Source organism: Amycolatopsis sp. NPDC051758 (assembly GCF_044453095.1).
In the GTDB taxonomy this organism is placed as follows: Bacteria; Actinomycetota; Actinomycetes; order Mycobacteriales; family Pseudonocardiaceae; genus Amycolatopsis.
In genome coordinates this window covers 173,015-398,236 of the sequence record NZ_JBITCJ010000012.1, presented here as the reverse complement: position 1 = coordinate 398,236, position 225,222 = coordinate 173,015, and the positions used below count along the sequence as shown (strand labels likewise).

General features: G+C 71.1%; 205 protein-coding genes, 2 tRNA genes, 1 other RNA gene and 1 pseudogene (2 of these 209 only partly in view). 111 read left to right on the top strand and 98 right to left on the bottom strand.

Going from position 1 to position 225,222, the window contains the following annotated elements; genetic code table 11:
- Positions 1–185: the 3' portion of an acyl-CoA thioesterase gene (locus ACIA5G_RS43510; RefSeq protein WP_395934412.1), read on the top strand. 247 nt of this gene lie to the left of the window's left edge; the window shows 185 of its 432 coding nt (coding positions 248–432); its start codon lies off the left edge, out of view; the stop codon is at positions 183–185.
- A 78-nt stretch (positions 186–263) separates the two neighbouring features.
- On the opposite strand, the gene glnA is transcribed toward ACIA5G_RS43510, so the two are convergent.
- Positions 264–1,688, bottom strand: a complete 1,425-nt coding sequence (gene glnA, locus ACIA5G_RS43505) for a type I glutamate--ammonia ligase (RefSeq protein ID WP_395934410.1) — start codon at positions 1,686–1,688, stop codon at positions 264–266.
- 269 nt (positions 1,689–1,957) lie between these two features.
- On the opposite strand from glnA, the gene ACIA5G_RS43500 reads away from it, so the two are divergent.
- Entirely contained in the window at positions 1,958–2,347 is a 390-nt protein-coding gene (locus tag ACIA5G_RS43500) for an RDD family protein (RefSeq protein WP_395934446.1), read from the top strand.
- A gap of 49 nt (positions 2,348–2,396) precedes the next feature.
- Here ACIA5G_RS43500 and ACIA5G_RS43495 read toward each other — a convergent pair whose 3' ends face one another.
- Entirely contained in the window at positions 2,397–3,125 is a 729-nt protein-coding gene (locus ACIA5G_RS43495) for a DUF4191 domain-containing protein (RefSeq protein ID WP_395934408.1), read from the bottom strand.
- A gap of 65 nt (positions 3,126–3,190) precedes the next feature.
- Here ACIA5G_RS43495 and ACIA5G_RS43490 point away from each other — a divergent pair, with 65 nt between their 5' ends.
- The 6 genes from ACIA5G_RS43490 (at position 3,191) to ACIA5G_RS43465 (ending at position 7,812) form a co-directional block, all read left to right on the top strand.
- The gene (locus ACIA5G_RS43490) at positions 3,191–5,275 is read left to right on the top strand and encodes an ATP-dependent DNA helicase UvrD2 (RefSeq protein ID WP_395934406.1); all 2,085 of its coding nucleotides are present in this window, start codon (positions 3,191–3,193) and stop codon (positions 5,273–5,275) included.
- A gap of 237 nt (positions 5,276–5,512) precedes the next feature.
- Positions 5,513–5,767 (top strand): hypothetical protein, encoded by a 255-nt coding sequence (locus ACIA5G_RS43485; protein ID WP_395934404.1) that lies wholly within the window; start codon positions 5,513–5,515, stop codon positions 5,765–5,767.
- 150 nt (positions 5,768–5,917) lie between these two features.
- Positions 5,918–6,268, top strand: a complete 351-nt coding sequence (locus tag ACIA5G_RS43480) for a WhiB family transcriptional regulator (RefSeq protein ID WP_395934402.1) — start codon at positions 5,918–5,920, stop codon at positions 6,266–6,268.
- On the top strand, positions 6,265–6,519 hold the full coding sequence (locus ACIA5G_RS43475; RefSeq protein ID WP_395934400.1) for a hypothetical protein: 255 nt from the start codon (positions 6,265–6,267) through the stop codon (positions 6,517–6,519). The genes ACIA5G_RS43480 and ACIA5G_RS43475 overlap by 4 nt, the downstream gene beginning before the upstream one ends.
- A gap of 238 nt (positions 6,520–6,757) precedes the next feature.
- Positions 6,758–7,630, top strand: a complete 873-nt coding sequence (locus ACIA5G_RS43470) for a class I SAM-dependent methyltransferase (protein WP_395934398.1) — start codon at positions 6,758–6,760, stop codon at positions 7,628–7,630.
- Positions 7,627–7,812: a hypothetical protein gene (locus ACIA5G_RS43465; protein ID WP_395934396.1), complete on the top strand. Its 186-nt coding sequence runs from the start codon at positions 7,627–7,629 to the stop codon at positions 7,810–7,812. Before ACIA5G_RS43470 ends, ACIA5G_RS43465 begins: the two co-directional genes overlap by 4 nt.
- Before the next feature lie 6 nt (positions 7,813–7,818).
- Here the strand turns inward: ACIA5G_RS43465 and ACIA5G_RS43460 are convergent, their stop codons facing one another.
- From ACIA5G_RS43460 to ACIA5G_RS43450, 3 genes are all read right to left on the bottom strand, one after another.
- A complete protein-coding gene (locus tag ACIA5G_RS43460; RefSeq protein WP_395934444.1) occupies positions 7,819–8,706 on the bottom strand; it encodes a hypothetical protein in 888 nt (295 codons plus the stop codon).
- Between the two features lie 162 nt (positions 8,707–8,868).
- Positions 8,869–10,209, bottom strand: a complete 1,341-nt coding sequence (locus tag ACIA5G_RS43455) for an ABC1 kinase family protein (RefSeq protein WP_395934394.1) — start codon at positions 10,207–10,209, stop codon at positions 8,869–8,871.
- Between the two features lie 60 nt (positions 10,210–10,269).
- Positions 10,270–11,316 (bottom strand): ThiF family adenylyltransferase, encoded by a 1,047-nt coding sequence (locus tag ACIA5G_RS43450; RefSeq protein WP_395934392.1) that lies wholly within the window; start codon positions 11,314–11,316, stop codon positions 10,270–10,272.
- Between the two features lie 230 nt (positions 11,317–11,546).
- Between ACIA5G_RS43450 and ACIA5G_RS43445 the strand changes: the two genes are divergently transcribed.
- Positions 11,547–12,056: a M48 family metallopeptidase gene (locus tag ACIA5G_RS43445; RefSeq protein WP_395934390.1), complete on the top strand. Its 510-nt coding sequence runs from the start codon at positions 11,547–11,549 to the stop codon at positions 12,054–12,056.
- Positions 12,057–12,310: 254 nt separating this feature from the next.
- On the opposite strand, the gene ACIA5G_RS43440 is transcribed toward ACIA5G_RS43445, so the two are convergent.
- Complete coding sequence (locus ACIA5G_RS43440; protein ID WP_395934388.1) at positions 12,311–13,693, bottom strand: zinc-dependent metalloprotease; 1,383 nt, start codon at positions 13,691–13,693, stop codon at positions 12,311–12,313.
- Positions 13,694–13,784: 91 nt separating this feature from the next.
- Here ACIA5G_RS43440 and ACIA5G_RS43435 point away from each other — a divergent pair, with 91 nt between their 5' ends.
- Positions 13,785–14,891: a PDZ domain-containing protein gene (locus ACIA5G_RS43435; RefSeq protein ID WP_395934386.1), complete on the top strand. Its 1,107-nt coding sequence runs from the start codon at positions 13,785–13,787 to the stop codon at positions 14,889–14,891.
- On the opposite strand, the gene ACIA5G_RS43430 is transcribed toward ACIA5G_RS43435, so the two are convergent.
- Entirely contained in the window at positions 14,888–15,430 is a 543-nt protein-coding gene (locus ACIA5G_RS43430) for a PPA1309 family protein (protein ID WP_395934384.1), read from the bottom strand. The genes ACIA5G_RS43435 and ACIA5G_RS43430 overlap by 4 nt on opposite strands.
- Positions 15,431–15,676: 246 nt before the next feature.
- Between ACIA5G_RS43430 and ACIA5G_RS43425 the strand changes: the two genes are divergently transcribed.
- Positions 15,677–18,679, top strand: a complete 3,003-nt coding sequence (locus ACIA5G_RS43425) for a UPF0182 family protein (RefSeq protein WP_395934382.1) — start codon at positions 15,677–15,679, stop codon at positions 18,677–18,679.
- A gap of 67 nt (positions 18,680–18,746) precedes the next feature.
- Positions 18,747–18,820: transfer RNA gene (locus ACIA5G_RS43420), tRNA-Met, on the top strand.
- Positions 18,821–18,870: 50 nt separating this feature from the next.
- On the opposite strand, the gene ACIA5G_RS43415 is transcribed toward ACIA5G_RS43420, so the two are convergent.
- Entirely contained in the window at positions 18,871–20,289 is a 1,419-nt protein-coding gene (locus tag ACIA5G_RS43415) for an FAD-dependent monooxygenase (protein WP_395934380.1), read from the bottom strand.
- Between the two features lie 93 nt (positions 20,290–20,382).
- Between ACIA5G_RS43415 and ACIA5G_RS43410 the strand changes: the two genes are divergently transcribed.
- The 8 genes from ACIA5G_RS43410 to ACIA5G_RS43375 all read left to right on the top strand — a co-directional run bounded on the left by ACIA5G_RS43410 (position 20,383) and on the right by ACIA5G_RS43375 (position 26,334).
- The gene (locus tag ACIA5G_RS43410; protein WP_395934378.1) at positions 20,383–20,967 is read left to right on the top strand and encodes a TetR/AcrR family transcriptional regulator C-terminal domain-containing protein; all 585 of its coding nucleotides are present in this window, start codon (positions 20,383–20,385) and stop codon (positions 20,965–20,967) included.
- A 77-nt stretch (positions 20,968–21,044) separates the two neighbouring features.
- A tRNA-Met gene (locus ACIA5G_RS43405) sits at positions 21,045–21,121 on the top strand.
- Positions 21,122–21,500: 379 nt separating this feature from the next.
- Positions 21,501–22,001, top strand: a complete 501-nt coding sequence (locus ACIA5G_RS43400; protein ID WP_395934376.1) for a PadR family transcriptional regulator — start codon at positions 21,501–21,503, stop codon at positions 21,999–22,001.
- Between the two features lie 63 nt (positions 22,002–22,064).
- Entirely contained in the window at positions 22,065–23,168 is a 1,104-nt protein-coding gene (prfB, locus tag ACIA5G_RS43395; RefSeq protein WP_395934374.1) for a peptide chain release factor 2, read from the top strand.
- A 111-nt stretch (positions 23,169–23,279) separates the two neighbouring features.
- Positions 23,280–23,969 (top strand): cell division ATP-binding protein FtsE, encoded by a 690-nt coding sequence (gene ftsE / locus ACIA5G_RS43390; protein WP_395934372.1) that lies wholly within the window; start codon positions 23,280–23,282, stop codon positions 23,967–23,969.
- A gap of 46 nt (positions 23,970–24,015) precedes the next feature.
- Complete coding sequence (gene ftsX, locus ACIA5G_RS43385) at positions 24,016–24,909, top strand: permease-like cell division protein FtsX (protein WP_395934370.1); 894 nt, start codon at positions 24,016–24,018, stop codon at positions 24,907–24,909.
- Between the two features lie 46 nt (positions 24,910–24,955).
- Entirely contained in the window at positions 24,956–25,438 is a 483-nt protein-coding gene (gene smpB / locus ACIA5G_RS43380; RefSeq protein ID WP_043776590.1) for an SsrA-binding protein SmpB, read from the top strand.
- On the top strand, positions 25,435–26,334 hold the full coding sequence (locus ACIA5G_RS43375; RefSeq protein WP_395934368.1) for an amidohydrolase family protein: 900 nt from the start codon (positions 25,435–25,437) through the stop codon (positions 26,332–26,334). The genes smpB and ACIA5G_RS43375 overlap by 4 nt, the downstream gene beginning before the upstream one ends.
- On the opposite strand, the gene ACIA5G_RS43370 is transcribed toward ACIA5G_RS43375, so the two are convergent.
- From ACIA5G_RS43370 to ACIA5G_RS43350, 5 genes are all read right to left on the bottom strand, one after another.
- Entirely contained in the window at positions 26,324–27,646 is a 1,323-nt protein-coding gene (locus tag ACIA5G_RS43370) for an acyltransferase (RefSeq protein ID WP_395934366.1), read from the bottom strand. The genes ACIA5G_RS43375 and ACIA5G_RS43370 overlap by 11 nt on opposite strands.
- 94 nt (positions 27,647–27,740) lie before the next feature.
- On the bottom strand, positions 27,741–27,965 hold the full coding sequence (locus ACIA5G_RS43365; protein WP_395934364.1) for a hypothetical protein: 225 nt from the start codon (positions 27,963–27,965) through the stop codon (positions 27,741–27,743).
- A gap of 118 nt (positions 27,966–28,083) precedes the next feature.
- On the bottom strand, positions 28,084–28,725 hold the full coding sequence (locus ACIA5G_RS43360) for a response regulator (RefSeq protein ID WP_395934362.1): 642 nt from the start codon (positions 28,723–28,725) through the stop codon (positions 28,084–28,086).
- Positions 28,726–28,764: 39 nt separating this feature from the next.
- The gene (locus ACIA5G_RS43355; protein WP_395934360.1) at positions 28,765–29,895 is read right to left on the bottom strand and encodes a sensor histidine kinase; all 1,131 of its coding nucleotides are present in this window, start codon (positions 29,893–29,895) and stop codon (positions 28,765–28,767) included.
- Entirely contained in the window at positions 29,892–30,566 is a 675-nt protein-coding gene (locus ACIA5G_RS43350) for a sensor domain-containing protein (RefSeq protein ID WP_395934358.1), read from the bottom strand. Before ACIA5G_RS43350 ends, ACIA5G_RS43355 begins: the two co-directional genes overlap by 4 nt.
- A gap of 159 nt (positions 30,567–30,725) precedes the next feature.
- Here ACIA5G_RS43350 and ssrA point away from each other — a divergent pair.
- Positions 30,726–31,092, top strand: a transfer-messenger RNA (tmRNA) gene (ssrA, locus tag ACIA5G_RS43345).
- 336 nt (positions 31,093–31,428) lie between these two features.
- Positions 31,429–31,641: a hypothetical protein gene (locus tag ACIA5G_RS43340; RefSeq protein WP_395934356.1), complete on the top strand. Its 213-nt coding sequence runs from the start codon at positions 31,429–31,431 to the stop codon at positions 31,639–31,641.
- Between the two features lie 18 nt (positions 31,642–31,659).
- On the opposite strand, the gene ACIA5G_RS43335 is transcribed toward ACIA5G_RS43340, so the two are convergent.
- Together ACIA5G_RS43335 and ACIA5G_RS43330 are read right to left on the bottom strand one after the other, a co-directional pair.
- Complete coding sequence (locus ACIA5G_RS43335; protein WP_395934442.1) at positions 31,660–32,892, bottom strand: diguanylate cyclase; 1,233 nt, start codon at positions 32,890–32,892, stop codon at positions 31,660–31,662.
- Positions 32,893–32,979: 87 nt separating this feature from the next.
- Positions 32,980–33,762, bottom strand: a complete 783-nt coding sequence (locus ACIA5G_RS43330; RefSeq protein ID WP_395934354.1) for an IclR family transcriptional regulator — start codon at positions 33,760–33,762, stop codon at positions 32,980–32,982.
- A gap of 197 nt (positions 33,763–33,959) precedes the next feature.
- Between ACIA5G_RS43330 and hutH the strand changes: the two genes are divergently transcribed.
- From hutH to ACIA5G_RS43300, 6 genes are all read left to right on the top strand, one after another.
- On the top strand, positions 33,960–35,486 hold the full coding sequence (gene hutH, locus ACIA5G_RS43325; RefSeq protein WP_395934352.1) for a histidine ammonia-lyase: 1,527 nt from the start codon (positions 33,960–33,962) through the stop codon (positions 35,484–35,486).
- Positions 35,486–37,138, top strand: coding sequence for a urocanate hydratase (gene hutU / locus ACIA5G_RS43320; protein WP_395934350.1), 1,653 nt, complete (start codon positions 35,486–35,488; stop codon positions 37,136–37,138). The genes hutH and hutU overlap by 1 nt, the downstream gene beginning before the upstream one ends.
- Positions 37,135–38,331, top strand: coding sequence for an allantoate amidohydrolase (locus ACIA5G_RS43315; protein ID WP_395934348.1), 1,197 nt, complete (start codon positions 37,135–37,137; stop codon positions 38,329–38,331). The genes hutU and ACIA5G_RS43315 overlap by 4 nt, the downstream gene beginning before the upstream one ends.
- Entirely contained in the window at positions 38,328–39,617 is a 1,290-nt protein-coding gene (locus tag ACIA5G_RS43310; protein WP_395934346.1) for a formimidoylglutamate deiminase, read from the top strand. Before ACIA5G_RS43315 ends, ACIA5G_RS43310 begins: the two co-directional genes overlap by 4 nt.
- The gene (gene hutI, locus ACIA5G_RS43305) at positions 39,605–40,750 is read left to right on the top strand and encodes an imidazolonepropionase (RefSeq protein WP_395934344.1); all 1,146 of its coding nucleotides are present in this window, start codon (positions 39,605–39,607) and stop codon (positions 40,748–40,750) included. The genes ACIA5G_RS43310 and hutI overlap by 13 nt, the downstream gene beginning before the upstream one ends.
- A gap of 108 nt (positions 40,751–40,858) precedes the next feature.
- Entirely contained in the window at positions 40,859–42,016 is a 1,158-nt protein-coding gene (locus tag ACIA5G_RS43300; protein WP_395934342.1) for an FAD-dependent oxidoreductase, read from the top strand.
- Here ACIA5G_RS43300 and ACIA5G_RS43295 read toward each other — a convergent pair.
- A complete protein-coding gene (locus ACIA5G_RS43295) occupies positions 42,000–42,866 on the bottom strand; it encodes an esterase/lipase family protein (RefSeq protein WP_395934340.1) in 867 nt (288 codons plus the stop codon). The two genes, ACIA5G_RS43300 and ACIA5G_RS43295, sit on opposite strands and share 17 nt — an antisense overlap.
- A 237-nt stretch (positions 42,867–43,103) precedes the next feature.
- Between ACIA5G_RS43295 and ACIA5G_RS43290 the strand changes: the two genes are divergently transcribed.
- Complete coding sequence (locus ACIA5G_RS43290; protein ID WP_395934338.1) at positions 43,104–43,904, top strand: acetylxylan esterase; 801 nt, start codon at positions 43,104–43,106, stop codon at positions 43,902–43,904.
- Here the strand turns inward: ACIA5G_RS43290 and ACIA5G_RS43285 are convergent.
- Positions 43,875–45,284: an acyltransferase gene (locus ACIA5G_RS43285; RefSeq protein WP_395934336.1), complete on the bottom strand. Its 1,410-nt coding sequence runs from the start codon at positions 45,282–45,284 to the stop codon at positions 43,875–43,877. The genes ACIA5G_RS43290 and ACIA5G_RS43285 overlap by 30 nt on opposite strands.
- A 231-nt stretch (positions 45,285–45,515) precedes the next feature.
- On the opposite strand from ACIA5G_RS43285, the gene ACIA5G_RS43280 reads away from it, so the two are divergent.
- Both ACIA5G_RS43280 and ACIA5G_RS43275 read left to right on the top strand, forming a co-directional pair.
- On the top strand, positions 45,516–46,643 hold the full coding sequence (locus ACIA5G_RS43280) for an anion permease (RefSeq protein ID WP_395934334.1): 1,128 nt from the start codon (positions 45,516–45,518) through the stop codon (positions 46,641–46,643).
- Between the two features lie 8 nt (positions 46,644–46,651).
- Entirely contained in the window at positions 46,652–46,873 is a 222-nt protein-coding gene (locus ACIA5G_RS43275) for a hypothetical protein (protein ID WP_395934332.1), read from the top strand.
- On the opposite strand, the gene ACIA5G_RS43270 is transcribed toward ACIA5G_RS43275, so the two are convergent.
- Together ACIA5G_RS43270 and ACIA5G_RS43265 are read right to left on the bottom strand one after the other, a co-directional pair.
- Entirely contained in the window at positions 46,855–47,601 is a 747-nt protein-coding gene (locus tag ACIA5G_RS43270) for a hypothetical protein (RefSeq protein ID WP_395934330.1), read from the bottom strand. The two genes, ACIA5G_RS43275 and ACIA5G_RS43270, sit on opposite strands and share 19 nt — an antisense overlap.
- On the bottom strand, positions 47,598–47,807 hold the full coding sequence (locus ACIA5G_RS43265; RefSeq protein WP_086863938.1) for a hypothetical protein: 210 nt from the start codon (positions 47,805–47,807) through the stop codon (positions 47,598–47,600). Before ACIA5G_RS43265 ends, ACIA5G_RS43270 begins: the two co-directional genes overlap by 4 nt.
- A gap of 26 nt (positions 47,808–47,833) precedes the next feature.
- On the opposite strand from ACIA5G_RS43265, the gene ACIA5G_RS43260 reads away from it, so the two are divergent.
- Positions 47,834–48,541: a dienelactone hydrolase family protein gene (locus ACIA5G_RS43260; protein WP_395934328.1), complete on the top strand. Its 708-nt coding sequence runs from the start codon at positions 47,834–47,836 to the stop codon at positions 48,539–48,541.
- 163 nt (positions 48,542–48,704) lie between these two features.
- On the opposite strand, the gene ACIA5G_RS43255 is transcribed toward ACIA5G_RS43260, so the two are convergent.
- A complete protein-coding gene (locus tag ACIA5G_RS43255) occupies positions 48,705–49,937 on the bottom strand; it encodes a sigma-70 family RNA polymerase sigma factor (protein WP_395934326.1) in 1,233 nt (410 codons plus the stop codon).
- 128 nt (positions 49,938–50,065) lie between these two features.
- On the opposite strand from ACIA5G_RS43255, the gene ACIA5G_RS43250 reads away from it, so the two are divergent.
- Together ACIA5G_RS43250 and ACIA5G_RS43245 are read left to right on the top strand one after the other, a co-directional pair.
- Complete coding sequence (locus ACIA5G_RS43250) at positions 50,066–51,646, top strand: sensor histidine kinase (protein WP_395934324.1); 1,581 nt, start codon at positions 50,066–50,068, stop codon at positions 51,644–51,646.
- Positions 51,643–52,317, top strand: a complete 675-nt coding sequence (locus tag ACIA5G_RS43245) for a response regulator (RefSeq protein ID WP_395934322.1) — start codon at positions 51,643–51,645, stop codon at positions 52,315–52,317. Before ACIA5G_RS43250 ends, ACIA5G_RS43245 begins: the two co-directional genes overlap by 4 nt.
- On the opposite strand, the gene ACIA5G_RS43240 is transcribed toward ACIA5G_RS43245, so the two are convergent.
- Positions 52,262–53,413, bottom strand: coding sequence for an FAD-dependent monooxygenase (locus tag ACIA5G_RS43240; RefSeq protein WP_395934320.1), 1,152 nt, complete (start codon positions 53,411–53,413; stop codon positions 52,262–52,264). The genes ACIA5G_RS43245 and ACIA5G_RS43240 overlap by 56 nt on opposite strands.
- Positions 53,414–53,462: 49 nt before the next feature.
- Between ACIA5G_RS43240 and ACIA5G_RS43235 the strand changes: the two genes are divergently transcribed.
- Entirely contained in the window at positions 53,463–54,002 is a 540-nt protein-coding gene (locus ACIA5G_RS43235; RefSeq protein ID WP_395934318.1) for a TetR/AcrR family transcriptional regulator, read from the top strand.
- A gap of 493 nt (positions 54,003–54,495) precedes the next feature.
- Here the strand turns inward: ACIA5G_RS43235 and ACIA5G_RS43230 are convergent, their stop codons facing one another.
- The 4 genes from ACIA5G_RS43230 to ACIA5G_RS43215 form a co-directional block, all read right to left on the bottom strand.
- On the bottom strand, positions 54,496–55,287 hold the full coding sequence (locus ACIA5G_RS43230) for an ABC transporter permease (RefSeq protein WP_395934316.1): 792 nt from the start codon (positions 55,285–55,287) through the stop codon (positions 54,496–54,498).
- Positions 55,284–56,198 carry an ATP-binding cassette domain-containing protein gene (locus ACIA5G_RS43225; RefSeq protein ID WP_395934314.1) on the bottom strand — a complete coding sequence of 305 codons (915 nt, stop codon included), beginning with the start codon at positions 56,196–56,198 and terminating at the stop codon, positions 55,284–55,286. Before ACIA5G_RS43225 ends, ACIA5G_RS43230 begins: the two co-directional genes overlap by 4 nt.
- A 99-nt stretch (positions 56,199–56,297) precedes the next feature.
- Positions 56,298–58,691, bottom strand: coding sequence for an ATP-dependent helicase HrpB (gene hrpB / locus ACIA5G_RS43220; protein ID WP_395934312.1), 2,394 nt, complete (start codon positions 58,689–58,691; stop codon positions 56,298–56,300).
- Positions 58,688–59,518, bottom strand: coding sequence for a glutamate ABC transporter substrate-binding protein (locus ACIA5G_RS43215; RefSeq protein WP_395934310.1), 831 nt, complete (start codon positions 59,516–59,518; stop codon positions 58,688–58,690). The genes hrpB and ACIA5G_RS43215 overlap by 4 nt, the downstream gene beginning before the upstream one ends.
- Positions 59,519–59,606: 88 nt before the next feature.
- Between ACIA5G_RS43215 and ACIA5G_RS43210 the strand changes: the two genes are divergently transcribed.
- From ACIA5G_RS43210 to ACIA5G_RS43185, 6 genes are all read left to right on the top strand, one after another.
- Positions 59,607–60,113 (top strand): MauE/DoxX family redox-associated membrane protein, encoded by a 507-nt coding sequence (locus ACIA5G_RS43210; RefSeq protein WP_395934440.1) that lies wholly within the window; start codon positions 59,607–59,609, stop codon positions 60,111–60,113.
- A 72-nt stretch (positions 60,114–60,185) separates the two neighbouring features.
- Positions 60,186–60,929, top strand: coding sequence for a DsbA family protein (locus ACIA5G_RS43205; protein WP_395934308.1), 744 nt, complete (start codon positions 60,186–60,188; stop codon positions 60,927–60,929).
- A 110-nt stretch (positions 60,930–61,039) separates the two neighbouring features.
- On the top strand, positions 61,040–61,378 hold the full coding sequence (locus tag ACIA5G_RS43200) for a hypothetical protein (protein WP_395934306.1): 339 nt from the start codon (positions 61,040–61,042) through the stop codon (positions 61,376–61,378).
- Positions 61,375–62,502, top strand: coding sequence for an NlpC/P60 family protein (locus tag ACIA5G_RS43195; protein WP_395934304.1), 1,128 nt, complete (start codon positions 61,375–61,377; stop codon positions 62,500–62,502). The genes ACIA5G_RS43200 and ACIA5G_RS43195 overlap by 4 nt, the downstream gene beginning before the upstream one ends.
- 9 nt (positions 62,503–62,511) lie before the next feature.
- The gene (locus ACIA5G_RS43190; RefSeq protein WP_395934302.1) at positions 62,512–62,886 is read left to right on the top strand and encodes a YbaB/EbfC family DNA-binding protein; all 375 of its coding nucleotides are present in this window, start codon (positions 62,512–62,514) and stop codon (positions 62,884–62,886) included.
- Between the two features lie 5 nt (positions 62,887–62,891).
- Positions 62,892–63,413, top strand: coding sequence for a YbaB/EbfC family nucleoid-associated protein (locus ACIA5G_RS43185; protein WP_395934300.1), 522 nt, complete (start codon positions 62,892–62,894; stop codon positions 63,411–63,413).
- Here the strand turns inward: ACIA5G_RS43185 and ACIA5G_RS43180 are convergent.
- From ACIA5G_RS43180 to ACIA5G_RS43170, 3 genes are all read right to left on the bottom strand, one after another.
- Positions 63,410–64,561 carry a 4-hydroxybenzoate 3-monooxygenase gene (locus ACIA5G_RS43180; protein ID WP_395934298.1) on the bottom strand — a complete coding sequence of 384 codons (1,152 nt, stop codon included), beginning with the start codon at positions 64,559–64,561 and terminating at the stop codon, positions 63,410–63,412. The genes ACIA5G_RS43185 and ACIA5G_RS43180 overlap by 4 nt on opposite strands.
- 76 nt (positions 64,562–64,637) lie before the next feature.
- Positions 64,638–65,417, bottom strand: a complete 780-nt coding sequence (locus tag ACIA5G_RS43175) for a helix-turn-helix domain-containing protein (protein WP_395934296.1) — start codon at positions 65,415–65,417, stop codon at positions 64,638–64,640.
- Positions 65,418–65,457: 40 nt separating this feature from the next.
- Positions 65,458–65,949, bottom strand: coding sequence for a DUF664 domain-containing protein (locus ACIA5G_RS43170; protein WP_395934294.1), 492 nt, complete (start codon positions 65,947–65,949; stop codon positions 65,458–65,460).
- Positions 65,950–66,103: 154 nt separating this feature from the next.
- Here ACIA5G_RS43170 and ACIA5G_RS43165 point away from each other — a divergent pair, with 154 nt between their 5' ends.
- Both ACIA5G_RS43165 and ACIA5G_RS43160 read left to right on the top strand, forming a co-directional pair.
- Positions 66,104–67,930, top strand: coding sequence for a glycoside hydrolase family 3 protein (locus ACIA5G_RS43165; RefSeq protein ID WP_395934292.1), 1,827 nt, complete (start codon positions 66,104–66,106; stop codon positions 67,928–67,930).
- 34 nt (positions 67,931–67,964) lie between these two features.
- Positions 67,965–69,251 carry a ThuA domain-containing protein gene (locus ACIA5G_RS43160; protein ID WP_395934290.1) on the top strand — a complete coding sequence of 429 codons (1,287 nt, stop codon included), beginning with the start codon at positions 67,965–67,967 and terminating at the stop codon, positions 69,249–69,251.
- A 1-nt stretch (position 69,252) separates the two neighbouring features.
- Here ACIA5G_RS43160 and ACIA5G_RS43155 read toward each other — a convergent pair whose 3' ends face one another.
- Both ACIA5G_RS43155 and ACIA5G_RS43150 read right to left on the bottom strand, forming a co-directional pair.
- Positions 69,253–69,597 (bottom strand): hypothetical protein, encoded by a 345-nt coding sequence (locus ACIA5G_RS43155; protein WP_395934288.1) that lies wholly within the window; start codon positions 69,595–69,597, stop codon positions 69,253–69,255.
- Positions 69,594–70,859, bottom strand: coding sequence for a PepSY-associated TM helix domain-containing protein (locus tag ACIA5G_RS43150; RefSeq protein ID WP_395934286.1), 1,266 nt, complete (start codon positions 70,857–70,859; stop codon positions 69,594–69,596). Before ACIA5G_RS43150 ends, ACIA5G_RS43155 begins: the two co-directional genes overlap by 4 nt.
- Before the next feature lie 131 nt (positions 70,860–70,990).
- Here ACIA5G_RS43150 and ACIA5G_RS43145 point away from each other — a divergent pair, with 131 nt between their 5' ends.
- From ACIA5G_RS43145 to ACIA5G_RS43120, 6 genes are all read left to right on the top strand, one after another.
- Complete coding sequence (locus ACIA5G_RS43145; RefSeq protein WP_395934284.1) at positions 70,991–72,298, top strand: family 1 glycosylhydrolase; 1,308 nt, start codon at positions 70,991–70,993, stop codon at positions 72,296–72,298.
- A 70-nt stretch (positions 72,299–72,368) separates the two neighbouring features.
- Positions 72,369–73,553 carry a lipid-transfer protein gene (locus tag ACIA5G_RS43140; RefSeq protein WP_395934282.1) on the top strand — a complete coding sequence of 395 codons (1,185 nt, stop codon included), beginning with the start codon at positions 72,369–72,371 and terminating at the stop codon, positions 73,551–73,553.
- Between the two features lie 7 nt (positions 73,554–73,560).
- Positions 73,561–73,992 (top strand): SRPBCC family protein, encoded by a 432-nt coding sequence (locus ACIA5G_RS43135; RefSeq protein ID WP_395934280.1) that lies wholly within the window; start codon positions 73,561–73,563, stop codon positions 73,990–73,992.
- Positions 73,989–74,828, top strand: a complete 840-nt coding sequence (locus ACIA5G_RS43130) for a MaoC/PaaZ C-terminal domain-containing protein (protein ID WP_395934278.1) — start codon at positions 73,989–73,991, stop codon at positions 74,826–74,828. Before ACIA5G_RS43135 ends, ACIA5G_RS43130 begins: the two co-directional genes overlap by 4 nt.
- The gene (locus ACIA5G_RS43125; RefSeq protein WP_395934276.1) at positions 74,828–75,697 is read left to right on the top strand and encodes an SDR family oxidoreductase; all 870 of its coding nucleotides are present in this window, start codon (positions 74,828–74,830) and stop codon (positions 75,695–75,697) included. The genes ACIA5G_RS43130 and ACIA5G_RS43125 overlap by 1 nt, the downstream gene beginning before the upstream one ends.
- Positions 75,694–76,878: an acyl-CoA dehydrogenase family protein gene (locus ACIA5G_RS43120; RefSeq protein WP_395934274.1), complete on the top strand. Its 1,185-nt coding sequence runs from the start codon at positions 75,694–75,696 to the stop codon at positions 76,876–76,878. Before ACIA5G_RS43125 ends, ACIA5G_RS43120 begins: the two co-directional genes overlap by 4 nt.
- A 146-nt stretch (positions 76,879–77,024) precedes the next feature.
- Here the strand turns inward: ACIA5G_RS43120 and ACIA5G_RS43115 are convergent, their stop codons facing one another.
- The 3 genes from ACIA5G_RS43115 to ACIA5G_RS43105 form a co-directional block, all read right to left on the bottom strand.
- A complete protein-coding gene (locus tag ACIA5G_RS43115; RefSeq protein WP_395934272.1) occupies positions 77,025–80,726 on the bottom strand; it encodes a DNA topoisomerase (ATP-hydrolyzing) in 3,702 nt (1,233 codons plus the stop codon).
- Between the two features lie 29 nt (positions 80,727–80,755).
- Positions 80,756–82,807, bottom strand: coding sequence for a type IIA DNA topoisomerase subunit B (locus tag ACIA5G_RS43110; protein WP_395934270.1), 2,052 nt, complete (start codon positions 82,805–82,807; stop codon positions 80,756–80,758).
- Between the two features lie 133 nt (positions 82,808–82,940).
- Positions 82,941–84,290 (bottom strand): hypothetical protein, encoded by a 1,350-nt coding sequence (locus ACIA5G_RS43105; protein ID WP_395934268.1) that lies wholly within the window; start codon positions 84,288–84,290, stop codon positions 82,941–82,943.
- A gap of 107 nt (positions 84,291–84,397) precedes the next feature.
- On the opposite strand from ACIA5G_RS43105, the gene ACIA5G_RS43100 reads away from it, so the two are divergent.
- Both ACIA5G_RS43100 and ACIA5G_RS43095 read left to right on the top strand, forming a co-directional pair.
- The gene (locus tag ACIA5G_RS43100) at positions 84,398–85,486 is read left to right on the top strand and encodes an LLM class flavin-dependent oxidoreductase (protein ID WP_395934266.1); all 1,089 of its coding nucleotides are present in this window, start codon (positions 84,398–84,400) and stop codon (positions 85,484–85,486) included.
- Positions 85,483–86,079, top strand: a complete 597-nt coding sequence (locus ACIA5G_RS43095) for a CE1759 family FMN reductase (RefSeq protein WP_395934264.1) — start codon at positions 85,483–85,485, stop codon at positions 86,077–86,079. The genes ACIA5G_RS43100 and ACIA5G_RS43095 overlap by 4 nt, the downstream gene beginning before the upstream one ends.
- Here ACIA5G_RS43095 and ACIA5G_RS43090 read toward each other — a convergent pair.
- The 3 genes from ACIA5G_RS43090 to ACIA5G_RS43080 are packed head-to-tail and all read right to left on the bottom strand — an operon-like array spanning position 86,067 to position 87,467.
- Positions 86,067–86,666 carry a dihydrofolate reductase family protein gene (locus ACIA5G_RS43090; RefSeq protein ID WP_395934262.1) on the bottom strand — a complete coding sequence of 200 codons (600 nt, stop codon included), beginning with the start codon at positions 86,664–86,666 and terminating at the stop codon, positions 86,067–86,069. The genes ACIA5G_RS43095 and ACIA5G_RS43090 overlap by 13 nt on opposite strands.
- A gap of 1 nt (position 86,667) precedes the next feature.
- Entirely contained in the window at positions 86,668–87,141 is a 474-nt protein-coding gene (locus ACIA5G_RS43085; protein ID WP_395934260.1) for an SRPBCC family protein, read from the bottom strand.
- Positions 87,138–87,467, bottom strand: a complete 330-nt coding sequence (locus ACIA5G_RS43080) for an ArsR/SmtB family transcription factor (protein WP_395934258.1) — start codon at positions 87,465–87,467, stop codon at positions 87,138–87,140. The genes ACIA5G_RS43085 and ACIA5G_RS43080 overlap by 4 nt, the downstream gene beginning before the upstream one ends.
- Before the next feature lie 142 nt (positions 87,468–87,609).
- On the opposite strand from ACIA5G_RS43080, the gene ACIA5G_RS43075 reads away from it, so the two are divergent.
- The 3 genes from ACIA5G_RS43075 to ACIA5G_RS43065 are packed head-to-tail and all read left to right on the top strand — an operon-like array spanning position 87,610 to position 90,129.
- The gene (locus ACIA5G_RS43075) at positions 87,610–89,067 is read left to right on the top strand and encodes a serine hydrolase domain-containing protein (RefSeq protein ID WP_395934256.1); all 1,458 of its coding nucleotides are present in this window, start codon (positions 87,610–87,612) and stop codon (positions 89,065–89,067) included.
- Entirely contained in the window at positions 89,034–89,456 is a 423-nt protein-coding gene (locus ACIA5G_RS43070) for a PGPGW domain-containing protein (RefSeq protein WP_395934254.1), read from the top strand. Before ACIA5G_RS43075 ends, ACIA5G_RS43070 begins: the two co-directional genes overlap by 34 nt.
- Before the next feature lie 10 nt (positions 89,457–89,466).
- Complete coding sequence (locus ACIA5G_RS43065) at positions 89,467–90,129, top strand: TetR family transcriptional regulator (RefSeq protein ID WP_395934252.1); 663 nt, start codon at positions 89,467–89,469, stop codon at positions 90,127–90,129.
- On the opposite strand, the gene ACIA5G_RS43060 is transcribed toward ACIA5G_RS43065, so the two are convergent.
- From ACIA5G_RS43060 to ACIA5G_RS43025, 8 genes are all read right to left on the bottom strand, one after another.
- Positions 90,089–90,751 carry an epimerase gene (locus ACIA5G_RS43060; RefSeq protein WP_395934250.1) on the bottom strand — a complete coding sequence of 221 codons (663 nt, stop codon included), beginning with the start codon at positions 90,749–90,751 and terminating at the stop codon, positions 90,089–90,091. The genes ACIA5G_RS43065 and ACIA5G_RS43060 overlap by 41 nt on opposite strands.
- A 9-nt stretch (positions 90,752–90,760) precedes the next feature.
- Complete coding sequence (locus ACIA5G_RS43055; RefSeq protein WP_395934248.1) at positions 90,761–91,156, bottom strand: carboxymuconolactone decarboxylase family protein; 396 nt, start codon at positions 91,154–91,156, stop codon at positions 90,761–90,763.
- Between the two features lie 90 nt (positions 91,157–91,246).
- Positions 91,247–93,619, bottom strand: a complete 2,373-nt coding sequence (locus tag ACIA5G_RS43050) for a hypothetical protein (RefSeq protein ID WP_395934246.1) — start codon at positions 93,617–93,619, stop codon at positions 91,247–91,249.
- A gap of 136 nt (positions 93,620–93,755) precedes the next feature.
- Complete coding sequence (locus ACIA5G_RS43045; protein WP_395934244.1) at positions 93,756–96,269, bottom strand: LamG-like jellyroll fold domain-containing protein; 2,514 nt, start codon at positions 96,267–96,269, stop codon at positions 93,756–93,758.
- Positions 96,270–96,298: 29 nt separating this feature from the next.
- Complete coding sequence (locus ACIA5G_RS43040) at positions 96,299–97,279, bottom strand: ABC transporter permease (RefSeq protein WP_395934242.1); 981 nt, start codon at positions 97,277–97,279, stop codon at positions 96,299–96,301.
- Complete coding sequence (locus tag ACIA5G_RS43035; RefSeq protein ID WP_395934240.1) at positions 97,276–98,238, bottom strand: ABC transporter permease; 963 nt, start codon at positions 98,236–98,238, stop codon at positions 97,276–97,278. Before ACIA5G_RS43035 ends, ACIA5G_RS43040 begins: the two co-directional genes overlap by 4 nt.
- The gene (locus tag ACIA5G_RS43030; RefSeq protein WP_395934238.1) at positions 98,231–99,787 is read right to left on the bottom strand and encodes a sugar ABC transporter ATP-binding protein; all 1,557 of its coding nucleotides are present in this window, start codon (positions 99,785–99,787) and stop codon (positions 98,231–98,233) included. The genes ACIA5G_RS43035 and ACIA5G_RS43030 overlap by 8 nt, the downstream gene beginning before the upstream one ends.
- Positions 99,787–100,863 carry an ABC transporter substrate-binding protein gene (locus ACIA5G_RS43025; RefSeq protein WP_395934236.1) on the bottom strand — a complete coding sequence of 359 codons (1,077 nt, stop codon included), beginning with the start codon at positions 100,861–100,863 and terminating at the stop codon, positions 99,787–99,789. The genes ACIA5G_RS43030 and ACIA5G_RS43025 overlap by 1 nt, the downstream gene beginning before the upstream one ends.
- Positions 100,864–101,016: 153 nt before the next feature.
- On the opposite strand from ACIA5G_RS43025, the gene ACIA5G_RS43020 reads away from it, so the two are divergent.
- Entirely contained in the window at positions 101,017–102,021 is a 1,005-nt protein-coding gene (locus ACIA5G_RS43020; RefSeq protein WP_395934234.1) for a LacI family DNA-binding transcriptional regulator, read from the top strand.
- Between the two features lie 3 nt (positions 102,022–102,024).
- Here ACIA5G_RS43020 and ACIA5G_RS43015 read toward each other — a convergent pair whose 3' ends face one another.
- The gene (locus tag ACIA5G_RS43015) at positions 102,025–102,381 is read right to left on the bottom strand and encodes a hypothetical protein (RefSeq protein WP_395934232.1); all 357 of its coding nucleotides are present in this window, start codon (positions 102,379–102,381) and stop codon (positions 102,025–102,027) included.
- A 220-nt stretch (positions 102,382–102,601) separates the two neighbouring features.
- On the bottom strand, positions 102,602–103,765 hold the full coding sequence (locus ACIA5G_RS43010) for an AAA family ATPase (protein ID WP_395934230.1): 1,164 nt from the start codon (positions 103,763–103,765) through the stop codon (positions 102,602–102,604).
- Between the two features lie 191 nt (positions 103,766–103,956).
- Here ACIA5G_RS43010 and ACIA5G_RS43005 point away from each other — a divergent pair, with 191 nt between their 5' ends.
- Genes ACIA5G_RS43005 through ACIA5G_RS42975 form a run of 7 tightly spaced genes read left to right on the top strand, consistent with a single transcriptional unit; the run spans position 103,957 to position 113,019 of the window.
- Positions 103,957–105,963, top strand: coding sequence for a CBM35 domain-containing protein (locus ACIA5G_RS43005; protein WP_395934228.1), 2,007 nt, complete (start codon positions 103,957–103,959; stop codon positions 105,961–105,963).
- Entirely contained in the window at positions 105,938–106,828 is an 891-nt protein-coding gene (locus tag ACIA5G_RS43000; protein WP_395934226.1) for a carbohydrate ABC transporter permease, read from the top strand. Before ACIA5G_RS43005 ends, ACIA5G_RS43000 begins: the two co-directional genes overlap by 26 nt.
- 8 nt (positions 106,829–106,836) lie before the next feature.
- A complete protein-coding gene (locus ACIA5G_RS42995; protein WP_395934224.1) occupies positions 106,837–107,718 on the top strand; it encodes a carbohydrate ABC transporter permease in 882 nt (293 codons plus the stop codon).
- Positions 107,715–110,003 (top strand): glycosyl hydrolase family 95 catalytic domain-containing protein, encoded by a 2,289-nt coding sequence (locus ACIA5G_RS42990; protein ID WP_395934222.1) that lies wholly within the window; start codon positions 107,715–107,717, stop codon positions 110,001–110,003. The genes ACIA5G_RS42995 and ACIA5G_RS42990 overlap by 4 nt, the downstream gene beginning before the upstream one ends.
- Positions 110,003–110,962: an acetylxylan esterase gene (locus ACIA5G_RS42985; protein WP_395934220.1), complete on the top strand. Its 960-nt coding sequence runs from the start codon at positions 110,003–110,005 to the stop codon at positions 110,960–110,962. Before ACIA5G_RS42990 ends, ACIA5G_RS42985 begins: the two co-directional genes overlap by 1 nt.
- A 1-nt stretch (position 110,963) precedes the next feature.
- Complete coding sequence (locus tag ACIA5G_RS42980; protein ID WP_395934218.1) at positions 110,964–112,319, top strand: ABC transporter substrate-binding protein; 1,356 nt, start codon at positions 110,964–110,966, stop codon at positions 112,317–112,319.
- Between the two features lie 31 nt (positions 112,320–112,350).
- Positions 112,351–113,019 carry a GntR family transcriptional regulator gene (locus ACIA5G_RS42975; protein ID WP_395934216.1) on the top strand — a complete coding sequence of 223 codons (669 nt, stop codon included), beginning with the start codon at positions 112,351–112,353 and terminating at the stop codon, positions 113,017–113,019.
- 101 nt (positions 113,020–113,120) lie between these two features.
- Here the strand turns inward: ACIA5G_RS42975 and ACIA5G_RS42970 are convergent, their stop codons facing one another.
- Together ACIA5G_RS42970 and ACIA5G_RS42965 are read right to left on the bottom strand one after the other, a co-directional pair.
- Entirely contained in the window at positions 113,121–113,675 is a 555-nt protein-coding gene (locus ACIA5G_RS42970; protein WP_395934214.1) for a snapalysin family zinc-dependent metalloprotease, read from the bottom strand.
- Positions 113,676–113,850: 175 nt separating this feature from the next.
- The gene (locus ACIA5G_RS42965) at positions 113,851–114,342 is read right to left on the bottom strand and encodes a winged helix-turn-helix transcriptional regulator (RefSeq protein WP_395934212.1); all 492 of its coding nucleotides are present in this window, start codon (positions 114,340–114,342) and stop codon (positions 113,851–113,853) included.
- Positions 114,343–114,443: 101 nt separating this feature from the next.
- On the opposite strand from ACIA5G_RS42965, the gene ACIA5G_RS42960 reads away from it, so the two are divergent.
- The 3 genes and pseudogenes from ACIA5G_RS42960 (at position 114,444) to ACIA5G_RS42950 (ending at position 117,219) form a co-directional block, all read left to right on the top strand.
- Positions 114,444–115,148 (top strand): SDR family oxidoreductase, encoded by a 705-nt coding sequence (locus tag ACIA5G_RS42960; RefSeq protein ID WP_395934210.1) that lies wholly within the window; start codon positions 114,444–114,446, stop codon positions 115,146–115,148.
- Positions 115,149–115,275: 127 nt separating this feature from the next.
- Positions 115,276–115,839 carry a TetR/AcrR family transcriptional regulator gene (locus ACIA5G_RS42955; RefSeq protein ID WP_395934438.1) on the top strand — a complete coding sequence of 188 codons (564 nt, stop codon included), beginning with the start codon at positions 115,276–115,278 and terminating at the stop codon, positions 115,837–115,839.
- 215 nt (positions 115,840–116,054) lie between these two features.
- A pseudogene (locus ACIA5G_RS42950) lies at positions 116,055–117,219 on the top strand (cytochrome P450).
- Here ACIA5G_RS42950 and ACIA5G_RS42945 read toward each other — a convergent pair.
- The 6 genes from ACIA5G_RS42945 to ACIA5G_RS42920 all read right to left on the bottom strand — a co-directional run bounded on the left by ACIA5G_RS42945 (position 117,209) and on the right by ACIA5G_RS42920 (position 129,679).
- Entirely contained in the window at positions 117,209–118,093 is an 885-nt protein-coding gene (locus ACIA5G_RS42945; protein ID WP_395934208.1) for a phosphotransferase family protein, read from the bottom strand. The pseudogene ACIA5G_RS42950 and the gene ACIA5G_RS42945 sit on opposite strands and share 11 nt — an antisense overlap.
- 20 nt (positions 118,094–118,113) lie before the next feature.
- The gene (locus tag ACIA5G_RS42940; protein WP_395934206.1) at positions 118,114–119,361 is read right to left on the bottom strand and encodes a hypothetical protein; all 1,248 of its coding nucleotides are present in this window, start codon (positions 119,359–119,361) and stop codon (positions 118,114–118,116) included.
- A gap of 22 nt (positions 119,362–119,383) precedes the next feature.
- Positions 119,384–123,265 carry a hypothetical protein gene (locus tag ACIA5G_RS42935; protein ID WP_395934204.1) on the bottom strand — a complete coding sequence of 1,294 codons (3,882 nt, stop codon included), beginning with the start codon at positions 123,263–123,265 and terminating at the stop codon, positions 119,384–119,386.
- A gap of 11 nt (positions 123,266–123,276) precedes the next feature.
- Entirely contained in the window at positions 123,277–126,483 is a 3,207-nt protein-coding gene (locus tag ACIA5G_RS42930; RefSeq protein WP_395934202.1) for a hypothetical protein, read from the bottom strand.
- Positions 126,484–126,602: 119 nt separating this feature from the next.
- Positions 126,603–127,409 (bottom strand): siderophore-interacting protein, encoded by an 807-nt coding sequence (locus ACIA5G_RS42925; protein ID WP_395934200.1) that lies wholly within the window; start codon positions 127,407–127,409, stop codon positions 126,603–126,605.
- Entirely contained in the window at positions 127,406–129,679 is a 2,274-nt protein-coding gene (locus ACIA5G_RS42920; protein WP_395934198.1) for an ATP-binding cassette domain-containing protein, read from the bottom strand. Before ACIA5G_RS42920 ends, ACIA5G_RS42925 begins: the two co-directional genes overlap by 4 nt.
- A 77-nt stretch (positions 129,680–129,756) precedes the next feature.
- Between ACIA5G_RS42920 and ACIA5G_RS42915 the strand changes: the two genes are divergently transcribed.
- Positions 129,757–130,554 (top strand): TetR/AcrR family transcriptional regulator C-terminal domain-containing protein, encoded by a 798-nt coding sequence (locus tag ACIA5G_RS42915; protein WP_395934196.1) that lies wholly within the window; start codon positions 129,757–129,759, stop codon positions 130,552–130,554.
- Here the strand turns inward: ACIA5G_RS42915 and ACIA5G_RS42910 are convergent.
- The 7 genes from ACIA5G_RS42910 to ACIA5G_RS42880 form a co-directional block, all read right to left on the bottom strand.
- Positions 130,532–131,272 carry a methyltransferase domain-containing protein gene (locus ACIA5G_RS42910; protein ID WP_395934194.1) on the bottom strand — a complete coding sequence of 247 codons (741 nt, stop codon included), beginning with the start codon at positions 131,270–131,272 and terminating at the stop codon, positions 130,532–130,534. The genes ACIA5G_RS42915 and ACIA5G_RS42910 overlap by 23 nt on opposite strands.
- Positions 131,273–131,283: 11 nt before the next feature.
- The gene (locus tag ACIA5G_RS42905; RefSeq protein WP_395934192.1) at positions 131,284–131,514 is read right to left on the bottom strand and encodes a ferrous iron transport protein A; all 231 of its coding nucleotides are present in this window, start codon (positions 131,512–131,514) and stop codon (positions 131,284–131,286) included.
- Positions 131,511–131,741 carry a glutaredoxin domain-containing protein gene (locus tag ACIA5G_RS42900; protein ID WP_395934190.1) on the bottom strand — a complete coding sequence of 77 codons (231 nt, stop codon included), beginning with the start codon at positions 131,739–131,741 and terminating at the stop codon, positions 131,511–131,513. The genes ACIA5G_RS42905 and ACIA5G_RS42900 overlap by 4 nt, the downstream gene beginning before the upstream one ends.
- On the bottom strand, positions 131,738–133,855 hold the full coding sequence (locus ACIA5G_RS42895) for a phage holin family protein (protein ID WP_395934188.1): 2,118 nt from the start codon (positions 133,853–133,855) through the stop codon (positions 131,738–131,740). The genes ACIA5G_RS42900 and ACIA5G_RS42895 overlap by 4 nt, the downstream gene beginning before the upstream one ends.
- Positions 133,852–134,454, bottom strand: a complete 603-nt coding sequence (locus ACIA5G_RS42890) for a DedA family protein (RefSeq protein WP_395934186.1) — start codon at positions 134,452–134,454, stop codon at positions 133,852–133,854. The genes ACIA5G_RS42895 and ACIA5G_RS42890 overlap by 4 nt, the downstream gene beginning before the upstream one ends.
- Positions 134,451–135,242 (bottom strand): MBL fold metallo-hydrolase, encoded by a 792-nt coding sequence (locus ACIA5G_RS42885; protein ID WP_395934184.1) that lies wholly within the window; start codon positions 135,240–135,242, stop codon positions 134,451–134,453. Before ACIA5G_RS42885 ends, ACIA5G_RS42890 begins: the two co-directional genes overlap by 4 nt.
- 282 nt (positions 135,243–135,524) lie before the next feature.
- Positions 135,525–137,702, bottom strand: a complete 2,178-nt coding sequence (locus ACIA5G_RS42880; RefSeq protein WP_395934436.1) for a germacradienol/geosmin synthase — start codon at positions 137,700–137,702, stop codon at positions 135,525–135,527.
- Positions 137,703–137,962: 260 nt separating this feature from the next.
- Between ACIA5G_RS42880 and ACIA5G_RS42875 the strand changes: the two genes are divergently transcribed.
- Both ACIA5G_RS42875 and ACIA5G_RS42870 read left to right on the top strand, forming a co-directional pair.
- A complete protein-coding gene (locus tag ACIA5G_RS42875) occupies positions 137,963–138,259 on the top strand; it encodes a GNAT family N-acetyltransferase (RefSeq protein WP_395934182.1) in 297 nt (98 codons plus the stop codon).
- Positions 138,260–138,581: 322 nt separating this feature from the next.
- Entirely contained in the window at positions 138,582–139,598 is a 1,017-nt protein-coding gene (locus tag ACIA5G_RS42870; RefSeq protein WP_395934180.1) for a S1 family peptidase, read from the top strand.
- Between the two features lie 65 nt (positions 139,599–139,663).
- Here ACIA5G_RS42870 and ACIA5G_RS42865 read toward each other — a convergent pair whose 3' ends face one another.
- Positions 139,664–140,287 carry an SAM-dependent methyltransferase gene (locus tag ACIA5G_RS42865; protein WP_395934178.1) on the bottom strand — a complete coding sequence of 208 codons (624 nt, stop codon included), beginning with the start codon at positions 140,285–140,287 and terminating at the stop codon, positions 139,664–139,666.
- 75 nt (positions 140,288–140,362) lie between these two features.
- Complete coding sequence (locus ACIA5G_RS42860; RefSeq protein WP_395934176.1) at positions 140,363–141,940, bottom strand: discoidin domain-containing protein; 1,578 nt, start codon at positions 141,938–141,940, stop codon at positions 140,363–140,365.
- A gap of 169 nt (positions 141,941–142,109) precedes the next feature.
- Between ACIA5G_RS42860 and ACIA5G_RS42855 the strand changes: the two genes are divergently transcribed.
- From ACIA5G_RS42855 to ACIA5G_RS42840, 4 genes are all read left to right on the top strand, one after another.
- Positions 142,110–142,841, top strand: a complete 732-nt coding sequence (locus tag ACIA5G_RS42855; protein WP_395934174.1) for an SDR family oxidoreductase — start codon at positions 142,110–142,112, stop codon at positions 142,839–142,841.
- A 97-nt stretch (positions 142,842–142,938) separates the two neighbouring features.
- The gene (locus tag ACIA5G_RS42850) at positions 142,939–144,144 is read left to right on the top strand and encodes a cytochrome P450 (RefSeq protein ID WP_395934172.1); all 1,206 of its coding nucleotides are present in this window, start codon (positions 142,939–142,941) and stop codon (positions 144,142–144,144) included.
- A 298-nt stretch (positions 144,145–144,442) separates the two neighbouring features.
- Positions 144,443–145,681, top strand: coding sequence for an aspartate--tRNA(Asn) ligase (gene aspS, locus ACIA5G_RS42845; protein ID WP_395934170.1), 1,239 nt, complete (start codon positions 144,443–144,445; stop codon positions 145,679–145,681).
- Positions 145,682–145,713: 32 nt separating this feature from the next.
- A complete protein-coding gene (locus tag ACIA5G_RS42840; protein WP_395934168.1) occupies positions 145,714–146,550 on the top strand; it encodes a hypothetical protein in 837 nt (278 codons plus the stop codon).
- Between the two features lie 61 nt (positions 146,551–146,611).
- Here the strand turns inward: ACIA5G_RS42840 and ACIA5G_RS42835 are convergent, their stop codons facing one another.
- Together ACIA5G_RS42835 and ACIA5G_RS42830 are read right to left on the bottom strand one after the other, a co-directional pair.
- The gene (locus tag ACIA5G_RS42835; RefSeq protein WP_395934166.1) at positions 146,612–147,436 is read right to left on the bottom strand and encodes a hypothetical protein; all 825 of its coding nucleotides are present in this window, start codon (positions 147,434–147,436) and stop codon (positions 146,612–146,614) included.
- A gap of 19 nt (positions 147,437–147,455) precedes the next feature.
- Positions 147,456–148,616 (bottom strand): OmpA family protein, encoded by a 1,161-nt coding sequence (locus ACIA5G_RS42830; RefSeq protein ID WP_395934164.1) that lies wholly within the window; start codon positions 148,614–148,616, stop codon positions 147,456–147,458.
- Positions 148,617–148,972: 356 nt separating this feature from the next.
- Here ACIA5G_RS42830 and ACIA5G_RS42825 point away from each other — a divergent pair, with 356 nt between their 5' ends.
- The 3 genes from ACIA5G_RS42825 (at position 148,973) to ACIA5G_RS42815 (ending at position 151,848) form a co-directional block, all read left to right on the top strand.
- Complete coding sequence (locus ACIA5G_RS42825) at positions 148,973–150,439, top strand: PfkB family carbohydrate kinase (protein ID WP_395934162.1); 1,467 nt, start codon at positions 148,973–148,975, stop codon at positions 150,437–150,439.
- On the top strand, positions 150,436–151,029 hold the full coding sequence (locus tag ACIA5G_RS42820; RefSeq protein WP_395934160.1) for a GTP cyclohydrolase II: 594 nt from the start codon (positions 150,436–150,438) through the stop codon (positions 151,027–151,029). The genes ACIA5G_RS42825 and ACIA5G_RS42820 overlap by 4 nt, the downstream gene beginning before the upstream one ends.
- Positions 151,030–151,092: 63 nt before the next feature.
- Positions 151,093–151,848 carry an SDR family NAD(P)-dependent oxidoreductase gene (locus ACIA5G_RS42815; RefSeq protein ID WP_395934158.1) on the top strand — a complete coding sequence of 252 codons (756 nt, stop codon included), beginning with the start codon at positions 151,093–151,095 and terminating at the stop codon, positions 151,846–151,848.
- A gap of 39 nt (positions 151,849–151,887) precedes the next feature.
- Here the strand turns inward: ACIA5G_RS42815 and ACIA5G_RS42810 are convergent, their stop codons facing one another.
- Together ACIA5G_RS42810 and ACIA5G_RS42805 are read right to left on the bottom strand one after the other, a co-directional pair.
- A complete protein-coding gene (locus ACIA5G_RS42810; RefSeq protein WP_395934156.1) occupies positions 151,888–152,295 on the bottom strand; it encodes a VOC family protein in 408 nt (135 codons plus the stop codon).
- Between the two features lie 71 nt (positions 152,296–152,366).
- The gene (locus ACIA5G_RS42805; protein ID WP_395934154.1) at positions 152,367–152,927 is read right to left on the bottom strand and encodes a TetR/AcrR family transcriptional regulator; all 561 of its coding nucleotides are present in this window, start codon (positions 152,925–152,927) and stop codon (positions 152,367–152,369) included.
- Between the two features lie 109 nt (positions 152,928–153,036).
- Between ACIA5G_RS42805 and ACIA5G_RS42800 the strand changes: the two genes are divergently transcribed.
- A complete protein-coding gene (locus ACIA5G_RS42800) occupies positions 153,037–153,873 on the top strand; it encodes an oxidoreductase (protein WP_395934152.1) in 837 nt (278 codons plus the stop codon).
- Positions 153,874–154,512: 639 nt separating this feature from the next.
- Here ACIA5G_RS42800 and ACIA5G_RS42795 read toward each other — a convergent pair.
- The gene (locus ACIA5G_RS42795; protein ID WP_395934150.1) at positions 154,513–155,088 is read right to left on the bottom strand and encodes a CGNR zinc finger domain-containing protein; all 576 of its coding nucleotides are present in this window, start codon (positions 155,086–155,088) and stop codon (positions 154,513–154,515) included.
- Between the two features lie 103 nt (positions 155,089–155,191).
- On the opposite strand from ACIA5G_RS42795, the gene ACIA5G_RS42790 reads away from it, so the two are divergent.
- On the top strand, positions 155,192–156,046 hold the full coding sequence (locus ACIA5G_RS42790; protein ID WP_395934148.1) for an alpha/beta fold hydrolase: 855 nt from the start codon (positions 155,192–155,194) through the stop codon (positions 156,044–156,046).
- A gap of 302 nt (positions 156,047–156,348) precedes the next feature.
- Complete coding sequence (locus ACIA5G_RS42785) at positions 156,349–158,424, top strand: PQQ-dependent sugar dehydrogenase (RefSeq protein ID WP_395934146.1); 2,076 nt, start codon at positions 156,349–156,351, stop codon at positions 158,422–158,424.
- 21 nt (positions 158,425–158,445) lie between these two features.
- Here the strand turns inward: ACIA5G_RS42785 and ACIA5G_RS42780 are convergent, their stop codons facing one another.
- The 5 genes from ACIA5G_RS42780 to ACIA5G_RS42760 form a co-directional block, all read right to left on the bottom strand.
- Positions 158,446–158,847: a hypothetical protein gene (locus ACIA5G_RS42780; RefSeq protein ID WP_395934144.1), complete on the bottom strand. Its 402-nt coding sequence runs from the start codon at positions 158,845–158,847 to the stop codon at positions 158,446–158,448.
- On the bottom strand, positions 158,847–159,665 hold the full coding sequence (locus ACIA5G_RS42775; RefSeq protein WP_395934142.1) for a heavy metal-binding domain-containing protein: 819 nt from the start codon (positions 159,663–159,665) through the stop codon (positions 158,847–158,849). The genes ACIA5G_RS42780 and ACIA5G_RS42775 overlap by 1 nt, the downstream gene beginning before the upstream one ends.
- Before the next feature lie 9 nt (positions 159,666–159,674).
- Positions 159,675–160,472: a heavy metal-binding domain-containing protein gene (locus ACIA5G_RS42770; RefSeq protein ID WP_395934140.1), complete on the bottom strand. Its 798-nt coding sequence runs from the start codon at positions 160,470–160,472 to the stop codon at positions 159,675–159,677.
- 139 nt (positions 160,473–160,611) lie between these two features.
- Positions 160,612–161,331 (bottom strand): heavy metal-binding domain-containing protein, encoded by a 720-nt coding sequence (locus ACIA5G_RS42765; protein WP_395934138.1) that lies wholly within the window; start codon positions 161,329–161,331, stop codon positions 160,612–160,614.
- Positions 161,331–162,359, bottom strand: a complete 1,029-nt coding sequence (locus ACIA5G_RS42760) for a carbohydrate kinase family protein (RefSeq protein WP_395934136.1) — start codon at positions 162,357–162,359, stop codon at positions 161,331–161,333. The genes ACIA5G_RS42765 and ACIA5G_RS42760 overlap by 1 nt, the downstream gene beginning before the upstream one ends.
- Before the next feature lie 117 nt (positions 162,360–162,476).
- Between ACIA5G_RS42760 and ACIA5G_RS42755 the strand changes: the two genes are divergently transcribed.
- Both ACIA5G_RS42755 and ACIA5G_RS42750 read left to right on the top strand, forming a co-directional pair.
- Entirely contained in the window at positions 162,477–163,226 is a 750-nt protein-coding gene (locus ACIA5G_RS42755; RefSeq protein ID WP_395934134.1) for a DeoR/GlpR family DNA-binding transcription regulator, read from the top strand.
- Complete coding sequence (locus ACIA5G_RS42750) at positions 163,223–164,503, top strand: 6-phospho-beta-glucosidase (RefSeq protein WP_395934132.1); 1,281 nt, start codon at positions 163,223–163,225, stop codon at positions 164,501–164,503. The genes ACIA5G_RS42755 and ACIA5G_RS42750 overlap by 4 nt, the downstream gene beginning before the upstream one ends.
- Here ACIA5G_RS42750 and ACIA5G_RS42745 read toward each other — a convergent pair.
- Positions 164,500–165,228, bottom strand: a complete 729-nt coding sequence (locus tag ACIA5G_RS42745; protein ID WP_395934130.1) for a nucleotidyltransferase domain-containing protein — start codon at positions 165,226–165,228, stop codon at positions 164,500–164,502. The genes ACIA5G_RS42750 and ACIA5G_RS42745 overlap by 4 nt on opposite strands.
- Positions 165,229–165,331: 103 nt before the next feature.
- Positions 165,332–166,039, bottom strand: coding sequence for an SDR family NAD(P)-dependent oxidoreductase (locus ACIA5G_RS42740; RefSeq protein ID WP_395934434.1), 708 nt, complete (start codon positions 166,037–166,039; stop codon positions 165,332–165,334).
- A gap of 225 nt (positions 166,040–166,264) precedes the next feature.
- Between ACIA5G_RS42740 and kstD the strand changes: the two genes are divergently transcribed.
- Complete coding sequence (gene kstD, locus ACIA5G_RS42735; RefSeq protein WP_395934128.1) at positions 166,265–167,998, top strand: 3-oxosteroid 1-dehydrogenase; 1,734 nt, start codon at positions 166,265–166,267, stop codon at positions 167,996–167,998.
- On the opposite strand, the gene ACIA5G_RS42730 is transcribed toward kstD, so the two are convergent.
- From ACIA5G_RS42730 to ACIA5G_RS42710, 5 genes are all read right to left on the bottom strand, one after another.
- The gene (locus ACIA5G_RS42730) at positions 167,995–169,023 is read right to left on the bottom strand and encodes an LLM class flavin-dependent oxidoreductase (RefSeq protein ID WP_395934126.1); all 1,029 of its coding nucleotides are present in this window, start codon (positions 169,021–169,023) and stop codon (positions 167,995–167,997) included. The two genes, kstD and ACIA5G_RS42730, sit on opposite strands and share 4 nt — an antisense overlap.
- An 11-nt stretch (positions 169,024–169,034) precedes the next feature.
- A complete protein-coding gene (locus tag ACIA5G_RS42725) occupies positions 169,035–169,934 on the bottom strand; it encodes an alpha/beta fold hydrolase (protein ID WP_395934125.1) in 900 nt (299 codons plus the stop codon).
- Entirely contained in the window at positions 169,931–171,115 is a 1,185-nt protein-coding gene (locus ACIA5G_RS42720) for a Glu/Leu/Phe/Val dehydrogenase dimerization domain-containing protein (RefSeq protein WP_395934124.1), read from the bottom strand. Before ACIA5G_RS42720 ends, ACIA5G_RS42725 begins: the two co-directional genes overlap by 4 nt.
- On the bottom strand, positions 171,112–171,705 hold the full coding sequence (locus ACIA5G_RS42715) for a TetR/AcrR family transcriptional regulator (protein ID WP_395934123.1): 594 nt from the start codon (positions 171,703–171,705) through the stop codon (positions 171,112–171,114). The genes ACIA5G_RS42720 and ACIA5G_RS42715 overlap by 4 nt, the downstream gene beginning before the upstream one ends.
- A gap of 839 nt (positions 171,706–172,544) precedes the next feature.
- Complete coding sequence (locus tag ACIA5G_RS42710) at positions 172,545–174,242, bottom strand: TIGR03086 family metal-binding protein (protein WP_395934122.1); 1,698 nt, start codon at positions 174,240–174,242, stop codon at positions 172,545–172,547.
- 85 nt (positions 174,243–174,327) lie between these two features.
- Between ACIA5G_RS42710 and ACIA5G_RS42705 the strand changes: the two genes are divergently transcribed.
- Together ACIA5G_RS42705 and ACIA5G_RS42700 are read left to right on the top strand one after the other, a co-directional pair.
- A complete protein-coding gene (locus ACIA5G_RS42705) occupies positions 174,328–174,957 on the top strand; it encodes a TetR/AcrR family transcriptional regulator (RefSeq protein WP_395934121.1) in 630 nt (209 codons plus the stop codon).
- A gap of 176 nt (positions 174,958–175,133) precedes the next feature.
- Positions 175,134–175,958 carry a hypothetical protein gene (locus ACIA5G_RS42700; RefSeq protein WP_395934119.1) on the top strand — a complete coding sequence of 275 codons (825 nt, stop codon included), beginning with the start codon at positions 175,134–175,136 and terminating at the stop codon, positions 175,956–175,958.
- Between the two features lie 61 nt (positions 175,959–176,019).
- Here the strand turns inward: ACIA5G_RS42700 and ACIA5G_RS42695 are convergent, their stop codons facing one another.
- Entirely contained in the window at positions 176,020–176,778 is a 759-nt protein-coding gene (locus tag ACIA5G_RS42695; protein WP_395934117.1) for a trypsin-like serine peptidase, read from the bottom strand.
- Positions 176,779–176,971: 193 nt separating this feature from the next.
- On the opposite strand from ACIA5G_RS42695, the gene ACIA5G_RS42690 reads away from it, so the two are divergent.
- Positions 176,972–177,682, top strand: a complete 711-nt coding sequence (locus ACIA5G_RS42690; protein ID WP_395934115.1) for an alpha/beta fold hydrolase — start codon at positions 176,972–176,974, stop codon at positions 177,680–177,682.
- On the opposite strand, the gene ACIA5G_RS42685 is transcribed toward ACIA5G_RS42690, so the two are convergent.
- Positions 177,669–180,425, bottom strand: coding sequence for an ATP-binding protein (locus ACIA5G_RS42685; protein WP_395934113.1), 2,757 nt, complete (start codon positions 180,423–180,425; stop codon positions 177,669–177,671). The two genes, ACIA5G_RS42690 and ACIA5G_RS42685, sit on opposite strands and share 14 nt — an antisense overlap.
- A gap of 118 nt (positions 180,426–180,543) precedes the next feature.
- On the opposite strand from ACIA5G_RS42685, the gene ACIA5G_RS42680 reads away from it, so the two are divergent.
- The gene (locus ACIA5G_RS42680) at positions 180,544–181,119 is read left to right on the top strand and encodes a hypothetical protein (protein ID WP_395934111.1); all 576 of its coding nucleotides are present in this window, start codon (positions 180,544–180,546) and stop codon (positions 181,117–181,119) included.
- On the top strand, positions 181,116–181,616 hold the full coding sequence (locus tag ACIA5G_RS42675) for a YceI family protein (RefSeq protein WP_395934109.1): 501 nt from the start codon (positions 181,116–181,118) through the stop codon (positions 181,614–181,616). Before ACIA5G_RS42680 ends, ACIA5G_RS42675 begins: the two co-directional genes overlap by 4 nt.
- Here ACIA5G_RS42675 and ACIA5G_RS42670 read toward each other — a convergent pair.
- Positions 181,609–182,256, bottom strand: coding sequence for a rhomboid family intramembrane serine protease (locus tag ACIA5G_RS42670; RefSeq protein WP_395934432.1), 648 nt, complete (start codon positions 182,254–182,256; stop codon positions 181,609–181,611). The two genes, ACIA5G_RS42675 and ACIA5G_RS42670, sit on opposite strands and share 8 nt — an antisense overlap.
- A gap of 136 nt (positions 182,257–182,392) precedes the next feature.
- A complete protein-coding gene (locus ACIA5G_RS42665) occupies positions 182,393–183,454 on the bottom strand; it encodes a methyltransferase (protein WP_395934107.1) in 1,062 nt (353 codons plus the stop codon).
- Between the two features lie 178 nt (positions 183,455–183,632).
- Between ACIA5G_RS42665 and ACIA5G_RS42660 the strand changes: the two genes are divergently transcribed.
- The 3 genes from ACIA5G_RS42660 to ACIA5G_RS42650 are packed head-to-tail and all read left to right on the top strand — an operon-like array spanning position 183,633 to position 186,507.
- Positions 183,633–184,760: a hypothetical protein gene (locus ACIA5G_RS42660; RefSeq protein ID WP_395934105.1), complete on the top strand. Its 1,128-nt coding sequence runs from the start codon at positions 183,633–183,635 to the stop codon at positions 184,758–184,760.
- The gene (locus ACIA5G_RS42655) at positions 184,757–185,668 is read left to right on the top strand and encodes an ABC transporter ATP-binding protein (protein ID WP_395934103.1); all 912 of its coding nucleotides are present in this window, start codon (positions 184,757–184,759) and stop codon (positions 185,666–185,668) included. The genes ACIA5G_RS42660 and ACIA5G_RS42655 overlap by 4 nt, the downstream gene beginning before the upstream one ends.
- Entirely contained in the window at positions 185,665–186,507 is an 843-nt protein-coding gene (locus ACIA5G_RS42650; protein ID WP_395934101.1) for an ABC transporter permease, read from the top strand. Before ACIA5G_RS42655 ends, ACIA5G_RS42650 begins: the two co-directional genes overlap by 4 nt.
- On the opposite strand, the gene ACIA5G_RS42645 is transcribed toward ACIA5G_RS42650, so the two are convergent.
- Complete coding sequence (locus tag ACIA5G_RS42645) at positions 186,497–187,303, bottom strand: esterase/lipase family protein (protein WP_395934099.1); 807 nt, start codon at positions 187,301–187,303, stop codon at positions 186,497–186,499. The genes ACIA5G_RS42650 and ACIA5G_RS42645 overlap by 11 nt on opposite strands.
- 194 nt (positions 187,304–187,497) lie before the next feature.
- On the opposite strand from ACIA5G_RS42645, the gene ACIA5G_RS42640 reads away from it, so the two are divergent.
- Positions 187,498–189,249 (top strand): hypothetical protein, encoded by a 1,752-nt coding sequence (locus ACIA5G_RS42640; RefSeq protein WP_395934096.1) that lies wholly within the window; start codon positions 187,498–187,500, stop codon positions 189,247–189,249.
- A 174-nt stretch (positions 189,250–189,423) separates the two neighbouring features.
- On the opposite strand, the gene ACIA5G_RS42635 is transcribed toward ACIA5G_RS42640, so the two are convergent.
- The 3 genes from ACIA5G_RS42635 to ACIA5G_RS42625 form a co-directional block, all read right to left on the bottom strand.
- The gene (locus ACIA5G_RS42635) at positions 189,424–189,867 is read right to left on the bottom strand and encodes a hypothetical protein (protein WP_395934094.1); all 444 of its coding nucleotides are present in this window, start codon (positions 189,865–189,867) and stop codon (positions 189,424–189,426) included.
- A complete protein-coding gene (locus ACIA5G_RS42630; protein ID WP_395934092.1) occupies positions 189,864–190,424 on the bottom strand; it encodes an RNA polymerase sigma factor in 561 nt (186 codons plus the stop codon). The genes ACIA5G_RS42635 and ACIA5G_RS42630 overlap by 4 nt, the downstream gene beginning before the upstream one ends.
- 315 nt (positions 190,425–190,739) lie before the next feature.
- Positions 190,740–191,657, bottom strand: a complete 918-nt coding sequence (locus ACIA5G_RS42625; protein ID WP_395934430.1) for an EamA family transporter — start codon at positions 191,655–191,657, stop codon at positions 190,740–190,742.
- An 87-nt stretch (positions 191,658–191,744) separates the two neighbouring features.
- Between ACIA5G_RS42625 and ACIA5G_RS42620 the strand changes: the two genes are divergently transcribed.
- Complete coding sequence (locus tag ACIA5G_RS42620; RefSeq protein ID WP_395934090.1) at positions 191,745–192,242, top strand: MarR family winged helix-turn-helix transcriptional regulator; 498 nt, start codon at positions 191,745–191,747, stop codon at positions 192,240–192,242.
- Between the two features lie 14 nt (positions 192,243–192,256).
- Here ACIA5G_RS42620 and ACIA5G_RS42615 read toward each other — a convergent pair whose 3' ends face one another.
- On the bottom strand, positions 192,257–193,201 hold the full coding sequence (locus ACIA5G_RS42615) for an MBL fold metallo-hydrolase (protein ID WP_395934089.1): 945 nt from the start codon (positions 193,199–193,201) through the stop codon (positions 192,257–192,259).
- Positions 193,202–193,333: 132 nt separating this feature from the next.
- Positions 193,334–194,599, bottom strand: a complete 1,266-nt coding sequence (locus ACIA5G_RS42610; RefSeq protein WP_395934088.1) for an RICIN domain-containing protein — start codon at positions 194,597–194,599, stop codon at positions 193,334–193,336.
- Between the two features lie 412 nt (positions 194,600–195,011).
- Here ACIA5G_RS42610 and ACIA5G_RS42605 point away from each other — a divergent pair, with 412 nt between their 5' ends.
- From ACIA5G_RS42605 to ACIA5G_RS42590, 4 genes are read left to right on the top strand one after another with little or no spacing between them, the layout of a single operon-like run.
- The gene (locus ACIA5G_RS42605; protein ID WP_395934086.1) at positions 195,012–195,488 is read left to right on the top strand and encodes a PTS sugar transporter subunit IIB; all 477 of its coding nucleotides are present in this window, start codon (positions 195,012–195,014) and stop codon (positions 195,486–195,488) included.
- Positions 195,489–195,494: 6 nt separating this feature from the next.
- The gene (locus ACIA5G_RS42600) at positions 195,495–197,108 is read left to right on the top strand and encodes a PTS system mannose/fructose/sorbose family transporter subunit IID (protein ID WP_395934084.1); all 1,614 of its coding nucleotides are present in this window, start codon (positions 195,495–195,497) and stop codon (positions 197,106–197,108) included.
- An 11-nt stretch (positions 197,109–197,119) separates the two neighbouring features.
- Positions 197,120–197,509 carry a PTS sugar transporter subunit IIA gene (locus ACIA5G_RS42595; protein WP_395934082.1) on the top strand — a complete coding sequence of 130 codons (390 nt, stop codon included), beginning with the start codon at positions 197,120–197,122 and terminating at the stop codon, positions 197,507–197,509.
- Positions 197,506–198,828 (top strand): hypothetical protein, encoded by a 1,323-nt coding sequence (locus ACIA5G_RS42590; RefSeq protein WP_395934080.1) that lies wholly within the window; start codon positions 197,506–197,508, stop codon positions 198,826–198,828. Before ACIA5G_RS42595 ends, ACIA5G_RS42590 begins: the two co-directional genes overlap by 4 nt.
- Here ACIA5G_RS42590 and ACIA5G_RS42585 read toward each other — a convergent pair.
- The gene (locus tag ACIA5G_RS42585; protein WP_395934078.1) at positions 198,800–199,567 is read right to left on the bottom strand and encodes a GntR family transcriptional regulator; all 768 of its coding nucleotides are present in this window, start codon (positions 199,565–199,567) and stop codon (positions 198,800–198,802) included. The two genes, ACIA5G_RS42590 and ACIA5G_RS42585, sit on opposite strands and share 29 nt — an antisense overlap.
- A gap of 151 nt (positions 199,568–199,718) precedes the next feature.
- Entirely contained in the window at positions 199,719–202,799 is a 3,081-nt protein-coding gene (locus ACIA5G_RS42580) for a BTAD domain-containing putative transcriptional regulator (protein ID WP_395934076.1), read from the bottom strand.
- Between the two features lie 131 nt (positions 202,800–202,930).
- On the opposite strand from ACIA5G_RS42580, the gene ACIA5G_RS42575 reads away from it, so the two are divergent.
- The 5 genes from ACIA5G_RS42575 to ACIA5G_RS42555 all read left to right on the top strand — a co-directional run bounded on the left by ACIA5G_RS42575 (position 202,931) and on the right by ACIA5G_RS42555 (position 206,804).
- Positions 202,931–203,560 carry a thioesterase II family protein gene (locus tag ACIA5G_RS42575; protein WP_395934074.1) on the top strand — a complete coding sequence of 210 codons (630 nt, stop codon included), beginning with the start codon at positions 202,931–202,933 and terminating at the stop codon, positions 203,558–203,560.
- Positions 203,561–203,816: 256 nt separating this feature from the next.
- On the top strand, positions 203,817–204,797 hold the full coding sequence (locus ACIA5G_RS42570) for a methyltransferase (RefSeq protein WP_395934072.1): 981 nt from the start codon (positions 203,817–203,819) through the stop codon (positions 204,795–204,797).
- A gap of 19 nt (positions 204,798–204,816) precedes the next feature.
- The gene (locus tag ACIA5G_RS42565) at positions 204,817–206,061 is read left to right on the top strand and encodes an MFS transporter (protein WP_395934070.1); all 1,245 of its coding nucleotides are present in this window, start codon (positions 204,817–204,819) and stop codon (positions 206,059–206,061) included.
- Between the two features lie 116 nt (positions 206,062–206,177).
- Positions 206,178–206,519, top strand: coding sequence for a hypothetical protein (locus ACIA5G_RS42560; RefSeq protein WP_395934068.1), 342 nt, complete (start codon positions 206,178–206,180; stop codon positions 206,517–206,519).
- Between the two features lie 15 nt (positions 206,520–206,534).
- Positions 206,535–206,804, top strand: coding sequence for a hypothetical protein (locus ACIA5G_RS42555; protein WP_395934066.1), 270 nt, complete (start codon positions 206,535–206,537; stop codon positions 206,802–206,804).
- Between the two features lie 4 nt (positions 206,805–206,808).
- Here ACIA5G_RS42555 and ACIA5G_RS42550 read toward each other — a convergent pair whose 3' ends face one another.
- Positions 206,809–207,723, bottom strand: a complete 915-nt coding sequence (locus tag ACIA5G_RS42550) for a Kelch repeat-containing protein (protein ID WP_395934064.1) — start codon at positions 207,721–207,723, stop codon at positions 206,809–206,811.
- Positions 207,724–208,025: 302 nt separating this feature from the next.
- Here ACIA5G_RS42550 and ACIA5G_RS42545 point away from each other — a divergent pair, with 302 nt between their 5' ends.
- The 8 genes from ACIA5G_RS42545 (at position 208,026) to ACIA5G_RS42510 (ending at position 215,597) form a co-directional block, all read left to right on the top strand.
- Positions 208,026–209,003 (top strand): ABC transporter substrate-binding protein, encoded by a 978-nt coding sequence (locus ACIA5G_RS42545; RefSeq protein ID WP_395934062.1) that lies wholly within the window; start codon positions 208,026–208,028, stop codon positions 209,001–209,003.
- Positions 209,004–209,240: 237 nt separating this feature from the next.
- Entirely contained in the window at positions 209,241–210,047 is an 807-nt protein-coding gene (locus ACIA5G_RS42540) for an ABC transporter ATP-binding protein (protein WP_395934060.1), read from the top strand.
- Positions 210,040–210,747, top strand: a complete 708-nt coding sequence (locus tag ACIA5G_RS42535) for an ABC transporter ATP-binding protein (RefSeq protein WP_395934058.1) — start codon at positions 210,040–210,042, stop codon at positions 210,745–210,747. The genes ACIA5G_RS42540 and ACIA5G_RS42535 overlap by 8 nt, the downstream gene beginning before the upstream one ends.
- A gap of 35 nt (positions 210,748–210,782) precedes the next feature.
- On the top strand, positions 210,783–211,634 hold the full coding sequence (locus ACIA5G_RS42530) for a branched-chain amino acid ABC transporter permease (protein ID WP_395934056.1): 852 nt from the start codon (positions 210,783–210,785) through the stop codon (positions 211,632–211,634).
- The gene (locus ACIA5G_RS42525; protein ID WP_395934054.1) at positions 211,631–212,707 is read left to right on the top strand and encodes a branched-chain amino acid ABC transporter permease; all 1,077 of its coding nucleotides are present in this window, start codon (positions 211,631–211,633) and stop codon (positions 212,705–212,707) included. The genes ACIA5G_RS42530 and ACIA5G_RS42525 overlap by 4 nt, the downstream gene beginning before the upstream one ends.
- Positions 212,694–214,007 (top strand): ABC transporter substrate-binding protein, encoded by a 1,314-nt coding sequence (locus ACIA5G_RS42520; protein WP_395934052.1) that lies wholly within the window; start codon positions 212,694–212,696, stop codon positions 214,005–214,007. The genes ACIA5G_RS42525 and ACIA5G_RS42520 overlap by 14 nt, the downstream gene beginning before the upstream one ends.
- Before the next feature lie 60 nt (positions 214,008–214,067).
- Entirely contained in the window at positions 214,068–214,634 is a 567-nt protein-coding gene (locus tag ACIA5G_RS42515; RefSeq protein WP_395934050.1) for a TetR/AcrR family transcriptional regulator, read from the top strand.
- A 21-nt stretch (positions 214,635–214,655) separates the two neighbouring features.
- Positions 214,656–215,597 carry a GlxA family transcriptional regulator gene (locus ACIA5G_RS42510; protein ID WP_395934048.1) on the top strand — a complete coding sequence of 314 codons (942 nt, stop codon included), beginning with the start codon at positions 214,656–214,658 and terminating at the stop codon, positions 215,595–215,597.
- Position 215,598: 1 nt separating this feature from the next.
- Here ACIA5G_RS42510 and ACIA5G_RS42505 read toward each other — a convergent pair whose 3' ends face one another.
- Positions 215,599–216,081 (bottom strand): hypothetical protein, encoded by a 483-nt coding sequence (locus ACIA5G_RS42505; protein WP_395934046.1) that lies wholly within the window; start codon positions 216,079–216,081, stop codon positions 215,599–215,601.
- A 163-nt stretch (positions 216,082–216,244) separates the two neighbouring features.
- On the opposite strand from ACIA5G_RS42505, the gene ACIA5G_RS42500 reads away from it, so the two are divergent.
- Positions 216,245–217,339, top strand: coding sequence for a Cmx/CmrA family chloramphenicol efflux MFS transporter (locus ACIA5G_RS42500; protein ID WP_395934044.1), 1,095 nt, complete (start codon positions 216,245–216,247; stop codon positions 217,337–217,339).
- Here the strand turns inward: ACIA5G_RS42500 and ACIA5G_RS42495 are convergent.
- From ACIA5G_RS42495 to ACIA5G_RS42485, 3 genes are all read right to left on the bottom strand, one after another.
- Positions 217,315–217,509 carry a hypothetical protein gene (locus ACIA5G_RS42495; protein WP_395934042.1) on the bottom strand — a complete coding sequence of 65 codons (195 nt, stop codon included), beginning with the start codon at positions 217,507–217,509 and terminating at the stop codon, positions 217,315–217,317. The genes ACIA5G_RS42500 and ACIA5G_RS42495 overlap by 25 nt on opposite strands.
- 71 nt (positions 217,510–217,580) lie before the next feature.
- Positions 217,581–218,234, bottom strand: a complete 654-nt coding sequence (locus tag ACIA5G_RS42490) for a response regulator (protein WP_395934040.1) — start codon at positions 218,232–218,234, stop codon at positions 217,581–217,583.
- Positions 218,222–219,421 carry a sensor histidine kinase gene (locus ACIA5G_RS42485; RefSeq protein WP_395934038.1) on the bottom strand — a complete coding sequence of 400 codons (1,200 nt, stop codon included), beginning with the start codon at positions 219,419–219,421 and terminating at the stop codon, positions 218,222–218,224. Before ACIA5G_RS42485 ends, ACIA5G_RS42490 begins: the two co-directional genes overlap by 13 nt.
- Before the next feature lie 125 nt (positions 219,422–219,546).
- Here ACIA5G_RS42485 and ACIA5G_RS42480 point away from each other — a divergent pair, with 125 nt between their 5' ends.
- Together ACIA5G_RS42480 and ACIA5G_RS42475 are read left to right on the top strand one after the other, a co-directional pair.
- Positions 219,547–220,281, top strand: coding sequence for an ABC transporter ATP-binding protein (locus ACIA5G_RS42480; protein ID WP_395934036.1), 735 nt, complete (start codon positions 219,547–219,549; stop codon positions 220,279–220,281).
- 2 nt (positions 220,282–220,283) lie between these two features.
- The gene (locus ACIA5G_RS42475) at positions 220,284–222,815 is read left to right on the top strand and encodes an ABC transporter permease (RefSeq protein ID WP_395934034.1); all 2,532 of its coding nucleotides are present in this window, start codon (positions 220,284–220,286) and stop codon (positions 222,813–222,815) included.
- A 99-nt stretch (positions 222,816–222,914) separates the two neighbouring features.
- On the opposite strand, the gene ACIA5G_RS42470 is transcribed toward ACIA5G_RS42475, so the two are convergent.
- Positions 222,915–225,222: the 3' portion of a BTAD domain-containing putative transcriptional regulator gene (locus tag ACIA5G_RS42470; protein ID WP_395934032.1), read on the bottom strand. Its footprint extends 560 nt past the window's final position; only the last 2,308 of its 2,868 coding nucleotides appear in the window; its start codon lies off the right edge, out of view; its stop codon occupies positions 222,915–222,917.

Sequence of the window (225,222 nt, the reverse complement as noted above, 5' to 3'; positions counted from 1 at the left end):
GCAGCGGCAAGACGTTCTCGATGGACTCGAACATCTACAAGGAAGACGGCACCCTCGCCGCGGAGATCACCTGCACGCTGGGCCTGATGGACCTGGAACGCCGCAAGCTGACAGCGGACCCGCGAGGCCGCTTCGCCGAGGCGGGCGCGGACATGAAGCTCCTGTCGACGGCCGAAGGCGACTGACCAGCGCCAAAAGAAACGCCGGCGACGAGGGCGTTTCCGCTCCTCGCCGCCGGCGTGCCCAAGGGACGCGTCAGGGGATCACACGTCGTAGTACAGGGCGAACTCGTACGGGTGCGGGCGCAGCCGCAGCGGGTCGATCTCGTTTTCGCGCTTGTACGAGACCCAGGTCTCGATCACGTCCGGCGTGAACACGCCGCCCTCGAGCAGGTAGTCGTGGTCGGCTTCCAGCGTGTCGAGGACCGTGCCCAGGTCGCCCGGGACCAGCTTGACGTTCTTGGCCTCTTCCGGCGGGAGCTCGTAGAGGTCCTTGTCGATCGGGTCGGCCGGCTCGATCTTGTTCTTGATGCCGTCGAGCCCGGCCATCATCATCGCCGAGAACGCCAGGTACGGGTTGCCCGAGGAGTCGGGGCAGCGGAACTCGGCGCGCTTGGCCTTCGGGTTGTTGCCCGTGATCGGGATGCGGACGCAGGCCGAGCGGTTGCGCTGCGAGTAGACCAGCGAAACCGGGGCCTCGAAGCCCGGGACCAGGCGGTGGTAGGAGTTCACCGTCGGGTTCGTGAAGGCCAGCAGGCTCGGGGCGTGCTTGAGCAGGCCGCCGATGTAGTGGCGCGCCGTGTCGGACAGGCCCGCGTAGCCGGACTCGTCGTGGAACAGCGGCGTGCCGTCCTTCCACAGCGACTGGTGGCAGTGCATGCCCGAGCCGTTGTCGCCGGCGAGCGGCTTCGGCATGAACGTCGCGGTCTTGCCCGCGGCGAACACGGTGTTCTTCACGATGTACTTGAACAGCTGCAGGTCGTCCGCAGCGTGCAGCAGCGTGTTGAACTTGTAGTTGATCTCGGTCTGGCCGGCGGTGCCCACCTCGTGGTGCGCGCGCTCGATCTCGAAACCGGAGCCGGTCAGGTTGCGGACGATCTCGTCGCGCAGGTCGGCGAAGTGGTCGACCGGCGGGACGGGGAAGTAGCCGCCCTTGAACTTCGTCTTGTAACCCTGGTTGCCACCGACCTCGTCGGCGCCGGTGTTCCACCAGCCCTCGACGGAGTCGATCTCGTGGAACGAGGCGTGCTCGGCGGAGTCGAAGCGGACCGAGTCGAAGATGTAGAACTCGGCCTCGGGGCCGAAGTACACGTTGTCGGCGACGCCGTACTCCGCGATGTACTGCTCGGCCTTGCGCGCGATGTTGCGCGGGTCGCGGCTGTACGCCTCACGGGTGAAGGGGTCGTGCACGAAGAAGTTCAGCGAGAGCGTCTTCGCCTTGCGGAACGGGTCGATGCGCGCCGTCTCGGGGTCCGGCAGCAGCAGCATGTCCGATTCGTGGATCGACTGGAAGCCGCGCACCGAGGAGCCGTCGAACGCGAGTCCCTCTTCGTAAGCCTCTTCGGTGAAGGCCTTCGCGGGGACCGTGAAGTGCTGCATCACGCCGGGCAGGTCGCAGAACCTGACGTCGACGACCTCGACGTCTTCGTCCGTGATGAGGCGCTGGATGTCGTCTGGAGTAGTGGGCACCCTCGGTGACTCCTTCTCGTTCGAGCTCGTGCGGCAGTGCTCTCTTCGGCTCACGCTAAAAGCGCGGTGTTGCCCGACCGTCACCCGTATGTTTCGCCGGTGTTAACGGGTGGTCGATATCGGGTATCCGACCAGGTCGGATGTGCTCTGCGCCACCGGCATACCCTGGACGGGTGGCGAGATGGACAGGCGAATGGCTGCCCGGCACCGGCGACGGTGGTCAGAGTACTGACCAGCACGGCTCGCGCTGGCCGGGGGAGAAGTTCGGTTTGCCCGAATCCGGGGTCGGTTCGGCGGCGAGCGGCGGGGCCCGGTTGCTCGGGCTGCTCGTCGACCTCGTGATCGCGGCCCTGGTCACGGCCATCTTCTTGCACCCGAGCCTGCAGGACCCGGTCGCGATGCAGAACTTCAACCTGTGGTCCGGCGGCGTGTGGGCGGTCATCTCCGTCCTCTCGGCCGGCTTCTTCGGCTTCACCCCGGGCATGGGCGTCGTCGGCATCCGCGTCGCCCGGCTCGACGGCGCCGCGCTGGTCGGCCCGGTGCGGGCGCTGGCCCGGGCGGTGCTGACGTTCTTCATCATCCCGGCCGCGGTCCGCAACACCGACGGCCGCAGCTGGCTTGACCGGCTGACCGGCACCGTCGTCGTCCGGCTGCGCTGAAACGAGAAAGGCCCCGTCCACCGGACGGGGCCTTCGTCGTCTGCACGGGTCAGCGGCGGCGGATCGTGCGCTGGACGTTGCGCATCTTCGCGCCGGCGGGCATCGGGCCCTTCGGCATCGCGGCGCCGCGGTTGCCGAGCGCGGCCAGCTTCGCCTCGAGGGCGTCGACCTGGGCCGGCTTGAGGTTGCGCGGCAGCTTCATGAGGAAGCCCTGCAGCTTCTTCAGCGGGATCTGGCCCTCTTCGTGGCCGATCGTCACGTCGTAGATCGGGGTGTCGCCGATCAGCCGGGAGACGCGCTTCTTCTCCTGGGCGAGCAGCGTCTTCACGCGGTGCTGCGCGCCCTCGGCGACGAGCACCACACCCGGGCCGCCGAGCACGCGGTGCACGGCGTCGAGCTGGGTCGTCGCGGCGACGGTCGGCGTCACCTTCCACTTGCCGCGGAGGTTCTCCAGCGCCCACGCCGCCGCGCCGGGCTGGCCGTCGGCCTTCGAGTAGACCGTCTTCTGGACACGACGGCCGAAGATGATCATGGCGAGGAGCGCGCCGAGGACGATCCCCAGCGGGAGCAGCACCCACTGCGAGTCGAAGAAGAAGCCGATCCCGAAGGCCACACCCGCGACGACGACGATCGAGCCGACCATCCAGGGGATGAGCCAAGGGTCTTCCTTGCGCTGCATCTTGAAGGCCTCGAAGAGCTGGCCACGCCGGGCCTTGCTCGCCGCGCGCTTCTCCTTCTTGGCCTGCTTGGCCGCTTCCTTGTCCTGCTGTCCCGCCATATGACCAGGATACGGCCGCGTGCCCCTGCCCGGATTCCCCGTCCCCCTCTGCGAGGATGCGGGACGTGACTGGCGTACTTTCCCCGAAGAGCCGCACCCGTCTGCTCGATGGTCTCGACCCCGAGCAGCGCGCCGCCGCCAGTGCCCCCCGGGGGCCGGTCTGCGTGCTCGCCGGGGCCGGCACGGGCAAGACCCGCACGATCACCCACCGCATCGCCCACCTCGTTGGTTCCGGGCATGTTTCCGCTGGTCAGGTGCTCGCTGTCACGTTCACGACGCGGGCCGCGGGCGAGATGCGCACCCGGCTGCGGGGGCTCGGCGTCGAGGCCGCGCAGGCGCTGACGTTCCACGCCGCCGCCCGCCGTCAGCTGCGCTACTTCTGGCCGCGCGTGGTCGGCGACCGGCCGTGGGACCTGCTGGAGAACAAGCTGCGCTACGTCGGCCAGGCCGCGAACCGGGCCAAGCTCGGCACCGAGGTCGAGGTGCTGCGCGACCTGGCGAGCGAGATCGAGTGGGCGAAGGCATCACTGATCAGCCCGGACGACTACCCGGCCGTCACCGCGCGCGCCCAGCGGGACATCCCGGCGCCGGCCGCGCAGGTCGCCGAGGTCTACCGCACCTACGAAGAGCTGAAGAACGCCGCGCAGGTGCTCGACTTCGACGACCTCCTCCTGCACACGACCGCGGTGCTCGAGGAGCACGGTGTGGTCGCCGAGGAGTTCCGCGACCGCTACCGCTGCTTCGTCGTCGACGAGTACCAGGACGTCACGCCGCTGCAGCAGCGCCTGCTCGACGCGTGGCTCGGCGGCCGCGACGACCTGACCGTCGTCGGTGACGCCAACCAGACCATCTACTCCTTCGGCGGCGCGTCGCCGCGGTCGCTGCTGGAGTTCACCCGGCGGTTCCCGGAGGCGACGGTCGTCCGGCTCGAACGCGACTACCGGTCCACCCCCGAGGTCGTCTCGCTGGCGAACCAGGTGATCGGCGCCGCGCGCGGTCGTCCCGCGGGCTCGCGGCTGAAGCTGATCGGCCAGCGCCCGTCCGGCCCGGCGCCGCGCTTCGCCGAGTTCGACGACGAGTCGGTCGAGGCCGGCGCCGTCGCGCGGCGCGTGCGCGAGCTGCTCGACGGTGGCGTCGCGGCGAGCGAGATCGCCGTGCTCTACCGCGTGAACGCCCAGTCCGAGGCCTACGAGTCGGCGCTGGCCGAGGCCGGCATCCCGTACCTGGTCCGCGGCGGCGAGCGGTTCTTCAACCGGACCGAGGTCCGGCAGGCGATGTCGGCGCTGCGGGCCGCGAGCGGCGACGTCAGCTCCGACCTGGTCACGACGGTCCGGTCGGTGCTCGCCCGGGTCGGCCTGACCGAGTCGCCGCCCGCCGGTGGCGCGGCGAAGGAGCGGTGGGACGCGCTCCTGGCGATCGTCGAGCTGGCCGAGGAGCTCGCCTCGACGGTGGCCGACGCGGACCTGCCGCGCTTCAACATGGAGCTGGACCAGCGCGCGGCGGCGCAGCACCCGCCGACGGTCGAGGGCGTGACGCTCGCGTCGCTGCACGCGGCCAAGGGCCTGGAGTGGGACGCGGTGTTCCTCGTCGGCCTCGCCGAGGGGACGGTCCCGATCCTGCACGCCGACGGCGACGAAGCGGCGATCGAGGAGGAACGGCGGCTGTTCTACGTCGGCGTCACCCGGGCTCGCGAGCACCTGTGGCTTTCGTGGGCGCTGGCCCGCACGCCGGGCGCGCGGCGCAACCGGCGGCGCAGCCGGTTCCTGTACGGCCTGATCCCCGAGGACCACCCGGCCGCTCGGGTGGCGCGCTCCCAGCAGAAGCCGGCGACGCCGGTCAAGACGCGCTGCCGCGTCTGCGGCGGGCCGCTGCTCGAGACCATCGACGTCAAGCTGGGCCGGTGCGGGCGATGCCCGTCCACAGTGGATGAGGGCCTGCTGGAGCGGCTGAAGACGTGGCGCGGCGACCGGGCCCGGGAGCTGAAGGTGCCGCCGTTCGTCGTGTTCACCGACGCGACGCTGATGGCCATCGCCGAGCAGCGCCCGGTCGACGAGGCCGCGCTGGTGTCGATCTCCGGGATCGGCGCGACCAAGCTCGAACGCTTCGGCGCGGAGATCCTCGGCGTCGTCCGCGCGTCGGCGGCGTCCTGAGGTCCTGACGATCTTGATGTGGTCTTGACCGCGTCCGGACCATGATCCACGCGGCGAACCCGCTGCTCAGGGGCGATCTTCGTAACTTCGAGGATTTTCCCGTAATTAAGTTGCCCCGGTGTGGTGGGGGGCAATAACCTGCCAGTACCGAGCCGGAACGGCTCGGCTGGGGATCCACGAGATGTGCCGCGCAACGCGGCCACGTGTGCAGAGTACAGACGAGGAGGTGCCGGTGAAATGACCATCAACCTGACGCTCACGAATCCGGGCACCCGTCTGTCCTGCGCCGCGGAAGTTGCGGCTGCTCAGCGCCCGGGCACCACTGTGCCGGTGAGCGCGCACGGGATCCGTGGCATGCGGCGCGTCGAGCGTCGTGCCACTGGTGCTGTCGTCTTCGGGACCGAGGGTGTTCTCGCCACCGTCCCGCAGGCCGATCTGCCGACCATCAAGCAGTTCCGTGTTCCGTTGTCGATACGGGAGCGAAGTTCCTGACCTAGTCAGGACACGAGGCTCACGAAGGCCGCGGAACCGGATAACCCGGATCCGCGGCCTTCGTGTTTTTGGCTGCACAACCCAAGAGGAACAGCGTTGCCCAGCTCCATCTCCCAACCGAAAACCCGTACGACACAAGGAGGAACACCCATGTCTTCGGCCGTCGCCTACACCTCGGGTGAGGCAATATTCGCCGACCTGCTCGACCCGATCGCCGTGCCGGACGCGGCGCTGCCCTGCCGTTCGGGCGACGCGGACCTGTGGTTCGCGGAGTCCCCGGCCGAGCTCGAGCGCGCCAAGGCGCAGTGCGCCGACTGCCCGGTACGCGAGGCCTGCCTGGCCGGCGCCCTGGCCCGTCGCGAGCCCTGGGGCGTTTGGGGTGGCGAGATCTTCGAGCGCGGTGTGGTGATCGCGCGCAAGCGGCCCCGCGGCCGCCCGCGCAAGAACGCCGCTGTCGAGCCGGCCAAGGCCGCCGGCGATCACCGGAGCGCCGCCGCATGAGCGTCGAACCGGTCACCACGAAGGACTACGAAGCGCAGATGTGCAGCCCGGAGCTGCAGTTGACCAAGACCGAGATCGAGGAGATCAGCGAGATGTTGCTTTACGAAGAACTGTCCCGGGCCCGAATACGGGATCTGGAGGAAGGGGTCCGCGCCCAGCGGGCCCGAGGTAGCGCACGTGCCGTCCGCCGCTGGACGCGAGTAGCCCGCTGGGCGAACCGCCGGGTGGAGCGGCACCAGGACCAGAGCTGAGCGTGAGGCCCCTGCCGCCCGTTTCGGGTGGTGGGGGCCTTCGTGCTGGGCGGGGTCGTGGTCGGGCGGCGGGCTTGCTGGTGGGGCCCGGTGGTGCGGGCGCCGACGGGCTGACTTGGCTCATCCCCGCCCCGCCCCGCCCCGCCCCGCCCCGCTGTGAGTGTCGGTTCTTTGGCCTCCTTCGGGTGGTCGGTTTCGGTGGGGTCGCCCGTCGCCGTGGCTGGTGTTGAATGGGGTGATGGCCGGACACAGCCACGACGACATCGACTGGGCGGACCGCCTGGCTCAGCTCCGGATGGCCGACACCCTTGATGCCGGAGCGCTTGCGCCCGTTGCGAGGCGGCTTGTCGGCCGGTTGCCGGAGCGGCCCGTTGTGGTTGATGTCGGGTGTGGGGCCGGTGGGATGAGCGTGCTCTTCGCGCGTGAGCTTGCTCGTGGGGGCGGGGGCACCGTTGTGCTTGTCGACGCCACGCCTGAACTGCTCGCCGAGGCTCGGCGGGCTGTGTCCGGGGTTGCCGGCGAGACCGTTGAGGTTGTGGGTCTGACCGGGGACCTTGCCGATCCCGGGCTGGGCGGGCAGGTGCCTGCCGCTGACCTGGTGTGGGCGTCCGGTGTTGTCCACCACGTGGGTGATCAGCAGGCTGCCTTGCGCACGCTTGCCGGGCTGTTGCAGCCCGGTGGGGTGCTCGCCATCGGCGAGGGTGGGCTCGAGATGCGGTGCCTCCCTTGGGAGCTCGGTGTCGGCCGGCCCGGGCTGGAGCAACGGTTGCTTGCCGCGCGGGGTGCGTGGTTTGCCCGGATGCGTGCCGGGATTCGGGGCAGTGTTGCCATGCCCTACGGCTGGCCGCGCGCGCTTCGTGAGGCCGGGCTCGAGGACGTCGAGTCGTTCGGGGCGCTCATCGACCACCCGATGCCAGGCTCGGACCTGCTGCGTGAGTACGTGGTGCACCGCGTCGGCTGGCTTGCGGGGTCCGTCGGGGAGTGGCTCGACGACGATGACCGCGCTGCCATCGCCGCGCTCACCGATCCGGACGGTCCGGACTTCCTCGGCAAGCGGGACGACCTCTCCCTGTTCGGCGCCAAGGCGATCCACTGTGGACGGTTGCGGTGAGCGCGCCGGAGACCGTCGTCTGCACGCGCTGCGGTCGCACCCGCAGTGCTGACGACGACCCCGCTACGGCGCTCGCCTGGGTGTCCACCCGTGAGCGGGGTGCGCTGCGGTGGTTGTGCCCGGACTGCGCGCGGCAGCACGTGCGGGACATCGAGGGGAAACTGCCGGACGAGTACTGGTGAGGGTGCTCATGCCGCGTCTCCGATCGGGGTCATCGGGACCGCGCGGACCCGGGGACGGGGTGTGCGGGACGCGTCGCCGAACGCCCCGGCCAGTTCTCGGGCCACTTCGCCCGGGACCTGACGCAGCTGGCGGACGGTGCAGCGGACCAGGACGATGCCCGTCGCCGCCAGGGCGAGGTGGCTGAAGCCGCCGCTCGAGCCCGGGCCGCAGCGGTACTGCCAGGCCAGGCCGATCTCGTCCCACCACGCGTCGGCCTCGCCGATGCGACGGCCGCGGCGGTCGCAGATCGTCACGTCCCAGTTCGGCGGCGGGAGCCGCGCCACGTCGAGGATGCGGGTCGCCAGGCCGTGGGCCTGGATCGGGCCGTCGTCGAGTTCGCGGAGCACCTTCCGGACCGCCGCCGTGCCGCGCTGGGGCCCGGCGTCGAGCTCGGCCAGCAGCTCCTGCCGGTCGCACAGGCCCCAGTACAACGGCAGCGTCAGCAGGTGCCGGATCCGCGCCGGGTCGGGTTCGGTGCGCGCCAGGTCGAGCGTGGCGCGGGACGGCGGGGCGAACGGCAGGCCGTCGACCTCGACCGGCGCCGGCATCCGGGCCGTGCGCGCCGCGCTGACACCGTCGCAGGCCGCGACCCGGCAGTGCTCGGGCACCAGCACCTGGATTTCGCCCGCCGCCGGGCACTTCACGCCGTGGGCCTGCAGTGCGTCGGCGCCGGTGATCACCACCCGCGGCCCGTACCGCACCAGCGCGGCGTGCATCAGCTGGTGCCGCGTCGGGGCGGTGTTGCGCAGCAGGACGACCCCGGGGTGCAGGCGGCGCCACGGCCCGCCGGGGCCGCAGAGCCGCCGGGTTCTTCGGTCGGACACCCCCGCCCGGCGTAGCTGTTCGAGGTTCATCACCTCGCAGCTGCCGGGGTTACTGAGGGCCAGCGGATCGGTGCGTTGAGTAGCTGTCATGCACCGAGCATGGCTGCTCGGCCAACCGGGTGGAACCCCGTTCCCGGCGACTGTGGACAACTCGCCCGGATTCCGCCGTTCGCGGCCCGGCCTGTGGACAACTCAGGCGGCGAAACCGGGCTGCCAGCGCTCCACGATGCCGCGGGCCGGGATCTCCGCGTCGAGCTGGCAGAGGATGCCCGTCGACCCGGCGGTGACCCGGTGGATCATCAGGTACTCGGGCGGCAGGTTGAGCGAACGCCCGACGCGGAAGTCGTTGCCGCGGCTGTCGCCGACCCGCCACGCCTGCTTCTGCATCCACCGCCGCGTGAAGTGGAACGTCGGCTCGGCCAGCGGCTCGGTGAACGGCGCCAGGTACGCGAGGACCTCGTCCGCGGCCAGGTCGCTGTCCGGCCGGATGAACCGGTTCTCCCGCAGGAGGCGCATCAGGTCGGCGGATTCGCCGTCGAGCGCCAGCCGGGTCATCTCGCCCAGGTGGCGGGGGATGCCGTCGGGCAGCCGGGCGACACCGCCGAAGTCGATGACGCACAGCCTGTCGTCGGCGGTGATCATGAAGTTGCCCGGGTGCGGGTCCGAATGCAGCAGGTGGACACGCTCCGGCGAGGAGTAGTGGAACTCCGCCAGCAGCCGGCCGGCCAGGTTCCGGGTCTCGCGGTCGCCGTCCGCGATCACCTTCGACAACGGCGTGCCGCTCACCCACTCCGTCACGACGACCTTGGGCGCGCTAGCCACCACCCGCGGCACCAGGATGCCGGGATCACCATCGAACGCCTTCGCGAAAGCCCGCTGGTGCTGGGCCTCGGCCTGGTAGTCGAGCTCCTCGTTCATCCGGTCGGCGAGCTCGGCCAGCAGCGGCTTGACCTCGGTGCCGGGCACGAACGCCTGGAACAGCCGGCTGAACCGCTGCAGCTGCCGCAGGTCGCTGCGCAACGCCTCGTCGGCGCCCGGGTACTGCACCTTGACCGCGACTTCGCGGCCGTCGTGCCAGACCGCGCGGTGCACTTGCCCGATGCTCGCGGCCGCCGCCGGCTCGTCGTCGAACGAGGCGAACCGGCTGGTCCAGGTGCGGCCCAGCTGCTCGGCGAGCACCCGGTGGGTCTGCCGGACCGACATCGGCGGCGCGGCGGCCTGCAGCTTCGTCAACGCCTCCCGGTACGGCTTCGCCATGTCGTCCGGCACCGCCGCCTCGAACACGCTCAGCGCCTGGCCGAACTTCATCGCCCCGCCCTTGAGCGTGCCGAGCACCTCGAACAGCTGCTCGGCGGCCTTCGCCGAGAGTGTCGCGTTCACCTGCTCCGCGCTCTGGCCCGCCAGCCGCTTGCCCCACCCGCCGACCGCCCGCCCGGCGATCCCGAGCGGGAGACTGGCGAGCTTGGCGGTGCGGGCGGCACCCTTGCGCGGCATCGCGGTGTCACGATCGGCCGGGTCACGGAAGTCGGTCACACTGGCGATTCTGCCTTGCGCACGCGATGGCGCGCAGCCTGCTCGCGGCGTCTTAGTGGCCTACGTCTCTTGGGGTACGGCTCGCGGACCACAGCCGCACCTCGGGTGCGGCGGCCAGCCGCGGTGGCGGATGCGGCCGTCGAAGGCATCGATTTCGAGGGTCGTGTTCCACGCCGGCGGCGCCGGCGTGGCCGGGGAGAGCAGCCGCATGGCCTGGGCGACGGCCAGCGACGCGCAGGCGTGGACCGAGCCGAGGTCGGGGCGCTGGTGCCGGCCGGCGAGCTGGCCGGCGACGCGGGGCCAGCACGGGTCGAGGTCGGTCCGGTGCAGGTCGGCGCAGCGCAGGCACGAGCTGCGGCCCGGCACCACCAGCGGCCCGACGATGCCCGTGCCGTCGCGGACGCGTGCCGTCAGGTGCGGGACGCCGTCCTCCATCAGCTCGGTGACGACCTCCGGCGCCGGCACGACGGCGTCGGTGAGCAGCACCAGCTCCGGGTACCGGTCGTGCAGGCGGGTGACGCGGACCTCGGGATCGACGCGGCGCAGCAGGTCGGCCAGCGCCTGCCGGCGGGGCCGCCCCAGGTCCGCGTCCGTGAAGCCCGAGCCGAGGTCGTGCTCGGTCACCGTGCCGGGCAGCTGCAGCTCGACGTGCCCGATCCCGGCGTTGGCCAGCAGCACGGCGGCGGCGACCGCGATCCGGCCGTCGCCGTGCACCGTGACGGCCGCAGCGCGCCGCCGGTCCGCCATGGCCGGCTGGTGGTGGCGGGCCCGCAGCGACCAGAGGCCGGGTTCGCCGCGGAAACCCGGCCCGCCGGGCCGGCCGGCGTCGGTGACCAGGCCGAGCGCGGTCAGCTGCCGCAGCAGCGTGCGGAGCTGGTCGCGGTGTTCGCTCTCCGCGAGCAGGATCCGCTCGACGGGCCTGCTGCCGTCGAGCGCACGCAGCTGGGCGACGAGATCGGGTGGCAGGCCTTCGACAACGACGCCGTGGCGCGGGTCGAGCCCGATCTGGATCTCGCGCGAGCCGCGTTCCAGCACGGTGAGGCCCGGGAGCAGGGCGGGGTGGGCCGGCAGCAGCACCGGTGGCATGTCCGCGGTCGAGAGGAGCATGTCCGCAGGATGGCACCCGGCGGCGTCGGTCCGGCCCGGGAAGCCGCCGGAACGGCCGAGTTGTCCACAAGTGGAACCGGCTGTGGACAACTCGTGTCTGTGACCTCAACGGACTCGGAGTTGTCGGTGCCTGGCCTTACCGTTGTCGGGTGGTCGAAGCACGGACACCCTCACTGAGAGGGACGGGGGACACGAGCCCCCCGTCGGACACACCCGGACACAAGGTCGAAGTGCGGCGCAGCCAGCGCCGGCACCGGACGGTCACCGCGTATTGGAACGACGACACGCTCGTCGTGCTCATCCCGGCGCGGATGACCAGGGCGGAGGAAAAACACTGGGTAGCCGAGATGGAGCGCAAGCTGCAGCGCTCGGAACCACGTCGCCCGGCGTCCCCGAAGACGTCGGACGAAGCCCTGCTGGCGCGCTGCGCGCTGCTCTCGGGCAAGTACCTGGCCGGCACCGCGGTGCCGGCCAGCGTCCGCTGGGTGCCGCCGATGCGCACGCGGTGGGCGTCCTGCACGCCGGTCGACGCGACCATTCGCGTGAGCGACCGGCTGCGGAAGGTCCCGCCGTGGGTGCTGGACTACGTCCTGCTGCACGAGCTGGCGCACCTGCGCGAGCCCGGCCACGACGCGGCGTTCTGGGCACTGGTGCGGCGCTACCCGAAGACGGAACGGGCGATGGGATACCTCGAGGGGTTGTCCGCCGCCGCCGGGTGGGGGATCGACACCGAGGAATGAGCGGATGAGGTGACCGGGGTGATCCGCTGGTGCGGGTCACCCCGGTTGCGTCGGAGCCTGGTGACGGCCCCGAACGGCGAACTCGCGTGCCTGGAGGGTCGGTTCACGTACCGGAATGGTCGGTTCGCGTGCCTGGAGAGTCGGCTTGCGTGCCTGGAGGGTCGGCTCGTGTGTTTGGCGGGTCGACACGGCGGGTGGGCTGCATGCAGAACCGGGCGCCTCGCGGATCGCGAGACGCCCGGCCCGGGATGAACTCAGTTCTTGTTGTCGCCGTCTTCGGTGTCGTCCCCGGCGGAGTCCGAGGGCTTCGCCTTCTCGCGCTCTTCGCGCTCCGAACGCTCGGTGCGCTCCAGCTCGGCCATCGGGTCCAGGTCGTCGATCGAACCGCTCTCGCCGACGCGGTCCGCGAAGTCGATCGGCTCGTCGAGGTCCTCGGCCGTCGGCATCAGGTCCGGGTGGGACCACAGGCCGTCGCGCTTCTCGAGGCCGTGGCGGTCGCCCACCAGCTTCCACAGGTTCGACGCGTCCCGCATGCGGCGGGGCCGCAGCTCCAGGCCGACCAGCGTGGCGAACGTCTGCTCCGCCGGGCCGCCGGTCGCGCGGCGGCGGCGCAGGGTCTCGCGCAGCGCGTCCGCGCCGGGCAGCCGGTCGCCGACCGCTTCGGCCACCACCACGTCCACCCAGCCCTCCACCAGGGCGAGCAGCGTCTCGAGGCGCCGGAGCGCGGCCTTCTGGTCTTCCGTCGTCTGCGGCTCCAGCAGCCCGGACGACATCGCTTCTTCGATGCTCGCCGGGTTGGCCGGGTCGATGCGGCCGGCCAGCGACTCGAGCGCGGAAGTGTCTACCGAAATGCCGTGCGCGAACTCCTCGACCGTCGCCAGCAGCCGCTGCCGCAGCCACGGCACGTGCGTGAACAGGCGCTGGTGCGCGGCCTCGCGCGCGGCCAGGAAGACGAGGATCTCGCTGCTCGGCAGTTCCAGGCCCTCGGCGAACTTCTCGATGTTCGCCGGCAGCAGCGCGGCCGTCCCGGCGGGGGCGAGCGGCAGGCCGATCTCGGACGCGGTCAGCATCTCCGACGCCAGCTGGGCGAGCGCGTTGCCGAGCTGGGAGCCGAAGGCCATCCCGCCCATCTGCCCCATCATCTGGAGCAGCGGACCGGCGGCTTCCTTGGCCTCCGCGGGCAACGCTTCCATCCAGGCGCCCGAGATCTGCCGGGCGACCGGGTCGCACAGCCGCTGCCACGTCGGCAGCGTCTTCTCGACCCAGGTGCGCGGCGACCAGGCGACGGCCGACGTCGCACCGGCCGGGAACTGGGTGGCCGCGTCGAGCCACAGCTCGGCGAGGTGGGCGGCGTCGCGGACGGCGGCGTTCGAGTCGTCGCCGCCGGAGAAGCCGAGGCGGCTTTCACCGGTGTTGCCGGCGCTGCCCAGGGTCTGCAGGGCGATCTGCTTGGCGAGGTCGTAGTTCACCGGCCCGTCGGAGCTGCCGGCCTGGCTGAGCATCTGGCCCAGCTGGCTCAGCATCTGCCCGAGCTGGTTGAAGGCCTCGGCGCCGGACTGCTGCCCGCCCTCCGAGGGGTCGTTCTCACCTCGTTTGTCGGGATCGGAAGGTCCGAAGCCGAACGGGGGTTTGCTCATGGGTCCACCGTACGCGGGTCGGAAGGCCTCCAGCGCGTCATGTGCGTGGCCTTCACCGAGAAGCGAACACCGTCACCGTACGCTGTCGGTCGTGACCAAGTCCTCCGAGGAGACCGCCCCCGCGACGAGCGCCCCGGACCCGGCGGCGGAGCCGGCCGGCGAGGCCCGGCGGATGACCCGCCGCGGCTGGACGCTCGTGGTCAGCGGCTCGCTGTTCCTGATCTTCGTGGTGCTCGGCTCGGTCGTGCCGGTGCCGTTCGTGGCGATCAGCCCGGGCCCGACCTACGACACGCTGGGTCGCGACGCGGCGGGCAGCCCGGTCATCCAGGTCGCCGGGCACGAGACCCACGAGACCACCGGCGAGCTGCGGATGACGACGGTCTCGCTGCACGACGGCGTCACGCTCTTCCAGGGCCTCGGTTTCTGGGCCAGTGGCCGTTACGCGCTCGCGCCGCGCGAGGAGTACTTCAAGCCGGGCGAGACGAACGAGCAGGTCAAGCAGGAGAACATCCAGCAGCTGCAGGACTCGCAGACGAACGCGCAGGTCGCCGCCCTGCGCGAGCTGGGCTACCCGATCAAGGTGCTGGCGAAGCAGATCGTCTCGGGCAGCCCGGCCGACCACGTGCTCTCCCCGGGCGACCGGCTGATCACCGTGAACGGCAAGAAGATCGTCGAAGCCGCCGACGTGCGGGCCGCGCTGGCCGGCACCCTGCCCGGCCAGACCGTGCAGATCACCTTCCAGTCCGACGGCCAGCCCGAGCGGACCGTGCCGCTCACGCTCGCCTCGCGCCCGGACCGCAAGGAGGGCTTCATCGGCCTCACCGCGGCCGACCGCGCCGATGCGCCCTTCACCGTCAACATCTCGCTGCAGGACGTCGGCGGCCCGTCGGCCGGGCTGATGTTCACCCTCGCCATCATCGACCGGCTCAAGGGTGACGACATCGCCGGCGGCCGGCACATCGCCGGCACCGGCGAGATCACCGAGACCGGCGAGGTCGGCCCGATCGGCGGGATCTCGTTCAAGGTCGTCGGCGCGCGTGAGGCCGGCGCGACGGACTTCCTGGTGCCCGAGCACAACTGCGCCGAGGCCAAGACCACCGCGCCCGACGGGCTCAACCTGATCAAGGTGTCCACACTGGACGACGCGCTCGCCCAGCTGGGCAACCTGAAGGCGGGCCGCCCGACGGCGTCCTGCTAGGGCTGGAGCGTGGTCTTCAGCGCCTCGACCAGGTTCGGGGCCAGGTCGGGGCTTTCCACGATCTCGTCGACCGTTTCGTCGGTGCCCTCTTCGGTGCCGATGCCGCGCAGCCGCATCACGCACGCGCCCTCGCCGTCGCGCAGCACCGCGGCCACCAGCCGGGCTTCGGTCCGCCGCGGGTGGTCGGCGGCCGCGCGCCGCAGGCTGTCGGCGTCCGCCTCGGCGACGTCCGGCAGCTCGGACTCCGCCCCCGGCGGCAGCACGATGATCTCCTGGGCCAGCGCGCACCCGATGACGAGGTCCGGCCACGCGATCCGGGCCAGCGCCTCGGCGAGGTCGCCCTCGGGCAGCGCTTCCTGCGCCACCGGCGTCAGCGGGTTCGCCCGGTCCAGCTGGCCGGCCAGCTCCGGCTGCTCGTCCAGCAGCGCCGCCGTCGGCACCAGCGCGAACAGCTGCGGCGGCTGGTTCCAGCCACCCGCGGCCATGAACTCCTCGATCTCGCGGGCGAGAGCGGCCACTCCGGCCTGCTGCGATTCCATGCGCACATGGTTGCAGAGCCTTGTCCTGGTCAGCTCGCCACGCCCCGAACGCTGGCCGCGCGGGTCCGCGCCGGAGCCATGTGGCGGGCGACGGCTGGACAAGGCTCTGCAGGCCGGTCTGCGCGACCACGCCGCGAGTCCGGTTTGGGCGGGTCCCGGGAACTTCCCCGGGCATCCGTAGAGTTAGGGAATCAGGGGGCGCGTGCGCCCCTGCTCAAGTGCTGACGAATGACAGGAGCGTGCACCGTGGCGACTCGGCCCCCGGTGAGCCTGCCGAAGCTGTCCCGGCGGAGCCGGATCCTCCTCATCATCGCCGCGGTGATCGTGCTGGCGCTCCTGCTCGGGGCCCGCTTGCTCGACACGTACGTCGACTGGTTGTGGTTCGGAGAGGTCGGCGCGCGGTCGGTGTTCACGACGCAGGTGGTCACCCGCGTCATCCTGTTCTTCGCCGTCGGGTTGCTCGTCGGCGGCGCGCTCGCGATCAGCCTGATGATCGCCTACCGGAGCCGCCCGGTGTTCGTGCCGATCTCCGGCGCCGACGACCCGCTGGCCCGCTACCGGTCCGCGATCGTCGCCCGGATCCGCCTCTTCGGCATCGGCATCCCGGTGCTGACCGGCCTCATCGCCGGGCTGTCCGCCCAGGGCGACTGGCAGGTCGTGCAGCTGTTCCTCAACGGCACCTCGTTCGGCCAGACCGATCCCGAATTCGGCAACGACGTCGGCTTCTACGCCTTCGACCTGCCGTTCTACAACTGGCTGCTCGGCTGGCTGTTCATCACCGTCGTCATCTCCTTCTTCGGCGCGCTGATCTCCCACTACGTCTTCGGCGGCATCCGGCTGGCCGGCAAGGGCGGCCAGCTCGCCGGCCCGACCCGCGCGCAGCTCGCCATCACCGTCGGCCTCTTCGTGCTCCTGAAGGCCGCCGAGTACTTCTTCGACCGGTACAACCTGCTGCTGTCGGATCGCGGCGCGCCGCTGTTCATCGGCGCCACCTACACCGACCTGAACGCGGTCCTGCCCGCGAAGCTGATCCTGCTGTGCATCTCGGTGATCTGCGCGGTCGCGTTCTTCGCCGGCGCATTCCTGCGCAACCTGCAGCTGCCGGCGATCGCGCTCGTGCTGCTGATCCTGTCGAGCATCCTGGTCGGCGTCGCGTGGCCCGCCATCCTCGACCAGTTCTCGGTGAAGCCCAACGCGAACGAGAAGGAAGCGGCGTCCATCCAGCGCAACATGGACGCCACCCGCAAGGCGTTCGGCCTCACCAACGTCCAGTACCAGCCCTACACGGGCAAGACGGACGCGACGCCGGACCAGATCAAGACCGACACCGGGACGATGTCGAACATCCGGCTGCTCGACCCGAACATCCTTTCCGACACGTTCACCCAGCGCGTCGGCCGTGAGAACTTCTACGGCTTCCCGGCCAAGCTCGACATCGACCGGTACACGATCAACGGCGTGACGCAGGACTACATCGTCGCGGCCAAGGAGATCAAGACCGAGGGCCTGACCGGCAATCAGACCAGCTGGATCAACAAGCACCTCGTCTACACCCACGGCAACGGCTTCGTGGCCGCGCCCGCGAACACCATCGACCGCGCGGTCAAGGACGCCAACTCCGACGGCGGTTACCCGATCGCCACCACCAGCGACACCCAGAACCCCTCCGGCGCCGGTTCGCCCGCCGCCGGGGGACAGGGCATCGAGGTCAAGGAACCCCGCACCTACTACGGCGAGCTGTCCGCCGCGGACTCCGACTACGCCATCGTCGGCGGCACCTCCGGCAACGCGCCCGGCGAGTACGACACCGCGACCGACCGCTACACCTACAAGGGCACCGGCGGCGTCCCGATCGACAACTGGTTCAACCGCCTCGCCTTCGCCGCCGAATACGGCGAACGGAACATCCTGTTCTCCGACGCCATCGGCGACAACTCCAAGATCATGTACAACCGCGACCCGCGCGAGCGCGTCAGCAAGGTCGCGCCGTGGCTGACCCTCGACGGCGACCCGTACCCCGCGGTCGTCGACGGCAAGATCCAGTGGATCATCGACGGCTACACCACGATCAACAACTTCCCGTACTCGCAGCAGACCCAGCTCGGCGCGGCCACCAACGACTCGCTCAACGGCGTCGCCCGGCAGGCCAACAGCTCCATCAACTACATCCGGAACTCGGTCAAGGCCACGGTCGACGCCTTCAACGGCACCGTGAACCTGTATTCGATCGACGACAACGAACCGGTGCTCAACGCCTGGGAGAAGGTCTTCCCCGGGCTCGTGAAGCCCAGCTCCGAGATCTCGCCGGACCTGCGTGCGCACTTCCGCTACCCCGAGGACCTCTTCAAGATCCAGCGTGAGCTGCTCTCGCGGTACCACGTCAGCAATCCGCAGGAGTTCTACTCGCAGCAGGCGTTCTGGAGCGTCCCGCAGGACCCGACCGCCGAAGGTGGCTCGAACCCGGCCGCGGCGGGCGCCGCCAACCAGCCCGGTTATTACGTCCTCGCGGACACGCCGGGCCAGACCAAACCGACGTTCCAGCTGACGAGCTCCCTCACCGGTCTCCAACGGCAATACCTGGCGTCCTGGATGTCGGTGTCTTCCGATCCGGCGGACTACGGGAAGATCAGCGTCCTCCAGCTACCCAGCGCGGCGACCGGAGCAACTCAGGTCGACGGTCCGGTCCAGGTCCAGAACCGGTTCCAGAGTGACCCACGCGTGGCGCAGGACCGCACGCTCTTCAACAACCCCAACGTCATTCCCATCTACGGCAACCTGATCACGCTGCCGGTCGCGGAAGGGTTCCTCTACGTGGAACCCGTCTACATCCGGCAGCGCAACCAGAACAGCTATCCCCAGCTGGCCCGTGTCCTCGTTTCGTACGGGCCGAAGGTCGGTTACGGCGCGACGCTGCAGGAAGCCCTGGACCAGGTCTTCGGCGCCGGCATCGGTGAGGCGACCACAACGCCGCCGCAGGCCGGGCAGCCGACAACGACGCCGACCACCACGCCCACCACCACACCGACAACAACGCCACCCAACACCGGCGGCGGCAACGCGGCGCTGGACAAGGCGGTGACGGACCTCGACGCGGCCCTCGCCAAGCTGAAGTCCGCCAACCAGTCGGGCAACTTCACCGAACAGGGCGCGGCGTACACCGCGCTCGGCGCAGCCATCCAGGCATACGAAGCGGCCAAGAAAGCGGCCCCGACCAGCGCTCCGCCGTCGAGCACGCCGCCCGGAAGGTGACTTCGGTAACGCTGATGGCACCTGCTTTGCACCCCCGGGAAACGGGGGCGTAAGGTAGGTGTCACGACGCGGGGTGGAGCAGCTCGGTAGCTCGCTGGGCTCATAACCCAGAGGTCGCAGGTTCAAATCCTGTCCCCGCTACAGAGGAAAAGCGCGGTTGGCGAAATCTGCCAGCCGCGCTTTTTCGTTCGTCAGACGAGCCAACCGGCGACGGAACCTGTCGTCGAGGCCACGTAGCCGTCCGGGCGGACCAGCACCGTCGTCAGGTCGGGCCAAGGCAGTGCCGGCACCTCCACCACGATCACCTCCGGGTGTGGTGGTGCCGCCTGGGTCGTGGTCAGGAGGACGAACTTTCCACTGTGGAACAAGTCGCTCGCGAATCCGTTGCCCAGTGGGAAGTCGGGGAGGCGTGCACCTGCTGCTGCGTGGGCGTCTTCTTGTGCATAGCGGATGGCGAGGCCGGAGACCAAGCCCGACAGGTGGTGCTGGACCTCGGGGAGCGCCGTCAGGTCGCGGAACAGGGTGCGCAGGGCCAGCTGGTCCGGGGTCACCGGGATCAGCGCGTTCTGGGCCCCCACGTTCTGCAGGACGCCGGCCGCCACCGTGCGGCGTTCCGATTCGTAGGTGTCCAGGAGCCCGGACGGCGCTCGGCCGCGGAGTTCCGCCGCCAGCTTCCAGCCGAGGTTCATCGCGTCCTGGACACCCAGATTCAGGCCCTGGCCGCCGGCCGGGAAGTGGATGTGTGCCGCGTCGCCGGCCAGCAGCACCCGGCCCACCCGGTACTTCGCGGCCAGACGGCTGTCGTCCGAGAAGCGGGACGCCCAGCGGATCTCTTCGATCGCCACCTCGCCGCCGAAGCGTTCGTGGACCACCGCGCGGACTTCCTCGTCCGTCACCGTCGCGCGGAGGTCCGCCGGACGGCTCAGGCGGTCGCCGTAGCTCAGGCGGTACAGGTTCGGCTCGCCCAGCGGGATCAGGCCGACGAACGTGCCGGGCTTCAGTGAGGTCACCATGTTGCTCATCGAGCGCCACTCGGTCGGCGCTCCCGGCGGTGCCGTGCGGAACAGGACGTCGGCCGAGACGCCGTAACCGCGGCCCTCGGTTCCGTCGAACGCGAGGTTCAGGGCCTTGCGCACCGCGCTGCGGCCGCCGTCGCAGCCCACCAGGTAGGCCGCCCGGACCCGGAGGTCGCCCGCGGTGACCGTCACGCCGTCGGCGTCCTGCTCGAACCCGGTCAGCTCGTGGCCCCGCAGGACCTTCACCCCTTGTTCGGCCAGCCGTTCCTCCAGCGCCGCCTCGACCTGGGCCTGCGGGATGCCCAGCTGGTACGGGTGCCGCGTGTCCCAGCCGGTGTAGCTCACCGGGATCACGGCGAAGTGTCCGTCCGCGACGGTCGCGAACGAGCGCTGTTCCGCCCGGCCCAGGAGGCCGCGCAGGTCCAGCACCTCCGCCGTGCGCGGCTGCAGGTTCAGCGCCTTCGACAGGCCGGTCCGGACGGGCAGCCGCTCCAGGACCACGACGTCCACTCCGGCCAGTGCCAGTTCGTTCGCCAGCATCAGGCCGGTCGGGCCCGCTCCGGCGACGACCACCTCCGCGGTCAGGTTGTCCATCCCCAGCTCCTTAACAACGTTAAATTGACCTGTTCCGAGGATGCCCTTAACATCGTTAAATTGTCAACCCGGGATCAGGAGGAGACCTCGAAGATGGCTCTGAACAGGCAGGACATCGCGCGTGCCGGCCTGAAGCTGCTGAACGACGTCGGGCTCAACGGGCTGACCCTTCGGCTGATCGCCGCCGACCTCGGCGTCAAGGCGCCGGCGCTCTACTGGCACCTGAAGAACAAGCAGGAGCTGCTCGACGAGATGGCGACGCAGATGTACGCCGATTCCGCGGCGGACCGGCAGCCGCCGGCGTCGCTGGGGGAGTGGGAAGCGGTCGCGCACAGCGCCCGCGCGCTGCGCAAGATGATGCTGGCCCACCGCGACGGCGGGAAGGTCTTCGCCGGCACCTACCTCGGCGACACGAGCCTGGTCGGCGAGCACCCGCTGCGGCGGAGCATCGAGGCCGGCCTGGACGAGGCGCGGGCGAGCCAGGGGATCTTCACCGTCTACTGCTTCGTCATCGGCTTCGTGATCGAGGAGCAGGCCGTCCGCCCGATGCCGGGCGAGTTCGACGAGCGGTACGCCGGATCGGCGGGCCAGGCGGTGCTGGGTGACGCCGACGCCCGGTTCGAGGACGGCCTGGTGATGGTCCTCAGTGGAGCGCGCCAGTGGCTCGAAGCGGGGTAACGCCTGGTCAGCCGGTTTGGCCACCCCGGTGTGAACGACGTTGCGACCCCGTGTAATCTATTCAAGTACCACAACGGCGCGGGGTGGAGCAGCTCGGTAGCTCGCTGGGCTCATAACCCAGAGGTCGCAGGTTCAAATCCTGTCCCCGCTACCACGAAGAGGCGGGTTTCCGGAAAACCGGGAACCCGCCTCTTTTGTCATGTTCGCACGACTTTCACCACCGACTTTTCGGCGAAACTGTCGAATGGCTGCGAATCCCACGATGTGAACCCTGTTTTCCGATGGTTGCGGTGCGTGTCCGCGGTGCGCCAGCCGGGGCGTGCCGCCCGGCGAACTCACCTGCCTGGTGGTTGCCGGGACCGTTCGCATGCGGCTGGTCGGACCAATGTGTGGCCACGGTGGTTGCACAGCGTGTCCGCGGTCCACTGTGGACCGGTCCGGATTGGGCCGAACGAGGGGATCTCACTAGCCACAATGGACAGATCCGCTGACCACTGTGGACACAGCGGCCGATAAGTGGGAATCTAGGGGACGTGTCCGAATTGAATGCAACAGCCGCCGCCCTGCTCGGTCTGCTCCACGACGGTCCCGCCACCGGCGGGCAGCTCGTCGCGGGGGCCGGTGAGCGTTTCGGCGCCTTCTTCAGCGTCACCCGCAGCCAGGTGTACCGGGAGCTCCCGGCGCTGTCCAAGGAAGGCCTCGTCCGGCTCGGCAAGCAGGGCCCGCGCTCCAGCCAGCAGTACCTGATCACCGCCGCCGGCAAGAAGGCCTTCAAGGCCTGGCTGACGTCCGAGGCCGGTCCCGACCACCTGCGCAGCCCGCTCATCCTGCGGCTCGTGCACGCGGCGTCACTGACCGCGAAGCAGCGCCAGACGCTGCTCGAGTCGGCGCGGACGAGCTACAGCCAGCAGCTCGACGACGCGAAGGCGGCCACCAAGGCCGCCGACGGGCCGTACGAAAAGGCGGTCGGCGAGTTCGCCCAGGCTCAGGCCAAGGCCGCGCTGAAGCTGCTCGACGCCATCCCCGCGGCCTGAGGTTCGCGCGCCCACGACCGGTCCTCGCAACCGGTCGTGGGTTTTGCCGTAACCTTGACAAACGTGAGTGATGAGTTCGACGCGGCACTGAAGGACCTGACCGGCAAACTGACGCAGATCGAGTCGGTGATGGACCTCGACGCGTTGCGCGCCCAGGTGGCCGACCTGGAGCAGCAGGCATCGAGCCCCAACCTCTGGGACGACCCGGAGGCGGCGCAGAAGGTGACGAGCCAGCTGTCCCACCGGCAGGGTGAGCTGCGCCGGGTCAGCGAGCTGCGCCAGCGGGCCGACGACCTGGCAGTGCTCTACGAGCTCTCCGAGGCCGAGGGTGACGCCGGCAGCATGGGCGAGGCCGAAAGCGAGCTCGCCGACCTCGGCAAGGCCATCGACGGCCTCGAGGTCCGCACCCTGCTCTCCGGTGAGTACGACGACCGCAACGCCGTCGTCACCATCCGCTCGGAAGCCGGCGGTGTCGACGCGGCGGACTTCGCCGAGATGCTGCTCCGCATGTACCTGCGCTGGGCGGAGCGCCACGGCTACCCGACCGACGTCTACGACATCTCCTACGCCGAAGAGGCGGGCATCAAGTCGGCGACGTTCAAGGTCACCGCCCCCTACGTCTACGGCACCCTCTCGGTCGAGCAGGGCACGCACCGGCTCGTCCGGATTTCGCCGTTCGACAACCAGAGCCGCCGCCAGACGTCGTTCGCGCACGTCGAGGTGCTGCCCGAGGTCGAAGAGGTCGACCACGTCGACATCGCGGAGAAGGACATCCGCGTCGACGTCTACCGCTCGTCCGGCCCGGGTGGACAGAGCGTCAACACGACCGACTCCGCGGTGCGCATCACACACCTGCCGACCGGCATCGTCGTCTCCTGCCAGAACGAGAAGTCGCAGCTGCAGAACAAGGCCGCCGCGCTCAAGGTCCTCCAGGCCCGGCTGATGCTGCGGAAGAAGGAAGAGGAGCGCGCCGAGATGGACGCGCTCAAGGACGGCGGCTCCAGCTGGGGCAACCAGATGCGCTCCTACGTGCTGCACCCGTACCAGATGGTGAAGGACCTCCGGACCGACTTCGAGGTCGGCAACCCGTCGGCGGTGCTCGACGGCGAGATCGACGGTTTCCTCGACGCCGGCATCCGCTGGCGGAAGCAGTCGGCGGCCGTTTAACGGCGCGAGGGGTGTTCGCGCGACCGCTCACCGTGCGCAAACGCCCCTTGCTCCACCCGGGTGGCCCGGGCAACCGGGGCTTCACGAGACCGGTGGGTAGTATGCCGAATCGTGATCCGGCTCGAAGAGGTTTCCAAGGTCTACAAGACCTCGACGCGGCCCGCGCTCGAGCGGGTGTCCGTCGACATCGAAAAGGGTGAGTTCGTCTTCCTCATCGGTCCCTCGGGATCGGGGAAGTCGACCTTCCTCCGGCTCCTGCTGCGCGAAGAGACGCCCAGCAAGGGCCGTGTGGTGGTGTCCAACTTCGACGTCGCCAAGCTGGCCCGCCGCCGGGTCCCCCGCCTGCGGCAGACCATCGGCTGCGTCTTCCAGGACTTCCGCCTGCTGGCCAACAAGACCGTCGCGGAGAACGTCGCGTTCGCCCTCGAGGTCATCGGCAAGCCCGGCCCGACCATCAAGAAGGTCGTCCCCGAGGTGCTGGAGCTCGTCGGCCTCGACGGCAAGGCGGACCGGCTGCCCAACGAGCTCTCCGGTGGTGAGCAGCAGCGCGTGGCGATCGCGCGCGCGTTCGTGAACCGGCCGCTGGTGCTGCTCGCCGACGAACCGACCGGCAACCTGGACCCCGACACCAGCCAGGACATCATGCTGCTGCTGGAGCGGATCAACCGCACCGGCACGACCGTCCTGATGGCGACCCACGACCACGGCATCGTCGACTCCATGCGGCGCCGCGTCGTCGAGCTGCAGCTCGGCCGGGTGATCCGCGACGACGCCCGCGGCGTCTACGGCATCGGTCGCTGACCGCCCACCCCCGCCCAGCCCCCGACCCCAAGGACCAGACCCCGACATGCGCGCCAGTTTCGTCTTCAGCGAGGTCATCACCGGCCTGCGCCGCAACATCACGATGACCATCGCGATGATGCTGACCACGGCCGTGTCGCTCGCCATGCTCGGCGGCGGCCTCCTGGCCGTGCGAACGATCGACAAGATGAAGTCCAACTTCCTCGCCGACGTCGAGGTTTCGGTCTACCTCACCGACGACATCAGCTCGACGGACAAGAACTGCACCCAGGCGCTCTGCCAGTCGCTGCGCTCGGACCTGCAGGGCAACGACGGTGTCGAGTCGGTCGTGTTCGAGAACCGCGACCAGGCTTTCGAGCGCTTCAAGAAGATCTTCGAAAGCCAGCCGGAGCTCGTCCAGCTGACCGGACCGGAGTCGCTGCCCGCGTCACTGCACGTGAAGCTGAAGGACCCGGACCGCAGCGAGTCGATCGTGCAGGAGTACTCCGCCAAGCCGGGTGTGCGGAAGGTCGACGACCAGAAGAAGTTCCTCGACCGCGTCTTCAACGCCTTCAACGGTGTCCGCAACATGGCGTTCGGCGCCGCGCTCATCATGGCCATCGCGGCGCTGCTGCTGATCGCCAACACGATCCAGGTGTCCGCGTTCACCCGGCGCACCGAGGTCGGCATCATGCGGCTCGTCGGCGCGACGCGCTGGTACACGCAGCTGCCGTTCCTCTTGGAGGCGGTGGTCGCCGGTGTGGTCGGTGCGGTCCTCGGGATCATCATGCTGGTGCTGACGAAGGCGAGCTTCCTCGATTCGGTGTTCACCGGGGACGTGTTCCCGAAGATCACCATGCTGGAGCTGCTGTTCCCGGTCGCGCCGATCCTGCTGGGCGTGTCCGTGGTGATCTCCGCCATCACCGGTTACGTCACGCTGCGGCTGTACGTCCGGCACTAGTTTTAACCTGCTGCTGGTAACTCCGGGAATCACGTAGAGTGGTCGTATGCCCAAGGAACGTGGCCAGAAGGTGATCGTGTCGAACCGCAAGGCGCGGCACGATTACTCCATCCTCGACACCTACGAGTGCGGTCTTGTGCTCGTCGGCACCGAGGTCAAGAGCCTGCGCGAGGGCAAGGCGTCGCTGGCGGACGCGTTCGCGACCGTCGACGACGGCGAAGTGTGGCTGCGCAACGTGCACATCCCGGAGTACACGCAGGGCACGTGGACCAACCACATGCCCCGCCGGACCCGGAAGCTGCTGCTGCACCGGCGCGAGATCGAGAAGCTCATCGGCAAGACCAAGGAGAGCGGGCTCTCGCTGGTGCCGCTGTCGATGTACTTCAAGGACGGCAAGGTCAAGGTCGAGATCGCGCTGGCGCAGGGCAAGAAGGCCTACGACAAGCGGCAGACGCTCGCCAAGCGCGACGCGGAGCGGGACATCAGGAAGGCCATGGGCCGCGCGCTGAAGGGCCGGTTCACGGAGTGACGGCGGGTCCGGCGGACGACGGTGACATTGCTCGCTGGACGGCGTCGCTGGGCCTGCCGGGCCTGGTCGACCTGCACGTCCACTTCCTGCCGAAGCCGGTGATGGACAAGGTCTGGGCGTACTTCGACCAGGCCTCGACGCACTACGGCACCTCGTGGCCGGTGCACTACCGGACGTCCGAAGAGGAGCGTCTGGCGACACTGCGGTCACTCGGTGTCCTGAAGTTCGCGCCGCTGGTCTACCCGCACAAGCCGGGGATGGCGCAGTGGCTGACCGACTGGGCGCTGGAGTTCGCCGCGCGCGTTCCGGACGCGGTGCCGACCGGCACGTTCTACCCGGAGGAAGGCGCCGGGTCCGCTGTGGACGGTGCGCTGCGGGCCGGCGCCCGGGTGTTCAAGGCGCACGTGCAGGTCGGCGCGTACGACCCGCGTGACGAGTTCCTGAAGCCGGTGTGGGGCTCGCTGGCCGACGCGGGCGTGCCCGTCGTCGTCCACTGTGGACACGGTCCGTTGCGGGGCGACTTCACCGGGTTGGCGGTCTTCGAAGAGGTCCTGGCGCGGTACCCGGACCTGACGGCGGTGCTCGCGCACGCGGCGATGCCCGAGTTCGGCGCGGCGTTCGACCTGCTGGCGAAGTACCCGCGGGTGTACCTGGACACCACGATGGTCGGCGTGCCGTTCGCCGAGGCGATGTCACCGCTGCCGCCGGACTGGACGGCGCGGCTGGCCGAGTTCGCCGGCCGTGTGGTGCTCGGCACGGACTTCCCGAACATCCCGTACTCCTACGCGACGCAGCTGAAGGCGATCGCCGGCTGGGCGGCAGCCGACGATCGCCTGGGGGAGCCGTTCCTGCGGGCCGTCCTGCACGACACCCCGCTCGAGCTGCTCAGCGCCTGACCGCGGCCCGTTCGGTGACGGCCACCGCGCGGCCCAGCAGGTCGGTCACCGGGATCTGCTTGCCGGCCACCAGGAATCCGGCCGTCGCGAGGACCACCCACGGCACCGGTCCGTGCGCGATGCCGTCCGACAGCGGGGCGAACCCGTGCGCGGCCAGGCCGAGCAGGCCACCGGAGATCATCAGGCCGGCGACGACCAGCTGCGGCAGCCTCGCCGTCAGGACGGCGGTGTCGCGCTGCGTCTCGAAGTGGGCGAACAGCCGGAGCAGACCCAGCAGCACCAGCCCGCACACCGCGAACCACGCGGGCGCCATGACCAGCCAGAACACCGTGCCCGGCGCCGGGGTTTCGTAACCGAGGCCGTACACCGTCACCCCGGCCACCACGATCAGCGCCGGCATGTGCCACAGGTAGACGCTCATGAACCGCGCGCCGAGCCAGCTGAGGGCGTTGCCGATGCCGGGGCGCTCGGCGAGCGCGTTGAGCTGCGGGCGGAACGCCAGCAGCAGGCCGATCTGGCCGACGGCGAGGAAGGCGAGCAGCACGGTCGGCGGGCTCATGTTCGACACCGGCGCGCCCGGCATCCCGATCATGCTGGCCGGGTACGGGCCGAACGCGACCATCAGCGCGGTGATCCCGAAACCGGCTGCCGACAGGCCGAGTGCCGCGCGGCGGGTGAGTGAACCGAGCCGGCCTTCGACGTAGTGGAAGCCCAGCTGGTGCACCGCGACCCAGACGAACACGGCGTTGGCGTAACCGACGTAACCGAAGTCGTTGAAGCGCGCGACGTCGACGAGCACGCCGGCCACCGCCATGACCAGCGGCACCTTCAGGCCCCAGCGGCGGTGCGCGGCGACCATCAGCGGCGTCAGCAGCACGACCAGGACGTACACCGCGAGGAACCACAGCAGCTGGGCGGCGATCGCGCTGGCGACCTGCAACGGCTGCGGCGGCACACCCAGGCCGCGCAGGAAGTCCGGCATGACCAGCCAGACCGCCATCAGCGGCAGCACCGGGACCATCAGCCGCCGGATCCGCGCGGCGAGCCACTGCCGCGGCGAGCCGGCGCGGCTCAGCGAGATCAGGTTGGCGGCGCCGCCGGCGAAGAACACCAGGGGCATCACCTGCGACAGCCAGGTGACGACCCACCAGCCGGGTGTCGCCAGCGCGTTGCCGGTGGCGAGGTGACCGTCGGAATAGGAGAGCACCGGCATGACCCAGTGCTGGGCGATGACGGCGAGGATGGCCCCCGCCCGTACGACGTCGAGAAACCGGTCCCGGCCGCCTCGTGCGACCCCCTGGCTTGTCTGCATGCAGTAGAGCTTGGCCGCTTCGACCTGCGGGAACAGCGGTGCTGACCGGCGTCTTCGGGGTGCTGTTGACCCCCGCTCGGACCGGGGGTTCTCCCTACCTCAGGTAGTCCTGCTCGGGTTCGTGCCGCGACGCGGCGACGCGGTACTCCCAGCCGTGCTCGGTGAGGCCGAGCTCGTAGCGCGTCTCGATCTTCGGGCCGCCGTGCAGGTGGATGTGCCGGATGACGGTGCCGGGCACCGGCTCGGTGTCACCGAGCTCCTGGACCCGGCCGTCGAGCGGTCCGCCGAAGAAGCGGACGCAGCGGGTTTCGCCGGCCATCTGCGCGCTCCTCTCTGCGGCGGGTCCGCCCATGGTAGGTGAGCAGTGGCAGGGGTGCCGCCCGCGGAACGGGTGACCCTACGTCCACCCTACGGGACTTTTGGTCACCGTCAGTCGCTCAGCGACCCAGGTAGGTGAGGACCGCACGAACGCGACGGTGTTCCTCCGCGCTGGCTTCCAAGCCGAGCTTCGAGAAGATGTTGCCGATGTGCTTCTCCACCGCGCCGTGCGAGACGACCAGGGAGTTCGCGATCGCCGTGTTCGACAGGCCCTGCGCCATCAGGCCGAGGACCTCGGACTCGCGGGCGGTCAGCGCGTCGAGGGGGTTGCGGCGGCCGCGGGCCATCAGCTGGGCGATGACGTCCGGGTCGATCGCCGTGCCGCCGTTCGCCACCCGGCGGACCGCGTCGAGGAAGTCGGCGACGTCCGCGACGCGCTCCTTCAGCAGGTAGCCGACCCCGCCGGCGCCGCCCGAAAGCAGCTCCACCGCGTACGACTCCTCGACGTACTGCGAGAGCACCAGCACCGGCAGCCCCGGGATCTCCTTGCGCGCCGCCAGTGCCGCGCGCAAGCCCTCGTCGGTGAACGTCGGGGGCATCCGGACGTCGACGATGGCCAGGTCAGGGCGATGTTCGGTGACCGCGCCGAGCAGGTCGTCCCCGTTGTCGACGGCTGCGACCGTCTCGATGCCTTCGTCGGCGAGCAGGCGGGTCACCCCGGCCCGCAGCAGCACGGCGTCCTCGGCGATGACTACCCGCATCCGGCCCCCAAGCTCGTGGATGAACGGGGTCCAGCCTATTCACCACTGGCAAGGGAGGTCAGCCCGGATTACGGTCGGCCCGCCCACCGGGCTGACCACGGTGATCACGCCGTCGATGGTCGCGGCGCGGTCGGCCAGGCCGGCCAGCCCGCCGCCCGGGCGCACCTCGGCGCCGCCGTGACCGTTGTCGATGATTTCGACCACCACGTGGTCGTCGGTCCGCCACACCTTCACGCCCGCTTCGGACGCTCCGGAGTGCTTCGCGATGTTCGTCAGCGTCTCGCCGACGATGAAGTACGCCGTCGTCTCCACCGCGGCCGGCGGCCGCGGGTTCACGTCCACCTGCACGTCGACCGGGATCGGCGACTTCGCCGCCTGCGCCGACAGTGCCGCGTCGAGCCCCCGGTCGCCGAGGACCGCCGGGTAGATGCCCCGCGCCAGGTCCCGCAGCTCCGACACCGCGAGCTTCGCGTCCGCGTGCGCCTCGTCGATCAGCGCCCGCACACCCTCCGGGTCGTGGTCGAACTTCGACTTCGCCCGGCCCAGGCTCATCGCGACCGCCACCAGCCGCTGCTGCGCGCCGTCGTGCAGGTCACGCTCGATGCGCCGGCGTTCGGCCTCCGCCGCGTCCACCCCTCGCGCCCGCGAAGCCTGCAGCCGTTCGGCCTTCTGCTCGAGCCGCTTCGTGCGGTTCGGGCCCAGCAGCGCGACACCCAGCTCACCGTGCAGCCAGCCCAGCCACGGCGTCACCCAGATCGCCATCGGCAGCAGCACGATCGACGCCAGCGCGATCCCCAGCTCGACACACGCCAGCGGGAACGCCGCCATCAGGTAGGCCAGGTCCCGCCACGTCGTCGGGTCGCTCAGCCGCGTCATCCACCGGCGGACCAGCGCCATGCCCTCGACCGGACGCCGCTCCACCGGCGGCAGCGGCACCTGCAGCATCGACCCCAGCCAGCCCCGCTCCCGGTCCGCCGACCAGCGGACGAAGCTCGTCGTCGCCAGCAGGATCGGGAACCCGACCCACACCACGACCGTGCCGACCCCCACCGCGATCCCCGTCACGATCAGCACGAACTGCAGGATCCGGAAGACGAAGCTCACGATCATGTAGACGATCGTGCGCGCCGGGTTCGGCCGCGGGTGGTCCAGCTGCTGCACCTCGGTCATCCCGCCACCAGGTTCTTCTCTTCCGCTTCTTCCCACCAGCGCTCCATCCGACGGCGCTGCGCCACGGTCGGCCCCAGCAGCGCACCCGCCAGCTGGGCGTGCACCCCCGCCAGTGCCTTCGTCAGCGCCACGGACAACGCGATGAACAGCACCCCCAGCGCCGCCCACGGTAGCGCTTCCACCGTCGAATCCACGGTCAGCCACCGCACGTCGAACGACGGGAAGTAGTACGCGCCCTCCGGCAGCCACCGGAAGTAGATCGGCAGCCCCGCCAGCGCCAGGCTCGTCGACCAGAACGCCGTCACCAGCACGAACTCGACCAGGCCCAGCGGGAACAGGACGAAGAAGTACAGCAGGTCCCGCCACGTCGACAGGTCCTTCAGCCGCCCCTTCCACCGGTCCTTCTGGCCACCGGCCGGCAGCGGCAGGTACGGCAGGTCGATGTACCGGTCCAGCAGCGCGTAGACCCGCGCACGCTCCAGGCGGGCGGCCCCCCGCACCGCCAGCACGACGAGCGCGAGCAGGCCGACGCCCACCCACACCACCGCGGTCCCCAGCCCGGCCGCCGTGAACGACGTCAGCAACGTGAACGCCAACACCCCCAGCGGCAGGTTCATCAGCAGGAACACCACCGAACCGCCGAACGGCGGATCCCGCCTCTCGTTGCCCATGACCGGGCTCCCTTCATCCCACGATGGCTCCCAGCCTCGCGTTTCCGGGCCCCGTCCGACATGGTGCGCGCGGGCATCCTCCTGGTAGGGCTGGCCCTACCCGCCTGGAGTAAAGAGATGGCGGGACGCGTTATAGTGGAGAGGTTGTGTTCCCACCAAGGGGGTGAACGGTTTCGACTTTGGACGTTGATTCAGGAGAAGCGTGCCGGTGCAGGCGAGAGACCACCGTAAGCGTCATCGCAACCAATAAGCGCCGGTTCTAACCAGCGCGAGTACGCCCTCGCCGCCTGAGCGAGTGCGTCTCTGTCGGCCCGGGTTCGCCTCCGACCCGGGTACCGGCATCAGCTAGGAGGCTCAGCGGCTGTCCCGGCCACGGGGAACAGTCGTGAAGCAAACAGTGGCTGGGCTCGTCACCTCAGCTTGTTCGCGTGACTGAGGGTGCCAAGTAGAGACGTAGCGGACTGCGCACGGAGAAGCCCTGTTGATACGCCAGAGGACCCGGGTTCAATTCCCGGCACCTCCACTGCGAGAAGGCCCACGCCCCTTCGGGGCTGGGCCTTCTCTTCGTTCTCGGGTGCTTGTCTGGGGGTCGGACCCCCAGGCCCCCGCCAAGGGGCTCCGCCCCCTGGACCCCTCGGGGCTTCGCCCCGGGCCCTCCTCTGGGGCTTCGCCCCTTGCCCCCTGGTGGTTGCGTGGGTGGGTGGGGGGGTGGGAGTGGGGGGCGGGGGTGCCGGTTACCGCTTGCGGGGGGCCGTCCGTCGACTGTGTGGTGGGGGCCACTTGTGGGTGAAGATTGTGTGAGTGTCATGCTGGGGGTCCGACCATGGCTCCGCACCCGCTGGGGCCGGAAGTAGGTGGCCAGATGACCTGGGCCCGGCACAATGGCAGCTCTACCGCCAATGATGAAGACAGCCGTATGGGTGTCATACGCGCTGAGGAGGCGGAACGGCTCAATGAGCAGAATGATCGGGCTTTGATCACCGTGGCCGGGCACTCCTCGGACTCGCAGGAGTGTGCTGAGCTGCTCGCCATGCTGGGGCTTGATGTCGGGCGGCGGCAGCGGGCTTCTGCTTGATCTTGTCGATCTTGCGGTTCAGGGTGGGTCCGGTGCGTTGACCACCTTGTTCCGGCCTGTTGCTTTGGCGTTGTAGAGGGCGGTGTCTGCCGCGTCCAGGAGGCGCTGCAGGGTTGTTCCCGTTCTCGGGTAGCGCGCTACGCCTATCGACACCGACAGGCCCGTTATGGACCTCTGTCCTTGCGGGACTGTCAGGATGGCGATCGCCTGGCGGATTCGTTCGGCTATTGCCGTGGTTTCCGGCTGGTTGATGCCTGGGAGCAGCACTACGAACTCTTCGCCGCCGAAGCGGCCTACCGCGTCTTCGCGGCTTCGGACCGCTGTGGTGATTGTTTGGGCTACTGCTCGGAGGACCGCGTCGCCGGCCAGGTGGCCGTAGGTGTCGTTGACCTGCTTGAAGTGGTCCAGGTCCAGCATCAGCAAGCCGAACGTGCTGTGGTGGCGCTTTGCTTCCTTCAGCTGTCGTTCGGCCAGGTGGCGCCAGCCTCCCGCGTTGTGGAGGCCGGTTTTTTCGTCGCGGTGCGCTGCCACTTCCCACTGCTTTGCCAGCACCGTGCGGTGCAGCAGCAGGACCTGGGGCAGGACCAGCACGACGAGACCGGGCAGCGTCGCCAGCGTGAGGGCGTTCAGGACGCCCAGGCACAACGTTGCCAGCTCCAGGCCGTTGTCCGACCAGGTGCCGAACAGCGCCACCGGTGTCCGGCCCGGTTCGCGACGGGCCGGGAGCACCAGCAGGGCGTTCACCACGAAGAACGTCACCACGGCCGTGGCCACGGCGAATGTTCCCGTCCGGCCGTGGGCCACCGCCGAGTGGATGTCGTTGATGCCGGTCTCGCGCAGCACCGCCTGGGCCGCGTGGCACGAGAGCAGGATGATCGCCGCGTTGCTGATCGTCCGCCAGGCCGGCAGCAGGCGGTACCAGCTGCGCACCGCCAGGTGCAGGTACAACCCGGCGACCAGGGCCGCGAGCAGTGCCGGGGGGAGCAGCAGCACCCCGGCGAACGTCCACACCGACGTCATGTTGATGTGCGGCGCCTTCGACATCCGGCGCTGGTTCCGCTCCACCCGGCGTCCGGCTTCCGCCTGGACCACGCCGAGGGCCAGCAGCGCCGCGAGTACGGCCAGGGTTCGCCGGTCGACCACGATCGGTGCCGGCCGCAGCGCCAGCACCACCGCCGTGGCCTCGCTCACCAGGCAGTACGCGGCCACCCGCGGTCCCTGCCCCCACAGCGCCCAGCGCCGGAGCCCGATCCTGTCCATCGCCCCTCGAAACGGTAGATACCGTGCGGAGCGGAATCGAGCCGTCCGGTGACAGTTGCGCCGTTCGGCCGCAGGGCGTCAGCCCGGGTGGCCGCCGATGCGCGTCGTCAGCTCGGCGGCCGTCGCCGCCACTTCGGCGGCCAGCTCGGGCCAGGTTTCCGCACACGGTTCCGCCGTGCAGTGGTGGCGCAACGTCACGCTGATCGCCGCCATCGGGCGGGCGCCGTGGTCGAAGACCGGGCAGGCCACCGAGGCGAAGCCGTCGGTGACGTGCCCGTCCTCGACCGACCAGCCGAGCCGCCGCTCCGCGGTGAGGGTGCGGCGCAGCTCGGCGAGCGTGCGCGGGCCGCGGCCGGTGCGAAGCACGAATTTCGAGGCCGACGGGAACAGCGCCCGGACGTGCGGGGCCGGCAGGTGCCGCAGGATCGCCCGGCCGGACGCGGTCAGCTGCGCCGGCAACCGGACGCCGACCTCGGTGACCAGCGTTTCCGGCCGGGCCGGACGTTCCTTGATCAGGTAGAGCGACTCGTTGCCGTGCAGCACGCCCAGGTGCGCGGTGTGCCCGGCGCGGTCGACGAGCTTGCGCAGCAGCGGCCCGGCCAGCCGCTCGAGGGGGTCGTGACGCAGGTACGCCGAGCCCAGTTCGAAGGCCGCGATGCCGAGGCCGTAGCGGCGTTCCGACGGTAGGTGGACAACGAAGCCGGCGGCCTCGAGCTCATTGAGCAGGTGGTACGTCGTCGAGCGGGGGAGCCCGGCTTCCCGCGCGATCGCCGCCGCCGTCACCGGGCCCGGGCGCGTTGCCAGCAGCCGCAGCACGGCGAGCCCGCGCCGCAGCGCCGGAACTTCACTGCTCTCACCCACCGCTCACCTCCCGCGGCCATGCGCCCCAATGTGGCGTTGGGTGCGTCCAACGCACCCAATGTGGCGTTCGGTGCGTCAGATGCACCCAACGCCACATTGGGGCGTTCGGGGCCAGGGTAACTCGGGTGTCTGGGATGTCAGACGGAACCACTCCGTGGGGCGTCCCACCAGCGGGAAGGACGATGTCCAATGGGCCCATGCCGGAAAAAGTGCTCCTGGGCCCGGAACCCCTGACCGCCGCCCAGGTTGTCGACGTCGTCCGCGGCCACGCGCCGGTCGGGCTCAGCGACGCGGCCGAGAAGAACCTCGCCGCGACCCGCCTGCACATCGAGAACCTCGCTCACGCCGTCACGCCGACCTACGGCGTCTCGACCGGCTTCGGTGCGCTCGCCACCCGCCACATCCCGGTGGAGAGCCGGACCGCGCTGCAGCGCAGCCTGATCCGCTCGCACGCCGCCGGGGCCGGGCCGGCCGTCGAGACCGAGGTTGTCCGCGGGCTCATGCTGCTGCGCCTGCGGACCCTTGCCAGTGGCTACACCGGCGTCCGGCCGGGTACCGCGCAAACGCTTGCGGCCCTGCTCAACGCGGGCATCACCCCGATCGTCCACGAGTACGGCTCGCTGGGCTGCTCCGGCGATCTCGCGCCGCTGGCCGCCGTCGCGCTGGCGCTGATGGGGGAGGGCGAAGTCGAATACCGCGGTGCGGTCATGAAGGCAGAAGAAGCGCTGAAGCACGCCGGCATCGAGCCGGTCGTCCTCGCCGAGAAGGAGGGCCTCGCCCTCACCAACGGCACCGACGGCATGCTCGGCATGCTCCTGCTCGCCGCCGCCGACCTGCACCGGCTCTTCGACATCGCCGACCTCACCGCGGCGATGAGCGTCGAGGCGCTGCTCGGCACCGACCGCGCGTTCGCCGCCGACCTCCAGGCCCTGCGCCCGCACCCCGGGCAAGCGCTGAGTGCTGCGCGGATGTGGAAAGCGCTGCAGGGTTCGAAGATCGTCGAGAGCCACCGCGGCCCGGACTGCAACCGCGTCCAGGACGCCTACTCGCTGCGCTGCGCCCCGCAGGTCCACGGCGCCGCGCGCGACAGCCTGACCCACGCCGAACTCGTCGGCGACCGTGAGCTCGCGTCCGCTGTGGACAACCCGGTCGTGCTCGCCGACGGCCGGGTCGAGTCCAACGGCAACTTCCACGGCGCGCCCGTCGCCTACGTGCTGGACTTCCTGGCCATCCCGATCGCCGACGTCGCCAGCATCGCCGAGCGCCGCACCGACCGGATGCTCGACAAGGCGCGTTCGCACGGCCTGCCGCCGTTCCTCGCCGATGACCCCGGCGTCGACTCCGGCCACATGATCGCCCAGTACACGCAGGCCGCCATCGTCAGCGAGCTCAAGCGGCTCGCGGTGCCCGCGTCCGTCGACTCGATCCCGAGCAGCGCCATGCAGGAGGACCACGTCTCCATGGGCTGGTCGGCCGCGCGCAAGCTGCGCAAGGCCGTCGAAGGCTTGACGACCGTGCTCGCGATCGAGCTGCTGACGGCCGCCCGCGCGCTGGACTTCCGGGCGCCGCTGACACCGTCCCCGGTCACCGGCGCCGTCCGCGACCTGCTCCGCACGAAGGTCGCGGGCCCCGGCCCCGACCGGCACCTGGCGCCCGAGATCGCGGCCGCCGAAGAACTCGTCCGCTCCGGCGCCGTCCTCGACGCCGCCCGTCTGGAGGTCTGATGTCCCGCGTAGTCCGTGCCGCCCGCGGCACCCAGCTCACCGCCAAGTCGTGGCAGACCGAAGCCGCGCTGCGGATGTTCCACAACAACCTCGACCCCGACGTCGCCGAGCGGCCCGAGGACCTGGTCGTCTACGGCGGCACCGGCAAGGCCGCCCGCAACTGGGCCAGCTTCGACGCGATCACCCGCGAACTGACCACTTTGGACATCGACGAGACGCTGCTCGTCCAGTCCGGCAAGCCGGTCGGCGTGTTCCGCACGCACGAGTGGGCGCCGCGCGTGCTGATCGCCAACTCGAACCTGGTCGGCGACTGGGCGACCTGGCCCGAGTTCCGCCGGCTCGAGCAGCAGGGCCTGACGATGTACGGCCAGATGACGGCCGGCTCGTGGATCTACATCGGCACCCAGGGCATCCTCCAGGGCACCTACGAGACGTTCGCCGCCGTCGCGAAGAAGAAGTTCGGCGGATCCCTTCGCGGGACGCTGACCGTGACCGCCGGCCTCGGCGGCATGGGCGGCGCGCAGCCCCTCGCCGTGACCATGAACGACGGTGTCGCGCTGGTCATCGAGTGTGACCCGCAGCGCGCGCACCGCCGCGTCGAGACCCGTTACCTCGATGAGGTCGCCGACGACCTGGACGACGCCATCGCGCGCGTCACCAAGGCCAAGCAGGAGAAGCGCGCGCTGTCGGTCGGCGTGGTCGGCAACGCCGCCGAGGTGCTGCCGGAGCTGCTCCGCCGGGGCGTCGAGGTCGACATCGTCACCGACCAGACGTCCGCGCACGACCCGCTTTCGTACCTGCCCAAGGGCGTCAGCGTCGACGACTGGCACGACTACGCGGCCAAGAAGCCCGACGAGTTCACCGACCGCTCGCGTGAGTCGATGGCCGACCACGTCGACGCCATGCTCGGCTTCCTCGACAAGGGCGCGGAGGTCTTCGACTACGGCAACTCCCTGCGCGGCGAGGCGAAGCTCGGCGGCTGCGAGCGCGCGTTCGACTTCCCCGGATTTGTGCCCGCCTACATCCGCCCGCTGTTCTGCGAGGGCAACGGCCCGTTCCGCTGGGCAGCGCTTTCCGGCGACCCGGAGGACATCGCGGCCACCGACCGCGCGATGCTGGAACTGTTCCCGGAGAACGAATCCCTGGCCCGCTGGATCAAGCTGGCCGGCGAGCGCGTCGCGTTCCAGGGACTGCCGGCGCGCATCTGCTGGCTCGGCTACGGCGAACGCCACTTGGCCGGCCTGCGGTTCAACGAGATGGTGGCCAGCGGTGAGCTGAAGGCGCCGGTCGTCATCGGCCGTGACCACCTCGACTCCGGCAGCGTCGCTTCGCCGTACCGGGAGACCGAGGGCATGGCCGACGGCTCCGACGCGATCGCCGATTGGCCGTTGCTGAACGCGCTGGTCAACACCTCGTCCGGCGCCAGCTGGGTCTCGATCCACCACGGTGGCGGGGTCGGCATGGGCCGCTCGATCCACGCCGGGCAGGTCAGCGTGGCCGACGGGACGGCGCTGGCCGCGCAGAAGCTGGAGCGCGTGCTCACCAACGACCCGGGAATGGGCGTCATCCGGCACGTCGACGCCGGTTACGATCGCGCGGCCGACGTCGCCGCCGAGCGTGGCGTGCGGGTGCCGATGCAGGAGGATGCGTGACCGCTTCTGAGCTTCTGGCCGAGATCGACGACGTCGGGCGCGACCCGAAGCGCGGTGGCTACTCCCGCCACGCCTTCGACACGCCGGAGCACGACCTGCGCACGTGGTTCGTCGACCGCGCGCTCGGGCTCGGGCTGGACGTCGAGACCGACCGCAACGGCAACATCTGGGCCTGGTGGGGGCCGCCGGGGCGCAACGCCGTGGTCACCGGCAGCCACCTCGACTCGGTGCCGGGTGGCGGCGCGTTCGACGGCCCGCTCGGTGTCGCCAGCGCACTGGCCGCCGTGGAAGCCTTGCAGGCCAAGGAGTTCCGGCCGCGCAAGCCGATCGCCGTGGTCGTCTTCGCCGAGGAGGAGGGCGGCCGGTTCGGCGTGCCCTGCCTGGGCTCGCGGCTGCTCACCGGCACCATCGACCCCGACAAGGCGCGCGGCCTGCGTGACGCCGACGGTGTGACGTTCGCCGAGGCGGCCGCGAAGGCCGGCGTCGACCCGGCGCGGATGGGGCCGGACGGCGAGCGGCTCGGCCGGATCGGACGGTTCCTCGAGCTGCACGTCGAGCAGGGACGCGGGCTGATCGACCTCGGTTCGCCGGTGGCCGTCGGCAGCACGGTGATCGCGCACGGCCGGTGGCGGTTCTCCTTCTCGGGACAGGGCAACCACGCCGGGGCGACCCTGCTCGCCGACCGCACGGACCCGATGCTGCCCGCCGCCGCGACGGTCACCGCCGTCCGGCGGCTGGCCGCGAACGTGCCGGACGCGCGGGCGACCGTCGGCCGGCTCGTGCCGACCCCCGGCGGGACGAACGTCATCGCGTCCACAGTGGACCTCTGGCTCGACGCGCGGGTGCCCGGCGAAGGCACCCCGGGACTGGTCGCCGAGATCAGCCGGGCGGCGTCGGACGCGGCGAAGGAAGAGGGCTGCCAGGTCCAGGTGACCCGGGAGTCGTACTCCGGTGACGTCGTGTTCGACGAAACCCTGCGCCGTGACCTCGGTGGCTGGCTCGGTGGGGTGCCGGAGCTGCCGACCGGCGCCGGCCACGACGCCGCGATCCTCGCCGGGTTCGTCCCGGCGGGGATGCTCTACGTGCGCAACCCGACCGGCATCAGCCATTCGCCGGAGGAGTTCGCCGAGGCCGACGACGTCGAGGCGGGTGCGCAGGCGCTGGCGACGGCGCTGGAAGAGCTGGCGCGATGACTTACTGGTGCGAACGGGCCTGGCTGCCGGACGGGATCGCCGACGCGGTCGCGATCGAGGTGTCCGACGGCCGGATCACTTCGGTGACGGCGGGTGCGCCGCGCGGTGGCGACGTCCTGAGCGGACTGACCCTGCCGGGGTTCGCGAACGGGCATTCGCACGCCTTCCACCGGGCGCTGCGGGGCCGGACGCACCACGAGCGCGGCACGTTCTGGACGTGGCGCGAACGGATGTACGCACTTGCGTCGCGGCTCGACCCCGGCACGTACTACCGGCTGGCGCGCGGGGTTTACGCCGAGATGGTCCTGGGCGGGTACACGAGTGTGGGCGAGTTCCACTACCTGCACCACGCCCCCGGCGGAAAGCCGTACGCCGACCCGAACGCGATGGGGGAGGCGCTGCGGCAGGCCGCCGCGGACGCCGGGATCCGGCTGACCCTGCTCGACACGTGTTACCTCGCGGGCGGAATCGGCGTCGAGCCGGACGAGGTCCAGCGGCGCTTCTCCGACGGCTCGGCTTCGGCCTGGGCGGAGCGCGTCGCGTCCTTGAAGGAAGACGACCTGTTCCGGGTCGGCGCCGCGATCCACTCGGTCCGCGCCGTTCCGGCGGACCAGTTGTCGCTTGTGGACAGTGCGCGGGTCGTGCACATCCACCTTTCCGAGCAGCGGGCCGAGAACGAGCAGTGCCTGGCCGCTTACGGCTGCACGCCGACCGAGCTGCTGCACAGCCGCGGGGCGCTGACCGAGCGGCTCGTCGCCGTGCACGCCACCCACCTGACCCGGCTCGACATCGAACGGCTCGGCGCCGCCCGCGCCCGCGCGTGCTTCTGCCCGACGACCGAACGTGACCTCGGCGACGGCATCGGCCCGGCCCGCGCGCTGCGCGACGCCGGGGTGCGGCTGAGCGTCGGCAGCGACAGCAACGCCGTTGTCGACGCCTTCGAGGAGACTCGCGCGCTGGAGCTGGACGACCGGCTGGCCAGTGAGGAACGCGGCCGGTTCAGCGCCGAGGAACTCCTCGAAGCCGGGACCGACCACGCTGCCGTCGGCTGGCCCGAGGTCGGTGCGCTGGCCGAAGGTCAGGGTGCGGACTTCGTCACCGTCGGCCTGGATTCGGTGCGGACGGCCGGGATCGAGCCGTCGGGTGTGGTGTTCGCCGCGTCCGGGGCCGACGTCCGGCACGTCGTCGTCGCGGGCCGCGAGGTTGTGCGGGACGGCTCGCACCTGCTCATCGAACGACCGGAAACCTTGCTGGCGAAGGAGATCGAGGCACTGTGGCAGTCCTGATCACGGGGATCGGCGAACTGACGACGAACGATCCCGAGCTGGGTCGCCTGACCGATGCCGCCCTGGTGCTCGACGGCGCCGAGGTGGCCTGGGTGGGGCCGGCCGGCCAAGCGCCGGACGCCGACGAGCGGGTCGACGTCGAAGGCCGCGCGGTGCTGCCCGGCTGGGTCGACAGTCACACGCACCTCGTTTTTGCCGGGGACCGCACCGCCGAGTTCGAAGCCCGGATGGCGGGAAAGCCGTACACCGCGGGCGGGATCGCGATCACCGTCGGCGCGACGCGCGAGGCGTCCGACGAGCAGCTGGCGGCGAACCTGCGCCGCCACGTCGAGGAGGCGGCCCGGCAGGGGACAACCTGCTTGGAGACGAAGACGGGCTACGGGCTGACCGTCGCGGACGAGGCCCGGAGCGCCCGGATCGCCGGGGAGGTGGCCGACGAGGTCACGTTCCTCGGCGCGCACCTGGTGCCGCCGGGTGCCGACGCCGAGTCCTATGTGGACCTGGTGTGCGGCGAGATGCTCGACGCCGTCGCGGAAAGCGTGCGCTGGGCGGACGTCTTCTGCGAGACCGGCGCGTTCGACGAGGCCCAGTCGGCACGGGTGCTGAAGGCTGCCGCCGGGCGCGGGCTCGGCCTGCGTGTGCACGGCAACCAGCTCGGCGAGGGTCCGGGCGTGCGGCTGGCCGTGGAGCTGGGAGCGGCGAGCGTCGACCACTGCACGTACCTTTCGGACGCCGACGTCGAGGCGCTGGCCGCGTCCGGCACGGTGGCGACTTTGCTGCCCGCGTGCGATTTGTCGACCCGGCAATCACTCGCCCCGGCACGGCGGCTGCTCGACGCGGGCGCGACGGTCGCGCTGGCCAGCAACGCCAACCCGGGCAGCTCGTACACGACGTCGATGGCGTTCTGCGTTGCGACGGCGGTGCTGCAGATGCGGATGACGATCGAGGAAGCCGTCTGGTCGGCCACGGCGGGCGGTGCGAAGGCGTTGCGCCGCGACGACGTCGGCGTGCTGCGGCCGGGCGCCCGGGCGGACATCCACGTGCTCGACGCGCCTTCGGTGACGCACTTGGCGTACCGGCCGGGAGTACCGCTGACAAAAATGGTGTGGCGCGCCGGGGATCGCGTGCGCTAACGTCGGAAACGAGGACGCGCGAAGACACAGTCCGGTATGGGTTAGTCCGGGCACCGAAGAGCAGGCTTACCTGTGCGTCCCTTCCTCGGAAGCGACGAAGGGACAGCTGTGTCCGTGATCATCATCGGTGCCGGTCTGGGTGGCCTGTGCCTCGCCCAAGGCCTGCGGCAAGCCGGAATCCCGTGCCAGGTCCACGAACGTGATCCCGCACCGGAGTTCCGGAAGCAGGGTTACCGCCTGCACATCGACGGCGCCGGCGACACGGCGCTGAGCGAGGTGCTGCGTCCCGAGCTGCACGAACTCTTCCGCGCCACCGCGGGCCGGGCGCTGCCGCACACGAACGTCTACGACGAGCAGCTGCGGCTGCTCACACGGCTGGAAGACGAGGGCACCCACCTCAACATCAACCGCTTCACCCTGCGGCAGATCCTGCTGCACGGCCAGGAAGTCCACTACGGCAAGCGATTCACGCACCACAAAACCGATGATGACGGCGTGACAGCGTTTTTCGCCGACGGGACTTCCGCGCGCGGCAGCCTGCTGGTCGGCGCGGACGGGGTCAATTCCCCGGTGCGGCGGCAGCACTTGCCGCACGCCGAAGTCGTCGACGCCGGGCTTGTGCACCTCTACGGCCGGATCCCGCTCACCGCGGACACCCGGCGGCTGTTCGACCCCGAGATGTTCGCGATTTTTTCGATGGCCGTCTCGCCGGAGCGGACGATGGCCGGGTTCGCGCCGGTCGACTACCCGGAACCGGTCGCGAGCGCGGTGGTCCGGCTGGTGCCGGACATCAAGCTGCGCGACCACGACCCTTACATGACGTGCGCGGTCGGCACGCGGCGGGAGGTCCTCGGCCGGACCGATGCCGAACTGGCCGCGTTGTCCCCGGATGACCTGCAGAAACTGGCGCTCGGCCTGGTCGACGGCTGGCATCCGCGGGTCCGCGCGTTTGTCGAGCACTGGGACGTCGCCGCGACGTTCCCGCAGCCGATCCGCACGAGCGTGCCGATCGGGCCGTGGGAACCGTCGCGGGTGACGCTCGTCGGTGACGCGATCCACGCGATGAGCCCGGCCGGTGGCGCGGGCGCCAACACCGCGTTGCGCGATGGTGCGGCGTTGGCGTCCGCGCTGGCCGGGGCTCCGCTGCTCGAGGCCGTGGCGGCCTACGAGTCCGAGATGGTGGACTACGGGTTCGCCGCCGTGCGGGAGTCCGCGGAGAACGGGCGCCGGTTCCTCGGGCAGAACCCGCTCACAACGGGAGCGTGAACGGCGTGCACTTCGGTGTGTAGGACGCATCGAGCGCGTGCAGGATCAGGCCGGTGACGTTCGGGTCGATCGCCTGGCTCAGGTGGCCCGAAGCATCGGCCGAGCAGAAGTCCTGCAGCACGATGTCCGTCGCGCCCGGCTCGTTCAGGATGCCGCTGGTGTACGGGGTGACGACCTCGTCGTACTTGCTCACGATGCTCGTGTACGCCGGGCCGGCGACGTGCACGCCGCCGCGGGCGAGGTCGTCCAGGAACGCCGACGGAGCCAGGTATTCGGTGCACGCCCCGCACGCGGTCTTCAGGATCGCCCGCAGGCCGGGCACGGTCGTCAGGAGTGCTTTGGCGAGCGCGTCGAGGCCGCCGAGGGTGGTTCCGCGGTAGTTGGCGCCGAAACCGACGAAGTGCTCGACCTTCGCCGCGCCGCCGAGGAACTTGAGGTAGTACGCGGGCATCGTGCTGCCTTCGGAGTGCCCGACGATGTCGACCTTCGCCGCGCCGGTGGCGGTGCGGACGCGGTCGACGAACCGGCCCAGCTGCGCCGCGCTGTCCCGCATGGACGCGAGCCCGCCGACCCCCGGGCCGAGGATGCCGGTGCCGTAGGTCAGGGAGTAGACGCAGTAACCCTGCGCGGCGATCTTCGGCGCGTGGAAGAACCAGTTGACCGTGTTGTTGGCGCCGAGGCCGTGCACGAGCACCACCGGCTCCGGGTGCTGCGCGCTCGGCGCGCACGACCAGTTGTTCCAGCCGCTGCCCGGCGCGGCCTCGGCGACCGCCGGAGCGGCCACGCCGAGGGTGACCGCCGCGACCAGCGTGGTCAGGATTCGCTTGGCACCGCCGTTGGTGACCCGCATCTTCCGTTGCCTCCAGTTACCCGTCAGTAGTGACGGAAGTCATGATGTGACACAGCCGGCCGGGCGCGACATGGGACGAAGCTCAGAGTTGACCGGCCGCCATTGTGATCGATCACAACGGCTTGGGCCCGGTCACAACCCGGACGAGTGAATCTTGAGCCCACTCCCAGCGCAGGCGGGGCGGTCTCCGGCCGATCATGGTCGTCTACTGTTCCGACGGCGAAACAGGAGAACGTGATGCGACGGCTGTGGTTCCTGGCGCTCTTGACGGTCCTGCTCGTGATCCCGCAGCCGGCGCAGGCCGAAACGGCGAGCTGGGACCAGCCCGGGCCGTTCTCCGTCGTCACCGAAGCCCTCGACGCCGGCCACACCGTCTTCCGGCCCGCCGACCTCGGCGGCGGCCGGCACCCGGTGATCGTCTGGGGCAACGGCACCGGCGCGATCCCCGCCGTCTACGCGCCGCTGCTGCGTCACCTCGCGTCGCACGGCTTCGTCGTCGCGGCCGCCAACACGCCGAACTCCGGCACCGGCCAGGATATGCTGGCCGGCGCCCGCACGCTCGTTGCGGAGAACAGCCGGCCCGGCAGCAAGTACTACGGCCGGATCGACACCGCGCACGTCGGCGCGACCGGGCACTCCCAGGGTGGCGGCGGGGCCATCGCCGCGGGCGCCGACCCGCTCGTCACCACCACCGTCCCGATCGAGCCGGGACCGCTCGGGTCCGTGCCCGCGCTGCACGGCCCGGTGTTCTTCCTCGGCGGCCAGTTCGACACCATCGTGCTGCCGGGGCTGCTGGTGATCCCGCGCTACTACGCCGCGTCGCACGTTCCCGCGGTCTACGGCGAGCTCGCCGGCGCCACCCACTTCACCCCGGCCGGTGACGGCGGTGGCTTCCGCGGCGCGATCACCGCGTGGTTCAGCTACTGGCTCAAGCGTGACGCGCAGGCGCGCGGTGTCTTCTTCGGCCCAGGCTGCACGCTCTGCGCCGACCCGGCGTGGTCGAAGGTGCTACGCAACACCAAGGCGCTCGAAGTCTGACGCCTTGCGGGCGCCCACGACGATCCCGGCCACCGCGACCAGGCCGCAGAGCCAGGCGAACCAGTCACCGAAGCGCGCATAGAAGGTCTTGCCCGAGCCGACCGGGACGTCGGCGACGACCACCGTGAACGGGCGGCCGCCGGTGTGCGCGTCGGCCAGGACGTGGCCCCGGGCGTCCGCGAGCATCGGCGTGCCGTGGGCCGCGCTCCACGCCACCGAGAAGCCGTTCTCGACACCGCGGATCAGGGCTGTGCGGCTGTGCACCCAGCCGTCGACGTTCTCGTCGGACGCCGGGATGAGGACCAGCCCCGTCCCGGCGTCGCCGTAGTCCCCGCTGGGATCGGCGAAGTTGACGTCCATGCACACCATGAGCCCGATCCCGGCGAGGTGCGCGAGCTCGGTGCCGTCCGCGATGTTCTTCGAATCCCCGTTGTGCCACTTGTGGTATTCGACCGGCGCACCGGACGGCGGCACGGCGAGCGCGGCGTTGAAGCGGCCTGCGGAGGTGGTGTCGAGCACGCCGGTGACCACGTCGAGGTTCCTCGTGCGGGCGACATCGGCGAAGGCGTCGACGAGCCGAGGACGGCTGGCCTGGTCCACCGCGAAGGCCGCTTCGGGGAGCACGACGGCCTGGGCGCCGTCCGGCAGCCGGCGGATCTGGTCCACATAGGACTGGACGAGCGCCTGGCCGTCCGGGGTGGCGACGTCGACCGCCCAGCGGCTCTGCCCCGGCGCGACCAGGGCGATCCGCGTCGACGGCCCGGCGGGCGCCGGAACGCTCCAGAAGACGAGCGCGCCCAGCGCGGCGGCCACGGCGACGAGCCCGGTCAGGCGGGATCGGGCGCGGACGCCGGGGGCGAGCGCGGCGGCGACGGCGGCCGGGACGAACAGCACCAGGAACTCCACCCCCCAGCCACCGGTGACCGCGGCGATCCGCAGGACGTCCGGCCGGTCGGCCTGGGTGGTCATCAAGGTGCCCATCAGCCCGGTCGGGTTGAGCAGCGAAACACCGTAGAGCGCGACGGTCCACAACGCGGGCGCGGCGAGCGCGGCCAGGAAGCCATGGCCGCGCCGGACCAGCAGCCGGAAGAGGCCCGCGGACAACACGAACAGCAGCGCGCTCCCGCCCAGGATCGCGATCGCCGCCGGGCGCGGAACCGCCAGCGAGTGCCAGAAGTAGCTCCAGCTGCCGGCGCTGCCCGCGAGGTAGGCGACAAACGCGCAGCCGAGCGCGGCCGCACCGGGGACGCGGGGCGCGAGCAGGAGGATCGGCAGCGGCGCCAGCCACGCGAGCTCGGGTACCGGATCCAGGCCCGTACCGAAGAAGAACAACACGGCCGACGTCACCGTCGCGACGACCGCCCACCCCAGCTTGTTCATCGATGCCCCTTTCGTCCGGCATCGACGGTTGCAGCCATCCGGGGTGGGCGCACTGGGCCAGACCACCGGGTGAGGGGTCGGGTTTGCCCTACCACCGCCCGAAATGTCGGCCTTGTCGAGGAAGCGCTTACGGGTTCATTGAGAGTTCAGCCAGCCGTCACGCGCTCGGGATCGGGGCCCGGGCACCCCGTGGGTAGCGTCGTATCCGACTTCTAGACGGGAGAGCCGCCCATGGACTTCTCGCTGATCGTGCTGGTGGTGATCGTCGCGGCACTCGCTTTCGACTTCACCAACGGCTTCCACGACACCGCGAACGCGATGGCCACGTCCATCGCCACCGGCGCCCTCAAGCCGCGGGTCGCGGTCGGGGTGTCCGCGGTGCTGAACCTCGTCGGCGCGTTCCTCTCGGTCGAAGTCGCGAAGACGATCTCCGGCGGCATCGTCGACGACACGAAGGTGACCCCGGTGATCATCTTCGCCGGCCTGGTCGGGGCCATCGTGTGGAACCTGGTGACCTGGCTGATCGGGCTGCCGTCGAGCTCGTCGCACGCGCTGTTCGGCGGGCTGATCGGCGCCACCTGGATCGCTTCCGGCTCGGACGCCGTCCACTTCGGCAAGGTGGTCGAGAAGGTCCTCATCCCGGCGCTCGCCTCGCCGATCGTCGCCGGGATCGTCGCGACGCTGGGCACGTTCCTCGTCTACCGGATCACCGCCCGCGCGAAGCAGGACACCGTGGGCAAGACGTTCAAGGCCGGTCAGATCGCTTCGGCCTCGCTGGTGTCGCTCGCGCACGGCACGAACGACGCGCAGAAGACCATGGGTGTCATCACGCTGACGCTGATCGCGTCCGGCTCGCTCGCCCCGAACTCGGGCCCGCCGCTCTGGGTGATCCTGACCGCGGGCACCGCGATCGCGCTCGGCACCTACCTCGGCGGCTGGCGGATCATCCAGACGATGGGCAAGAAGCTCACGGAAATCCAGACGCCGCAAGGGTTCGCGGCCGAAACCAGCGCCGCGGCGGTCATCCTCACCTCGGCGCACCTCGGGTTCGCGCTGTCCACCACGCACGTCTGCTCGGGCGGCATCATCGGCTCCGGCCTCGGCCGCAAGCTCGCCGAAGTCCGCTGGGGCGTCGCGGGCAAGATGGTCGTCGCCTGGGCGCTGACGCTGCCCGCCGCCGCGATCGTCGGCGCGATCGCCGCCGAGGTGTCGACGCTCGGCACCTGGGGCACGGTCCTGATCGGCCTCGCCGGGGTCGTCATCGCGGTGGGCATCTACCTCGCGTCGCGGCGGAACCCGATCAACGCGAATTCCATCACCGAGCCCGAGCCCGCTGTGCAGCAGCCGGCCAACGCCTGAGGAGCGCCGTGAACATCGACTGGGGTTCCCTCGGCATCGTCTTCGTCATCGCCCTCGGCTCGGTGGTCGTGCTGACGAGCCTGTTCTCCTTCGGGGTGGTCGGGCTTTCGCAGCGCGACTCGGCCCGTGCGGCGGGCGGCTCGGGCACCGGCCCGCTGGCCGGCGCGGTCGTCTGCTTCACCGTCTGCGCGGCGATCGTCGCCTTCGGGATCTACTTGATCGTCGCCTGAACACGTTCCCGCAGGCCGTCGGGCAGGCCGCCGGCCATCGGCTTCAGCGTGGCCCGGCGGTCTTCGCCCAGGTGGGTCAGCAGGTCCAGCGCCGGGGTCCAGAGGTCCTCGTCGGCGGCCGCCGCGGTGAGCAGCCGGCCGAGCCGATGGGCCGGGAGCAGGCCGACGACGTGGTCGATGCGGTTCTTGTCGTCGAGCACGAAGGCGATCCGCAGCAGGCCCGGGTCGTCGATTTCGTCGAGGGCCCGGCGGACGGTCGGGTCCGGCAGGTGGCCGACGAACCGGCCGAGGGTGATCCAGTCCTCGCGCCGGGCCAGCTCGGCGGCGACCGCGAGGACGGTGTCCAGCGGGATGCGCGAGATGATCGCGCTGGCCCGCCGCGGGTCGAGGTCGGCGGCGACCTCCGCCAGGAACCGGGGGCTCAGCCGCTTGGCGACGTCGACCCCGCGCGAGACCTCGACCAGGCCGGCGATCCGGGCGCACAGCAGCGGGCCGAACACCTTCTCGGCGATCTTGGCGAGCACCCCGCCGGGCAGCAGCCGTGCGGCCAGGGCCATCCGCTGCAGCACGGCGATGTTGGCGTCGAACAGCGTGTCGGTGACCTGGTCGCGGAACGCCCGCAGGTCGTCGGCGTCGACCCGCGCGAGGTACTCGAGGCGCTCCGGCTCGACGCCGAGGACCCGCGCCAGCTTGAGGATCTCGGCCTCGGCTTCGTAGTAGGCGGTCACAGCCCGACCGCCTTCCGGACCGCTCCGCGCAGCAGCGCGGGGACGTACCGGAGGCCTTCTTCGCCCGCTTCGGCGAGCGCCTTGGCCTGCCGCCTGCGTGCGTCGCGCAGGGCGTCGGCGAGGTCCTGCCGCTCGTGCTCTTCGAGGGCCTCGATGCCTTCGGGGAGGTAGCCGCCCAACTGCTCGGCGAGTGTGCGCTCGGCCATGGTGGATCATGATGCATCATGCGGACATGAGCATCGAGACGTCCACGGTCCGTGTCGGCGACCTTTCCGCGTACCTGGCCCGCCCGGCCGGCGGGTCAGCGTCCGGGCTGCTGCTCCTGCCGATGATCACCGGCATCGGCGAGCAGGTCCGAGCCTGGGCCGACGAGCTGGCCGGTCGTGGCGTCACGGCGCTGACCTGGGACGTCTTCCACGGCGCGAGCACCGACAACACGCCCCGCGAGGACCTCGGCGCGAAGCTCGGCGAGCTGCGTGACGAGGCCGCGCTCGCGGAGCAGACGATGTTGCTCGACCACCTGCTCGGCGACCTCAGCTGCACGTCGGCCGGAGTCATGGGCTGGTGCCTCGGCGGCCGGTTCGCGCTCCTGCTCGCGGCCCGTGACCAGCGGCTTTCCGGTGTGGTCGCGTACCACCCGACGGTCCGCGACCCGGCGCCGCCGAACCACGACCTGGACACCGTCGCCCTGGCCCCGGAGATCACGGCGCCGGTGCTCGTCGCGTACCCGGAGGCCGATTCGGTCGTCTCGCATTCGACGTTCGCGCGGCTGCAGACGGCGTTGCAGTCCCGGCCCCGGGGCGCGACGTTCACTCAGCACTTCCCGGGCGCGGAGCACGGCTTCAGCGACTCGGCGCGGCACGGCACCGCGGTCAATGCCGATGCCTTCGCGCTGTCGTGGCCGCAGACCCTGGCGTTCGTGGACAGCCTGAAGGGTTGACTTTCGGCGCGGACGATCCACAGCCCGGCGATCGCCGGTACGGCGAGCACGATGATCACCGCCAGGGTGCGCACGGTGTTGGGCGTGCTGGTGACGATCCGCTCGAGCAGCCCGACGACGGTCGGCCGGCGTTGTCTTCTCGGCATGTCGCGTTCCTTCCCGGCTAGAGATCGCCGAAGAACCGTGCAGCCTGGTCGCGGATCTGTTTCAGCCGCTTCGAGACGGCGCTGTGGTTGCGATAGCCGAGAACGTCAGCGACTTCGGTCAGCTTCGTGTAGCCGCTGGTGAGCAAAACGACGATCTGCCGGTTGGGCGGGTCCAGCAGGGCGAGGAAGTCCGCCGAAACGAGCCTCCCTTCGATCTCCGTGTCCGGGCCCTGCACCGGGATGGTGTCGGTCAGCTCGACGAAGCGGACCTTCACCTTCGACCGGGTGCGGTGGAGCTTGCGCTCGAAGTCGATGCGGGCGTTGGACCAGCGGTCCGAGAAGTCGTCTTCGACCCGGTTCGCGCGGACGGCTTCCAGGATGCCGCGCAGCCGGCCGCCGGAGTCGGCGGCTTCGACGGTCTGCTCCACGACCTCGGCTGCCTCGGCTTCGCCGCACCACAGGTCGCCGGACACCCGGGGCCTCGCCGCCGTCAGGCCTTCGCACCCCGGTTGTGTCGGGTCGATGCCGTTGTCGACCAGGGGGAATTCGCGGAGGATCTCCTGCACCACCGTGGTCACCGGAGGAATCCAGAAGTCCAGGTTGTGGGCCAGCAGCCGGATCGGGTCGTCCTTCGAGAACCCGCTGAGCGGAGATCCGGAGTTGAGGTGCCGCCAGACGGTCGACGCCCAGGCGCGAGCGAGCCGGGTTTCGAAGTCGGCAGGCAAGTGACTGTCGACGTCGAGAGCGCCGACCACGAACGGCCAGTGTCCTCCGCAGAGGCGGGGAAGCCCGAACCGGTCCAGGGTGCCGCCGGGGATCAGATGGGCCAGCGGGGAGTACTCGTAGTACCGCGACCGCGTGCGCGGGACGAAGGCCACATTGGTTTCCTCGAAACCGACGACCGATCGGAGTTCGGTCGCGAGCTCCTCGTCGTCGTAGAGGTGAATGCGGAACTGCGCGGTTTCCCAGAGCAGATTCCAGATACCGACCGCGCTCGTCAGTTCGACGAACTTCGTGGCCGAGAACGGAATTGTCACGTACTCCAGCGGGAAGGGCCGCTCGGCGCGCAAGACCGCGTTCGAGACGGTTCCGGCCGACATGGCCCACATCCGGGGGAACACCCCGGGCGTCAGGTGCTCGGGCCTTGATTCGAGCAGGCCCCGACGAGCACTCCGGTCGATCTCCTCGGCCGTCAGGCCCGGCTCGTCTTCGGTCGTCATCAGGTCCGAGGCGGTGAAGGTACTGGTCATGTTCACCCTACGACAGAGCGTCGCCGATCCGTTCCGGTCGCCGCGAAACAGCAGGCCGGCGCGGGTGAACGCGGAAGGTTGACTTTCGGCAGTGGTCCGCGCCGGAGCCGCCTTGTAGCTTCGAACCTGTGCGGGAGGTGACGAAGCGCAGGTGGCGGGTGGTGCTCGACGTCGCCCTCGGGCTGTTCCTGGCGTTCACCGTGCTCTCGGACAGCGTGGCCACCCGGTCGGCGTGGGAGCTTGCCGGCGGCCTCGCGGTGGTCGTGGGCTCGGTGGCGACGGCCCGGCGGTATCCCGTCGTCTCGCTCGGCATCGCGCAGGTCGGGACCCTCGCCGTCCCGTTCCCGTACGGCGACCACGTGCCGGTGTGGACGGTGTTCGTGCTGGTGGCGATGAGCTACCAGGCCGCGCTGCGGATGGAACGGGCGCGGCCCGCCCTGGTGATCGGCGCGGCCGTCTCGGTGCTGGGCATCCCGCTGTCGCTGCTCGTCGCGCCGGACGGCCTCGGCGACTGGGCCGCGATGATGGCGATCCTGGTGTTCGCCGGGCTCTCGCCGTGGCTGCTCGGCCGGTACATCCGGCTGCGTGGTGAGCTCGCGCGCACCGGCTGGCGGCGGGCCGAGGAGATGGAGAGCCGGCAACGGCTGGTCGCCGACCAGGCGCGGCTGCGCGAACGCGCGCGGATCGCCAGTGACATGCACGACTCGCTCGGCCACGAGCTGAGCCTGATCGCCGTCCGCGCGGCGGCGTTGGAGGTCGCGGGTGGTCTGGACGACGCGCAGCGCGGTGCGGCCGGGCAGCTGCGGACCAGCGCCGCGGCGGCGACCGAACGGCTGCGCGAGATCATCGGCGTGCTGCGCGAGGACGCCGCGCCGGTCGAACCCGTGCAGGGTGACCTCGGCGAGCTGATCGCGCGGGCGAGGGCGTCCGGGCTGCTCATCGAATCCACAGTGGACAGCGCGAAGGCGCCGCCGATGGTCGCCCGCGCCGCCTACCGCGTCGTCCAAGAAGCCCTGACGAACGTCGCGAAGCACGCGCCGGGCGCCGCGGTCATCGTCCAGGTGCGCAGCTCCGGTGAGCTGACCGAGGTGAGCGTGGTCAACGCCACGCCGCCCGCCGGCCCGCTGCCCGGCGCCGCGTCCGGCCGCCTCGGGCTGATCGGCCTGCGCGAGCGGGTCCGGCTCGTCGGCGGCACCCTGCGCGCCGGCCCGCGCGAGGGCGGGTTCGCCGTCACCGCGACGCTGCCGCATGACGCCGCGCCGGTCGAGGAGACGGCCGAGCTGCGGGAGGCCGCCGACGACGAAGTCGGGCAGTCGACGTCGGCCCGGGAGCTGGCACTGGCACGTCGCGACGTGCGCCGCAGCCTGATCCAGGCCGTCACCGTTCCGCTCGCGCTGTTCGGGGTGGTCCTCGCGGTCAGCGGGATCGTGTTCCTGTACCAGTGGAACTCGTCGGAGCTGCCGAGCCCGGCCTACGAGCGGATGCGGATCGGGCAGGCGCGCGCCGACCTGGCGCCGCAGCTGCCGGAGCACCAGCGCTCGGCCCGCCCGGTGCGCGGCGAGCCGCCGCTGCCGCCGGTGGGCGGGGTCCTGTGCGAGTACTACGGCACGGGAAGATCTTGGCTGGACGACAACTACGCCGCTTACCGGCTGTGCTTCGCCGAGGGGAAGCTGGTCGCCAAGGACGAGTTCGCCGAGGGGGCATCGTGATCAGGGTGGTACTGGCCGACGACGAAGCAATGATGCGGGCGGGGGTGGCGGCGATCCTGGGTGCGGACGCCGGGATCGAGGTGGTCGCCGAGGCCGCCGACGGTCGTTCCGCCGTGTCGCAGGCGCTCGCGACGCACCCGGACGTCGTGCTGCTGGACATCCGGATGCCGGGGCTGGACGGCCTGGGCGCGGCCGCCGAGATCCGGCGGCTGCTGCCCGCCGTCGGCGTCATCATGCTGACCACGTTCGGCGAGGACGACTACATCGAGCGTGCGCTGGGGCTCGGCGCGGGCGGGTTCCTGCTGAAGTCCGGTGACCCGCGCGAGCTGCTGGCGGGCATCCACGCCGTCGCCGACGGGGCCGCGTTCCTCTCCCCGAAGGTGGCGCAGCGGGTGATCGCCCGGCTTTCGGGTGGCCGGCTTTCCCGGGCCGCCGCGGCGCGTTCGAAGGTCGAGGTGCTGACCCCGCGCGAGCGGGAAGTGCTGACACTGGTGGGTTCCGGACTGTCCAATGCGGACATCGCGGCGAAGATGTTCGTCGTCGAGGGCACGGTGAAGGCGCACGTGAGCACGATCCTGACCCGGCTCGGGGTGAAGAACCGGGTGCAGGCGGCGATCACGGCGTACGAGGCGGGGCTGGTCGGGGGAGACGCGGAGGCCGCCAGCCGCTGATCGAGGCGCCGGAGCGGGCCGCCAGCCCGGCCGGGAGGAGGCGCGCCAGCGTGGTGCGCAGGGCGATCGCGACCGGGTTGGTCAGCTGCGGCCCGGCCTTGCCCGCCCGGACGGAAGCGTGCGCGACCCGCTGGCTGCGCGGCCGCCGTTCGGTGTCGTAGGTCTGGAGTGCTTTTTGGACGGTGTCCTCCGTGGCCACCGCGTGGGCGAGCACCACGGCGTCTTCGAGGGCCTGGCAGCCACCCTGGCCGAGGAACGGCGGCATGGCGTGCGCGGCGTCGCCGAGCAGCGCGACCCGGCCGCGGACGTACGTCCCGAGCGGCGTGCCGAGGTGGTAAAGGTCGTGGTGGAGCAGGGCTTCCGGCGGTGTGACGTCGATCAGCTCCGGGATCGGGTCGTGCCAGCCGCCGAAGTGCTCCTTCAGGTACGCCTTGAGGTCGGCCGGGCGCGCGTCCGGCTCGGTGACGTAGGAGACCCACCAATAGACGTCACCGCCGGTCAGCGGGAGGATGCCGATCTCGGTGCCGCGGTCGAAGCTGGTGCTCAGCCCGGGGATCCGGGCCGGCCGGGCGATGCCGCGGAACGCCGTGCTGCCGCAGTAGACCGGCTCCGGGCAGGCCGGGAAGAGCGCGTGGCGGATCGGGCTGCGGATGCCCTCGGCGGCGACGACCAGGTCGGCCTGCAGCTCGCCGCCGGTGAAGCGGACCAGGCCGTCTTCGGTCACTTCGGTGACCTTGACGCCGGTGCGCAGGCGGTCGGCGGGGAGGGCGTCGCGGAGCCCGGCGATGAGGTCGGCCCGGTGGATCCCGGTCAGCGGCCGCCCGTGGTGCCGTTCGAAGGCGGCGGCGTCCCAGCGGGCGAGCCACCGGCCACGGCGGTCGCGCAGGCCGCCCTGGGTCTGGACGGCGAGGTGTTCGCCGAGGTCGACACCGAGTTCGTCCAGGCAGCGCAGGGCGTTCGGCCAAAGTGAGATGCCGGCGCCGACGTCCCCGAACTCGGGCGCCTGTTCGAGGACGGTGACCGTCCAGCCGGCCCGGTGCAGCCCGATCGCCGCGCCCAGCCCGCCGATGCCCCCGCCGACCACCACTGCGTGCATGACCCCTCCTCTACATCTGTAGAGCACTCTACACCTGTAGAGTGCGCTTGTGGAACGACTCGAGGTGATCGGTGACGCGGCGATCGAAGTGATCGCGGCCGAGGGCATGCGCGGCCTGACGCACCGGGCGGTCGACCGCGCGGCGGGCCTGCCGATGGGCTCGACGTCGTACTACGCGCGCACGCGGGCGGCGCTGCTCGAGCTGACGATGGCGCGGATCGTCGCGCTGGACCAGGTCTCGCCGCGGCCCGGCGGGCTGGCGGAGTCGATCGCGGGTTTCGCGTTCGAGGCGATCACTTCGGGGCGGACGCGGATGCTGGCGCGGTACGAATTCGCCCTGGAGGCGACGCGGCGGCCGGAGCTGCGGGCGGTGTACGACGAGGGCGGGCTGCTGATCCGCCGCCTCGCGGTGGAAGCACTGGCGGCGGCGGGCTCGACGGCCCCGCAGCGGCACGCGACCGTGGTGGTGAACTGGCTGGAGGGAACGATCTTCGACTCACTGGCCGGGACGGGGTCTCTCGCGCCGCCGACTTTCGAGGCGTTGGTCGACAGCGCTCGGGAGCTCCTCACCGGCATCGGTGTGGGCTGAGGCCTGGTTGTCCACATCCCCGCCGTGATGTGGAGAACCAAGCCTCGGCAGTGGCGTTTTCCGGCTTTTGTCGGAGGGGCCCGATACGCTGGAAGCGGGGACGCCCCCCAGGGAAGGGCGGGGCGTTTCGCGCAAAGTCGGTAGCCGGCCCGCGATGGCCTGCTCCGGTATCCCAGGGTTCCTGATCGTGGGCGGTGACAGGTGATGCACCCAATGTGGCGTTCGGTGCGTCAGATGCACCCGATGCCACATTGGGTGCATCACGCCTCGAGTTGCGGCCGCGCGACCAGGTTTGAAGGTCGTTCAGCGGCAGCGGCAGCGACCGCGATGGGTCGCCCTCCGGAATGCAGTGAACGACTCTTTCATGGCGTCGGACAACAGGAAAGAGTCGTTCACTGCATTCAAGCGTCGCGGCAGCCGGCCGCTCGAGGTCCCCGGCGCGTGGTCGCTTGACCGCGACTTTGCCGGAACCCCGCCAGGGAAGGGCGGGCGGTCAGGCGTCCCGGCGGCGCAACACCGCCGCACCCGTCAGCAGCCCCGCCGCGGCCCAAGTCGCGCAGATCGCCAGCCCGACCCAGGGTGCGTACGGCGCCGGTGTCATCGTGATCGGGTTCGGTTGCCCCGCCTCGACCATCGCGTTCACCCCCGCGATCCCCGGGAAGTACGACACCAGCTCCGGCAGCCCCAGCGACGCCACGATCAGCGGCAACGGCAGCAGCAGCACGATCACCGTGACCAGCGTCCCGGCCGCGCTGCGCAACGCCCACCCGATGCCCGTGCACAGCAGCCCCAGCAACGCGAAGTACCCGCCCATGCCGGACGCCGTGGTGAAGCCGGCTTCCAGTGACGTCGGCAGGCCGTGGCCGTCCTTCACCGCGGCGGACAGGGCCATTCCCGCGCAGGAAAGCACTACGCCGTAAGCGAAGAGCACCGGCAGCAGGATCGCTGCCTTCGCGAGGACCACCCGTGAGCGCACCGGTGTCCACAGCAGCGTCGAACGGATGCCACCGCCCGCGTACTCGCTCGTCACGAACAGGGTCGCCAGCGCGATCACCGCGAACTGCGTCAGGTAGAAGCCGCCGCCGAGGGCGATGGTGTTCGCTGCTTGGGGGTCGTCGTCGAAGCGCTGGGCGATGCCGGACAGGGTGCTGTAGCCGAGCATCAGCGCGGTTCCCGTGATCAGGCACCACCAGGTCGCGCGGACCGACCAGAACTTCGTCCACTCCGCGGCCACCGCGCCGGACAGCCCGCCGCCGCGCACTCCCGAAGACGTCACCGTTGTCATGCCGACACCCCGTACTCCACCGAAGAAGCCGTCAGTTCCATGTACGCCTGCTCGAGCGACGCCGTCCGCTCGGCGAGGCCGTGCACGCGGATCCCCAGTTCGTGTGCGAGGTCGCCGACCCGGGTGACGTCGAGGCCGTCGACGACGATTTCGCCCGGCTCGCCGGGGTGCGTGAGACCGCCCTCGGCGCGCAGCCGCTGATCGAGCGTGTCGCGTTCGGCGTCGACCGGGATGCGCACCGAGACCGTGGCGCGCGAGTTGCCGGCGATGAACTCCGCCACCGGTGCGTCGGCCAGGAGCTTGCCGCGGCCGATCACCACCAGGTGGTCGGCGGTCAGCTGCATCTCGCTCATCAGGTGGCTCGAGACGAACACCGTCCGCCCCTCGGCGGCGAGCGACCGCATCAGCTGCCGCACCCAGCGGACGCCGTCCGGGTCGAGGCCGTTCACCGGCTCGTCGAACATCAGGATGCCGGGGTCGCCGAGTAGCGCGCCCGCGATGCCGAGGCGCTGCCCCATGCCGAGCGAGAACTGCCCGGCCCGCTTGCCCGCGACGTCCGAAAGCCCGACCGTCGCGAGGACTTCTTCAACCCGTGAAGCCGGGAGCCCGTTGCTGCGCGCCATGGCCAGCAGGTGCCTTCCGGCACTGCGGCCGGGGTGCAGCGCCTTGGCGTCGAGCAACGCGCCGACCTCGCGCAACGGGTGCCGCAGCTCGGCGTAGCGCCGCCCGCCGACGAGGACTTCGCCCGCCTGTGGGTGGTCGAGCCCGACGGTCATCCGCATGGTCGTCGACTTCCCGGCGCCGTTGGGGCCGAGAAACCCGGTCACCTGGCCCGGCGCGACGTCGCAGGTCAGTGCGTCGACGACGGTTTTCTCCCCGTAGCGCTTCGTCAGACCTCGAAGCGTGATCATGATCCCTCCCGGTGTTCGCCTGTACCGGGAGTCTGGGGTTTCCGGGGGTGCCGGGACATCGGACGTCGGTCGCGACCGGCCCCCGACTTTCGGCGGGGGTCAGCCGCGGCGGCGGGTGTGCCGGGTCGGGACGGCGGTCGCCGGATCCTCCGGCCAGGAGTGCTTCGGGTAGCGGCCGCGCAGGTCGGCGCGCACCGCCGGGTAGCCGGTGGTCCAGAAGCTCGCGAGGTCGGCGGTGATCGCGGCCGGGCGGCCGGCGGGGGAGAGCAGGTGCAGCACGACCGGGACGCCGGCGAGCGTGGGTGTGCCGGTCCAGCCGAACGTCTCCTGCAGCTTGACGGCGAGGACGGGCTGGTCACCGCGGTAGTCGACGCGGATGTGCGAGCCCGTCGGCACTTCGAGCCGGTCCGGGGCCAGGTCGTCCAGCTTGGCCGCTTCCGGCCACGGCAGCAGGGCCTTCAACGCGGTGCCGGCGTTGACGTTCGCGAGGTCGGCCTTCCGCCGGGCGCCCGAGAGGTCCAGCCAGCTGTCCACATCGGACAGCAGGGTGGCGTCGTCGACCGCGGGCCACGGCGAGCCGAGCACGCGGTGCAGGAAGGCCATCCGCTCACGCAGCCGGGTCGCGTCCTGGCTCCACTTCAGGAGGTTCAGCCCCTCGGCCTTCAATCCGGCGACGAGAGCGTCGTGGACGTCGGCGTTCTGCAGGGGCTTTTCGGACAGCGTGATGGCGCCGATCCTGCGGACGCGCCGGGCGACCACGTCGCCGTTCCAGGTGACTTCGTCCACTTCGGACACCGGGGTGACGCGGGTGGCGAGCCGTTCGTCGGCGGCCGCGGCGAGCCGGATGGTGCCGTGCACCCGCCCGGGATCCCGGGTCGCCTCGGCGACGGCGAGCCATTCGGAGCTCAGGCCGCTGCCGGCCGGGAGTTCCGCGGCGGTGCCACCGGCCATGAGGTAGACGGGAGCGCCACCGGGACGGCGCCGGGCGAGCCGCTCGGGATGCGCGAGGGCGACCACGAGCGCGGGATCGGGCCGTCCGCCGGCCCGGCGGTCCGAGACCAAGCCTTCGAGGCGCCGGGCGTCGCGCTTCCAGCGGCGGGCCCCGTCGTCACTCGCCGAGCGGAGCCGCCGCAGCTCGGCTTCCACATCCGTGAGCGTGGCGCCCGCGTCCAGCAGCGCCACCACTTCCGCCGCGTTCCGGGCGCCGACCTCTTCCGCGCCGTCGAGCAGCGCCCGGGCCAGGCGCGGGTGCAGGCCCAGCTCCGCCATCCGCCGTCCTCGCGCAGTCACCGCTCCGTCAGGGGAAGTTGCGCCCAGCGTCACCAGCAGCGAACGGCCGGCCGCCAGCGCGCCTTCGCCCGGCGGGTCCCACCAGGCCAGGCCGCTGCCGTCCGGCGTCGACCAGCACGCCAGCTCCAGCGCCAGCCGGGCCAGCTCGGCCGTGCGGATCTCCGGCTCGGGGTACGCCGGGAGCAGCGCCTGCTCGTGTTCCGCCCAGCAGCGGTACGCCCGCCCCGGCGCCTCGCGGCCCGCGCGCCCGGAGCGTTGCACGGCCACCGCCGACGACACCCGGACCGTCGCCAGCCCCGGCAACCCGCGCCGGTGGTCGACCCGCGGTACGCGCGCCAGTCCCGAATCCACCACCGCGCGCACACCCGGCACGGTCAGGCTCGACTCCGCCACCGCCGTCGCCAGCACCACCCGCCGCCGGTCGCGGGGGCGCAGCGCGTCGTCCTGGTGCGCCGCCGACAGCCGTCCGTGCAGCGGCAGGACGTCCACATCGGACAGTCGCAGCAAGCCCGTGGTGCGCGCGATCTCCCCGGCGCCGGGCAGGAACGCCAGGACGTCACCATCCCCGGAGGACAGTGCCGTCCGCACCGCGCGGGCCACGGAAGCCTCGACGCGCTCACCTCGTGCCGGGGGCAGATACGACATCACCACCGGGAACGTCCGGGCCGTGGCCGTCACCACCGGCGCGTCCCCGAGCAGCGACGCGAGCCGCCCCGCCGCGACCGTCGCCGACGTCGCCAGCAGCCGGAGGTCGTCGCGCAGCCCCGCGCGGACGTCCAGCAGCAGCGCGAGCAGCAGGTCCGCGTCCAGGTGCCGCTCGTGGCACTCGTCCAGCAGCACCGTCGACACACCGGGCAGCTCCGGATCACCCTGTACGCGCCGCACCAGCAGCCCGGACGTCACGACCTCGATCCGGGTGCGCGCCGACACCTTCCGGTCGCCGCGCACGGCGTACCCCACCGTCTCGCCGACCGGCTCGTCCAGCAACGCGGCCATCCGCGCCGCCGCGGCCCGCGCCGCCAGCCGTCGAGGCTCGGCCACCACGACCCGCCCACCCGAAGCAGCGAGCGCGAGCGGCACCAGCGTCGTCTTCCCCGTCCCGGGCGGCGCGACGAGCACCGCCGTGCCGTGGGCGTCCAGCGCCGCGACGACGTCCGGCAGCACCGCACGGACCGGCAGGTCGGGCAGTTCGAAGGACTTCACTTCTCGGTGACCTCGGGGGGAGCGGGCAGCTGGTAACCGGACGGCCCGATGTTCTCGTTGAGCGAGCGCAGCCACTCGCCGGAGGAGATCATCTTCCGGATCGCGTCGTCGACCGCGCTCACCCCCTGCGTGTCCCCCTTGCGCAGGCCGACGCCGTAGTTCTCCTTCGAGAACGGCTTCCCGACGACCTTCAGCAGCTCGGGATCACGGGCGACGTACCCGGCGAGGATCACCCCGTCGGTGGTCACGGCGTCGATCTGCCCGGCCAGCAGCGCGGTGACGCAGTCCGGGTACCGCGGGTACTCGACCAGCTGCACGGCCTGGGCGAACTTGTCCTTGACCTGCTGCGCCGGCGTCGAGCCGGTGACCGAGCACAGCCGCCGCGCGTTGAGCGTCTCCGGCCCGGTGATGTCGGCGGACGTGCGGCGCACCAGCAGGTCCTGGCCGGTGGTGAAGTACGGCCCGGCGAACGACACCACCTGCTTGCGCTTGTCGGTGATCGAGTAGGTCGCCACGACCAGGTCGACGGCGCCCGCGGTGAGGTCGGTTTCGCGCGTCGCCGACGTCGTCTCGCGCCACGTGATGTCCTTCGCCGCGACACCCAGCTCCGAGGCGACGAATGTCGCCACATCGACATCGAATCCGACGAACCTGCCGTCCACGGTGCGCTCGGAAAGCCCCGGCGCGTCGAACCGGATGCCGATGGTCAGGTGATCCGTGGCACTGGCCCGGGTCACCAGCGAGTCGCTCGGCGACACCTGGGCCGGGCCGCACGCCGCCGCCGTGACCAGCAGCAACGCCGCACCGAGGAGCGTTCGCCACCGCATCGCGCCCCGCCTTCCGCCGTCGCCGTGCCCTCACGTGGTTCTCAGGTCCTCCCGTTAGCCTAAGTGCGTGGTGCGACCGTCCCAACCCGTGCTGGACGCCGTCGGCACGCTCGCCCGGCTCGGGCTGGCGGCCGTCTGGCTGGTTTCCGGTGCGCTGAAGCTGGCCGATCCGGGGCAGACGCTGATCGCCGTGCAGGCGTACGACGTGCTGCCGGACGCACTCGAAAACGTGGTGGCCATCGCGCTGCCGCTGGTCGAACTCGTGCTCGGGCTGTTCCTGCTCGCCGGCCTGGCGACCCGCTGGGTCGCCGGCGCCGCGCTGGTGCTGCTCGTCGTGCTCATCGCCGGGATCGCCCAGTCGTGGGCACGCGGCCTGAGCATCGACTGCGGGTGCTTCGGCGGCGGTGGCCAGGTGTCGGCGGGGCAGACCGAGTACCCGCAGGAGATCCTCCGTGATTCCGGGTTCGCGCTGCTGGCCGGTTGGCTGCTGGCGCGGCCGCGGACCTGGCTGTCGGTCGACGGCTGGCTGGCGCGAGGTCGCGGGAACTCCGACGAGCCCGAACCCGACTACTCGGGTATCGCGGAAGGGAACTGATACACAGTGGGTGGAGCTGAGCGGACCGCTCGGAAGCGTCGTCAGGCCGCGCAGGCCGGGGGAGCCCGGGCGGTGGCCCAGGCCAGGGGCGCGTCCGGCGACAAGCGGAAGTGGATCATCGGGATCGCCGCCGTGGTCGTCGTGGCGGCGCTCGTGATCGGCGGCGTGATCTGGACGATCTCGGACAAGAACAAGACCGAGGGCCAGGTGATCAGCCCCGGGGCGAGCACCAGCGCGCTGGCCGGCGACGTCGCGCAGAAGCGCGACGGAGTGGCCGTCACGGTGGGCAAGCCGGGTGCGAAGGCCTCGATCGACGTCTACGCCGACTTCCTCTGCCCCATCTGCGGTGAGTTCGAAAAGCAGTACAAGGGCCAGATCGAGCAGGCGGTCAACGACGGCGAGCTGCAGGTGCGCTACCACATGGTGCCGCTGCTGAACACGAAGTCGGACCCGCCCGGCTACTCGCTCGACTCGGCGAACGCGGCGCTCGCCGCGGCCGACGCCGGCAAGTTCGTCCAGTTCCACGACGCGCTGTTCGCGAACCAGCCCGAAGAGGGCAAGCGCGGCTACGACAAGGCGCAGCTGATCAAGCTCGGCCAGGACGTCGGGATCACCGACCCGAAGTTCGCCGAGACGGTCAACGCCGGCACCTACGAGCAGCAGCTGAACACCGCGTTCCAGCAGATCGAGAGCGACCCGAAGCTGGCGCAGGACTTCGGTGGCGGGCAGAGCGGTTTCGGCACGCCGACGGTCACTTCGAACGGCACGATCGTGTCCTGGCAGGACCCGGACTGGCTCAAGAAGGTCACCGGCTGAGTCCGGGCAATTCGCCCACCCGGGTACGGACCGTGGTCTAGGCTGAATCCCGCAGCAGGGGAACCGGGGGTCGCGCGCGCACGTCGCATCCCTGGTGACAGGGAGGGCCAGTGGACGGTTCACATCAGGGGTTTCACGTCGACGACGGCGCGTACAAGCGGTACGCGCACGAAGTCGACCCGCTCGGTGACGACGTCAAGGGTGCCGCGGACAAGCACGTCGGCCCGCACGTGACGCTCGGCGGCCACGGCTTCTCCGAGATGGGCGGCGAGTCCGGCTTCTCCGGCGCCTACAGCGGCCGGATGCGCACACTGCAGGAGAAGATGCACCGCGTCGGCGGCGGCTGGCGGCAGGTCGGCGAAGCCGCCCGGCAGACCGACCGCAACTACTCGGCGGTGGAGGCCGAGCACGGTGACGTCGTCCGGCGGCTCGGGCAGGACCTCGCGTGACCGAGCACGCCGACCAGCTCGTCCGGCACGGCCTGGAGCCGACGAACCAGTTCGCGCAGAAGCTGCGCCACGACCCGGCTGCGATCGGCGGCGCGCGGGACGCGCACGTCGCGCTGCAGACGTCGGTGGGCCGGACCCGCGACGTCGCCTCCGACCAGCGCGTCAACCTCGCTTCCGCCAGCTCCGGCTCGACGACGGACCGCGCCACCGCGACGTCGAAGAGCCTGGAGCAGGAGGTCCAGGACCTCCTCGACGAGAGCGCCGAGATCGAGAAGGCGGTCGCCGAGGCGGCCGAGACGCTGAACCTGGGCGAGATCAAGAACGACCAGGTCCGCGACCAGATCATCAAGGAGATCTCGGCGTCGATGAAGGCGCTGGCGGCGGTCAAGAACATCCAGCCGCCGGAGAGCCGCGGCGCCGCGTCGCGCGACATCCTGATGAAGCTGCAGACCAAGATCAGCCAGCTCACCGGTCAGGCGGCGACGTTCAGCGAGCAGACGATCAACCAGCTCACCGACATCGGCACCCGGCTGGGTGGCCCGGAGCAGACGACGTCGTCGAGCAGCGCGGCCGAGACCAAGGTCGGCCAGTCGTTCAACACCAACAGCGGCTACTCCGGCGGCGGGGACTCCGGTGGCGGTGGCGGCGGGGGAGGTGGCGGCGGTGGTGGCGGCGGCTCGGTCAGCAAGCCGCGGCTGCCGGTCGCGATCCCGCCGCAGCCCGGCTCCGGCGTCGCGATCAACCTGCCCGGCGGCAAGCAGGTCATGGCGCCGAACGAGACCGCGGCCAAGGCCGTGCGCAACGCGCTTTCGCAGCTCGGCGTGCCGTACGTGTGGGGCGGCACCGCGCGTGGCCAGGGTCTCGACTGCAGCGGGCTGACCATGACGTCGTACCAGGACGCCGGTCTGCAGCTGCCGCGGACGGCGAAGCAGCAGACGGTCGGCGCCGAGGTGCCCTCGATCGACCAGCTGCTGCCCGGCGACCTCGTGGTGTGGTCCGGGCACGTGGCGATGGTGATCGGCGACGGCCAGATGGTCGAGGCCGGCGACCCGGTGCAGATCAGCAAGATCCGTACCACGAACGCGGGACAGCAGTTCATCGGCTTCTACCGGCCGACGGGGTAACTTCGCATCGTGGCTGAATTCGACGTGGATCTGGCGGTGTCCCGGGTCGCCGAACAGGCGGACCGGGCCGGCGCGGAGGCCGAAGCGCGCTTCGCTCGTTCGGGCCCGGTGGTGGGCAAGGCGTCCGCCGACGGCATCGAGGTCCAGGTGGCGCCCGGCGGGCTGCTCACCGGCCTGACGATCCACCGGTCCGCGCTGCGGCACGGGTCGACGGTGCTCGCCGATCAGATCCTCGAGCTGGCCCAGCGCGCGACCCGCCGCGCGGGCGACAAGATGTACCACGCGCTGGCGCCCGTCGTGGACGCCGAACAGCTCGAGACGCTGGGCTACGAGCCGATCCCGGACGACGATCCGGACGCCGACTCCTACTCCTACGGAAGGTGAGCGCGATGGACGAAGTGCCGATCACGCTCACCACGCGGCAGCTGATTTCCCAGGCCCGCGCCCGCGAAGAGGCGATGAGCCAGGTCGAAGAGCTGATGGCGCAGGCCCGCGGCACGGCCCACGACGTCGACGGCCAGGTCGAGATCACCGTCGACGCACGCGGCAAGCTCCTGCGGCTGTGGCTGGCGCCGTCGGCGGTGAACCTGGGTGACCAGCTCGGCCCGCTGGTCGTCGAGATCGCCCAGGTGGCCATGCGCGAGGCGACCCAGGACGGGTACAACAAGGTCGCCCTGCTCCTCGGCGAGGACATGACGTCCATGATCGAGCAGATGACCGGTCTCCCGGCGCCCGCCCGGGCCGAGGACGACGACCCGGGCATGACGGTGGCGGAGTTCCAGCGGCAGCGGGCCGAGCGGCTGGGATCTTCGCCCGAATCCGCGCCCGCGCCGGCGCCCGCGTCGAGTGTGGAAGACGAGGACGCGTACTGGGACTCCTTCGACCCGGCTTCCCTGCGCTCGGACCGCTAGTTCACCCCGGCGGTGAGCTCGCCGAAGAGGCGGTTCGCCGCGGGTGAGGTGAACTGGCGCTGCAGCTCCGCCCGGGCGACCTGCTTGCGGAATTCTCCTTCGTGCGACGGGTCTCCGGCGTTGTGCATGACCTCGGTGATCCACGTCGCGAACGCCTGGTAGTTCCAGACGTGCCGCAGGCAGGTCTCGGAGTAGGCGTCGAGCAGGCTCGGATCACCGTCCTCGGTGTGCTTGATGACAGCGCGGGCGAACACCTCGGCGTCGTGGAGCGCGAGGTTGATTCCCTTGGCGCTCATCGGCGGGACGATGTGGGCCGCGTCCCCGAGCAGGTACAGCTTTCCGTGGTGCATCGGGCTGTGCACCACGCTTCTCAGCGGCACGAGCCGCTTGTCCGCGATCCGGCCGGTCGCCACGGGTTTGCCGAAGCGGGCTTCGAGCTCGCTCCACACGCGCTCGTCCGGCCACTGCGCGAGCGTGTCGTCCACCCGGCACTGCAGGTAGATGCGGCTGGCGTGCGCGCCGCGGGGGATCATCCCGGCCAGGCCACGGGAATGGATCGCCATCCCGGAGGGATCGGTCGGCACTTCGGCCAGGACGCTCAGCCAGGAATACCCGAACTCGTGGGAATACCGCGTGAGCGCACCGGCGGGGACGGCCGTCCGGCTGACCCCGCGGTCGCCGTCGCAGCCTGCGATGAAGTCACAGCTCAGGACGGTTTCTCCGGACCGGACAACGGGATGTTCGCCGCTGATGTCCGCCAGGGAAACGCCGTCGGCCTCGAACCGGAGGTCTCCGCCGCCGCGGAGGAAGAGGTCCGTGAGGTTGCGGACGAGAACCTGCTGGGGGCAGAAGATGCTGTCCTTGTTGTCGTCCTCGGCGAAGTCGATCGGCAGCTCCTCACCGTCGATGAAGAAGCCGCTTTCGACCTCGGGGAAGGCGTCGCTCTCCACGACCTCCTGCAGGCCCCAATCGCGGAACATGTGCACGCCACGGCTGTCGACGGTCCCGGCGCGTTGCCGTTGTTCGACGTGGCCGCGGTGGTGCTTCTCCAGTACTACGCACGCGATTCCGTTGCGCTGCAGCATGTTTCCGAGGGTGAGGCCGGCGACCCCGGCCCCGATGATGGCCACGGTGGTGTGTTCGGTCATGAATCCCACCCTGACCCCGCTGGCGCGCGCCGCCCACCGGTGACGGGACACGGCGTACCGGAAAGCCGCCAACCTGCTACTGCTGCCTCAGCTCCGCCTGGTAGCGGCCGGGGGTCTGGCCGACGACTTCGGTGAACGCGTCGATGAAGCTCGACGGGTTGGACCAGCCGCAGGCCATCGCGGTGTCGGTGACCGACCGGCCGCCGGTGAGGTGGACCAGCGCGTGGTGGATGCGCAGGACGGTGCGCCAGCGGTGGAAGCTCATGCCGAGCTCGGTGGTGAACAGGCGGCTGAGGGTGCGTTCGCTCGCCCCGGCGGCCCGGCCCAGCTCGGCCAGCGTGGTGGTCCGGGCGGGGTCGGCGTGCAGGAGGTCGGTGACGGCGCGCAGCCGGTCGTCCCGCGGTTCGGGCAGGTGCAGGGACAGCTCGGGGGTGTCGGTCAGCTCGTCGAGCAGGACCGCGCGCAGCCGTTCGTGGGCGCCGGGACGGATCTCCGTCCGGTCGGTCAGCGCCAGCAGGACCTCACGCATCAGCGGGCCGACCGCGAACACGCTGGGGTGCGCGACCACTCCGCCGCACAGCTCGGCGGGGATGGCGACGAGCCGGACGTCCGTCCGGCCGTAGAAGCGGTGGGAGTGGTCGAACCCGGGCGGGGTCCAGGTGACGCGGTTGGCCGGGGCGACCCAGGTCCCGCGGGCGGTCGTGGTGGTGAAGGCGCCGGCGGCCGCGTACACGAGCTGGCCGTCGGTGTGGCGGTGGCTCCCGAGGTGGAAGCCGTGCGGGAGCCAGCCGCCGCCGCGAGGCGTGGTGCCCCCCAGCGTCACGGGCAGCGGGGACGGGTGGCGGGTTTCCGGCATCGGAACCCAGCTTACCGCCGCCATGACGTGCGGGAAGCCGTCAAGCCAGCTGGGCCGTGGAGTTCGCGCCGTCCAAGGACTCGCGGATGATGTCCGCGTGGCCCGCGTGCTGGGCCGTCTCGTGGATCAGGTGCAGGACGATCCGGCGGGCCGACCAGAACTGCGGCTCCGGCGGTGACCACGGTGTCGTCGGCAGCTGCACCTCGACGTCCAGTGACGGCAGCGAAGCCACGTACGCGTCCGTCTCGGCGGCAGCGGCCGCGTAGGCCGAAAGCCAGTGGGACAGCGTTTCGCTCATCGAGTACTGCGCTGTGTCGAGCATGCCGTCCGGGAGCGAGCCGTCGGCGTTGCGCAGGACCTGCAGCCACATGCGCTCGCCGGTGGCGAGGTGGCGGATCAGGCCGCCGAGGGTCAGTTCGCTGACCGTCGTGCGCTTCGCCGCTTCGGCGTCCGAAATGTCCCGGACCGGGATCAGCAAGCGCTTCCGCACTTCCGCCAGCCGGCCGAGGAGTTCGTCGTGTTCGCGAGTCATGGGGTGACCGTAGAACCGAAGTAGGCCAGATCCTGACCGGAATCCACAATCCCGCTGAGCGGAAACCGAGTTCCCGCAGAGGTCTGGACCAACGCCCAAAGCCTATGCATTAATTCAAGGCGTGAATTTTGGTCTCTCGACGAGGAGGACCCGGATGGGTCTCGGCCGCAGACTGGGCATCGGCGCACTGGCGGTGGGGCTGCTGCTGACGTCGGAAACCCCCGCGCTAGCCGGAAACAGCCCGGCGTACAAGGATTCCTGGCGTCCGGTGAAGGTCCGCGTGAGCGACCTGATGTCCCGGATGACCCTGGACGACAAGCTCGGCCAGATGATGCAGGCCGAACGGCTCGGCGTGAAGTCGCCGGACGACGTCACCACCGGCCGGCTCGGCTCGCTGCTCTCCGGCGGCAGCTCGCAGCCGACCCCGAACACCCCGGTGACCTGGGCCGACATGTACGACGGTTTCCAGAAGGCCGCGCTCGCGACACCGCTCGGCATCCCGCTGATCTACGGTGTCGACGCCGTCCACGGTCACAATGGCCTCTACGGCGCCACCGTCTTCCCGCACAACATCGGCCTCGGCGCGACGCGTGATCCGCGGCTGGTCGAGAAGATCGGCCGCGCCACCGCGGAAGAGGTCTCCGGCACCGGCATCGACTGGGACTTCGCGCCCTGCCTGTGTGTCGCCCGCAACGACCGCTGGGGCCGCACCTACGAGTCGTTCGGCGAGGTCCCGCAGCTGGCCACCGAGATGACGTCGATCATCACCGGCCTGCAGGGGCGTTCGCTGAACCGGCCCGGTTCGGTCATGGCCACCGCCAAGCACTACGTCGGTGACGGCGGCACGACCGGCGGGGTCAACGAGGGCAACACCGAAATCAGTGAGCAGGAGCTGCGCCAGATCCACCTGCCGCCGTTCAAGGCCGCGATCCAGCGCGGCGTCGGCTCGGTGATGATCTCCTACAGCAGCTGGAACAGCGTCAAGATGCACGCCGGCTCGTACCTGATCAACGACGTCCTCAAGAAGGAACTGGGCTTCCAGGGCATCGTCGTCTCGGACTACAACGGTGTTGACAAGATCGACGGCAAGACCGGCTTCACCCCGGAAGAGGTCGAGGCTTCGATCAACGCGGGCATCGACATGGTGATGGTGCCCTACGAGTGGCAGAAGTTCATCGACACCTTGCGCACGCTGGTGCAGCAGGGCCGCGTGCCGATGTCGCGGATCGACGACGCCAACAAGCGCATCCTCACCAAGAAGTTCGAGCTCGGCCTGTTCGAGCACCCGCTGACCGACCGCCGGTACCTGAACACGATCGGCAGCAAGCAGCACCGCGACCTGGCGCGTCAGGCCGTCCGGGAGTCCCAGGTGCTGCTGAAGAACGACAACCACGTCTTGCCGCTGTCCAAGCGCGAAAAGATCTTCGTGGCCGGCAAGAGCGCCGACGACATCGGCAACCAGTCCGGTGGCTGGACCGTCGGCTGGCAGGGCACCAGCGGCCCGGTCATCCCGGGCACCACGATCCTGCAGGGCATCAAGAGCACTTCCTCGAAGGTGACCTTCGCCAAGGACGGCGCCGGGATCGACCGGAGCTACGACGTCGCCGTCGCGGTGGTGGGGGAGACGCCGTACGCCGAAGGCAAGGGAGACCGTCCACAAGGGATGGGACTGGACGCGGCCGACCTGGCCACGCTGCAGAAGCTGAAGGACTCCGGCGTGCCGACCGTGGTCGTGCTGGTGTCCGGGCGGCCGCTCGACATCGCGGCGCAGGTGGGCGACTGGGCCGGGCTCGTCGAGTCCTGGCTGCCCGGCAGTGAAGGACAGGGTGTCGCCGACGTCCTCTTCGGCGACTACAACCCGACCGGCAAGCTGCCGGTGACCTGGATGCGCAGCGCCGACCAGCAGCCGATCAACGCCGGCGACGGCAAGCCCGCGCTGTTCCCGTACGGCTACGGGCTGCACTACCCACGCCACTGGTGATCGTTTCCCCCGTCCCCCACCGGAAGGAACACGCATGCCGTCCAGAACCCGCCGCCCGCTGATCCGGATCCTGGCGTTCTTCGCCGCACTGCTGGGGCTCAGCCTCGGCGGCCCGACGGTGCAGGCCGCCCCGGCCGCGACGCCGTTCAAGGTCTTGGCCTTCTACAGCGGCACGTACGACGCCGCGCACATCAGTTTCGAGAAGGAAGCCAACGTCTGGTTCCCGCAGCAGGCGGCGGCCAACGGCTTCACCTACACCGCGACGACCAACTGGAACCAGCTGACGTCGATCACCCCGGACCAGTACCAGGTGGTCCTGTTCCTCGACGACCAGCCGCAGTCGCAGGCGCAGTTCCAGGGCTTCCAGCGGTACATGCAGGCCGGCGGCGGGTTCTACGGCTTCCACGTGACGGCGTACAACGACAGCTCGACACCGTCGTACGCCAACTGGTTCCACAACGACTTCCTCGGCACCGGCCGGTTCACCACGAACACGTGGGGCCCGACGCCGGAGACGCTGAAGATCGAGAACCGCACGCACCCCTCGACGGTGAACCTGCCGGCGACGATCAAGTCGTCGACGTCGGAGTGGTACGCCTGGCAGAACGACCTGCGCCAGAACGCCAACATCACCATCCTGGCGTCGATGGACCAGTCCACGTTCCCGATCGGCACCGACCCGAGCCAGACCTGGAACAGCGGGTACTACCCGATCTCGTGGACGAACAAGAACTACAAGATGATCTACTCGAACTTCGGCCACAACGCGATGAACTACGACACGAACACCGCGCTGTCGTCGACGTTCGAGAGCGCCGACCAGAACCGCTTCCTGCTCGACGGCCTGAAGTGGCTCGGCGGCGGCTCGACGACCCCGACCGACCCGGGCACGATCGACCCGTCGGCCTGGTACGCCGTGACGAACAAGGCGTCCGGCAAGTGTGTGGACGCGCGGTCCGCGGCCAGCGCCAACGGCACCGTGATCCAGCAGTACACCTGCAACGCCACCACGGCGCAGCAGTTCCAGTTCGCCCCGACCAGCGGCGGCTACGACCGGATCAACAACCGGACGAACCCCGCCCAGGTCATCGACGTCACGAACGTGGCGACGACCGACAACGCCGGGGTGCAGCTGTGGTCCTACAGCGGCGGGAACAACCAGCAGTGGCAGCCGGTGTCGGAGGGCAGCGGGTACTACCACTTCGTCGCCCGCCACAGCGGCAAGTGCCTGACCGTGCCGGGATCGTCCACTGCGGACAGTGTCCAGCTGGTCCAGGCGACCTGCAACGGCAGCGCCGCTCAGTCGTTCAAGGTCGCCTGACTCAGCGCCAGGTGGTCTGCAAGCGGACCACCAGGACGGCCAGTGTCAGCAGTGCGACGGCGATGAGGGTGCCCGCGACGCGAGAAGTGTCGCGGGCACCCCACGTCAGTGCCGCCGGCAGCACCACGAGTGACGTCACGAGGTAAGCGAGATGCGTGCCCGGTTCGGCCGGGTGGTGCTCGCTGACCAGGTCCGCGATCGCTTGGACCACCAGCGCGAGTTCGACCAGCACGACCAGGGGACGCCACCGCGGCCAGTGGTAGCGGCCGGCCGGGCTCACGACGAGGGCCGTGAGCCCGCCGAGCAGGCAGACCACCGTGGTCGCGAAGGCCAGTGGCTCGATCACGCCCGGCGTGCTTTGCGGCGCCGGCGTTTGGTGCCGAGGCGGAAGAGCCACGTCGAGATGCCGGTGAGCATCAGCGCCAGCGGCGCCAGGCCGAGGACGACCCAGACGAGCCGCCACCAGCCGTCGACCAGCCAGCCGAAGTGTGCGGCCTCGAACACCTTGCTGTAGAAGCGGTTCGCCGTCGGCTCGGGTGCGGCGTCCACCGAGGACACATGGGCGACGTCGTGGCTGTCGACGTACACCGTGCGGTCGCCGCCGAAGAACGCGCGGGCGCCGTAGGGCTGGTAGCCGTCGTCCGCGATCGAAACCGTGTAGTAGCCCGTGCCCTCAGCCGGCGGGACGAGGTAGCGGACCGTGCCGGGGGACGCGGCGAGCGCGGCCGACGACGCCTGGTCGATGCTGATTTCCGGGGTGCCGGGTGCGGCCGGGTTCGCCGTGAAGCTGTACTTCGCCTCGTTCGGGGTGGAGCCGCCGGTGATCGCCAGCCAGGCGTTCTCGACCGGCGGCAAGTAGAACGCGGCGCCGGTGACTCCCCACATCAGCACGAACGGCACCGACACCAGGCCGATCACGTTGTGCAGGTCGTAGTCACGCGCGAAGCGGCCCTTGCCGAGCCGGACGCGGAAGCCGTGGGAGAACTTCTTGAACCCCGGCCACCAGACGACGAGCCCGGTGATCGCCAGCAGGACCATCAGCAGCCCGAGGACAACCAGGATCAGCAGCCCCCAGTTCGTCCCGGCCGGCCACTCGAAGCCGACTGACGGCACCGGCGCGGCCAGCCACGACACGTACCCGGGGTCGTCCTTGCAGGTGAACGCGCAGTCGTGGAGGTTCGTGAGCCAGCCCATGACACCGTCGGTGAGCTTCTGCGGCCCGGTGATCCGCCCGCTGCCGGGGTCGACGGCGTAGGCGGTGGTGTAGTCGGTGTCGCCGACCGCGATGACACCGCCGTCGTTGCTGACCCAGGCCGCGGAGAACTCCGGGTGTGCCTGTTTGACCAGGTCACGGGCCTGCTGCAGGCCGATCGGGTGCGCGCTCTCGGTGTGCGCGTAGAAGTCGGGGTGCGTGGCCCGGAAGTACTCGGCGCGGTAGAGCAGGATGACGCCGGCGGTGGTCTCGAGGACGAGCAGCAGCCCGAGCACCAGCGACGTCCACCGGTGCGTGACGACCAGCGCCCGGCGCACGGGCTTGCGCCGGTACCAGCGCCGCTTCGCCCTTTTGGGCGGATCGGTCCTGGTCAGCTCGGGTGCTTCGGCGATCACGGTGTCCCCCTCACGCGGTCAAGATCGAAGTGAGGTTAGCCTTGCTTTAGCTTCCACGTCTTCCGTCCATCGGGGGATGTGCGACGTCTCACCGCTGGCTAACATGAAGTTCCTTCATGAATGGGGCAGTGATGCGGCGCAGCGTGGTGCTTGTGGTCCTGACGGTGCTCGCGGGTCTCGTCGCGGGCGTGTCCCCGGCGGTCGCCGTCACCCAGCCGTTCTTCTGGGGTGTCGCGACCTCGGGTTACCAAGCCGAGGGCTCGGCGCCCGACAGCAACTGGCGTCGTTACGAGCAGGCGAAGACGTCGTCGATCAAGGAGCCCTACCGCGACTCCGTGGACTTCCGGCACAACTACGTCGCGGACATCGACCGCGCGAAGCAGCTCGGTGTGAACGTGTTCCGCTTCAGCGTCGAGTGGGCCCGCATCGAGCCGCGGCCCGGCCAGCTGGACCAAGCCGAGCTGGCGTACTACGACGACGTCGTCCGGCACGTCCTCGACGCCGGCATGCGGCCGATGATCACCCTCGACCACTGGGTCTACCCCGGCTGGGTCGCCGACCAGGGTGGCTGGGACAGCGACCGCACGGTGGACGCCTGGCTCGTGAATGCCCGCCGGGTCGTCGAGCGGTACAAGGGGCTCGGCGCGCTGTGGATCACGATCAACGAGCCGACGGTCTACCTGCAGAACGAGACCACCAACGGCGGGCTCGCCGGGTGGAAGCTGCCGTGGGCGCAGGCGCGGCTGGTGACGGTGCACCGCGCGGCGTACGACCTCATCCATTCCCTGGATCCGGGCGCGCTCGTGTCCAGCAACACGGCCTACATCCCGGCCGTCCAGGGGGTGCTCGACGCGTCGTTCCTCGACCGGGTGCGGGACAAGCTCGACTTCGCCGGTGTCGACTACTACTACGGCGCGAGCCTCGACAACCTCAGCGCCGTGCACGCGGCGAGCGGCGAGTTCTGGAAGGTGACGCCGCAGCCGGACGGGATCTACTACGCGCTGCGGTACTACGCGCGGAAGTTCCCGGGCCTGCCGCTGTACGTCGTCGAGAACGGCATGCCGACCGACAACGGCAACGCGCGGCCGGACGGCTACACACGCTCGGACCACCTGCGTGACCACATCTACTGGGTGCAGCGGGCGAAGGCCGACGGCATGAACGTGATCGGCTACAACTACTGGAGCCTCACCGACAACTACGAGTGGGGCAGTTACCAGCCGCGGTTCGGTCTGTACACAGTGGACGCGGCGACCGATCCGGGGCTGGTCCGCAGGCCGACCGACGCCGTCACGGCGTACCGGCAGCTGATCGCGGGCCACGGTGTCCCGGCCGGCTACACGCCGGTGCGGCCGCCGGGGTTCTGCTCGGTCGTCGACGGCCTGGGCAGCTGCCTCGACCCGGCGCGCTACCCGGGACCGCTGGCTCCGTTGGGCTGATTTTGTGCCGCTGACCTGCTGGTCCGCGGTCTCCTCTTGATAAATACATGCCGGTCTGTATGTTTGTTGCATGGCGAACAAGGTGTACGTCGTCGGCGTCGGGATGACGAAGTTCGAGAAGCCCGGGCGGCGCGAGAACTGGGACTACCCGCAGATGGCTCGTGAGTCCGGCACCGAGGCCCTCGAAGACGCCGGCCTCGGGTACGACGCCGTCCAGCAGGCGTACGTCGGCTACGTCTACGGCGAGTCGACGTCCGGGCAGCGTGCGGTCTACGAACTGGGCATGACCGGGATCCCGGTGGTGAACGTCAACAACAACTGCTCGACCGGCTCGACCGCGCTGTACCTGGCCGCGGAGGCGATCCGCGGCGGCCGCGCGGACTGCGTGCTGGCGCTGGGCTTCGAGAAGATGAAGCCGGGTTCGCTGGGGTCGACGTTCGACGACCGCGAGCAGCCCATGGGCAACCACATGCAGGCGCTCGCCGAGATCTCCGAGGTGCTGTTCCCGCCCGCGCCGTGGATGTTCGGCGCCGCCGGGCGGGAGCACATGAAGGCGTACGGCACCACGGCCGAGCACTTCGCGAAGATCGGCGAGAAGAACCACCGGCACTCGGTGAACAACCCGTACGCGCAGTTCCAGGACGTCTACTCGCTCGACGACATCCTGGCGTCGCGGATGATCTACGACCCGCTGACCAAGCTGCAGTGCTCACCGACGTCGGACGGCTCCGGCGCAGCCATCCTGGCGAGTGAGGCCTTCGTCGAGACGAACGGCCTGGCCGAGCGGGCGGTCGAGATCGTCGGGCAGGCGATGACCACGGACTTCCGCAGCACCTTCGACGGCAGTGCGAAGAACATCGTCGGGTACGACATGACCCGGCAGGCCGCGCTTCAGGTGTACGACCAGGCGGGGCTCGGGCCAGCCGATTTCCAGGTGATCGAGCTGCACGACTGCTTCTCCGCCAATGAGCTGCTGACGTACGAAGCGCTCGGGCTCTGCGAAGAGGGTGACGGCGGTTCACTCGTCGACTCCTGCGACACCACGTACGGCGGCCGGTGGGTCGTGAACCCGTCCGGCGGCCTCATCTCGAAGGGGCACCCGCTCGGCGCGACCGGGCTCGCGCAGTGCGCCGAACTGACCTGGCAGCTGCGCGGCGACGCCGACAAGCGGCAGGTTTCGGATGTGCAAGCCGCGTTGCAGCACAACATCGGACTCGGTGGCGCCGCCGTCGTCACCGCCTACCAGCGAGCTTAGGAGCACCATGGGCCAGATCAGCGCGTCCGTCGAACTGCCCGCCCCGCCGGACAAGGTGTGGGCGGAGTTCTCGAACCCCAACAACTTCGAGAAGTGGCTGACCATCCACACCAAGTGGAAGGGGGACGTCCCCGCCGAGTTCTCGCAGGGCTCGCAGGTGTCCGAGGTCGTCACGATGCTCGGGATGGCGAACACGATCACCTGGACCGTCGACACCTACGAACCGCCTGCTCGGCTGGTCATCTCCGGAACCGGGATGGCGGGGGTGAAGATCCAGTTCTCGCTGTCGGTGGCGGCGGCCGGCGCGGGGTCGGCCGCCTCGATCGACGCCGAGTTCACCGGCCAGATGATCGTCGGCGCGCTCGGCAAGGCCGTCGAGAAGGACGGCAAGAAGAACCTCGACGAGTCCCTCGAGAAGTTCAAGGCACTGGTCGCATGAAGTTCGACGCGGCCGGGCTGGACAAGTGGACGTCGCCGGTGTTGTTCGACGTCACGCGCGAACGGCTCGTCGAATACGCGCTGGCGACCAACGACCCGATCCCGGCGCACCGCGCGGGTGACGTCGCGAGCCCGGTGTTCGCGATCGTGCCGGTGTTCCAGTCGCTGCTGGAGCCGGCGCTGGAAGTGGTGCCGACGTCGTTGTTCGGCAAGGTGCTGCACGGTGAGCAGGACTTCCGGTTCCACCGGCCGATCCGGCCCGGTGATTCCCTGATGTCGCGGGCGAAGATGACCGGGTTCGAGGGCCTGCCGAAGGGCACACGCGCGACCGTGTACCTGGAATGTCGCTCTTCTGACGGCTCGTTGGTGAACGAGCAGTACGTGACTTTCTTCGTGCGCGGTTTCGACACCGGTTCCAAGGAGGGGGTTCTCGGCCCTGGCCACCGGCTCGACGAGGCGTTGCGTTCTTCGTCGCCGGTGGCGAAGGTCAGCCAGCACGTCGACGACGACCAGACGTTCCGCTACGGCCCGGCCGCCGGCGATCCGATGCCGATCCACCTCGACGAGGACGTCGCTCGTGCCGCGGGATTGCCGGGGATCATCGCGCACGGGCTCTGCACGATGGCGTTCACGTCCTGGGCGTTGCTGACCGAGGTCGGTGAGTCCTCGGTGGACCGACTGCGGCGGCTGGCCGTGCGGTTCGCGGCGCCGGTGCTGCCGGGTCAGGACCTGTCGACGTCGATCTGGGCCGCGGGGCCTGGTTCTTTTGCCTTCGAAACCACCGTGGGGGACAAGGTTGTGGTCAAGGACGGCCTCGCCGAGATCGGAGACAGCTGATGGGTGCACTCGACGGGCGCGTCGCGCTGATCACCGGTGCGGGCCGGGGGATCGGGCGGGAGCACGCGCTGTTGTTCGCCCGTGAAGGCGCGCGGGTGGTCGTCAACGACCTCGGCGGTGACAACGACGGGAGTGGTGCTTCTTCCGGGCCCGCCTCCGACGTTGTCGAGGAGATCCGGGCCCTGGGTGGTTCGGCGGTGGCGAACACGTCGAGCGTGACGTCGTGGCAAGGCGCGTCTGAGCTGGTCGACCAGGCGGTCTCGGAGTTCGGGCGGCTGGACGTCGTGGTGAACAACGCGGGCATCCTGCGCGACGCGTTTGTCGCGAGCATCACCGAGGAGCAGTGGGACGCGGTGATCGCGGTCCACCTCAAGGGGCACGCGGCGGTGCTGCACCACGCGGCGGCGTACTGGAAGTCTTGTTCGAAGGCGGGTTCTCCGGTGGCTGCCTCGGTGGTCAACACGGCGTCGGCGTCGGGCGTGACACTGCCGAACGCGGGCCAGGTCAACTACGGCGCGGCGAAAGCGGGCATCGCGGCGATGACCCTGGTGGCGGCGGCCGAGCTGGAGCGGTACGGCGTGCGGGTCAACGCGATCGCGCCGATCGCCCGGACCCGGCTGACGCTGGCGACCCCGGGGATGGGCGCGATCTTCGCCGCACCGGTTTCCGAGGGTGAGTTCGACGCGTTTTCGCCGGCGAACATCTCACCGTTGGTGGCTTATCTGGCGTCCGAGAAGTGCACCTTGACGGGGAAGGTGTTCGCGGTCCAGGGCGGCGCGATCTCGGAACTGGCCGGCTGGCACGACGTGAAGGTGATCGAGACCGAAGGCGCGTGGGCGATCGACGACATCGCGGCGAGGCTGCCGTGATCGAGTGGTCCGAGACGGACCTGCTGGTCCGCGACTCGATCCGGGAGTTCATCACCAAGGAGATCCGGCCGCAGCTGGATGCGCTGGAGAGCGGTTCGCTGCCTCCTTACGACATCATCCGGAAGCTGTTCAAGGCTTTCGGGCTGGATGTTCTCGCCGCGGATTCGGTGTCTCGCCTGCTTTCTCGCTCGTCTGGTTCTTCTTCCTCGTCGCTGGGTGGGCAGGAGACCCTGGCCCTTGTTGCGATCAGCGAGCTGGCCGGGGTGAGCCTGGGAATCGTGGCTTCTCTCGGTGTTTCCCTGGGGCTGACGGCGGCGACGATCCTGTCGAAGGGGTCTCAGGAGCAGAAGGAACGCTGGCTGCCGGGCTTGGCGACGTTCGAGAAGGTCGGAGCGTGGGCGATCACCGAGCCCGACTCGGGTTCGGACGCGTTCGGCGGCATGCAGACCACGGTCCGTCGTGACGGCGACGAGTACGTGCTGAACGGGCGGAAGACGTTCATCACGAACGGGCCGTACGCGGACACGGTGGTGGTGTACGCGAAGCTGGACGACGGCTCTTCCGTTTTGCCTCGCGACCGGCCGGTGCTGGCGTTCGTGCTGGACCGCGGGATGCCGGGCTTCGTGCAGGGCAAGCCGTTCAAGAAGATGGGGATGATGTCCTCCCCGACGGGCGAGCTGTTCTTCTCCGACGTCCGGCTGGGCGCGGATCGGCTGCTGTCGTCGTCGGGTTCTTCGGACGCGCGGGAAAGTTTCGCGGCGGAGCGTGTCGGTGTGGCGGCGCTGTCGCTGGGGATCATCAACGAGTGCCAGCGGCTGTGCATCTCGTACGCCAAGTCGCGTCGTTTGTGGGGACAGGAGATCGGGCGGTTCCAGCTGATCCAGCTGAAGCTGGCGAAGATGGAGGTGGCGCGGATCAACGTCCAGAACATGGTGTTCCAGACGGTGGCCAAGCTGCGGGCGGGGAAGCGTCCTTCGCTGGCCGAGGCTTCGGCGATGAAGCTGTATTCGTCCGAGGCCGCGACCGAGGTGGCGATGGAGGCGGTGCAGTTGTTCGGGGGGAACGGGTACATGGCGGAGTACCGGGTGGAGCAGCTGGCTCGGGACGCGAAGTCGCTGATGATTTATGCGGGGAGCAACGAGATCCAGGTGACGCACATCGCGAAGGCCCTGCTGCCCTGACCGGCGCCGGCCAGGGCCCGCCCTATCCCGGGGGTTGGCCCCCTGGCCAGTCTATCGGCGGTGGCCGACAAAACCGGCGATCCGAGCGAGCGGCGGCGGAGTTGTCCACATCAGCCCGAGGCTGGGGACAACTCCGCCGATAGCCGTCAGTCTCGCTCGATGAGGTGGCCGACCACGTCCGGGCCCGGGTGGGCGTGACCCGACCCGTCCCGGCGCACGTCGATCTCCGGCAGCTCCACCGGGTCCCCGTTCCGAGCCGCTCCCGCCGGACGCGGGCCGATCCAGGCCACCCGCAATGCCGTCTCTCCCTTGAGGAACCGCTGGGCCCGGACGCCGCCCGTGGCGCGCCCCTTGGCCGGGTACTCGCTGAACGGCGTCACCTTCACACTGACGCCCGTTGCCGTGATCACCAGGGGCTCGCCGTGCTCGTCGTCGTCCGTGCGGACTGCTCCGAAGAACACCGCTGTGGCGCCGCCGGTCAGGTTGATTCCGGCCATGCCGCCGCCCTTCAAGCCCTGGGGGCGGACCAGCGATGCCGCGTACTTCAGCAGTGATGCTTCCGACGACACGAACGCCAGTGTCTCCGAGCCGTCCGTGAGCCAGGTTGCGCCGACCACCTCGTCGCCGTCCTTCAGGCTGATCACTTCGAACTCGTCCGAACGGACCGGCCACTCCGGTGAACACACCTTCACGACGCCGGCTCGGGTGCCGAGCGCGAGGCCGGGGGAGCCTGCTGCCTGCTCGCCCAGGGGGGCGATTCCGACGACGGTCTCGCCCTTTTCCAGTGGCACCAGCTCGCGCGCCGCCATGCCGCCGCGCAAGGACACCGTGCCTGCCTGCTCCGGGAGCACCGGCAACGGCAGCACGTCCGTCTTGAACGCGCGGCCGCGGCTCGTCACCAGCAGCACTTGGCCACGCGCGGTTGTGTGGACCACCGCCGACACCGCGTCGTGCTTCACGCGGCCGTTGCGGCGGCGCGTCTCCGTCGACTCCTCCGACTCCGCCGCCGTGCGCGCGACCAGGCCGGTTGCCGACAGGATCACCTGGCACGGGTCGTCGGTGACCTCGAGCGGGCCCGAAGGCTTCGACGCGGCCAGGACCTCCTTCAGGTCGCCGTCGATCAGGGCGGTGCGGCGCTCGGTCGGGAAGTCCTTCGCGATCTTCGCCAGCTCCGACGACACGAGCTTCTTCAGCACCGACTCGTCGTCGAGGATCTTGGACAGCTCGGCGATCTCCTCGCGCAGGCGGTCCTGCTCCGACTCCAGCTCGAGCCGGTCGTACTTGGTCAGCCGGCGCAGCGGGGTATCGAGGATGTACGTCGCCTGGATCTCCGACAGCTTGAAGCGCGTCATCAAGCCGTCCTTCGCGGCCTGCGCGTTCTCGCTTTCGCGGATGAGCTTGATCACCTTGTCGATGTTCAGCAGCGCGACCAGCAGGCCGTCGACCAGGTGCAGCCGCTCTTCGCGCTTCCGGCGCCGGTACTTCGTGCGCCGCGTGACGACCTCGTAGCGGTGCCGGAGGAAGACCTCCAGCAGCTCTTTGAGGCCCAGGGTCTGCGGCTGGCCGTCGACGAGCACCAGGTTGTTGATGCCGAACGACTGCTCCAGCGGTGTCAGCCGGTAGAGGTCGGCCAGCAGCGCCTGCGGGTTGACGCCGACCTTGCACTCGATGACCAGCCGCGTGCCGTTCTCGCGGTCGGTGAGGTCCTTCACGTCGGCGATGCCGGTGAGCCGCTTGGACTTGTTGACCTCGTCGGTGATCTTCTCGATCACCTTCTCCGGGCCGACGCCGTAGGGCAGCTCGGTGACGGTGATCGCCTGCCGCCCGCGGCTGCCTTCGAGGGGGCCGGTCTCGCAGTTCGCGCGCATCCGGACCACGCCGCGGCCGGTCTCGTACGCGCGGCGGACCTCGTCCAGGCCCAGCAGGCTGCCGCCGGTCGGGAGGTCGGGGCCGGGGACGAACTCCATCAGCTTGTCGAGCGTCGCGGACGGGTGCGTGATCAGCCACCGCGCCGCCGCGACGACCTCGCCGAGGTTGTGCGGGATCATGTTGGTCGCCATCCCGACCGCGATCCCGGACGTGCCGTTGACCAGCAGGTTCGGGAACGCCGCCGGCAGCACGGACGGCTCTTCGAGCGAACCGTCGTAGTTCGGGCGGAAGTCGACGGTGTCTTCGCCGAGCTCGCCGACGAGCTGCATCGCCTCGGGCGACATGCGTGCTTCGGTATAACGCGAAGCAGCCGGTCCATCGTCTGGGCTACCGAAGTTTCCGTGCCCGTCGATGAGCGGTGCGTTCAGCGAGAAGTCCTGCGCGAGCCGGACCATCGCGTCGTAGATCGCCGTATCACCGTGCGGGTGGTACTTGCCCATGCAGTTGTGGACGACAAAACCCTCGGCCGTGAACTCGTGATCGTCGGTGCCGACCTGGATGTCGTAGGTGATGTCCGGCTCGACTGCTTCGACCGAGACGACTTCGAGGAACGAGAACCCCTTCAGCGCGTCGAGGTTGTCGGCGAGCGGGGAGCCGATCCGGCGCAGCTTGTCGATCCAGCCGTCCTGGCAGGCCTGCGGAAGGGGGAATGCGCGATCGGCCAGAGCGATGCCGCCGCCGGTGTGGGCGGCCGAGAACTCGGCCATGACCGCCTTGGCGGGCAGCCGGTCGTGGCCCTGCTTGCCGCCGTAGCCGTAGGCGATTTCCGTGAGGTTTTCCAGTGCGCTCTTCTTGTAGCCGATCTTCGTCCACGGCCGCAGGACGCGGGCCAGCGCCGCGGCGTCCGATCCGCTGACGGACAGGCCGAGCAGAGTCTTGTGGCCGTCGGCCTTCGGGTTGCTCCAGTGATGCCCGTGGATCCCCAGATCCGCGAGCATCGCGTAGACCTGCCGGACGAGCGTTTCGCTCGTGCTGACGTAGACGATCTCGCGGTGGTTCTTGCGGATGTAACCGTCACCGTCGAAGATTCCGGCGAGGAACGGCGCCCACGAGGACCGGTTCGCGAGGACTTCCGCCGGAACGGCTTTCGCGTCGCTGAGCGGGCTCCCGGCCGCGAGCAGACCATCGTGGCGGGAGAAGGTGAGGATGTGCTGGTCGCGCCATTCCGGCTTCGCCGCGGCGCGAACTCCGCGGGAAACACCGAGACCGTTGGCCGTCGCCCATTCGTACACCGCGTCGAGCGGCTCGACGTCGCACATGTGGATCCGGACCCGGCCGTCCGCGTCGCGGTTCCGGTCGACCGCGAAGCCCTCGGCGGTGATCAGGCCGAGGAGGTAGGCGTAACGATCGCCGCCCGCCGGCCGCTCGTCCCGGCGGGCGTTCCCGTAGGCGACGGTCAGCCGCCCGGTGAGGTCACGGGCGTCGGTCCAGGTCAGCGTCGAGTCTTCGGCCACGGTCCGGAACCGCTGGCCGGGCGTGACGAGCATGGTGTGCCCGTTCGACCACGTGATCCGAACGAGTTCGGACACCGGGTTCTCGTAGACCTCGGTGACCGGAACGGCTCGGCCCCGGCTGTCGAGGACCTGCTCGCCGATCTTGATCTCTTCGATCGGACGTAGTCCGTCCGGGGTCGACACCAACGCGCCGCGGACGAAGCAGTCACCGACGACGCGGGACGACTTCACATACGCGTGCGTGGGCCGGTAACCCTGCTCGTGCATGGAAAAGAGGATCCGGCGGTGCACCGGCTTCAGCCCGTCCCGCGCGTCCGGGAGGGCGCGCGAGTGGATGACCGAATACGCGTACTCCAGGTACGAATCCTCGATCTCGGTCTTCAGCGAGTTGTCGAAGACGTTCGCCCCGGCGGAGTCGAACGCGCTGGGATCGACCTTGGTGGTGGGGCCCTTGCGGCGTGCCACGGCAGAACTCCTTGGTAGCTACGAAAAAATCAAGCGTCGATGGCGTCGCGGTCGATCCGGTCCGAGGAGGCGACCAGCCAGTTCCGCCGGGGCTCGACCTTCTCACCCATCAGCAGCTCCAGCGCACTCTCGGCGGCCTCGGCGTCGTCCATGGTGATCCGGCGGACCGAGCGGCTGGCCGGGTTCATGGTGGTGTCCCACAGCTCGTCGGCGTCCATCTCGCCGAGGCCCTTGAACCGCGGCACCGGGGTGACGATGCTCTTGCCCGCCCGCTCCAGCTCCGCGTACTTGGACTCCATCTCCTGCTGCGTGTACGTGAAGTGCGTTTCCGGGTTGCGGCCCTTGGTGACGAGCTTGTGCAACGGCGGCATCGCCGCGTACAGCCGGCCGTCCTCGATCACCGGGCGCATGTACTTCGCGAACAGCGTGATCAGCAACGTCCGGATGTGCGAGCCGTCGACGTCCGCGTCCGCCATCAGGATGACGCGGCCGTAGCGCATCGTCGTCAGGTCGAACGTGCGGCCGGTGCCCGCGCCCAGGACCTGCACGATCGACGCGATTTCCGCGTTCTTCAGCGTGTCGCCGAGCGACGCCTTCTGGACGTTCAGGATCTTGCCCCGCAGCGGCAGCAGCGCCTGGTACTCCGACACGCGCGCCATGCGCGCCGACCCCAGCGCGCTGTCACCCTCGACCAGGAACAGCTCGCTGCGGGAGACGCCGGTGGTGCGGCAGTCGACCAGTTTCGGCGGCATCGCCGCGCCTTCGAGGGCGGTCTTGCGCCGGGCTGCGTCCTTCTGCTGCTTCTGGGTGAGCCGGACGCGGGAGGCGTCGACCACCTTCTGCAGCACGACCTTCGCCTCGGACTTGGTCTTGCGGTCCTCGGTCCAGGCCTTGACGTGCTTGTCGACGATGCCCTGGATGACCCGGGTGACACCGGCGGTGGACAGCTCGTCCTTCGTCTGCGACGTGAACTGCGGCTCCGGCAGCCGGACGTGGATCACCGCGGTCATGCCCTCGAGGACGTCCTCGATCGTCGGCATGTCCTCCTTGGGCTTGAGCAGCCCGCGGGTCTTGGAGATGGCGTCCTGCAACGCCTTTGCCATCGCGCGGTCGAACCCACGGCGGTGCGTGCCGCCGTGGACGTTGCGGATCGTGTTGGTGAAGCACTCCACCGTGCGCTCGTAGCCGGTGCCCCAGCGCAGCGCCACCTCGATCTCCGCGCGACGCTCCACATTGGACTGCATGACGCCCGCCGCGTCCGCCGCGTTCTCCTTGTACGTGCCCTCGCCGGTGATCAGCAGCGTGCCGCAGACCGGCTTCTCGCCCGACGGCGTGAGGAAGTCGACCATGTCGACCAGGCCGTGCGGGAAGTGGAAGGTCTCTTCGTTGATGGTGTCTTCGATCGCCGTACGCAGCACGTACGTGACGCCCGGGACCAGGAACGCGGTGTTGCGCATCTTCGCGCGCACGCCCTCGACGTCCAGCGCCGCGCCGGACTCGAAGTACCGCGAGTCGTACCAGTAGCGGATCGAGGTGCCGCTGCGCTCGCCGCGCTTCATCTTGCCGACGAGGTTCAGCCCGGAGCGGCGGGTGAACTTCGCCTTCGGGCCGGGCGCGTCGAAGGTGCCGGGGACGCCGTGTTTGAACGACATCTGGTGGACCTTGCCCTCTTGCTTCACCGTGACGTCGAAGCGGTGCGACAGCGCGTTGACCGCCGAAGCGCCGACACCGTGCAGGCCGCCGGAGGTCTTGTAACCCGAGCCGCCGAACTTGCCGCCGGCGTGCAACCGGGTCAGGACCAGCTCGACGCCGGACAAACCGGACTTGGCGTGCGTCCCGGTGGGGATGCCGCGGCCGTCGTCGTCCACCTGGACGCTGCTGTCGGCGTGCAGGGTGACGACGATCTTCGTCGCGTGGCCGGCGACACCTTCGTCCGTGGAGTTGTCCACCACTTCGGAGAAGAGGTGGTTGATACCACGGCTGTCGGTGGAGCCGATGTACATCCCGGGGCGTTTGCGGACGGCTTCGAGACCCTCGAGATGGGTGAGGTCGTCGGCCCCGTACAAGGTCTCGGCAGTCACAGGGTCGTTCTCCCGGATCGTGGCTCGCGAAAGGTCAGTGAGGTGCGGACTCGGCCTGCACCGTACTGCAGGATATCCGCCTGCCCCGACAACTTCCGCGCGCTCCCTGTCCCGGAGTGGCGCGCGCCGCCCGCTAGCGGGGGTCGTAGCCCAGGTCGGGCCACAGGCCCAGCAGGGCTTCGATCTTCCGCGGGACCTGGAAGCTGTTCCGGAAGTTCGGCTTCTCGCCGATCGTGGCGAGGCCCTTGCGGAGCTCCCCGAACGCCGGTTTCGCCGCCGTCTCCCGGGTCAGGAGATAGCAGTACGTGCGGCGCGGGTAGGCGAACTCGTCGGTGTACGCCTGCAGCACGAGACCGGGGGGTTCGGTCCGCGAGCCGACCAGGGCCCGGCCCTGTTTCTGGCTGTAGACGCGGATCACGTGCACGCCCGGGCGGAGCGTGCGCGGCGGGTCCTGGCCCTGGCCGTCGTCGGCCCAGAACAGCTCGACGCGGAACGGCGATTCGCCGTTCTCGCCCGGGTGGGTGTACTCGCGGGTCAGCTCTTCGAGCCGGTACTCCGCCTCGGCCGACGGCTCGCCGCCTTCGACGAGGCTGACGAGGTACAGCTCGGCCGGACGCGGCCAGTTCGGCCGGGGCACGTCGGGCGTGTCGCCGGCTTCGGTTTCGGCCGGTGCCGCAACCGGTTCCGGGGTCTCGGCGGGGGTGACGGCGGTGTCCGCCGGGGCTTCTTCGCGGTCCGAGTGTTCAGTGGCCACCGGCTCGACCGGGGCCGGCGGTGCCGCCTCGGCGACGGCCGGGCGAACCGGTGACACGGCAGGCGCGGCCGGGCGGACCGGCGTCTCGGCGGGCCGGACCGGCGACGGGGGAGGCGTGACCACCGCAGGCCGCACCGGCGTCGCCGGCCGGCTGGTGACGACCGGCCGGGCGGGTGTGGCGGGCCGGGTCACGGCCGGGCGTGGCGCGGTGACCGGCTTGCCGGCGCCGTACTGCTCCAGGAGCGGCTCCAGGTCACCCGCGGTCAGCGCGGGCCCCGCCAGGTCGCACCACTCGAGCCAGGCTTCCTGCGCCTCCTCGACCGTCTGCTTCTCGTGCGAGACGGTGACTGCTTCGAACAGTTGCCGCGGGCCCGCGGCAGTGACGTCGGCCGAGCCGACCACGACGAACGACGGGTCGTCCTCGGCGATCACCAGCTTCGCGTTGAGCCCGCGCAGCGAGTGCACGAGCACGCCCGCCTTCACCCAGTGCAACAGGGCGTGCGGACTCGTCGCCCCGGACAGCACCGTGTCCAGGCTCGCGTCCGTGATCACCGTGTCGCCGGGTTCCAGCGGCAGCAGCGCCGCCGCGCCGGGACCGACGTGGCCGAAGGCGGCCACCAGGTTCCGGCGTGGGGCGAGCAGTGGGGTGATCGAGGCCCAGATGTCGCGGCCCGTGAGAAGTCGTACCGAACGTTCTGCCAGACCCAGCCGACCGAGCTCCGCGTCCATGCCCTTGACCTTACTTGGTACCCCTCGGGGGCCTGACGGCCGGAATATCTCTTGCTTGGAAGTAGTTGAACGCGCATGTAAGATGGGCTCGCGAAGGGAGTCAGGTCATGCAGTTCGGAATCTTCACGGTGGGCGACGTCACGACCGATCCCACGAACGGCACCACACCGACGGAACACGAGCGGATCAAGGCGATGGTCCGGATCGCGCTCAAGGCCGAGGAGGTCGGGCTCGACGTCTTCGCGACGGGCGAGCACCACAACCCGCCCTTCGTGCCGTCGTCCCCGACGACGATGCTCGGGCACATCGCGGCCCGGACGTCCAAGATCATCCTCTCGACGTCGACGACGCTGATCACCACGAACGACCCGGTGAAGATCGCCGAGGACTTCGCGATGCTGCAGCACCTCGCCGACGGCCGCGTCGACCTCATGATGGGCCGCGGCAACACCGGCCCGGTCTACCCGTGGTTCGGCGAGGACATCCGGCAGGGCATCCCGCTGGCCATCGAGAAGTACGCGCTGCTGCGGCAGCTCTGGCGCGAGGACGTCGTCGACTGGCAGGGCAAGTTCCGCACGCCGCTGCAGGGCTTCACGTCGACGCCGCGCCCGCTCGACGACGTTCCGCCGTTCGTCTGGCACGGCTCCATCCGCAGCCCGGAGATCGCCGAGCAGGCCGCGTTCTACGGTGACGGCTTCTTCGCCAACCACATCTTCTGGCCGAAGGAGCACTTCCAGCAGCTGATCGCGTTCTACCGCCAGCGCTTCGAGCACTACGGCCACGGCCAGGCGGACCAGGCCATCGTCGGTCTCGGCGGCCAGGCGTTCATCCGGCCGAAGTCGCAGGACGCCTGGAACGAGTTCCGGCCGTACTTCGACAACGCGCCGGTGTACGGGCACGGCCCGTCGCTGGAGGAGTTCACCGAGCAGACGCCGCTGACCGTCGGCAGCCCGCAGGAGGTCATCGACAAGACGCTGACCTTCCGCGAGCACTTCGGCGACTACCAGCGCCAGCTGTTCCTGATGGACCACGCCGGCCTGCCGCTCAAGGTCGTCCTCGAGCAGCTCGACCTGCTCGGCGAGCACGTCGTCCCGGTGCTGCGCAAGGAGCTCGACGCGCTGCGCCCGGCGCACGTGCCGGACGCGCCGACCCACGAATCCCTCAAGTCCGCTGCTCTCGTCGGGAGTGAAGCATGAAGCTCGCGGTGGTGACGGCGGGGCTGTCGGTCCCGTCCTCGACCCGGCTGCTGGCCGACCGGCTGGCCGCGGCGACCGTCGCCGCGGCCGGGTCGCCGGTCTCGGTGGACGTCGTCGAGCTGCGCGACATCGCGCTGGACGTGACGAAGAACCTGCTGACCGGCTTCCCGAGCCCGGCGCTGCGGACGGCCATCGAGACGGTGACCGGGGCCGACGCGCTGATCGTGGTGACGCCGGTGTTCACGGCCGGCTACAGCGGCCTGTTCAAGTCCTTCTTCGACGTGCTCGACGCGGACTCGCTGGTGGGCAAGCCGGTGCTGCTCGGCGCGACCGGCGGCACCGAACGGCACTCGCTGGTGCTCGACTACCAGCTGCGGCCGTTGTTCGGATACCTGAAGGCGGATCCGGTCGCGACGGGCGTGTACGCGGCTTCGTCGGACTGGGGCAATGGGGAGGGGGCGCTGCAACGGCGGATCGAGAAGGCCGGCGGTGAACTGGCCGCGCTGGCGGCCGGGCGGGTGGCTGTGGCCGCCGAGCCGGACTTCGTCCCCTTCGACCAGCTGCTGGCGGAAGTGTCCACTCAGGACCGGTAGTGCACCCGGTAGCTCAGGTGCGTGACACCGTCCCCCGCGACGACCTCGACGCGCTCCAGCTCGGCCTTCCCGGCGTCGACGTGCTCGAAGTAGCGCACGCCCTCGCCGAGGAACACCGGCACCAGGTCGATCTTCAGCTCGTCGAGCAGGCCCAGGGCCAGGCACTGCCGGGCGATCGACGGGCCGGAGACGCCCACGTTGCCGTCGCCGGCCGCCTTCGCCCGCTCGATCGCGCTCGCGACGTCCGCGCAGAACGTGAACGGCGCCAGGTTTTCGGCGGACCAGTCCGGCGCCGGGCGGTGGGTGACGACGAACGCCCGGCCGCCGCCGGGTGGGTTGCCGCCCCAGCCGTGGGTGTGGTCGAACACGCGGCGGCCGCAGACGAACGCGCCGTGCCCGGCCTGGGCCAGGTGCCGCTTCAGGTAGCCAGCGCTCGCTTCGGCGACGTGGAACGTGATCGGGTAGCCGACCATCGGCACCTCGACGTCGCCGCCGTTGTACCAGTCGAAGAGCGGCCCGACGCTGTTGTCGGGCCGCGCCACGAACCCGTCGAGCGACATGCAGAAGCTCGCCATCACCGTGGACACGTCAGCCCTCCTTCCCGAGGACCTCGTCGAGGCGCTCGTACCCCTCGACGATGCCGTGTTCCATGCCGCTCTCGACGGCCGCGTCGCGGGCTTCGACGGACGGGAACACCGAGTGCCCCTCCAGCCGGGTCCGGCCGGCGCCGAGGTCGGTGAACGTCATCGTCTCGAGGCAGACGTCGCCGGGCGCGCCTTCGTACTCGAAGGTCTGGATGATCCGCTCGCCGTCGTCGACGCGGTGGAAGACGCCGCGGAAGCGGTACTCGCCCCGGTCGTCGCGGTGGACGTAGTGGTAACCGCCGCCGGATCGGGCGTCGAACTCGAGGATCTCCATCTCCAGGCCGCGCGGGCCGAGCCACTGCTTGACCAGGTCGGGCTCGGTGTGGGCGTGGAACACGGCGGCCCGCGGCGCGGCGAACTCGCGCGTGACGGTGATGAACGGGGTGCCGGGCTGCGCGGTGATCGTGGTGCCGGTCATGGCTGCTCCTTGAAGGTGTCGAGGACGGCGTCGAGCCGCCGGTAGCCGGCTTCGGTGGCCAGCCGGTAGGTGTCGATCCAGCTGGTCAGCGCTTCCAGGGCGGCCGGCACGAGGTGGCACGGCCGGCGCTGGCCGTCCCGGCTGCGCGTGATCAGCCCGGCCTGTTCCAGCACCTGGATGTGCCGGGAGATCGCCTGCTTGGTGATGGCGAAGGGCTCGGCCAGCTCGTTGACCGTCGCTTCGCCGCGGGACAGCCGGGCGACGATCGCCCGGCGCACCGGGTCGCCGAGCGCGGTGAACGCCCGGTCGAGCGCCTCGTCGTCCATTTTGTCAACCAATCTGTTTATCAACCGATTCGTTGACTATAGGTCGGATGTGAACCACGCGTCAAGAGCTGCCGAAAGTAGGGGGCCGGTCCCGTCCTCCGGCAGCAGTCACCGCACCCCCGCGCTGCCTACGTTGACCCGCATGACCAGGCTCTTCCTCGTGCTCGCCGCCCTGCTGCTCGGGACCGCGACCCCGGCCGCCGCGGCGCCGGCCCCCGACGTCGACGGGTACGTCCGCGCCTACCTCGACCACACCGGCCTGCCCGGCGCCGCGGTCGCCGTCACCCACGGCGGCGACGTCGTCCGCGTCGCCGGTTACGGCCACGACGCGGCGGGCGCGCCGATCACCGCGTCGACCCGGCTGCCGATCGCGTCGCTGAGCAAGTCCATGACGGCGTTCGCGGTGCTGCAGCTCGCCGAGGCCGGCCGGATCGGGCTCGACGATCCGGTGACGCGTCATCTGCCGGAGTTCCGGCTCGCCGACCCGCGCGGCGCGCGGATCACCGTCCGGATGCTGCTGGACCAGACGTCCGGGATGGCCGACTCGGCGTTCCCCGACCTGAAGCTGCCGCAGCCGCACACCCTCGCCGGAGCCGTCGAGCGGCTGCGCGACGCGGGGCTCGCCGACGAGCCGGGTGCGAAGTTCCACTACCACAACCCGAACTACGAGGTGGCGGCCCGGATCGTCGAGGTCGTCGCCGGTCAGCCGTTTGCGGAGTACCTGCGGACCCGGCTGTTCGGGCCGCTCGGGATGACGTCGAGCAGCACCGTGGAGGAGCCGCCCGCGGACCTCTCACCGGGGTACGTGCGGGCGTTCGGGTTCGCGGTCCCGGTGACCGAGCCGGACTGGTTCACCGGCGGCAGCCACGGTGTGCTGAGCACCGCGGACGACCTGGCGCGGTGGCTGGTCGCCCAGCGCGACGGCAGTGGCGCGCTCTCGCCGTCGTCGGTCGCACTGGCGCACACCCCGGCGCCCGGCCGCGACTACGCGTTCGGCTGGGGGACCTACCGCCCGGGTCAGCTGTCCCACAACGGCGAGTGGTTCAGCCACACCGCCGCGCAGATCCTGCTGCCGGACGGCTACGGCATCGTGGTGCTCGCCACCACCGGGCTGGCCCTGGACAACGACGCCGACACGCTGGCGCAGGGCCTCGCCGCGCTGGTCCAGGGCGGTTCGCCGGAGCTCGCGCTGCCGGCCGGCGTGGTCGCGGACCGGGTGCTCGCCGGGCTGATGCTGCTTTCGCTGCTGCTCGCCGTGCTCGGTGTCGTCCACGCACGACGGTGGGCCGCCCGCCGCGGCGGCTGGGGGCCGGTGACGCTCCGGCTGCTGCCGTGCCTGCTGCCCGGTCTGGTCCTGGTGTTCCTGCCGGACCTGATGAGCGTCGTCTTCGCGGGCCGCCAGGGGACGTTCGGGCAGATCCTCCACGTCTGGCCGGGCGTCGTGGCCTGGCTCGGATTCGCCACGCTGTGCGCGTTAGTGGTGGTCATCGCGCGGGTACGCGCGGTCGTGAGTGGCACGACCCGGCCCCGACGGGAAGAATCGGGCGAAACGACGGGAGTGGTCGCGTGGGGATCGGCAAACAGGCGAAGCGGATCCTGATCACGGTCGCGGGGGTGATCCTGCTGGTGGTCGGGGTGGCGCTGCTCGTGCTGCCCGGCCCCGGCCTGCTGCTGGTGCTCGCCGGGCTGCTGCTGCTCGCGTCGGAGTTCCCGGCGCTCGAGCGGTACGTCGACCCGGTCCAGGAGCGGGCGATGAAGGCGGCCGAGGACAGCGTGTCCTCGCCGCTGCGGATCGCCGGCTCGGTGCTGGCCGGGCTGGCGCTGTTGGCTGCGGGGATCGTCTGGGGCACGGTGAAGTCGCTGCCGTTCGCCGGCTGGAGCACCGGGTCGAGCCTGATCCTGTCGTCGGTGATCCTGTTCGCGCTGCTGATCTGGAGCTATCGGCGGGTGAAGTCGCGCCGGGCGCAGACCGCGGCGACCGACCGGTAACCTCGGCGCCATGAGCGCCGGATTCCAGCGCGCCCGCCGGCCGGAGCAGATCGAGGCGCGGCGCACCGCGATCCTCGCCGCCGCGCGGGGGCTGCTGGCCGAGCGTCCGGTCGCCGACATCAGCCTGCGGGAGCTCAGCTGCCAGGTCGGACTCGCGAAGTCCAACGTGCTCCGGTACTTCGACAGCCGCGAGGCGGTTTTCCTCGAGGTCCTCGACGGCGAGTGGGCGGACTGGCTCGACGACCTGGCGGAGACCCTCGGCGGCCCGGAACCCGCGGACCCGGGCTTCGCGCGTGAGGAGCGTGTCGCCGGGGTGATCGCGACGACGCTCGCCTCGCGGCGGTTGCTGTGCGAGCTGGTCAGCGCGATGGCGCCGGTGCTGGAGCGCAACATCCCGGTGGAGTTCGCCCGCGACTTCAAGACCCGCGCGGCGGCGAACACCGAGCGGCTGGGCTCGCTCGTCCGGGTCCGGGTGCCGGAGCTGTCACCCGAGGGCGCTCGTCACTTCGCGCTCGGCGTGGTGGTCCTGGTGTCGGGGGCGTGGCCGTTCGCCAACCCGACCGAGGCGGTCGCGGTGGCGGCGGCCGAGCTGGGCGGGGCGCCGGCGTTCGCGACCGCGCTGGCCGAGGGCCTCACGAACCTGCTGGCCGGGCTGGTCGCGCGGCGGCGGTGATGTCGGTGTTCTCCAGGACGGGCTTCCGGTAGCCGTCCGCGGCCACCGCGATCATCGCGCGGCCGATGTCCTCGGTGGTGGTCACCATGCGCGGGAAGGCCCGCCGCAACACCGGGTACAGCGGCATCACGACGCGGTAGAGCGTGCGGTACAAGGTGGTCTTCGACGTGATCCCGTGCAGCGGCTGGATGTAGCCGGGGCGGAAGGCGAACGTCCGCAGCGGCAGCTTCGCAAGCGCGTTCTCCGTCGCGCCCTTGACCCGGGCCCAGCGGACGCGGCCGCGTTCGGTGCTGTCGGTGCCCTGGCCCGAGACGTACACGAACGTGGTGTTCTCGGGCAGCTTTCGGGCCACCGAAAGGGTGAGCTGGTAGGTGATCCGCTCGTACTCTTCCGGTGCGACCCCCACCGAAGACACGCCGAGGCAGAAGAAGCAGGCGTCGTAGCCGGTGATCGGCTCGAGCGCGAAGAGGTCCTTCTCGACGATCTCGGTCAGCTTCGGGTGGCCGGCGCCGACCGGCGACCGGCCGACCACCAGCACCGCCTCGACCCGCTCGTCGAGCAGGCACTCCCGCAGCACGCCTTGCCCGACCATGCCGGTCGCGCCGAACAGGATCACCCGCACGAGCCCACCTCAGTCCCCGGTCACCGGCAGCAGCCCGCGCTCACCGAAGACCTTCTTCGCCGTGAAGGTCGCGTTCAACGCCTTCGGGAATCCACAGTAGACGGCGGAGTGCAGGAGCGCCTCGACGATCTCGGCCGGCGTGAGCCCGACGTTGAGCGACGCGTTGACGTGCACCTCCAGCTGCGGCTCGCACCCGCCGAGCGCGGTGAGCATGCCGAGCGTGACGAGCTGCCGGTCGCGCGGCGCCAGCCCGGGCCGGGAGTAGATCTCGCCGAACCCCCACGACACGACGGCGTCGGCCAGCGCCGGAGAGATGTCGGCGAGGTTGTCGATGACACGTTGGCCGCTCTCGCCGTCGATCTCGGTCAGGGTCTTGAGGCCACGCTCGAAGCGATCTTCAGTCATGGCTTCGACGTTAAGGGCTGGAGCGCGCTCCAGGGCAAGCGGTGACGGCCACCGCGGCGGGCAGCCGCGGTGGCCGGCACGCGAACTGCGTCAGACGGCCTTCGTGCCGCGGACCGCCGTGGTTTCGTCCACCCAGAACGAGGTGTAGGACGGATCGGTGCGCTGCCCGGCCGCGTTGGCGCTCCAGGCCTGCACCGGCAGCACGTACTGCGTCCGGTCCGCCGGAACCGTGAACTCGAACGCCCCCGCGCCGTCGGCGTCCGGCTGGACCGTCGCCTCCGGACCGGAGTCCACGACGTAGCCGTACGACGCGAGACCCGGCTGCACCGGCGTCAGCGTGCAGTGGACCACCTGACCGGGCCGCAGGTTCCCGTTCACGTCACAGGTGAGCGGCGGAGCCGCGGAGCGGGCGGAATAGTAGTAGTACGAGGACGCCGAGACCGTCCCGTCGGCGAACGTCGTGGTCGCCTCCAGGAACTGCCAGCCGAGGGTGAGCGGCGTCAGGACGGCGCTCGCCGTCCCGTCCGGGCCCGCGGGCACGGTGACCGGGTTCGTGCCGCCGGGGCGGTAGGTGTAGCTCACCGCGCCCGGGACCGGCGAGGTGAACGTGAAGGTGCCCGGGGTGGTGACGTAGGAGCCTTCCGCGGCCTCCGGGTACTCCGCGCTCGCCATCGTGGGCCCGTTCGTGGCGGCCTGGACGTCGACCGCGTTCGTCCCGGACACCAGCCCGGCCGCCGTCGTCGTGCGTGCGTGGAACCAGTGCTGACCGGCGGTGTCCGGGACGACCGTGACCTGGGCGGTGCCGTCCGGTCCCACCGGGACCGTGGCGGCTGTGCCCGAGTCCCAGTCGTAGGTGAAGGAGGTGGAACCCGGCAGCGTCGCGTGCAGCGTGAAGACCGCGGGCCGGCCGACCATCAACCCGGCCGGCACGTCGACGGCGGGCAGGCCGCGGTCCATCGGGATCTGGCTGGTGGCACTGCCCGACAGGTTCCCGTTGGTCAGCCGCGCCCGCACGGCGACGTCGTAGCGCTTGGTGGCGTCGGTGGGCGTGACGGTGATCGTCGCGGTGCCGTCCGGTCCGGCGGGCACGGTGACCTCGGGTCCGTTGTCGATCTTGTAGAGGTACTCCGTGGCGGCGTCGCCCGGGTGCGGGCTGAACGTGCACCGGCGCGGCTCACCGAGGAACGCCTGCGGCGAGGCGCAGGTCATCGACGGGCCGTTGCGGTCCACCCAGAACCGGTAGTACGTGACGGGTGAGAAGTTGCCGCCCGCGTCGATGCCGTGCACCACCAGCCGGTTGATGCCGCTGGACCTGGGGGTGAACAGGTAGGTCGCCGTGCCGCCGGGCCGGTCGGCCTCGACGTAGACGGGCGGGACGGACTCGCCGACGGCGAAGCGGACGACGTCCGGGTCGCCCTGGGCGTCGAACGTGAACACGCCGGGTTCGCCGATGCCGCCCGCGGGGTGCTGCTCACCGGGGTAGTCGGCCGAAGTGACCAGGGGCCCGGTTGCCGGCGGGGTGAAGTCGGTGCTGAACCGGCAGGTCCCGCTCCACGGCCCGGTCGCCCGGTCGTCCGTCGCGCGGACCTGCCAGTCGTAGGTGACACCGTCGGCGAGCCGATCCTGGCCCAGGTCGAACCAGAACGGCTGACCCGTCAGGACGCCGAGGGGCTGCGTTTGCCGCTGATCGGGGTGGGCGACCGGCCACCACGCGAACTCCGCGTCGACGAAGGTGTCGTCCGGATCGTCCACGACGGCTTCGAGCCGCGTGTCACCCAGCCCGACGACCGGGTTTTCCGCGCAGGCGCGGCGGTCCGTGGACAGCTGGTGGGGGACGCCGGGCGCCTGGTTCTTTTCGGTGTTGATGGTCAGCTTCGGCAGGTGAGTGCGGCCGAAGCGCGGGTTGTGCTGCTGGCCGTCCGGCAGGCGCAGCACAACGGTCAGCGAGTCACGGCCGGCGTCGATCGCCTGCTGGAGCACCGTCGCGGGATCCCAGCCGAGGTAGTCCGACGGGCAGCCGTAGACGGTGCCCGGCCCGGAGATCCGGGCCAGCTCGGCGGGCTGCTTCTCCCACGTCGGCGGCTTCGTCACCGGTGCGGTCACCCAGAGCTCGGTGCCCCGCGCCGCCGAGCAGTCGGTGACCGCGGTTTCCCGGCCCCACAGCTGCGCGGACACGATCTTCGCGCCGCGCAGGCCGGTGAGGTCGAACGTGAAGTAGGATTTCGACACGTGCTTGCGGCCGTCCGGCGTGACGTGTGCCCCGACCGGCGCGTCACCGGCCGGGTTCACGAAGCTCGTCTTCGGCTGGGCCGAGTCGATGTAGGACCACGATGACGACTCGACGTACGTGCTGCCGGTCGCGGCGGCCGGGACGGCCGTCCCCGCGGCCAGCAGCGCGGTCGTCACGGCCAGGAGGCCCGCTCTCGCGAGCCGGGCCGATCTTGTGGAGCCCAACGGGCTCACCCCCTGTTTCCTCCCCTGAGCCGCCGGGGACGGCGGCTTCCGGTCCCTACACGCGCGAAGGCGGCGGACGGTTGGGGCGGGGGAACAAAAAATCCGGGGAGGCCGGAAAACCGGCCTCCCCGGATCCGGGAGTGCCTTACTTGCCGCTCGAATACAACGCGCTCACGTCCGCGTCGGACAACGCCCGGTCGTAGACGTGCACCTGGTCGACCGCCCCGTTGAGGTAGTCCACCGGGCCGCCGCCGTACTTGCCGCGGCCGATCACCGTGTGGCCCGTCGACGCGTCGCCGAGACAGACGCTCTTCGTCGCCGCCAGCTGGCCGTCCACGTACAGCTTCAGCGTTCCCGCAGCCGCGTCACGGACGCCGACGACGTGGTACCAGCGGTTCGCTTCCGGAGCCGTGGGCGCCAGGGCCCGCGTGCCGACGAAGCTCATCGCCAGTCGGTGGTCCTGGCCCGAGTACTGCAGGAAGAACGCGCTGGTGTTGTCGCCGTCCTGGCTCACCACGGTCTGGAAGCCGTCACCCACGGCGTTGAACTTCACCCACGCCGCCGCGCTGTAGCTGCCTTCGGTGTTCACCAGGGACGCGCCGGTGTCGGCGAACTGGCCGGAACCGTTGACGGCCAGGGCCGAACCGCTCTTGCCCTCGGTCCAGGACGCGCCGCCGACGAGCGTTGCGTCGTGGTCGCCGACCGCGTCCGCGGCCACCGTGCCCGTGTTCTCGTCGAACGGGTACGCCGCGATGCCGTCGATGCCCGGCGTTCCTGCGGGGACCGAAGGTCCGGAGGTGACCGGGGCGCCGGTGGCGCCCTTGATCACCGCGAGGTTCGCCGCGCGGACCGCCGCGAAGTCCATCTTCTTCACCTGCCGGTCGTAGGTGAAGAAGCCGTTGACCTCCTTCTCGACGTCGGTGGTCTGCGTGTAGACGCCGGCCGAGACGCCGCACCGCTGGGCGACCAGCAGCAGGCGCTGCTGGAGCTCGCCGTAGCGCCGGGTCAGCGTCGCGCTGTCGGGCTCCATCTCGTAGGCGAAGCTGCCCGCCGGGTCGAACTCGTGCCCGGCGACCTTGAGGCCGAGCCCGCCGTACTCGCCGTCGACGGCTGCACGCGTTCCGGTTTGCAACGGCGTTCCGGGACCGGTGTAGGTGTGGTCGTCGTAGATGTCACCCTTGCCGCTGTCCGGTTCGGACCGGCAGCAGTTGACGCCGGATTCGGCGTTCACCAGCCGCGACGGGTCCCAGGACTTGACCTCGTCGGCGATGCGGCCGACCTCGTAGTCGCCCCAGCCCTCGTTGAACGGCACCCACGTGACGATCGACGGGAAGCTGCGGTGCTGGTCGATCATCCGCTTCATCTCGGACTCGTAGTTGACGCGCGAGGCCGCCGACGGCTCGACGTCGTCCTTCATCGCCGGCATGTCCTGCCACACCATCAGCCCGAGCTTGTCGGCGTAGTAGTACCAGCGGTCCGGCTCGACCTTGATGTGCTTGCGCACCATGTTGAAACCGAGCGCCTTCTCCTGCTGCAGGTCGAACTTCAGCGCCGCGTCGGTCGGCGCGGTGTAGATGCCGTCCGGCCAGAAGCCCTGGTCGAGCGGGCCGACCTGCATGACGAACTTGCCGTTGAGCAGCATCCGCTGCTTGCCGTCGGCGGTCTTGCCGACGCTGATCGACCGGATGCCGAAGTACGAACCGACTTCGTCGCCGCCCGACAGCTTGACGCGCAGGTCGTACAGGAACGGGTCGTCCGGCGACCACAGGTGCGGCCGGTCCACCTTGAGCTTCAACGGCTTGTTCGCGTCCCCGCTGACCCGCCCGACCGGGCGGCCGTGGTCGTAGGCGACGGCTTCGACGCGCTGCTTCACCGGCCCGCCGACCACGGCGTTCACCGTGACCGACCCACTCGCGACGTCCGGGGTGATGTCGAGCCGGTCGATGTGCGCCGAGGCCACCGGCTCCATCCACACGGTCTGCCAGATGCCGGAGGACGGGGTGTAGAAGATGCCGTCACCGGGCTGGCGCTGCTTGCCGATCGGCTGCCCGCCCTGGTCGTTCGGGTCGGCGACACCGACGACGAGCTCCTGGGTCTTGGCGGTGGTCAGCGCGTCGGTGACGTCGACGGACCACGCGTCGTAGCCGCCGGTGTGGCGGCCGACGGTCTTGCCGTTGACGATGACCGTGGTGTCGTAGTCGACGGCCTGGAAGTGCAGCTGAAGCCGCTGACCCTTGCCGATCTGCCAGTTCTTGGGGACCTCGAATGTGTGGCGGTACCACATGTTCGTCTCGTGGCGCATGATTCCGGACAGCGCGGACTCGACCGGGTACGGCACGAGGATCCGCTCGCCGAGCGTCTTCCCGACCGGCGCGGCCTCACCCGGGGTCGCCTTGGCGAACTCCCAGACGCCGTTGAGGTTCTGCCACCTGTCGCGGGTCAGCTGTGGCCGCGGGTAGTCGGGGAGGGCGTTCGACGGCGAGACGTCCTTAGTCCACGGCGTGGACAGCGGGGGAGTCAGCCGCTGCCACTGTGGCGCGGGCGCGGCGCTCGCGGCGGGTGCGGTGCCGAGGCCGGCTACCGCGACGGCGAACGCCGCGACGGCGAACGCCGCGGCGGCGGTCAGCCATCTCCGGGATTTTCGGGCAGGGCGGAACATCGTTGAGACCTCCTGTGGGGGGACGGGGCTCAGCGGGTTCGGGAACGCGCCAGCAGGCGCTGGATCACCACGACGACGAGCAGGAAGGCCCCGCTCACCACCGTCTGGTAGTTGGAGTCGAGGGTGCCGATCTGGTTGATGACGTTCTGGATCAGCGTGCGCAGCAGCACGCCGACGAGGGTGCCGATGATCGTCCCGGCGCCGCCGGTGAGCAGCGTGCCGCCGATGACGACGACGGAGATCGCGTCGAGCTCGGTGCCGACGCCGATCACCGTGACGCCGGACTGCAGGTATGCGGCGGTGAGGACGCCGGCGAACCCGGCGAGCGCGCCGCTGAGGGTGTAGAGGCTGATCTTGGTGCGGGCCACCGGAAGGCCCATCAGCAGCGCGGACTGCTCGGCGCCGCCGATGGCGAACACCGACTGCCCGAACCGGGTGCGGCGCAGCAGCAACCCGCCGAGCGCGAACAGGACGAGCGTCAGGTACACCGGCACGCCGACGCCGAAGATCGTGCCCTGCCCGAGCCAGAGGAACGCCGAGCCCGGGTCCACTTTGTACGTCGTCGCGCCCTCGGACGTCAGTGCCAGCAGCAGGCCGCGGGCGAACAGCAGCGTCGCCAGCGTGACGATGAACGGCGCCAGCCCGGTGCGTGCGATGAGCAGGCCGTTGATCAGCCCGATCCCGGAGCACACGACCAGCGGCAGCAGGATCGCCACGAACAGCCCGTACTGCGCGCCGTACGCGGCGAGGACACCGCCGAGCGCGTAGTTCGAGCCGACCGACAGGTCGATGCCGCCGGAGATGATCACGAACGTCATGCCGAGCGCGATCACCGCGAGGAACGAACCCTGCAGCACCAGGCTGCGCAGGTTGTCCGCGGTGCCGAAGTGCGGGAACGCGAACCAGGAGGCGAAGATGCCGAGCACGAGCACGACGGCCGCGCCCTGGCGCTGCAGGACACCGGCGAACGCCGCGTTCCGGGCGTTCGTCTGGCTGGTGGTGGCCGTCATCGGCTGCTCCGCTCGCGCGCGACGTAGACCGCGACGACGATGATGGCCGCCTGGACCATCTGCGCGGTGGAGTCCGGCAGGTTGTGCTTGATCAGGGTGGCTTGCACGAGCTGCATGAGCAGCGCGCCGAACACGGTGCCGAGCACGCGGACCCGGCCGCCGGTCAGCGGCGTGCCGCCGACGACCACCGCGGTGATCGCGGACAGCTCCATGAGCAGGCCGACGTCACTCGGGTCGCTGGCGCCCAGCCGGGACGTCGCCAGCACGCCGGCCACCGCGGCCAGTGCCCCGGAGATCACGTAGACGCTGATGAGCACCCGCTTCACCGGCAGCCCGGCCAGGGTGCTCGCGGCGCGGTTGCCGCCGGTCGCGACCAGGTGCCGGCCGAACGTCGTGCGCTGCACGACCAGCCCGGCCAGCACCGCGAGCACCCCCGCGACGATGACCATGATCGGCACGCCGAGGAAGTCGCCGGTGCCCAGCTCCAGGAAGTCCTGGTTGCGGACCTGGACGAGCTGGCCGTGGGCGATCACGAGCGCGAGTCCCCGCCCGCCGACGAGCAACGCGAGGGTCGCGATGATCGGCTGGATCCCCAGGTACGCCACCAGGTAACCGCTGAACAGGCCCGAGACGATGCCCGCGATCACCGCGACGATGATCGCCATCAGCGGGCCCGCGCCGAGGTAGAGCGGGATGAGCGCGGCCGAGATCGCCATCACCGAGCCGACCGACAGGTCGATGCCCTCGGTGCCGATCACCAGCGCCATGCCGAGCGCGACGATGCAGACCGGCGCCGCCTGCACCAGCTGGGTGCGGAAGTTGGCCGCGGACAGGAAGTTCTCGGTGAACAGGACGTTGAACAGCAGCAGCACGACCACGGCCAGGTAGACGCCGTAGTTCTGCAGCCACGCGGTGACCTTCGCCCGGTCCGGTGCCCGGGTCAGGGTGGCGCTAGACATCGTTGTCACCCTCCGCTGCGATCGCCGTCAGGACGTTCTCCTCGGTGATGCGGTCGCCGGTCAGCTCGCCGACAACCGAGCCGTCACGCAGCACGACCACCCGGTCGGAGCCGTCGATCAGCTCTTCCAGCTCGGACGAGATGAGCAGCACGCCGAGGCCTTCCTGCGCGAGTTCGTCGATCAGCCCCTGCACTTCGGCCTTGGCGCCGACGTCGATGCCGCGCGTCGGCTCGTCGAGCAGCAGGATCTTCGGGCCGGTGGCGAGCCAGCGGGCGAGCAGCACCTTCTGCTGGTTGCCGCCCGACAGCTCGGACACCTTCTGCTCCGGGCTGGACGCCTTGATCCGCAGGCGTTCCATGAAGATCTTGACCACCTTGTCCTGCTTGGCCTTGCTGACCAGGCCGAACGGCGAGAGCGTCGGCAACGCGGCGAGCACGATGTTCTCGCGGACCGACAGGTTCGGGATGATCCCGTCGGTCTTGCGGTCCTCGGCCAGCAGCGCGATCCCGGCGCGCATGGCGGCGGCGATCTTGCCCTTCTTCAGCGGTTTCCCCGCGAGCAAAACACTTCCGCCGTCGAGGGGGAACGCGCCGACGATGGCCCGCGCGGTTTCGCTGCGGCCCGAGCCGAGCAGGCCGGCGAGGCCGACGACTTCGCCGGGCCGGATGCTCACCGAGACGTTGTGCAGCTTCCGCATGCCGGACAGGTTTTCCGCCTTGAGGAGCGGCTCGCGCTCGACGTCGTGTTCCTCGCCGAACGCCGTGACGCCCTCTTCGCGGATCTGTTTGATCTCCCGGCCGAGCATCTTCGACACGAGCTCGATGCGCGGCAGGTTCGCCAGCGGTCCACTGTGGACGACCCGGCCGTCGCGCAGCACGGTGACGCTGTCGCAGACCCGGTACAGCTCGTCCATCCGGTGGCTGACGTAGACGATCGCGATGCCCTCGGCGTGCAACCGGTTCAGCACCTCGAAGAGCGTCTCGACCTCGCGCGGCTCGAGTGACGACGTCGGCTCGTCCATGATGACGACCTTGGCGTCGGTCGAGACCGCGCGGGCGAGCGCGACCATCTGCTGCGCGCCGACGCCCAGGGAGTGCAGCGGGCGCTTGACGTCGTCGTTGATGCCGTAACCCTTGAGCAGCTCGCGGGCGTCGGCGTACATCTTGGACCAGTCGACGAGCCCCGCCTTGGTGCGCGGCTCGCGGCCGAGGAAGACGTTGCCGGCGATGCTCATCAGCGGGACGAGGTTGACCTCCTGGTAGATCGTGGAGATCCCGGCCCGCTGCGCGTCGATCGGCCGCTTGAACGTCACCGGCTCGCCGAGGTGGCGGACCTCGCCCTCGTCGGGCTGGTAGACGCCGGTGAGCACCTTGATCAGCGTGGACTTCCCGGCGCCGTTCTCGCCGACCAGCGCGTGCACCTCGCCCGGCCGCAGCGCGAAGCTGACGTCGTCGAGCGCGAGGGTGCCGGGGAACCGCTTGGTCACCCCGGCCACCTCGAGCACCGGTGCGGTCGTCATGGCGACGTCCTCCTCGGTGGCTGCCGTCATCAGTACGCGTTCCCGACCTTCTGGGAGGCGTTGGTCTCGTCGTACTGGTCGTCGGTGATCACGATGCTGGCCGGGATCGCCTCGCCGCTCTCGAACTTCTGCAGCGTCTGGAAGGCCAGCGGGCCGAAGCGCGGGTTGGACTCGATCACGGCGTTGTAGCTGCCGTCGGCGATGAGCTGCACGGCGTTGCGCGTGCCGTCGATCGAAACGACCTTGACGTCCTTGCCCGGCGTCTTGCCGGCGGTCTTCAGCGCGTTGACGGCGCCGACGCCCATTTCGTCGTTTTCGGCGTAGACGGCGGTGATGTCCGGGTGGCTCTGGATGAGCTGCTCCATCACGGCCTGGCCCTTGGAGCGGTCGAACTCGCCGGTCTGCTCGGCGACCACGGACAGGCCGGGGGTCTTGGCCAGCTCGTCCTTGAAGCCCGACGTGCGGTCGGTGGTCACGTTGTTGCCGGACGCGCCGAGCAGGATCGCGACCTTGCCGGTGCCGCCGGTGACCCGCGCCATCTCCTGCGCCGCGCGCTTGCCCTGCTCGACGAAGTTCGAGCCGATGAAGGTCAGGTAGTCGGTGCACGGCTGCGACGTCACCTTGCGGTCGATGGTGACGACCGGGACCTTCTTGGCCTTCGCCGCGTCGAGGGCGGGCTGGAGGCCGTCGGAGTTCAGCGGCGCGACGACGAGCAGCTGGGCGCCGCGGTCGAGCATCGACTTGATGTCGCTGATCTGCTTGTTCAGGTCGCTCTGGGCGTTGGTGACGAGCAGCTTGTCACCCGCGATGCCGAGCTTGGCGGCTTCGTCGCGAATGGACTGCGTCTCGGCGATCCGGAACGGGTTGGCTTCCTTTTCGGACTGGGAGAAACCCACCACGGCGGTCTTCAGGTCGACCTTGGCGTAGCCGGTCTTCTCGAGCGTGCAGCCGTCGGCGGACGGCGCGGCCGACTGGGCGCTCGCGGCGGGGCCGCCACCGCTGGACGGGGCGGCCGGGGTCTCTTCCCGGCTGGTGCAGGAGGTGAGGGTGAGCGCGGCGGCGGCCGCGGTGACCAGGACCAGGCGGGGACGGGTGGACAGCGGCACGGTGACTCCTCGGGCAGCGACGGTGGGGCCCGCTCACCGGGGTGATCGGAGTCACCGCGGGAGCCTTGAGGTACTTTTTACATCGTTGGAACAACGTTGTAAACCGGCAAATTTTCGCTATGCTGCGTGCTCACCATCCAGAAGGAGCCGCCCGTGACCGTGACGCTCAAGGACGTCGCCACGCTCGCCGGAGTGTCGGTGAAGACGGTGTCGAACGTGGTGAACGGCTACGCCTTCGTCAAGCCGGAAAACCGCCGGCGGGTCGAGGAGGCGCTGGCGGCGACCGGCTACCGGCCCAACGTCGGCGCGCGCAACCTGCGCCGCGGCCGCACGGGGTTCCTGGCGCTGATGGTGCCGGAGCTGTCGATCCCGTACTTCGGCGAGCTCGCCGGCCTGGTCATCACGGCGGCGCAGAAGCGCGGCTGGAGCGTCCTGATCGAACAGACGCAGGGCACGCGGTCCCGGGAGCGCGAGACGCTGTCGTCCCTCGGCCCGCACCTGGTCGACGGCGCACTGGTGCACCCGGAAGCGCTGGAGGCGGCGGACTTCCCGGCGGACCCGGGCGGCATCCCGCTGGTCATGCTGGGCGAGCACGCGGTGGACGTCCCGATCGACCACGTCGCGATCGACAACGTCCTGGCGGCGCACACGGCGGTGTCCCACCTGGCGTCGTTGGGACGCACGCGGATCGCGGCGATCGGCCGGAACCCGGCTCGTGGGACTTCTTCACAGCGTCTGGCGGGATATCGCTCGGCTTTGTCCTTGGCGGGTCTGTCCTATTCGGACGCCTTGGTGGCCCCGGCGGAGAAGTGGCACCGCTCGGTGGGGGCGGCGGCGATGCGGTCGTTGCTGGCGCTTCCGTCACCGCCGGACGCGGTGTTCTGCTTCAACGACCTCCTGGCGATCGGCGCGTTGCGGGCGGTGGCGGAGCTGGGGCTGCGGGTGCCCGAGGACGTGGCGATCGTGGGTTTCGACAACAACGAGGAGAGCGCGTTTTCGCTGCCTGCGTTGACGACGATCGCCCCGGACAAGTCAGCGCTGGCCGAGGCGGCGATCGATCTGGTGCATCGGCGGATCACGGGTGAGAAGACGTTGCCGCCGCAGGACATCCAGACGCCGTTCGCCCTGGAGATCCGCGAAAGCACCCAAGGCCGCTGACCTTCAGCAGGGCGCGACGGCTCCGGTTTCTCCTGCCGCGCACCAGCCGGGGTGAGTGGCGAGCCAGGCGTCGCGTTCGCGCTCGACGTCTTCTTGGCTGAGGCCGCGGGCGGCGTTCAAGCAACTGCCGGTCTGGCAGTCCTCGGCTCTGGGCCGGGTGGTCTTGGGTGCGGCCTTGGTTTTGGTGACCACGCTGGTCACCGTCGTGGGCACGGTTTCGGTCGTGGTGGCGGTGACGGTCACGGGCTCGGCCGTGACGGTGGTCGGCACCGGCTCCGGAGTCTGTGCTTGGGGTGCGGCCGTGCAGCCGCCGACCAGCACGCCGACGGCGAACAGGCCGGCGATGGCGAACGGACGCATGATCAGGATCTTTCGGGTGCGGCGGACGATCCACCCACGATCCGCCCGCTGTGGCCGGGTGACCAGGGCCGTTGGACCCGAGTCGACTTGCGTACCCGGAACGCCAACTCGCGTACCCAGAGGGTCGGCTCGCGTACCTGGAGGGTCGGTTCATGAGCCGACCGTCCGTGTACGCGAACCGACTGTTCCGGTACGCGAGCCGACCGTCTGGGTACCTCGGTCAGCGGGTGGGCCAGTGCCAGGACGGGCGGTCCAGGCGGCCTTGGCCGACCAGCTTCGTCTCGCCGTACTCCTTCTCCAGCTCCAACGCCCCGACCTCGGCGACCTCGGACAGGGCGCGGGTCAGGGAAGTGGCGTGCGAGACCACGACCAGCTGGGTCTCTTTCGCCGCCGTCGCGATCAGGCCGGCCAGGGCCGGGAGCAGGTCCGGGTGCAGCGAAGTCTCCGGTTCGTTGAGCACCAGCAGCTCCGGGGGCCGCGGGGTCAGCAGCGCCGCCACCCAGAGGAGGAAGCGGAGCGTTCCGTCGGACAGCTCCGCCGCCGACAGCGGGCGCAGCAGGCCGTGCTGGTGGAACCGCACCGACAGCAGGCCGTCCTGGGAGACGACCTCCACGCGTGATCCGGGGAACGCCGCATCCACCACCGCGGCCAGCTCCGCGGCGCGGCCGATCTCGATGATCGTCTGCAGTGCCGCCGCCAGGTCGGCGCCGTCGTGGGACAGCACGAACGTCCGGGTGCCGGTGCGGGACTGCCGCGCCGGGGCCAGCGCGTCCGTGCGGAAGTGGTCGTAGAAGCGCCACGAGCGGATGCGCTCCCGCAGCACCAGCAGCTCCGGGCACGCGCGCGGGTCGGCGAACTCGCTCAGCATGCTGTCGGTCAGGCGGATCTTGAACCGGTCCTCACCCCACCCGCCGGACTCGACGCGCGTGCGCACCGACGGTCCGGCCCGGTCGGCCAGCAGTGCGGCCGGCCGCAGTGTCGGGCCGGCCCACACCGCCTCGCGCTTGAACTCCGGGTCGAGGTTGAACATCGTCTCGGTCGGCACCGGCAGCCCCAGGTCGAGCGCGTAGCCGAACTCGTCACCTGCGAAGCCGAGCCGCAGTCCGACGGACTTGGTCCGCACCGTGCCCTGGACTGGCGCGCGCCCCTCGCGCACTGCGCGCCCGACCGTCTCCGGGCCCGCCCACAGTGTCGACGGCAGCCCGCCTTCGCGCGCCAGGGCCGCCACGGCGCCGTTGCGTGACGCGTCCGCCAGCAGCCGCAGCGCCCGGTACAGGCTCGACTTTCCGCTGCCGTTCGGCCCGGTGACGACGGTCAGCCCGGACAGCGGCAGCACCAGGTCGCGCAGTGAGCGGTAGTTCTCGACGGCCAGCGTGGTGAGCATGCCCCGAACCTAACCGCCACCCCCGACAGTCCAGGATTCGTCCGATCTTTGTCTGATCGAGCCGTTGACACCGCAGGGCTCTCACCGTGACAATCACCAACCGTAGATCCTATAGGATCCACGGTTCTGCGAAATCAGGCCGCGGTCCTCGGATGTCTGGCGTAGTCCCCACCGACCTCGAAGGAGTGGTCATGGCAGCACCACGCGGAGCCCGCGGCAGACGGGCCCTGGGTGTCCTCGGCGGACTGACGGTGATCGCCGGCCTGCTGACGGCGCCCACGACAGCGGCAGCAGAACCGCAAAACCCCGAGCCGGTCGCCAGGCAGCCCTACCTGGGCTGGAGCAGCTGGAGCCTCGAGTCGACGAACTACCCCGGCGTCAACCCGACCGGCCCGGCCAGCTGGCTCACCGAACAGCACATCCTGCAGCAGGCCGACGTCCTGGCCGCGAAGTTCAAGCAGCACGGCTACACCTACGTCAACATCGACGCCGGCTGGTCCAACTCCTTCGACCAGTACGCGCGCCCGGTCGTCAACCCCACGACCTTCCCGGACGGCATGAAGTACGTCGCCGACCACGTCCACAAGAAGGGCCTCAAGCTCGGCTCCTACCTGGCCGTCGGGCTGGACCTGAAGGCCTACAACGACGGCAACTCGCCGATCGCGGGCACCACGAACTGCCACACCAAGGACCTCGTTTACCCCGACCTGCGCAAGACCAACGGCTGGGACTCCGCCTACAAGATCGACTTCGCGAACCCGTGCGCCCAGTCCTACGTGGACTCGGTGGCGCAGCTGCTGGCCGGCTGGGGTGTCGACTTCCTCAAGCTCGACGGCGTCGGCCCCGGCTCCTTCAAGGGCGGCGAGAACTACACCAACACCACCGACGTCGAGGCGTGGCACAAGGCGATCGCCAAGACCGGCCGCCCGATGGAGTTCGTCGTCTCGTGGGCGCTGAGCCACCGCCAGGCGGACGTCTGGAAGACCAACACCAACGGCTGGCGCGTCGACACCGACGTCGAGTGTTACTGCGACACCCTCGTGACCTGGAACAACTCGGTCAAGCAACGCTGGAACGACGTTGTGCAGTGGATCCCCGACGCCGGTCCCGGCCACTGGAACAACCTCGACTCCGTCGACGTCGGCAGCGGCAAGATGGACGGCCTCACCGAAGCCGAGCGCCAGAGCTACATGACGCTCTGGGCAATCGAGGCCGCGCCGCTCTACATCGGTGACGACCTGACCCAGCTCGACGACTACGGCGTCAAGCTCCTGACCAACGATGAGGTCATCGCGGTCAACCAGGCCGGGATCCCGGCCAAGCCGGTGAGCCAGACCAGCGACCAGCAGGTCTGGTACAACCGCAACACCGACGGCAGCTACACGGTGGCGCTGTTCAACCTCGCCGCCACGCCCGCCCGCGTCGCCGCGGACTTCGCGCAGCTCGGCATCACCGGCCCGGTGCAGATCCGGGACCTCTGGGCGCACCAGGAGGTCGGCGCCGCATCCGCCGACCTGCCGGTGCACGGCTCGCGCCTGTTCAAGGTGACGCCTCGCGACCGCACCGCACTGCAGGCCCCGGCGGTGGTCCACGGCACCGCGGCGACCGGCACCAGCGTCTCGCTCGCCTGGGACGCCTCGAAGGGCGCGCAGAACTACGACGTCTTCGCGAACGGCCGCAAGGTCACCACGACGAACACCGCGAGCGCCACAGTCACCGGCCTCAAGCCGTCGACGGCGTACGAGTTCACCGTGGTCGCGAACCAGCGCTACGGCAGGCCGTCGGCAGCGAGCAAGAAGATCAGCGTGACCACACCGGCCGCCGAAGGGCCCAAGGCGTACGAGGCGGAGAACGGCACCCCGCAAGGCGGCGCGACGGTCTACGACTGTGCGTGCAGCAACGGCAAGAAGGTCGGCTACCTCGGTGGCAGCGGGTACGTCGTCCTGCCGACGGTCACCACCGCCAAGGCCGGCACCTACCTCATGCAGTTGTCCTATGTGGACGGCGACTCCAGCCGTACCGGCATCGTCACCGTCAACGGGACGTCGTTCCCGCTGCCGGTCGCCGGGAGCAACGACAACGACTGGAACACGCCGCAGACCGTGACCGTTCCGGTGTACCTGCAGGCCGGAGCCAACACCATCCAGATCGGCAACCAGGCCGGTTATGTCTATGACGTCGACAAGATCACCGTCTAGGGGCCGGGACGCGCCGATCGCGTGGCTGCTCATCACCCCCGCGCTCGCCGGGTTCGCGGTGTTCTTCGCCTACCCGACCCTGCGCGGGCTCTACCTGAGCTTCACCGAGTTCCACGTCCTCACCGAGCCGCGCTGGATCGGCCTGGGCAACTTCCAGGAACTGCTCCAGGACGGCGAGTTCTGGCACTCCCTGCTCGTCACGATCTACTTCGTCGCGCTCTCGGTGGTCCTGGGTGTGCTGGTTTCGCTGGTGACGGCGGTGATCCTGCACCGGCTCGCGGTGTCGGCCACCGTGCGCGGGCTGATGATCCTGCCGTTCCTCATCTCCGGGGTGGTCACCGCGCTGGTCTGGTCGTGGATGCTCGACCCGCAGCTCGGCATCGTCAACGTCCTGATCACGAAGCTCACCGGCGAACCGGTGCTGTTCTTCGGCTCGGGCGGCTGGGCGGTGCCGACGCTCGCGGGGCTCAACGTCTGGAAGTCCATGGGTTACAACGCGGTGCTGATCTTCGCCGGGCTGCAGACCATTCCGTCCACTGTGTACGAAGCCGGCCGGATCGACGGCGCGAGCGAGCTCCAGATGTTCCGCCGGCTCACCGTGCCGCTGCTGCGGCCGATCCTGGTGATGGTCGTGGTGCTGACCGTGATCAGCTCGTTCCAGATCTTCGACATCGTGCAGGTGACCACCAAGGGCGGGCCGGCCAACGCGTCGAAGGTGCTGCAGATGTACATCTACGACAAGGCGTTCGGCCAGTTCGACTTCGGTTACGCCGCCACCATGTCACTCGCCCTGTTCGTGCTGCTGGCCGCGGTGACTTTCGCCCAGCTGCGGATGGCTCGCGCCGGCGAGTCCGACACCAACTAGGAGGGATCGTGCGCACCCGTTTCTCCCCGGGCCGGGTCGTCGCCTGGGCGTACCTCGTGCTCGTGCTGGTCGTCACGATCTTCCCGTTCTACTGGATCGTGCGGACCGCGCTGTCGAACAACTACGCGATGGCCACGGACCCGTCTTCGCTGGTCCCGGTGGACCTCACGGCCGGCGCGTTCAAACGTGCGCTCGGCCTGGCGACCCCGGCGGAAGCCGCGGCGCAGGGCGGCTCCGGCGCGTCGCTCGACCTGCTGTCGGCGCTGCGGAACTCGGTGATCTACGCGGCCCTGCTCACCGTCTGCACGGTGTTCTTCTCCGCTCTGGCCGCGTTTGCGTTCTCGCGGCTGCGGTGGAAGGGCCGCAACGCCGTGTTCGCGATCCTGCTGACGGCGCTGATGGTGCCGCAGGTGCTGACGCTGCTGCCGAACTTCGTGCTGGTCAAGGACCTCGGCCTGCTCAACACCTTCGGCGGGATGATCCTGCCGACGGCGTTCTTCTCCGCGTTCAACATCTTCTTCCTGCGCCAGTTCATGCAGGGCCTCAGCACCGAGATCGAGGAGGCCGCGATCATCGACGGCGCCGGCCCGCTGCGCGTCTGCTTCCGGATCGTGCTGCCGATGAGCGCCGCGCCGATCGCGACGCTCGCCCTGCTCACGTTCATCAACACCTGGAACGACTACCTGTGGCCGCTGCTGGTCACCAACGACAACACCGTGCGCCCGCTGACCTTGGCGCTGGCGGTGTTCAAGCAGTCCTCGCCGCAGGCGGCGCTGGACTGGGCGGGCCTGATGGCCGCCACGCTCGTTTCGGCGCTTCCGATGCTGCTGCTGTTCGTGGTGTTCGGCCGCCGGCTCGTCAATTCCATCGGCTTCACGGGGTTGAAATGACGGATCTCCTGCTCTCCTGGCCGCACCCGGCGACGGACTGGACCGAGGCGATGCCGGTCGGCAACGGCCGGCTCGGCGCGATGGTCTTCGGCGGCGCCGGCCGCACGCGCGTCCAGGTCAACGACGCCACGGTCTGGTCCGGCACCCCGGGTGGTCCGGCGGCCGCCCTGAGGGACGTCGACGCCGGACCGAACCGGCTCGCCGAGGTACGCGAAGCCGTGTTCGCGAAGGACTTCCGGCGCGCCGAAGAACTCCTGATGGCGTTCGAAGGGCCGTACAGCCAGGAGTTCCTGCCCTACGTGGACCTCTGGCTGACGCTGCCTGAAGGCGCCTCGCACGGCCGGACGCTCAACCTCGACAGCGGCGTCACCACCGAAAAGCTGACCGTCGACGGCCAGGACGTCGAGCGGACGACGTGGGTGAGCCGTCCCGCCCAGGTGTTGTGCGTCGCCCTGTCCGGCTCGATCGATGTTGATGTCGAGGTGTCGACACCGCTGCGGGAGGTGTCGCGAGACGGCCTCGACCTGGGTATCGAGATCCCGGTCGACGGCGCGCCACGGCACGAGCCGCAGGTCGCCGAGCCACTGCGGTACGGGACCGTCGAGGGGTACGACCCGTTCGCCGCGGTTGCCGTCCGGGTGGCCAGGACGGCAACCGGAGTCTTGATCGTCCTGGCCAGTTCCACCAGCGCGTACGACGCCTGGATCGGCGACCGTCAGCACACCCGCGACGAGCACCGGCGGCGGGCTGCGGTACTGGCCGAGCAGGCCCTGACGACCGGGGCAGCGGAGTTGCGGCGGGCGCACGAAGCCGACTTGCGCCCCCTGCTCGCTGCGTCGTCGCTGCGGATAGGGGAGCAGCGCGGCGGCACCCACGACGTCGCCGAGCTGCTGTCCGGAAAGGACGAACAGCTGATGGCGACCGTGCTCTTCCAGTACGGCCGGTACCTCCTGGCGAGCGCGTCCCGGCCCGGCGCGCCCCCGGCGAACCTGCAGGGCATCTGGAACGACGATCTCCGCCCGGCCTGGTCGTCCAACTACACCGTCAACATCAACACCCAGATGAACTACTGGGCCGCGGAGACGACCGGGCTCGGCGAGTGCCACCTGCCGCTGTTCGACCTGCTCGGCAAGCTCGCGGTCACCGGCGCCGACGTCGCGCGCGAGCTGTACGGCGCCCGCGGCTGGGTCACCCACCACAACACCGACCCGTGGGGCTGGGCGCTGCCGGTCGGCATGGGGCACGGCAACCCGTCGTGGGCGCTCTGGCAGCTGGGTGGCGCCTGGCTGGTCCAGCACGCCTGGGAGCACTGGGACTTCACCCGCGACCGCGTCTTCCTGGCTTCGACGGCGTGGCCGTTGCTGCGCGGCTGCGCCGAGTTCTGCCTGGACTGGCTGGTCGAAGGTCCGGAAGGCTTCCTCGACACGTGCCCGTCGACGTCGCCGGAGAACCTCTTCCTCTCCGAAGCCGGGACGAAGGAGTCACTGACCTACTCGGTGACGATGGACGTCGTGCTGATCCGGGCGGTGTTCGAGCGCACCCTCGCCGCCGCGGAAGCGCTCGGTGTGCACGACCCGCTGTGCGCCGAGATCGATCTCGCGTTGCCTCGCCTGCGCCCGCTCGCCGTCACGGAAGGCGGCTGGCTGCAGGAATGGGCCGAGGATCTCCCCGAGGAAGACCCCGCGCACCGGCACATGTCGCACATGGTCGCGCTCTACCCGCTCGGGCAGATCGACGCCGTCACAACGCCGGACCTCGCCACGGCGGCGCGGAACCTGCTGGACCGGCGCGGACCGGGCGCGATGGGCTGGTCCTGGGCGTGGAAGATCGCGCTGCGGGCCCGGCTCGGCGACGGCGAGACCGCGCGGAAACTCCTGAGCGAGGCGTCGCAGCCGTTCACCGGTGACCGCCACCGCGACGCGCCCGTCGACGGCTCCGAGTGGGGCGGGCTGCTGCCCAACCTGTTCAGCACCCACCCGCCGTTCCAGATCGACGGCAACTACGGCTTCCCGGCGGGGCTGGCGGAACTGGTGCTGCAGAGCCAGAACGACGTCGTGACGCTGCTTCCGGCCTTGCCCGCGGACTGGTCCACCGGGGAAGCCCGCGGCCTGCGGTGCCGCGGTGGGCTCGCGGTCGACGTCGAGTGGCGTGACGGCGAGCTGGTCTACGCCGTCCTGCGGCGGCTGTCCGGTGACCCGGCCGAGCCGATTCGCGTGCGTTACCGCGGCCGCGAGACCGAGCTGCGGCTGCGGTCCGGCGAATCGACCGTCCTGAAAGGACTTTGATGCTGACCGACCTCGGCCGTGACGCGTTGTGGGAGTATCGCAGCGACTACGAAGCACCGCCGGACTTCGACGAATTCTGGACGTCGACGCTCGCCGAAGCCCGGGCGCACGACATCGGGGTCCGGTGCACGCCGGTGGACACACCCCTGCGGACGCTCGACGTTTTCGACGTCACGTTCGCCGGCTTCGGCGGGCACCCGCAGCGGGCCTGGTTGCGGGTGCCCCGCGGCATCGAGACGCCGTTGCCCGCGATCGTCCAGTTCCACGGTTACGGCGGCAGCCGGGGCAGCGCGCTGCAGGAGCTGCACTGGGCGTCCGCCGGATATGCGCACTTGCAGGTCGACGTGCGCGGCCAGGGTGGGGTGACCCCCGACCCGGTGGGCAGCGGACCGGCGTACCCGGGTCACCTCACGCGCGGCATCGAGAGCCGTGAAACCTACGTCTACCGGCGGATCTTCACTGACGCGGTCCGCGCGGTCGACGCCGTGCGCGCACTTCCGGAGGTTGATCCGGCGCGGGTGGCGGTGCTCGGCAACAGCCAGGGCGGCGGTATCGCCCTCGCCACGGCGGGGCTCGTTCCGGACGTAGCGGCCCTGCACGCTCAGGCGCCGTTCCTCTGCGACTTCCGGCGGGCCAGCCTGGTCGGTGGTGAACGGCCGTACGTCGAACTGTCCCGTTACCTGGCCGACCATCGTGACGCGGTCTCGCGGGTGTTCGACGTGCTGTCCTATTTCGACGGTGTCGGGTTCGCCGCGCGCGCGACGGCGCCGGCCTGGTTCAGCGCCGGGCTGATGGACGGCATCGTGCCGCCGTCCACGGTGTTCGGCGCCTACCACGGCTACAAGGGACAGAAACAGCTCGCCGTCTGGGAGTACAACGGCCACGAAGCCGGTGGCCCCGAAGACCTCCAGGCGGTGCTCGAAGGATTCCGGCCCATTCTGCGTCCACAATGGAGTTGACATGAAGTTTCGGGTAGTGGCGGCCACCGGACTGGTGGCGACCCTGGGAGCGCTGGTGGCGGCCTGCGGTGGCGGCTCGGCGAGCGGCAGCGGCAACACCGTCAACTGGTGGACCTGGGACGACAAGCAGGCGGCGGCCTACCAGAGCTGCGCGTCGGCGTTCGAGAAGGCCAACCCGGGCACCACGGTGAAGATCACGCAGTACAACGTGGACGACTACTTCACCAAGCTGACCGCCGGGTTTGTCGCGGGCACCGCGCCCGACGCGTTCCAGAACAGCGTCCAGTACTTCCAGGCCTACGCCTCGCAGCACCAGTTGCTGCCGCTGGACGACCTGATCGCGCGGGACAAGTTCGACCTCAAGCGGTTCTCCGTCGGCGTCGACTCGTGGAAGTTCACCGACGGCAAGCAGTACGCGCTGCCGCTGGACTGGTCCGCGACCGGGCTGTACTACAACGTCGACACCATCACGAAGGCCGGTTACACGCCCAAGGACATGGCGAAGCTGACGTGGAACCCCGACGACGGCGGCACGTTCGAGAAGGTCGCGGCGCACCTGAGCGTCGACAAGAACGGCGTGCGCGGTGACCAGCCCGGCTTCGACAAGGACCACGTCGCCACCTACGGCACCGGGCAGCTCGCGTCGCGCGACTTCATCGGCGAGTCGACGTGGAGCTCGTTCGCCATGACCACCGGCTGGCGGCTGGCCGACAAGCAGTCCTGGCCGACGAAGTTCAGCTACGACGACCCGGTGTTCGCCAAGACCCTGCGCTGGGTGCGGTCGCTGACCGACCGCGGGTTCGCGCCGAAGATCGGCACGTTCACCACCGGTGGCCAGGCGACGATCAGCGACACCGATCTCATCGGCTCCGGCAAGGTGGTGATGGAGACGGCCGGCTCGTGGACGGCGGGGACGTTCGCGAAGCTGCCCGGCGTGAAGGTGGGTATCGCGCCGACCGTGCTCGGGCCGTCCGGGAAACGGGCGCTGCTGTCCAATTCGAACGGCAACAACGTCTGGGCGGGCACGAAGAACCCCGACCTGACCTGGAAATGGGTTTCGTACCTGGGTTCGCCGGAGTGCCAGTCGGCGGCGGGGGCGTCCGGCACGTTCTTCCCGTCGATCCCGGCGTCGATGGACGCGGCGGCCGCGGCGATGAAGAGCCAGGGGGTCGACCTGTCGGTGTTCACGACGATGCTGAAGGACGGTTCACTCGTCCCGGCGGTGGTCTACGGCAACGGCGCGGCCCTGCAGGACGCGGAACGGCCGCTGTTCGAGGCGTACTTCGCACACCAGCGCGACGACGACGTGTTCGCGGAGATGGCGTCGAAGAGCCAGGCCGTGCTGGGCAAGCAGTAGCCTGTAGTCACAACACGTGAGGGGAGTCAAGGTGGCGGGTCGACGCCTCGAGGCCCTGCCGAACCGGCAGGTGCTGGCGGACGGCGTCTACGAGCAGATCCGGGCGCTGATCATGAACGACGGCATCGAGCCGGGCGCGCGGGTCAACATCGACGAGATCGCGCGGGAACTCGGCGTCTCGGGCACCCCGGTGCGCGAGGCGCTGGCCCGGCTGGAGTCCGAGGAGCTCGTCAGCAGACTCCCGCTGCGCGGCTACCGCGTCACGGAACTGCTGGACCGCAAGGAAGTCGACGACATGTACGCGCTGCGGCTGCTGCTGGAGCCGCCGTCCGCGGCGTTGGCGGCGGCGGCGATGTCGGACACGAACGTCGCGGCGCTGGAAGCCGAGCTGGCGACGTGCCCCTCGGCGCCGGCCGAGGACGCGTACAGCGACTACAAGGCGTTGACGGCGCACGACGCCCGGCTGCACGAGCTGATCCTGCGCATGGCGGGCAACACCGCGGTCGAGCAGGCGTTTGCGCGGACCCACTGCCACCTGCACTTCTTCCGGCTGAACTACAACCAGCCGTTCGGCGAGCAGACGATCTCCGAGCACCGGGTGATCGTCGACGCGCTGGTGGCGGGGAACGCGGCAGGGGCGCGAAAGGCGATGACGGACCACCTCGAGGTGGCGCGGGACCGGCTGCTGTCCCGCCTCTGACCCCGGGTCACCGCGCGGGGCCTGCGGGAGCCGGGGCCGGACGTGCGAAGGCCGCACCGGGCGTACCCGGTGCGGCCTCCCCCGACGACGTCAGACTTGCGTCACTTGACCGGCATGGTCACTTCGTAGACGCGGGTCGGCGCCTTGCGCGCGCCGGTGAATCCGTTGGCCCACAGGGACTCCACCTGCGAGGACTCTTCGGAGTTCGGGTTCGCGTTGGTGCACGACGGGCCGGGGCCACCACCCGACATCAGCTCGGAGCACGGACCTTCGTAGTGGTCCGGCAGGCCCAGCGCGTGCCCGGTTTCGTGGGCCGCGATGCGGGTCTGGTTGTACTGCTCCGCCTGGGTGTAGTCGATGAAGATCGTGCCGCTGCCGTGGCCGTCGGTCTGGGCGTACGAGCCGCGCGGGTCGTTGCCCTCCGTGTAGTGCAGCGACGCACCCGAGGAGCTCTCCTCGAGCTTGACGTTCGACACCGCCGCGTTCCAGTTGGCCGCGCCGGCGTTGATCACGTCGCGGAAGGTCGGGGCGTCCGAGGTGTCGTAGTAGACGATCGTGGCCGCTTCCGGCGCCGCGAAGGCGGGGCCGGCGGTCAGCGGGGTGGCGATCATCGCCAGCGCGACGGCGGCGCCGGGCAGCAGGTACTTCCGGGACATCGGGACGACTCCTTGCCGTGGGGAATTTGCCGGGTTTGCGCGCGCTGGGGTCCTAACTTACGGAATCGCCCGGCTCTTGTGACCCGACTTTCGTACTGCACGGCGAACGGTGATTTACCAACCATCGCGGAGTCTTGACATGCGTGATGACGCATACGAGGATGCGCCATCCGGCTCAGCCGACCGGGTCCGCCAGCGGGATCGTGCCCTCGCGCAGCCGTGATCCGCGCCACGCCAGATCGTCCCTGACCAGCGGTTTTCCGCAGCTGTCGCAGGTTGTGCCCGGCCGGGTGAGCTCACCGCAGCCGACGTGCACGAGCTGCATCGGACCGGCTGCGTCCTCGGACGCCGTGTACGCGTCACCCCACGCGCCGAGCGCGTGCAGCACCGGCAACGCATCCGAGCCGGCCTTCGTCAGGCGGTACTCGTGCCGGGTCCGGCCGCCGTCGCGGTAGGGGAGCTTCGTCAGCAGTCCGCGGTCGACGAGCTTGGCCAGCCGGGTCGTGAGCACGTTGTCCGCGATGCCGAGCTGGGTGCGGAAGTCCTCGAAGCGGGTGGTGCCCGCGGTGGCGTTGCGCAGGATCAGCAGCGTCCACGGCTCGGCGAGGACGTCGGCGGCGCGGGCGATCGGGCAGGCGGTGCCCTCCCAGGTGATGCGGCGGCTCATCGTGTGATCCCTTCGAGCTGACTTGCTACGGACAAGTTTACGCCGTAGGGTCGGCCGTAGCTAGCTTGCAACGAGCAAGCCAGGTGCGAGAGGAGCTCGTCATGGAGATCACGGGTGCGGTGGCGCTGGTCACCGGAGCCAACCGGGGGCTCGGCCGGCAGTTCGCCGCCGCTCTGCTGGAGCGCGGCGCGGCCAAGGTTTACGCCGCCGCGCGGAATCCCGAGTCGGTCGACCTGCCCGGGGTGGTGCCGCTTCGCCTCGACGTGACCGACCCGGCGTCGATCCGCGCCGCGGCCGCGGCGGCCGGCGACGTCACGCTGCTGGTCAACAACGCCGGGTCGTCCACCGGGGCGTCGGTGCTCGGCGGTTCCCTGGAAGACATCCGGCTGGAGATGGACACGCACTACTTCGGCACCCTCGGCGTGACGCGCGAGTTCGCGCCGATCCTGGAGCGCAACGGCGGCGGTGCCGTGCTCAACGTTCTTTCGGTGCTGTCCTGGTTCACCTCGCCGCAAGTTGCGGCGTACTCCGCGGCGAAGTCGGCGGCCTGGTCGCTGACCAACGCGCTGCGCCTGGAGCTGGCGGCGCAGAAGACGCAGGTGACCGGGCTGCACGTCGGGTACATGGACACCGACATGGCCAAGCACGTCGACGGGCCGAAGACCGATCCGGCGGTCGTGGCCGGGCTCGCCCTCGACGGGGTCGAGCAGGGCCGCTTCGAAGTGCTCGCCGACGACGTGAGCCGAAACGTGCGGGCCGGACTGTCCGGTGATCTCGCCGGGCTGTACCCGGTGTTGCTTTCTTGAGTGTTTTTGCGCTTTTCCGACCCCGGAACACGGGTGGGCCGGCCGCGGGCGTATGAATGGGCGGGTGGCGGAGAAACTCGAAGCCGGAATCGGGCGCAAGAGGAACCGCTGGGGCGAAGGCGAACGGCTGCGCGGGGAGATCCTCGCGGCGGCCGCTCGCTTGCTCGCCGAGCTCGGCGGCGAGGACGGCCTGACGATCCGAGGGGTGGCACGCGCGGTCGGCATCGCCCCGGCGAGCATCTACCAGCATTTCGCCGACCGCGCGGAATTGGTGCGCGGTCTGCTCGACCACGAATACGACCGGTTGCGGGAATCGATGCGCGCGGCCGAGGAGTCACTCGGCGAAACGGACGTGGTCGGCCGTGTCCGGGCGCAGATTCACGCGTACTGCACGTTCGCCATGGAGAATCCCGGCCATTACCGGCTGATGCTCGCGAAGGGCGCGTCCCGGCCGACGCCTGGTGCCCGCGCGGAAGGGCCGCTTCTGGACGTGATCGATCGCCTCGCGGCGGGCTTCGAGCGGTGCGTCGAGGCCGGTTATCCGCTGCGGGTGACGCCTGGGCGGGCGGCGGCGATGGTGTTCGTCGGGGCGCATGGGCGGGTTGCGTTGTTCCACAGTGTGCTCAATCGGACCGGGGCCGAGCTGGTGGAGCCGTTCGTGGACGAGCTGGTGTCGCTGGTCTTCGCCTGATCGGCCGTGTCGGCTCCTTGGTCGCCGTCACAGCGTTAGCTCGCTGCGCCGATCCCGCGGCAGCATTCGGCGGGCGGGCGGACGGCTCTCGGCGCGAGTGTTCCCCGCCTTCGCCTGATCGGCTGTGGCGGGATCGCCGGAAGATGCTTAGCATAGCTATGTAAATTTCCGGCGACTTCGGGAGGTACCCGGTGGACGGCGTTCCCGCGTTTCCGATGACCCGGCGGTGTCCGTTCGACCCGCCGGCCGAGCTGGGTGAGCTGCCGCCGGTTTCCCGGGTGCGGCTGTGGAACGGCAGCACACCCTGGCTGGTCCGGCGCTACGACGACGTGCGCGCGCTGCTGCGCGACTCGCGGATCAGCGCCGACTCGGACCGGCCCGGTTATCCGCACCAGAGTGCCGCCTCGGCCGCGCGGCGGAAGCGGGCCAAGTCGTTCATCACCATGGACGGCGCCGAGCACGCGGCGCAGCGCCGGCTGCTCACCGGCGACTTCCTGGTCAAGAAGATGGAGGCGCTGCGCCCGGCGATCCAGCGCATCGTCGACGACCTGGGTCGACGACCTGCTCGCCGGTCCGAAGCCGGTCGACCTGGTCACGGCGTTCGCGTTGCCGGTGCCGTCGCTGGTGATCTGCGAACTGCTCGGCGTGCCCTACGAGGACCGGGTGTTCTTCCAGGACATCACCAAGGTCATGGTGTCGAGGACCGCCACCCCCGAGGAAGCGGTCAAGGCCACCGAAGACCTGCTCGGTTACCTCTCCGGCCTGGTCGAGCGGAAGGCGTCGGCCCCCGGTGACGACGTCTTGAGCAAACTGGCGACGTCGCAGTTCGCGACCGGCCGGATGACCGCCGAGGACGTCGCCTCGATGGGCCAGCTGCTCCTGGTCGCCGGCCACGAGACGACGGCGAACATGATCGCCCTCGGCACGGTTGCCCTCCTCGAACACCCCGACCAGCTGGCGCTGGTGCGTTCCGGGGACGCCGACCAACTGCGTCGCGCGGTCGAAGAACTGTTGCGGTACTTGAACATCACCCACACCGGACGCCGCCGGGTCGCGGTCGAGGACATCGAGATCGGCGGTGAGGTCATCCGTGCGGGCGAGGGTGTCATCGCTGCCGGTGACGTGGCGAACCGCGACGAGGCGGCCTTCGCCGAGCCGGACCGTCTGGACGTGACGCGCGAAGCCCGCCACCACGTCGCGTTCGGGTACGGCGTGCACCAGTGCCTCGGGCAGACGCTGGCGCGGGTCGAGCTGCAGGTGGTGTACGGAACGCTTTACCGGCGGATCCCGGACCTGCGGCTCGCGGTGCCGGTGGAAGAGCTGGCGTTCAAGGACGACATGCTTGTCTACGGCGTGCACTGCCTGCCGGTCACGTGGTGATCGCGGCGAGATCCTTGGTCAGGTGGGTCCGGACGAACCGCGCGCGGTCCGCGTCCGAATCCTTCCGCGGGGTCATCTCCACCAGCATGATCAGGTCCAGGTAGACGCGGTACAGCGCCAGCCGCCGGCGGGCGGGCAGGTTGAACGAGGCCGGGCCGCCCGCCGCGCGGTAGCCCTCCACCAACGCCGGGTCCAGGTCGCGGAACAGCGTCAGCGACACGAACTCCGCCACCGGGTCGCCCCAGAACGCGCGTTCCGCGTCGATGATGCCGGACACCGCGGTGCCGTCGAGGAGGATGTTGCCGTCCCACAGGTCGAAGTGCACCAGCACCGGCGTGGTGACCGATTCCAGGAGCGGCTCGTGCCGGCGCACCAGCTGCGCGATCTCCGCCGCCGGCCGCGGCAGCTGCACCCCGTGCGCGACGGCGTCCGCGAGGACCGCGTCGGCCATCGCCGTGAACGCCGCCGGCCACGTCGGGTGCGGTGGGTCCTGCGGGTAGCCGAACCCGTCGCCGGTGACGCCGTGCAGCCCGGCGACGATCCCGCCCAGTTCGGTCCGCAGCCGCGGGCCGGTGCCGGGCACCTGGGACCAGGGCACGCCCGGGAGCTCCGTCATCAGCAGGAACCCCGGTCCGGCGCCGACGACGGACGGCAGCGGACCCGAGACCCGGCGGTAGTACTCCGCCTCTGTCGCCAGCAGGTCGTGCTCGTAGGACAAACCCGGCGCGTCCGGTGCGATCTTGAGCACCAACCGCCGGCCGTCGGCCAGCTCCAGCCGGACGGCCGTGTTGTAGGTGCCCCCGCCGATCTCCTCGGCGGAGACCACCGAAGCCGGGTTGATGCCCGCCGCTGCCAGCGCCGTCTCCGTCCGCACGAGCCGAGTCTGGCACGGCCTCAGCGCTTGCCGGTGGAGCCCGCCCAGATTCCGTCGCCGGCGTAGGACGCCGAATACCCGAGCAGCGCCGCCAAGCCTTCCGTCAGCCCACCGCACGAGGCGACGCCGCTCGTGTTCGTCGTCGCCGAACACAACGTGCGGCCGCCCGCGGTGAACGTCAGCATGCGTCCCGGCACCGTGCGGCCGAACCGCGTGTCCGTCAGCGTCCCGCTCACCGCCGGTGAGCCCAGCCGGGCGGGAGCCACCGAGATCGACGTCGGATCCGGCACGTTCGAGAACACCGAGGCCGACGCGCGAAGACCGGAGGTCCCGATGGTTCCCGGGGCGAACAGGTACTGCACCGCCGAGTCGGGGCCGGCCGGCGCCGGGCAGCCGGACCCGGTCGTCGCGACGTCGATCGTGGGGTCCGTCCGGTAGCGGCCCGGGGCCGCGCCGGCCGCACGCGGCCAGCAGACGAACTGGATCGACTGCGGCGGGGTCGGCGGCGGCGTGATCCGGGCCGGGCCGGTGCCGGTCAGGCCGTAGGACAGGGTCGGCCCGGCGGTGTTGTCGGCCAGTGCCACACTGTCCACACCGGACAGTGTGAGCTCACGAGTTTCCGAAGTGGCGAACGGGTTGTACGCGCCGGTCTGCAGCACCGGGCCGTCGTCGGCGCCGGCCGCGGTGTCCCAGAGGTACTGGACCTGGAACGTGTCGGTAGTCTCCCCGGTCACCGTGGTCGTCACCTCGACACTCGAGTCCGCGACCGTGGTGCCGTGCACGACGACCTGCTGGTCGATCTCGAACGAAGCGCCGTCACCCGGCGTGCTGGTCGAGTCGAACCACCGTGTGCGCATTCCGGTGGTGCCGAGCGGGGTCTGCGTCCAGTACCGGACCGAGTCGAGCGCGACCTCCGTCGCCGTGGTCAGGTACTGGCTCTGCAGGTAGTCGACGCCGGAGGTCAGGTCGCGCACCGTCATGAACGACGTCCCGGGCACGTCACCGCCGAACAGCACGTCCCGGCCCGCGCCGGCCGGGTGGTCCGGCCCGGTCCGCACGCTGAACGAGCCGACGCCGAGCCCCTGCGTCCGCTGGACGACCACGCGGAAGACGCCGTTCCCGAAGCTCGGCACGGCGGCGAGCGCGCGGGCGGCCGCCGCCTGCGTTCCCGCCTTCCACTGAGCCGGTGAATCGGGTGCGGCCTGGGCCGGTGTGGCGCCGGCCAGCAGCAGCGCCGCGGCCGCGCACAGCAGTCCGGTTCGGTTCATCAGATCCTCCACAGTGGACTCGTCAGAAGGTGAGGGCGTCGGCGTAGACGAGCCGCGCCCCGCCCTGGTCCGGCCGTTCGCTTTCGGTCAGCACCAGGCGGAACGGGCGGCTGCCGCGGGCCGCGGGCAAGGTGACCGTGCCGGTCCAGCCCGTGCTCGAGGCGGTCAGGGCAACCGGGGAGCCGCTGGCCTGCCAGGCGACGTTCCCGCTCAAGGCCGGGTCGGCCACCTGCAGCTGCGCGCTCAGCTCGGTGGCCGGCGCCGGCATCGTCCCGGTCACCGTGAGCCGCACGGCCGTCGGCGACGTGAACACCGCCGTCGCGATCCGGTCCGGCGACAGCTGGGCGAACTGCGCCTGCACCACCGCGGACAGCTCGACGTCGGGTACCGACACCGGCTGGTAGCGGGCCAGCGCCAGCCGCACGAACGGCGTGTACGGCGAAGGCTGCGGAGCCGCGAAGGTGATGTCACAGAACCAAAGCTTGCGCTCGGCGTCGTAGACGACGTCGTGCGGCGCGACGGCAACCCGCGAGACGGCGCCCTCGACCAGCTTCAGGTCCGCCCGCGGGTGCACGGCCAGAGGGAAGTCCCCGAGCTGAGGCGGCCGGGTGAATGCGGCCGACTTCCACGCCGGGTCCTGCGCCCAGTCGGTGACGTACCGGTTCAGGTCCGCCGGCACCGATGGCCCGTCGGCCAGCAGCACGCCGAGCTGTTCGCCGTCGCCGGAGGAGTACCACGGCCGGTTGAGGAAGACGCGCAGGCCGTTGCCACGCCGGGTGCTCGTCACCTGCGACGCCGTGGTTTCCGTGGTCCAGCCGAACGTCGGCACGACGTAGGCGATGTCCGGCGCGGACGGCCGGGCCGAGCTCGGCACGTCGACCGTCAGCGCCGCGCCCGCCCGCGTGATCGGCGGCGGCACGTAGGCGACCTCCACCGACGCGGGCGCCGGCGACGCCAGCCACGTGACCGTGCCCTGCACGTAGTCGACGGTGTAGTCGGCGCCGCGGACGTAGGTGATCGAGCCCGTCCGCACGACGTCGGACGCGGGCACGATGCCGCCCTTGTTCACAACGACCGCCGACGAGCCCGGCTTCACCGTCGCACGCTGCAGGAAGTACTCCGCGAACCGGGAAGTGCCGATCGGCGTGTACGTCACGCGCCGGTACTTCGTGTCGTGGAACTCGTGCCGCTCGTCGACCGGCAGCACCTGGCCCACCGGGTCGGCGGGGTGCGCCACCACGCCGAACGCCGCCGCCGAACTCGCCTGCGGCACCGGTGCGGGCAGCGCCGGCGAGTCGACCTGCTCGGTCCACGCCGCCTGCAGGTCGACGCGGCTGGTGCTCGGCCGGTCGAAGCCGAGCCGGTCGATGATCCGCGCGGACGTCTCACCCGGCCGCCGCACCGCGAGCGGCTTGACCAGCGCGGGCGGGGTCAGCGGCTGCTTGATCGCGTGCACGAGCGTCAGCGTGCGGAACGGCGTCAGCTGCCACAGCCGGCCCTGCCGGGCCAGCGCCCGCAGTGAGGCGAGCGTGGTCCCGGCCGGCAGCGTCACCGTGCCGGCCGCGACCGCGTCGGTCAGCCACTTCCACGGCCCGAGCAGGTCGACGTCGGCGTCGGCCAGGATGCTGCTGTAGCCGACGTCGAAGGTGCGGCCCTTCGGCACCTGCACGGTCAGCACGCGGAACAACGCGTCGAACTTCGGCTTGCCGGTGCCCTCGACCACCCGCAGCCGGAACGGCCGGTAGTCCGGCCAGGAACCGAGCAGCGGCACGGGGTCGAAGTCGCCGGTGACCACCTCACCGTCGGCCGTGCCGGGCAGCCCGGTGAACGCGGCGCCACGGCTGAGCACGTCCGGCAGGTACGGCAGCGCGAGCTGGTCGACGTCGTAGTACGGGATGCCGTACGCGCCGGGGTCGGGGGTGCCGCCCTGGTCGAACGAGCCGGTGTCCTTCTGCTTGATCCGGCCGTAGGCCGGCTTGTTCAGCATCGGCGGGGTCAGCAGGGTGGCGGGCAGGTCGAACAGGCCGTGCTGCTCGGCCAGCAGCTCCGCGATCCGGACCGGCGCGAGGTGGCGCTGGCAGTCCGCGGTCGCGGCGGTGTCGAAGTTGCTGCGGATCACCATCCGCTCCACCGACTCGCCTTCGGTGCGCGGCTTGCGGAACAGCAGGTGCGGCGACACGACCGGTTCGAAGCGGGTGTACTTCACCGGCGCCGTCGCCCCGGCGTCCCCCGCGACGTCGCCGAGGGCCGGGCCGTTGCCCGCGAGGTCGGCCGTCCGGGCGCGGAACCTGTACGAGCGCCCGAACCGCAGCCGTGGCAGGCTGCCCGGCTCGGCCTTGAACTTCACGCCGAGCGGGAACGCCGGATCCGGCTCGGTCCCGTCCCCGGCCACGAGTGCGCCGTCGTCGGCGACGGCCTTGCCGGGACGCGGCGCGACCAGGCTGTAGCCGCTCCAGCGGGCCAGCGACTCGTGGAGGAACAACGTCTGCGTCGGGTCGCCGGGCTGGGTCGTGTGCGCAGTGGTGACCACACCTTCGTCACCGGCCGAGATCGCCGTCCCGGCCACGGTGTAGGTGCCCTGCCGCCGGCAAAGGCTGTGCCAGTTCTTCGAAACGTCGTCCCAGACGTCGATCCGCAGGCCGCGGGTCAGGTCTTCGGCGCTCGCGGCCGTGCCGCCGGCGAGCTCGCCCACCTGGCCCACGGCGGCCCAGATCCGCTTGGCCCGCCCGGTTTCGGTGATCGAGAAGCCGTTGCTCTGCAACGCGGGCGGCGCGGCGGTGTCCGGTGCGTCGCTCGCGGGCTGCCCGTCGATGCCGCCGTACGGGTCGAGCCGCGCAACGCTCTCGCCGAAGCCGAGCAGCTTCACCGCGGCGGAGTCGGGGTCGACTTCGGTGACGTCGAAGTCCGGGCCGCCCAGCTGCAGCAGGCCGCCGGAGAGCAGCGGGGTGCGGGCGTTCGCGGTGAACGTGGTCGCTGTGATCGTGCAATCGGTCCGCGGCGCGGTCACCGTGGTCGGCACCCGCGGCGCCGTCAGCACCGGGGTGACCGTCACCCAGACCGGCCCGGCCGGCAGCGGGTTCGGCAGCGGGATCCGCAGGTCGCGGACCAGGCCGAACTTCCGCAGCAGCGCCGGGTACTGGCCGAGCGAGCCGACCACCGAGTGGAAGTTCGGCGGCTCGGGCACCACGGCCGCCCGGAACGGGTTCGCGACCCGGGACGCGCCCGGGTCCGGGCGGGCCTCCGGGGTCCGGCCGTGGAAGTGCTCCGAGAGCAGGAAGTCGAGCTGCTGGTCGCTCAGGTAGTGCCGGTCGCGGATCTCGTCGAGCCGCGGGTCGTCGCGGTCGATGTACTTGGCGGCGAAGAAGTACTGCGCCAGCTCCCGCGTCACGGCGGCTTTCGTCTCCGGGTACAGCCAGGTGTCGTGGAGGCGGTAGCCGGTGCCGCAGCGGTTCCCGCTCACCCGCTTCGCCGCCAGCCCGCCCGGCCTGCCGACGTAGTCGACGATCGTCGGGTGGTCGGTCGGGTTGTTCGCCGCCATCAGCGCGTACTGGTCACGGACGAAGTTCCGGACGTTGCGCACCGGGTAGGACCGCACGAACGTCTGCTCCGGCGGCATCGGGGGCGCCGTCGCGGCGCCCACGGCCGCTCCGCCGCCGAAGAGCTTCTTCCACAGGTCCGATCGCAGGTCCTGCGGCAGCTTCTCGGCGCGCACGACCGTGCCGCCGATCGAGACGTCGAACTCGATCCCGGCGGCGGGCCAGTCGAGCCAGTCGGGGAATCCGGCCAGGGTGTCCGCCCCGGCCAGCCGGGGGGAGAGGAACGCCGAGAGGTGCAGGGAGGTCTTGCCCTGCTCGGTGCGCACGCCGTGGGGCAGCGCGGTGCTCAGGATCGTCTGGGTGGCCATCACTCGTCTCCTCAGGCCGCGAACGCGTCGCAGTAGGTGTTCCAGTCGTCCTGGCTCATCTGGTCGCCGAAGGACGGCGAGCCGGCGGCCGGCAGCGCGGCGGCACCGCGGGCGGCCAGTGCCGAAGAACCGGGACCGGCGAAGGACTTGTGCACGGTGAGCGTGACCGACTTCGAGAAGAACAGGATCTCGATCTCGACGGTCAGCGAGGCCTCGCCTTCGACGATGTTCTGCCCACCGGCGTTGGTGTAGCTCAGTCCCAGGTAGAACTCGGCCGAGATGGTGATCAGGCCGAGCACGTTGAGCGAGCCGTTCGCGCGGACGTACCCGGTGAGCGTGATTTCGTCGATCTTCTTGTCACCGTCGCCGATCTCCGCCGGCCGGCGCTCGAGCTTGAAGTAGATCCCGGCCATCACCGAGACGGATCCGCTGGCCACGCCGAGGTTGAACGCCACCGCGCCGCCGAACTCGATCGACGCCTCCATCAGCTCGAAACCGTCGGTGCCCAGGGCCAGCGCGAAGAACCCGCCGCCGCCGAACAGCGAGACGCTGAGCGTGAACGGGTGTTCCCGGCTGCAGAACGCGAACCGCGCCCGCGCCGGGGTGCCGTCGAACGGGATCGACAGCCCCGCGCTGAACGCCAGGTGCTGCAGCGCGAACACGCCGATGCCGACGTCCGGGATCGCCAGGGTGTAGCCCGCGGTGATGCCCGAGGGCTGCACGTCGATGTTGAGGCCCTTGCCGGTGCTGACCAGGAACTGCTGCAGCGTGTTGACGAAGTTCAGCGGGCCCTTGAACTCGATCTTCGCCAGCTCGACCTGGATCACCGGCTTGGCGCCGTTGTGCTGCTCGAAGGCGAACCGGCGGAAGGTGAGCTTGATGAACGACAGCGCGCTGTCGTCCCCCTTGACCAGCTCGATCGCGAAGTTGCGCAGGTCGCCCTTGATCGTCGACGTCGTGGTGACGCCGCTGCCGCCGAACACGGTCCGGTTCTCGCCGTGCAGGGTGAGGGTCGCGTGCGTGCCGTCGTCGAGGACGGGGTGGAAGACCTCGGCGGTGAGCTTGTCCGGCAGTTTCGGCTGCCAGTCGAGGATCGTCGTGACGGCGGTCGGCGGGTGGTCCCGGCCGTTACCGTACTCGGGAGTGGTGACGATCTTCGGGCCGTTCTCGATCGGCAGGGTCAGCGCGTTCGGCAGGTCCGGGTCGAAGCCGAGGATCTCGGCGAGGCTGAGCCCGCCGAGCAGCTTCGCGGACTTGGGGAAGAAGTCGCCGGGGTTGAAGACGCCGTCCTTGGCGATCTGGCTGATCGTCGCCGCGGGCCCGGAGAGCGGGCCGAGCGAGCGGGACAGTCCGCGGATGTCCAGGTCGGGCGCGGCGACGCCGCCGAGCCGGGCGACGTTCGCGCCGAACTCGGCGGTCACGGCGCCGACGTCGGGCAGCGGCTGACCGGTGGTGATCGCCTGCACCAGCTTGCCGACGTCCGCCACCGTGGGGCTGACGCGGGCGAAGAGCTCGCCCTTCACCTGCCCGAAGGAGCTTTTGACGTACTCGGGGTCGTAGCCGATGGCCGTGGCGAGTTCCTTGCCACCGGCCAGCGCTTCGACGGCGGGCATCCGGATCTCGGCGGCGAGCATCTGTGGTGTGAACCCGGCTTCGCCGGCCACGGTGACTTCGCGGCGCTTCATGTTGAGGTGCAAGCGGACCGCGGGGAACGCCGTGTTGCGCGGGGCGCCGTCGTCCACCGCGGCGATCAGGCCCCGCTTCGCGTCAACCGTGCCGGTGACCGGCGCGAAGGCGACCTTCTGCCCGCCCAGCTCATGGGTGCGGCGCGGGTGGACGGTCTCGTACTGGGCCGGGTCGGCCTGCTTCTGCAGCGCGTCGAGAACTGCGGGCTTAGTGGCGTCGTCCTGGTAGACGAACGCGAGGTGGGCGACGGATTCGAGCCGGTTGCCCGCCCAGTCGGTGGCGACGATCGGGAACGGGATGTCGACGGTCTTGCCGTCGAGGGTGTACTGCACCCAGAACGCGCTGGTGGACCCGATCACCTCCCGCATGCCGGGAGCGGCGAGGTTCGGGGTGGTGGTCATCCCGATCTCGACCGACCGGAACGGCAACCCGTTGTCCTCGAAGGACTTCACGGGTTCCTGTACCCGGACGAACTGCCGCCGCAGCAACCGCGCGGCACCGCCCGCGATGGTGCGCTCGGTCTCGGTGATGAGGGTTGCCCGGTGCCCGTGGGGGAAGAGGAACCCGCGCTCCTCGATGCGCACGTAGTTGTCGCGGCCGAGCACCGAGCGGTGCTGCCAGGCCGCGAGCGTGCCCTCGGCCCACTTGCCGTCGAGCTCGAGTGACGAGCCCAGCGCCGAGAGCAGGACCAGGTCACCGCGCACCGCACCACGCGTGTTGGACTGCGTGACGATGTCCGTGAGCGTCTGGGGCCGGCTGAGCAAGTTGTTGAACCGGAGGTCGTCCTGGGTCTGCGCGGCGACGGCGCGGATTTCGGCCGGGCCGAGCAGCGGGTCCGGCCGGCCGAACTCGTCCCGCGGGGCGAGGCGGGTGTGCCACAGCTCGGTGCGGCCCGCCGACGTCACCGGATGCGTGACGTGCGCCCACGACGCGTACTGCTCCGGCGTCAGGTGCAGCCAGTCGACCAGCAGCAGGTCGGTGTCCAGCTGGGCCGGCTCGGCCGGCGCCGTCTTCGGCACCACCCGCATCACCCAGTTCGACCAGGCGAGCAGGCCGTCCTCGGTGTACGGCAGCTCCTTGACCGTCGACGGCACCAGGAACACGATCCGGCTCGGGCCGACCGCGCGGGTGGCTATGTCGCCGGGTGCGGGCAGGTTCGCCGGCGGGGCGCCACCGGGGTCGGTGACGGTGGTCGTCTCCTCCATCAGGTGCTGGCTGTCGAACCGGACGATGACGGCCGACTGCGCGGTCGGGTCGATCGGCACCAGCTTCGGCGGCCCGGCGGCCGTCGAGCGCCGCAGGTTGAAGAACTCGAAGTGCAGCTTGAGCATGTCTTCGCGGCGCAGCAGGTCGAGCGTGAGGTCCGGCGTCGCGTCGGCGGCGAGCACCGCCGGCAGCGGCGAGTCACCCGGCAGGTTCGCCAGCAGCAGGGCCGCGCCGCCGGCGACCAGGACCGTGCGCCGGTCGACGCCGCGCCGCCAGAACGGCTTCGGCGGGACGTCTTCGAGAGGGTGCGGAGTGGATTCGGGCATGGCTGGGGACCTCCCCGGTGCGAACTGAGCCCGATCACCGTCGCCCCGGGGTGCCGCCCCGGCAAGCAGCCGGGGCGGATACCTCCCCTTGGGGCAGTCTTGTCCGCCCCCTCGGCCCGTCAGCCGCCTTGCGACGCCAGCTTCTCGGCCGCATCGGCCAGATCTTCCGGCGTCGGCGCGTCGTCCTGTGTCAGCTTGCGCCGCCAGTAGCCACTGAACTCGATGTCACCCTTGCCGAAGCCGCGCTCACCCATCAGGTGACGGCGCAGCGCCCGCACCATCCCCGCCTCACCCGCGATCCACGCGGCTACCGAGCCGTCGCGGAACTTCGCCCCACGCACGGCCGCCAGCAGCTTCGCGCCGTGCTCGGCGCCGTCCCGGTGCAGCCACCGAATGTTGCCGGGCAGCGGCTGCTCCTCAGCGGCGTCCGGCACCTCCAGGAACACGACGGCATTGTCCACTTCGGACAGAAGCGTCGTGATGGCGGGCAGCGCGGTCTCGTCCCCGGCCAGCAGCACCGTGTCCGCTTTCGGCACCGGACGGCGGTAGGCGGCGTCCGGGCCGTAGCGGCCGAGGACGTCACCGGGAGCCGCTCGCCGGGCCCAGCTCGTGGCCGGGCCGTCGGAAGCCGCGTCGGAATGCAGCACGAAGTCGACGTCGATCGTCTCGCCGTCCCGGCCGCGCACCGTGTAGCTGCGCATCACCGGCCGCTCGTCTTCGGGGATCGCCAGGTACGCCTGGTACCAGCGCATGACGTCGTTGTCACCCGCGGGCAGCCGCACCGGGCGGCCCGCCGGCGGGAACAGGAGCTTGAGCTGCTGGTCGGGCCACGACTCCCACCCGCCGGCGCCGGTGAACGTGACCCGCACGGTGCGCGGGGTCGGCCGGCGCACTGCCGTCACTTCGAGCAGTCCGGTCGGGTTCACGGCTTCCCCAGGTATTCACGCAGGTGACGGGCCGTGAGTGTGCTCGCCTCGGAGACGAGCGCAGCCGGGGTCCCTTCGAACACCACGCGGCCGCCGTCGTGCCCGGCGCCGGGGCCGAGGTCGATCAGCCAGTCGGCGTGGGCCATCACGGCCTGGTGGTGCTCGATGACGATCACCGTGTTGCCCGCGTCGACGATCCGGTCGAGCAGCGCGAGGAGCTGGTCGACGTCGGCGAGGTGCAGGCCGGTGGTCGGCTCGTCGAGGATGTAGGTCGAGCCCTTCTCGGCCATCCGGATCGCCAGCTTGAGCCGCTGGCGCTCACCGCCGGACAGGGTGGTCAGCGGCTGCCCGAGCGTCAGGTAGCCGAGGCCGACGTCGGCGAGGCGGTCGAGCACCACCCGCGCGTTGCCGGTCGGGAAGAACTCGCGCGCCTCGGCGACCGACATCGCAAGCACCTCGCTGATGTTCTTGCCGCGCAGCTGGAACAGCAGCACCTTGGGGGTGAACCGCTTGCCCTCGCACTCTTCGCAGACCGACGCGACCCCGGCCATCATCGCCAGGTCGGTGTAGATGACGCCGAGGCCCTTGCAGTGCGGGCAGGCGCCTTCGGAGTTGGCGCTGAACAGGCTCGCCTTGACGCCGTTGGCCTTGGCGAAGGCCGTGCGGATCGGGTCGAGCAGGCCGGTGTAGGTCGCCGGGTTGGACCGCCGGGACCCGCGGATCGCCGACTGGTCCACCACCACGACATCGTCGCGGTGGGCCAGTGAGCCGTGGATCAGGGACGACTTCCCCGAGCCGGCCACGCCGGTGACGACGGTCAGCACGCCGAGCGGGACGTCGACGTCGACGTCACGCAGGTTGTGCAGCTTGGCGCCGGTGATCCGGACGTGCCCGGTCGGCTGCCGGATCTCGTCTCGCAGGGTGACCCGGTGGTCGAGGTGGCGGCCGGTGAGCGTGCCGGACGCGCGCAGGCCGTCGACGCTCCCGGTGTAACAGATCCGGCCGCCGGCATTGCCCGCCCCGGGACCGAGGTCGACAACGTGGTCGGCGATCCGGATGGTCTCCGGCTTGTGCTCGACGACCAGGATCGTGTTCCCCTTGTCCCGCAGGCAGAGCAGCAGGTTGTTCATCCGCTCGATGTCGTGCGGGTGCAGCCCGACGGTCGGCTCGTCGAAGACGTAGGTGACGTCGGTGAGGCTGGATCCCAGGTGCCGCACCATCTTCACGCGCTGCGCCTCGCCGCCCGAGAGCGTCGCGGATTCGCGGTCGAGCGAGAGGTAACCGAGGCCGATCTCGACCAGCGAGTCGAGCGTGTCGCGCAGGTTGCCCAGCAGCGGCCGGATCGACGGCGCTTCAAGACTCCGGACGAACTCGGCGAGGTCGCTGATCTGCATGGCCGCGCAGTCGGCGATGTTCTTCCCGTCGATCTTCGCCGACAGCGCGGCCTGGTTCAGCCGGTCGCCGTCGCACTCGCCGCAGGTCTTGAACGTCGCGGCCTTCTCGATGAACCCGCGGACGTGCGGCTGCAGCGAATCGGTGTCCTTCTGCAGGTAGAGCCGCTTGATCTTGACCGCGAGGCCTTCGTAGGTGAGGTTGCTGGTGCCGACCTTCACCTTGCACGGCCCCTTGTGCAGCAGGTCGTCGAGCTGCTCCGGCGTGAAGTCGCGGATCTTCGTGTCCGGGTCGAAGAACCCGGAGGCGACGTAGATCTGGACGTACCAGCTGTCGGGCGCCCAGCCGGGGACGATGACCGCGCCCTCATTGAGCGAGCGGTCGAAGTCGAGCAGCGCCGTGACGTCGAGGTCCGACACCCGGCCGAGGCCCTCGCAGGCCGGGCACATGCCTTCGGGCAGGTTGAAGCTGAACGCGCCCGACGTGCCGACGTACGGCTCGCCGAGCCGAGAGAAGGCGATCCGCAGCATCGCGTAGGCGTCGGTCGCGGTGCCGACCGTCGAGCGTGAGTTCGCGCCCATCCGCTCCTGGTCGACGACGATGGCCGCGCTGAGGTTCTCCAGCAGGTCGACGTCCGGCCGCGACAGGCTGGGCATGAACGACTGGAGGAAGGCGCTGTAGGTCTCGTTGATCAGCCGCTGCGACTCGGCCGCGATGGTGCCGAAGACCAGGGACGACTTGCCGGAGCCGGACACGCCCGTGAACACCGTGAGCCGGCGCTTCGGGATGTCCAGGTCGACGCCGGTCAGGTTGTTCTCCCGGGCCCCCCGGACCTCGATCACGTCGTGGGTGTCGGCGGCCCGCCTGGGTGAGGTCATACCGTCCTTCTTTGATACTTTAGGGCGTAAAGTGATTCTCGATCGTACAATACTTTAGGGTGTAAGGAGTCGGCAAGGTGGTCGTCTTCGCGGGTCAGGGCGACGCCCGCCGGTCCATGGAGCTGCTGTGGGGGCCGCGCGTGGTCGCGCCACGCACGGGGCCGGGGCCCAAACCGGGCCTGTCCGTCGAGGCGATCGTCGCGGCCGCGATCGACATCGCCGACGCCGAGGGCATGCCCGCGCTGTCGATGCGCTCGGTCGGCGAACGGCTCGGCCGGACGGCGATGGCGCTGTACACGTACGTGCCGGGCAAGACCGAACTGGTCGACCTCATGTACGACCGGACGCTGGGGGAGCTGCCGGCTTCGTACTCGGTCGCCGGGGGCTGGCGCCCGGCGGCGCTGGAGCTGGCCGGTGCGCTGTGGGACCTGCACCTGCGCCACCCGTGGCTGCTGCAGGTTTCCCCGGCGCGCCCGGTGCTCGGGCCGGGGGAGTTCCACGTCCAGGAGACGCTCCTGCGGGTCCTCTCCGAGACCGGCCTGCCGCTGCCGCGGGTCCGCTGGGTGGTGTCGGCGCTGTTCAACGTCGTCCGCGGCTCGGTCCAGACGGCGGCGGAGTCCCGGCAGGCCGCGCGCGAGACCGGACAGTCCGAAGAGGACTGGTGGGACGCCCGGTCGGCGCTGCTCGGCGAGCTGGTCCCCGACCTGACGGCCCGCTTCCCGACGGTGTCCCGGCTGGGTTCGGAGGGCGAGTACGACTCGTCGTCCGACGAGCCCTACCTGGAGCGCGAGGCCCGGCTGTCCTTCGAAGCGGGTCTGGAGCTGCTGCTGGACGGCGTCGAGACGGCGATCGTCAAGGCTTCCGGGCCTCGATGAGGAACCGTGCCGTGTGGGCGACGAACGGGCCGTCGCGGGTGATCTGCTCGTGCAGTTCGCGCAGCCTGTCCCGGTACTGCCCGACCGTGAACCCCGGGACCATCCAGATCACCTTGCGCAGGAAGTAGACCACCGCGCCGATGTCGGAGAACTCGGTGCGCAGCGACTCCGACCGCAGGTCGACGACCTCCAGGCCGGCTTTCGCAGCCTCCGAGACGGCCTGGTCGGGGTGCCGGCCGTTGCGCACCGACGGCGGCTGCGGGCCGAGGAAGTACTCGACCAGCTCGAACACGCTCGCCGGGCCGACCTGCTGGGAGAAGTACGAACCACCCGAGCGCAGGACGCGGGTGATCTCGGCCCACGCCGTTGTCACCGGGTGCCGGCTGGAGACGAGGTCGAACACGTCGTCGCCGAAGGGGATGTCCTCGGTGGCCACGACGACCACCCCGCGCGGCCGCAGCCGGGCCGACGCCTTGGCGACGTTCGGCGGCCACGACTCCGTGGCGGCCATCAGCGGCGGGAGGGAAGGGCAGCCGTCGAGGACCTCGCCGCCACCGGTCTCCAGGTCGAGCGCGGCGTGCACACCCGCGAGCCGTTCGCCCAGCAGCCGCTGATAACCCCAGGACGGCCGCTGTTCGGTGGCCCGGCCGTCGAGCCAGGAGAAGTCCCAGCCGTCGACGGACACCGCGTCGGCTTCGGCCACCAGCTCGTCGAACATGGCTCCGATGGTCACAGGGCCGGCGGCGGCCCGCCACCCGATTTCCGCACCGGCGGCGGTGGCACCGGCTTGGCGAGCGCGACGGTCTCGAAGGCGACGACCACCGGGCCGCGCCGGGTCTCCACCGTGCACGTGGTTTCGTCGCGAGCCACCAGGTCGCCGAGCGCGTCGGTGAACCCGCCTTCGATCCGGTAGCGGACGACCACCCGGGTGCCGAGCGGCAGCTCCCGAAGCAGCTTCACAGCCGCGCGCTCAGCTCGTCGTCCGACGGCTCGACCAGGAACGAGCCGTCCTCCCAGACGATGGTCGGGATCTTGCGCGCGCCGTCCTGCAGCTCGCGGACCCGGCGCTCGGCGGCCGCGTCGGCCTCGACGTCCACATAGGAATATTCGACGCCTTCGCGGTCGAGCAGGGCGCGGCTGCGCTTCACGTCCGGGCACCAGCTCGCGCCGTACACCGTCAGCTTCACGAAACAACCTCCGTCGCTAGCGAGGCGGCGGGCGCCGCCGGTTCCGGGTGCCCCAAGTGTGTCAGCCAGCCGCGGAACACCTGGTGCAGCGCCTCCGCGCCGATGACCTCGCCGAGGGGCGGGAACTCGCGCGGGTGCACGACGAAGCCGCGCTGCTGCGGGCCGCCGAGCCCGCCGTGCGAGCCCACGTGTGTCTCGAATGGCGACGCCTGGTCCGAGTCCGGGTCGTACCGGCTGTTGATCATCACGTCCGCGCAGTGCGGGTAGGTGTCGACCCGGCGGACCAGGTCCGCGGCGTGCGGGCCGTAGGGCAGCAGCGGATCTTCGCCGATGACAACACCGGTCGCGAGCCGGTGCAGCCCGTCGCGGCCCAGCACCACCGGCCCGAACTCGCGGCTGCGCACCAGCATGAACCCGACCCCGGGGTGGTCGACCAGCGACGGCAGCAGGTCGGGGAACTCACGCTCGATCGTCTCCAGCTCGACGCGGCCTTCGTGCTCGGTGAACGAGACCATCGCCGTGTGGCCGGACACGACCACCACCACACCCGGCGCCACCCGGGTGACCGCGCCGGGGGAGCCGGACGTCGTGCGCGGCCGGTCTTCGGCGCATTCCGCGTCCTCCACGCGGGCCCGCAGCCGGCGCGCGATCAGGCCACCGCTCTTCGTCGCCTCCGCCAGCGCCGCGTTGATCTGCCAGCTCTCGGCCTGCCGCCGCTTGCCGGCGGACGCCGAGGGCGAGCCACCGCACAGCCGGCCGACGTACGCCTCGATCGTCTCGCCGAACCGCTGTGAGAACGCCTGTCCCTGGGTCTGGCCGTGGTCCGACAGCGCGACGACGTGGTAGCGGCGCGGCGCCAGCCGGCTCGCCCGGTGCAGCCGCGCGATCTGCTGGTCGATCGAGCGCAGCACGGCGAGGGTGTCGAACCGCTCGATGCCGGAGTGGTGCGCGACCTCGTCGTAGCCGAGGAAGTCCGCGTACACGACCGGCCGCCCGGCCAGCATGTCACCGAGGATCGCCGACACGACGACGTCACGCGCGATCACCGTGGTGCCCGGCCGGGCCAGCGGGTACCAGCCGCCGCGCGGGACCCGCGGGACCACCCCGGCGCGGCGCTGGCGGACCGAGGCGTTGACCTCGCGGAAGACGTCGGCCAGCGCGACGGCGAACGTCCGCAGCGCGTTGACCGGGTTCGCGAAGTAGGCGTAGTAACCCGCGCCGAGGCGGTCGCGATGCCGGTGGCGCAGGCCCTTCGGCACCAGCACCGGGATCGAGCTCATGGTGAGGCTGACGTGGTCGGCGTCGCCGGAGAACAGGTTGCCGCGGCTCGCGCCGTCCCCGGAGAGCAGGCCGCGCCCGTCGGAGTGCCGCCGCTCGATCTCGGCCGCGTCGGTCGGGTGGGCGCACGCCATCACGTGGTCGCGGTCCTTTTCGTACCAGCGGAACCCGAGGATGTCGTGGTTGGAGCCGTGCAGGATGCCGCAGACGCTCGCGCCGGTCTGCGAGCTCCAGTCGGTCTGCCACGGCGTCAGCGTGTGGCTGTCTTCGGCGAGCCACGCGGCGAACGTCGGCATGTCGCCGTCGCGGATCGCGCGGCGGACGGTGTCGTACCCGAGGCCGTCGATCTGCAGGAACAGCACGCCGGGCGGCAATTCGCCCTGGCCGGGCGCGACGGCGTGGCAGCGCCGGCGGCGGTTGGCGCGGCGGAAGAAGATCTCGTCCTCGTCGATGGCGAGCAGGCTCGAGATCAGCGCGCCGACGGCGGCCATGCCGAGCGTGACGATCACCGCGGTCCGGAAGTCGGCCAGCTCGACCCCGGGCACGGTGTGGAACACGGCGAGCGTCCCGGCGCCGAGCAGCAGGAACCCGAAGAGGCCGAAGGTGAAGAACGCCAGCGGGTAGGCGATCCGCATGACCAGCGGCCAGCCGACGGCGGCGAGCAGCCCGAGCAGCAGCGCGCAGACCGTCGGCTGCCACCAGTGCGTCATCCGGAAGCCGGGCAGCAGCACGTCGAGCAGCCGCAGCGCGCCGGTCACCGCCACCCACACCAGCAGGACGCGGGCGACGACCCGGCCACCCCGCAGCAGCCGGCCCTTCGGCGCGGACGTCGTCAAGCCCGGTCTCCCGTCTTCTCTTTCGCTTCGGCCTTGGTGCGCCGCCACCGGGCGATCAGGTTGAGCAGCACGGTGACCAGCAGGACCAGCACCGTCGCCAGCACGGTCGCGATGATCGGTGAGTCGAAGATGCCCCCGCTGACGATGCCGAGCAAGCTGTACGCGACCGCCCAGAGCACACACGCGACAAGCGCGGCGGGCAGCAGGCGCCGCCACGGGTAGCTCAGCGCGGCCGCCGCCAGCAGCACCGGGATCCGGCCGGCCGGGACGAGCCGGCCGATCACGATGAGCTGCCAGCCTCGCCGGGCGAACTGGTCACGGGCCTTCTCGAGCCGTTCGGCGGGCTGACGGCGGCTGATCCAGCGGAAGGCGGCTTCGCTGCCCAGGCGCGGGATCCCGAACGTCACGACGTCACCGACGTACGCGCCGAGCGTGGCGAGGACGATCACCAGCGGCAGGGACAGGTGGTCGGTGGTGGTCGCGACGGCGGCCGCGGCGCCGACCACCGCGCCGGTGGGCACGATCGGGATGATCGAGCCGAGCAGCACCCCGCCGAACAGCGCCGGATACCCGATGGCGGCCGGGTCGGTCCAGTTCACGCGCGGTCCGTCTGCGCCGGGAGGACAACGTCGGCGCCGGGCTCGGTGAACAGCACTTCGGTGGCTCCTCCGGCAGCTTCGACTTCGGCGGCGAACACCCGCGGCGGATCGGCGAGCAGCCGTCGCATCCGCGCGGTGCGCTTCAGCCCGGGCAAGGCGAGCGTGCCCCAGTGGACCGGGACGGCCGCCCGGGCCTGCACCCGCTCAGCGGCCTTCGCGGCGCGGGCCGGGTCCAGGTGGCCGGGACCGAGGTTCGGGCCCCAGCCCCAGACGGGCAGCAGCGCGACGTCGACCGGGCCGAACGCCGCCATCCCGTCGAAGAGGTCGGTGTCGCCGGCGTTGTAGATCTTCTTGCCGTCGCTCTCGATGAGGTGCCCGAGGGCGGGACTCTGCGGCCCGTGGGTCAGCCGCGGCCCCCACCGGTGTCCGGAGTGGACGGCTTCGGTGGCGGTGACGGTGAGCCCGCCGTCGTTGAGCGTCTCCCCGGGCGCGATCTCCTCGACGGCTTTGAAGCCCTTCTTCGCCAGCCATCCGCCCGCCCCGCGCGGGACGACGATCCGGGTGTTCTTGCCGAGCAGCTTCAGCGACGGCAGGTGCAGGTGGTCCCCGTGCAGGTGCGAAAGGAGCACGAGGTTGACGTCGGCGTAGCTTTCCGGCGGCGGGAGGGCGACCACCCGGCTCAACCCACCCACACGCGCGGTGAGCACGGGATCGGTCAGCACAACCCGGCCACCGAGCTCGAGCCGGACGGTCGAATGGCCGAGGAAACGCAGGTTGAAGCCGCTCACGCTGTCGAGTATCGCCTCATGCCGGTGCAAATGCCCGGCGGAGTGGCACGAGCAACGCTGCTCAGTGACCCGCGGGCCGTGTCGACCCGTCAATCACGCGTGCCGGCATTCCGATCACGTCGGATCCTCCGCGACAAGCGCGCGAGCCTGGCGCGAAGGAACCAGCGTCCCCGGCGCCACCGCGCACGCAGGTCCGTGCGCAACGCCTGCTCCGCCGCCTCCGGCATGCCCGCCGCCCGTAGCACCCGCGCGATCTTGACCCGCTTCGGTGACCCCAGCACGTCACCCACCGGCCGGCAGCAGTGACGAGATCCGCAGTGACGAGGTCCCGATCCCCGTCGGCCCGAGGAAAGCCGTGGCCGCCGCCGGGTGGTAGTTGAGCTCCCGTTCCGTGTAGCGGCCGACGTTCTCGTGCCAGTTGACGATGCCCGCCATCCAGTTGCGGAACTCCTCGACGTACTCCAGCAACATCTCCTGCACGTCGGGCGCGATGGCGTAGTCGCGGAACAGGGCCGGCAGCTCGATCGCCGCCGCGTGCTTGAACTCCGCCAGGCGGGCCGACATCAGGTTGCCGACCACGCCGAACGCGCACTCCTCGGAACAGCCGAGGAAGTTCTGCACCACCAGGACGGCGTTGTGCAGCTCGCCTTCGTACTGGATCTCCTTGCGGTAGGAGAACAGGTCGTTCACAAAACAGCTGTAGTCGGTCGCCGCGTGCTCGATCGCCTGGACCGGCCGTGTGCGGTACAGCTCGGGCGGCACCGCGCGGCCGTGGGAGAAGCGCGAGAGGCTCATCGTGAGGTCGGAGCCGAACGTCCGCCGCCGCATCTCGACGTAGTCGATCGGGTCCGGGATGCGGTTCTGCGCCTGGTTGACCAGCTCCCACAGCCAGCTCGACGTCATCGTGTCGACGGCTTTCCGCACCGCGCGGCGGTTTTCCGGCGTCATCCCGGCGGTCGTGCGCGGCCAGACGTCGGCCAGCCCGGCCTCCAGTGCGTTCGCCGGCGTCGGCGTCGGTTCGCCGTCCACCGGCATGAACAGCGACAGCCGCTCGTTGCACGCCTTCGCCGCGGCCAGGTCGCGGGTCGCGCCGAACACGATCGGGTAGTAGTCGTCGGCGTAGGTGCCCCAGGTGAGCCAGTCGCTGGTGACGTCGAGCTGATCGGCGTCGGCGTCCGGGTGGATGCCGGCCGCGCACAACGGGAGGTCGGTGGCGCGCAGCTTCCGCTCGTCCCACACCACGCCGTCGAGGAAACCCAGCTGCCGCGCCCAGTCGACGTTGCGGACGCGGCACGCGTCCAGGTGCGGGCTCAGCCGCAGCGGGAACGGCAGCTCGATCGCCGGCCGCTCGACCTGCGCCGCGCGGAACGGCGTGCTCGAGTACGACCGCAGCCGCTGCGGCGCGGTGGCGAGCACCGAGGAGAAAATGCGTGCCGCGGACGTCCCGATGCCGGTCGCGCCGCCCAGCTCCGGGCCGCCGCGGCTGGCCAGCGCCCCTTCGTTCATGTAGCGGCTCGACCGCAGGTGCCACTCGTGCCCGCCGGATTGCCAGTCCTGCAGGCCCTTGACGTAGGCGAACGTCGCCGCGCGCGCGGCCGGGTCGACGGCGTGCTCGTCGAACAGCCCGGGCACCTCGGTGAGCGCGGTGTGCTCGAACTGGTGCAGCCGCGAGGTGATCAGGTCGTTGACGGCGTCGGCCGCCTGCTGCGTGGTCAGCCCGAGGAACTTCTCGAACACGAGGACGCCGTTGGACAGCTCACCCTCGTCCTGCACCTCCCGCTGGTAGGAGAACAGGTCGTTGCGCAGGTGGACGCCGTCGGCGAAGCAGTCGCGCAGGACCTCCATCGGCCGTGACGCGGCGATCCGATCCGGCACCTCGGCGTGCACCGAGTGCTCGACGAGGTTCGCCGACCACGGCGCGCCGCCGACCTTCCGGCGCATCTCGATGTATTCGATCGGGTTGGAGAGCCGGCCTTCGTTGATGTTGGCGAGCTCCCACAGCGACTCCTCCAGGAGCGCCTTCGTGCTCTCGATGAACCGGCGCCGCCAGCCGTCCGTGCGGTGCGGGACCGTCCGGTTCCACAGGTCGGTCAGGCCGGCCTCGACGGGGTTCTCCGGCGTCGCGGTGATCGCGCCGTCGGCGGGCATGAACAGGTTGAGCCGGTCGAGGTAGGTGCGCGCGCTGTCGATGTCGCCGGTGCGCTTGTACAGCTCGAGGAAGTGGTCGTCGAAGTAGAAGACCCAGACGTACCAGTCGGTGATGAGGTCGAGCTCTTCGGCGCCGGCGTCCGGGTGGGTGTAGGCGCAGAGCAGCGCGTAGTCGTGGGAGTCGAGGTCGTGCTCGTCCCAGATCACCGTGCCGTGCTGCGGCACGTCGATCATGTCCATCTCGTACGCCCACGCCTTGCTGTGCGTGCGAGCGCGCTCGAGATGCGGGTTCAGCCGCGCGGGGTAGGGCATGTAGAACTCGGGGAGGACGAACGGCTGCTGCTGCACGCGGCCCTGGCCTTTCCGTTGCGGCTTCCGACCCGTCAAAGCAACCAGCCGGCGCGGGGTCAGCCAAGGGGCGCAGCCGGGTTGCACACGAACGGGCCGGGCACGTCCCCCGGCCGGCCCAGCGGAGCTCACGACCCCGTGAGCGCGCGACGGCCGGGCGTCGCACGATGGGGGAAGGCATGGCGCCGGTCCGGCGTTCCCCCGTTATCAACGAAGGAGAGCTGATGGCCGACGAGACCCGAGTGGTCGACAACCCCGACGAAGCCCGTTACGAGATCTGGGCGGGCGAGAAACTGGCGGGCTCCGCGTACTACGACCTGCGCGGCGAGCTGACCGTGTTCACCCACACCGAGATCGACGACGCGTTCGGCGGCCAGGGCCTCGGCAAGGTGCTGGCCGCGGCCGCGCTGGACGACGTCGTCGCGAAGGGCCGGACGATCGTGCCGGTCTGCCCGTTCATCGCCGGGTACCTCAAGAAGCACCCGGACTACGAGGCCCACGTCCGCTGGCCGAAGGGCTGACTCGAGGAGCGGCCCGCCGCGCCGGACCGCAGTGAACGACTCTTTCACCGCGTCCGACGACATGAACGAGTCGTTCATGACGTCGGGGCCGGCGGAACCTCGGCAGATGCCTCCTCCCACCGAATCCCCGGCCACTCCGCCCGGGCACCGGGCTGGGGATTTGTTACGCCGAAAGCACCAGTGGCACTGACCCGTACGGGTCCAGTACGCGAGTTATGTCCGGATCTGCTGGTTATTAACCAACCTTCGTCGGTGTTGCGTTGGTTGCTCGGCAACGAAAGTGACCGGCGCAGGCTTCGTACCGGCAAACTGGAGGAAGTTGATGACTCCCCGGAAGACCGCTCTCAAGACCTTCGCCGTCTTGTCGGCCGCCGCGCTGACGACCGGCGTGTGCGCGTCCGCCGCCACTGCGTCCCCACAGGCCTTCGCCGACGTGCAGGCCGCCGCGGTCAGCAACGCCACGCAGGTCGCGAACTCCCTCGGTGCTGCTTCCGGTGGCATCTACCTGGAGAACGGCAAGGCCGTGGTGAACGTCGTCGACGACGCGGCCGTCGAGAAGGTGCAGGCCGCCGGCCTCACCGCGAAGAAGGTCAAGCACACCTTCGCCGCGCTCACCGGCGTCAAGAACCAGCTGGACTCGGTGAAGAACGTGCCGCAGACCGCCTGGGGCATCGACACCAAGACCAACCAGGTCGTGGTCAAGATCTACGACTCGGCCAGCAAGGAGACCGCCGACAAGGTCGCCGCCGCGGCCGCGCAGCACGGCGACAGCGTCCGGGTCGAGCACCGCACCGGCAAGCTCGAGCTGCACATCGCCGACGGTGACGCGATCCAGAACAGCCAGGGCCGCTGCTCGCTCGGCTTCAACGTGACGCGCGGCGGGGAGCCCTTCCTGCTCACCGCGGGCCACTGCACCAACCTCGGCGGCACCTGGTCCGGCGGCGACGTCTCCGGTGCCGAGGTCGTCGAGAGCGACTGCCCCGACGCCGACTCCGGCCTGCTGACCCGCCCGAACGGCACCGGCCCGGGCGAGATCAACACCGGCCAGGCGATCACCAGCGCCGCGGAGCCGACCGTCGGTGAGCAGATCGAGAAGCAGGGCTCGACCACCGGTGGCGGCAGCGGCGAGGTCACCTCGGTCGACGAGTCGGTCAACTTCGACGTCGGCGTCCTGAACCACGAGTTCGGCACCACCGCGCACACCGACCACGGTGACTCGGGTGGCCCGGCCTACGACGGTTCGAAGGGCCTCGGCACGCTGTCCGGCGGCGACACCGTGACCAGCTACTTCTACCCGCTCACCCTGGAGCTGCAGGCTTACGGCCTCGAGCTCGCCTGAAAATAAAGACCCGCGAGGGCTCCTTCACACGCGTCGAGGGCGCGTGAAGGAGCCCTCGCTGCTGTTCAGAGGCGCTTCGCGCGGTAGACGGCGTCGGTGTGGTGGCCCTCGCCGCGCGTCTCGCACGTCTCGACGATCCACTCCCAGGCGTCGCCGAGGAAGTTCGTGATCTCCTCCGGCTCGAAGAACAGCTCCTCCGGCGGCTTCTGGCCGTCGAACTCCCGCATGGCCTTCGGCGAGTGCCCGACGACCAGCAGCGACCCGCCGGGCCGGACGGCCGCCGCGGCCGCGGTGAAGACGTCGCGGCGGAGGTCCGGCGGCAGGTGCATGTACTGCGCGGAGATCAGGTCGTACTGCTCCTCCGGCTGCCACTTCAGGATGTCGCGGTGCAGCCAGCGGACCTCCACGCCCGCTTCCTTCCCGGCTTCCTCGGCGCGGGCGAGCGCGAGGGTCGAGATGTCGGCGCCGTCGACCGTCCAGCCCTGCTGGGCCAGCCAGATCGCGTCGCCACCCTCGCCGCAGCCGAGGTCGAGCGCGCGCCCGGGTTTCAGCCCGGTGACCTCGGAGCTGAGGTTGCGGTTGACGTTCCCGCTCCAGATCCGGTGCTCGTCGCGCTGGTAGAGCGCTTCCCAGAACTCCTGCTTGAGCATGTTTTCGACGGTCATCGGCTCGTCGTGCGTGTGGGACATGGCTCCTCCTCGGTGACGTCCCCAGCATGCGGAGAACGTCACCGAAGAGGCAAATCGTGTTGCCGATCCGGCAACTCAGGCCGTGCCGTACACCTGCATTTCGTACAGCGAGTAGCCGTACGACGTTCCGCGCGTGACGCCGTTCATCCGCACGTAGCGGCCGCTGCCGGCCAGGCCGGTGAGGTCGTCGGTGGCGCCGTTGCCGGTCGTCGTGCTGTAGATCGTCGTCCAGCTCGTGCCGTCGGCCGAGGTCTGGATGCTGTACCCCTTCCCGTACGCGGCTTCCCAGCTCAGCTTGACGTGCGAGATCGACTTCGACGCGCCGAGGTCGACCCGCAGCCACTCGGCGGCGCTGCCCTCCTTGGACGCCCAGCGCGTGCTGGTCAGGTTGCCATCGACGGCCGCGCTCGCCGGGTAGGACGACGATTCCGTCGACGACGCCGTTGCGGTTTTGCCCTGCGACAGCAGCGTTTCCGTGCCACCGCCGCCGGTGACGGTGACGCCGAGCGACGCCGTCTTCGTGCCGCCCGTGATGGTGACCGTCGCCGAGCCGGGGGCGGCGTTCGCGGCGGCGGCGACCGTGACGGCCGAGGTGCCGCCGGCCGGCACCGACGCCGGGGAGAAGGACACGGTGACGCCCCCGGGAGCGCCGCTCGCGGACAGCGTGACGGCGTCCGTGGAAGTGACGGTGGCCGTCGCCGCGCCACCCGGTGCGACCGACACCGCAGACGGCGTCACACTCAGGCTCGAAGGGCTGCCGGCCGCGGTGAACGTCCAGCGGGCCTGGGTGCCGGAGCAGCTGCCCGCGGTGAGCGTCGTGCCCGAGGCGCGGAAGCACTTCTTGCTCGTCTGGATGTCGGAAATGGTGCCGTCGGGGTTGATCGACCACTGCTGGGCCGGCCCGCCGGTGCAGGTCTGCAGCACGATCGAGCTGCCGGAGATGCCCGCGCACTTGTTGTTGATCACCAGGAACGCGCCGTGGAAGGTGAAGCGCTGGGCGTCACCGGTGGTGCAGGCGGCCACCTTCAGCGTGGTCCCGCTGCTCGGGGCTTCGAGGCAGGTGCCGGTGGAGTTGTTGCGGTACTGGCCGACCGTGGTGTTCGGCTGTGCGCCGCCCCAGCATTCCCCGGTGCTGGTGTTGAAGATCGGCGTGGCGTCGTAAGGCTCGTTCGACGGCGGGTCGACGACCACCGGCTCCATGACCGGTGTGCTGTCGGCGTTGTAGTGCGTGAGCGCGTCTTCGCAGTCGATCGCGTCGAAGGCGCTGCCGCCCTTGCCGCCGAGCCAGAGGTCGATGTGCCGCAGGCCGGGGCCGCCGTTCGGGCCCTCGCTGTTCCAGTCGTCGGAACACTCGTCGCAGCCGTCTTCCATGATGAAGTACTTCTTCACCCGTGGCACCCACACCTTGGTGCCGGGTGCGAGTTCGTCGCTGCTGGTGGCGAAGGTGATCGGGTCGGCGTAGCTGCCCTTGCCGCCCGCGGTGTCGTGGATCCGCGGGTAGGCGATGTCGCCGCCCGGCGGGGTGTTGTCCCACCAGCCGTAGAAGGTGAGGAAGGTCTGCTGCGTGGTCGCCGCGCTCGCCGTGCCGCCGGCGAGCGCTGCGGTCAGGGCGAGGAACAGGGTCACGACGAGCACGAGCGCGCGCCGGGTCATGCTGCCTCCGGGAAGGAGTGGGGACGATGACTGCGGCGTCCCTTCAGGTTCGCCGGACGGCGCCTCGGCGTCAAGACTTGTTCGTAAAGTTTCCTAACTAACTGGGCGAATGTCCCGGCAGCCGGGAAAGTGGTCCCGCCCAGGGCTTTCCTCGGTCAGGATGACGGGTATGAGCGAACAGCGGGAAATCGTGGTCACCGGGGGCGGCACCGGTATCGGGCTGGCGGTCGCCGCCCGGTTCGCGGCGGCGGGTGAGCGGGTCACCGTCACCGGGCGTCGCAAGGACGTGCTCGAAGCCGCGGCGGAAAAGATCGGCGCGCGGGCGGTGGCCTTCGACGCGAGTGACCCGGCGGCGGTGCGGGCCGCGCTGGCCGAACTGCCCGGGCGGGTGGACGTCCTGATCAACAACGCCGGCGGCAACACCGACCGGGTCCGCGAGGCGCCCGCGCCCGGTGACCTGCAGGGGCTCGCGGACGCGTGGCACGCGAACTTCGACGCGAACGTCCTTTCGGCCGTCCTCGTGACAGCCGCGCTGAAGCCGCGCTTCGCGGACAACGTGCGCGTCGTGACTCTCGGTTCTGTAGCGGCGAAGCAGGGCTCCGGCTCGTACGGCGCGGCGAAAGCGGCAATCGAGGCGTGGAACACCGACCTCGCGCGGCAGCTGGGCCCGGCCGGGGGCAGCGCCAACGTCGTGGCGCCGGGCGTGGTCCTCGACACGGAGTTCTTCCACGGCACGCTCACCGAAGAATGGCTCAGCTCCCGGATTTCGGTGGCGTTCAACCAGCGGGCCGGCACGCCGGACGAGGTCGCGGAAACCGTCACGTTCCTGGCCTCGCCGGGCGCGGGCCACGTCACCGGACAGGTGGTGCACGTGAACGGCGGCGCTTACGGGGCCCGCTAGGCCATCCGGGTCGGAAGTGGGTCGAACGTCCCACGACGGCCCCGGTTCTCTCCATGGTGGAAGTGTCCGAACCACCGGCAGAGAGGTGTGATCCGCCGTGACGGCGACATCCGAAACCCCGGCCCTCCCGACGGCACGACCGGCCGGATGCCCGTTCGACCCGCCCGAAAACTACGCCGCCCTGCGGGAAACCGCGCCGACGTCGCAGGTGCGCTGCCCGGCCGGCATGGACGCCTGGCTGGTGACGCGCTACAGCGACGTCCGCGCGGTGCTCGCCGACCGCACGATGAGCTCGCGCGGCGCGTCTTCGGTGCACGTCAACCCGAACGCCGACCTCGACGAGGAGGTCAGCCCGGGCTCGATCATCCAGCTCGACGGTCGTGCGCATTCGCGCATCCGCAAGATGGTGATCGCGGAGTTCACCGTGCGGCGCGTGGAAGCGATGCGCGCCTACGTCCAGGGGCTCGTCGAGAGCCACCTCGACACGATGCTCGCCCGGCCCGGCCGGGCGGATCTGGTGCAGGACTTCGCCTTGCCGATCCCGTCACTGGTGATCTGCGAGCTGCTCGGCGTCCCGTACGCCGATCGCGAGCGGTTCCAGCACCAGAGCACGGCGCTGGTCAGCACCGACACCACCCGCGAAGAAGGACAGCAGGCGTACGACGAGCTTTCCGGCTTTCTGGCGGACTTGTTCACCGAGAAGCAGCGGAATCCGCAGGACGACCTGTTCAGCAGGCTGATTTCCCGCGGTGCGGCCACCGGTGACCCGCTCACCATGGAGGAGCTCGTGGTGCTCGGGCTCAGTCTCCTGGTGGCCGGGCACGAGACGACGGCCAACATGATCGCGCTCAGCACACTCGTGCTGCTGGAGCACCCTTCGCAGCGTGACGTCGTGCTGGCGTCGCCGGAGCGGGCGGTCGAGGAGCTGCTGCGGTACCTGTCGGTGGTGCAGTTCGGCGTGCTGCGCTACGCCACCGAAGACGTCCAGGTGGGATCGCGCGCGGTGAAGGCGGGGGAGTGGCTGGTCGCCGCGCTGAACTCGGCCAACCGCGACGAGGAGCTGTTCCCGGGCGGGGACAAGCTCGACTTCCACCGCGAGTCGCCGCGCACGCACGTCGCCTTCGGGTTCGGCGCGCACCAGTGCATCGGCCAGCAGTTGGCACGCGTCGAGCTGCAGGAGGCGCTGATCCGGCTGTTCCGCCGGGTGCCGGACCTGCGGCTGGCCGTGCCGCGGGAGTCGTTGGTGTACAAGCACAACACGCTGGTGTACGGCGTCCGGGAGCTGCCGGTCGCCTGGGGCTGAAAAATCAGCGGTGTTTTGGCGGCGAGCGGGCTACCGTGGCCGTCAACGCGCTGATGGAGCCGAGTAACCCCGGGAGCGCACGGGTCCAGAGAGCCGCCGGCAGCTGGGAAGGCGGTCCCGTGTCCCGGGGTGAAGACCCTCCGGAGTGCGGGGAGGAACGGCGCCCGCGCGCCCCATGCCCCGCCGGCCGGCCCCCGTCACCGGGCCACGACGAGGCCGCCTCCGGGCGGTGAAAGTGTGGTGGCACCGCGATCTCCCTTATCGCCCGCACTCCCGAGGGGTCCGTGTTGGGAGGGTGATGAGTTCTCGAGTTCTGGCCGCCGACCTGCTGAAGCACGTCGGCGCCCGCGTCCGCGTCGCCGGGTGGGTGCACCGCCGCCGCCGGCTGAAATCGGTCACGTTCGTCGTGGTCCGCGACCGTTCCGGGTTTTCGCAGGTGGTGCTGCGCTCGGGCGAAGCGCCGCCCGAGGAGACCGTGGTGGAGGTGCACGCGACCGTGACGGCCAACCCGCGCGCACCCGGCGGTGTCGAGCTGACCGAGCCGGTGGTGGAAACGGTCTCGGAACCGGCGTTGCCACCGCCGTTCGACCTCTACCGGCCGGCGGTCACGGCGGCACTGCCGACGATCCTCGACCACGCTTCGGTGGCGCTGCGGCATCCTGCGCTGAAGGCGCGCTTCGCGCTGTCGGCGGCCGCCGTGCGCGGCTTCCGGTCCACTTTGGACGCCCTGGGGTTCACCGAGACGCACACGCCGAAGATCGTGGCGTCGGCGACGGAGTCGGGCGCGAACGTCTTCGGCATCGACTACTTCGGCCGCCCGGCCTACCTCGCGCAGTCACCGCAGTTCTACAAGCAGGCGCTGGTCGGCGTGTTCGAGCGGGTCTACGAGGTCGGCCCGGTTTTCCGCGCCGAGCCGCACGACACCGCGCGGCACCTCGCGCAGTACACCAGCCTGGACGCCGAGCTGGGGTTCATCCGGGACCACCACGACGTCATGGCGGTGCTGCGGGAGGTGCTCGCGGGCATGGCCGAGGCGGTTTCGCCGTTCGACGTCCAGGTCCCTGAGGTGCCGGCGCGGATCCCGGAGATCCATTTCGCTGACGCTTTGAAGCTTGTCGGCGCTCCGGCGGACGAGCCGGACCTGGCGCCCGCGCACGAACGGGCGCTGTCGGAGTGGGCGCGGCGCGAGCACGGCTCGGAGTTCCTGTTCGTCACCGGTTATCCGATGGCGAAGCGGCCGTTCTACACCCACCCGGACCCGGCCCGCCCGGAGTACTCGAACAGCTTCGACCTGCTCTTCCGCGGGCTGGAGCTGGTGACCGGTGGCCAGCGGCTGCACCGGCACGAGGACTACCTCGCCGTGCTCGGCGCTGCTGCCGCGGAGTACCGCGACTACCTGGCGGCGTTCGCGCACGGCATGCCACCCCACGGCGGTTTTGCGATCGGCCTGGAACGCTGGACGGCGCGGCTGCTCGGCGTCGCCAACGTCCGGGAGGTCACGCTGTTCCCGCGCGACCTGCACCGGCTCACCCCCTGAGTCACCCCTGAGTCACCCCTGAGGAGCGGACCATGACAGCACGCCGGCTCTGGGCGGCGGTCGAGCCGTTGCACGCAGTCGTCTACTTCGCGCCCGAAACGGCGTCGGCGGCGAAAGCGGTGGGCCTGCGCGGCTACTGGATGGGCTACTTCGCGGGCCGCCTGGCGCCACTGGGCCCGGTCGGCCCGGCGCCGGCGACGTCGATGTTGTTCGGCTTCGCCCCGGCGATGGTGGCGCGGGCCTTGCCGGACGCGTGGTCGTTCGCCGGTCCTGCGGACGTCCTCCAGACTCGGCTCGACGCGGTCGAAGCCGCTTTGAGCCGAGCCTTGGGGCCGTCCGACGACCATGAGGAGCTGGCCTCGCTGCTCTCCCGGGCAGCGGACGCGTGCCGTTTTGACGGCCGTCCGCTGGCGGCGGGCTGGGCGGCGGTCCCCCGGCCGTCGAGTGCGCTCGGCCGCCTGTGGCTGGCGGCGACGGTGCTGCGCGAGCACCGCGGCGACGGCCACGTCCTGGCGGCGGCCCACGCGGGGCTCGGCGGCCTGGAGACAACACTGACCCACATCGGCGACGGTGTGCTCGGCCGCGGTGACGTCCAGCCGCACCGAGGTTGGTCCGACGAAGACTGGGACACGGCGGTCTCGCGGTTGCGCGGCCGCGGTGTCCTGGATCCCGACGGCCGGTTGACGCCTTCCGGAACCGAGCTGCGCCGCCGCGTCGAAGCGGACACGGATCGGCTGGCGTCAGCCCCGGTCGAAGCCCTGGGCGACGATCTGGATCGGGTCCTGGAGCTGGCGGTCCCGCTCAGCCGGGCGGTGATCGACGCCGGTGTGATCCCGGTGCCGAACCCGATGGGCGTGCCGCGCCCTTGACGTCACCCGGGCCGGCGGGCAGCCCCAGCCCGCCGGCCCGGGTCCCCGGGTTCCCCCGAGGTCACTCGTCCCCGCCGCGCCGCCGCAGCAGGTCGTACTGGCAGCTCAGCTCGTGCGCCTGGTCCTCGTACTCACGCTTCGCCGTGAGGAAAGGACGTACGCAGTCGCTGTAGTGGCGCAGGTCGTCCTGCTCCAGCGAGCCGTCGCGGAACGCCGTCCAGAACACCAGCGTCGCCGAGACGACCATGACCAGCGCGACCAGCACCGCCATCAGCACGGCCAGGTCGTTCATCCCGGACAGCACACCCTCGGTGTAGACGCGGACGAACATCACCACGCCCATCAGCCCGACCAGCAGCCCGACCGTGACCAGGCTGAGCTTCGAGCCGAGGGACAGCTTCGCCCAGTCCAGCTGCCGCTTGGCGTTCTTGTGCTGGCGCTGGTTGTGGCCCAGGTGGTGCAGCGCGGTCGCCGCGCCACCGGTGGCCAGCACCGAGATGACGATGCTGATGGCCAGCGGCAGCCCCAGCGGGTCGCTCCAGTCGACGTTGAACACGGAACTGGCCAGCCACAGCATGATCGGCAGGTCGACCACGGTCACCGTGAGCAGCGTGAGCACCCGCGTCAGCCTGCCCACGCGCCGGTGGCGCAGGCTCCCGCGGATCTGCTCGAGCTCGATGAGCCGGTCGATCAGCTCGGCGCGGGCCTGCGCCTCGCCGACGGTCAGGTTCTGGCCGTGCGGGCCCACCACGTGGCCGTCCATCGCGCGGGCGGCGCGATAGGTCAGCTCCTGGACCCGGGCCTGCAGCAGGTCACCCGCCGGGGTCTCGACGCGGCGGCGCGGCTGCGGCAAGGGGAGGTTGCGTGTTTCGTCGATGCTGGTCATGACTTGCCTCCTGGTCTGGCTACGAGCTCGGGCCGGGGCCCTGGTACGTGATCTCCACCCGCCTCATCCGGGCCGCCGCCGCTTCGTCGAACCGCCCGCCGGTCACCGCGGTGACCCCGGGCTGGGTGCCGGTGCCGGTGGCGTCGACCCGCTGGGTCAACCCGGCCTCGGTGAGCGCGCCGGCGACGGCACGCGCTCGCTGTTCCGCCAGTTCCCGCCGCCCCGCGTCGGTCGACCCCGGTGGATCGGCCGCGAAGCCGCGGACGGTGACCGGCGCGTTGCCGCGACCGGCCGTGATGCTGCCCGCGAGCGACCGCAGCAGGTCGCGGGCAGATTCGGAGAGCACCGCGGAGTCCCCGGCGAAGCCGAGCGCGGCATCCGAAACCGTGGTGGTGACCTCGCCCCGCGGGCCGGTCACCGAGGTGACTCCGGGCACCGGCACAACCGGCGTCGTCACGGTCGCCCGCGACGGCTCGGCCGGCACCCGGCTCTGGTCGACGTCACACGCCGCGGCGCCGGCGGCCCGGCAGATCGCCTGCCAGTACGCGGCCAGCCGGTCGCGGGCCGGCGCCGGCAGCGGCGGCTGGACGCCGGCCACCGAGCCGAGCCCGGCGAAGAGCACGTGCCAGCCGTCCAGCCGCGGCAGCTGCCCCGCGGCGGCCAGCTGCGCCGCGATGGCGGCGGGGTCGGCCGCCCAGCCGACCTGGCGCAGGTCGAACGCACCGGCGGTGCTGAGGCCGCTGCTGTCGACCACCAGCGTCCCGGCAGGCACACCGCGGACGGCGTCGGAGATGCCGGCGAGCAGGTCCAGCCCGGTCTTGCCCGCGGCGGTGGCGCTGATGGTGTCCGCGGCGCTCGTGACGTTCCGATCGATCAGCGACGGCCGCGAAAGACCGTGTTCCAGCGAACCATCGGCCCGCCGCGGCGTGAGCACGACCGACCGCCGATCTCCGCCGTCCGCGGCCGACACCAGCACAACACTGCTCTTGCCCGAGCCCTGCTGGGAGACGTTCCCGCTGTTCGCGGCGTCGCGCAGCACAGTCCGGACGGCGTCGGTGACGGCCGGGCGGGGCTCGTTCGCCGTCCCGCTGACGACCACGACGACCCGGTCACCACCGCTGGGCGTCACGGCCCGCGCCGGCAGTGCACAGCCGCTCAGCACGGCGCCGAAAACGATCACTCCGGCAAATGCCGCCCGAGTGACACGCGTGGCCTGCGATGTCGCGCTCCGCAGGTCCGGGCGGGTGTTCGACGGCCGGACTCCCCATGCCGACCAGGTGTTCAAAGGCTGCATGACGACCTCCCGAGGGTCCATGAGCACCTTCAGCGTGGCATTTGCCTAGTAACGATGTCAATTGACAATGCGATGACATCGGTAAGGATTCTGCTGGTCGAAGCGATTAAGCCGCCCTTCGTTCGACACGCGGTCTCCAAACGCGGCACCCAAACGCGCCGAATGGAGTAACTTCCCGAGGTGCCGTGGCGCAAGTGCCATCCGGAGAAGGGCAAGTGACAGGCGAAGGGTAGGCTAGGACGATGGCGAGGTACGACGCCAACGTCGAGGGCGTCCGGAGCGTCTTCCTCAAGCTGAGGACGCGCAGCGGGCTGACTGTCGAGCGCCTCGACGCGACCGAGGTCGACGTCCGGCTGCTGGCCGAACTGCCCGTCGTCCGCCGGCGCGTCCGCGAGACCGGCGAGCCCGAGGGCGAGGCGATCGTCCACGTCGTGACCGCCGCCGTCGCCGCGCTCGACCCCACCGACCTGCTGATCGCGGACGCCGCGCTGGCGCTCGGTGTCCTCCGCGAGCGCGTGGGCTCGGCTGCGGAGTTCGGGGGGCTGTACGCGGACGACCTGGGGGAGCGCCGCCGCGCGTTGGCCGAAGGCTGGGTCGCGCTGCACGGGCTGCTCGGTGCCACGAGCGACTACCCGGCGCCGACGGTCCGCAGCCTGCGCGGCTCGATCGAGACCCGGACGCTGGGCGTGCTGGCCGACCGCTGCGTCCACGACGTCGAGCCGGTCGAAGTTCCCGCGGGGGAGACCGTCGGCACGGTCGTGGTGGTCGGCGGTGCGACGACCGACCACGTCGTCGTCGCCGACGGGTGGCCCGACGTCGGCAACGCGGTCCAGGCCCAGTCGTTCGACGTGAACCCGGGCGGGAAGGGGCTCAACCTGGCGGTGGCCAGCCGCCGGCTCGGGCTCGAGGCCCTGCTCGTGGCCGCGGTCGGTGGTGACGCCCAGGCCCGGGACCTGGTCGAGTACCTGCGGGGTGAGGGGTTGTCCACCCAGCTGGTCAAGGAGACCCCCGGCGCCGCCAACCCGCAGGCGCTGGTGCTGGTCGACCCGACGGGGCAGGCCCGGTACCTCGGCTGGATGAACGAACTCGAAGTCTCTCTGTCCAGAGAGGACCTTCAAGCGCCGGGCGTGCGGGCCGCGATGGCCTCGGCGGACGCGGTGCTCGTCACGCTCGAACCCCCGATGGAAACGATCAAGTGGGCGCTTTCGGTCGCGGCCAAGCAACCGAAGAAACCCTTGGTGCTGCTGCAGGCTTCGCCGTCCCGCGAAGCGCCCCAGCAGCTCTACCGGCTCCTGCGCGGGGTGGACTACGTGGTGGGCCGCGAAGGCGAGCTGCGCGCGCTGCTGTCCGATCCGGACAGTCCGCGCAACGTCGACGAGCTGGCCCGCTCCCTGCTTGCGCTGGGGGTGGGTGCGGTCTGTGTTGTGGAAAGTTTCGGATGTAGGATCCGCTCGAGCGCGATCTCCCAAGACATCGAGGGCCCGCCGGTCCCGCTCGACGACGCACCAGGCGTTCGCGAAGCCTTCTCCGCGGCGCTGATCCAAAAACTCATTCAAGAGGGTACCGGCCGGAGTCGTGAGCAGGCCCTGAATTGGGCGATCGCGGCGATGGCAGCGAACCCGACGCTCGACGAGATCGCCGGCTCCATGCCCGTTCTCGACGAGGTCGAGCGCACCCTCGAGACCGACGAGAGCCTGGAGAACCCGTGACCGGATCAGTGGTCCACGACTTGGAGGCGAGCGGCCGGGGGTTCCGCGCGGTCGTCCTGGCGGACGGCACCGAGCGGATGAACCCGCCGAGCGCGGCGGTCTACGGCGAGCCCGCCGACGGTTGTCTCGTCCGGATCCACTCCCGCTGCCTGTACGGCGAGGTGTTCGAGTCCACGAACTGCGACTGCCGCTGGCAGCTGCGGCAGTCGCTGCGCATCATCCGCCGGCGCGGCGGCGTGCTGGTGTACCTGGACCAGGAGGGCCGCGGCGCGGGTCTGCTGGCGAAGGCGGAGGGGTACCGGCTCTCGCAGGAGCAGGGGCTGGACACCTTCGCGAGCTACTCGGCCCTGGGATACAAGGCGGACAGCCGGTCCTATGCGGACGCTGCTGCGTTGTTGAAGCAGCTCGGGCTGTCCGCGGTCCAGTTGCTGACGAACAACCCCGCCAAGGTGTCCGCCCTCGAGGTGGCCGGGATCAAGGCCGAGATGCGCCAGCTGGTCCAGCGGAAGCCGAGCAACGAGACGCTGAAGTACCTGACCGCCAAGGAGACGTACGGGCACGCGATCCTGTCGGGTGAGCGTCCGGCCTGAGCTGTCGATTCCGCCGGGTCCCGTTCGACGCACGGGTGAAGGAACCCGGACATCGGAGGACGCATGACGCTGCTCGAAGGCAAGAACGCGATCATCTACGGGGGAGCCGGCCGGATCGGCACGGCTGTGGCCACGGCGTTTGCCGAGGAAGGCGCGAAGGTCTTCCTCGCCGGCCGCACCCGCGCCCGGCTGGAGGAGGTCGCCTCGCGGATCCGAGCCGCGGGCGGCTCGGCCGAGACGGCGGAGGTCGACGCCCTCGACGAGCGCGCGGTCGACGAGCACGCCGACGCGGTCGCCGCCCAAGGCGGGGTCGACATCTCGTTCAACCTCATCGCCCACGGCGACGTCCAGGGGACGCCGTTGGTCGACATGTCGCTCGCGGACTACGAACGCCCGGTGCTGACGGCCGTCCGCACCCAGTTCCTGACCGCCCGCGCGGCGGCCCGGCACATGGTGAAGGAGGGGGCCGGGGTGATCCTCCTGTTCGGCGGTGACGGCGAGCCGATGCGCGAGTTCGCCGTCGGCGGGCTGCAGGTGGCGTTCCACGCACTGGAGGCGATGCGCCGCCAGCTCGCCGCCGAGCTCGGCCCGCGCGGGATCCGCACGGTGACGCTCCGGACGGGCGGCATCCCGGAGGCGCTCCCGGCCGACTTCCCGGGCCGACGGGCGATCGAGGAGAACATCGCGGGCAAGACGATGCTCGGCCGCGCGGCCACCCTGGCCGACGTGGGCGCGGTGGCAGCGTTCGTGGCCTCGGACCGCGCCCGCACCATGACGGCGTCCACGGTCAACGTGAGCTGCGGAGCCCTGGTCGACTAGCGCCGGGCTTCGCCGCCGGTCGGCGGTTTGCTGTCGACGTCACTTTCGCGCGGTGATTTGCTGAATCGTCCACTGGTTGCCGTCGGGGTCGGCGAAGTGCACAAAACCCACGTTGTTCAGGTCGGCCTCGCCGTCCCAGGTGCCCATTCCGTAAACCTGGACTTCGCTGACCTCGACACCCCGCTCGGTGAGTATCGCGTGGGCCTTGGGCAGGTCGTTGACCACCAGCTGGAGTCCCTTGAGCGAGCCCGGCGGCATCTCCGGCACCGCGCCGCGGCCGAACACCACCGAGCAGCCTGATCCCGGCGGGGTCAGCTGGACGATCCGGACGCCCTCGACCGGCGCCGTGTCGTGGTCGAGGGTGAATCCGAGCTGGTCGGCGTAGAAGGCTTTTGCGCGGTCCACATCGGACACCGGCACCACGACCACTTCGAGCGTCCAGTCCATCGTGCGTCCTTCCGTCGACCGGCTCGGCGGACCACACGCTACCCGCGCCCGACGTGTTCGCGCACCGCTCGTCAGTCCTCCGCGATCAGCCGCCGGACCGCGTCCACCACGAGGGCCCGCCGCTGGTCGCGGGGGATCGTGGTGCGGACGCCGAGCTCCGAATTGGTCGTCGTCCACGCGGTCGAGACCGACTGGATCAGCACCAGCAGCTCCATGGGTGAGTAGTGCTTGGACAGTCTCCCTTCGTCCTGTGCTCGTTTCAGGTCGTGCAGCCGGATCTCGTTGGCCAGCACGATTTCGGTCACCCACTTGCCTTCGGGGCGCTCCAGCCGGTGCCACACCGCCAGCCGCAGCGCGTCCGGCCGCTCTTCGTACCGGTCGAAGAGCTTGCCGGCGTAACCCGGCAGGTCGTCGGCGTCGAGCGGGACGTCGATGACGAACCGGCCCACCGACTCGCCGAACACCGCGTCGAACAGCTGGTCCTTGCTGCCGAAGTAGCTGTAGATCATCGCCTTGTTGCACTCGGCGGCCGCCGCGATCCGGTCGACGCGGGCGCCCGCGATGCCCCGTTCCGCGAACTCCTCGGTGGCGGCGGCCAGCAAGCGCCGCTTCGTCTCCGCCGCGTCTCTCATGTCTGCCACCCTATCAACCAACTGGTTAGTTGACAAACTTGCTCGGCCGGTGTTTCTTGGAGGCAACCAACCGGTTGGTTATCAGCCGGCAGAGCGAGGAGAGGGCATCATGAGCAGGACGTGGCTGATCACCGGCAGTTCCCGCGGCTTCGGGCGCGAGCTGGCCCGGGTCGCACTGGAGACCGGCGACCGGGTGGTCGCGACCGCGCGCCGGCCGGAGCAGCTGAAGGATCTCGTGGCCGAGCACGGTGACGCGGTCCGCGCGTTCGCGCTGGACGTCACGGACCCAGCGGCCGCGCGTGAGGCGGTCGCGTTCGCGGTGAAGGAGTTCGGCGGGCTCGACGTCGTGGTCAACAACGCCGGTTACGCGAACAGCGCCCCGATCGAAGACATGGCGGAGGACGACTTCCGCGCGCAGGTCGAGGCCAACTTCTTCGGCGTTGTCAACGTCACCCGGGCGGCCCTGCCGGTGTTCCGCGAGCAGGGCTCGGGGCACTTCCTGCAGTTCTCGTCGGTCGGCGGCCGGGTCGGCGGATCACCGGGGCTGAGTGCCTACCAGGCGGCGAAGTTCGCGGTGGAAGGGTTCTCCGAGGTGCTCAACGCGGAGGTGAAACCGTTCGGCGTCAAGGTCACGATCGTCGAACCGGGCGCGTTCCGCACGGATTGGCAAGGTGTCTCGATGGAGCGCGCCCCGGTCCGCCCGGAGTACGACGCGTCGGTGGGCGAGATGCACCGCCTGCGCGACGCAAGCGACGGCAAGCAACCGGGCGACCCGGCCCGGGCGGCCCACATCCTCACCGACCTGGTCCGCCTCGACAGGCCACCGCTGCGCCTGCTGCTCGGCGCGGACGCGGTCGAAGCCGTGCAACGGTCGGAACGAGCACGCGGAGCGGAGGTGGCCGAATGGGCGGACGTGAGCCGCTCGGCGGTGTTCCCGACGGAGTGACCGGCACTGCGGGGAAGGCGCGGTCCTAGCTGCCCGGATGGGGTGCTGCCCCGAAATGCCTTGGCGGGCATGGTCTGGATCCGCCTTGCCGGCCGGGCGGCGGTCCTGGGTGGCCGTTCGCGCCGGCAGGGCTAGCAGGTGAGCGGGCGCTGTTTGCCGAGGTGGCGGTCGCGGGTGGCTGTTCGGATCGGCGGGGCCAGCAGGTGGGCGGGCATTGTCTGCCGGGTGGCGGTTCTCGGTGGCCGCTCGGGTCGGCGCGGTCGCCAGGTGGGCGGGGGTCCTTTGCCGGGGTGGTGATCCTGGGTGGCCGCTCCGGGAGGCGGGGTCGCCGAGCGGGCGTTGGTTGCTGGGTGGCGGTCCCCAGTGGGCGCTCCGGGCGGCAGTGCCACGAGGCGGGCAGGCAGGCGCTGTCTGCCGCGTGGTGATCCTGGGCGGCGCTCGGGTCGGCGGGGCCACCAGGAGGGCGGGTGTTGCCTGCCGGGGCGGCGGTCCTCGCCGGCCGCTCCGGACGGCAGGGACACCAGCTCCGCGGCCGCGTCGACAGTGCGCCCGGCCATGCTGCCGCCCCCGGGGCGCGCCCACCGGGCCGCCGTGCCAAGCGAGTCGGACTACGCAACCAGCCGTCCTAGGGACCGCCGGTCAGGACCGTCCCTGCGAGGTCTCCCGCTGCTCAACGACCAACCGCTGGTGCCGGGCCGCACGAACCCGGTCGCCGCAAGTGGTCGAGCACCAGCGGCGGCGGGCGTGCTCGCGGAAGAAGAACCGTACGCAGCCGTGTGCCTCGCACGGGCGCACCAGCCCGCCGAGGTCGCCGGTGACCACGTCGATCGTGTCGCGGGCGAGGGCGGCCATGGCCTCGTCGGCACTGCCGGGGCGGGTGCTGTGCCACTCGCGGCGCGGGCCGGCCGGCCAGGTGAGCTGGGGTGCGGCCGCGTCGGCGCGGGCGGCCGCGTTCACCGTCTCCAGGGCGCGGGCGTCCGGTGCGCGATCTTCCGTCACCGCGGCCAGCAGTTCGCGGACTGCGGCGCGGAGGTCCGTCAAGCGGCTCAGGTCGTCCGCGCCGATGGTGGCCGCCGGGAGTTCGTGCCGGCGCAGCCACTCGGTGGCGTCGCGGGGCTCTGCGAGGTCGTCGACCTCTTCGCCCGCGTTCAGCCGCCGGGTGTTGACCAGCGCCAGGGCCGGCGAGCGCTCCTCGCCGGGTGCTGCAGTGACCACGTTCGCCTCCCGAGTCCGGCCTTCAGTTTCCCCGACCCGTTGACAGCCTACCTCGTCTCATGGATAAATAAAAAAGTATCCATGAGACGCGAGGAGAAGACCCATGGTCACCGTGCATCACCGCTCCGCCACCGTCGCCGGGCACCGGCTGTTCTACCGGGAGGCCGGACCCGCCGGCGCGCCCACGATCGTGCTGCTCCACGGCTTCCCGACGAGCTCGCACATGTACCGGCACCTCATCCCGGCGCTGGCCGACCGCTACCACGTCGTCGCGCCCGACTACCTGGGTTCGGGCGCGTCCGACGCGCCGCCGGTCGGCGAGTTCGCCTACACCTTCGACGCGCTCGCCGAGCTCACGCTGGGCCTGCTCGACCAGATCGGCCTCGACCGCTTCGCGCTCTACATCCAGGACTTCGGCTCCCCGGTCGGCCTGCGCATCGCGGCCGGGAACCCGGACCGCATCACCGCGATCGTCACGCAGAACGGCAATGCCTACGTCGAGGGCCTGGGCGCCGGGCTGCCCCAGAAGCTCGCCGCCGGCACGCTCACCGAGGAGGACCTGCGCGGCATGGTCACCCTCGAGATGACGAAGGCGCAGTACCTGGACGGCTCGCCCGACCCGGAGCTGGTCAGCCCGGACGTCTGGATCCACGACCAGGCCTTGCTCGACCGGCCCGGCGGCGCGGAGATCCAGATGGCGCTGCTCGCGGACTACCACCACAACATCGGCCTGTACCCGAAGTTCCACGAGTACTTCCGGACCACCCAGGTCCCGCTGCTGGCGGTCTGGGGCGGCAACGACGAGATCTTCATCGCCGACGGCGCCCGCGCGTACGCCCGCGACCTGCCCGACGCGGAGATCCACCTGCTCGACGCGGGCCACTTCGCGCTGGAGACGCACCTGGACACCATCGCCGGGTACGTCCGGGGCTTCCTGGGGCGGGTGGTGCCGAACTGAACTTCCTTCTCCCTCAACGGGTTTCACCGCGCTGCCCGGTGAGCGGGACGCCGGTCCGGCGCCGGTTGACCGGCCGGACGTTCCGCTCGTAGGGTCTCTCCCGAGACCGCCCTGACCCCAGGTCGGTCCCGGTCCCGGAGAACCCCGCCGTCGTTGTCAGGCATCCGCCTCTGCCTGCGCCGACGGGTCGTTCGCCGACGGGCCCGGGCGCGTGTGGCAGACCGGGGTCGTGGCGGCACGACTGTGTTCCGCGGAGGCGTGTCGAGTCGTCGATCCTCCGCACCGGCTGTGTGGAGGACGGGATGACCGGACGGGTTCGGGTGGGGATGATCGTGGCCGCGGTGGCTGCGGTCGTCGCCGGAATGATCACCGCGGCAGGACCGGCGCAGGCCGCCGACCCCTTGCTGTCGCAGGGAAAGCCGGTGACGGCGTCCTCGGCGGGCGGGTGCTGTCCGGCGCCGGACGCGGTCGACGGCAGCTCGACGACCCGGTGGGCGAGCGCGGCCGGCGTTGATCCGCAGTGGATCTACGTCGACCTCGGCGCGGCGGTGCACGTCAGCCGGGTGCGGCTGCAATGGGACGCCTCCTGCGCCACGGCCTACGAGATCGACACCTCCGCCGACCACGTCACGTGGACGCGGATCTACGCGACCACCGCCGGAAAGGGCGGTGTCGAAGACCTGACCTCGCTCGACGGCACCGGCCGCTACGTGCGGATGTACGGCACAAAACGCTGCCGCACCGACGCGTCGAAGGGCTACTCGCTGCAGGAGTTCGGCGTTTACGGCTCGGCCGGGGACGTCGTGCCGCCGTCGCCACCCGGCACGCCGACGCTCGTCGGGGTCACTCCCACCAGCGCGACGATCGCGTGGACCGCGGCGACCGACGACGTCGGCGTTGTGGGGTACGACGTCTATCGGGACGGTCAGCTCTGTGCCAGCACCACCGGCGCTCTGACCGCGACCTGCGGCAACCTCGGCCCGAACGGCAACTACGGCTTCTACGTCAACGCGCGTGACGCGGCCGGGAACGTGTCGCAGGCCAGCGGCACGCTCGCGGTGAAGACGCCGCCGTCCGACGACCACACGCCGCCGTCCGTGCCGGGGAACGTGCACACCACCGCGGTCAACAGCACGTCGATCGGCCTGGCGTGGACCGCCTCGACCGACGACGTGGGGGTCACCGGCTACCGGATCTTCAACGGCGGCAACCAGATCGGCACGTCCGACACGGTGAGCACGACACTCGGCGGGCTGACCCCGGACACCGCCTACCACCTGCAGGTGCGGGCCGTCGACGGGAACGGCAACCTGAGCGAGCCCAGCACGCCGGTCCTGGACGTCACCACCACCGGCGGCTCGAACTGCTCACCGTCGCAGGGCGTGTGCGGCGCCACGCAGGTCGGGACCGACGACGACGTCGTGTGGGGCCTGGTCACCCTGCCGGACGGCACGATCCTCTACAACCAGCGTGACGCGCACTCGATCGTCCACCTGAACCCGAAGACCGGGGCGAAGAAGACGATCGGCACCGTGCCGAACGTCCAGAGCACCGACGGTGAAGGCGGCCTGACCGGGCTGGAGATCAACCCGGCGTCGTTCGCCGCCGACCACTGGCTGTACATCATGCACACTTCGCCGAACGACAACCGGATCGTGCGGATCAAGTACGACCCGGCCGCCGATTCGCTGACCACGAGCACCGAGCAGATCCTGCTGACCGGCATCGCGCGCAACAAGTTCCACAACGGCGGCCGGCTGCGGTTCAGCCCGGACGGCCGGTACCTGTTCGCCGGCACGGGGGACGCGCAGAACGGCGACAACGCGTCGAACACCAGCAGCCCCAACGGAAAGGTGCTGCGGATCAACCCGGACGGGTCGATCCCGGCGGACAACCCGTTCCACAACGCGGTGTGGAGCTACGGGCACCGCAACGTCCAGGGCCTGGCGTTCGACTCGCAGGGCCGGTTGTGGGAGCAGGAGTTCGGCAACAGCGTGATGGACGAGACGAACCTGATCGTGAAGGGTGGCAACTACGGCTGGCCTTCGTGCGAGGGAACGTCGGGCACGTGCGGCACCGCGGGGTTCCTCGCGCCGAAGAAGACGTACCCGGTGGCGCAAGGGTCGTGCAGCGGCATCACGATCGTCCGCGACGCGCTGTACGTCGCCTGCCAGCGTGGCACGCGGCTCTACCGCGCGGTGATCAGCGGCAGTTCGCTGACGAACTTCCAGACGTTCTTCAACGGAACGTACGGCAGGCTCCGCACGGTCGAACCGGCCCCGGACGGCCAGCTGTGGCTGGCGACCAGTGTGGACGGTGACAAGGACAGCACCCCGCACAACAGCCACAACAAGATCCTGCGGGTGACGGTCGGGTAGCCCCGCGCGGGGCTTTGATCGTCAGCCGCCGAGGAGGCGCGAGAGTGCGTCCCGTGCTCTCGCGTCCTTCTCCGCCAACGTCTTCAGCTCGTGCGCCAGTGCCGCCAGCCAATCGTCCACAGTGGCCTCCTTGCGGCTGATCACCACTCCGCGGACCACCTGGCGGATCTCCGCGGCCACGCCGCCGTGCTTGCCCGCCGAGAGCACCAGCACGCGGTCCGGGGTGGTCACCTGGACCGAAACCGCCTGTCCGTCGCGGCCCGCCACGCGGTCGGCGAACGTCTTCCGCCGCGAGACCTCCACCATGCCCGGAGGGAGCGCGTCGCCCAGGGTCTCCGACAGGACGCGGTGGTAGGACTCGACGTCCGCCCGGTCCGTGCGCAGCGCCGCGACCAGCAGGTGGAACTCCAGTTCGGCGCCCATCAGTCGGTGAGGGGCAGCACGAGCTGCGGCTTGGCGATGTGGTGGTCCTCCCGCAACGGCTTCACCGCGGTGCCGATGGCGAAGAACTCGGTGGTGTGCCCGCCCCAGCGGTGCGGCAGCGAAAGCAGCTGGACGCCGACGATCCCTTCCGCTTCAAGCTGTTCCGCCTCGGTCTGCATCCGCGACATCGCGAGCTCGCGCGCGTCGTAGAGCGCCTCGGTGTACTGCGGGATCTCGACGTTCTGGCCGATGTTGCCCACCATCTGCCGGAACCGCTGGTGCGCGATGTGGTAGACGCAGGTGCCCATCACCATGCCCAGCGGCGCGTAACCGGCCTGCACCAGCGTCCAGAAGTCCTGGCCGGACAGGTCCGACGTGAACGGCTTGCCCGTGTTGTTGCGCCACTCGCCCGGTTCGTCGGCCTTGACCGCGGTGCCGATCGCGATGAACTCGGCGAGGTCGCTGCCGAACTCCTTGAACTCGATCTCGAGCCGGACCGCGACGATGCCGTCGGCGCCGAGGACGTCCGCCTCCGCCTCCATGCGGGACATCGCGAGCTCGCGGGCGTGGTACATCGCCTGGGAAAGCCGGTCCAGCTCCTGGTTCTTGCTCCAGCGGCCCATCTGGAACCCGACGTGGTAGATGCTCGACCCGAGCACGAGCCCGAGCGGCCGGAACCCGGCTTCGCGCACGAGCAGGAACTCGTTGACGCTCAGGTCCGAGGTGAACAGGCTGGTCTTCTGCCCGGGTCGCATCTCGGCGAGCCGGCGCATCGCATCGTCGGGGATGTGCTGCGCGGCGGGGTCCGCGGTGGTCACGAAGCCTCCTCAGGAACGGTTCAGCGGAAGGATCTTGAGCGCGCTGGTCGGCGCGGCGCGGCCGGTGTGGAAGCGGGCGATCGCGGTGCCGGTCACGGTGGCGATGCCGGCCACGGCGACCTCCTGGACCGGCCAGGACTGCAGGGTCATGGCCGAGACGATGCCGCCGTCGGCGCCGCAGTCGCGGATGGCGCGCGCGAACTCGGCGCGGGCCGCGGCGCGGACCTCGGTGACGACCTTCGTGGGCGCGTCGACTTCGGTGTTCCCGGCCCACGCGACGGTCTGGTTCGGCATGTTGTAGTCGTACGCCGCCCGGCCGGCGACGCCGATCGCGACGCTCACCGGGACCCAGCCCGCCTGCATCAGCTTGCCGACGTCCTGGCCCGCCAGCCCGGTGGTGAACGGCCGCCGCGGCCGCTGCTCCGACTCGGCGCGGACGGCGGTGCCGAGGGCGACGAACTCGCGCATCACTTCGTCGAGGGGCGTGACCGTGAACCGGATCCCGAGCACCCCGTCGGCGCCGAGGGCGGTCGCTTCCTGGGCGATCCGGTCGAGCGCGGTCGCGTAGCCCTGCCGCAGCATGCTCGACAGCAGCTTGACCTGATCGGCGGCCCAGGTGCCCGGCCCGGTCCAGCCGACCCGCTGGACGACGCAGCCCATGACCTCGCCGACGGCGGTGAAGCCGGCCACCTCGGCCCCGACGGCGCCGGGCACGGTCAGCAGCGAGGTCTTCAGCCCGGAGGCGGCAAAGCGGTCGACCCGGGCCCGCGCAACGGGCGGCAGGCCACGACCGTCCCAGTCGGGCACTTCGGACCTCCTTCGGCCGGATCTCCTCCCATCGTGGCACGGATCCGCACCCGGGCGAGGTGGCCGCGGGTGATCGACGGGGTATGTCCGGAAGGTCCCGCTCGTGGTGAGGGGTGTGCGAGGGCAGAGCACGCCACAGTCAGCCGCCCGGAAGCCCGCCATCGAGTGGCAGCACCGCGTGAGCCTCCGTCGACGCCGGCCCTGCCCGGAACCGGGCGATCGCCGTGCCGAAGACGCCGGCCACCGCCGTTGCTCCCGTGCGGCCCAGGGGCCAAGCGTGCAACGTCGTTGCCGACACCAACCCTCCGTCCGCACCGGACGAACGCACCGCCGCCAGGAACTCCTCGCGCGCGGCCGCGCGGACGCGGGTCACCAGTTCCGTCGGCGCCGGCATCTCCCGGCCCGGATGGTCCTTCATCGCGATGTCGTACACCGTGCCGCCGTGGACGCCGATCGCCAAGGTCACCGGCACCCAGCCCGCCAGCAGGAGCTTCGCCACGTCCGGGCCGGGCAGGCCCGTCGTGAACGGCTGCCGGGGCCGCATCCCCTTCGCCGCGCGGACGGCCGTGCCCAGCATGACGAACTCGTGCACCGTGCGGCGAGGGCGGGTCACCGTGCAGCTGATCGCGAGGACGCCGTCCGCGCCCAGGTCGCGGGCCTCCGCGCGCAGCCGATCGAGGGCGGTTGCGTAGCCGCGGCGCATGCTCGACGTCAGGTCCTCGGCGTGCTCGACGACGCAGCCCATCACCTCGCCGATCGGCCGCAGCCCCACCGCTTCGGCGCCGACCGCGCCCGGCACCGACAGCAGGGACGTCCGCAGGCCGGACGTCGTGTAGCGGCGGATCCGCGGGGCGGGCATCAGCGCCAGTTGTCGTCGCCGAAGCCGAGGGTCACCGGGCCGCGGCGGGTGATCGCGGCGATGGTTTCGGCGGGCAGGACGTCGTCGAGGAACGCGTAGTCGGGACGCCGGGTGCGGGCGTGCCACTCGGCGATCTCGTGCCAGCCGGGGGCGGCGAGCGCGCCGCCGAAGTGCTGGACCGACAGGCTTGCGGTCAGGCACGCGAACCGGAGCCGCTCGGCCAGTGGCCAGCCGGTCAGGGTGGCCGCGACAAAACCGGCGCCGAAGACGTCGCCCGCGCCGGTGGCGTCGAGCACGTCGACCGGCAGTGCCGGGACCGCCGCCGTCTCGCCGGTGATGCCGTCGACGGCGAGCACACCTTCGCCGCCGCGGGTGATCACGGCGATGGGGACGAGTTCGGCGAGGGCGGCCAGCGCCGCTTCGGGTGTGTCGGTGCGGGTGTAGCGCATGGCCTCGACGTCGTTCGGCAGGAACGCGTGGCAGCACGCCAGCTGCTCCAGCAACGCCGGTGACCAGGCCTCGGACGGGTCCCAGCCGACGTCGGCGAACACCAGGCTGCCGCCTTGGTGCGCGGCGTGGACCCACTCGGCGGTGTCGAGGCCGATGTGCGCGACCGTCGCCAGGCTCGGCGGTGGTGACCCGGCCAGCTCCGCGACCGGCATCGGCGGCGGGTGCCCGTGGGTGACCATCGCGCGGTCGCCGGCGTAGGCCAGCGACACCGTGACGGGGGAGTGCCACTCCGGGAACTGCCGCGAGCGCGACAGGTCGATGCGCTCCTGCCGGGCCAGCACGTCCCAGCAGTAGCGCCCGTAGACGTCGGTGCCGAACGCGGCCGCGAGCGACGTCCGCAGGCCGAGCCGGCTGAGCGCGACCGCGAAGTTCGCGATGCCGCCCGGCCCCGAGCCCATGCCGCCCGTCCACACCTCCGTGCCCGGCGCCGGCGGTTGTTCGAGCCCGGTGAACACCAGGTCGAAGAACAGCAGGCCGGACAGGAAGACGTCGACCTCGGGTGCGGGCTCAGGGGTCACGGGCGCCTCCACGGATCGCGCAAGGGTGCGCACGAGCGTGCTTCAGATGCGCAAAATGCGCAAGCTCCGCGCAAACTTGCCCGTGAGGTGAGCGAGTTTGACTGCTATGGTCGCCGGATGCTGCCCCAGCGTCGCCACGAGCTGATCCTGCGGGCCCTCCGCGCGGACGGGCCGGTGCCCGTCGGCGCGCTGGCCGAGCGGCTCGGCGTCAGCCAGGCCACCGTGCGCCGCGACCTGGTGCAGCTCGACCGCGAAGGCCGGTTGACCCGGGTTTACGGCGGGGCGATGGCGGCGGCCGAGGACGACGAGCCGTTCGCCCGGGTGGCCGCCGAGCGGGCCGACGAAAAGGACGCCGTCGCCCGGCGCGCGGCCGGTCTGGTCGGCGACGGCGACACCGTGCTCCTCGACATCGGCACCACCGCGCACCGCCTGGCGCGGCACCTGCGCGACCGCGCGCTGACCGTGATCACCAGCAGCCTCGCCGTCTACGACGAGCTGAAGGACGCCGACGACGTCCAGCTCGTCCTGCTCGGCGGCGTGGTCCGGCGCAGCTACCACTCGATGGTGGGCTTCCTGACCGAGGACGCGCTGCGCCAGGTGCACGCCGACACCGTTTTCCTCGGCGCCAGCGGTGTCCGCTGCGACGGCCACGTGATGGACTCGACGGTGGTCGAGGTGCCGGTCAAGCGCGCGATGGTCGCCGCCGGTGACCGGGTGGTGCTGCTCGCGGACGCGGGCAAGTTCCCCGGCACCGGGCTGGCCAAGGTCTGCGGGCCCGACGCGCTCGACGTCGTGGTCACCAGTGCCGGCGCCGACGAGCCCACCTGCGCCGCGCTGGGTGAGGCCGGGGTCGAGGTGCTGCGGTGAGGCTGGTGATCCTGGGCGGCGGTGGCTTCCGCGTGCCGCTGGTGCACGGCGCGCTGCTGGCCGGCGGTGACGTCACCGAGCTGGTCCTGCACGACGTCGACGCCGGGCGGCTCGCCGCGATCGAGCGGGTCCTGGCCGAGCAGGCGGCCGGAACGGCGAACGCGCCGCGGGTGCGCACGACCACCGACCTCGCCGCTGCACTGTCCGATGTGGACTTCGTGTTCTCCGCGATCCGGGTCGGCGGGCTGCGCGGCCGGCGGCTCGACGAGCAGGTCGCGCACGCGGAAGGGGTGCTGGGCCAGGAAACCGTCGGCGCGGGTGGCATCGCCTACGGGCTGCGGACGGTCCCGGTCGCGGTGGATCTCGCGCGGACGATCCGGGAGCTGGCGCCGCGCGCATGGGTCATCAACTTCACCAACCCGGCCGGGATGGTCACCGAAGCGATGGCCGCGCACCTCGGCGGGCGGGTGATCGGCATCTGCGACTCGCCGGTGGGCCTGTGCCGCCGCGTCGCCGGGGCCCTCGGGATCAACCCGGCGACGGCGGAGTTCGACTACGCGGGCCTCAACCACCTGGGCTGGCTGCGCGCGGTCCGGGTCGGCGGCGAAGACGTCCTGCCCCGGCTGCTCGCCGACCCGGCCGCGTGCGAGTCGTTCGAGGAGGGCAAGCTCTTCGGCGCGGACTGGTTGCGTGCCATCGGTTCCCTGCCGAACGAGTACCTGCACTATTACTACTTCGCCCGCGAAGCCGCCGGCTCGGAGTCGCGCGGCGCCGTCCTGCTGGAACAGCAACGCGGCTTCTACGCGGAACCTTCGTTGACGTCGTGGGAGCGCACGCGCTTGGAGCGCGAAGCCACTTACATGGCCGAGACGCGCGAAGGCGAGCGTGACGATCTCGAGGGTGGCGGCTACGAGAAGGTCGCGCTGGCGCTGATGCGCGCCCTCGCGCACGGCGAACGCACCACGCTGATCCTCAACGTCCGCAACGGATCCGCGCTCCCGGGCCTGCCGGAAGACGCGGTGGTCGAGGTGCCGTGCGTCGTCGGCACGAACGGCGCCCGCCCGATCGCCACCGGGCCGCTGCCGGACCACGCGCTGGGCCTGGTGACCGCGGTCAAGGCCGTCGAGCGGGCGACGATCGAAGCGGCGGCAACGGGTTCACGCGACGCGGCGCTGCGGGCGTTCGCGCTGCACCCGCTGGTCGACTCGGTGTCGGTGGCGCGGCGGTTGCTCGACGGTTACGTCGCCGCGCACCCGGAACTTGCTTACCTGGCCTAGGAAGCCAGCTCGCGCAGCAACGGCGCCAGCCGAACCGCCAGGTCGGCGTCGACCCGCTCGATCTCTCCGATGAAGAGCTCGGTGACGGCGCGGAACGGCCGGCCGAGGTCGCCGAGCCCGCCGACGAGAGTCTCCTCGAAAGGCCGCGTGACGTTCGTGGGCAGCTGGTCGAGCCCACGGCCTTCGCCCGCGGGCAGGCCGTGGCGGACGCAGGCCAGCGCCAGCGTGTGCTCCCGGACCCGGCCGATCATGTACTCGGCCTGCCAGCCGCGGCCGCGTTCGATGCTCGACCGCACGTGCAGCGCGTGCAGCCAGGCCAGGTCGATCAGCCGCCGCGCGTCCGGCGGCGGTGCCGGCTCGCGATCGTTCGCCGTTCCGAAGAGCAGCCGGAACTTCGGTGTGGTCGCGCCGAAGTCCGCTTCCGGCCAGAACGCCAGGTCGACCTGCAGGGTGTTCGCCAGCAGGAACACGCGGAACACGGTCCGCTCGAACACGACGTCCATGTGGTGCACGGCATCGTGGTCGCGGTACATCCGGGTGGTGAAGTCCGCGAGGACCGGCCCGGGATCCCCGCTGACGGCGAAGGCGAGGTCGATGTCCGACCATTCGTCCTCGGCGCCGAGCGCGGCGGAGCCCGTCACGGCCGCCCCGGTGACACGGTCGTCCGCGCGGGCCGCCGTGATCAGGTTGTCGCGCAGCAGGTCCCGCTCCCCGGTCGTGAACATCGGCCCAGGCTAGCGGGCTCACAGCGGCCGCTGCACGCTCACCGCGGCGGGGGGGGCCAGGGTGACCTGACCCCCACCGACGACTCCAGCTACGTGACGGCCGTCAGGCGGTGACCCCGATGAACTCCGCTTCGGCTTCGTCGCGTTCGACGTGGAGGGACCACGCGCGTTCGGCGATGTCGTCCGGATCGAGTGTGCCGGCCGTGAAACCGTGGTCCTGCTCGGTGAACACCCGGTGGATGTCACCGCCCTTGATGAGCCCGCCGATGGTGAGGGCGCCGGCGTAGACACCCGTGTCGCGCAAGGCTTCGTTGAGCGTCAGGACGTACATGCGCAACGCCGCCGACGCCGGGGCGAAGCTGCCGAGCAGCGGCATCGGGTACTTGCCGCTCAGGCCGCCGGCGAACAGCAGCGAGCCGGCGCCGCGGTCCCGCATCCGCGGCAGCACGGCCTGGGTCAGCTGCGCCGCCGGGAGGACGAGTGCCTCGAACGGCACACGCAGGTTGTCCACGCCGGCTTCGGGCAGCGGGGCCATGGCCGCGCCGACCCCTTGGTCCGCCGGGCCGAAGTACACCGTGTCGATTTCGCCGGCGTCGGTCCGGATGCGGTCGAGGACGGCGCCGAGCTGGGCTTCGTCGGTGACGTCCGCGGCGTAGGTGTGCGCGGTGATCCCGGCTTCGGCGAGCGAAGCGCGGTAGGTCGCGTGACGCGCGTCGGTGCGCGAGACCAGCGCCGTCGTGAAGCCTTCGCGGCCGAACCGGTGCGCGATCGACAGGCCGAGCCCGGGACCGACCCCCAGGACGGCGATCACTTGGGACAAGAGGACCTCCTATGGATAACTTGAGAACGTCCTCAAGTTATCCATAAGATGAGAGAGTCGTCAACTTATGAGGTGAGTGCGCCGAATGTCGTCCGCGGTTGGCGCCACCGGCCGAACGCGGGCACGCAAGGCTGCTCCAAGCGGGTAGAACATGTTTCAGTTTCGCGCCGGTGTCGACACCATGACCTTCGCCGTTCCGCGAGCGAGGAGTGCGCCATGGAAACCGACCTGACCCGCCGCCAGATCCTGCGCGGCACCGCGGCGGGCGTGGGCCTCGCCGTCACGTCCGGGCTCGCGGCGGCGCCGGCGGCGGGCGCCGCGCCACTGCTGGGGGAGTACGACGTGGTGGTGGTCGGCTCCGGCGCGGCCGGGATGACCGCGGCGCTGACGGCGGCGAAGCGCGGGCTGAGTGTCGTCGTGCTCGAGAAGGCGCCTACTTTCGGCGGCTCGGCGGCCCGCTCCGGCGCGGGCATCTGGATCCCGAACAACCCGGTGCTGCTCGCCGCCGGTGTGCCGGACACGCCGGCGAAGGCCGCGCAGTACCTCGCCGCGGTGGTCGGCTCGGACGTCCCGGCCGCGCGCCAGGAAGCCTTCCTGCGCAACGGTCCCGCGATGATCGCGTCCGTCATGGCGAACAGCCCGCTGCGGTTCCGCTGGATGGAGGGTTACAGCGACTACTACCCCGAGCTCCCGGGTGGCCTGCCGAACGGGAGGTCCATCGAGCCGGACCAGTTCGACGGGAACCTGCTCGGCGCCGAACTGGCGAACCTCAACCCGGCCTACCTCGCGACACCACCTGGGCTCGTCGTGTTCAGCGCCGACTACAAGTGGCTGAACCTGGCCGCGGTGAACGCCAAGGGCGCCGCCGTCGCCGCCGCGTGCCTCGCCCGCGGCACGGCCGCCGCGCTGGCCGGGCAGAAACCGCTCACCATGGGCCAGGCGCTCGCCGCCGGGCTGCGGGCCGGCCTGCTCGCGGCGAACGTGCCGGTGTGGCTGAACACCCCGCTCGTCGACCTGAACGTCGAAAACGGCGCGGTCACCGGGGTTCTGGTGCCGAACGGGCTGGTGCGGGCCCGGCGCGGCGTCATCGTCGGCTCGGGTGGCTTCGAGCACAACGCCGCGATGCGCGCGCAGTACCAGCGGCAGCCGATCGGCACCGCCTGGACGGTCGGGGCCAAGGAGAACACCGGCGACGGCCACCGCGCCGGCCAGCGCGCGGGCGCGGCGCTCGACCTGATGGACGACGCCTGGTGGGGCCCGGCGATCCCGACCCCGGGCGACCCGTACTTCTGCCTGGCCGAGCGCACCCTGCCCGGCGGCCTGATCGTGAACCAGGCCGGGCAGCGGTTCGTCAACGAGGCCGCGCCCTACAGCGACGTCGTGCACACGATGTACGACAAGAACCCGACCGCGCCGGACATCCCCGCGTGGCTGGTCGTCGACCAGAGTTACCGGAACAAGTACCTGTTCCGCGACATCCTGCCGCTGCTGCCGTTCCCGGACGCCTGGTACAGCGCGGGTGCGGTCTTCAAGGCGTCGAGCATCCAGGACCTCGGCGCGAAGATCGGCGTGCCGCCCGCCGCGCTCAAGTCCACAGTGGATCGATTCAACGGGTTCGCGTGGGCCGGTGTCGACCGCGACTTCCGCCGCGGCGCGAGCGCGTACGACCACTACTACACGGATCCGCTGGTGCTGCCCAACTCCTGCCTCGCGCCGCTGTGGGCGCCGCCGTTCTACGCGCTCAAGCTCGTCCCCGGCGACCTCGGCACGAAGGGCGGCATGCGCACGGACGCCCGGGCGCGCGTGCTCCGCCCGGACGGCTCGGTGATCCCCGGCCTGTACGCGGCCGGCAACGCGAGCGCGGCGGTGATGGGGCACAGTTACGCCGGCGCGGGTTCGACCATCGGCCCGGCGATGACGTTCGGCTACATCGCCGCGAACGACGTCTAGAACTCCTTTTCCACCAACGGAAGCACTTCGGTGCCGAGCAGCTCGATGGCCCGCATGACGTCCTTGTGCGGCACCCCCGACCAGTCCATCTGCAGGGCGTACCGGTCCGCGCCGGTGAGCTTGCCGACGGTGATCAGCCGCTCGGCGATCTCCTGCGGGCTGCCGACGAACAGCGCCTGCGCGCCCTGGGTGTACTGGTCGTACTCCGCGCGGGTCGGGACCGCCCAGCCGCGGGCCTTCGCGCCGTACTTCATCGTCTCGAGCCAGTACGGGTAGAACTTCTCCTTGGCGTCCTGGGAGTTCTCGGCGAGGAACCCGATCGCGCTCATGGTGACGTGCAGGTCTTCTTTGGTGTGCTCACCCGCTTCGCCGGCCTGGCGGTAGAGGTCGACCAGCGGGGCGAAGCGCTCAGGACGGCCGCCGATCACGGCGTACACCACCGGCAGGCCCAGCAGCCCGGCGCGGATCGACGACTCGGGGTTGCCGCCGGTGCCGATCGAGATGCGCAGCCGCCGGCCGTACGGGCGGGGCAGGATCCGCGCGTTCTCCAGCGGCGGGCGGAACTTGCCGGACCACGTCAGCGGGTCCTCGCGGTCGATGCGCAGCAGCAGCGCGAGCTTCTCCTCGAACAGCTCGTCGTAGTCGCCGAGGTCGTTGCCGAACAGCGGGAACGACTCGGTGAACGACCCGCGCCCGGCGAGCAGCTCGGCGCGGCCGTGGCTGAGCTGGTCGAGCGTGGTGAACTGCTGGTAGACGCGGACGGGGTCCTCGGTGCTCAGCACGGTCACGGCGGAGCTCAGCGTGATCTGGCTGGTGACGCTCGCCGCCGCGGCCAGCACCGTGCCCGGGTTGGAGATCGCGTACTGGTCGAGGTGGTGCTCACCGAGGCCGTAGAAGCCGAGGCCCAGCTCGTCGGCGAGCTTGATCCGCTCGAGGGTGTTTTCCAGCGTCGTGGCGACGCTGGGCTGCTCGCCGGTGCGCGGGTCCGGCGCGCGGTCGCCGAAGCTGTAGATGCCGAGTTTCATAGAGCGTTCAACTATCTGGGAGGGTGATTCGTTCCCGCGGCCCACCGGAGGATCTCCCGGGCCGCCCGGATCGGCGCCTCCCGGGGCAGGAAGTGCCCGACGTCGTCGAAGACCACCCGCTCGTACTCCGCGGCGAACAGGTGGTCCTTCCCGGCGCTGGTCGACGGCAGGTTGTCGGTGTCGTTCGCGCCGTGGAGCACCAGCGTCGGCACCCGGACGCGGGGCGTTTTCGCGAGCTCACGCTCCAGCTCGGCGTAGGCCGGGTCGCCGTCCTCCTCACCCCAGCGGTGGAGGTAGGCGGAGACGGTGATCGGCGGCCAGTCGTTGTTGTCCCAGCTCGCCGCCGCTCGCTCGAAGTCCGCTTCGGCGAACTTCCAGCCCGGTGACCAGGTTGTCCACAGGTAGCGGCAGAACGCCCGCCGATCGTCGCGCATCGCGTCCTGCCCGCGTTTTGTGGCGACGAACCACTCGTACCAGTACGCGTGGGCGAGCGCGTAGTCCAGCGGGGTGTCCGGGCCGCTCGCGCCGAGGCCGGCCGACATCGCGACGAGGCGCGACACCCGCTCGGGGAACATCGCCCCGACGACGTACCCGGCCCGCGCGCCCCAGTCGTGCCCCGCGACGACGACGTCCCGCAGGTCGAGGGCGTCGAGGAAGTCCCGCAGGTCCTGGCCGAGCGCTCCGGACTGGCCGCTGCGCGGTTTGCCCGGCGCGCGGAAGGTCGTCGGGCTGAAGCCGCGCAGGTACGGGCGGAACACCCGGAAGCCGGCTTCGGTCAGCTCCGGGACCACCTCGTCCCAGCAGTGCACGTCGTCCGGCCAGCCGTGCACGGCGACCAGCGGCCGGCCGTCCGGCGGCCCGTCCACCTCGTAGCCGATCTCCAGGTCCGGGGTCCGCACGAACTCCGTCATGGCGTGCTCCGTTCGCCGAACCGGGCCTGGATGGCCTCGAGATTCTTCTCCGAAAGCTGCAACGCGGCGGCGCGGAGGCTGAGCCCGTCGAGCGTGGCGCGCTCGAACATGCCGGTCACGAGTTCGCGCATCCGCGTCCGGACCTTGCCGAAGGCCTCGTCGGCATCCGCGCCGACGTCACCGAAGAGCGTCCACCACCACCAGGAGTTGGTCGCCGAGTTGGCCACGAAGTCCGGCACCACCCGGATGCCGCGGGCGGCCAGCAGCTCTTCGGCGTCCGCGGTGACGGGCATGTTCGCGGCCTCGACGATGAGCTTCGCGCCGATCTTGGCCTGGTTGTCGGCGTCGACGCAGTAGGAGATCGCCGCCGGGACCAGCACCTCGGCTTCGACGTCTAGCCACGCTTCGGGCGGGAGGAGGCTGTCACCGGGCTTCAGGTGGTCGCGATCGATGCCGCCGAAGCGGTCACGGTGTTCCAGGAGGTTCTCGACGTCGAGGCCGGCCGGGTTGGTCACGACACCGCGGACGTCCGAGACACCGACGACCCGCAGCCCGGCTTCGGCGAGGAACCGGGCGGTCGCGCCGCCCATCGAGCCGAACCCCTGGACGACGGCCCGGCTGGTTCGGGGAATCCCCAGCATTTCGAGAGCCGTGAGGGTGGCCTGCGCAACGCCGAGGCCGCCGACCAGCTCGTCGAGCCCCAGCCCGCCGACCTCGATCCGGAACGCGTCGGCGAGGCGCTCGGTTGATTCTTCGCGGTCTTCGAGCAGCGGGTAGACGGCTTGGATCGAGCTGAGCAGGCCGATCTCCGTCAGCACGCCGTTGATGACGTCCTGGCGCAGGCCGAGGTCCTCGCCCATGGTCCAGTAGCGCTCGATCAACGGCCGCATGGCGTGCAGGTAACGCGCGACGACGTCGCGGGCGCGGTTGTCGTACGGGTCGAAGTCGATGCCGCCCTTGGCTCCGCCGAGCGGGACGTAGCGGCCGTCCGGGTCGTAGTTGAGGCCCTCCTTGAGCGTCATGCCCCTGGCCAGGCCCCGGACTTCGAAGAGCGTGCAGCCGCGGCGCATCCGCAGGCCGCCGCTGGCGACCCCGCGGACCAGCCGGTCGATCACCAGGTAACCGCGGCACCCGGTGACCGGGTCGGTCCACGCCACCTCGAGCAGTGCGGGTTCGGTCATGGCGCCTCCCGGCCGATCTCGTTCGCCAGCGCCTGCTCGACCCACCGCGCACAGTCGGCGGCGGTGACCGTGCCCTCGCGGGCGACGATCTGCACCGCGAGCCCGTCGAGCAGCGCGGTCAGCCGCCAGGCGGCGCCGTGCGGATCCGCGCACCGGAACTCGCCGGTGCCGATGCCTTCGATGATCAGCGCGACCACGGCGTCCCGCCACCGCAGGTCCAGCCGCTGCAGCACGGCCCGCAACTCGGTGTCCCGCAAGGCTGCCGCGCCTGCTTCGAGCCACAGTTGCCAGCCGTTGGCGGGATTGGTCGGGCCGTAGAGCGCCAGCACGGCACGCAGGCGGGCGCCGACCGGGCCGTCGCGCTCGAGTTCGTCGCGCAGGGTCGCGAGGTTCTTCTCCGCGGCCTGGCGGAACGCCTCGATGATGAGCGCTTCGAGGGTCCCGAAGTGGTAGAAGATCAAGGCGGTGCTGACGTGCCGGGCCTTGGCCACGTCGGCGGCCCGCACCCCGGCGATGCCCCGGGCCCGGACCTGCTCGAGCGCGGCGAGCACGATCTCCTCCCGCCGCACCGCAACCGCCTTCCGTGCCATGCGGCACACCGTACCGAGGCCGTCCACCGCACGGCTTCCGCTGACGAGCGCTCGGGGGCCGGGGCGGGTTCGAAGTGGCTTGCGGATTGCCGGTGGACCGAGGGCTGCGGTGGGCGAGCGCGAAGGTGGGCTTGGTGTGCATTCGGCAGTGGCTGGGTTGTTGTGGCTGGTTGGTGGTGGAAGCGGAGAGCCGGGGAAGCCGGGCGCAGCGGGTTGCCGACGGGCCTTGGCAGCTTCTCGGCAACCCGGTTTCAGGCTTTCCACGGTGGATCGCGGCTCAGGTGCCGGAGCGGTGTCGAGGCCGCGTTGTCGTTGCGGCCGTGGGCGGGGTGCGAAGGGCGGGCGGGGCGGTTTGAAAAGTGGTTGCCAGTGAGCCGAGGGGGTTTCGTTCGCGGCCGCGGTTGGGCGGACGCGAAGGTGGGCTTGGCGTGGTGCGATGCCGGCGTGGCTGGTTGGTGGAGGCGAGTGCGGTGGTCGTACCGCTGTGGCGGGATGGTTGAGCGAGCGCGGTGGTCATCCCACCATGACGGGATTGTCGAGCGAGCGCGGTGGTCATGCTGTTGTGGCGGGATTGTTGAGCGATCGCATCGTCGCGAGCAGTGGCGGAAGCGGGGCGCAGAGTTGCCGGCGCGGCTCGCCGGCAACCTGGCCTTGGGGCGTCCACGGTGGATGGCGGTTCAGGTGCCGGAGCGGTGTCGAGGCCGCGTCGTCGTTGCGGCCGGGGCCCGGCGTGCGGTCGGAAGCGGCGTGGTTGCTCGGTGGCGGCAGTGGAGCGCCGTGGAAACCCCGCGCAGCGAGTTGCCGAGGAACCCTCGCGGGCTCCTCGGCAACCGACTGCCTCAGGCCGTCCACAGTGGATTGCGGCCCAGGTAGCGGAGCAGCGTCGACACTGCGTCGTCGTCGGCCGGGCCTTCCAGTGCGGCCGCGTAGGCGAAGCCGCGCAGGGGTTCGGCCAGTTCCTTGGCCACCGGCAGCAGCGCCGAGGCCAGTTCCGGGGTCAGCGGGGAAGGGCGGCCCGATGCCTTCGCGATGTCCCAGGCGTGCACCGCCGCGTCGAGGGCTGCCGCGCCTACCGCCACCGGGGCCGGGAGGGCGCCCTGCGGCAAGGGTGTCGGGACCTCGGTCGCCGTGGGGGACACCGTTGCGAAGGCCGCGACCGCAGCCGCGAGCGTGGGCTCCAGGAAGTCGCCGGCCGGGCTGTTGAGCTCGCCTGAGGGGGAGAACGGGTCGAAGTCGGGGCCGCCCGAGCCCGTGATGAATGCTGCGTAGCCCAGCTGGTCGCCCGCTGCGTGCTGGAGAACCTGCGTGACGTTCCAGGCGTCGCACGGGGTCGGGGCCGTCCAGTCGGCGACGCCCGCGACCGCCGCGCGCAGGGCCTGGTGGGCCTGCGCGAGGATCGGCCACGGCGTCAAGCTCGCGAAGAACCCGCGGATGTCGGCCACCAGGATCTCCGGGGCCTCGTGTGCCGCGTAGTGGCCCGCCGCGTCGCGCGGGCCGCCGTTGCCGGTGGTGGCGTCGTACGCGTTCCAGCTGACGATGTTCGCGTGGTCGCGCTCGGCGAAGCGGCGGATCGACTGGAAGTCGCCCTTGAACATCGCCAGGGCGGTCGGGACCGTGGTCGGCTCCGTGGGGTGCGACGGCGTGTGCGCGTCCTCGTAGTAGAAGCGGATCGACGAACCCGCCGTGCCGGTCAGCCAGTACAGCGCCACGTTCGCCAGCACGAAGTCGGCGTCCAGGTGCTCGCCGAACAGCTGCGCGTTCCACGCCAGCAGGCCCAGCGGCGAGTCGGCGAGGGCGAACGCCAGCGTGTGCGGCTGCTGGCTGTGCAGCTGGTTGAAGGAGAACATGTTCTCGTAGAACCACTGCAGGTGCGCGAGCGCGGCCTGGTCGGCCTCGCTCAGGTCCGCCATCTCGGCCGGGTCGCCGGAGGGGAACGAGAACAGCTGCGTGACGTGCACGCCGACGACCTTCTCCGGCGCCAGCCGGCCGATCTCGGGCGAGATCATCGACCCCGCGTCGTTGCCGACCGCGCCGTACGACTCGTAGCCCAGCCGGCTCATCAGCTCGGCCCACGCGGCCGCGGTGCGGTACTTGTCCCAGCCCGCCGCCTTCGTCGGGCCCGAGAAGCCGAACCCCGGCAGGGACGGAATCACCAGGTGGAACGCCGGCGCGTCGGGCGACTCCGGCTCGGTCAGCGGGCCGATCACGTCGAGGTACTCCGCGACCGACCCCGGCCAGCCGTGCGTCAGCACCAGCGGCGTCGCGTCCGCCCGGGACGACCGGACGTGCAGGAAGTGGATGGTCTCGCCGTCGATCTCGGTCAGGAACTGCGGGTGCGCGTTCAGCCGGGCTTCGAAGGCCCGCCAGTCGAACTTCTCCAGCCAGTACGCGGCCAGCTCGCGGATCCGCTCGTTCGTCACGCCGTACTCGGCGGGCAGGTCGTCCGGCCAGAGCGCCCGGCGGAGGCGGCCGTCCAGGTCGTCGAGGGCGGACTGCGAGATCTCGGCGCGGAACGGGCGAAGGGCGGGGACCGGCATGGTGTGCTCCTCAGACTGGAACGGAATGCTTCGTTCCGAACTGTACCAGAGCGGAACGATCCGTTCCAGTGCTAATCTCCAGGGCATGCCCGAGACAGCCCTGCCCGGCCGCCGCGGCCAGGCCGCCCGCAACGACGTCGTCATCCTCGATGCCGCCCGCCAGGTCTTCCTCGTCGACCCGAAGGCGCCGATCTCGCACGTCGCCGAGCGCGCCGGGGTCGGCATCAGCGCGCTCTACCGGCGGTACCCGAGCAAGGAGTTCCTGCTCTGCCGGCTCTGCCACGACGGCCTGCGCAGGTACATCGCCGAAGCCGAGACCGCCGCCGAGGAGCCGGACCCCTGGACGGCGCTGACCGCGTTCCTGCGCCGGGTCGTCGACGCCGACGTGCACTCGCTGACCGTCCACCTGGCCGGCACGTTCACCCCGACGGCCGAGATGGGCGACGACGCCCGGCACGCCGGTGAGCTGTCGGCGCGCCTCTTCGAGCGGGCGCGCGAAACCGGGCGCCTGCGTGCCGACGCCGTCACCGAAGACCTCGGCATGATCCTCGAGTGCTGTGCGGCGATCCGCGTCGACGATCCGGAGCGCACCGCGCAGCTGCGGCGCCGCTACCTCGCGCTGCTCGTCGAAGGCCTGGCCGCGGGAAAAGGTGAAGAACTGCCGGGGCCGCCGCCGCGCCCGGGTGAGATGAACGGCCGCTGGCGTCCGTCCTGACGGCGGGTGCGCGACACCGCCGGATGGCGGTAACGAATTCCGGGAGTGCGACGACTGATCAACGTCGGCTGTCCACGAAGACGACGGAAACATCTGTCAGAGCGGCATTCCCCGGACGGAACAGCGAGATCACGACTATGCAACGAAGCTGGCGACGGACCACGATCCTGTCCTCGGTGGCCGCACTGGCCACGGCGTTCATCGTTATGGCGCCCGCCGCGGAAGCGGCCCCGCCCCCCAGTTCTGTCGAAGTCAGCACCACCACGGTGCTGCCCGGGCAGACATTCACGGTCACGGAAACCCTTTACAACGAACTCGATTTCGCGGTGGAAGGCGGGAAAGCCGCGATCTCCGCGAGACCGACGCCACTCACCGACCTGTCCGACCTGGTGACCTGCGTCGACACCACCGCGGACTGCTACACCTACGACGGCAGCTACCGCGCGCCGGTCGGCAACGTCGAGCCGGGCGGGACCAGGACCGTCACGTTCACCTTGCAGGTCAAGGAAACCGCCGCGCCGGGGCAGTTCACGCTGCGCCACCAGTTCGTCGGTGACAACTACGCCTTCGAGAGCACCGACGGCCCGGTGATCACCATCGGCCAGTCGACGACCGCCGCCGACGTCAAGGTCGCGCTCGGCGCCACCGGCCACGGCGGACTGAACGCGCGCTTCGACTACACGCTCACCGTGACGAACAACGGCCCGTCCGCGGCCGGCGGGATCCGTGTCGTGGCAACGTATCCGGCGGGCCTGTCGTTCGGCAGCGCCACCGGCTGCACCCGCGTGGGCACCACCCGGACGCTGAACTGTGACGTCGCCTCGCTCGCGAGCGGTGCTTCGGCCACGGCCAAGTTCTCCCTCAACGGCGGCCTGCTCGCCATCGGCTCGTACACCACTTCGGTGAAGCGGACGGCGAGCGCGCCCACGGATCCCACCAGCGCCAACGACAGCGCGTCGAAGACGTGCTCGGCGTTCACCGGGCTCATCGTGTCCTGCTGAAGGCCGCGATAGGTGAACCGGGCTCGTGTCCTCCGCCAGGGACACGGGCCCGGTCCGCGTTTCAGCCGTTGGCCGACGCGTAGAGCTTCGCGATGTCGTCGTCGAAGTACGCGCTGTAAGAGACGTCCGGGGTGTCGCCGCCGAGCTGGTAACCGCCGATGACCCCGATGACCGCGCCGCCGTCCACCCACGGGCCGCCGCTGGTGCCGTCGGGGAAGCCGGGGCAGGCCACGCGCAGCTGGTAGGTGTCGGACCGCGTCGTGTCCCCCTCGCAGACCACCGGGGAATCGGTGGTGTCGGGGTAGCCCGTGAGGGTGATCCGGTGCGTGAATCCGCGATCGGTGCCGAGCACGTTCGCGCCGGTGAGGCTTTCCAGCGACGCCGGGTTTCCGGGCTGCTGAACGGTCAGGAACGCAAAATCCAGATCGGGGTCGGCCGAGGCGGTCCAGCCGTCCGCGACGGCGACATCGGTGACCGTCCACATTCCGTACGGCGCGACGCCGTCGTGATATCCCGGCGCAAACGCCATCCCGTCCTTGACGCAGTGCGCGGCGGTCAGGACGAGATCACCGGTTCCGGAATGGACCACGCTCGCCGTGCAGAAATGGCTCCCGTTCGCGAACAACGCGCCGACCGGGGCAGCGGTTTTCGCCGGGGCAGCGGTTTCTGCCGGGGAAAAGGTTTTCCCGGGAGAAGCGGAGGCCGGCGTTCCCGCGGCGTAGGCGTCGTCGGTCGCGGTGTGCGTGCCGGCGACCAGGCCGGTCACCACGACCAGCCCGGCCGCCGCGGTCGCGAGCGCGGGCCGGAGGAACTTCACCACCTCAGATCACCACAGTCCGGCCCGGTCGGCAGCTCGGCGAGGGAGATCCACAGCGACCTCACAGCGGTGGCCCGCAAGCGCGGAGTCCGGCCGCCGGCCGCCGGATGTCGTTAGCCTCGCAGGCAGGTCGAGCACGGTCAGGTCGCCGGACGGGACGGTTGTCGGGTTCGAGACGGCGGGGGACGGCCCGCCGATGGTGCTGGTCCACGGCACCGGCGCCGACCACACCCGCTGGACGGCGGTCCGCGAGCAGCTGGCCCGCCGGTACCGCCTGTACCTCGTCGACCGCCGCGGCCGGGGCCTGAGCCGGGACGAAGCGGGCGCCTACGACATCCGGCGTGAGGGTGCGGACATCGCCGCCGTCGCCGAGGCCGCCGGAGGCGACGTCTACCTCATCGCGCACTCCTACGGCGCTTTGTGCGCGCTGGAGGCCGTCCTGGCCACCGGCGCGGTCAGCCGGCTGCTGGCGTACGAGCCGCCGCGACCGAAGCCGGGGGAGTTCGTCGTCGGACCGGACGCGCGCCGGCGCATGGCGGCCGCCTCCGAGCCCGAAGAGATCCTGGAAATCTTCCTGCGGGAAGCGCTCAGGCTCACCGCGGTGGACGTCGAGGCGATGCGGCGCACCCCGGTCTGGCCGGCCCGCGTGGCGGCGGCCCCGACGATCCCGCGGGAGCTGGCGGTGGTCGAGGCGATGGTGTTCGGCGAACGGCTGGGCGAGATCTCGATCCCGGTCCGGCTGCTCGCCGGCACGGAGAGCCCGGCCTACCTGCGGCTCGCCGCCGAAGCGGTGGCGGAGCGCATTCCGGGCGCCGGCGTCGTGCCGCTGCACGGGCAGGCGCACCAGGCGATGGACTTCGATCCGGACCAGTTCGTGAAAGCCGTCTTCGACTTCAGCCGGGGGTGACGCCGCGGCGGTGCACCCAGGCCGCGACCTCGGTCCGGTTCGCCAGGCCGAGCTTGGCCAGCACACTCCGGACGTGGCTTTCGACCGTGCGCTCGGACAGCACCAGCCGCCGGGCGATCTGCCGGTTGCTCAGGGCTTCGGCGACCAGCTCCGCGACCTCGCGCTCGCGGCCGGTCAGCGGGTCGCCCGCGTGCCGGGCGCGCTCGAGCAACGCCGTCGCGTCGCGCAGCCAGCCGGGCATCCCGAGCCGCCGGGCTTCGTCGGCGGCCTGCCGGGCCAGGGTCTCCGCGCGCGGCAGCGCACCGAGGGTGACGAGCTCGGCCGCCAGCCGGACCCGGTTGTGGACGACGTAGGGCCGGGCGCCGAGCCGCGCGTCCCACCCGATCGCGTCCTCGAAGAGCGGCACGGCCTCGTCGTGGCGGCCGAGGAGCGCGGCGAGCCGGGCGGACGAACTGGCGGAGCAGTCACCACAGAACGTGCCCGCGCCGCCGGAGCCGAACGGCGGTTCGCCGGCCAGCTGTTTCGCCAGCCAGTCCGCGGTCTCGAGGTCCTGGAACTCCTCCAGCAGCGGCACCAGGTTCGGCCCGATCCCGGGTGAGTGCCCGATGAACTCGGCGTCGCGCAGCCGCGGGCGCAGGGCGTCGTACCCCGCCTGCGCCTCGTCGCGCCGGCCGGCGACCAGCGCGGTGAGCGGGCGGGAGACGATCGTGATCGGCAACGGCGGCGCGATCGCCAGCAGCTCTTCGTAACCCTCGGGCAGCTCGGCCGGGTCGCCGACGACGAGCGCCAGCTGGAGTGCGAACGCGAACGACATACCGGCCGCGGAGCGGTCCTCGGCCAGCTCCGCCACCGCGACCTCGCCCGCGAGCCGGTTCAGCTCGCGGGCCTCGGCGAAGCCGCCCCGATAGGCACAGACGGACGCCCGCAGCCGCAGCTCGTGCCAGCGGATCAGCGGCAGCCGGGTGGTCGCCGCGAGCGCGGAGATCGCCGCCAGCTCGGCGTCGACGACGGGGATCGTGCCGACCTCGAACGCCGCGTCCACCCGCCACTTGTGGCCCCACAGCGCCACCAGCGGGCGTCCCGTGCCGCCGAGGGACACCGCGAGCGCGCCGAGCCGCAGCCGTTCGGCCAGGGGCAGCTCCCTCGGGCGGATCTTCAGCCGCGCGCGGACGGCGTCGATCCGTGCCTCCGGGTCCCCGGCGAGCTCGGCGAGCGCCAGTGCCTCGTCGGCGGTCTTGGCCGCTTCCCCGGTCTTCCCGTGGTCGGCGGCGACCGCGGCCGCCTGGGCGAGCAGCTTCGCGCGTATCGCCGGGTCCGCGTCCGGGCCGGCCGCGGCCAGCGCGGTCGCGGTGAGCTCGGCCATCCCGGCCAGCAGGTCGGGCGCGGCGACGTCCCGGACGACCAGCGCCGCGGCGACGACCAGGGCCGGGTCGTCCGTCAGCCCGGCGGCCTCGCGCGCGTGCTCGAAGCTGCGGGCGAACCGGCCCGCGCGGTACTCCGCGGTCGCGAGCTCGACGAGCAGGGCGGCCATGCCGTCCCGGGCGCCACTGCGGCGACGGCAGTCGAGGGCCAGCGCCAGGAACCGCGCGGCTTCGGTGAAGGCGAGCGAGCGGGTGGCGTCCCGCGCCGCCGCCCCGGCCCAGTCCGCGGCGCGGGTGAGGGCGTCCGGGGTGGCCGCCGACCGCAGCCAGTGCCCCGCCACCACGCCGGCGAGGGCCGGATCGGGGCGTTGCTCCAGGGCCGCCGCCGTCCGGGCGTGCAGGTCTTCGCGGACGCCCTGGTCGAGGTCGGCGTAGATCCCGTCGCGCACGACGGCGTGGGCGAACCGCCGGGACCCGGCGACGGCGGGCAGCAGCACCCCGGCCCGCACCGCGCGGTCGAGTGCCACGACGACGTCGGCCGCGGGCTGCCCGGCCACTTCGGCGACGACGTGCGCGTCGACCTCCTCGCCGACGACCGACGCGATCGCCAGCAGCTCGCGGGCTTTCGGGTCGAGCCCGGAGACCGTGGTGCGGACGAGGTGATGCAGCTCGGCCTCGCCGCCGCCGGTCGCCGAGGAGCGGGCGACCGCCTTGAGGTAGAGCGGGTTCCCGCCCGAGCGCCGCAGCGCGTCCCGGACGTCGACGCCGGTCCGGCCGACCTCGGCGAGGTAGGCGCGGACGTCGGGCTCGGTGAGCGGGGTCAGCCGCAGGCTTTCCGTGGCCGGCCGTCCCATCAGGTCGGGCAGCGCCTCGAACAGCGCGCCCGCCGAGCCGGTGTCCCGGTAGGTCGCGAGCACGGCCAGCCGCGACCGGCGGATCTCGCCCGCGAGGTGCCGCAGCAGCCGCAGCGACGCTTCATCGGCCCAGTGGACGTCCTCGAGGACAACCACCAGACCGGCCGGCTCGGCCGCGGCGACCAGGGCGTCGGCGGCCACCGCGACGAACCGGAACCGGGCCGCGACCAGGTCCGCGCCGTTGTTGTCGTCAAGCTCGGCCAGCGCGCGGGAGACCTCGGCGCCGGCCTCCGGCAGCGCCCGGAGCACCCGCCGCCATGGCCACAGCGCCGGGGCGCCCGGGTCGTCGACACACCGGCCCCAGACGGCCGTGCGGTCGGTGACCGTCTCGACCAGGCGGGTCTTGCCGATCCCCGCCGGGCCGCCGACGAGCACCAGCGCGCCGGTGCCCCCGGCCGCCGCCGCGAGCCACGCGCGCAGGTCGGCCGCGGCACCGGCCCGCCCGACGAACGGCTCGCTGCGCGTCATCCGAGCAGTATCCCTCCCGTGTCCGGTTTCAGTGTTGTTCTCCGTACTGGCACTGATGCCCGCGGCGCGGCTCCGGCCGAGAGTCGTCCTGGTACGACGACCAGTGAAGGAGCACGACATGCACGCCACCGTCCACCAGTTCCGGGTCCCGCTCGGGCCCCTGGACGCCGACCCGGCCGCCGATCTGGCCGGGGACGCGCTCGGCACCTGCACCCTCTCCCAGGTCGGCGGCCTGGCCGGCGCCGTGGTCGCCTTCTGGCCCGACGCCGCCACCGCGGGTGAAGCCGCGGCCCGCCGGCCCGCCGGGACCCGGTGGCTCGACACCGGCGTCTACCGGGTTGCCGAGGTGCACCCGGGCGACCCCGCGGCCGCGTTCGCCCAGGTCACCTGGTTCGACGGCCCCCGCGGCGCCGACCAGTCGGCCGCCGAGCTGCGTGCGGGCCGCGAACGGATCGAGCCCGCCGTCCGTGACCTCGACGGCGTCGGGACGACCTACGTCCTGATCGCCGAGGACCGGGCGCTCGTCGTGGTCAGCCTCGCCACGTCGATCGAGACGATCGAAGCGATGCAGGCCGCGATCATGCGCACCGACCTGCTACCGGACGAGGACGCCGCGCTGCTGCCCGGCCCGGACCGCGTCGACCTGCACCGCGTGCTGCACGCGACCCTGCCGGCGAAGGCGGGTGCGCGATGAGCCCGCACACCGCGCCCGCGCTGCGCGCCGGGACCTGGACCGTCCGAAGTGGACGGACGACGGCGGCGTTCGAGGTCCGCAACTTCGGCTTCAACCGCGTGGGCGGCACCATCCCGGTCCGCTCGGGCGCCGTCGAAGTGACCGGCGGCGAGGTGACCGCGGTCCGGGCGGAGCTCGACCTCGGCGCGCTCGACACGCAGAACCCCAAGCGTGACGCCGACCTGAGGAAGCCGAACCTCCTCGACAGCGGTGCCCGCCCGGACATGACGTTCACCTCGACCGGCGTCCGGCGGCTCGGTGACGGCTGGGAAGTGACCGGCGAGCTGACGCTGCGCGGGACGTCGTGCCCGCTGACGCTGACCGTCGAACGGGACGGCGAAGGCGTTCGCGCGACCGGGACGCTGGACCGCGCCCCGCTCGGCATGCGCGTGCCGCGGGTGATGGTCGGCCGGTACGTCGGGATCGTCGTCGACGCGGAGCTCGAGCCGCCTAGGTGAGGTCCTTCGGCAACAGGGTGGTCGCCGCGTCGGGGGCGGCGACCGCCTTGGGCCGCCGGTCGCGGAACAGCCAGCCGCCGATGATGCCGCCGGCGAAGCCGAACATGTGGCCCTGCCAGCTGACGCCCTCTTCGGTCGGCAGCAGGGAGGCGAACTGGTAGGCGAAGCAGAGGGCCATCACCAGCCCGATCACGATGTCGATCAGGTGCCGGTCGAACAGCCCGCGCACGATGATGTAGCCGAAGTAGCCGAAGACCAGGCCGCTGGCGCCGACCGTGACCGAGTTCGACGGCGAGATGAACCAGACGCCGAGACCGCTGGCGACGATGATCAGCACGCTCACGCCGAGCCACTTCTTCACCCCGCGGTAGGCGGCGAGGAAGCCGAACACGAACAACGGCCCCGAGTTGCCTTCGATGTGGGCCCAGCTCTGGTGCATGAACGGCGCGCTGAAGATTTCCGGCAGCGACGCCGGGTCGCGTGCCTCGATGCCGAACTCCCGGCTCAGGTCGTACCCGGTGGGCGCGTTGACCAGCTGGACCACCCACAGCACGGCCAGCAGGCCCACCATCACCCACAGGGCCTTCTTGGCCTCGGCGATCATGGCTTCGGCCTCGTTGCGGGCCGGGCCTTCGCTCATCGTGCTCACTTCGTCCACCCCCGGATCGGCTGGCCCCGAGGATAACCGGCCCGGGGCCGCGCGCGTGGTGTTCCGGACCGAGCCGTGACCTGGCCGGGGTGAAGTCCGGACCGCACCCCGGCCGGTCCTCTGTGGACTACACCGGACGCAGCCGCCAGAGTGACGTGACCTCGGCGGCCCGGGCCCGGTGCAGCGGATCGGCCGGATCGAGCGCGCGGGGGTGCCGCGGCGCCGTCTCGACCCGGCCGGCGACCGCCAGACCCGCCGCCGCGACCCAGCCGAGAAGCTCGGCGCGGGTCCGCAGCCCCAGGTGCTCGGCCAGATCCGACAGCACCAGCCAGGCCTCGCCGTCCGGGGTCAGGTGCCTTCGCGCCCGGTCGAGGAAGCCGCGCAGCATGCGGCTGCCCGGGTCGTACACCGCGTGGTCGAGCGGGGTGCGCGGGCGGCCCGGCAGCCACGGCGGGTTGGTCACCACCAGATCCGCCCGGCCCGGCGGGAACAGGTCCGTCCGCACGACTTCGGTGCGCGCCCCGAACCCGAGCCGGGCCAGGTTCTCGGTGGCGCACACGACGGCGCGGGGATCGGCGTCCGTCGCCACCACCCGGCCGACCCCGCGGTGGGCGAGCACGGCGGCGAGCACCCCGGTGCCGGTGCCGATGTCGAACGCCCGCGCGCAAGCGGGCAACGGCGTTTCCGCGACCAGGTCGACGTATTCCTGCCGCACCGGCGCAAAAACGCCGTAATGCGGATGGATTCGCGCGCCGAGGGCGGGGACCACGATGCCTTTCCGCCGCCATTCGGCGGCACCGAGCACCCCGAGCAGCTCCCGCAACGGCACCGCCGCAGGGACTTCGAGCGGGCCGTAGACCGCGGTGCACGCGACCCGGACGTCCGGCGCCCGGCGCAGCGGAATGACGTGTCCCGGGTCCAGCGGCACGTACAGCTGGGAAAGCAGCCGCGCCCGGCGCGCGCGGTTCTCCCGGTAGCGGGGGAAGTCGTCCGGGGGCGGCGCCGGGATCCGCCGGGACATCGCGTCCAGGAGCTGCCGCGCGGCCGGGTAGCCGCCGCGCCAGAGGAGTGCGGCGCCGGCGGCGAGGGCCGCGTCGGCGGACAGGCGGTCGTCGGCGAAGACCGCTCGCCGGGACGGCGGGGAAAAGAGCCGGCGATCAGGTTCGCCGGGCAGGACGAGGTGAGCCACGAAGAAGGGTTCCGTTCTTGCTGCGGGCACGCTGAAGAACCCGCGAAAGGAGGCGGGTGGTGCGGGATGACCGGAGCGGAACTAGCTCAGGACAGCAGCATGAACGGGTGTCGTCACCCTCCGACCATAGCGCCGGAACCGGTGCCATGGCGTACAAAGGACGAAGAGGTGATGCCGGATGACGCCCTCGGCGGTGCGGCACGAAAAGCGGCGCCGCTGGGCGGTCGTCGCCGTCGTGACCGCGGTGCTGGTTTCCGTGCCGTCCGTCGTCGCCGCGCTGGCCCCCGCGGGAGAGCCGGCCGACCCGGCCCGGTTGCGCGCCCTCGTGCTGGGTTCCGCCGGACGGCCGTACCAGGGATATGCCGAAAGCTCCGGCTCGCTGGCCCTGCCGGAGCTGCCGAACCTCGCCGCCGCCACCGCGCTCTTCTCCGGGCGGACGCCGATGCGCGCGTGGTACGCCGCGCCCGACCGCTACCGCGTCGACATCCTCGGCACCGCCGGTGAGCACGACGTCTACCGGCTGCCCGACGGCGAATACACCTGGGACTACGGCGACAACACGCTGACCAGGCTGATCGGGGAGCCGGCCGTCCGGCTCCCGCGCGCCGGGGACCTGCTGCCGCCCGAGCTGGCGCGGCGGGTCCTCCAGGCGGCGAAGGACGACCCGGTGACCACGCTGCCCGGGCGGAACGTCGCCGGCGTCGCCGCGTCCGGGCTGCGGCTCGTCCCGGCCGATCCGGACACGACGATCGGGCAGGTGGACGTCTGGGCCGATCCGGCGTCCGGGCTGCCGGTGCGGGTCGAGGTGACCGCACGCGGCCAGCAGGCCCCGATCCTGGTGACCGAGTTCCAGCAGCTCGAACAGACGACGCCGGTCGTCGAGGCCCCGCGGCCGGTGCTCGGCTCCGGCTTCACCGTGGCGAGCGCCCCGGACGTCTCGGACACCCTCGGCGCGTTCAGCCAGGTGCCCCTGCCCGCGTCGCTGCGCGGGCGGCCGGTGGCGTCGTCGAACTTCGGCGGGATCGCGGGCGCCGCGCTCTACGGCGCCGGGCTCGCGTCGTTCGTGGTGGTCGCGGTGCCGCGGAACGTGGCGATCGCGGCGAGCGACGCCGCCGGGAAGGCGGGCGGCACGCAGGTCAAGCTGCCCGTCGGGACCCTGGTGCAGCTGTCGATCACGCCGTTGTCCCTCGCGATCGTCCGCTCGACCGTCTCGCGCCGGTCGTACCTCCTGGCCGGCACGGTGACGGCCGACGTGCTGAAGTCGGCCGCGGACGAGCTGTCCCGGCTGCGCCGGAGCGGCCGATGATCGTCACGCGTGCGTTGACCAAGCGGTACGGCGCCACCGTCGCCGTCGACTCGGTCGACCTGGAAGTCCGCGAAGGTGACCGCTACGGCTTCCTCGGCCCGAACGGCTCGGGCAAGACCACGCTGGTCCGGATGCTGCTCGGCCTCGTTTACGCCACCAGCGGGGAGATCGAGGTGCTCGGGCGGCCGGTGCCGAAGCGGGTCGCCGAGGTGCTGCCGCAGGTCGGCGCGCTCGTCGAAGGCCCGGCTGCGTACCCGCACCTGTCCGGGCGGCGGAACCTGACGCTGCTCGACGCCGCCGGGCGCGGCGGCACCCGGCGGACCCGGCGCAAGCGCATCGAAGAGGTGCTGGAGCAGGTCGGCCTCGGCGGCGTCGACCAGCGGCCGGTGAAGGCGTACTCGCTCGGCATGCGGCAGCGGCTCGGGCTGGCCGGCGCGCTGCTGCGGCACCCGCGGCTGCTGATCCTCGACGAGCCGACGAACGGGCTCGACCCGCAGGGCATCAAGGAGATCCGCGAGCTGCTGGTCGAGCTGAACGCGGGCGGCACCACGGTGTTCCTGTCCAGCCACCTGCTGGCCGAGGTGGAGCAGCTGTGCACCCGCGTCGGCGTGGTCGACCGCGGCCGGCTCGTGCTGGAGGAGGACCTCGGCACCCTGCGCGCGGCGACCGGCCGGATCCTGGTCGGCACGCCGGACCCGGCCGCGGCGGCCGCGGTCCTCGACGGGCAGCTCGAGTCCCGCGACGGCGACCGCCTGGTGATCCGGCACGGCGACCCGGCGGCGCTGAACGCGCTGCTCGTCGAAGCCGGCGTGCGCGTGACGTCGATCCACGCCGAGCAGCGGACGCTGGAACAGGTCGTCCTCGACGTGACGGGTCCGGGCTCGGACCGGTTCGGCGCGGCCGGATGATCGGCGTCGAGCTGCGGAAGCTCGTGCTGCGCCCGCGGGTGTGGTTCAGCGTGCTGCTGCTGTGCCTGCTGCCCGCGATCGTCGGCGTCTTCCTGGCGACGGCCGACTTCGCGCCCCCGCCCGGGCAGGGTGGGGCGTTCCTGTCGGCGGTGGTGAACGACGGCGCGCTGTTCCCGGCCGCGGCGCTCGCGCTGGTGCTGCCGCTCTTCCTGCCGATCGCGGTCGCGGTCACCGCGGGCGACTCGATCGCGGGTGAGGCGTCCACCGGGACACTGCGCTACCTGCTGGTGCGCCCGGTCGGCCGGACCCGGTTGCTGGGCGCGAAGATGGTGGCGCTGGCGGTGTACGTGACCGCGGCGATCGTGATCGTCGTGCTGACGTCGCTGGTGCTCGGCGTGATCCTGTTCGGCACCGGCGGGACGCCCGGTGTCGCCGGGCCGGGCGGGCAGCCGACCGGGGTGACGTCGCTGTCCGGGCAGTCGCTCAGCTCGTCCGGGCTCGGCCTGCGGCTGCTGGGCGCGGTGACCTACGTCGTGGTGTCGATGCTCGGGTTCGCGGCGATCACGGTGTTCCTGTCCACGGTGACCGACTCGGCGCTGGGCGCCGCACTCGGCGGGCTCGCCGTGCTGATCACGAGCTCGGTGCTGGAGACCCTGGACGCGGCCGCGTCGGTGAAGCCCTACCTGCCGACGCACTACTGGCTGTCCTGGATCGACTTCTTCCGGGATCCCGTGCTGTGGCGCAACATCGACCACGGGCTGCTGCTTCAGGCCGGGTACATCGTGGTGTTCTTCGGGGCCGCGTGGGCGAACTTCGCGACGAAGGACATCACGAGCTGAGGCAGTCCGCCGGCGCTTCGAGCGGGCCGGTGCCGAGGGCCTGGAGGACGAACTCGGTGACGGCGGGGTCGGTGGGCAGGTCGCCGTGCCCGGCCAGGTTGCCGGGGCAGACCTGCTGCAGGGCGACGTTGACCGCGCCGTCGAGCCTCGCCGAGTCGGGCGGGGTGACCGTCTCGTCCCGTTCGGTCCAGACCGACAGCCACGGCAGGGTGGACGGGATCGGCTCGCGGTCGAGTTCCTGCAGCAACGCGCTGCCCGGGGCCAGCTGGATGCACGCGGCGGGACACGCACCCGGGACGAGCGCGCCACCGGCGGTGGCGAGGCCGGTGCCGTGCATCGGCGCGCCGAGCGTGACGACCCGGCGAGCCTGGTGCTCACCGCCTTCGCGGCTGACCCACAGCCGCGCCACCACACCGCCCGCCGAGTACCCGATGACGTCGACCGAAGGCGCTCCGCCCGCGTAGGCGCGTTCGACGGCGTCGGCGAGGACGGCGGCCTGTTCCACGAGGTCACCGGTGCCGTCGCCGGCCAGGGTGAGCACCTCGGTGGTGCGACCGGTGGACTGCCGGATCTTCGCGGCGAGCGTGTTGAGCGCGCCTTGGCCACCGCCGTAACCGGGGACGAGCAGCACCGGACCCGGCCGGTTCTGGTCGGGGGTGCCGGCCCGCGGCGCGGCGCTGGTGCCGGAGGTCGCGACGACGGTCGCGGCGACCACGACCACCGCGGCGACGGCGACACCGCCCATCAGGAGGCGCCGTCGAGGGCTGATGCCGCGCCACCAGGCCGTGATCCGCACTTCCCCATCATGACCGCGGTGGCGCAAGGACGCCGTGTGCTCAGCGGCGGAGTTCGCCGCGCAGTGGGTAAACACCGCTGCCGAGGTGGTGACGGCGGACCGTAACGCCCGACGGTGGCCGGGAGACTCTGGTGGGCACACGCTTCGCCCCGCCGGAGTACTGAGGAGGGCTTGTGCCGCCATCAGGGACTCCCGTGCGTTCACACCCGAAGCGCACCGTCGCTGTCCTCGTGCTGGTGGTCGCGGTGGTGGCCGGCGGGCTGGCCGTCTGGCTGAGCAGGGACACCCCTGGCCCTTCGGCAGACGTGGCCACCGGCTCGTTCCGCGACCTCGGCAGCGGCGTGAGCGTCTCGGACGGCGCGCCATCGTCGATCAGGGCCACTCCCGACGGCAAGGTGGCGAAGCCGTCGTTCACGGGGATCGAACCGGTGAACGGCGTTGTCCACCTCACGCCGGATGGTGATCTGCCGGCGCCGGTCACTCTCCGGTTCGCGCTGAACCGCCAGGTCGAGGGCGCGGACGTGATTGTCGCGGTCAACCGGACCGGGGTCGCCGAAGGCTGGGAGCTCGTCGCACCCACCAAGGTGGAGGACGGATTCGCCTACGTCACGACCGACCACCTGTCGTGGTGGGACCCGCTGGTCCGCAGTTTCACCAACCTGGTGGACGCGGCCAAGGCCGAGCTGAAGAAGAGTTTCGACACCTTGACCGGTGATGCCTTCGCCGAGGCGGAGAAACCGAAGTGCGCAGGCGAAAGGGACGCCCGCACCCAGGGGTACTCCATCGGTTCGAAGGGCAGCGATCCGCTCTACTGGTGCCTCGGCCTCGAGGGCGGAAAACCGATCGTGAGGATCGTGGACAAGCGGCGCTACCCGGTCTTCGTGAACCACGCCGGCCTCACCGTCGCCGAGCGACCGAAGGAGAGGTTTCTCCTGGAGTGGGTGGCCCAACAGTCCTTTAGCGACCAGCGCACCGTCCTGATGCCGTTCGACCAGGCCGCGCTGAGCTTCCCGCTCGGCAAAGGCCGGAGCATCAGCTTCACGACCGAGTACGACGGCTTCGCCGAGTCCCTGTACCAGCTCGAGTTCGGTCTGACGTCGTTGATCAACATCCTCACGCGGTTCGGTGCCGGCGGCGGCACGATCAGCAACGGCGCCCTCAAGATCGGTGAGTACGACCGGGTCGTCGAGAAGGTGGCGAAGGCTCTGGGTGTCAAGGAGTGCGCCACGGCCGTCGACCAGCGCACGCCGGACGTCGGCGCCATCCTGAAAGGCTGCTTCAGCCCGGCGGCCCTGGCGGACATCTTCGGGTGGCAGGGTGTGCTCCTGGGCGCGGTGATGGTCGCCGGCCCGGCCGCCGAATTCTTCCGGAGCCAGTTCGAGACTCTTCGAGATCTGCTCGGAGGTCGTGACCAGGAGACCGTGACGGTCGGCTACAACCCCAGAACCAGCGTCCCGGATCCACATGTCGTCCGGTTCGACGGGATCGGCCCGCTGAACATCGGCCTGACCGCAAAGGACCTTCGCGGGCGCGGATACACCGACCAGGGCAATGCCTACGACCAGAGCGCCCCGTCGTGCGTGCGGTACGCCAAAGATGGTCAGGCTCTGAGTCTCAGCGTCGAGGCCAGGACGGGCCGGGTCCTCGCGGTGCGCAATTTCGGCGGTGACCAAGCCTTGCGGACCCAGATCGGCGGGATCAGGGTGGGCTCGACCTTGGCCGAGCTGCGGAAAGCGTTCACCGGCTACAGCATCGACGAACAACTCGACCTCGACTTCGGGCAAGGCTCCAACGGCGTCGTTGTCAGCTCCGCCCAGGGCGCCATCGGGTTCGGCCTGGAAGACGGCTCTCCCGGCGACTACGCCGCGGGCCGGGCGAAGGTCACTTACCTCGCCGGTGTCGGCTCGCCGGGACATGCGCCGACCAACCGGGAGGACGGCTGCTGAGCGCGCCCTGGTCGGTCCAGGTCCCTCGCTTCGGGCCTTCGCTCGGCTTGCGGACCGTCGGGCGTCAGGTAGGTGCCGGTCCGGTGGCCGGAAACGCCTTGCGACGTCTTTCGGTCGAGTCATCGGCAACGGTGCAGCGTGTTCGACGGGCAGCGTCCGACCACGACCCGGAACTCAGAGACCGGCCCAGCCGGTGGTGACCGTGGTGCCGTCCGCCGCCGTCACCCGGACGCGCGTGGTGCCCCGCGGCAGACCCGCGGCGGTGAACCAGCCGTCGTCGTCGATCGGCCGGGTGTGCCGTTCGCCCGCCACCTCGATCACCGCGTTCCCGGTCGCGCCGGTGACCAGGCCGCGCAGGACGACGCGGCCGTCCGCGTACTCCACCTGCAGCTCCACCGACACCCGCGGCGACTCGAACGACAGCAGGCGGACGTCGTCACCCTCGGCGCGGACCGCGCCCGCCGCGGCCAGGGCGGAGTCGAAGGCGAGGTCGGCGAGCTCGGCGTCGAGGTCGCGGGTGGCGAGCGCCGCGCGGGCCTGGCGCAGCACGAGGTCCGGCACCGGGTCGGCTTGGGCGGCGGCCGCGCGCAGCTCGTCGAGCAGCTCTTCGTCGTTCACGCGCCGTCCTCCGTTCCGAGCCCGGCGAGGCCGGCCCGCTCGCGCAGCCGGCCCAGGCAGCGCTGCCGGGTCGGGCCGATGCTGCCGACCGGCATGTCGAGCGCGGCCGACACCTCCGCGTACGACGGCGGGGGAGTGGCCATCAGCACCCGCAGCCGCTGCCGGCACTGCTCGGACAGCGTCGCCAGCGCACGCCACAACGTCGCGTTGCGTTCCTCGAGCAGCAGGGCCGCGTCGACCCCTGAACCCGGCGCGGGCTCGGCCTGCCACGGCTCCTCGTCGGTCGGGCGCTCCCGGTCACCACGGCGGATCTGGCGGAGGCACTCGTGCCGCGCGGTGGTGGCCAGCCACCCGGGCAGCCGGTCCGGGTCCTTGATCCGGCCGAGGTTTTCGACCAGCTTCAGCCACGTCGTCTGCACGACGTCGGCGGCGTCGGCGTCGGAGAGCCGGTGGGCGCGGGCGATCGACCAGAGCAGGCTCGCGAACCGGTCGACGAGCGTGTCCCACGCCGCCTGGTCCCCGTTCGCGGCCGATTCGAGCAGTGCCGTGGTGTCCACATCACCTCCGGTTGACCCGCTCAGCCTAACCAAGAGCGGCCCTTCGGACCTGTACGCCATCGGGGGACTCCTTCGCCGTTTTCCCCCATTCCGCCGATCCTCGAAACGGCCGGGAAATACACCCGATCGCGCTGAACCGGCTCGCGCCGGCCGCCGTGTCCCGAGTTGGGAGTGTGGAGACCGAAAAACGGGGTGAGCCGATCATGCGGATGCGGATTACTGCGCTCGTCGTACCGTTGCTGGTGCTGGAACTGTCCGCCTGCGGGCAGCCGGCGGTCATCGTCCGAACGGGCACGGCGATGCCCGTGCCGGCGCTCACCGGGGAACCGGGGTGTGCGTCGTTTCTGGGGGACACCCCGGTGGTGCCGGAGAGAGTGATCGTGAAGCTTTAGCGGATCTTGCGGGCGTAGTGCTTCGCCCTTGGGCGAAGACGACGGCGGCGAGCACGATCGCGGCGCCCAGCAGCTGCCACGCCGTCAGCCGCTGGCCGAGCGCGAGCCAGCCGAGCAGCGTCGCGACGACCGGGCTCAGCAGCCCGAGGAACGTCACCTGCGTCGCGGACAGCGCGCGGATCCCGCGGAACCACAACGTGTACGAGAGCGCGGCGCCGATCAGCGCGAGGTAGCCGTAACCCGCCAGGTTCGCGCCGGACAGCGTTGCGGGCGGCGGGCCTTCGACGGCGAGCGCGACCGGCACGAGCACCAGCCCGCCGGCGACGAGCTGCCAGCCGGTGGTCGCCAGCAGCGGCGCGGGGGACGTCCAGCGCTTGCTCAGCACCACACCGGTGGCCATCACGACCGCGCCGCCGGCCGCGGCGGCGACCCCGAGCGCGTCGAGTCGCGCGTCCGCCTGCAGGACCAGGAGGCTGACACCGGCCACGCCCGCGACACCGGCGAGCAGGGTGCGCGGCCTCAGGCGTTCGCCGAGCAAGCCGGTGGACAGGCCCGCGACGAGCAGCGGCTGCAGCGCGCCGAGGGTCGCGGCGACGCCGCCGGGCAGCCGGTAGGCGGCGACGAACAGCAGCGCGAGGAAGGCGCCGATGTTCAGCGTGCCCAGCACGAGCGAGCGCCACCACCAGTCGCCCTTCGGCAGGCGCCGGGTGAGCGCGACGAGCAGCAGTCCGGCGGGCAAGGCGCGGATCACCGCGGCGAGCAGCGGGCGGTCGGGCGGCAGGAACTCGGTCGTGACGAGGTAGGTGGTGCCCCAGATCGCCGGAGCGAGGGCGGTGAGCATCTTGTTTAGCACTAAGACAGATTACCTCAGCGCTAAGGTAAAAGGCCAATGCTCACTTAGCGCTAAGCAATCGGCTACGCTGGGCCGATGGCCGACCACCTGGACCGGGTCCTGGCGCAGTGGCACGCCGAGCGTCCCGACCTCGACGTCTCGCCGATGGCGGTGATCGGCCGGCTGTCCCGGCTGAGCGCGCTGGTCGATGCGGAGCTGCGCCGCACGTTCGCCCGGCACGGCCTGGACCGCGCGACCTTCGACGTCCTCGCGACCCTGCGCCGCAGCGGCCCGCCCTACCGGCTGACCCCGACCGAGCTGATGCGCTCGTCGATGGTGACGTCGGGCGCGATCACCCAGCGCCTCGACAAGATGGAGGCCCGCGGCCTGGTCGAGCGCACGCCGAACGAGGCGGACGGGCGCGGGGTGCGCGTGGCGCTGACCGACGCGGGCGGCGAGCTGATCGACCGGGCGCTGCCGGACCACGTCGAGACCGAGCACCGCATCCTGGCCGCGCTGGCCGGCGAGGAGCGCGACGAACTGGCCGCGACGCTACGGCGACTGCTGGAGAGCCTGGGCGGCGCGGGTTCCTAGCTTGGAGCCCGGGCTCAGGAGATCCGGCGGACCGGTTCGCCGTCCAGCAGGTAGTCGAGGTCGATCCGGCCGCCCGCGGCCGCGAGGACCGCGTCGATCGCCAGGTCGACGTCCAGTTTCCGGTGGTGCTGGTCGGCGTACGCGCGCATCAGGTTGCCGATGTGGCGCTCCGGGTTGCGCCACGTCGGCCAGCGCAGGGACGCCTGGTGCGCCAGCTTCGTGAAGTCGGTCTGGCGCGCCGTCACCTCCAGCAGCCACTCCAGGTAGACGCGCATCCCGTGCACCGCGGTGTGGCCCGGCGTCGCCACCGGGCCGTGGCCGGGCACCAGCGTGCGCGGGCGGAACGTGTCCTGGAGCCAGTCGAGCGCCTCGAGCCAGCCGGGAACCGAGCCGTGCACCGCCATCGGCGTGCTGCCGACGAACACCAGGTCGCCGGTGAACAGCGTGCCCGAGCGCGGCTCGTACACGACGAGGTCACCCGCCGTGTGCGCGACGCCGGGCACCGCGACGACGTCGGCGGCCGCGCCGCCGAGGTCGAGCCGCCGCCAGCCGGTCACCGGGCGGACCGCGTCCGGCTCCGGCGGCTCGAGCACGCCCCACCGCGTGTAGGTGAAGACGTTGCCGTAGGTCTGCGGTCCGGCCTTGACCGCTTCGACGCTGCCCGGGGCGGCGAGCGCCGTCCCGCCTTCACGCAGCGCGACGCCGAGCCCGTTGTGCCGCTCGCCGTGCGCGTGCGTGATGACGACCGTGAGCTCCTGGTCACCCGCGTACTTGCGGACGTCGCGCAGCAGCTCCAGCGTCGCCTGCTCCGTCCCGCAGGTGTCGATCAGCACGACCCCGTCGGTGCCCTGGATCCAGCCGCTGTTCGCGACGAACCAGTCGGCCGGGCTCTTCACATACGCCACGACTCCCGGCCGCGCGTGCCGGAGCGGGACGATGTTCGATGTGACGGCCGGCATGACTTTCCCTCCCTCAGCGAAGCCGTGAGGACGCGGCTTCGCAGCGTACCGGCGCTGTCCGCAAGCGAACAGCAACCGGCGATGCGGTTAACGACGGTGGCCGGACCAGGTTGCGCGGTTTTCCGGTAACGGTCAGGCCGGCACCTGCCAGCGCTGGTTCGCGGCGGCCGAGCAGGTCCAGATCTGCAGCCGCGTGCCGTCGGCCGACGCGCTCCCGGTGGCGTCGAGGCACTTGCCGGACTGCGGGTTCAGCAGCGTGCCGTCGGAGCGGGCCTGCCACGTCTGCGCGCCGGTGTTGTTGCAGTCCCACAGCTGGACGAGGGTGCCGTCGGCGGTCCCGCTCGACGCGACGTCCAGGCACTTGCCGAGGGCACGCAGGGTCCCGTTCTGCTTCGTCCACCGCTGGGCGCCGGTGTTGTTGCAGGTCCACAGCTGGATCGCGGTGCCGTTGCCGGTGTTCGACGAGCTGACGTCGACACACTTGCCGCCGAGCCCGGTGACGGCGCCGGCGGGGTAGGGCGTGCCGCCGGTGATGAGGTACGCGCTGGTGGCGACGTTCCAGTGGGTCGCCAGGTAACTCCCGGGCGCCGGATTGGTGTTGAAGTAGTCGTCGCCGAGGCAGTCCAGCTGGTTCTCCGGCGCGCCGGGGCAGACCTTCACCAGGCCGCCCGGCGGGTTCGGCAGGCCGCCGTCGTCGTAACACATGATGTCTTCGTCGTCCCAGCAGTGCCCGAAGGCGCTGGAGTGGGGAGCGCTGCCCTGGACGGCGCCGAGGGTGTGCAGGAGCTCGTGCCCGGTCGCCTGCCACGACCAGCAGCCGGTGCCGACGGTCGCGTAGTGCGGGCCGGCGTTGTACGGGTTGGCCGAGCCGGGGCTGTCGTTGCCGCCGTTGCCGAAGGCCAGGCCGCAGCCGTCCTTGTCGTACCAGACGACGTACTTGCGGTCGGCGCGGTTGTACCCCTGGGCCTTGATCGCGTTGGTGATCGTGTCGACGGTCGACATGTCACCCTGGGCGATGGTCACGTTGTTCACGGTGGCCCGGCAGCTCGAGTCGGTGACGAACCGGACGTGCCGCACGCCGCCGCCGAGCCGGCTCGCGGCCTCGACGAAGGAGTCGTCGATCTGGTTCGCGAAGGTCTGGAACTGGCCGACGAGCTGGGAATATCGGTCCGCTTGACCGCTGCCGCGGACGTAGAGGGCTTGGACGCGCTTCCCGCTGGTGCCGTCGCCGTCGCAGACGGTCGAGAGCGGCCCGGCGGCAATGGTGGCCGACGGCGTCCGGAGGTGGTCGGGGAGCTGCTCGGTGTCGTCGGGCGCGGCGGCGGCCGAAGGGAGCAGTGCGGTGGCGAAGACGAGGGCGGTGCTGAGCGCGGCGAGGCGCCAGGTCCTTGCGGTCACGAGACTTCCGCCTTTCCCGGTACGGCAGTGGACGAGAAGTGCGGTCTAGACCAATGGGAATGATAGGAGCGGGCCCGGGGGCTGTCACTGACAAGAACGGACAGCCTGGAGTGAATCGCTCACGGGGTGTTTTTCGATCGGCTGACCGGTCGATGATCTTTCCGGCCCGCTGAGCGGTACGGGTCTTGACAGTCGATCACGACCGCCCATACTGGTATATACCTTTATGGGAGGGTCCGGGGTAATTGAAGGGGGCTTCGCGCTCGCGGGCCGACGGAAGGTCTGAGGGGTCCTTCCGTCGGCCGCGCGAAGCCGGCGGCAATGCCGTTCACGAGGCAGGCCGGTCACGGGCAGTGTTGACACGGCTACTGGGGCAGAACCAGGATGTCTCCTGCCGTCCGGGAGGAGAAACATGGCGGGGGCACACGTCCGGATCGACAACCGGCTGATCCACGGGCAGGTCACCGTCGCGTGGACCCGCCGGCTCGGCGTCCGGCGGCTGGTCGTCTGCAACGACGACGTCGCCGCCGACGAACTGCAGCGGATGCTGCTCCCACAGGCCGCACGCGGCCTGCCCACCGACGTCTTCACCGTCGCCGACACGCTCACCGCGTCCGCCGGCGCCGGTGTCATGATCATCACCAAGGACCCCGAAGACGCTTTCCGCCTCATCGAGGGCGGGCTGCGGCCGGAGGTCGTCAACGTCGGCAACGTCGCGCCGCGGCCGGGCACCGGCTACACCATGGTCACCCGCTCGATCGCCGTCACCGCCGACGAGGCCGACGCCTACCGGAAGCTGGCCGCGACCGGTGTCCCGCTGGTCACGCAGCTGATGCCGCAGGACAAGCCGGCCGAATTCGTCCCGTTGCTCGACCGGAAAGGGCTCTAGCCCCGCATGCTCGTCGCGCTGGCCCTGACCATCTGGGCGATCTACTGCACCTACGACGGGCTCGGCCCGTTCCTCATCTACGCCCAGCGCCCGCTCATCGCCGGCTCGGTGGCCGGGCTGATCACCGGGCACCCGCTGCTCGGCCTGCTGATCGGCGCGACGCTGGAGCTGGCGGCCCTCGGTGTCTACACCTACGGCGGCGCGACCATCCCGGACTACCAGACCGGCGCCATCGTCGGCACCGCGCTGGCCGCGGGCGCCGCCGGTGACGTGTCCGCGCAGGTCGCCGTGGGCATCGGTGTCGGGCTGCCGGCGGCGATCCTGCTGTCCGCGCTCGACCCCGTCGGCAAGATGGTCACCACCGGGCTGGTGCACCGCGCCGACTCCTACGCCGCCGACGGCAACGCGCGCGGGATGGCGATGATCCACTGGGTCAGTCTCGTGCCGTGGGTCGCGGTGCGCGCCATCCCGACGTTCCTCGCCGCGCTCGCCGCGTCCGGCAGGCTGGTCAAGGACATCACCGCGAGCATCCCGGCCGGGTTCGTGCAGGGCATGACGCTGGCCGGGTCGCTGCTGCCGGCGGTCGGGTTCGCGCTGCTGCTGGGCATGATGGAGCTGCGGCGGTACTGGTACCTGCTGCTGATCGGGTTCGTCGGGTTCGCCTACCTGCACCTGCCGGTGCTGGGGATCGCGCTGATCGGCGTCGCCGTCGCGATGCTGTTCGTGACGCTGAAGCGCGAAGAGCCGGCCATCGCGGTTCCCGAGACGACCGAAGAGTCCACAGTGGACCCTCGGTTGACGAAGCAGGACCTCAAACGCGTCTACCGCCGCTACTTCTGGGCGAGCCAGATCTCCTGGAACTACGAACGGATGCAGGCGCTCGGGTTCGCGTACGCGATGGAGCCGGTGCTGCGCCGGCTCTACCCGGAGAAGGCCGACTACGTCGCCGGCCTGCAGCGGCACATGCAGTTCTTCAACACCTCCGTGCTGGTCGGCGGCCCGCTGATCCTCGGCTCCACCGTCGCGCTGGAGGAGGCGGGCACGCCGAAGTCGGCCGCGAGCACCAAGGTCGCGCTGATGGGCCCGATGGCCGGCATCGGCGACACCGTCGTCTTCGCGCTGTACAACAGCATCGTCTTCACCATGGCCGCGTCGTGGGCGCTGCAGGGCAACTGGCTCGGCCCCGCCTTCGCCGCCGTCATGGTGCTCGTGCCGTACGCGCTGGTGCGGCGCTGGCAGTTCGGGTTCGCCTACCGCGAGGGGAAGCGGCTGGCCGGGCACCTCGCCGCGGGTGCGCTCGCGCGGGTCGCCCAGGGCGCGACCGTGCTCGGGTTCGTCGTGCTCGGCGGGTTCATCCCGTCGATCGTCAAGGTCGTCACCACGCTGACCTACCGGCAGACCACCACCGTCCAGGGGCAGCCGGTGACGCAGTCCGTGGCGATCCAGGACCGGCTCGACGAGCTGGTCCCGTTCCTGCTGCCGGTGCTGGTCACCGCCGGGGTGTACCTGCTCACCGCGAAGGCCCGGCTGCGGCCGGTCTGGGTCATCACCATCGTTGTTGTCGCCGGGCTGGTTCTGGGGTGGCTCGGCTGGTTCGCGCCGGCCCCGGCGAAGAGTTGAGGGAGCTCACCATGACCGTCCCGATCATCCTCGCCGGGCACGGCAGCCTGCCGTCCGGAGTCGGCGAAGCGGCCGAGATGATCCTCGGCCCGCAGTCGCGGCTGAAGGTGTGCGAGCTGAGCCCGCACGACAGCCCGGAGGAGTTCGGCGTGCGGGTGCACGAGCTGGCCGGCGCCGCCGCCGCGGTGCTCGTGCTCGCCGACCTGCACGGCGGCTCGCCGTTCAACGCCGTCCGCGCGCTCGCCGCGACCCGGCCCGGTTTTGAGCTGGTGTCCGGGCTCAACCTGCCGATGCTGCTGGAAGTCCTGCTGCACACGACCGGCGACGTCACCGAGCTCGCCGGGGTGGCGCGCGCCGCCGGCCGCGACGGTGTGGTCGACGTCCTGGAATCGACCTGGTGACCGCCGCGCTGCTGCTGTCCGCGCAAGACGTCCGGATCACGCCGGGACCCGGGCACCCGCTCGGCGGTTACCTGGCGAGAGACGGCGTCGCGACGGGAACGCACGACGAGCTCGAGGCGTCGCTGATCTGGCTCTCGACCGAGGACGACCCCGGGGTGCTGTGGGTGGCCTTGGACGCGCTCGCCGTCGACGCCAGGCTCACCCGCACCCTGGCCGACGCCGTTGCCGCGGCGGTGGGCATCGACCCGGCGCGGGTGCTCGTCTGCGCGTCACACACGCATTCCGGGCCCGAGGGCTGGACCGGCCCGCTGCACCCGGGGCTGCCGGGACGGCGCGACGCCGGGCTGGTCGGCCGGATGGCGGAGCAGGTCACCGGTGCGGCGCTGCGGCTGCGCGCCGGGCGCGGCCGGGTGCGGGCCCGCTGGCACGCGGGGGAGACCGAAGCCGTCGGCGGCAACCGCTACCGGCCGGACGGGCCGCACGACACGTCGTTCGGCGTGCTCGAACTGCGCCGCGAAGACGACACCCCGGCCGCGCTGCTGTTCGACTACGCAAGCCATCCCACGGTGCTCGGCCCCGAGAATCTCAGCTGGTCGGCGGACTGGCCGGGCGCCACCCGGCGTGAGCTGGCCGCGCTGATCGGGCAGCCGGTCGCGGCCTTCCTGCAGGGCGCGGCGGGCGACGCGAGCTCACGGTTCGTGCGGCGCGGCCGTGGTCACGACGAGGTCCGCACGCTCGGCGGCCACCTCGCGACGTCGATCTCCCGCACGCTCGCCGCGGCGACGTCGTCGGCGGCCTCCGGCCCGGTGCGGCTGTCGCGGTCGGTGTTGCACCTGCCCTACCGCGACGTCCCGTCGATCGAGCACAGCCTGGAGCTGCGGGAGGCGGCCGAGCGGGAGTGGCAGCGCGAGCTGGCCGGCCACGGCGAGGACCACCCGGCGGTGCGGATCGCGCAGACCCGCTATGAGGGGTGCGCGATGCTCGCCGCGATGGCGGCCAGCGCCCGGCCCACCGGGTGCGCGGAGGTGCCGGTCAGCGTGGTGTCGCTCGGGGAGATCGCCTGGCTGCACACGCCGTTCGAGCTGTTCGCGTCGTTGGGGCTGCGCATCCGGCGGGGCAGCCCGTTCCGCCACACGCGCGTGATCGGCTACACCGACGGTTACCTCGGCTACCTGCCGGACGCCGACGGGCACCGCGACGGGATCTACGAGTCGTACGTGACGCTGTTCGGGCCGGACGCCGCCGAGGTGCTGGTGGAGCACTGCCTGCGGCTGCTCCGCGCGCACCACGTCAGCTGGAGCTCCGCCGAGCCTGCGTGAAGACGGTGTAGCGGTCGGCCCGGTACAGCGAGCGGCCCGCTTCGATGACACCGCCGCTCTGGTCGTGCAGGGTGCCTTCGATGATCAGGCACGGCTGGCTGGCTTCGATGCCGAGCAGGCCGGCGTCGTGGGTGTTGGGAAGGACCGCGGAGATCGCCGTGTCGTTCCATTCGGCGTGCACGCCCCAGCGTTCCTCGAGGGTGCGGTGCAGTGACTGCGTTTCCCAGTCGAACAGCTCGATGTCGGGGAACCGGTCGACGGACAGGTTGGTGCGCTCGACCGCGAACGGCTCGTCTTCGACGTAACGCAGCCGCTCCAGCCGGAAGACCTTCGCGCCCGGCGGCACGTTCAGCCGCCCGGCGATCCGGGGGCCCGCGCTCTCGACCTCGGCGTGCAGCACCTTGGTCTTGGGCACGACGCCGCGGGCCTTCATGTCCTCGGTGAACGAGGTCAGCATGTCGATGTGCGCGGCCTGCCGCTGCGCGGTGAAGGTCGCGGTGCCGTGCTGGCGGTAGAGGACGCCGTCCGCGACGAGCCGGTTGATCTCCTGCCGCACGGTGCCGCGCGCGACCTGGAAGTGCTCGGCGAGGAACCGTTCGGACGGCATCAGCCGCCCGGGCCCGGCCTCGGTCGCGACACTTTCCAGGATCTCGCGGAGCTGGTCGCCTTTCGGCCGCCCCGGCTCCAGTGCGTCCGGGAGGCGGAGATCGCTCGCGGGGACGTGCTTGGGACGGGGCATGGTGTCAGTATCCCGTGCGGCCCGGCCGGTGGCGCGGCGGGCGAAACGGCTCGGCCACCGGGTGGGGTCGGCTCGGCCGGATGCCATGAACGACTCGTTCACCGCGTCAGACGCGGTGAAAGGGTCGTTCATGACGTTGCCGAGCCGCCGCTCAGCCCGTCGCCCGCCCGCCGAGGTCGCGCAGGAACTCCTCCGCCAGCGCCTCCCCGGTGACGTGCCCGACCGCCCGGTACAGCGCCCGCGACTCCCGGGCCGTCCCGTCGGCGAGCATCGACCGCCCCGCCGCCGCTTCCACCGCCGCCAGTCCCAGCAGCGCGTCCGCCTCCACCACGCGAAACCCGCCCGCTCGTGCCGCGTCCAGCGCCGCACGCGCGTGCTCGCCCGCCTCGGCAACCCGGCCGCTCGCGGCCAAGACCCGCGCGAGCGTCGCCGACGCCTCGGCCTGCTGGCCGCGCAACCCGGACTCCGCCGTCAGCTCACGAGCCTCCCGCAGAACGCGCTCGGCGACACCCAGATCGCCACCCTCCGACGCGCGGCCCAGGGCGATCAGCGCCGCCGCCTCCACCTGGCGGTCGCCGTCGCGGCGGACGCACTCCAGTGCCGATGAGGCCGTCCGGACCGCGGAAGCCGCGTCTCCGCGGGAATGCTGCAGGGCGCTGATCGCGGTGAGCGCCGTGGCCTCGCCGAAGCTCGACCCCAGCTCGCGGAACGCCGCCAGGGCCTCGCCCAGGACCTCGTCCGCCTCGGCCGGGCGGCCCGTCGCGAGCAGGAGCCAGCCGAGGTCGGCGAGGTTGGCCGCCGCCCAGAAGGCGAGATCCTCCTTGCGGGCCAGCGCGATCGCCTCGACCAGGCAGTCCTCGGCCTGCTCCAGCCGGCCCAGCTGCCGGTAGTGGCAGCTCAGCGAGTTCAGCGCGAGCGCTTCGCCCGACCGGTTGCCCAGCTCGCGGAACAGCTGGATCGCGCGACGGCTGTGCTCGACGGCCTCCGACAGCCGGCCGGTCCACTCCAGCATCGACCCCAGGTTCGCGACCGCCGTCGCCTCGCACTCGCGCCACCCGCACGCGCGGCTGGCCAGCACCGCCTTCTCCGAGTGCCGGATGCCCGCCTCGTGGTGGCCTTCCCGGAAGTACGCGCCGCCGATGGACAGGTGCACGAGCGCCTCGGCCGGCTGGGCGCCGTGGTCCTGCGCCGCGCGCAGCACGATCGGCGCGAGCTCCAGCCACTCCGCGCGGCGGCCGTGGTCGTGGAAGAACCGCCGCAACGCGTCCGCGAGGTACCACGCGCCGGGGTACGGCCCGCGGGTCGCGGCCTGCCGCAGCGCGGCCGACAGGTTCGGCACCTCGACGTCCAGCCACGCCACGGCTTCGGCCGCGTCGGCGAAGGCGACCGGGCTCGGCGCGGCCGGCGCGTCGTCACGCGGGAGCGTCACGATCCGCGCGCCGAGCAGCGCGACGGCGGCGTCCGCGGCCGCGCAGTAGCCGGTGAACAGGCGCTCCCACGCGCGGTCACGCGAGAGCTCGTCTTCGTCGGCGCGGACGCACTGCTCGGCATAACGCCGGGCCAGGTCGTGGAACCGGTAGCGGCGGGGCGCGTGCGCTTCGAGGAGGTTCGCCGCGGCCAGCCCGCGCAGCCGCCGGCTCGCTTCCCCGGCCGGCACGTCCAGCAGCGCTGCCGCGGCGACCGCCGTGAAGTCGGCTCCCGGCACCAGTGCGAGGAGCCGGAACGCCTGCCGCAGCCCGGCCGGAAGTGCCTGGTAGGACAGGGAAAACGCCTTGGCGACGGCGCTCTCCTCGGCGCCGTCGAAGCCGAGCCCGGCCAGGAGGTCACCGCGCAGTTCGTCGACCAGCTCGCCGATGCTGGCGCCGCCGGTGTTCGCCGCGGCGATCCGCAGCGCGAGCGGGTGGTGGCCGCAGAGCCGGGCCAGCTCGTCCGCCGCTTCGGGTTCGGCCGTGGCTCGCTCGCCGAGCAGGGCCGTCAGCAGCGCGCGCGAGTCGTCCTCCCGCAGCTGCGCCAGGGCGAGCGACCGCGCGCCGGTGCGGGCGACGAGCTCGTCGAGCCGGTGGCGGCTGGTCACCAGCACCCGGCCCGACGACGGCAGCAGCGGCAGCACCTGTGCCGCGTCGCGGGCGTTGTCCAGCACCACCAGGGCCTGCCGGTCGGCCAGCAGCGAGCGGTAGAGCTTGCTCTGGTCGTCGAGGCCCGGCGGCACGTCCCGCAGGTCGACACCGAGGGTGCGCAGCAGCTGCGCGAGCGCGGCGGCGGGGGTCAGCGGCTCGTCGTCGGCGTCGAACCCGCGCAGGTTCACGTACAGCTGGCCGTCCGGGTAGCGCGCCCGTGCGGTGTGCGCCCAGTGCACGGCCAGCGCGGTCTTGCCGACGCCGGCGGTGCCGGTGATCACCCAGACGTCGCCCGGCTCGTCGAGCGCGGCCAGCTCCGGCGCCCGGCCGGCGAACCCGCGGACGTCCAGCGGCAGTTCGGCGGGCCGAGGCGCGACGGGCGCCACGACCGGCGCCGGTTCCCCTTCGCCCCGCAGGAGCCGCAGCTGCAGGTCCTGCAGGGCCTGGCCGGGCTCGATGCCCAGTTCGTCGACGAGGAGGGCGTGCACCCGCGCGTACGTCTCGAGGGCCTCCGGGGTGCGGCCGCAGCGGTGCAGCGCGAGCATCAGCGTGGCCCGGAGCCGTTCGCGGAACGGGTGTTCGTCGACGAGCTGGCGCAGCTCCCCGACCACCTCGCCGTGCCGTCCCGACGCCAGTTCCTGCTCGTACAGCTCTTCCAGCACGACGAGCCGGCGTTCGGCCAGGGCCGGGCCCTGGTGCGCGGCGAGCGCCTCGCTCACCCCGCCGAGCGGCGTGCCGTCCCACAGCGCGAGCGCCGTCCGCAGGTGTGCGACGGCTTCCGGCCCGGACGTCGCCCGCGCCCGCGCGACCTCGTCGTCGAACACGTCGAGGTCCCGCTCACCGGGTGCGACCTCGATCACGTAGCCGGGCGCACGCCGGAGGATGACGTCGCGGCCGAGCAGCTTCCGCAGTTCCGAGATGTGCACCTGGAGCCGTCCGCGGACGCTGGGCGGCGCGTTTTCACCCCAGGTCAGGTCGATCAGGCGGTCTTCGGTGACCACGCGGTTCGGGTTCAGCAGCAGCGCGGCCAGCACGGACGTCTGTTTCTGGCCGCCCGGCCGGACCGCACCCGCGTCGCCGAAGACCGTCACCGGCCCGAGCAGGCGGTAGCGCACGTGTTGCCCCCAGAAGGCGGACCGAAGCGGAACGGAAGTGCTGTGGTCGACCCTAACGTGCCGATGGTGACCGATCCGACTGCTTCCGGCCGGATCGGTGACGCCGGGCCGGGAGGAAAAGGAGGCCGCCGGTGGACACCGCTGATCCGGACCGCACGTTGCTGGTCTGCTTCCCGGACGTCGCCGAGGTCGCCGGTCGCTACCGGGCCTGGCGTGATCCGCGGGTCGCGGTGCACGTCGTCGAGCTGCCGGGGCGCGGTGAGCGCCGGGAGGAGCACCCGTACCGGGACATGTGGCTGCTCGTCGAGTCGCTGGCGGGGGAACTGGCCGGCGTGCTCGCCCGGCCGCACGTGCTGTTCGGCGCCGGGCTCGGCGCGCTGGTCGCCTACCGGCTGGCGCAACGACGGGTGGCCGCGGGGCTGGGGGTCTCGCGGGCACTCGTCGTGGCGCACCAGGCGCCGCCGGCCCGGGCCGCGCGGGCGGTGCCGGAGCGGGCGGACCGCGCCGACCTGAGCCTGCTGGCCAGCGACGCGCACCTGCCCGTCGCCGCGCCGCTGCCGTGCCCGATCCGCGGGTTCGGCGAGCCGCACGTGATGGCGGGCTGGGGTGAGCACACCGGCGCGGGGTTCGTGCTCACCCCGGCACGGGCGCAGGACAGCGCCGCCCTGCTGCGCGACGCGGTCCTGCGTGCGGCCTACCTGATCTCGGCCCTGGCGGTGCCGACGGCGGGCGCGACCGGCTTGGGCACGTCGCCGATGTAGGGGCCGCCCCCGACTCCGCCGACCGGCGAGGGGTCGGTCGGCGGACCCCCCGCTGCCGCGGCGGCGGGCGCGAAAACGACGATCCCCAGCAGGGCCGTGCCGATGACGGCCTGGATTGCACCGGCTCTCATGACGCTCTCCTCTTGTGTTCGGTTACCACCGACCTTGCCCGAACCGGCTTCCAAAGTGCTTCCCTTCGCTGCTGGTGCCCGCGCGGTCACACACTGTCCCTTGTGGAGCTGCGATGATCGGCGTCATGGGGAACGAAATCTTGCGGATGGCCGGCTTGGCAACACCGATGGCGATCCGGGTGGCGGTGACGCTCGGCCTGCCGGACCGGCTCCGCGATCGAAGTGCCACTGCTGACGACCTCGCGGCCGAACTCGGCGTCGCGCCGGTGCCGCTCGAGCTGCTGCTGGGGCACCTCGCGACCCTGGGTTTCCTCGAACGGGCGTCCGGCGGCTACCGCACCACCGAGAAGGGCGAGGAACTCTGTGGTGCCGGCTTCACGAACCTCCTCCTGCGCCTGGACACCGCCGGGGGCCGCGCCGAGCTGGCGTTCGTCGAGCTCCTGCACAGCGTCACCACCGGCGAGAGCGGTTACGCCCACCGGTACGGGCAGGACTTCTGGGCCGACCTCGCCGCGCACCCGCAGCTGCGCGCGTCGTTCGACCGGCAGATGGAGCTGCGCTTCCGCAGCCAGATCCCGGGCATCGTCGCCGGTCACGACTGGGCCCGGTTCCCCACGATCGTCGACGTCGGCGGGGGCACCGGCGAGCTGCTGGCCGCGATTCTCACCGCCTGCCCCGGGACGCGGGGCACGCTCGTCGACCTCGAACCCACCGCGGCCGGCGCCGAGCGCACCTTCGAGGCGCACGGGCTCGCCGACCGGGCCGAAGCCGTCGCGGGCAGCTTCTTCGACCCGCTGCCGGCCGGCGCGGACGCCTACCTGCTGAGCGACATCCTCCACGACTGGGACGACGAACAGGCCCACCGCATCCTGGCGCGGTGCGTCGAAGCCGCGGCGCCGGACGGCCGTGTCCTGGTCGTCGAGCCGGTCGGTGGCCGACGGGCGAACTCCGAGATCGACCTGGCCATGCTCGTGATCTTCGGCGGCCGCGAGCGGCGCGTCGAGGAGTTCCGCGAGCTGGGTGCGGCGCACGGGCTGGTCCTCGGTTCCGTGGTCGACCTGGCGGCCGACCGGTGCCTGCTGGAGTTCCGCCGGGAAACTGTATAAGCGCTGTTACAATCCGGCGGTGTCCCTGACCCGCGCCTTCGTCGACCTGACCCCGCTCCGGACGTCACCGGCCTTCCGGCGGCTCTGGCTGGGCCGGGTCTTCTCCGGCTTCGGCGCCCAGATGACGCTCGTCGCCGTGATGTTCCAGGTCTGGGAGCAGACCCGGAGCACGGTGTGGACCGGCGCCGTCGGGCTCGCCCAGGCGCTGCCGGTCATCGTGTTCGGCCTGTTCGCCGGGTCGCTGGTGGACCGGGTCGACCGGCGGAAGTTCGCCCTCGTCACCACGACGGGCCAGGCCGTCTGCTCGGTTCTGCTGGCCGTGCAGGGGTTTCTGGACGACGTTCCGGTGCTTGCCGTGCTGGGGCTGGTGGCCGCGCAGTCGTGTTTTGTCGCCGGTGGCGGGCCGGTCGCCCGCACCTTCGTCCCCCGGTTGCTGCCGCCGGAGCAGCTGCCCGCCGGGCTCGCGCTGAACCGGATCGCCTTCCAGGGCTCGATGCTGCTCGGCCCGGCGCTCGGCGGGCTCGTGCTCGCCCGGTTCGGTGTCGGGGGCTGTTACCTCGTCGACGCGCTCACGTTCGGCATGGCGTTCTACGGCGTCCTGGGCCTCCCGGTCATGCGGCCCGACGGTGAGCTGTCGCGCCCCGGGCTGCGAGGTGTGCTCGACGGCCTCGCCTTCCTGGTGCGGACCCCGGTCGTGCGCGGCGCGCTGCTCACCGACCTGGCCGCGACCGTGCTGTCCATGCCGATCAGCCTCTTCCCGCTGGTCAACGAAGAACGCTTCGGCGGTGACCCGCGCACGCTGGGCCTGTTCCTCTCGGCGATCGCGGTCGGCGGGGTGGCGGCGTCGGTGTTCTCCGGGGCGTTCACCCGGCTGCCCCGGCCGGGTCTGGTGATGCTCGCCGGCTCGATCGTGTGGGGTGCCGCGCTGACGGGGTTCGGCCTGGCGCCGGATCCGTGGCTGGGGCTGGCGTTCCTGGTGCTCGCGGGCGCGGCGGACACGGTGTCGGTGGTTTCACGCGGGGCGCTGGTGCAGCTGAACACCCCGGACGCGCTGCTGGGCCGGGTGGCGGCGGCGGAACAGATCGTCGGCCAGGCGGGCCCGGACGTCGGCAACATGCGCGGCGGTCTCGTCGCCGGGGCGACGTCGGGCGGGTTCGCGCTGGTCAGCGGCGGACTGCTGTGCGTGGCGGCGGTGGTGCTGGTCGGTGTGGGAACCCCGGGATTGCGCCGGTTCACGACGCCGGCCAAGGCGGCCGCGGGTTAGCGGTGCACGGGGAGACCCGAAGTGTGCACGCCCGGTCATCCGGTGGGCTTCCGCCCGGAAGGCCTGCCCGGTAGTTCTTTTCCGGACGGCACCAAAGCCGTCCGGAAAGGACCAGAATGTTGCTCTCCAATGTCAAACGCGCCTGCGCGGTGGCCCTGCTGGCCGTCGCGGCCGGCGGGCTCGCCGCCGCACCCGCCGAGGCGACCGTCCAAAGTGGAAGCGGCACCATCAACGACCCGTGGGTGCCGGCCCGCGCCGCCCACATCACCTGCGCCACCGCCACGCTCTTCGGCAACTACACCCCCGGCCAGGGCCACTCCGACCCGATCGCGACGCTCGTGCAGGGCAACTACATCGGCGTCCGCTACATCACGTCGGACCAGAACTCGGCCGACGTCTTCTGGCACGGCACGAGCAAGTGGGGCTTCGTGCTCCGCAGCTGCTTCTCCCTCAACTGACCGGAAAGGAGCGCCATGACCACCGCACGCATCACGGCGGCCGCGGCCCTCGCGGCCGCCGCGGCGATCACCTTCGCCCCCGCCGCCTCGGCGGGCACCGTGCACGAAATCTGCGCCCAGGACCTCTACGTCCGCACGCAGCCGGCCGGCGTCATCATCGGCACCCTCTACCGCGGCGACCACTTCGAGCTGTCGCGGTACTCGCCCAGCGGTGACTGGGCCGAGGGGTACGCGATGGGCCACGTGAACCAGCGGGGCTGGATCCAGGCCGGCTGGTTCTGCTGAGGCGTCACGGAAGTTTGAGCGACAGCACGTCCGGGACCGTGACGAGCTGGCCGTAGAGGTTCGCGCTCCCGCCGATCGCCAGCACCCGGTTCGGCCCCGCCGCGCAGACCAGCGACGCGCGGCCGTGGGGGAGCAGCGTGGCGAGCAGTGTCCAGTATCCCGTGCCGGTGTCGAAGACCTCGGCCGTGCGGTCCCGCGCGGTCGGGTCTTCGACCGGCGCGGGACCCCCGCCGACCACGACGATCCGGTCGCCCACCACGACGACTCCGGGTGCGCCGCGCCGCTTGTGCATCGGCGTCACAGCTTCCCAGGTGCCGGTGTCCGGGCAATACCGCTCGACGGAGTCGAGCGCGTCCTGCTGCCGGCTCGGCAGGCCGCCGACCGCGTACAGGTGCGTTTCCGTGGCCACCAACCGGAACCGCGCTCGTGGGGTGAGCATCGGCGCCACCGGCACCCAGTGCGGCCTGGGTTCCCTCGGATCGAGGACGAGGACGGCGTCCGTCGCGTGTTCCTCGAGATCACCGTCGCCGACAAAACCCCCTGCCACATAAAGCTTCTCATCCAGTCCGGCCGCCGAGGCCGCGCCGAGCGGCACCGGGAGCGACGGAGCCGGGTGCCACTCGTCGGCCACCGGGTCGTAGCGGTCGACCGCGTCGACGGCGGCGTCGCCGGGGCCGATTCCGCCGGCGACGTAAACGCATCCGCCCACAACGCCGGCCGCGTGGTTGCCCCGCGGACCCCGCATCGGGCTGACGTAGTGCCACTCGCCGCTGCCCGTCACCTTGCGGGTCTCGACCGAGCTGTAACCGACGTTCCCGTCGGTGCCCCCGAGCACGAAGACGTCGTCGCCGACCGTCGCCACCTCGTGGGCGAACCTCGGCGACAGCATCGGCGGCCGGTACTTCCAAGATCCGTTCATCGTCCCCGCCCCTCGTTTCCGGCCAGAGTCTCCGTGGTGGCGGGGTTTGTTACGGAAGACAAAAAGCGGACATGGTGGTCCCACCGGATGCCCGGCGTCCTCGTTGGTTTGTTTCCCCTGGTCAGCGCGGTGCGGTGTGGGGGTTACCCGTTAGCCGTCCTGTCACTCTTTCGCGTGAACAGGGCGGTGTGCAGTTCTCGGCAACGTATTTGCGGACCCGGAAATCGTCATCTACAGTCCGGCGAATCAGGGCTCGAGGAGCCGGATTCCATGGTCGAAAAGATTCTTTTCCGAGGAGTGGCATGCCCAAACCCGCCACGACACGACGTTTCGCCGTGCTCGCTCTCGCCGTCGCCCTGCTGGGCGGATGCAGCCAGCGAAGCGGATCGGACAGCGGCGGCGCCGTCGAAAAGCCGTCGATCAAGGTGGCGATCTTCGCCGCCGTCGACCTCGCGTCGTTCTGGCTGGCCCAGGAGGGCGGCTATTTCAAGGCCGAAGGTCTCACCGTGCAGGCCGACGTCGGCGCCAGCGGCCAGGAGGCGCTGAACCGGATGACGGGCGGCCAGGACGACCTCGCGCTGTCCACCTACACCCTGTTCTTCCTGGCCAAGGGCAACGGCTCGGCGGACGTCAAGCTGATCGCCGACGCGACGTCGGCCAGCCCGCGCAGCAACGAGCTCGTCACCGTGCCGAACTCGCCGGTGAAGACCGTGAACGACCTGGGTGGCAAGCGGATCGCCATCAGCTCGAAGAACGCGGCTTCGGACGTGCTGACCCAGTCCGTGATGCGCGACCACGGGATCAGCAGCGACAAGGTGCAGTGGGTCCCGATGCCGCTGCCGGAGATGGGCGCCGCGCTGGCGCAGGGCAAGGTCGACGCGGCCTACCAGCCGGAGCCGTTCCTCACCCAGTCCGCCAAGGTGGCCGGCGCCTACCCGGTGGTCGACGCCGCCAGCGGCAGCACCCAAGCCTTCCCTCTCACCGGTTTCGGCGCCACGGCCAAGTGGGTCCAGGACCACCCGAAGACGATGCGCGCGTTCCAGCGCGCGATGCTCAACGCCACCCGCGCCGCGGTGGACCGCGCCCGGATCGAGCCGCTCGTGGTCCGCAACGCCAAAGTGGACCAGGACATCGCGAGCCTGATGGTGATGCCGGCCTTCGGGTCCACCTTGGACGCCCGCCGCATCCAGCGGGTGCCGGACCTGTTGCAGCAGCTGGGGGTCGTCCAGACGAAGATCGACGCCGCGTCGATGATCGTCCCGCAGGCCAGCACGGGCTGAGCGGAAGCCGGCGGCGAAGGGCGGGTGCGCGAACGAGCGCACCCGCCCTTCGCCGTTTTGTGACGTAAGGACTTTCCGCGCCACCAGGCCTTCGCGAAATTTTCGGACTGGTCACGAAGATCCCGTTATCGGCGGTTCGCACCTTGACACGACCAGCCCCGCGCTCCACCCTCTTCATACCGACCGCGCGGTACGGCCTGGTCCACATAGTGGGACGGGAGAGACAGGGAGTCGATGATGACACCTCTTGGTGAGGCTCTGCCCGGCGAAGACCTGCTCGTGGTCGACGGCCTCACCGTGCGCTTCGGCGGGCTGACCGCGCTGCACGACGTCCGGCTGAGCGTCGACGCCGGCACGGTCGTCGGGGTCATCGGGCCCAACGGCGCCGGCAAGACGACGCTGTTCAACGTCGTCTGCGGCTTCGTCCGGCCCCAGTCCGGCCGGGTGCTGTGGCGTGGGGAACCGCTCGTGCGGCACCGCCCCGAACACCTCGCCGGGCTCGGGATCGTCCGCACCCTGCAGGGCCTCGGCCTCTTCGCCGGGCTGACCGTGCTCGAGAACGTGATGGCCGGCGCGGGCCGCCACTCGAAAGCCGGCGTGCTCCCCGCTCTCGTCGGCGCCGGCCGCTCGGCGCGCGACGAGGGTGACCTGGCCGCGCGTGCCCGGGCGACGCTCGGGGAGCTCGGGATCGCCGACCTCGCCGACCGGCTGCCCGGCGTTCTGCCTTACGGCGTGCGAAAACGCGTCGCCCTCGCCCGGGCGCTGGTGGCCGAGCCGGACCTGCTGCTGCTCGACGAACCCGCCAGCGGGCTCTCGGCCGCCGAGCTGGTCGAGCTTTCGACGCTGATCCTCTCGCTGCGGCGGCACATGGCGGTGGTGCTCGTCGAACACCACATGGACCTGGTCATGCAGGTCTGCGACCGGGTGGTGGTGCTGAACTTCGGCGAGGTGATCGCGGCCGGCACCCCGGCCGAGATCCAGGCCGACCCCCGCGTGGCCGAGGCCTACCTCGGTGACCCCGCCGAGGAGGCGCCCGGTGCTTGAGATCGAAGAGCTTTCCGTGGCCTACGGCGCCGTCCGCGCGCTCGACGGTGTCGGCCTGAAGGTCGAGCGCGGCGGGATCACCGCCGTGCTCGGCGCGAACGGCGCGGGCAAGACGACCCTGCTGCGCACGATCAGCGGCCTGCAGCCGGCCCGCGCGGGCCGGATCACCTGGGACGGCACGGAACTGACCGGCCGGGCGCCGGACCGCATCGCGCGCGGCGGGGTCGCGCACGTGCCCGAAGGCGGCGGGGTGATCACCGAGCTGACCGTCGAGGAGAACCTCCGGCTGGGCGCGCTGTGGCGGCGTGACCGCGCCGACCGCGCGGCCGCCAAACGCGAGGTTTACGAGCTCTTCCCGCCGCTGGAAGAACGTTCGGCCAAACCCGCGTCGACGCTGTCCGGTGGTGAGCGGCAGATGCTGGCCATCGGCCGCGCCCTGATGAGCCGGCCCGAACTGCTGCTGCTGGACGAGCCGTCACTCGGGCTCGCGCCGCTGATCACCGCCCGGATCATGGCGATCCTGCGGGACCTGCGGAGCTCGACCGGGCTCACCGTGGTGCTCGTCGAGCAGAACGCGCACAGCGCGCTGTCCATCGCCGACAACGGTTACGTCCTCGCGCTCGGCAGCGTGGTGGCGGTCGACACCGCGCCGGAGCTGCTGGCCGACGACGGCCTCCGCCACGCCTACCTCGGTTTCTGACCCCTTTTCTCCGATCAGGAGGTGAACGGTCCGGTATGCAGGAATTCCTCGACCTGACCCTCGGCGGGATCTCCGCCGGCGCGGTCTACGCGGCCCTCGGGCTCGCGCTGGTCATCATCTACCGGGCCACCCGGGTGGTGAACTTCGCGCAGCCCGCCCTCGCGCTGATCTCGACGTACCTCGCGTACTCGGTGACGAAGGCGACGGGCAGCTACTGGCTCGGCTTCGCCGTCGCGATCGTCGCCGGGACCCTGCTGGGTGTCGCCACCGAGCGGCTGCTGATCCGGCCGCTGCGCCACCGCTCGGAGCTGAGCTCGATCATCGTGACCCTCGGCCTGCTGCTGGTGCTGCAGGCGATCGCGGGCATGATCTGGTCCAACGAGCCGCTGGCCTTCCCGTACGCCTTCGACTTCGTCGGCCGGTTCTCCGCCAACGACCTCTTCGTGGTGCTGATCGTGCTCGCCATCGCCGCACTCGTGCTGGTGGTGTTCAAGTACACGCCGCTCGGCCTGCGGATGCGCGCGGCCGCGTTCGCCCCGGACGTGGCCCGCACGCTTGGGGTGCGCGTCGGGCTGATGCTCACCGTCGGCTGGGGCATGGCGGCGGCCGTCGGTTCGCTGGCCGGGCTGCTCGCCACCCCGCCGTTCCTCTTCCCGAACGTGCTGGACGGCGTCTTCGTCTACGCGCTCACCGCGGCCGTGCTCGGCGGGCTCGACAACCCGCTCGGCACCATCGCGGGCGGGTTCGTGCTCGGCATCGGGCTGTCCTACGTGTCCGGCTACCTGGGCCCGGAGATGGTGACGATCGCCGCGCTGGCGATCCTCGTCGTGGTGCTGATCGTGCGTCCCAGCGGGTTGTTCGGCCGCGCGAAGGTGAGGCGGGTATGACCGTGCGCACGAGTCTTCCGGAGACTCCCGTGAAGGCCGCGAAGAAGGTCCGGGCGCTGCCGCCCCTGCTCCGCCACGTCCTGTTCGCGCTGGCCGCGTTCGCGGTCGTCGTCGTGCTGACGCTGGTCACCGACGAGTTCACCAACCTCCGGATCGCGACGATCGGCTACTACCTGATCGCGGTGGCCGGGCTGACCCTGCTGACCGGCCTCACCGGCCAGGTTTCGCTGGGCCACGGCGCGTTCATGTTCATCGGCGCCTACACGGTCGCGCTGCTGGTGCGCCGGGTGCCGACGTTCCCGCTGTGGGCCGACCTGCTGCTCGCCTCGGCCGCCGGTGGTCTCGCCGGGCTGCTGGCCGGGGCCGCCGCGGCCCGGCTGCGCGGGCCGTACCTGGCCGGGGCGACGCTGGCGCTGGCCGTCGGCCTGCCCGCGCTGACCCGCCGGTTCCAGGACTTCCTGGGCGGCAGCAACGGGTTGAGCTTCACCGTCCACAGCAGACCGTCGGGCCTGGCCGGGATCGTCCCGGAACTGCGCTGGCAGACCTGGATCGTCTGGTTCAGCGTGCTCATCGCGCTGGTGCTGGTGGTCAACGTCGTGCGCGGCCGGCTCGGCCGTGACTTCCGTGCGGTCCGCGACGACGAGGTCGCCGCGTCGCTGAGCGGGATCGCCGTCGGCCGCACGAAGATCCTCGCGTTCCTGATCAGCGCGGTCTGCGGCGGGCTCGCCGGTGGCCTGCAGGCGTTCCTGCTCGGCACCGCCGCACCCGGCTCGTTCACCCCCGCGCTGTCGCTGAGCCTGCTGGCGGCCGTGGTGCTCGGCGGGCTGGGCTCCCTGTGGGGCGCGCTGTGGGGCGCGGTCGCGCTCGTGTACTTCCAGGCCTGGTCCGAGGACCTCGCCGACGTGCTGCACCTGAACACCGACGTGGCCAACAACCTCCCACTCGCGGTGTACGGCGTGATCCTCATCGTCGTCGTGCTCGCCTTCCCGCGCGGCATCCAGGGTGGTTTCCAACGGCTGCGCGGGCTTCTCCGCCGACCCGCCGAAAAGAAGGAGAACCATGAGAACCACTAGAACCGTCGCGGGAATCGCGGTGCTGGCGCTCGCGCTCAGCGCGTGCGGCGGTGCGGGGGAGTCCGACACCAGTGGCACGCAGGCCGCGGACTCGGCGGTCGGCGTCACCAAGGACTCCGTCGTGATCGGCAGCCACCAGCCGCTCACCGGCCCGGCCGCCCCCGGGTACAGCAAGATCTCCGTGGGCGCCCGCGCGGTGTACCAGTCGATCAACGACGCCGGCGGGGTCAACGGCCGCAAGATCGACTACAAGGTCGAGGACGACGGGTACAACCCGACGAAGACCGTCGAGGTCGTGAAGAAGCTCGTCCTGCAGGACAAGGTGTTCGCGATCGTCGGCGGGCTGGGCACGCCGACGCACTCCAAGGTGGTCGAGTACCTCAACACCGAAGGCGTGCCGGACCTGCTGGTTTCCTCGGGCGCGCTCGCCTGGGACAACCCGCAGAAGGCGCCGATGACGTTCGGGTACCAGGTGGACTACACCCGCGAGGGCAAGATCCAGGGCAAGTACATCAAGGACACCTTCGCGGGCAAGAAGATCGGGTACTTCACCCAGAACGACGACGTCGGCCGCGACACCCAGGCCGGGCTCGACCAGTTCGTCAAGGACCAGACCGTGGTCCGGCAGGGTTACGACAGCGCCAACACCGACGTCACGCCGCAGCTGTCCGCGCTCAAGGCCGCGGGCGCCGAGGTCGTCGTCTGCGAGTGCATCCCGGCGTTCACCGCGCTGTCCATCCTGGCCGCGGCGAAGATCGGCTACAAGCCGCAGTTCGTGGTCAGCAGCATCGGCGCGGACCCGGCGACGCTGTCCGGGCTGCTGCAGGACTTCGCCAAGCGCGGCGGCGCCAGCGTCTCGAGCGCGCAGCTGCTCAACGGGCTGATCGGCACCGGGTACCTGCCCGACGTCGCGCAGACCTCCGACCCGTGGGTCACCTACTTCAAGGGCATCCACGACAAGTACATCCCGAAGGAGCCGCTCACCAACACCCTGTTCTACGGCATGGTGCAGGCCTACACCTTCGCGCAGGCCCTGAAGGCCGCCGGGCCGGACCCGACGCGCCAGAAGATCGTCGACGCCATGAGCTCGGGCGCCCTCAAGGGGCCGGGCCTGACGCCGTTCGGGTTCTCGAAGGACTCGCACTCCGGCTACACCGGGGCGTACGTGTTCAAGATCAACCCGGACACCACGACGACGGTGATCCAGCCACCGTCGGTCACCGACCGGGGCACCGGGGCGATCACGCCGTACACCGGTGAACGCGCCACCCCGGACCAGGTGAACCTGCTGGGCAAGTGAGGACCGGGCCGGCTCGCGGCGCCGCGCGAGCCGGCTCGCCCGCTCACATAGGGTGGCGACATGACGGTCAGGGAGAAGGTCGTGCGCGCGGCAGTGCGCCTGTTCGCCGAGAAGGGGTTCGGGGCCACGACGGTCCGCGAGATCGTCGAAACGGCCGGCGTCACCAAGGGTGGGCTGTACCACTACTTCGAGTCCAAGGACGACCTGCTCTTCGAGATCTACACCGCGATGCTGCGGATGCAGACCCGGCGGATGCGGACCATCGCCGAGTCGGACCTGCCGCTGCCGGAACGGCTGCACGCGATCATCGTCGACGTCGTCGTGACGAGCATCGCCGACCTCGACGCGGCGACCGTGTTCTTCCAGTCGTTCCCGCTGCTGGAGAAGTCCAAGCAGGTCCAGGTGCGGGCCGAGCGGCGCACCTACCACGAACGCGTCCGCGACCTGGTCGTCGAAGGGCAGCAAGCGGGCGTCTTCCGCGACGACGTCCCCGCCGACCTGGTGATCCAGTACCACTACGGCGCGATCCACCGGCTCGGCATGTGGTACCACGCCGACGGCGAGCTGACGGGGGAGCAGGTGGGCGCGCACTTCGCGAACCTGATGCTGCGCAGCCTCCGTCCTTAGTGGACGATCTATCGTGGGGTCATGCACATCGTCGCCGTCCTCGCGCTGGACCAGGTCGTCCCGTTCGACCTGGCGACGCCCATCGAGACCTTCTCGCGGACCCGGCTGCCCGGTGGCGGCCTCGCCTACGAGGTCCGGATCTGCGGCACCGGCGGTGAGCTCGACGCGGGCACCTTCCGGCTGCGGCCGCCCTGGGGGCTCGAGGGGCTGGCCGGCGCCGCCACGATCATCCTGCCCGGCCGCGCCGAGAACCCGCCGCCGGTGCCCGGGGACGTCCTCGACGCGCTGCGGGCGGCCGCCGCGCGGGGCACGCGGATCGCGTCGATCTGCTCGGGTGCGTTCGTCCTGGCCGAGACCGGTCTGCTCGACGGCCTCCGCGCGACGACCCACTGGGCCGCGGCGGCCGAGCTGGCCCGCCGGCATCCCGCGATCGACGTCGACCCCGACGTGCTCTACGTCGACAACGGCCAGTTCCTGAGCTCCGCGGGTGCCGCGGCCGGGTTGGACCTGTGCCTGCACCTGATCCGCCGCGACCACGGCTCGGCGGTGGCGGCCGACGCGGCCCGGCTGTCGGTGATGCCGCTGGAGCGCGAGGGCGGCCAGGCGCAGTTCATCGTGCACGACCCGCCGCCGACTCCGCGCGGGTCCGAGCTGGAGCCGGTGCTGGCGTGGCTGGAGGAGAACTGCGCGGCCGAGCTGACGCTGTCCGGCATCGCGGGGCACGCGGGGATGAGCGCGCGCACGCTGAACCGCCGGTTCCGGGAGCAGACCGGGACCACACCCCTGCAGTGGCTGCTGCGGGCCCGGGTGCGGCGCGCGCAGCACCTGCTGGAGGCGACCGGTGATCCGGTGGACCGGATCGCGGGACAGGTCGGGTTCGGGTCGCCGACGGCGTTCCGGGAGCGGTTCAAACGGGTGGTCGGGACGAGCCCGCAGGCCTACCGGGCGAGCTTCCGGACCTGAGTCACCCCGCGCTGCGCAGCAGGATGTCCCGCATCGAACCCATGCCGTACTTGTCGACGGTGCTGGAGAGTTCCGCGACTTCACGCAGGATCGGCCGGAGGTCCACCCCGTCCGCCCGCGCCTGCGTGCACAGGTCGTTCAGCGCCAGGAGCTCGTCCCGCGTGTCGTTGCCGTGGTCGCGCGCCGAAAGGTGCAGGAGCCGGGTGCGGAAGTCCGCGTCCGGCAGGTACACGGCCCAGCGGAACGACGAGTGGCGGTCGAACAGCTTCCGGACGGCGGCGCGCTGCCCGTCGTCACCGCGTTCGTAGTGGCCGAGCAGTGCTCGCAACGCTTCTTCGGCTTCGGTGCGGACGCCTGCCTCGTCGAGGGGCTCGGCCGCGCGCATCTTTTCGGCCCAGTCCGGGTCGGAGAGGTCGACCGGGCGCTTCGCGATCGGCTCCAGGGCCGCGTCCAGCCGTGCGACGGTCTCCGCCAGCTCCCGCATGCTCGCACCCTAACCGGTAAAGTCGGGCGCATGGGGAGCCCCGAAGCGTCCAGGACCGGGCTGTCGGTCATGCCGGCGGCCCGGTAGCTCCCGTATTTCCCGGACCCGGGTTCCCGGGTGACCACGAAGTCGTCTGCCGATCTCGTGTTCCCTGGAGTCCTCTGTGCCGTTTTCCGTGTACTTCCTCGCCCTGGCCGTGTTCGGCATGGGCACGTCCGAATTCATGCTGGCCGGGCTGGTGCCCGGCATCGCCGCCGCGCTGGACGTCTCCCTCGCGCAGGCGGGGTACCTGACGTCCGCGTTCGCCGTCGGCATGGTGGCCGGTGCGCCGCTGATGGCCGCACTCGCGCGTTCTTGGCGTCGGCGTACCGCGTTGCTCTGCTTCTTGGCCGTCTTCGTCGCGACGCACGTCGTGGGCGGCTTGACCACGTCGTTCGGCGTCCTGCTCGGGACGCGGCTGCTGGCCGCCGTCGCCAACGCGGGGTTCCTGGCCGTCGCGCTGACCGCGGCCACCGAGCTGGTGCCACCGGACCGGAAGGGCCGCGCGCTCGCCGTCCTGCTCGGAGGCACGACGGTGGCGTGTGTGGTCGGCATCCCCGGCGGGGCGCTGCTCGGGTGGCGTGCGGCGTTCTGGGTTGTCGCGGTGGTGTGCCTGCCCGCTTTTGCCGGTGTCTGGCGGATCGCCGACACCGCGCCGGGCGCGGCGCCGTCGGACCTTCGGGCCGAGCTGGCCGAACTCCGTCCCCTGGCCGGGGTGCTCGTGCTCGGCGCGCTGATCAACGCGGCCACGTTCGGCGTCTTCACGTACCTGGCGCCGGTGGCGGCCGGCGTCGCACCGGTGCCGGTGGTGCTCCTGGCGTTCGGCACGGGGTGCTTCGCCGGCGTCACGGCGGCGGGACGGCTTGCCGACCGGTGGCCCGGCCGGGTCGTGACGATCGGTGGTGCGCTGCTGCTGGTCGGATGGGTTGTGCTGGCCCTGGTTGCGGACGTGCCCGCCGCGTTGATCGGGCTCGCGTTCACGCAGGGCGGACTGTCGTTCCTGGTCGGCGGCACGGTGATCACCCGGATCCTGCACCGGGCCACCGGCGCCCCGACGATGGCGGGGTCCTACGCGACGGCGGCCCTGAACGTCGGAGCGACGGCCGGCCCGGTCCTGGCCGGCGCGCTCCTCGGCGCGGGCCGGACCGCACCGATCTGGACGGCGGCGGCATTGGTGACGCTGGCGCTGACCCTTCACGCCTTCCGGCGGCGGACGTAGAAGGTGATGAGCCCGGCGATAGCCGCGATCGCCACACCGCCGGCGACCATGCGGATCGTGAAGTCCAGTCCCACCAGGGGACCACCGGCGTTGACCGCGGAGGAGACGGCGAGGACCACCCAGAGGAGCGCGGCGGTCGAGGTGCGGGTGGCGATTTCGGTGTTGGTCATGAGGAGAAGATTAGGAATTCGCGGCGGCCGAAACGATGCCGTGCGCACCCGGAACCGGGGTGGTGCCTGCGCTACCCCGCGTCCCGGCCGAGGTAGGCGAGCACCGCCAGCACCCGCCGGTGCCCGCCCTCGTCGGACGGCAGTCCCAGCTTCGCGAAGATGTTCCGGATGTGCTTCAGGACCGCGCCGTCACTCACCACGAGCAGCTCGGCGATGGTCCCGTTGTTGTACCCCTCCGCCATCAGCGCCAGCACCTCCCGCTCCCGCGCGGTCAACGCCGCCAGCGGATCCGCGGCCCGGCGGCGGGACATCAGCTGGCCGATCACCTCGGGGTCCATCGCCGTGCCGCCCTTGGCGACCCGCTGGAGCGCGTCGAGGAACCGCTCGACCTTGCCGACCCGCTCCTTGAGCAGGTAACCGACCCCGCCGACGCCGTCCGCGAGCAGCTCGACCGCGTAGCTCGTCTCCACGTGGGCCGACAGCACCAGGACCGGCAGGCCCGGGTGGATTTCGCGGGCGCGGACCGCCGCGCGCAGGCCCTCGTCGGTGTGGGTCGGGGGCATGCGGACGTCCATCACGACCGCGTCGGGGCGATCGTTCTCGACAAACGCGAGGAAGTCCTCCGCGTTGTCGACCGTGGTGGCCACCTCGATGCCCGACGTCTTCAGCAGCAGCGACAGGCCTTCGCGCAGCAAAGCGTCGTCTTCGGCGATCACGACCCGCATGGCAGCTCCACTCGCAGCACGGTCGGCCCACCGGGTGGGCTGGTCAGGGTGAGGGTTCCGTCGAAGGCTTCGGCACGGCGGCGGATGCCGGCCAGGCCGCTGCCGCGGGACTCGTCGGCGCCGCCGCGGCCGTCGTCGCGGATTTCCAGCTCCAGCACACCGGGACTGCCGCCGAGGATGATGTCCACTTGGGACGCGTCGGCGTGCTTGGTCACGTTGGCCAGCGTCTCGGCGACAACGAAGTACGCCGCGGCCTCGACCGCGGCCGGGCGGCCGGTCTCGTACACCACGGTCACCGCGACCGGCACCGGGGAACGCTCGCCGAGCGCGCGCACCGCCCCGGCGAGGCCACGCTCGGTCAGCAGCGGCGGGTAGATGCTGCGCACCACCGTGCGCAGCTCGGCCAGCGCGTCGGTCGCGGTGTCCTGCGCCTTGACCAGCAGGTCTCGTACCGTGGCCGGGTCGCGGTCGTAGAGCTGCCCGGCGATGCCGAGCTGCAGCACGACCGCCGCGATCCGGGCCTGGGTGCCGTCGTGGAGGTCACGCTCGATGCGGCGCAGCTCGGCCCCGTGCGCCTCCAGCGCCGCCGCTCGTGTCGCGGTCAGCTCGGCGACCCGGTCGGCCAGCACGACGCCGGGCGCGGGGGCGAGCAGCCGCCGCGCGGTGCGGGCCTGCCAGCGCGCGAGCCGCGGCATCAGCAGCGTCAGCGCGGCGAAGGCGGCGCCGACGAGAAGGGTCAACCCGGCCCGCGGCCAGGAGTTCACCACGATCCCGACCGACCCCTCGATCCCGCCGGGCACCGCCGGCCAGGCGAAGGCCGTGACGATCTGCTGGACCACACCCAGCGGCAGGCCGAACGCCAGCGAGCCGAGGAACATCCCGGTCGCCGCGTGGATCGCGAGCCACGCGACGTCACGGCGGGTCGCCGGGTCCTTGATCGGGGAGCCGTCCCGGTAGGGCTCGGGGATGGCCTCGCCGAGCCGGCGCGCCGCGCGGCGGCGGTCGACGCCCACCGGCCACCGCGCCAGCCGGATCGCCGGCGCCAGCGACGGGATCCCGATGCCGAACGGGCACAGCAGCAGCACGACGAGCAGCCCGATCAGGGCGAAGAGCGACAGCAGCGAGGTGCCGGCGCCGACCACGAGGTACCGGACCGCCGACCAGACCTTCCGCAGGCGGGTCGTCACGCCGAGAGTGTCCCACCCCACCGCCGTGGTGGTGCTGGCGCTACCCCGGATCCACCTCTCCACCGGATCGATCTGCGGCCGTCGTGAACCTAGTTTTCCCTTCAGACACAACGAAGGGGACCAAGATGACCACAGCGTATGCGCTGGAGCTGGCCGGGGTGCGGAAGGTGTACGGCTCCGGCGACGGCGCCGTCACCGCGCTCGACGGCGTGTCGGCGGGGGTCGCGCGGGGGACGTTCACCGCGGTGATGGGGCCGTCCGGTTCGGGCAAGAGCACGTTCCTGCACTGCGCGGCCGGCCTGGACCGGCCGACGTCGGGGCGGGTGCTGCTCGGCGGCACCGAGATCGGCGGGCTGAAGGAGAGCGAGCTGACGAAGCTGCGGCGCACCCGGATCGGCTTCGTCTTCCAGGCCTACAACCTGCTGCCGTCGCTGAACGTGCTGCAGAACATCACGCTGCCGATGCGGCTCGCCGGCCGCAAGCCGGACCCGCAGTGGCTGCGCGAAATCGTCGAAGGCGTCGGGATCGCGAAGCGGCTCGAACACCGCCCGGCGGAGCTGTCCGGCGGGCAGCAGCAGCGTGTCGCGATCGCGCGGGCGCTCGTCACCCGGCCCGACGTCGTGCTCGCCGACGAGCCGACCGGCGCCCTCGACACCCGCACCGCGCGGCAGGTGCTGGACCTGCTCCGGGTGGTCGTCGAGGAGATGGGGCAGACCGTCCTGATGGTCACCCACGACCCGGTCGCGGCTTCGGCCGCGCACGGTGTGCTCTTCCTGGCCGACGGCAAGCTGGCCGGGCACCTCCCGCACCCCACCCCCGAGCGGGTCGCGGAGCGGATGACGCACCTCGGGGAGTGGTGAGCATGCTGGACCTGGCTTGGCAGACGATCCGGAGCCGGCTCGGCGGGTTCGCCGGCGCGTTCATCGCGATCCTGTGCGGCACCGCCCTCGTGGCGGCCTGCGGGATCCTCATGGAGTCCGGCCTGCGTGCCGGTGTCCCCACCCAGCGCTACGCCGACGCGGCCGTCGTCGTCGGCGGCGAGCGGAGTGTGCAGCCCCCGGGCGCCGATGCGCTGTCCGCCGAGCAGGTCGGCGAGGAGCCGTCGGTCCCGGCGGCGCTGGCCAACCGGATCGCGGCGGTCCCCGGCGTCCGCGCGGCGGTGGCGGAGCAGAGCTTCCCCGCGCGCGTCGTCACCGGTGACGGGCAGGTTCTCGGCGGCGCGCAGTCGTGGGGCCACAACTGGGACGCGGCCGTGCTGGCGCCGTTCCGGTTGAGCGCGGGATCGGCTCCGGCGGCGCCTGACGACGTTGTGCTCGACGCCTCGGTGGCCGGCCAGGCCGGGGTCGGCGTCGGCGGGCAGGTGCGGATCACGACCCGCTCGGCGCCGGCGGTGTTCCGGGTGAGCGGCGTTGTCGACAGCCTGTCGCGGCAGTCGGCACTGTTCTTCACGCCGGAGCGTGCCGCGGACCTGGCCGGGCGGCCCGGCCAGGCACACGCGATCGGCGTGCTGGCCGACCCCGGGGTGGCGCCGGACGCGCTGGCCGAACGGGTGCGCGCGGCCGTGGACCACGTCGAGGTCACCACGGGGGTCGAGCGCAGCAGTGTCGAGTTCCTGGACGTCAGCCAGACCCGCGTGCTGCTGCTGGCGATCGCCGGTTCGTTCGGCGGTTTTGCGTTGCTCGTCGCGGTGTTTGTGGTGGCCAGCACACTGGCGTTGACGATCAACCAGCGCCGCCGGGAGTTCGCGCTGCTGCGTGCGATCGCGGCGACGCCGAAGCAGATCCGCAAGCTGATCGGCACCGAGACGACGCTGGTCGCGCTGGTCGCCGGGGCGCTCGGCAGCGCGCTCGGGCTGGTGGTTGCGTCCGGACTGCGCGACGCGTTTGCCGCGATCGGCATCATCCCGGCGGACTTCGGGCTGGCGATCGGCCCGCTCCCGCTGGTCGCGGCGCTGCTGCTCAGCCTGGGCGCGGCCCGGCTGGCCGCGTGGGCGGCGTCGCGGCGGCCGTCGTCGATCCGGCCGGTCGAAGCGCTCGGGGAGGCTTCGGTGGAACGGCGTGAGCTCGGCCGCGGCCGGCTGCTCACCGGCTGGGGCCTGGTGCTCGTCGGCGTCGGCGGCGCGCTGGTGCCGCTGTTCCTGCACGGCGAGATAGCCACCGCGATCTCGACGATGGCGACGCTGATCGTCGTCATCGGCTTGGCCGTGGTGGGCCCGCAGGTGACCGGGGTCGTGGTGCGGGTGCTGGCCCCGGTGCTCGCGCGGGTCTGGCGGATCAGCGGGTACCTGGCCGGCGCGAACACGCAGGCGAACACCCGGCGCGTCGCCGCGGCGGTGACCCCGCTGATGCTGGCGGTCGCGTTCGCCCTCGCGACGTTCTACAGCCAGACGTCCAGCACGGCGGCCGCCGCGGAGGAGACGGCCCGCTCGACGACCGCCGACTACGTGATCAGCGGCGCGGCCGGCGTGTCACCGGAAGTGGCTTCGCTGGTGGCCCGCGTGCCGGGCGTGGCGGCGGCAACACCGGTGGTCCACACGTCGGTGATCACGGCGACGCCGATGGGCGACGACGTGAACGTCCAGCGGTCGCCTGCCCAAGGCCTGGCCGGCGACCACGTCCGGGGTGCGCTCGAACTGGGCGTCGACACCGGGCAGCTGACCGACCTGACCGGCGACACCGTGGCGCTGAGCCGTTCGGAAGCGGATTGGCTGGACAAGAAGATCGGCGACGAGGTGTCGTTCTACTTCGGCGACGGCGTGCCGGCGAAGCTGCGTCTGGTGGCGACGTACACGCACGACAAGGCATTCGGCGACTTCGTGCTGCCGGTGGAGCTGGCCCGGGCACACATCGGCGGCCGGCTGGACGACTCGGTGCTGGTCCGCCGCTCCCCGGGCGCGGACCCGGCGGCGGTGTCCGCGGCCGTGCGCTCGGTGTTGTATCCCGGCCTGACGCTCGCCCCGGCGTCGCTGGCGGCCGCCTCGGAAGGCGGCGAGCGGCAGGCGCAGTTCTACCTGAACCTGGTGGCGGTCGGCGTGATCGTCGGGTACCTGGCGATTTCGGTGGCCAACACGCTGGTCCTGACAACGGCCCAACGGAGCCGCGAGTTCGCGCTGCTGCGCCTGGTCGGCACCACCCGCCGCCAGGTGACCCGCATGATGCGGCTCGAGGCACTGGCCACGGTCGGGATCGCGGTCGTGGCGGGGACGCTGGTCGCGTTGGTGCCGCTGGGATTGCTCAACGTCGGACTGCGGGGAACCCCGCTCCCGTCGGGGCCATGGTCCGTCTACTTCGGAATCATCGGCGGCGCGGTGCTGCTCGGGATGGTCGCGATCGGCGTGGCGACATCGGTGACGTTGCGAGCGCGTCCGGTGGAAGCGATCGGGGTGGGGGAGTAGCGGCCCCGGGCGCCGTCCCCCTCGGCCGGCGCCCGGAGCCCCTCCGCCGCCCTGCGGGTCGACGTTAGCCGGGGGCGATGAAATCCCGATGAAACCGGGTCAAGGGCCGGTCGCCGGCCAGAGGCCGAGGCGGGTGAACTGCTCGCGGACGTGGCTGTGGACCGGGTCGTCGGTGTCCGTGACGAGCGCGATCGTCTGGCGGGACTCGTTCCACGCCTCGGCCTGCCGTCCCGTCGCCGCCAGTGAGCGGACCAGGGCGACCAGTGCGCGGACGACCCAGGTGTGGTCCGTGGGGGAGCGGGAGATGCCGAGCGCCTTCCGGGCGTGGAGCAGCACATCGGCGTGCTCGCCGGCGTCACAACCGACCTCGCTCAGCTCGACCAGTGCGGTGAGCGTTAGGTCGCGGCCGGCCGGGTGCTCGTCGTGCAGGGTGACGGCTTCGGTGAGGAAGCCGATCGCGTCGCTCGCGCGGCCGGCCCGGCGGCTCAGCAGGCCGAGCTCCAGCGCCATGGCGGCGCGACGCCGGTGGTCCTTGAGATCCGCGTACAGCATTTTGGCCTGGGACAGGTGTTCCGCGGCCTCGTCAAGACGATCCTGCCGGCGCAGGTGCGTGCCGAGCGCCCCGTGGACCGCGGCGGATTGGGCGGGCTCGTTGAGGCTGGCCTGGACCTTCAGCGCCTGGCGCAGGCAGGACTCGGCGTGCGCCGGGTCTGCCGAGTGGCTGGCGAGCAGGAGGAGGACCTCGGACCGGTCCCGGTGGTTGCCGGTGTTGCCGAAGATCGTGTTCGCCAGCTGGAGCGCCTCCTCGATCTTGGTGGGATCGTCGTGGACCCGGGCCAGCGCGGTCCAGGCCTGCCCCTCGGCGTCGAGGTCCTGGGCGGCCCGAGCCGCGAGCAAGACAGCTTCGACGGCGTCGCGCCAGCCGGCGCCGGGAGTGAGGTGGGGCCGCAGCAGCCGGAGCAACGGCACCGCCCGGGACAGGGAACTGCCCGCCGCCCGGCGGATCGTGGCGCACAGGCTCGCCAGCTCGGCGTCGAGAAACGCTTCCGCAACCGCAAAATCCGGCAGCTGCCCGGATTGTGGCAGCTCGGCGGTGCGACGCAGGGCCGGTGCCAGCACCTCCGCGGCGTCCGAAACCCGGGCGGTGTACCAGTCGAGCAGCCGGGCTTCGGCCTCCCGGCGGACGTCGGGAGGGTCGTCGGCGAGCGCGAGCCGCGTGCCGGCCGCACAGGTGAGGTCGTCCATCACGAACCGGCCGTCCCGCCTGCTGACCAGGTGCAGGGCGCTGAGCGCGGCGAGGGTCACGCGGGTCGTCTCGTCGTCGGTCCCGTCGAGCGCGCACACCGCGGGCAGGGGGAGGCTGGGGGAGATGTGCAGCGCGAGCGAGCGGAAGAGGCGGGCGGCCGCGGGACCGAGCGCGTGGTAGGACCACATCAGCGACGTCAGGATGGTGCCCGAAGCCAGCTCGCCGGCCAGGAGGAGCTCGGCCGGGCTCGGGAGTTCGCCGCTGCCGGGCAGGAGCTCGGCGAGGGTGCGGATGGCCTGCGGGGTGCCGCCGGTGAGCGTCATGGCCGTCGCCGGATCGGGGACCTCGGCCGAGGAGTCGCGCAGCAGGCCGTCGAGCAGCCGCTCGGTCTCGGCCTCGCTGAACCGGGCGACTTCCAGCCGGTAGGCGCCGTGGCCGGTGACGAGGTCGCTCAGCCGGTGCCGGCTGGTGACCACGACGACGCACTGCCCGCTGCCCGGCAGCAGCGGCACGATCTGCCCGGAGTTCCGCGCGTTGTCGAGGAAGAACAGCACCCGGCGCTCGTCGAGCAGGGTGCGCAGCATCGCGGTCCGGGCGCTCAGGCTCGCCGGCAACGTCGTGGCGGAGACACCCAGCGCGTCGAGGAATTCGGCCAGCACCTCGCCGGGGTCGCGGGGTGGGTCGCTGCCGTAACCGGCGAGGTCCGCGTGCAGCTGGCCGTGCGGGAACTGCTCCCGGACGGTGTGGGCCCAGTGCAGCCCCAGCTCCGTCTTGCCGACGCCGGCCGGCCCGGTGATCGCGACGATGAGCGTCGACGGCGGGTCGCCCATGCGGGAGCGCAGGAAGAAGTCGTCCAGGCGCGCGAGATCGGCGGCGCGATCGACGAATTCGCTTACCGTCGACGGCAACTGAGCGGGTGGCAACGCGCGGAGCGCGGCCTGGGTGCGATGCTGGTCGGCCGGGCCGAGCAGGTCCCGAGACTGCAGCAGCCGCCGGTGCAGCTCCTGCAGCTCCCGGGCGGGCCCGGTGCCGAACGACCGCGCGGACCGGTCGTAAACCTGTTTCCAGTAGGCGTCGAACTCTTCGTAGTGGCCGAGCCCGTCCAGCGCGGCGAGCCGTTGCGAGATGTACTGGGTGTCGAACTCGTGCTCGACCATGGCG

Bases quoted from the DNA above. Each gene is read 5' to 3' on its own strand.
- ACIA5G_RS42675 (WP_395934109.1), top strand. From the start codon at position 181,116: ATGAGCCCGCACACCGCGCCCGCGCTGCGCGCCGGGACCTGGACCGTC.
- ACIA5G_RS43310 (WP_395934346.1), top strand. From the start codon at position 38,328: ATGACTTACTGGTGCGAACGGGCCTGGCTGCCGGACGGGATCGCCGAC.
- ACIA5G_RS42525 (WP_395934054.1), top strand. From the start codon at position 211,631: ATGACCGTGCGCACGAGTCTTCCGGAGACTCCCGTGAAGGCCGCGAAG.
- ACIA5G_RS43065 (WP_395934252.1), top strand. From the start codon at position 89,467: ATGAGCGCCGGATTCCAGCGCGCCCGCCGGCCGGAGCAGATCGAGGCG.
- ACIA5G_RS42800 (WP_395934152.1), top strand. From the start codon at position 153,037: ATGAGCAGGACGTGGCTGATCACCGGCAGTTCCCGCGGCTTCGGGCGC.
- ACIA5G_RS42720 (WP_395934124.1), bottom strand. From the start codon at position 171,115: ATGACCGAACCCGCACTGCTCGAGGTGGCGTGGACCGACCCGGTCACC.
- ACIA5G_RS43040 (WP_395934242.1), bottom strand. From the start codon at position 97,279: ATGACGGCCACCACCAGCCAGACGAACGCCCGGAACGCGGCGTTCGCC.
- ACIA5G_RS43415 (WP_395934380.1), bottom strand. From the start codon at position 20,289: ATGGACAACCTGACCGCGGAGGTGGTCGTCGCCGGAGCGGGCCCGACC.
- ACIA5G_RS42570 (WP_395934072.1), top strand. From the start codon at position 203,817: ATGGGGAACGAAATCTTGCGGATGGCCGGCTTGGCAACACCGATGGCG.
- ACIA5G_RS43295 (WP_395934340.1), bottom strand. From the start codon at position 42,866: ATGCGGGTCACCAACGGCGGTGCCAAGCGAATCCTGACCACGCTGGTC.
- ftsX (WP_395934370.1), top strand. From the start codon at position 24,016: ATGCGCGCCAGTTTCGTCTTCAGCGAGGTCATCACCGGCCTGCGCCGC.
- ACIA5G_RS43365 (WP_395934364.1), bottom strand. From the start codon at position 27,965: ATGGCCGGCGAAACCCGCTGCGTCCGCTTCTTCGGCGGACCGCTCGAC.
- ACIA5G_RS42710 (WP_395934122.1), bottom strand. From the start codon at position 174,242: ATGCCGGTCCCCGCCCTTCGCCCGTTCCGCGCCGAGATCTCGCAGTCC.
- ACIA5G_RS42490 (WP_395934040.1), bottom strand. From the start codon at position 218,234: ATGCGGGTCGTGATCGCCGAAGACGACGCTTTGCTGCGCGAAGGCCTG.
- ACIA5G_RS42540 (WP_395934060.1), top strand. From the start codon at position 209,241: ATGACACCTCTTGGTGAGGCTCTGCCCGGCGAAGACCTGCTCGTGGTC.
- ACIA5G_RS42530 (WP_395934056.1), top strand. From the start codon at position 210,783: ATGCAGGAATTCCTCGACCTGACCCTCGGCGGGATCTCCGCCGGCGCG.
- hutU (WP_395934350.1), top strand. From the start codon at position 35,486: ATGTCCCGCGTAGTCCGTGCCGCCCGCGGCACCCAGCTCACCGCCAAG.
- ACIA5G_RS43045 (WP_395934244.1), bottom strand. From the start codon at position 96,269: ATGTTCCGCCCTGCCCGAAAATCCCGGAGATGGCTGACCGCCGCCGCG.
- ACIA5G_RS42780 (WP_395934144.1), bottom strand. From the start codon at position 158,847: ATGGGCGCCGAACTGGAGTTCCACCTGCTGGTCGCGGCGCTGCGCACG.
- ACIA5G_RS42860 (WP_395934176.1), bottom strand. From the start codon at position 141,940: ATGACCCGGCGCGCGCTCGTGCTCGTCGTGACCCTGTTCCTCGCCCTG.
- ACIA5G_RS43145 (WP_395934284.1), top strand. From the start codon at position 70,991: ATGCGGCGCAGCGTGGTGCTTGTGGTCCTGACGGTGCTCGCGGGTCTC.
- ACIA5G_RS42605 (WP_395934086.1), top strand. From the start codon at position 195,012: ATGGCGGGGGCACACGTCCGGATCGACAACCGGCTGATCCACGGGCAG.
- ACIA5G_RS42725 (WP_395934125.1), bottom strand. From the start codon at position 169,934: ATGACGGAGTTCGTGCGGACCCCGGACCTGGAGATCGGCTACGAGGTG.
- ACIA5G_RS43140 (WP_395934282.1), top strand. From the start codon at position 72,369: ATGGCGAACAAGGTGTACGTCGTCGGCGTCGGGATGACGAAGTTCGAG.
- ACIA5G_RS42595 (WP_395934082.1), top strand. From the start codon at position 197,120: ATGACCGTCCCGATCATCCTCGCCGGGCACGGCAGCCTGCCGTCCGGA.
- ACIA5G_RS42480 (WP_395934036.1), top strand. From the start codon at position 219,547: ATGACCACAGCGTATGCGCTGGAGCTGGCCGGGGTGCGGAAGGTGTAC.
- ACIA5G_RS43100 (WP_395934266.1), top strand. From the start codon at position 84,398: ATGCAGTTCGGAATCTTCACGGTGGGCGACGTCACGACCGATCCCACG.
- ACIA5G_RS42555 (WP_395934066.1), top strand. From the start codon at position 206,535: ATGACCACCGCACGCATCACGGCGGCCGCGGCCCTCGCGGCCGCCGCG.
- ACIA5G_RS42980 (WP_395934218.1), top strand. From the start codon at position 110,964: ATGAAGTTTCGGGTAGTGGCGGCCACCGGACTGGTGGCGACCCTGGGA.
- ACIA5G_RS43160 (WP_395934290.1), top strand. From the start codon at position 67,965: ATGCCGTCCAGAACCCGCCGCCCGCTGATCCGGATCCTGGCGTTCTTC.
- ACIA5G_RS43265 (WP_086863938.1), bottom strand. From the start codon at position 47,807: ATGGCCGAGCGCACACTCGCCGAGCAGTTGGGCGGCTACCTCCCCGAA.
- ACIA5G_RS42855 (WP_395934174.1), top strand. From the start codon at position 142,110: ATGAGCGAACAGCGGGAAATCGTGGTCACCGGGGGCGGCACCGGTATC.
- ACIA5G_RS43285 (WP_395934336.1), bottom strand. From the start codon at position 45,284: ATGAACAAGCTGGGGTGGGCGGTCGTCGCGACGGTGACGTCGGCCGTG.
- aspS (WP_395934170.1), top strand. From the start codon at position 144,443: ATGAGTTCTCGAGTTCTGGCCGCCGACCTGCTGAAGCACGTCGGCGCC.
- ACIA5G_RS43450 (WP_395934392.1), bottom strand. From the start codon at position 11,316: ATGCTCCTCTCGACCGCGGACATGCCACCGGTGCTGCTGCCGGCCCAC.
- ACIA5G_RS42765 (WP_395934138.1), bottom strand. From the start codon at position 161,331: ATGCCCGCCCCGCGGATCCGCCGCTACACGACGTCCGGCCTGCGGACG.
- ACIA5G_RS42690 (WP_395934115.1), top strand. From the start codon at position 176,972: ATGGTGCTGGTCCACGGCACCGGCGCCGACCACACCCGCTGGACGGCG.
- ACIA5G_RS43165 (WP_395934292.1), top strand. From the start codon at position 66,104: ATGGGTCTCGGCCGCAGACTGGGCATCGGCGCACTGGCGGTGGGGCTG.
- ACIA5G_RS42655 (WP_395934103.1), top strand. From the start codon at position 184,757: ATGATCGTCACGCGTGCGTTGACCAAGCGGTACGGCGCCACCGTCGCC.
- ACIA5G_RS42705 (WP_395934121.1), top strand. From the start codon at position 174,328: ATGCCCGAGACAGCCCTGCCCGGCCGCCGCGGCCAGGCCGCCCGCAAC.
- ACIA5G_RS43480 (WP_395934402.1), top strand. From the start codon at position 5,918: ATGTCTTCGGCCGTCGCCTACACCTCGGGTGAGGCAATATTCGCCGAC.
- ACIA5G_RS42745 (WP_395934130.1), bottom strand. From the start codon at position 165,228: ATGTTCACGACCGGGGAGCGGGACCTGCTGCGCGACAACCTGATCACG.
- ACIA5G_RS43105 (WP_395934268.1), bottom strand. From the start codon at position 84,290: ATGGACGCGGAGCTCGGTCGGCTGGGTCTGGCAGAACGTTCGGTACGA.
- ACIA5G_RS43460 (WP_395934444.1), bottom strand. From the start codon at position 8,706: ATGAACCTCGAACAGCTACGCCGGGCGGGGGTGTCCGACCGAAGAACC.
- ACIA5G_RS42560 (WP_395934068.1), top strand. From the start codon at position 206,178: ATGTTGCTCTCCAATGTCAAACGCGCCTGCGCGGTGGCCCTGCTGGCC.
- ACIA5G_RS42715 (WP_395934123.1), bottom strand. From the start codon at position 171,705: ATGGCACGGAAGGCGGTTGCGGTGCGGCGGGAGGAGATCGTGCTCGCC.
- ACIA5G_RS42545 (WP_395934062.1), top strand. From the start codon at position 208,026: ATGCCCAAACCCGCCACGACACGACGTTTCGCCGTGCTCGCTCTCGCC.
- ACIA5G_RS43180 (WP_395934298.1), bottom strand. From the start codon at position 64,561: ATGACCGAACACACCACCGTGGCCATCATCGGGGCCGGGGTCGCCGGC.
- ACIA5G_RS43360 (WP_395934362.1), bottom strand. From the start codon at position 28,725: ATGCGGGTAGTCATCGCCGAGGACGCCGTGCTGCTGCGGGCCGGGGTG.
- ACIA5G_RS43170 (WP_395934294.1), bottom strand. From the start codon at position 65,949: ATGACTCGCGAACACGACGAACTCCTCGGCCGGCTGGCGGAAGTGCGG.
- ACIA5G_RS42505 (WP_395934046.1), bottom strand. From the start codon at position 216,081: ATGCGGGAGCTGGCGGAGACCGTCGCACGGCTGGACGCGGCCCTGGAG.
- ACIA5G_RS42805 (WP_395934154.1), bottom strand. From the start codon at position 152,927: ATGAGAGACGCGGCGGAGACGAAGCGGCGCTTGCTGGCCGCCGCCACC.
- ACIA5G_RS42810 (WP_395934156.1), bottom strand. From the start codon at position 152,295: ATGGACTGGACGCTCGAAGTGGTCGTGGTGCCGGTGTCCGATGTGGAC.
- ACIA5G_RS42910 (WP_395934194.1), bottom strand. From the start codon at position 131,272: ATGTTCGACGAGCTGGTGGCCGAAGCCGACGCGGTGTCCGTCGACGGC.
- ACIA5G_RS42680 (WP_395934111.1), top strand. From the start codon at position 180,544: ATGCACGCCACCGTCCACCAGTTCCGGGTCCCGCTCGGGCCCCTGGAC.
- ACIA5G_RS43185 (WP_395934300.1), top strand. From the start codon at position 62,892: ATGGACGAAGTGCCGATCACGCTCACCACGCGGCAGCTGATTTCCCAG.
- ACIA5G_RS43255 (WP_395934326.1), bottom strand. From the start codon at position 49,937: ATGACCAGTACCTTCACCGCCTCGGACCTGATGACGACCGAAGACGAG.
- ACIA5G_RS43340 (WP_395934356.1), top strand. From the start codon at position 31,429: ATGACCTGGGCCCGGCACAATGGCAGCTCTACCGCCAATGATGAAGAC.
- kstD (WP_395934128.1), top strand. From the start codon at position 166,265: ATGGAAACCGACCTGACCCGCCGCCAGATCCTGCGCGGCACCGCGGCG.
- ACIA5G_RS42600 (WP_395934084.1), top strand. From the start codon at position 195,495: ATGCTCGTCGCGCTGGCCCTGACCATCTGGGCGATCTACTGCACCTAC.
- ACIA5G_RS42960 (WP_395934210.1), top strand. From the start codon at position 114,444: ATGGAGATCACGGGTGCGGTGGCGCTGGTCACCGGAGCCAACCGGGGG.
- ACIA5G_RS43000 (WP_395934226.1), top strand. From the start codon at position 105,938: ATGACGTCGACAAGATCACCGTCTAGGGGCCGGGACGCGCCGATCGCG.
- ACIA5G_RS42835 (WP_395934166.1), bottom strand. From the start codon at position 147,436: ATGACCAGCATCGACGAAACACGCAACCTCCCCTTGCCGCAGCCGCGC.
- ACIA5G_RS43350 (WP_395934358.1), bottom strand. From the start codon at position 30,566: ATGGGCAACGAGAGGCGGGATCCGCCGTTCGGCGGTTCGGTGGTGTTC.
- ACIA5G_RS42475 (WP_395934034.1), top strand. From the start codon at position 220,284: ATGCTGGACCTGGCTTGGCAGACGATCCGGAGCCGGCTCGGCGGGTTC.
- ACIA5G_RS43260 (WP_395934328.1), top strand. From the start codon at position 47,834: ATGAGCATCGAGACGTCCACGGTCCGTGTCGGCGACCTTTCCGCGTAC.
- ACIA5G_RS42930 (WP_395934202.1), bottom strand. From the start codon at position 126,483: ATGCCCGAATCCACTCCGCACCCTCTCGAAGACGTCCCGCCGAAGCCG.
- ACIA5G_RS43075 (WP_395934256.1), top strand. From the start codon at position 87,610: ATGACCAGGCTCTTCCTCGTGCTCGCCGCCCTGCTGCTCGGGACCGCG.
- ACIA5G_RS43280 (WP_395934334.1), top strand. From the start codon at position 45,516: ATGGACTTCTCGCTGATCGTGCTGGTGGTGATCGTCGCGGCACTCGCT.
- ACIA5G_RS42650 (WP_395934101.1), top strand. From the start codon at position 185,665: ATGATCGGCGTCGAGCTGCGGAAGCTCGTGCTGCGCCCGCGGGTGTGG.
- ACIA5G_RS42755 (WP_395934134.1), top strand. From the start codon at position 162,477: ATGCTGCCCCAGCGTCGCCACGAGCTGATCCTGCGGGCCCTCCGCGCG.
- ACIA5G_RS43230 (WP_395934316.1), bottom strand. From the start codon at position 55,287: ATGACAACGGTGACGTCTTCGGGAGTGCGCGGCGGCGGGCTGTCCGGC.
- ACIA5G_RS43355 (WP_395934360.1), bottom strand. From the start codon at position 29,895: ATGACCGAGGTGCAGCAGCTGGACCACCCGCGGCCGAACCCGGCGCGC.
- ACIA5G_RS43010 (WP_395934230.1), bottom strand. From the start codon at position 103,765: ATGCTCACCACGCTGGCCGTCGAGAACTACCGCTCACTGCGCGACCTG.
- ACIA5G_RS43125 (WP_395934276.1), top strand. From the start codon at position 74,828: ATGGGTGCACTCGACGGGCGCGTCGCGCTGATCACCGGTGCGGGCCGG.
- ACIA5G_RS42615 (WP_395934089.1), bottom strand. From the start codon at position 193,201: ATGCCGGCCGTCACATCGAACATCGTCCCGCTCCGGCACGCGCGGCCG.
- ACIA5G_RS42785 (WP_395934146.1), top strand. From the start codon at position 156,349: ATGACCGGACGGGTTCGGGTGGGGATGATCGTGGCCGCGGTGGCTGCG.
- ACIA5G_RS43095 (WP_395934264.1), top strand. From the start codon at position 85,483: ATGAAGCTCGCGGTGGTGACGGCGGGGCTGTCGGTCCCGTCCTCGACC.
- ACIA5G_RS43485 (WP_395934404.1), top strand. From the start codon at position 5,513: ATGACCATCAACCTGACGCTCACGAATCCGGGCACCCGTCTGTCCTGC.
- ACIA5G_RS42825 (WP_395934162.1), top strand. From the start codon at position 148,973: ATGGCGAGGTACGACGCCAACGTCGAGGGCGTCCGGAGCGTCTTCCTC.
- ACIA5G_RS42620 (WP_395934090.1), top strand. From the start codon at position 191,745: ATGGCCGACCACCTGGACCGGGTCCTGGCGCAGTGGCACGCCGAGCGT.
- ACIA5G_RS42520 (WP_395934052.1), top strand. From the start codon at position 212,694: ATGAGAACCACTAGAACCGTCGCGGGAATCGCGGTGCTGGCGCTCGCG.
- ACIA5G_RS43080 (WP_395934258.1), bottom strand. From the start codon at position 87,467: ATGGACGACGAGGCGCTCGACCGGGCGTTCACCGCGCTCGGCGACCCG.
- ACIA5G_RS42875 (WP_395934182.1), top strand. From the start codon at position 137,963: ATGGCCGACGAGACCCGAGTGGTCGACAACCCCGACGAAGCCCGTTAC.
- ACIA5G_RS42870 (WP_395934180.1), top strand. From the start codon at position 138,582: ATGACTCCCCGGAAGACCGCTCTCAAGACCTTCGCCGTCTTGTCGGCC.
- ACIA5G_RS42990 (WP_395934222.1), top strand. From the start codon at position 107,715: ATGACGGATCTCCTGCTCTCCTGGCCGCACCCGGCGACGGACTGGACC.
- ACIA5G_RS42865 (WP_395934178.1), bottom strand. From the start codon at position 140,287: ATGTCCCACACGCACGACGAGCCGATGACCGTCGAAAACATGCTCAAG.
- ACIA5G_RS42940 (WP_395934206.1), bottom strand. From the start codon at position 119,361: ATGAACCGAACCGGACTGCTGTGCGCGGCCGCGGCGCTGCTGCTGGCC.
- ACIA5G_RS43055 (WP_395934248.1), bottom strand. From the start codon at position 91,156: ATGACTGAAGATCGCTTCGAGCGTGGCCTCAAGACCCTGACCGAGATC.
- smpB (WP_043776590.1), top strand. From the start codon at position 24,956: ATGCCCAAGGAACGTGGCCAGAAGGTGATCGTGTCGAACCGCAAGGCG.
- ACIA5G_RS42670 (WP_395934432.1), bottom strand. From the start codon at position 182,256: ATGAGCGAAGGCCCGGCCCGCAACGAGGCCGAAGCCATGATCGCCGAG.
- ACIA5G_RS42880 (WP_395934436.1), bottom strand. From the start codon at position 137,702: ATGCCCTACCCCGCGCGGCTGAACCCGCATCTCGAGCGCGCTCGCACG.
- ACIA5G_RS43430 (WP_395934384.1), bottom strand. From the start codon at position 15,430: ATGGAATCGCAGCAGGCCGGAGTGGCCGCTCTCGCCCGCGAGATCGAG.
- ACIA5G_RS43015 (WP_395934232.1), bottom strand. From the start codon at position 102,381: ATGCGTCCGTTCGCCATCGCCGGCCTGTTCGCCGTCGGCGTGCTGGTC.
- ACIA5G_RS42585 (WP_395934078.1), bottom strand. From the start codon at position 199,567: ATGCCCCGTCCCAAGCACGTCCCCGCGAGCGATCTCCGCCTCCCGGAC.
- ACIA5G_RS43495 (WP_395934408.1), bottom strand. From the start codon at position 3,125: ATGGCGGGACAGCAGGACAAGGAAGCGGCCAAGCAGGCCAAGAAGGAG.
- ACIA5G_RS42550 (WP_395934064.1), bottom strand. From the start codon at position 207,723: ATGAACGGATCTTGGAAGTACCGGCCGCCGATGCTGTCGCCGAGGTTC.
- ACIA5G_RS43410 (WP_395934378.1), top strand. From the start codon at position 20,383: ATGGCTCTGAACAGGCAGGACATCGCGCGTGCCGGCCTGAAGCTGCTG.
- ACIA5G_RS42495 (WP_395934042.1), bottom strand. From the start codon at position 217,509: ATGACCAACACCGAAATCGCCACCCGCACCTCGACCGCCGCGCTCCTC.
- ACIA5G_RS42840 (WP_395934168.1), top strand. From the start codon at position 145,714: ATGACAGCACGCCGGCTCTGGGCGGCGGTCGAGCCGTTGCACGCAGTC.
- ACIA5G_RS42935 (WP_395934204.1), bottom strand. From the start codon at position 123,265: ATGGCCACCCAGACGATCCTGAGCACCGCGCTGCCCCACGGCGTGCGC.
- ACIA5G_RS42660 (WP_395934105.1), top strand. From the start codon at position 183,633: ATGACGCCCTCGGCGGTGCGGCACGAAAAGCGGCGCCGCTGGGCGGTC.
- hutH (WP_395934352.1), top strand. From the start codon at position 33,960: ATGCCGGAAAAAGTGCTCCTGGGCCCGGAACCCCTGACCGCCGCCCAG.
- ACIA5G_RS43175 (WP_395934296.1), bottom strand. From the start codon at position 65,417: ATGCCGGAAACCCGCCACCCGTCCCCGCTGCCCGTGACGCTGGGGGGC.
- ACIA5G_RS43440 (WP_395934388.1), bottom strand. From the start codon at position 13,693: ATGAGCAAACCCCCGTTCGGCTTCGGACCTTCCGATCCCGACAAACGA.
- ACIA5G_RS42625 (WP_395934430.1), bottom strand. From the start codon at position 191,657: ATGCTCACCGCCCTCGCTCCGGCGATCTGGGGCACCACCTACCTCGTC.
- ACIA5G_RS43475 (WP_395934400.1), top strand. From the start codon at position 6,265: ATGAGCGTCGAACCGGTCACCACGAAGGACTACGAAGCGCAGATGTGC.
- ACIA5G_RS43290 (WP_395934338.1), top strand. From the start codon at position 43,104: ATGCGACGGCTGTGGTTCCTGGCGCTCTTGACGGTCCTGCTCGTGATC.
- ACIA5G_RS42965 (WP_395934212.1), bottom strand. From the start codon at position 114,342: ATGAGCCGCCGCATCACCTGGGAGGGCACCGCCTGCCCGATCGCCCGC.
- ACIA5G_RS43135 (WP_395934280.1), top strand. From the start codon at position 73,561: ATGGGCCAGATCAGCGCGTCCGTCGAACTGCCCGCCCCGCCGGACAAG.
- ACIA5G_RS42970 (WP_395934214.1), bottom strand. From the start codon at position 113,675: ATGTCCCGGAAGTACCTGCTGCCCGGCGCCGCCGTCGCGCTGGCGATG.
- ACIA5G_RS42515 (WP_395934050.1), top strand. From the start codon at position 214,068: ATGACGGTCAGGGAGAAGGTCGTGCGCGCGGCAGTGCGCCTGTTCGCC.
- ACIA5G_RS43240 (WP_395934320.1), bottom strand. From the start codon at position 53,413: ATGCACGCAGTGGTGGTCGGCGGGGGCATCGGCGGGCTGGGCGCGGCG.
- ACIA5G_RS42815 (WP_395934158.1), top strand. From the start codon at position 151,093: ATGACGCTGCTCGAAGGCAAGAACGCGATCATCTACGGGGGAGCCGGC.
- ACIA5G_RS43085 (WP_395934260.1), bottom strand. From the start codon at position 87,141: ATGACCGGCACCACGATCACCGCGCAGCCCGGCACCCCGTTCATCACC.
- ACIA5G_RS42510 (WP_395934048.1), top strand. From the start codon at position 214,656: ATGCACATCGTCGCCGTCCTCGCGCTGGACCAGGTCGTCCCGTTCGAC.
- ACIA5G_RS43225 (WP_395934314.1), bottom strand. From the start codon at position 56,198: ATGATCACGCTTCGAGGTCTGACGAAGCGCTACGGGGAGAAAACCGTC.
- ACIA5G_RS43370 (WP_395934366.1), bottom strand. From the start codon at position 27,646: ATGCAGACAAGCCAGGGGGTCGCACGAGGCGGCCGGGACCGGTTTCTC.
- ACIA5G_RS42920 (WP_395934198.1), bottom strand. From the start codon at position 129,679: ATGACCTCACCCAGGCGGGCCGCCGACACCCACGACGTGATCGAGGTC.
- ACIA5G_RS42985 (WP_395934220.1), top strand. From the start codon at position 110,003: ATGCTGACCGACCTCGGCCGTGACGCGTTGTGGGAGTATCGCAGCGAC.
- ACIA5G_RS43035 (WP_395934240.1), bottom strand. From the start codon at position 98,238: ATGTCTAGCGCCACCCTGACCCGGGCACCGGACCGGGCGAAGGTCACC.
- ACIA5G_RS43130 (WP_395934278.1), top strand. From the start codon at position 73,989: ATGAAGTTCGACGCGGCCGGGCTGGACAAGTGGACGTCGCCGGTGTTG.
- ACIA5G_RS42685 (WP_395934113.1), bottom strand. From the start codon at position 180,425: ATGACGCGCAGCGAGCCGTTCGTCGGGCGGGCCGGTGCCGCGGCCGAC.
- ACIA5G_RS42730 (WP_395934126.1), bottom strand. From the start codon at position 169,023: ATGAAACTCGGCATCTACAGCTTCGGCGACCGCGCGCCGGACCCGCGC.
- ACIA5G_RS42790 (WP_395934148.1), top strand. From the start codon at position 155,192: ATGGTCACCGTGCATCACCGCTCCGCCACCGTCGCCGGGCACCGGCTG.
- ACIA5G_RS43030 (WP_395934238.1), bottom strand. From the start codon at position 99,787: ATGACGGCAGCCACCGAGGAGGACGTCGCCATGACGACCGCACCGGTG.
- ACIA5G_RS43470 (WP_395934398.1), top strand. From the start codon at position 6,758: ATGGCCGGACACAGCCACGACGACATCGACTGGGCGGACCGCCTGGCT.
- ACIA5G_RS43215 (WP_395934310.1), bottom strand. From the start codon at position 59,518: ATGCGGTGGCGAACGCTCCTCGGTGCGGCGTTGCTGCTGGTCACGGCG.
- ACIA5G_RS43005 (WP_395934228.1), top strand. From the start codon at position 103,957: ATGGCAGCACCACGCGGAGCCCGCGGCAGACGGGCCCTGGGTGTCCTC.